Consider the following 230,686-nt stretch of genomic DNA (forward strand, 5'->3'; position numbering starts at 1 on the left):
CTGTCAAGTTGACAGTTGAAATATTATAAATTTGAATATTTGTTACTAAATGGCTTCATTCCAGTATTCATCTGGGGTGAAGCCATTTATTATTGCTGAACGATTTAGATGATTAAAATAATAAATTCCGTCTTCAACCAATTTGACTAATTCTTCGTATTTTTTTGCTAATGTATGTCGATCCATTCAACGCAACTTGAAATCATACCACTATTGTTAAATTGGCGAGTTGTCATACGGAGTTCCAGGACGTGACATGCTTCTCGTTACGTTGTGTCTTGCTAGATAGTTATTAATACGCCGATCCTCGTTCTGTATGCACGATTGGGTGAACATTGCCCGCTTTATTGAATGCACGTTGAAAAACTTGTATTTCAGCTGCACTAGTCTCTGTTTCACTTAGACTGTAAGATATGAACTTCCGACCGTATAAATCTAAAATACCACTCAATCTCATTTTATATTCACCATTCATACCGTATGTTATCTCGGTTGAGTTGGATAACCACACCTCGTTTGGCCATCTGACATCAAATTTTTGATTAACGTCTTATCTTCTTTGTTTTTTAACCCCTTGCGCTGAAGTTCCTGAAATTTTTTTATGAATGCTTCCATGGCGTTCTTTTCTTCAAGTTCCGTTTCTAATTGTTTAATTTTTAAATTATCTTTGTCTAGTTCTGATAATTCTTTTTCAGGTTTACGATGCCCTCGATTATCAACAAGTGCTTCGTATCCATTTTCTTTGGCTTTCAATACCCATAAAAGCACTTGTTGATAGGTAACTTCAAAGTGTTCAGCCGCTTCAGAATATTTATGCTTACTAACTGTCACGTATTCCACAATTTTAATTCGTTCTTCCAAAGTTTTTTTTCGTCGCATATTGGGAATCTTCTTTCTAAACGGCGAAGCCGTTAATGTTTTATCCCTATTATACAATGAAACCCAATTTCAAATTTGAGTCTTACTTCCTAGGCCAAACTTAATTGCGAGTTCTTGTAAAGTTCCTTCGCCATTTAAATATGCTGTTACCACTTCAAGCTTAAATTCCTCTGAATAATGATTATTATGTTTTGCTTCCGCTAATTCAGAAATTCCTCCACATTTATATTTATCTCGCCAATTTAGTATAGTTGCGAAATCAACTGAATATCTTATTGAAGCTGAATTGACAGTTTTCTTTAGGTCCATTATTTCTTGAATAATTTTAAGTTTTTCAATTGATGTATATTTTTATCTGGACACAAAAATCTCTCCATGGATATCAGATGAATTTATAATATTTCATCTGACAACCCTAGAGGAATTATCGCAAATTTAGGAGCTTTTTTAATTTTATTATTGTACAAGCTAAATATTTGAATATCCATGAATTGATTTTAATTGTGAAAAAAATATCTAATCATGTTATATATAATATGTAAATAAATTGTTTATTAAGTTTAATAAGATTAATTTTTAGATTAAATATGTTTAACAGTAGGCTTTAAAAGCCATAAGTAAAAGCTATAAGGTAACTATTGTTTGACTATATATGATTGTGAATTGTATCATTAACTCTTGAAATATTAGTTTTATATATTTGATACATTACTAACTAATTAGGAGGAAAAAAACATGACAGAATTTCGCGTAGAAGAGGACACTTTAGGTTCAGTTGAAATACCATTCAATGCTTTATGGGGTGCACAAACGGAACGAAGTAGAAATAATTTTTCAACAGGATCAAAAATGCCATTAGAAATAATTAAGGCGTTATTACAGATAAAAAAAGCTGCTGCTCAAGCTAATAAAACTGAAAAAGTTATGTTAACTGAAAAAGCTGATTTAATTATCGAATCAATTGATAGTCTATTAGCATTGTCGGATGATGAATTACGAAAAGATTTTCCTTTAGTTATTTACCAAACGGGTTCTGGGACACAAACAAATATGAACACAAATGAAGTAGTTGCTCATATGGCTTATAAGATAAATCCTAATATTACAATTCTACCTAACGATGATGTTAATCAAGGGCAGAGTTCAAATGATATTTTCCCAACTGCTATGAATATCACAGCTGCAGTTGCAATCAAAAATTTAGAAAAAGCAACACAACATTTAATTGAAGAATTGGATAAAAAACAGAAAAAGTATTGGAATACTGTAAAAATTGGTCGAACTCATTTGCAAGATGCGGTTCCACTAACTTTTGGACAAGAAGTTAGTGGATGGAAGAGTGCATTGGAGCATGATTTAGAATATTTGAATAAATTAACTCCAACGCTTTATGAATTAGCTATGGGTGGAACGGCTGTAGGTACAGGATTAAATGCGGCCCCACATTTTTCTAAGATAATTGCTGAAAAGATGAGTGATGTTTATGAAATTAAATTTACATCAGAATCTAATAAATTTTATGGATTATCACATCATTCAGGGTTAAATGTTGTGCACGGTGCAATGAAAACTTTGGCAAGTGATTTAATGAAGATTGCAAATGATGTACGTTTCTTAGGAAGTGGACCACGTTCTGGATATGGAGAATTAAATTTACCAGCAAATGAGCCCGGTTCTTCTATCATGCCAGGGAAAGTTAATCCAACACAAGCAGAAGCAATTACTATGGCTGCTACAAGAGTTATGGGGAATGATGTAGTAATTGATATAGCTTCAAGTCAAGGAAACTTTGAAATGAACGTATATAAGCCAGTATTAATAAGTGCATTTTTAGAATCAGCTGATTTATTGGCAGGTACGGAAATGGGATTTGCAAATCTTATGATTGCTGGCCTATCTGTTAACGCGGAGCGAATGAATGAATTAGTAGATAATTCATTGATGACAGTAACTGCACTTTCTCCTCACATTGGATATCATGAAAGTGCAGAAATTGCTCAATTAGCTTTAAAAGATGGTTCAACCTTAAAAGAAGCTGCATTGAAGTCTGGGCAAGTAACTTCTGAACAGTTTGATGAATGGGTTATTCCAATCAATATGACAAATAATGATAAATAATTATTGAATTATATGGAGTGAAAAACATGGAAATATTAATTTTATTAGCCCTATTTTTAAGTGGTTTAATAATTGGATCATTTTTACTTTGGATTCAAAAAGCAGATTAGCAGATAAACATTTTATATCATAAATTAAGGAGTTAATTATGGCAGAAAAATTTAAGTTTGCTCCAAGAGATGTCAGTGAACTAAAAAATGAATATGATTTGATAATTATAGGATCCGGTGCAGCGGGATTGACGAGTGCTATACAGGCTAAAGAGTTAGGTTTAAAGCCTATTATTTTAGAAAAAATGGATAAATTAGGCGGTAATTCTACAAGAGCTTCTTCAGGAATGAATGCAGCTGAAACGTTGGTGCAACTTAAACATAATGTGGTAGATTCATTTGATGATTTTTATGAAGAAACTTATGTTGGGGGTGGAAAATTAAACAATACAGAGTTACTTAGATATTTTTCTAATCATGCTGCTTCATCAGTTGAATGGTTAGCAGATCATAAAATTTTTTTAGAGGATATTACAATTACTGGTGGAATGAGTAAAATGAGAACACATAGGCCAGCTTCTATGGCGCCTATTGGTGCATTCTTAGTTACTGAACTTTTAAAACAAATTAAATTATTAGATATTCCATTATTTGCTGGTGTAAATGTTAAGGAACTGTTGTTGGATACAGAACAAAAAATCTGTGGAATGAAAGTTGTTGCCAATGGTGCTCCAAAAAAAATTATAACTAAAGCTATCATTTTGGCAACAGGAGGTTTTGGTGCTAATCAGGATATGCTTGTTAAGTACCGACCAGATCTTAAAGGATATAAAACAACTAATCAACCAGGTGCAACTGGCGATGGAATTAAATTGGCACAAAAGGTTGGAGCTAAAGTTGTTGACATGGACCAAATACAAATTCATCCCACGGTACAGCAAGATAACGATCATGCATATTTGATAGGTGAAGCTGTTAGAGGCGAGGGAGCAATCTTAGTTAATAAGGCTGGAAAAAGATTCGTAAATGAATTAGATACACGAAAGGTTGTATCTAATTCAATTGATGAATTAGATGAAGGTGGGGCATATTTAATTTTTGATAAATCAATTCGAGATAGGGTTAAAGCAGTTGAATTTTATGCATCAATTGGATTAGTTAAAACAGAAGATAGTTTGGGAAAATTGGCACTTGAAAATGAGTTAGATGAAAGGTCACTAGTTACAACTATTGAAGAATGGAATAAATCAGTAGAAACACATAATGATTTTAAATTTGGACGAAAAACAGGAATGGATCGTTCGATTAAAGAGGAACCTTATAATCTTATTCATATAGCGCCAGCAGTTCACTATACAATGGGTGGAGTTGGAATTAATTCAAAAACTGAAGTTCTAACAGATAATAATTCAGTTATTGCAGGCTTATATGCATGTGGAGAAATTGTTGGAGGACTTCATGGTAATAATAGAATTGGTGGAAACTCAATTGCAGAAACTGTAATTTTTGGTCGTCAATCGGGTCAACAAGTATTTAATTATTTACGGTAATAATTTTTGTAATATTAGAAAGAGGTAAGACAATGAGCTTGGAAAAAATAAATTACAAAAAATTTATAGCTCCTTTATTTGTTGGCTTAATTATTTGGCTGGCGTCACCAATTAAGCCTGTAAGTGTTTCTATGGCAGCTTGGCATATGTTTGCAATTTTTGTAGCTACAATTATTGGATGTATTACACAACCATTACCAATAGGTGGTGTTGCTATTATTGGATTTACAATTACTGTTTTAACGGGAGTTGTACCGATTGATACCGCTATTACCGGTTTTGGGAATGGAAGTATCTGGTTAATTGTAATGGCTTTCTTTATTTCACGAGGATTTATTAAAACCGGATTAGGTCGTAGAATTGCTTTACAATTTGTGAAAATGTTTGGTAAAAAAACTTTAGGATTAGCATATTCATTAATTGGGGTAGATTTAATCCTAGCACCAGCTACGCCAAGTAATACAGCGCGTGCTGGTGGAATTATGTATCCAATTATTAATTCACTGGCTTCATCTTTTGGTTCATCGCCAAAAGACGGAACAGAGCGAAAAATTGGTTCATTTCTTGTATTTGCTGAATTTCAAGGTAATATTATTACTGCAGCAATGTTTTTAACAGCTATGGCTGGTAATCCTTTGGCTCAATCATTGGCAAAACCACTAGGAATTCATATAACTTGGATGGGGTGGTTTCTTTCAGCTTTAGTTCCAGGATTGATTTCCTTGATCTTAGTTCCATTTATTATTTACAAGTTATATCCACCAGAAATAAAAGAAACACCCAATGCAAAGCAATGGTCTGAAGATCAATTAAAAGAAATGGGTCCCATGGCAAAATCAGAAAAAGCGATGTCAGCAGTATTTGTTATTGCTTTGTTACTTTGGATTTGTGGAGGTATTATTGGTGTTGATGCAACTGTAACGGCCTTTATTGCTTTGACATTATTATTGTTACTTGGCGTTTTATCATGGAGTGATGTAACCCATGAGACTGGCGCTTGGAATACATTAACGTGGTTTTCTGTACTAGTTATGATGGCAACCCAATTGAATACACTTGGATTCATTCCTTGGTTGAGTAAATTAATTGCTTCAAGTATGAATGGATTAAATTGGGTAATTGCACTAATTATTATTATTTTGGCATATTTCTATAGTCATTACTTGTTTGCTAGTGCTACTGCTCATGTTAGTGCAATGTATGGTGCATTACTTGCAGTTGCTATATCAGCTGGAGTTCCAGGAATGTTGGCAGCATTAATGTTAGGATTCTTTGGTAATTTATTTGCCTCAACTACTCATTATGCAAACGGACCAGCTCCAATTTTGTATGGTGCTGGATATGTTAGCCAAAGTAAGTGGTGGTCTTTGAATGCAATTTTAGGTGTATTTTATCTAGTTGTTTGGATTGGTATTGGCTCAGTTTGGATGAAATTTATTGGAATGTGGTAATATTTTTTGAGGTAATAAACGCTTTGAAATTACCTGTTAATTTAATAGGAGGTAGTTTATGAATACAAAAGATTTAGAATATTTTATTGCATTGGCAAAGTATAAAAATTATACAAGAGTTGCAAAACAATTTTCAGTTTCTCAACCATCAGTTACGCAGGCTATACATCGATTAGAAAAAGAATTTGATACACATTTAGTTCATCAAGATAGGGCACACCAGACAACTCTTATAACAAGAGAAGGATTACTACTTAAAAAGAATGCGGCGTTAATTGATCAATATATTCTGTTGGCACATAGAGAAATTGATAACGCTAAAATTAAAAATATTAGATTTGGACTTCCCCCAATTATTGGAATGTTATATTTTTCAAAAATTGCAGGTAAGTTATTAAAAAATGGAATGTTAAATTCAACAGACATTGTTGAGTCTGGATCTGATGAATTATTGAAACAGTTAAAGAATGGTGAAATTGATATTGCGTTATTAGGCTCAGTTCATCCAATTGAATTGAATGAAATTGATGCAATTCATCTTGGGGAACGACCATTTGTAATTGTTACGAGTAAATATAATTCACTTGCAAAATTAAATACTGTAAGTTTTAAAGATTTAGGTGCAAAAAAATTCATCAGTTTATCGGGACGCTATGTACATCCAGTAGCGTTTAAAGCGTATTGTGAATATGCAAATATTAATCCTAATATAGTTTATGAAACTGCCGACATTAGTTGGGCTAAAAGTTTAGTTAAAGAAGATATTGGGATTAGCATGATAGTTGAAGATGCTATTCAAAGACAAGACGATATTCACGTTATTAAAATATCTGATCAAGTACCAGTGTGTTTTAATATTTCAGTTGCAATAAGAAAAGATTATATACTTAGTGATTTTGAAACAGAATTTTTAGATGTTTTAAAAGATATGACAATTTAGTAAAAAATTACAAGTGAGGACAATGATTATGAAAAAGCTTATCGGTATTGTTGGTTCTAATTCTAAAAAATCAACAAATCGTCAACTTTTAAAATATATGAAAAAAAGATATTCAGAAATTGATGAAATTGAATTAGTTGAAGTTTCTGGATTACCAATTTTTGTTAAAACTGAAGATATGGAAATTCCAATGCAAGCAGAAAGAATGTTAGAAAAGATTAAAAAAGCTGATGGTGTTATTGTTGCTACTCCAGAGTACGATCACTCAATTCCTGCAATTTTATCTAGTGCATTAGCATGGCTTTCTTATGGAGTTCATCCATTTTTAGATAAACCAGTTATGATTACAGGCGCATCATTTGGTAATTTAGGTGCTTCTCGAGCACAAGCACAATTACGACAAATTCTTGATTCTCCGGAAATAAAAGCACGTGTTATGCCAAGTTCAGAATTCTTACTTTCTAATTCCTTGAAAGCCTTTAATAATAATGGATTTTTAACTGATACCCAACAAGTAAAATGGTTAGACTCTTTAGTTGCCGATTTTAATGAATTTATTAATATTTCAACTCAATTAACAAATACACACAAGGATGATGAAACCAATTTAAACGATTTCTCAGGGGATGAGGGAGCTAATAATAAGGAGGTAATTAATTGAGATTAGTAGCAATTGCTGGATCAATAGGAAAGACTTCGTATAATCGAATGTTGTTGGAATTTATGGTGAAAAAATATAAAAACTTAGTTGAAATTGAGCTAGTTGATATTAGTGAGTTACCTGTATTTACTCAAGATAACGATTTGAGTGATTCAGTGGCTATTCAAAATGTATATCAAAAAGTTTTTAGCGCAGATGGCGTAATTCTTGCCACACCTGAGCATAATCATACAGTTCCAGCTGCTATGAAAAATATGATTGAATGGCTATCTTATAAACTACATCCGTTCACCGGGAAACCAGTATGGATTGTTGGAGCATCATATTATGATCAAGGATCTTCTCGGGCACAATTACATTTAAAGCAAATACTGGAATCACCAGGTGTTAATGCTTTTGTTATGCCTAGTAATGAATTTTTACTATCAAATGCAAAAAGTGCATTTGATGAAGATGGAAATTTAAAAGATACTAGAACAATAAAATTTTTAGATTCAATTATTGAAAAATTTTTACATTATGTAAAGGTCATCGACTTATTAGATACTCCAGATCCAAGAACAAGTGAAGATGAAGATTTAGATGCTAAAAATCCTGTTAATACAACAATTGAAAATGTTAACATGAAAAGTGATGAATGGGTAGAGAATGCATCTCTGAAAGTACATGCTGTAGATGGCAGTACTTACGTTAAATTAGATCGAGGAATATTAACAGTAAATCAAATCAATTATTTTTTGAATTCAATGCCAATGGAACTAACTTACGCTGACGATAATAATCAATTTATTTACTATAATCATAATGTCCCAGATAGCAAAATGCTGGCTGCGAGAGTTCCGAGACAAGTTGGCTCACCGCTGTCACAGGTACATCCAGAACGAGCGTTTAATCATGTTAAGAAAGTGATACATGCATTAAGAAATGGAACCGAATTGGTAGGAATGCCAGTTTCAGGAAATAATAATGACATACATGTGATGCATTATTATAAAGCTATGCGTGATGAAAATGGTCGTTACAGAGGGGTTAATGAATGGGTACTTGATATTATGCCTATCATTAAATACTATCTTTCAGTTACTGGACAGAAATTAGTCAAAGACGAGCAAGTTGATAAGATTTCACCAATTTTTGGTTTAGATGTGATCACAGGCGCTTCAGTGAAAAATAATGAAAGTACTGATTCATTTAAGAGTGCCTCAAAACATGAAAATGATGAAACTAAAAATAATTCAATAACTGAATCTGAGATAGGCATTGAAATTGGAAAATTATTAAATTCAGGGGGTAATATTGCCACTGAGGGTGTGCAACCAGAAGGTGTTAAACGAAGTAATCAGCAATTATCAAAAGAAGTTAATGTAGAAAATAGTTCTGATAACGACGTTGATGTTGTTAGTGGTGCGTCTGAAAATTAGTAAATAAAAAAATCTTTGTTATTGTTAGATGAGAAAGTAAAATTTCATCCGATAAATAAAAGATTTTTTTATTTATAAAGATAACTGTTGACACAAATAAATAAAAAAAGTGGTGAAGTTAAATTAGTTTAATTAGTGAAAAATTTTATGGATTAGGTACAAAAATTACATTATCTGTTAATTATCCATTTAACAAAGAATTCTTGAAGGAAACAAACCAAATAATTATAGACTTTGAAAATAGGCTTACAGTTAATCGAAAAGATTCTGAAATTATGAATATAAATGATTGTGCCGGTAAAAACTCGGTAAGGGTTTCTAAAAGCACATATATATTAGTTAAGAAAGCTGTCGAAATAAGTAAAAGAAATTTAGGCTTTAATGTTGCAATTGGTCCATTAGTAAAACTTTGGAAAATAGGATTTGAAGGTGCTAGTAAACCCACAGATGATGAGATAAAAAAATGTTTAGAGGTGATTAGTCCCCAAAAAATTATGTTAAATGACGTTGAACACACAGTCTTTTTAGAGCAAGCGGGAATGGAATTGGACTTAGGTGGGATTGCAAAAGGATATATTGCCGATCAACTTAAAGTATTTTGGAAATCAAAAGGAGTAGAGTCTGGTATTATTGATTTAGGTGGTAATGTGTTATTAGTTGGGACTAGTGAGCATGAAAACGGGATTTGGAAAATAGGTGTACAAAATCCGCTTAAGGCAAGAAACGTACCATTGGGAATACTAAAATTACAAGATAAATCAGTTGGCACATCCGGTATTTATGAGCGGAAATTAGTTGTTGACGGTAATGAATATCATCACATGCTTGATTCAAAAACAGGATATCCTATTAAAAATGATTTAGCAAGTGTGACAATTATTAGTGATAAATCAATTGTTGGAGAAATTTGGTCTACAATAGCTTTTTATAAAGGAATAGATGAAGGTAAAAAATTAATTGAGGCTCAAGCAGGTATTGATGCAGTTTTTATTACTCGTGATTTACATATAGAAATAACAAGTGGATTAACTGAAACATTTTATTTAAATAATTAGTTCATAATTATAATGAAAAGGTGGTATTAGCTATAAAGACTTATGTAAAGAATTTAAAATTAAATCTATAATAGTTTTTATTTGTTTGATTTAACAGGTTAAATATACCAGAATACGATATCCGAAAACCTATAAGCTCACAGTGGTAGAAGTATGTCCATTACACAGCAAATAAGTAGTGAGTTAACTGATGCTCGTTTTCACATCTCTGTCAGTCAAGTGTCTTCATGGGATAGAATTGTTAGAGAACAAGGAGTTGGAAGACGTATGAAAAGACTATTATCTGTAGGAAAATATAAAAAAATAAGCCGCTTAAACAATTTGAACTAACAAAAGAAGATCATTATAATGCATTAGGACATGTCAAGTTGACAGTTGAAATATTATAAATTTGAATATTTATTATTGCTGAACGATTTAGATGGTTAAAATAATAAATTCCGTCTTCAACCAATTTGACTAATTCTTCGTATCCAGTTTCTTTGGCTTTAAATACCCATAAAAGTACTTGTTGATAGGTAACTTTAAAGTGTTCGACCGCTGCATCTATTGTCAGATCATCACCTCTTGATGAATTACAGAAGCATCTCAAGAATGTCATTAAACTAATTCTTTATTCAAATCAAGGTTGGTAATATCAAATGTACGATTATCAGCTAATGCGTATGAGACAATTGTTTCATGGAATATAGCAATGAGTAGGAAACTAGGTCCAACTACAATAGTATTATCTAGACAAGATTTGCCAATATTAGAAAATAGCAATTTATTGGCTAAAGAAGGTATAACTAAAGGTGGTTATATTATTTCTAAATCGCCTGAAAATGAGAAAACGGATGGTTTAATAATTGCTACCTGTTCAGAAGTTTCATTGGCAATAAATGCTCAAAATGAACTTAACAAAATTGGCAAATATGTAGATGTTGTATCTATGTCTAGCCAAGAATTGTTTAATAATCAATCTAAGAGTTATAGAGATAGTGTATTACCGCCTAATCTAACTAAAAGAATTTCAATTGAAATGGAATCAACATTTGGATGGGGAAAGTATGTAGGATTAGATGGGGTTAGTATGGGTGTATATAAATTTGGAATGAGTGGTAGTGCAGATGAACTTATTTCAAATTATGGATTTACTGTTCAAAAAGTTGTAGATACGTATAATTCATTGTAAATTAAATGTTTTTAGTAAGTCATTGGTAATTATGAAGTGCTTCATAATTGTTAGACAAATAGTCTAATGATTGTGAGGTACTTTTTTTATGGTAAAATATGATTCAAAATTAAAATCTATGATAATAAACGAACATCTAAATAATGATGTTATCGGCGCATTTCTAGACCAAAAATATGATCTACCAAGAAATATAGTCAATACTTGGATTAAAAAGTTTCATTTGGGTAGAATTTCTACTGTAAAACGTCGTAAAGGAAAACGAGTGTTTTCTACTGAATTTAAGTTGAATGTGATAGACTACTACCAAACTCATGAGGAATCTTTAACTGAAGTGGCCATTAAATATGATATTTTAGCTTGCCAAATAAGTATGTGGCGAACTAAGTTTAATCGTGATGGAATTGGTCTTTAAAGCCTCGTACAAAAGGTAGGCCAGCTAAGATGAAAAAGACAAAGAAACAAGTACAAAAATTACAAAATAAAAGTGAAATTGATGCTCTAAGAGCTGAACTAACCAGAAAAAATCAAGAATTATATGATACAAAATTGGAGAATGATATTTAAAAAAAATCTATGACCCTGTTCGGACCTTCAAAGGGCGACGTAAAACGCAAATAGTTGATGAGATCAGGTCTGATCAAGAAAAATTACCAAAAATAGATCGGTATAAAATTGGAGATATACTTAAAGCTGTCAATTTAAAAAAAGCAACATATCATGATGAAAGAAAAAGAATTAACAATACCGAAGACAAGTACTATGATTTGAAACGTGAAATTATGAAAATTGTAGAAATAGGTAAATGCCGTGGACGCTTAACCTATGGTTATCGTCGAGTGCAAAAACTTTTAGTTGAAGATGGGTTTCACGTCGCTGACTCAGTTGTTCGTAAATTAATGAATCAATTGGGTGTACAGGTTTCGTTATATAATCATCACAAAAACGGAAAATATTCTTCCTATAAAGGTACCGTCGGTACAATAGCCGATAATATTTTAAAACAAAATTTTAGTTCCAATAAACCGTACGAAGTACTTCATACTGATATAACTCAAGTCAAGCTTAATGATAAAATTTGGGCGTATATTTCAGCTGTAACTGATGAAGCAAGTAAAGAAATTCTAGCATTTCAAGTAAGTAATAGTCCTAGTCGTGAACTAATCACAAATACTATAAACGAATTAATATCTAATATGCCAATTGATGTAAACCCCATTATTCATTCAGACCAAGGATGGCAGTATCAATTGGATTATTATATGCAACAAATTAAAAATAATAATTTTATTCAAAGTATGTCTCGTAAAGGAAATTGTCATGATAATGTGCCAATGGAAAGTTTCTTTCATCTATACAAGACGGAATGTTTATTTGGATTGCCTGCTTGTCAAAGCTTGGAAGAACTAATTAGCGTGTCTAGTGAATATATTGATTTGTTTAACAACTATAGAATTTCTTTGAAAACAAAAGGTATGTCCCCATGTGAATATCGGAAACATACCTTAGCAGCATAACTTATTTAATTTTGTCTAACTTTTCTGTTGCACTTCATTATCGATGGCTTATTTTATTAATTTGAAAACTGGTTGTGATATATTAAAGGTGACATTAAAATGACAATAATTATATTTTGTGGGAGAAATAATGAATAATAAAAAAATTACTGACCGTGAATACCAGATTTTACAGTGGATTAAGCAAAATCCAATGATACATCAAGATGAATTAAGTAAACTAGCAGGTATCTCAAGATCTGGAATAGCAGCCCATATTTCTAGTTTAATGAAAAAAGGTTATATTCAGGGTAAAGGTTATGTTGTTTCTCCAAAAAAATATGCTGTTGTAATTGGCGGTGTTAATGCTGATATATTTGGTATTTCCAATTCAAAAATAATGACAACTACATCAAATTCTGGAAAAGTAATACATTCAACCGGTGGAATTGGGAGAAATATAGCTTTAAATCTGACGAAACTTAATATTTATAGTTACTTAATTTCAGCTTATGGAGACGATTTTAGTGGAAATCAATTTAGGGAAGATTCAAGACAGAATGAATTAGACATAACCTATTCAAAGCAATTTAGTAATACAGCAACTTCTAGTTATATTTATATTAATGATACATCAGGAAATCGAGTGATAGGATTAGATGACATGGAAATTAATAATTTTATTACACCAAGTTTTTTATCTGAAAGAATGGAAATTATAAAAAATGCTAATGAAGTAATTGTTGATACTAATATACCTGAGGATAGTATTAAGTGGATTTTAGATAACTATGAAGGATCAATATATATAAAAGCAGTATCAATTTTAAAAACGAAACGATTATTAACTTTATTAGATAGAATTGATACATTAGTTATAAACGGGGTTGAATCTCCGATTATTTCGGGCAAAGAAATTAAAAATAAAGATGATGTAATTAAGAATGCTGAAAAAATAATTTCTAAAGGTGTTAAAAACGTATTTATTTATACTGAAAATTATGGAATGTTATATGCTTCTAAAGACAATAAATGCTTTATTGAAAATAATATTGATAATCGAGAGAACACTAATGGCATGGGGGCTTCAGTTACCGCAGCCTTAGTCTTAGCTAATAGAATGAACCTTGATTTTTGCAAAACAGCACAATTGGGATATAAAGCTGCTAATATAACTAGTAAAAGTATAGATTCTGTTAGTAATAGGATAAGTGATAAAGAGTTACTAAATGATTTATAGGTTACTTAAAATAGCCCTTTTTAAAGGACTATTTTTTTGTATTATTTTTTAGTGAAAAAACGCACAAAAAATATTGACAGCGCTTTCAATGTGGGTTATATTCTTAATTAAGCAAATGTTTACGTCGACAAACAAATGTTTATAAAAACCAGGAGGTTTTATATCATGGCGAACAATATTACTAAAATCAATGATGGCTACGTTGTCGTAATTGGTGGAATGAATATGGATATTTTTGGAATGCCAGATAAAAAAGTTATTAATCGGGATTCAAATCCTGGAGTTGTGGGTATGGCTGCAGGAGGAGTTGGTCAAAATATTGCACATAATATTGCAAAATTAGATGTGCCAACTTACTTGATAACAGCTTATGGAAATGATTATAACGGTAGGTTATTGCAAGAAGAATGTAATAAAAATAATATTAGGCTTGATTATGCATCCTTGGAAGAAAATGAACGTTCCTCAACGTATATGTATATAACAGATGAAACTGGAGATATGTTAGTCGGTGTCAATGATATGGATATTTGTAAGAAAATAACACCTGATTTTTTAAATACCAGATTAGAATTTATTAATCATGCTCAAGTATGTCTGTTAGACGCTAACTTACAAAAAGAAACATTAGATTGGATTGGTAAGAATGTTACGTCTCCATTATTTGGTGATACGGTATCATGCGCTAAGGCGGAACATTTTTCTGGTATTCTAGATAAAATTACATTATTGAAACCAAATGCATTAGAAGCATCATTATTGACAGGAATTGAAATTGTAGATGATGAAACCGCAAAAATAGCTGCACAAAAGTTATTAGATTTTGGTGTTAAAAATGTATTTATTTCTTTAGGTATAAATGGAATATTATGTGCTAATAACAAAAAAAAGGTTATTATTCATCCGTTTGTTACCGACATTGTAAATGCAAACGGGGCTGGAGATTGTGGGATGGCTGCTATTACTTGGAGTTATTTTGATGATCCGACCAGACAATTAGGTGAGATTGGAAGAATTGCACAAGCTGCTTCTAGTATTGCATTAGAGAGTTCAAATTCTGTACCCGATATCAATATTAATAAGCTAAAAAATAAACTATCAAGCATTTCAATTGCAGTATAAAAAGAAAGAGGAAATTAAAATGAAAAAACAAATTTATTCACTAATTCAATACGAAGAAAGCGTTGCAACAATGGAAGCAGGTGCAGACAATATTGGACTAGTACCAATGCAAAAAGGTGGCGTTCCTGCACATCGAGTTCCAATTGACAGAGTTCATAAGATTTTTGATGAAGCTAAACGAAGGGGCGTTACTACGGTTGCTATTATGCTAACAAATGATCCAGAGGAAATGTTGGAATTAGCTGAAGAGGTACAATCTGATATTTTGCATATTGCTGGTGATGGTTATGATGCAACTCCTGAATTTGCAAAGAGATTAAAGGAAGTAGCTCCCGATACAAAATTAATGCAAGCTGTACTTGTGGATAATGAATCAGCAATCCAGCGTGCCAAAAATTTTGCTCCATTTGTTGATTTTATTCTTTTAGATTCCGGCTTAGCTCCCGATACTGGTATTGGTGCAAGTGGGTTGACACATGATTGGAATATTGATGCACGAATTGTTGAGGAAGTTGACGTTCCAGTTATTGAAGCAGGTGGACTGGGACCAGATAACGTCGCTGAGGCAATTGCAAAGATTAAGCCATATGGTGTAGATTCGTTGACAAAAACAAGTATTAAATATGATGGTGGAAATATGGAAAAGGATATCGAGAAAGTTCGCTTATTCTGCCAGAGAGCAGATGAAGCTGCAGAAAAGCTAGGTTTGTAATTTAAATGAGTCAAAAGAAACAATCTCAGTCAAGAATAAGTATAAAAAAAATAATATTAGCGATTACAGGGATTTTTCTCGTATGTATTGGAGTAGCCTTTAATAATAATACTGGACTAGGAAATGATCCAGTAGGAATAATTTATGATGGATTGAGAGTAGCATTTAATATACCAATTATTAAGTTAGGATATATATCAAATATTGTAAATATTGTTCTAATTGTAATTTTACTGTTAATTGGAAGGCATTATGTAAATATTGGAACGGCTATGTATTTAATTCCATACGGATTATTTATTACGATTGGGTCAAATATTTATCCGATGATATTTAAAAATATGTATATCATTACAAGTGGATTAGGTGCTATTTGTGGGATTTCACTTTATTATCTCGGTATAAGTATGTTTGTTGCTGCAGATATAGGAATTGATCCATTTAATGGCTTTATGATGACAATCAGAGATAAATCAGGATGGAGCATTAGGAGAAGTAAAATAACGTTTGACGTTTGTTTAGTAATTGTTGGAATAATACTTGGTGGTAAATTTGGAATTATAACAATAATTACGGCCATTACAACTGGTCCGACCATTCAATTTTTAAGTGGCATATTTAAAGAAAAGTTATTTACAGAAAGGAATAGTTAGTTTGATTGAATATAAATTAATACAAAAAGTAAAAGTTATTGATACTGATAATTTAAATGATACGTTACTAGATATTATGAATAATAGTAATTATAAAAGACCGATGTTTGTTTTTGATAAGTTTATTGAAAGTTTAGATGTTGTTCAAAATGTAATTAGTAATTTTACAAAATATAATATTGACGTTAATTCATTTAATGAAATAGTACCTGATCCACCAGTAAGTTTGATAAATAAGGGTGTCGAAAAATTTAAGGATGCTAATTGTGATAGTTTGATTGCAATTGGAGGTGGAAGCACAATTGATGTTGCCAGAGGAATAAATATTGTTAGAACAAATGGTGGGTCGATCTTAGATTATGAGATTGAAAAAGATAATATTAAGGAATGCCCAGGATTAATAGCAGTTCCAACAACTTCAGGAACTGGTAGTGAGATGTCAAATGCTCTTGTATTAACTGATACAGAATCTAAGAAAAAAATTGCAATTTTGGCAAATTATGCTCTAAGTGAGTACGCAGTACTTTATCCACAACTAACATTGGGACTTCCTCAAAATATGACAATTGCAACGGGTCTTGATGCTTTTTCACATGCTGCGGAAGGATATCTATCTAAGTTATCATCTCCAGTGACAGATGCTATATGCGAAAAAATAATGTTTTTGTTATATAACTATCTACCCGTAGTGGTTAATGATGGTCATAATTTGAATGCAAGAAGAAAAGTTATGGTCGCATCAACTTTAGCAGGCTGGATGTTAAACAATGCGGGTACAAATATTGGCCATTCAGCTGCACATATTTTAGGTTCAAAGTATCATATTGTTCATGGTGAGGCTGTAGCATATGGATTACCTGGAGTATTTGATCTAGTAGAAACAGAACTACCAGAAAAAATATGTGAGATAGGGCAAATTTTAGGTGTTACTTATTTAGAAACTGAATCAGTTGATGAAAAAATTAGTAGAGCAAAAAAAGCATATAAAAAATTTCGAGATGAAACAATAGGACTTCATTCATTTAGTGATTATAAAATATCAAAAAAAGAGTTAGAAACAAATGTAAACGCTATCGTTAATGAGAGATTTGCTAGTAATACTCCCGTTAATTTGAATAATAGTAATGTAAAAATGTTTTTAGAAGATTATGGAAAACAATAAAATAAGAGGCGATTAATTATGAACTTTGTATTTTTATTAACAGGATTAGCACTTGTTTTTGGTATAGGCTGGTTAGTAAGTAGTGATAGAAAAAAGATTAGATATAAATCAATTGGTAAGTTGTTTGTACTTCAACTAATTATTTCATTTATTTGCTTACACACATCTGGTGGAATTAATGCTTTAAAAGGTATTTCTGCTTTCTTTAGTTGGTTAATGTTACAGGCTGCAGGGGGTGTAGATTTTGTCTTCGGTGGTTTTGCAATTAAACCGGGTGGATCAGTATTTTTCTTAAATGTTTTAATGCCAATTGTATTTATTTCGGCGTTAGTTGGGATATTAAATTATATTAAAGTACTTCCATTTATTATTAAATGGACAGGATGGGCACTTAATAAAGTTTCTGGAATGGGAGAACTTGAAAGTTACTTTGCTGTTTCAACGGCTATTTTAGGCCAACCAGAAGTTTTCTTAACAGTTAAAGATCAAATTCCAAAGTTAAATGAACAAAGACTATATACGATTTGTGCTTCTGCAATGAGTGCTGTTTCAGCAGCAATGCTAGCTTCATATATGAAGATGGTTCCAGGTAAGTTTGTTGTAGTTGCGGTATTTTTGAATATTCTTTCAGCACTAATTATATCTGGAATTGTAAATCCGTATGAAACTGAGAAAGATGATGAATTAGTTAAAATTTCAAAGGGAAATGATGAACCATTTTTCCAAGTTTTAGGAACATATATTGTTGACGGCTTCCATCTTGCTATTACTGTAGGGGCAATGTTAATCGGATTTGTAGCATTGGTTACATTTTTGAATAACACTTTTATTGCAATTATTGGGATAAGTTTTACAGACTTAATTGGATATGTATTTGCTCCAATTGCATTCTTAATGGGAGTTCCAACGCATGATATTGTTAAAGTTGGGAGTTTGATGGCAACTAAGTTAATTACTAATGAATTTGTTGCAATGGGAACATTACATTCTGTTGCAGGTACACTAAGTACAAAAGCAACTGCGATTATTTCAGCATATTTAGTATCATTTGCAAACTTCGGAACAATCGGAATTGTTAGCGGATCAATTAAGTCGATTAGCGCTGAACAAGGACGATACGTTGCTAAATTTTCATTAAAATTATTATTAGGCGCAACAATGGCATCAATATTAACAGGAACTATTGTTGGAATGTATTTCTAGTGATGTGAGGTAGTATCATGAAAATTGAGAATATAAAAATAATATTAACATCATTATTAATAGTTATACTTTTTGCCATTACAAACAGTTTTCTGAATACAGGGTTAAATAATGATGCACTGTTTAAATCAATTATATTTATTGTAGCGTTATATGGATTAATGATATATCGATTGTATAAACAAAAGCGATTTGCAAAACAATTAGGATATTTTGTGAATGTTGTTTATGGAATTGGATTTGTAAGTAATATTATTGTTGGAATAACAAATTATAAAACTTTGTATGGCGGTATACTAATTTTTATGTGTTTAATTGGATTTGTTTTGTGTATTATGTGCCTTTATTTAGTTAGAAAAAAAGATATTCCAGTTGTTATTAAATGACTATATACGTAGGAGAATACTAATGAAAAAAATAATTTTAGATTGTGATCCGGGACATGATGATGCACTTGCTATGATGCTAGCTGTTACTTCATCAGAAATTGAACTAGCGGCAGTGACAACATCAGCAGGTAATCAAACTCCTGATAAAACATTGAATAATGCAATGAGAATGTTAACTTTAATGAAAAGGCAAGACATTCCGGTTGCTGGTGGAAACAAGACACCACTTGTTAAACCATTAGAAACTGCAGGTAATGTTCACGGTAAATCGGGGTTGGATGGAGCAGAACTACCTGATCCTGATTTTGAACCTCAAAATATGACGGCTATTGAATTAATTGCAAAAACGTTAAAAGAATCTAATGAAAAAGTAACATTAGTTGTAACTGGTCCAATGACAAATGCAGCATTATTTTTACGTGTTTATCCTGAATTATCAGAAAAAATTGAACGAATTGTTTACATGGGTGGTGCAATGGGATTGGGGAATTGGACGCCATCAGTTGAATTTAATATTTTTGTTGATCCAGATGCTGCAAAGATTGTCATGAATTCAGGAATTCCGTTGACTATGGCACCACTAAACGTTACCCACAAGGCTCAAATTTTAAAGGAAGAAATTAAAAATATTGATGATATAAAAAATCCTGTAGCACATGCATTTTATGGATTGTTAAATTTCTTTGAATTGTATCATGAAGATCCTAAGTGGGAATTTAAAGGTGCTCCATTACATGATCCATGTACTATAGCTTGGCTTATTAATCCAGAAATGTTCGAAAGTAAGTTAATGAATGTAGATGTAGAGAATAAAGGTGGAATTACCATGGGGGAAACAGTTTGTGATTATTATGAATTAACAGGGAAAAGTAAAAATACTGATGTATTATTAGATATTGATCGTGATAAATTTATTAAATTAATAATGGACGCACTTCGTACGTTTAATTAGTATAAAAAGGATGTTTAAATTCTAATTTAGAATTTAAACATCCTTTTTATTTTTAACTGTAATATAGGCTTAATTTAATGTCTTGATCATAGTTTCCAAAGCCATGACCGTAAATAGTGCAACCACCTTGATTTTTAGCTTTGTCTTTTATTGCAAAACGTATTTTAATACTGGGGGTGGTTATGTTAATATCATCTAAAGTTATATCTGATACAGGTTGTCCATCTAAATAAGTACCATCTTTTGTGACTCTGAATGTTTTTAAAATTCCATATTGGTTGACGTTGTCTGGAACCCATGATGGAGTATATTTACCTCTAATATCAGAAAAATCTCCAGGACTTGTCCAGGTACATAGTTCCTTACCATTAATGTAGCAGGTAATATCAGAAGGCCATACGTTATTTGAAAATGGAAATTCTGATCCCAATTCTGCTGATAAATCTAACATTTCAAGATTATCTTCATTAGTTAAAAAGTTAGGAGCTTGATATTCGACAAATCCTTTAGAAAACCAAAGCATTTGGGCTTTGAATCTATCTGGATCCATGAAAAAGCTAGGGCTATCAACTTTTCCAATAAAATCTTTTCGACCAGCTAATCCACAGGTTGGTTGAACTGAATAATCTGTGTATTGTCCAACTGGAATAGCAGATTCATGTAATTCGAAGGGAGAATATATTTTTTGAGGAAATCTAATACTAATTAAGTCAATTTTAACTTTGGATATTTTACTGTGCCCTTCTTTTTTAAAAGTAATTATCCCAGCGTCTGCTAAAATTTGCAGGTGACGTAGGGTGATGGTAGTACTTAATCCTAACCTTATTGCTAATTCTTTTACGTTTATAGATTCGTTAGATAACAATTCTATTATCTTTAATCTAACATCACTTGCTAAGGCTTTATAAACTGGTAATGAGTCGTTACTGATATCTAATTCCATGATGATTACTCCTTAAGTTAAACCGTATTATGTTTAGAATAACATAAAAGAGACTCATTGATATAAATTAAAAGCCGTCAATAGATTTATCAATCGTAATAAAGGGTAGTAGATATATCTTGATTATGATTTCCAAAACCTTTACCAAAAATAGTACAGCCACCAACATTTTGTGCATTTTTTTTAACTTCAAATTTTAATTTCCAAGAATTTTTTAAATTATTAACTTCAGAGATTAGTAAATCTGATGAACGTTTACCATTAATAAAAGTTCCATATTTTGAAATACGGAACGTAATTAATGTTCCGTACTGATTCATATCATTGTAAACCCATTTTGGAGTATAACGACCGCGAGTATCTGAAAAGTCTCCAGTACTGGTCCATGTTCCAACTTCATGATTATCGATAGAAACCGTGATATCAGATAGCCAATTATTATTTGAAAATGGAAATTCTGATCCTAATTCGACAACTATCTCAATCATTTTTAGTTCATTTATTGATTCAAGGTAGTTTGGTATTTGATACTCAATAAAACCGTCAGAGAACCAAATCATTTGAGCTTGATAACGTTCAGGTACCATAAAATAATTTGGATTATCTACTTTACCTATAAAACCATCTTTTTTTGCAAGTCCACAAGTAGGCGTGATATCAAAATTAGTGAATTGACCTACTGGAATCTCAAAGCTATCTTTTTTAAATGGATAGTAAATTTGATGGGGAAAGATGATATTAATAATATCAATTTTAAGAATACAAATTCTTTGATTACCTTTTCTTTGAGATGATATAATACCTGCCTTTTCTAATTTATTGACATGCATAACTGTAATAGCATTACTTAGATTTATTTTTTTTGCAATTTGTGAAATATTTAAATTATCAATTGAAAGTAATTCGATGATATTAATTCGTACAGAACTGTCTAATGCTGAAAAAATTGGTATTGAATCTTGATTTAAACTAATTTCCAAAATACACACCTGATTAATGTTTTTATTAAATATATAATATAATTATCATTAATGCAACCGCTTTAAATAACTATATCATTATTGTTAGTCTTGAAAAAACTAAAAAAAGACTAAATAGTTATTTACATAAAGTTTTGAAAGCGCTATATTAATTGTGAAGTTAACTTTAAATAATTGAAAGCGAGGGATTTTTGTATGGAACATAATATAAATGTTATTAATAATGAAGAGTCAAATGTAGTTATTAGTAAATATATTCAAGGACAATTTGCTGAGCATCTAGGAACAGGAATTTATGGTGGTGTTTGGGTTGGTAAAAATAGTGAGATTCCAAATAAAAATGGTATAAGATCTGATGTAATTCAGTCGTTGAAAAAGTTAAATATTCCTGTTTTACGATGGCCAGGAGGATTTTTTGCTGATAATTATCATTGGCAAGAGGGTGTTGGTTCATACGATAAGCGTAGAAAAATAATTAATAGTAGTTGGGGAGGAACAGTTGAGGATAATTCCTTTGGAACGCATGAATTTTTTGAATTGTGTAAGCAACTAGATTGTGAAGCCTATATAAATATTAATTTTTCGAGCGGAACTATTCAAGAAATGACAGATTGGCTTGAGTATATGCTATCGTCAAAAGGATCAATGGCAGAATTACGTGAAAAAAATGGACATCCAGATCCATGGAAATTGAAATTTTTGGGTATTGGTAATGAATCTTGGGGCGGTGGTGGAAATATGCGTCCTGAATATTATTCAGATAGATACCGATTATGGCAATCCTTTGTTCGTAAATATGATAACCAACCGGAATTATATAAAATTGGTGTTGGTCCAAATATTGATGATTTCAATTGGACAGATGTGGTTATGAAAAATGCTCATCAATTTATGAATGGTTTAAGTCTTCATCATTATGGTTTAACAGATGTATGGAATAATAAAGGTGATTCAGTAGATTTCGATGAAAAAGAATGGAATTCATTATTGTATAGCATAAAAAAAATGGATTATTTTATTGAAGAACATTCTAAGAGAATGGAACAATATGATCAGAATCATCATGTTGATATGATTGTGGATGAATGGGGAGATTGGTTAGGACCGGAAAAAGGAACAAATCCAGCTTTTTTAAGACAACAAAATACAATGCGTGATGCTGTAATGGCAGCAACGACATTAAATATTTTCGCTAAACATGCTGATAAAGTATATATGGCTAATATTGCACAAATGGTTAATGTACTACAGGCGATGATTTTAACCGATGGACCTAAGATGGTTTTGACACCGACATATTATGTGTTTGACATGTATCAAAGGCATCAAGGGGCAACAAGAATTGATGCATATAGTGATAATGGTGATCCGGTTAATTATACGATTTCTAAAAAAGATGGCAATTATATTGTATCGATTTGTAATACTGATTATCAACAATCACAAAACGTGACAATTACTTTTGCTAATAGTTTAGGGAATGTAAATTATAATAAAGATTTGCATAGTAGAAAAATGAATGCACATAATACATTTGATGATAATAAAGTTTTATCATTAACTAATTTTGAAAATTATAAGGTAATGGATAATAAACTTTCGGTTAATTTGGATAGGATGTCAATTGTGACGCTAAGCTTTGAAATAAAAGGGAGTAAAAATAAATGATGTTTAGTGGAAATTTAAAATCAGATGATGATGAAAATCATATTTTATCCTTTGGTGAAAAAGCAAGTTACGGTGTTGGTGATTTTGCTACTAATTTGACATGGTCTGCGATTACTTCATTTATTGTATTTTACTATACAGATGTAATTGGACTTGCAGCAGCAGCAATTGGAACGATAATGTTGATTTCAAAATCATTAGATGGAATCTATGATATTGTGATGGGTGTTGCGGTTGATAAGACTCATTCTAAATATGGTAAAGCACGTCCTTGGTTATTATGGGCGTCTCCAGCCTTTGCCATTCTTTCAATTACTTTATTTACGATTCCAAATGTAGGTTATATGGGGAAATTAATTTATGTATTTATTTCTTATAACTTATTAAGTTTTTCTTTTTCAGCAGTAGTGATTCCTTATGGTACATTGAATACTTTAATCACTCGTAACCGTAATGAACGTGACAAAGCTAATCTTTTTAGAATGTTTTTTGGTCAAACTAGTGGACTATTTGTAGCTAACACTGTGCTTCCTCTTGTAGCTTTGTTTGGTGGACATGAACACGGTTGGGTGTTAACGTTTACATTATTCTCAATTATTGGTATGTTGATGTTTATGTGGGTGTTTAAATCACAAAAAGAACGGGTACATTTAGGTAATAAAGTTAAAGATGATGAAGTTTCTTGGAATGTTAAGTTAAAAGCAATTTGTGCAAATAAATATTGGATCATTGTTGTACTGTTTTTCATAGTGTTTAATATTGCATCAGCATTACAAGTTGGAGCACTAGTATATTACGCCAAATATATTTTCAATGATAGTACATTAGTTGGATTATTAACGGCTGCTAATGTAGCACCCTTACTTATTTGTTTGTTATTTACATCAAAAGTATTTGAAAAAATTGGTAAGCGAAACGCTGGTATTATAGGTGCTGTTTTAAATATTATTGGATATTTGATTAATGCAATTGCACCATATAATTTTGTTGTAACCGCAACTGGACAAGTTGTAAAGGGTATTGGGATGGCTTTACTAGTTGGTGGCATTTTTGCATTATTACCAGATACAATTGAATATGGATATATGAAAACAAAAGTAAGAATTGAAGGCTTACTTTATGCAGGTGGTTCGTTTGGACAGAAAGTTGGAGCAGGAATTGGAACTGCATTATTAGGATGGATTCTGTCTTATTATAATTATGCTGCTGGTAATTCAATTTCAACTCGTGCAATGACAGGAATTAAAGTAAGTTTCATTTGGGCACCTATTATCTTATTTGTAGTTATGGTAGTGCTTTTATGGATGTATAAGCTAGATAAAGATTTTAAACAACAAAATCTAAATTCATCTTTTCAAACAGAAAAATAATTATTTATAAAATAAAAGAACTCTCTTTTAATCTGTGATTATTGACGTTAGTCAAAAATCATTAATTTAAAAGGAGTTCTTTTACCTATTCTAATGATAATATATATTTAACTCGATAAACCTAATTTATTAATCCAATCTTGAATTTGATTTTTAATATTATCAATCGTATTACTGTTATCATCAACAGTTGTATCGGTATCACTCGAAGAAGAGACACTAGAACTGTCTTCACTATTAGATTCGCTGGTAGTATCTGATGAGCTACTGTTAGTTACTTTATCTTTAATATTATTGATAGCATTACCAATATTATTTGAAGTTGAACTAGATTCACTGGTGGTATCTGACGAACTACTTGCAGTGCTAGTCTTATTTTGTTCTTTAATCTTAGCTTTAATTTGACGGTATTCAGATGAGTTGACGCGAACAAAAGTGACGGTTGAACTACCAAGACCACTAATTGAACTCCCACTAGCCGTAAAAGTAACTTGATCATTATCAGCGGTTAATGTGTAGTTAGTTGTGTCAGAATCAAACACGGCTTGTCCATCAGAACTATTGTCATCAAAAGTTCCTGTAGTTGCGTTGTTAGAATCATTATTAGCTGTGTAAGTATACTTGCCACTTTTGATTGTCAGAGTACTTAAATCTTCAATATCAGTGACTGAGGTATACGTTGCACCATTAGCATTACTAATTTCTACCCATGATCCAGTCAATGAAGATCGTGAACCAATCCAGATAAAAATGGCGATGATAACTATAAAAATCGCTAGTATGGAAAGCCAAAACTTACGGTGACGACGATGTTTACGTTTCTTTTTCTTTTTGGGTTCATCATAACTGGTTACTTCTTGATCGCTATTTAATTGATTACGTTTTTGATTACGTAGTTCTTCGCGGCTCATTGATTCATTAGTTTTATTTTCCATCGTTATAACTCCATTAATTATAGTGTATAAATACATTGTGCATTATTATTGGTATGCGGGGATGAACTAACATAGGCATATCACTAAGTTATATTTTACCATGATTAATAATCTGATAAATGAAAGTTAAGGATTCTTAATACTATTGATGAGTATGTGAAAAAATAACTAAAATACGAACGCCACTTTCAGTCAATGTTAATTTTAGTTGATTTTACAGATTTATTTTATTATAATAGTTTGTGAATTAAATAACTTGATTGTGAGGATTTAGAATGTCAGAGAAAAAAGTTGCATTAATTACAGGTGCTGGTCAAGGAATTGGTGAGGCCATTGCAAAACGTTTACACAATGATGGATTTAAAGTTGCAGTTCTTGGACGCACTTTAGCTAAAGTTCAACACGTAGCTGATGAAATCAACGCTGATGGTGGTGAAGCATTGGCAATTGAAGCTGATGTTGCTAATCGTGATCAAGTATTTGAAGCAGTTAAAAAGACTGCAGAACATTTTGGTGATTTTAACGTCATCGTTAATAACGCAGGGGTTGCTCCAACAACTCCTATTGATACAGTTACACCCGAAATCTTAAATGATACCTTGGCAATTAACCTTGGTGGTGTTATCTGGGGTATCCAAGCTGCTAGTGCTAAGTTCAAGGAACTTGGTCATGGTGGTAAGATTATTAATGCTTCTTCCCAAGCAGGTCAAGTTGGTAATCCTAACTTAACTGTTTATGGATCAACTAAGTTTGCGATTCGTGGTGTTACGCAAACGACTGCTAAAGAATTAGCACCTGACAAGATAACGGTTAATGCATACTGTCCAGGAATCGTTAAAACTCCAATGATGAATGACATTGCTCAACAAGTTGCTGACAATGCTGGTAAGTCATTTGAATGGGGAATGGAACAATTCTCTAAGGATATTGCACTAGGACGTTTATCAGAACCTGAAGATGTTGCAGCTTGTGTTGCTTACCTTGCTGGTCCAGATTCAGACTACATGACAGGTCAATCATTACTAATTGATGGTGGAATGGTATTTAGTTAGACAGTAAAATATTAAAAGATATATAAATATAGGCCCGCGAGTATCACTGATTTGGTGATACTTGCGGGTCTATTTTTGTATGAGTCAATGATGAATTTATTTTTTTAGTTATTATTAGGGTAATGATTATAAAAAAATAAATATTATTTTCAAAAAATACAATAAAAATTTGGCCAGTTACGGTGGCAAGAATTTCAAAAATATAAACAAATTTGATTGAATAACTATGTTGAACATGGGATACTTAAATTATGATACTTGCTTAATTCAATACTTATAATAAGAAAATAAGTTTACACAGGTAGGAGAACAAAATATGGGGTTAATAAAAGCATTTTCAGGTGCAATAGGTGGAACTTTTGCTGATCAATGGAAAGACATAATTACAGCTGGAAAGTTTGATGAACATATGGTTGTTAGTTCAGGTATTTTTATAACGTCAAATAATAATCGAGGAACTAATAGTCGTGGATCAGTTAACATAATTAGCAATGGGTCTAAGATTTATGTTCCTGAAAATACAGCGGTTGTTATTTTAAATCAGGGTTCAATTGAAGAAATTGTGATAGAACCGGGGGGTTACGAATATCAAAATGGACAGGAATCCTTATTTAATGGTGATGGTGTCCGGACTCCCATTGTTACACAGGCAATTGACAGATTTAAATTTGGAGGACAAACCGCAGATAATAGACAAATTTTATTTGTAAATATGCGTGAAATTAGAGGTATCAAATTTGGCACAAAAGGGCCACAGATATATCATGATATGTTTTATGATGTAGATTTAGAGGTCTTAGCTTTCGGATCATTCTCATTGAGAGTAACTAATCCGACCATCCTTATTCAAAATCTTATTCCTGCAAATGTAAATGAGTATTCTTTCGATGACAGCTTTGCAAGAAGTCAACTTTTGTCTGAATTTATTCAGTCATTTACAATAGCATTAAATAAATTATCTAATTTTTATAGAGTGTCAGAACTTCCGTCAAAATCTAGTGAAATATCAAAAAGTATTTCAGAAATTTCCGGGTATACTGGAAATTGGAGTGACAGATTTGGAATACAAGTTATTTCAGTTGGTGTAGAAAATATCGAATTTTCGGATGATTCCAGAAATATAATTAAGAAATACTCTTCAGATAGACTATCAATAAATGCATATAATAATATTTCTCAGAATACAGCGAATATTGCTGCCCAACAAAAAATCGCACAAGGTATTCAAAATAACGGTTTGGGTGACGGTGCAGGCATGGTTATGGGAATGAATATGATGCAAGATTTCGGTCCTAATGTGGAAATTAAATCTTTGATGACATTAGATGAACAAATCCAGGCAGTTACAAAATTTAAAAAATTGTTGGACGAACATATTATTTCAGAGGATGAATTTAATCAAAAAAAGAAAGAAATAATGGGCTTGTAAGATTTAGCGGGAGACAAAATGGATAATTTTAAATGTAAAAATTGTGGTGCAAGTGATTTTTCTATGAAGGATAACTATTTGATTTGTAACTATTGTGATTCTAAATTTATTCCTGAAAAGCAAGAAAAGGAGACGAACATCTCATTAGGTAGTGATGCTGAAAATTTACTTAATAAAATGAAAAATGATCCAGCAAATGCAAGAATGTATGCTAATTTGATTTTAGACATAGATCCAAATAATCAAGAAGTTAGAAAGTACCTTTAATTTTTTGTTAACACAAAAATAATAAAATTAGGAGAACTAATAATGAAGTTAAAAGAACTTGCACGGCAAGGTAATGTTTCGGTTGAGTGGTTAAGTAAGTTTGTATCGGAAAGTTCCGATTACGAAACTACGTCTACTACTTTTGGAGGCATTGTGGTAGATGATAATGATGCGGAATCGATACTTACAGATTTTAATGCAAAAGAAGAAATTCGAAAGCAATCAGAAATGGATCAAAAACAGGCAGCTATAAATGAAGCTGATAAAAAAAACAAAGCATTAGCTGAAATGTTAATTACATCTGGTTTTAATTTTGACGGATACAGTGTTGTTAAATATTCAGGATATATTTCTGGCGATGATGCTGTACAAGTTGATCGTGGGCATCAAGGAATATTTAGTAGTACCACCAACGTAGGTGATGCATTAATGAGCAATCTTAGTTTTATTAGGCGCAGAGCTCTTGTTGAGTTAAAAGAGCAGGCATATGCGTTGGGCTGTAATGCAATTATTGGTGTTGATTTTGATTATTTGACATTAGATCCAGAAACGGCTGGCTCTAATGGTGGAACATTATATCTACCTTACGTATTTGGAGTAACAGCCAATGGAAATGCTGTGGTAATCAAAAATGATAAAGAGGTAATTGTTAAATAATTATATACGACGATAAATTGATAATTTAAAAATTCACAAAATTAAAATAATTTTTCATTCAAAAGGTATGTAATCATTAATTATGATTACATACCTTTTAAAATCTAATTTACGTTGAAAGCAGCTATATTTTTAAAATTCATTGTTTTTTTTTCTTATTTAACCGATACTTATACTTAGGTACAGCGACAGGAAAATGATGAGTTTCATGGTAGCGAAGACTAAATAATGATATTATTTTTGTGTCTAAATGATATATTTTTTTGATTTAGATAAAATTAATTTTCATCGGTTTCTTAACAATACGTAGTATTTATTTATAATAAAAATTTTACTTGTATATACCAAAAAGGCACAACCACATAACGTGGTTGTGACTTTTTAAATCCAATCTATTTATCATTCACCCTCAATATCAGGGTTAGTTTGTTTAACTTTTTCATTGATATCATAGATGGTTAAACCGGTAATATCTTTCTTATTAGGTTTGAAGAAACTACAGATGTAACCAATAAGCATACTACCTAAGAATCCAACGACACTAATCAATAGAGCGTTAACACCAGTGAATTGAAGGAAGTAGCAAGCAATACAAGTAATTACTAAGCCAGTTACTGCACCAAAACCATTAGCGCGTTTACTAAAGATTCCTAATGCGAATATTCCGGCAATTGGAACACCAAATAGTCCAAATAATGCTAAGTACTTATCGATCATATCACTACTATGATAAGCAATTAGGATTAAGGTGACGAATAATCCAAGGAGTCCACAAACCATAATCGTCCAATGAGTAAGTTTCATACTCATTTTATCAGATTTATCCTTCATGAAACGTTTCTGGAAATCAGTTACCACACAAGCTGCTGAACTATTCAAACTTGAAGCAATTGTAGCTTGGGAAGCAGCAAAGATAGCGGCAATGATTAATCCTGCAATCCCCGCTGGAATTTCAGTTAATACAAAGTAGGGAACTAACGCAGACGTATTAAATCCAGTAGGTAGGTTACCACCATGTTGATAGAAGCTATAAAGAATTGTTCCCATCCCGTAGAATAGTGGGATAGCAATCATAGCTAATAGCGAGTTAGTCCAGATTGATTTACCAATTTTTTTGGTATCACTAGTGGTAGTATATCGCTGAACGATATCTTGTGAGGCCGTATATTGATATAACGTGTTAAAAATCTGTCCTAGGAGAATTACCGGAACGGTTGCCTTCACAAGACTAAAATTGAAGTCACTAGCGGCTAAAATCTTTTGATGATCAACTGTATCTTTAACTACGGTATGGAAGCCACCAGTGGTGTACTTAATTCCAAAGAAGATGATTAAAGCAGCACCAATCAGTAGCAAGAAGCCTTGAATTACATCGCTCCAGATAACTCCTTCCATTCCACCGTGATCCGTATAAATAATACACAGCACCGTAATTACTGTAGCAATCAGATAAGGGTTCACATTAATAATTGATTGGAGAGCAACGGTTGGTAGATAGATAACGATGGCTACTCGACCGATATGGAACAAGACGAATAATAAACTACTGAAGACCCGGAGAAAAGCATTGAATCGATATTCTAGGTATTCATATGCCGTCGTTACATTTAGTTTGGCGAAGAAGGGTACATAGAAATGAATAATGATTGGTGCGGTAATTAAAATAGCTAAGTTACCAAATGCATAGGCCCAATCAGTCAAAAATGATTTTTCAGGTGTCGACATGTACGTAATTGCACTTAACGTGGTGGCGAACATACTAAAGCCAACCGCCCATGATGGAACGTTACTACTCTTAGCTTTGAAGAAACTTTCTGAATCAACTTTACTTTTTTTCGAGAAACTCAAACCAACCAGTAGCATTGCGATTAGGTAAACAATTAATACAATCCAATTTAATGTTCCAAAACCTTGTTTTGCCATATTATCATATCCTCTATTTGAAATTTATAGTTGTTAAACGAGTAATTAGCTAACTTTAAGATATTGCTTCAGTTTATTGAGCTCATCAGCCAAGTCAGCTGGATTAATTTGATATTCTAAAATGATAGGGGTTGAATCGGTGACTTTAGCACATAAAGCTTGCCAATCAGTATCACCGGTATCTAATAAGGTAGTTTCTTGATTATGAATATTTTTTAAATGTAAGACGGTAGTGTACTTAGCTAGTGCATTCATAGCTGCAATTGGATCTTCATTAATCCAGTACCAATTACCAGCATCAAAGGTGTAACCACCTAAAAATCCAAGCTCAGTTAAAGTCCGGCAAACGTCTACAAGATGTTCAATGGTACCGTTTGGATTGGGTTCATTTTCAATCGTTAAGTTAACTCCGGTGACTTTAATCAAATTATTTAAGACGGTTACTTGTTCTGGAGTTGGTAGGTTAACTACTCCAAGACTAATCTTCAATGAATCAATTTTATATTCACTGGCTATTCGAAAATGTTCAGCTAGATGTTCATTTAGTTCGCCATTGGTAAATAAGATTTCTGGAATTGAATAGTAGAAAGAGTATGATTTTTCTTGCGCTAAAGTCATTAATTGGTGTAATTCATCGGCTTTATCGTCTTTGAAAAATTCACCACGAACTTCAAAACCATCAATTGGTTGGGTTAGGTTCTTTAATAAGTTGATTTGTGATTGACCATCATTCATTTCGGTTAAAAACACAGCTGTGTTGAGCATTACTTTATTCATTTTGAAAGATCCTTTCGAATATGATTAAAATTTAGCAATAAAAAACGCCAAACTAATTAGGGCCTTTCTTTAATAACCAGAAAGACAAAATTTAGTTCAGCGATTAGTATATATAGCGAATGAAATTTCAAATAGATGATTTCTACTGAAGGTAAAGCAAGCGGTTAGAACTTAAATCTGATAAAAATTATAGACGGCACCATATAAGGCGGCATCATTAAAACTTTGTGCAATGACCATCTTGGTTTGATAGAACTGATCAGGTAAAGCTTCAGAGACGTACTGATTAATATGTTCCAGTAAGAAGTCTCCTTGCTGTGAAACGCCACCACCCAAGACAATTAGTTCTGGATCAGCAATTAAAATAATTTGTACAATGCCATAAGCCACCATTTTCATCCAATTATTAATAATATCTTCAATTGCTGGATTAGAATGTGTTTTAGCAATTTCAAAGGCATCGGGAACACTGGTATTGAAGTAAATTTTTAGTTTTGCTTCCAGTGATAAGGTCGAGGCTGCTTGTTCATAATCTTTGGTCCCATTCAAACTAGTTTGTAAGTAACCAATTGAATTTGCCTGGCCAAAATGACCACGTCTTAGCCGACCATGATTATAATGAGCGCCACCGATGCCAGTACCAAGTGCAACACAGTATATATCAGAATATGCTTGTGCTGCACCAACTAACTTTTCACCTAAGAGGGCGGAATTAACATCATTTTCTACCATTACTGGTAATGAGAATTTATCCTCTAAGGTTTGTTTCAACTCTGTACCTTGGTAATTGGGAATGGTTGGGCCAGCGAATAGAATCTTTCCAAGAAGTGGGTCGACAATGCCTGCCGTACTAATTCCAATTCCTGAAATTGAATGTTGATTAATTAATTCAGTTGTTTTGTTAATAATTTGATTAATAATCGCATTATCTTTATTTTTCAAGGTATCTAGCTTGCCCAAGTAAGTTAGATGCTTGTCTGAATCAATTAATCCATATTTAATTGATGTGCCACCAATATCGAAAGCTAAGTAATTGGCATAACTCATTATAAACACTCCAATCCGAAAATGTAAACGTTTTCTTTTTTAAATCTAGTTGTGAGTTTAGCATGTAAATAGCGTGGGTGCAAACAGTAAATTAGTTTGAGTTTAAGTAATATATAGAAGTGAAAATAATTTCCAATTTCAGTAATTGCTGAAACTAAAAAATGATTATATTGTAGTGGCAAGCGGATAGTGTATAGAATGAAATTGTTATTTGTAACAACAGTACGTTCATTAAATTTATGTTTTTCGTATTATTAACGATTCTGAATAAAGAGGTGCAACAAATTGGAAAATAACTTTTTAAGTAAAGTCAAAGGAAATCTAATTATCTCATGTCAGGCGTTATCAGGCGAACCATTGCATAGCTCGTTTATAATGTCGCGAATGGCTAAGGCCGCATGTGAAGCAGGAGCTAGTGCAATTAGATGTAATTCTGTGGTTGATGTTCAAGCGATTCAAGGAATTGTCGATCTCCCAATTATCGGATTAGATAAGATTGATTACTATGATTCTGACATTTATATCACACCAACAATCAAAGAAATGCGTGGGATTGCAGCTACTGGTGCTGAAGTCGTGGCTTGTGATGTAACCGGAATGAAACGGCCACATAATGAAAAATTAGCTGATATCGTTGCTACCATGCGTGAAGAATATCCAGACACATTGTTAATGGCTGATACGGCCAGTTTAGCTAATGTTAAAGAAGCTAATGACTTAGGCTTTGATATTGTTGGAACCACAATGTATGGATATACTCCAGACACAACTGGTAAGAATGTAGCCGATAATGATTTTGAATATTTGAAAAAAGTAATTGAACTTTCTGATGCCCCAGTCGTGGTAGAAGGAAAGATTGATTCACCAGCTAAAGTTAAACGTGCATTAGAACTTGGGTGTTATAGTGTAGTTGTAGGTTCAATCATCACACGACCACAGTTAATTGCCAAACCATTTGTTGAAGCAACTAAAGGTTTTTAAATTAAATAAAGAGGGTAAAATATAATGACAAAAATTGCAAAATTTGAAAAGTATAGTGGAATTATTCCCGCATTTTATGCTTGTTATGATGAAAATGGTGAAGTTAGTCCAGAACGTGTGCAAGCACTGACTCAGTATCATATTGATAAAGGGGTTAAAGGTGTTTACGTTAATGGTTCATCAGGTGAATGTATTTATCTGAGTGTAGCGGATCGTAAGATTGTCCTAGAAAACGTTATGAAGGTTGCTAAGGGTAAATTGACTGTGATTGCGCACGTTGCAGCCAACAACACTAAAGATAGTGTTGAATTAGCTAAACATGCTGAAAGCTTAGGAGTTGATGCAATTGCTTCAATTCCACCAATTTATTTCAAATTACCAGAATATTCAATTGCTAAGTACTGGAATGACATTAGTGCTGGTGCACCGAATACAGACTTTGTCATTTATAACATTCCTCAATTAGCTGGTGCTGCTTTGACACCAGGCCTTTACGATGAAATGCGTAAAAACAAGAATATTATTGGGGTAAAGAATTCTTCAATGCCAGTACAAGATATTCAAATCTTTAATGAAGCTGGTGGAGATGATCACCTAGTATTTAATGGTCCAGATGAACAATTCATTAGTGGTCGCTTAATGGGTGCCATTGGTGGAATCGGTGGAACTTATGGTGCAATGCCTGAATTATTCCTTAAGATGAATGAATTACTTAAAAATAAAGATTTAGAAACAGCGCGTGAATTACAATACGCAGTTGATGATATTATTGGAAAATTAACGGCCGGTAAAGGTAATATGTATGCCATGATTAAAGAAGTCCTACGTATTAATGAAGACTTAGATCTTGGTTCAGTCCGTTTGCCATTGGAACCATTGAATGCTGCTGACAAAGTTATTGCTAAAGAAGCAGCTAAAATGATTATTGATACTAAGAAAAAATTCATTTAAAAGTTATTGATGCAGACAAAATTGAATGTTTAGTGTTAAATTAAAGGAGGTAATCAATTGATTATCTTCTTTTTATTTAAATATGGAGAGGTATAAGTTTGTGGAGATAGTTGAACATATAAAAAATCAATATTCATTCTTATCTACTCAGGAACAAAAAGTGGCCTTATCAGCGATTCAAAAGGGTGCTGCGATCAGAACCATGGGAATTGAAGAATTGGCTAGTCAATTAGACGTTAGTAAATCCACCATTTCACGGTTTGTAAAAAAGATTGGCTGCAAAAATTTTGTTGATTTTCGTCTGCAATTTGTTAATACTGAAGATCCAGTTGTTGTAACTGGGGTTCAAGGCCAATTTGATGAAGAAAAGCAAACTTCAGTTGAAATCTATCATTTATATCAACATGTTATTACACAAACACAAGAAAAAATGAACCAAGTTGATATTGAAAAATTGGTAAAGTGGATTGCTGAAAGTCGGCGTGTGTTTATTTATGGGTTAGGCAGTTCAGGCTATACAACTGAAGAATTTGGGCAACGGTTGATTCGAATGGGAATTCAAACGGTAACCGCCACTGAAAGTCATATGATGCTAATAACTTCGAATATTATGAATCGGGATGATTTAGTGATTGGCATCTCAAATTCAGGTAAGACAATTGAAGTTAATCGAGCATTAATGAACGCTAAAAAGAGTGGTGCGAAAACCGCCTCAATTACGAGTGATATGATTGGCCCAATTAATCAGGCCAGTCAAATTACAATTCATGTTGAAGATAGTACTAAGCTAGCAGAAGGTCGATTTATTAATTCGCAGTTTGCGATTACATATGCGATTGATATTTTGTCACGGTTATTATTAGAAAATCAGCAATATAATTGGAGTATGAAGAAAACCATCGATTCAATTATTGATGACAAGCAAAATAGTAATAATTTAAAATAGTTGTATATAACAATAATTTGATAATACAGTGCATTTAACTATAAATGGATAACAACGTATTTGCGATTATTAACCAAATAAATTTAAAAATAAAATTAATTGTATTATACAATTAAACGAGGTAATCAAGTATGACGCAAATCTATTTTTTATGTACGGGGAACTCTTGTCGCAGTCAAATGGCTGAAGGATATGCTCGTCAGTTGTTAGGTGATGACTTTATCGTAGCGAGTGCTGGAATTGAAACTCATGGATTGAATCCAATTGCAGTTAAAGTCATGAATGAAGATGGCGTTGATATTAGTCAACAAACATCAACGTTAATTGATGCTGATTATTTTGTTCACTCAAACTTAATTATCACTTTATGTGGTGATGCACGCGATAAGTGTCCAGTGATTCCAGCTACAATTAAACATTTACATTGGGACTTAGCTGATCCAGCGCAAGCGCAGGGAACTGAACAGGAAGTATTAGCTAAATTCCGTGAAATTCGAGACGATATCAAACAAAGAGTGTTAGCATTGTCGATCTAATTATTATTAATCCAAACAAAAAACACGTCGTTATCAGATTAAATAAATCCGATAACGACGTGTTTTTGTATATAACAATTAAATTAACATACTTAAGGCTAAGGTAATTAAAGCAGGAGCCATTTGCACGTAGAATATTTTTTTAGTGGCGGTGACACCACCGTAGCAACCAACGACGGCAATGAACATCATAATTAGTTCAATGATGCCAAATTTAACGTCGCCCACGAACACGATGAGGCTGACAAGCAACATTACCCCAAGGGCACCGTTATAGATTCCTTGATTCTTAAGGGCGATTTGAGCGGCGGGTTGTTGAATAAATTCAAGATCCATATCAAATGATTTGGCTTGAAGGGTTGGTTTAGCAAACATTTCTAAGTACATCATACCGACATGCTCAATACCGATTATGGCGGCTAAGATAATAACTGTGAGTTCCATTGTTAATTGTCCTTTCGATGGTGACGTGGATTAATTTTAGTGCTTATTGTAATAATTAAGGTAACGATCGCTGCAAGTAAGCTAATGATAATTCCAAGTTTAGCATACGGAGTTGAATAGGTTAATTTAATCTGATTGTTACCAGTTTTAACCGGGATACCAATGAATCCTTTATTAACTACAGGTAGTTTACCCTGATATCCAGTTAATTTCCATCCAGATGAGTATGGGATTGTAGTGGCTAAGACCGTATTTGAATTGGAATGATAAGTAGCCGTAACCACATCATTATCCATTTTAATATTTTTAGCAGCATGGTTAGCTTTGATTGCGGTATCAAGACTTGTTCCAGTTGGAACGGCTTCTAGTTCAACGTCAAATTCATAGGTGCCGGGATTACTCATATGGAGACTAAACGTATCTGTTTTAGTTGAAATATTTCCCATATTAAGGGTGGTTGAAGTCCGTGGATTGTAAAATGAGAGGTTCTCACTACCAACTTGATTAAAGGTATTAGTGGTTTTTCCATAAGTGGCTGCAATTGTGAAAGCACCAGTTGCACCAGTCGTGGGAGAAACGTTGAATAGATTCTGACGTAACCAACCTAGTTTGTATAAATCAGTATTATAACGACTGTTGGAATCATTATTTTCGTACATGATTTGTTGATTATGTTTATCAATGTAGTTATTTAAGGCGCTATCATAACGATTCGTGAGCGTTCCAGGTGTGTACTTAATATTGGTTAAACGCACATGTAATTCATAACCTTTGACTGATTCCGGAATCTTAATTGAATAAGCGGTTGGCGTATATTCAGAAGTTGGCAGACTAATTTTAACGTGTTGCGTCGTAGCCAATGATTGTGGAAGGGCAAAGAATTTTAATTTTTGAACCTTATTTAATAGGGCCGTGGCAATTTTATTTTTAGCTTGTTTGTAGACGGCATTATTAATTAATGCAACTTCACGTTTGGTGGGTGAAAGTTTGTTAAAGGCGGTATTTGACATGGTACCAGTTGATTTATAAATTAACGGCATTGTAGTAGTTGTATTATACAATCGTTGGCCATTAGTGATATTTGAAGTGCTTTGGTAGTTTGCTGGTTGTACTTTATTATCAGCAGCTAAGAATACATTTGAAACCCCAATTAAGTGTAAGAACGTCGTGCGATAGTCGGCATTATTAATCGCATCATTAGCACTATTAGTATTATTTTCTAATGACTTACTGAGGTCATTAAGATACTTATTTTGTAATGACCAGTAACTGTTAATATTAAATGTTTGCGCCAGAATAGCTAAGTTATCAGCAGGCGAATCACCGGTTAGGTTTGATAATTGATTATCAATTGAGGAACGACCAGTGGTTTTAGTTTCAGCAATTGAATCTGCAAATGATTGCTGTGAGTTGGTCAATTCATGAGCCTGAGTTGATGAAACTAACATGGTATCATCAATTGAATATTGATTAGCATGACGATCACGCATAATCACAATGGCATTAAAACTAACTAAAATGAGTAATGAAGCAGAAATTAATTGGGCTTTATGGTTAAAATTGATAGGTAGTTTACTAAATAGGAGAATAAAAATAGTGACAAAGTAGATTGCAGCAACGCCACCTAAATCATAAGTAAAAGCAAAATTATCAGCCATAAACAAACTAATGACAGCGATGATTCCATAGCCAGTGAACCAGTAGTAATCACGACGATGAAGTGAATCTAATTCATTAATCATGTGAACAGCGGCGAGAGCAATTGGTAGTAATAACATTTGTGACCAACGATTAGAAGGTGATGAGCCACCATTCATTAAAGCAGCGAGGGTAGGAAATAAAAGAATAATACCGCCAGTGACTAGGGTTACATTAAGTGCAAAATGTTGTTTGAATCGGCGTAATGACCAAATAATCGCGATAATTCCAAGCGTCATAATGCCACCAGTTACCCAGTAAGGACGATTAGCATTACTAATCGATAATCCAGGGAGGGTGAAGTAATAAGAATACGGATAAAACGTAAGTCCATTCGCAATCTTACTAGTAGCTCTAGCCGAGCTGAGTAATTGATTCATTGATGGTAGTAAGAGGATTGCACTAAGCGCGGCGCCTAAAATTACAGAACCAATTAATTTTAAATTTAAAACAAATTGACGATATTTTTGGGTCGTAATTAATAAAATTAGCCAATAAATCATCATACCGATGGCTAACATGGTACCAAGATAAAAATTATTAAATAATGCCCAAGCAACAGAAATGATTAGTAACAAGTATCGTTGATGATCCAGTGCACTGTATAACCCAAGGACTAATAGAGGTAAAATGATTAGTGGGTTAAGAAAAAATGGATGAGCAAATGTGACATAAGCAGTGTAGCCAGAAAAAGTATAGATGATTGCACCTACTAAAATGGCAAGGTGCTTTGAATTAGGAATTAAACGTTTTGCAACAAAGGTAAACGACAGGCCAATTAAAAATAAACGAACAACCACCATAATTGAATAATAGGCAACCATTTGATCCTGGCTAAATAAGATTGAAGGATAAGTGAAAATATCACCCATGACATAGTAAGAAAAGGTTTGGATTGTATCCGTCCCTAAACCAACATTCCAATCCCATTGACTCCACATTTGATGATTAAAAATTAATCCTTTTAACATTTTTTGCCAGTAAACTAAGGCTGGATAATGTTGGGTAATCCCATCGGAATTCCAAATTAAGGTTGATCCCGTTAAAGGAACGATTGTAAAAATGAATCCGGCTAAGATTACGAAAACTAGTAGGTATTGTAAATAAATATTTGATTTAAGTCGCTGCTTTAGAGCCATCGGAGATCCTCAGTTCATTATTTTATACGGTTCAATGTTTTCCATTTTAGCTTAATTGGTAGTAAAAGGTCAAAAGTCGCAATTTTAATTTAAGATTGCCAACCAATGACCTTAAAATAAGAAATTGATAATACATTTAACACTTAAAAAGGTTTACAACGGGCAACAATTCAAGTAATATGATAACTTATAGTTATAAGAATTAATTTACTGGGAGGTGATTACCGTGTTAGAAAAAACAAAAGAATTTATGCGAAAGAATGATATTCAATATCGTAAAGAATACATTCGCCCAATGATGATTACACAACATGTTTATGTTTTTAAATTTGGTAAACATGAATTGAATAATCGGGTAATCATCCGATATTCCCACTCATGGACTGGACGTCTAAAAATTAACGAAATTGATTTGCGTTTGCATAAACAACATCGACCACGTATTTTTAAGACTGAAGCGGGATTGGTTGATTACCTTGAGAGTCATTTACAGTCGAACATCTTGAAGAATGTGGGGCATTCACAAGCGGCTGAAGACAGCACCGAAGATTTTATTGATGATGACGATCAAAACCAGACTAAATAATAAACATCTAATTTTGCGAAAGCAGATTAGGTGTTTTTTTAGTTAGTAATTAATGATTAAGCTTGATTATCAACCGTGAGTTAATTAAAATTTAGTATATTCAAGTATTATTCATAAATTTATAGGATAATATCATAGTTAAACTTAAGAAAAAGGGTGTACAACATGGAATGGACACAAGTTACAGTCATTACTGAAAGTGAAGCCGTTGAAGCGGTAAGTTATATTTTGGATGATTCTGGTGCTACAGGTGTTAAAATTGAAGATTCAAAAGATTTTGATCATTTAGAAAAAATGGGTTTTGGTGTAATTGCTGAAGCGGAGTCAATTCCCCATTTAACTAGCGGTGCTCAAGTAACGGCATACTTTCCACAAAACGTGTTTGTCCCCGAAATTTTACCAATTATTCAACAGCGAGTTAATCAATTACGTGAATTTGGACTTAATCCTGGGGTCGGAAAAGTTATCGCGGTACCTGTTGACGATGAAGATTGGGCAACTGCATGGGAAAAGTATTATCAACCAGTTCGCATTACTCATGATTTAACGGTGGTGCCAGAATGGATTGAATATCAGCCGCAACAACCGAATGAAAAATTAATCCGTTTGGATCCAGGGATGGCATTTGGAACTGGAACTCATCCCACCACCACTTTAATGTTGCAAGCATTAGAAATGGAAATTCGTGGTGGGGAATCAATGATTGATGTTGGAACTGGTTCCGGGGTACTCAGTATTGCCGCTCGTTTATTAGGGGCCGGTGAGGTTCAAGCGTATGATTTAGACCAAATTGCAGTTGACTCGGCACTTGAAAATATCAAGCTTAATCCAGAAGCTGCCCCAATTAAAATTGGCGCCAATAGTTTATTGGATGGGATTCATACACAAGTTGATTTGATTGTGGCTAATATCTTAGCTGAAATTATTGTGCCACTAGTGCCACAAGCATTTGAAAATTTAAAACCAGGCGGAAAGTTCCTAACGTCAGGGATTATTGCCGATAAATTTGAACTTATTTATCAGACATTAGTAGATAATGGATTTGAAGTTCGTGAAACGTTAAGGATTAAAGATTGGTATGGCATTATAGCAATTAAGCCATTACCAGATGAAGATTAATGACAATTAAAGGACAATAATATGCAACGATATTTTTTAACCAAAGTAACCAAGACCGATGATGAATTAGAATTACCTAAGGATATTGCGCATCATTTAACGACGGTTTTACGAGCAGAAGCAGGGACGAAGTTTGAGATTGTCTTAGCTGATAAGCAAGTCTACTTAGCCCACGTGACACGAATTGAAGGGTTATTAACTTTTGCTATAATTGATCAACAATTGGATGTTAACGTTGAGTTGCCAGTTAAGGTTGTGATTGCTGCTGGATTACCTAAGGGTGATAAAGCTGAATTAATTACGCAAAAGGCAACGGAATTAGGTGCAACTAAAATTGCCTTTTTTGATTCAAAACGTTCCGTGGCCAAGTGGGCACCGGCAAAGCAAAGTCGTAAAATTGAACGATTACAAAAGATCGCATCTGGAGCAGCTGAACAGTCTCATCGTCAAGTAATACCTGAAGTTGTATACTACAACAATATTAATGAATTACTAGCAAGTGAAACTGCGGAAGTTAAAATCGTCGCGTGGGAAGAATCGGCTAAGAATGGTGAACAGTCACAATTAGTGCAATCATTAAATGAACTAAAGTATGGGGATACACTGTTAACCATTTTTGGTTCAGAGGGCGGGCTTGCCACTGACGAAATTGCGTTAATGCAACAACATCAAGTGGTTCCAGCTGGTCTTGGGCCACGAATCTTAAGAACTGAAACGGCACCATTATATATGTTATCTGCCATTTCGTATCATTTTGAATTGGAGAATTAATTAGTTATGAAAAAATTATCATTAAAGAAATTATCAGTTAATTTAGGAAACTTTGACCTTGTGATTATTACGCATGCTGTTTTGATGGGAATTATTACACCGTTAATGGTTGAGTATGTTCCGGTAATAAAAGTGCGTTTAATTGGCGTACCGATTATTTTAATGTTGTTAAATTTTATCTATTCAGCAGTCATTGGGATTTGGATACAAAAACATCAAAGTAATGGGTTGCAAGTTTTTATTTTTCCGGTGATTTTTTTCATTATGTCATATTTAGTGTTACCTAAATATATGTTTTATTTTGGCCCAATTTATCTATTAATTTCGTACCTAAGTTGGTCGATGAGTCGTTCAAAAGAAGAATAATTGAAGCCCAAATTAAGGGGCTTTTTTTGTATAAAACGGGTAAAAATCAAAAATCATTCATAGAAGTTCACATTTTACCGTTAAAAAGGTATAATTATATAAATTTACATTGATAATAATGAAAGCTAGTTGGTGGCATATGGGACATGGACAAAACATGACACACGCAGATGTCATAAGAATTGTAAAAACGTATATGAATCCTGAACACGTTGAGATAGTTGAACGTGCTCATCATTTTGCTGAGACTGCACACAATGGACAGGTACGACAATCGGGTGAACCTTATATTATTCACCCTATTCAAGTGGCTGGAATTTTAGCTAATTTACATATGGACCCAGAGACCGTAGCATCAGGATATATGCATGATTTGGTTGAAGATACTGGGGTAACAATTGAAGATATCCGAATTTTATTTGGCGATGATGTTGCCTTAATCGTTGATGGTGATACCAAACTTAGTAAGATTAAATATAAGTCAACTAAGGAACAGATGACTGAAAATCACCGTAAATTATTGTTATCAATGTCAAAAGATATTCGAGTGATGATTGTTAAGCTCGCTGATCGTTTACATAATATGCGTACTTTACAACATCTTCGTCCTGAGAAACAACGGCGTATTGCAAATGAAACTTTAGAAATTTATGCACCAATCGCTGATCGTTTAGGTATCAGCACAATTAAATGGGAATTAGAAGATTTAGCCTTACGTTATTTAAATCCACAGCAATATTATCGCATTGTTCATTTAATGAATTCGCGTCGTGATCAACGAATTGATTATATTGAGAGTGCGATTTCCGAAATTAATACTGCTATTTCAGATTTAGATTTAGGACCAGGAACTAAAATTTATGGTCGTCCAAAACATATTTATTCAGTTTACTGGAAGATGGTTTCGCAACATAAACAGTTTAGTCAAATTTATGACTTATTGGCGATTCGTGTGGTAGTTGATTCAATTAAAGATTGTTATGCAGTTTTGGGGGCAATCCATACGCGTTGGACACCAATGCCAGGTCGATTTAAAGATTATATTGCAATGCCTAAAGTCAATGGTTATCAATCATTGCATACAACGGTAGTTGGTCCAGAAGGTCGTCCGTTGGAAGTTCAGATTCGAACTCATGAAATGCATGAAGTGGCTGAATTTGGGGTTGCGGCTCATTGGGCATACAAAGAAGGTAAAACAGCTGGTATTAATTCGAAGGATTCGGATAAGCGTCTCAATATTTTTAAAGAAATTTTGGAGCTTCAAAGCGAAACCTCAAATGCTGATGAATTTATGCAAGGTGTGCAAGGCGATATCTTTACTGATCGTGTTTATGCATTTACGCCCAAAGGGGATGTATTTGAGTTGCCTAAAGGGGCTGGCCCATTAGACATGGCTTACACAATTCATACCGAAGTGGGTAATAAGACAACTGGTGCGAAAGTAAATGGCAAGATTGTACCACTTGATTATGAAATCCAAACGGGTGATATTGTTGATATTTTAACTTCACAATCATCATCCGGTCCTAGTCGTGATTGGCCTAATTTAGTTTATACGCGTCGGGCTCGGAATAAAATTAAACAGTTCTTCCGGTTAGCTGATCGAGAAAAGAATGTTGTTAATGGTAAAGAGCTAGTTAAGCAGCAATTAATTGATGATGGGTTCAAACCCAAGGATATTTTTACGGCTGATAAAGCTAGTGAAATTTCCGCTAAATTACGTTACAGTTCAAGTGATGATATGTTCGCGGCTATTGGGTTTGGGGATGTTCAACAAAAAGGGATTGCAAATCGTTTTTCACAAGATGTACGTGAAAAGATGGAAACAGATCGGCAACGACAAGCTGAAAAAGAATTGTTGGAAGATCATAAAACGTTATCTGATGAAAAAGAAGTATCACACGTTGAAAAGAAGAAACAAACTGCTCAAGGCGGCGTAGTTATTGAAGGTGTCGATAATTTATTGGTACGTTTGAGCCATTGTTGTAGTCCAATTCCAGGAGATGAAATTCAGGGATATATTACTAAAGGACGTGGGGTTTCGGTCCATCGAGTTGATTGTCCTAACATCAAGGCTGCTGAACAAGATGGTGAACGTTTAATTGCAGTTTCATGGGAAAATCCTGATGGTGAAAACGGAAATTATAGTGCGGATCTTGAAGTTCAAGGATATAATCGGAATGGTTTATTAAATGACGTACTAAAAACGATTAACAATGCAACTAAGTATTTGAATTCAGTTAATGGTAAAGTTGATCACGATAAAATGGTGACCATTAGTGCTTCATTTGGAGTTCGAAATAAAGAACATCTGCAACGAATTATGGACAACTTAAAGAATGTTCCTGACGTTTACGTCATTAAGCGAGCAATTCATTAATAACGGTATTAGAAAACATCTTGTGTGAGTGAACTTGCTTACATGAGATGTTTCTGCTTAACGATAATATTTCACTAGGAGGAATACAATGCGCGTTTTATTACAAAAAGTTAACCATGCTAAAGTGACGATTGCTGGTGAAGTGGTGGGATCAATTCAAAAAGGTTATACGCTATTAGTCGGGATTGCTCCTGATGATACGGAAGCTAACTTAGACTATTTAGTCCGGAAAATTGTTAATGTCCGAATCTTTGAAGATGAAGAGGGCAAGATGAATTTGGCACTGAAGGATGTTGATGGTGAAATTTTATCAATTTCTCAATTTACGTTGTATGCAGATACTAAAAAAGGTAATCGACCTGGATTTTCGAATGCGGCAGGACCTGAATTAGCTGAACCACTATATCAACAATTTAATGACAAACTACGGGCAGCAGGAGTTCATGTTGAAACTGGTCATTTTGGAGCCGAAATGCAAGTTGAACTTGAGAATGATGGACCAACCACAATTTGGTATGAAAAATAAGGAAATCTGGGTTTGCTGATGGAAGGGAGAAAGTAAAATGTATCAAAATTTCTTTTGGGATTTAGATGGGACTTTATATGATACTTATCCACAAATGGTGGAATCTTTTGATCAAATGTTAGTACATTTTAAGGTGCCCAGTGAGCGGCGACGCAGTTATGAAATTATGCGACAAGATACATTAGGCAACGCATTTGCCATTTTTGCTCAAGAAAATGATCTTGACGTGAATGCCATGGAAGCTATTTATTATCCCATCGAAAAACAATATACCCATCCAGCGATGTTTACAGGCACTAAATCAGCATTAGAAACGGTGGTAGCTCGTGGTGGCAAAAATTATTTACTAACACATCGTAATCAAACCGCCTTGGATTTTATGAAAACAGATGGATTACTCAATCTGTTTAGTGATTTTGTGACGGCGGATGATTCTTTCCCTAAGAAGCCAGACCCAACTTCACTAAATCATTTAATTGATACAAATTTGGTACCACGTTCAGATGCAGTTATGGTTGGTGATCGAGATATGGATGTAAATGCCGGTCATAATGCTGGAATTGCAGGGATTCTGTTTGATCCTGATGATCTAATTAATCCACAAAGTAATCCAGAATATCGAGTACACTCGATGTCTGAAATTGAAAAATTAATTAAGTAAAAAGGTATTTTAACAGTTTAAAAATTACTGTTAAAGTACCTTTTTTGATAGTGTTTTAAAATTTATTTAATATTCGATCAACTGAACCACCATAAGTTTCACCGAATAAAATTAGATGGAAGCCTAAATAATAAAATTGGTACCAGGGTAGTCGGTCTTCAAAGCCAGCATCCAATGGGTAAATTTGATTATAGGCATCATAAAAAGATTGGTCAAAGCCCCCGAAAATAGTGGTCATAGCTAAATCATATTCACGATCACCATAAAGTGCATCAGGGTCAATTAAAGTGGGCGTACCATCAGCTGAAAACAGGTAGTTGCCAGACCATAAGTCACCATGTAGAAGACTAGGAGTAACTTCATGTGAAGAATAGAAATCAATGAAAGCCAATCTCATTCGGTCAAATCCGGCTTGCCGGTCATCGCTCCAAACGTGTTTTTCCTTAGCTAATTGGGCAATCATATCTAACCGCTGTTCACTGTAAAATTTAAGCCAAGATGTCTGCCAGTGATTATTTTTTGTAATCACCTTTGATTGATGATTAAAAGCAAAGCCAAATTTATTATTATGAACTAAGTGCATTTTTGCTACAGCAGCACCTAAATCAGATTGAAGGCCACTACCGGAATCAATCCAATTGAGAAGTAAATACGCATCACCATTAATTTGTCCCTGTGCTTTTGGGTGAGGGGTATTAATAACTTTACCCAGTTCTTCTAGTCCGGCACGTTCATGATCAAAATATTCAGCCTTTTTTTGTGGCTGAACTTTCAAAAAGTATGCATGATCAACAGTATTAATTTTATAAGCCTCATTGATGTCACCACCAATGACGGAATGGTAATTAATAATATTTTTAATGGGTAATTGAGTTATCCATTCTTGATTCATAAAATCACCTTCAATAATTTATGTCTTGCAAAACAAGCTCATGATAACACCCAGTTACAAAATAAAAAAGTATTACCATAATGGTAATACTTAGTTATTGAAATAGATTTTAAGTCCTTTGACTACTTTGGTAGCCACTTTAACTTGATAGGCTTTGCTTTTAATTTTTTTGAAATCCTTAGTTTCGTTAATATAACCCATTTCACAAAGAACAGCAGGCCGGGAATTATAACGAATTACGTAGAAATCGCCAAGTTGGACCCCACGATTGGTCAATGATAAACCATCAAATTGGCTATTTAAGGCTTTAGCTAATTGTTTTGAAGCGCCACTATAATAGTAATAAGTGGTTAAGCCACTGGCAGTATTTCGTTTAGGTGAAGAATCAAAATGAAAACTTATAAAGGCATCGGCGGAAACTTTATCAGAAGTTGCCGCTATTTTTTTGAGGCTAACGTACTTATCGGTATCACGAATCATAATGACATGGGCGCCTTGTGCACGTAACTGAGTGGCGACCGCTTTTGCCATTTGAAGGGTATAGGTTTTTTCCATATATTTTTCTTTGGTACTATTTTTATATTCAGCACCCGAGTCAGATCCACCATGACCAGCATCAATGACAATTGTCGCTTCGGATAGATTGGAGGCTTTTTTTAGATTATCAGCACGATTGACTAGCCAGCTAGCAACCCAGCCAAATTTGTGATCATTAATCCGAACTTTATACCAGTTGTTTTTTTCTTCAAGCACGTTAAAACGTGTTTTTTTATTAACTTTTTCAAGCGATTGGTATTTTAAACCAGGGCCAGAACGGACGTTAACATTTTCAACGCTAACAACTACCGTTTTTTGTCGCGTTAGGGTAAAGACTAAGCCAATTGCGACAATGATAAAAGCGATTGTCAGGATGAGTTGTCGTTTAGTAGGACGATAATTCTTCATTTAAGTGGTGCTCCTTAAGGCGTTACATTTAATAGTATTTGATTAGTGTATGGGTATTATTTCACGAAATCAAGGTTATCTGCCAAAGGTTCAGACAATATTAGTAAATATAACTGAGATAATTTTATAAAATATATTATACAATAGAAAAGTCAATTCACAAATTCAACCTGAAAAAGTGAAACCATATTGACTTTATAAGGTAGTTTGAGTATTCTTATACAGTAAGTTAAATATGAAATGCCGATGATAAAGAAGGCACGGTTCAGTTGATTTTAAGAGAGTAAAGCATAGGTGAGAGCTTTACATTCAAATGACTGCGTTGACACTTTGGAGGTTGGAAGAAATTCCCGTTGCGAGACGTTATTAAATAGTGACTCTAAGGTGGTACCGTGCAAATAAAGCACCCTTGTATATTTTACAGGGGTGTTTTTTATTCGTTTTCAGGTAACATCACGGATGAATAAGGAGGAAAATCGTATATGCGTTATCAACGTCCTAAAGGAACTGCTGATATTTTACCCGGACAATCGGAAGCGTGGCATTTTGTTGAAGAAACTGCTCGTTTATTGTTTGGCGATTATCGATATAACGAAATTAGAACACCGTTGTTTGAAAGCTTTGATGTGTTCGCTAGATCTGCTGGAGATACCTCAGATGTAGTTACAAAAGAAATGTATGATTTTCATGATAAAGGTGATCGACATATCGCACTTCGCCCTGAAGGAACGGCTGGGGTAGTTCGTGCATATGTTGAAAATAAACTTTATGGTCCAGAATTTGCTAAACCATATAAAGCTTTCTATATTGGTCCAATGTTTAGATATGAACGGCCTCAATCTGGCCGTCAACGTCAATTTCATCAAGTTGGGGTTGAAGCCTTTGGTAGTGATAGTCCAGCATTAGATGTTGAAGTAATTGCAATGGCAACCCAATTTTTTGAAACTTTAGGGTTAACTGGATTACGGGTGGCCATTAATTCATTAGGGGATGCTGAAAGTCGGGAAAATTATCGTCAAGCCTTAATTGATTACTTAAAACCACATTATGATGAATTAAGTGATGATTCAAAGGAACGACTAGAAAAGAATCCGTTACGAGTGTTAGATAGTAAAGATCCAAAAGATCAACAATTTGTTGAAGACGCACCATCGATTTTGGATTATTTAACTGAATCAGCACAAGCCCACTTTACTGAAGTTAAAGCATTACTGACAGAGCTGAAGATTGATTTTGAAATTGATGAAACAATGGTTCGTGGTTTGGATTATTATAACCACACGATCTTTGAAATCATGATTGAATCAGAAGCGTTTGGTAAAGGCTATACTACTGTTTGTGGTGGTGGTCGTTATAGTGGCTTGGTTAAAGAATTTGGTGGGCCAGCAGATGTTTCTGGCGTTGGTTTTGGAATCGGTTTGGAACGTCTAATCTTATTGCTTGATAGTGAAGGTATTGAAATGCCAACGGCGAATGATTTAGATGTTTATGTAGTTGGAATCGGTGATGAAACTAGTCATGAAACCTTAAAATTAGTTCAAGCAATCCGCGGATTTGGTTTTTCAGCTGATCGTGATTTTCTTGATCGCAAACCAAAAGCGCAATTTAAGAGTGCAGATCGTGAAAAGGCAAGTTTCGTGATGACACTGGGACAAAACGAGCTTGATGCCGGAACAGTTAACTTTAAGTCAATGGTGACTGGTAAAGAAGATACAATTAAGTTATCTGATATTTATGAAGATTTCCCACAAATCTATGATCAACATTTTGAGGAGTAGAATACTATGAAAAGAACAAGTTATGCAGGATTGGTTAATGAAACGTTTGTTGGCCAAGAAGTCGTATTAAAAGGTTGGGTCCAAAAGCGTCGTGATTTAGGTGGATTAATTTTTATTGATTTACGTGATCGTGAAGGAATTGTCCAATTAGTATTTAGTCAAGAATTTGGTGCTGATGCTTGGGCCGTTGCCGATAAGTTCCGTAATGAATATGTGGTTGAAGTTCAAGGGGTCGTTAAGAATCGTGCTGACCGTGAAATTAATCCTAAGATGAAGACTGGTAAAGTCGAAGTTGAAATTCACAATGCAACGCTCTTGGCTGCAGCTAAGAATCCACCATTTTATATTGAAGATGACATCAATGTATCAGATGAATTGCGTCTTGAATATCGCTATTTAGATTTGCGTCGTCCAGAAATGCAAAACAACTTGAAGATTCGAGCTGCTATTTCTCGTGCAACACATAGCTATTTTGATAATAATGACTTTATCGAAATTGAAACACCACAATTAGCAGCTTCATCTCCTGAAGGGGCACGTGATTATTTAGTTCCATCACGTGTGTACCCAGGTCACTTTTATGCATTACCACAATCACCACAATTGTTTAAACAATTATTGATGGGTGCTGGATATGATCGTTACTACCAAATTGCTCGTTGCTTCCGTGACGAAGATTTACGTGGTGATCGTCAACCTGAATTTACACAAATTGATGTTGAAACAAGTTTCCTTACAATTCCAGAAATTCAAGAAATAACAGAAGGTCTTTTGAAAAAAGTAATGAAAGATGCTGTTAATGTTGAAATTGATTCAATTCCAGAAATAACTTGGCAAGAATCAATGGATCGCTTTGGTACTGATAAACCAGATATTCGTTTTGAGATGGAACTACAAGATATCTCAGACGTCGTTAAAGATATTGATTTTAAAGTCTTTAATAATGCCATCGAAAATGGTGGGTTTGTAAAAGCAATCGTTGTTCCTGGTGGAGCTGACAAGTATTCACGTAAGGACCTAGACAAGAAGACTCAATACATCGAACGTTTTGGTGCTAAGGGTATGGCTTGGATTAAAATTACTGAAGATGGATTTACTGGACCAGTTGGTAAGTTCTTGAAAGTTAAAGAAGCTGAAATCTCTGAAGCATTAGGCGCTAAAAAAGGCGACTTAATTCTATTTGCTGCTGATAACTTCAAGATTGTTTCAGATACACTTGGTTATTTACGTAATGCAATTGGTTCTGAAATGGAAATGATTGATGAATCTAAGTTTGCCTTTATCTGGGTGGTTGATTGGCCATTGTTTGAATATGATGAAGGAATCAAACGTTGGATTTCAGCGCATCATCCATTTACGATGCCTAATGAAGAAGATGTTCACTATTTAAATGAAGGTGAAGATCCTCATAAGGCTCACGCTCAAAGCTACGATATCGTCTTGAACGGTTATGAACTTGGTGGAGGATCAATTCGGATTCATACACGTGAGATTCAAGAAAAAATGCTCCGTGCCTTAGGATTTACACCAGAGCGAGCTGAAAAAGCCTTTGGTTATCTTTTGAAGGCTCTTGATATGGGATTCCCACCTCATGGTGGTTTAGCAATTGGATTAGATCGTTTTGCAATGTTACTTGCTAAACGTCAAAATATTCGAGACGTAATTGCTTTCCCTAAGAATTCTAAAGCAACTGAACCAATGACGAAGGCACCATCGCTTGTTTCTGATCAACAATTAACTGATTTAGGATTATTTATTAGTCCAAATGTTGAAGAATAAGTAACAATTATTGAAAAAATGAGGACTATTATCACATCTTGTGATAATGGCCTTTTTTTTGTGAAAACATCTACTTAAGTAAAGTGTTTTACGTGTTATTAGGGCAGCTTTCTTAAAAATATATCAATTGATAAAATTATATTCACAATGTCCCTTGAAATTATATAAAAATTTAACGAATTCCGAAAATTTTGAAAAATGATTAAAAAACACGAACTATCAAATAACGTTATTGTATTGCGTTTTGTTGGTATTGGGGTTAAATTATAAACAAGGGTTATCAAATGTTATTGCTTGATAATCAGTGAGATTTTATGCTTATATGATTTGATGTTTTGGGGCACATTTTGGGGAAAATGTGTATCAAATGGAAAGATGTTAATTCTTTCACATATAGCTAATCTTGCATCATCTTTTGAGGAATCAATTTTAGTTAGCGAAGAATTTTTTTGGCTGATTAATAGTTGACGTTGGTGGATTCTGTTCTCAGGATCTTTTTTTTTGCCCAAATTTACATATTTGCTAAAATAGGTTCGGATTTTTGATATACTTAGTTTATTAGAGGGGCGAATTACATATGGAAGATATTCAAAAATTAATTGAAAAGCATCAATATTTTGGGAGAGCAGGGACGGCTTTAATTTATGCCACATTAGTTTCAATTGCGGTTAATTTTTTTTGGACGCCAGGTAATATCTATTCTTCTGGAGTAACTGGAGTAGCGCAATTAATTAATACCTTGACGGGACGTTATGGTCCGTTTCAGTTAAGTACATCGTTGATGTTATTTGTGTTAAATGTACCATTGTTTATACTGGCGTGGTTCAAAATTGGTAAGCAATTTACCGTGTTTACATTTATATCTGTTGCGTTAGCTAGTATTATGATGAACCTGTTACACCCAATTCCATTGACTCACGATCCATTAATTTGTGCCATTTTTGGTGGTGCAATTAATGGATTAGGAACCGGGTTAGCATTAAGATATGGAATCTCAACTGGTGGTTTAGATATTATTGGTTTGACCTTACGTAAAAAAACAGGAACTAAAATGGGAACGCTCAATATGGCGTTTAATTTTTTAATTGTGGTTGCGGCCGGATTTGTTTTTGGTTGGCCATATGCGCTGTATTCAGCGATTGGATTAGTTGTGAATGCGCGTGTAATGGATATGGTATATACTCGTCAGCAGTTATTACAAATATTAATTGTTACTGGACGTCCAAAGTCAGTAACTGATAGTATTCAAAATCATTTACGTCGTGGAATAACAATTGTTCATGATGTAGAAGGTGCGTATAAACATGATGAAAAAGCATTATTAATCACAGTTATTTCTCGATATGAAATGTATGAATTACAAGAAGCGATGGAAGAATCGGATGATAAAGCTTTCGTCTCAGTAACTGAAATTAAACAGGTAATGGGTCACTTTTATGAACCAGAACTGTAAATGGAAGTAGTTTAAAGTTAATCAATCAAAAGGTGGAGGAATTTATTATGTTAATTGGATCTCACGTAGGCTTTAAAGCACCTAATATGTTGCTTGGATCTGCTGAAGAAGCGGTTAGTTATGGATCTTCAACGTTTATGTTTTACACTGGCGCACCTCAGAATACACGACGTAAGCCACTGGAAGAGTTAAATATTGAACAGGGCAGTGCATATATTAAAGCACATCATCTAACTAACTTAGTCGTGCATGCACCGTATATTGTTAATTTGGCTAACCCAACTAAACCGGATAAGTTTGCATTTGGTGTTGAATTTTTGACTGAAGAAGTTCGTCGTTCGCAAGCTTTGGGTGCAACGGAGATTACATTGCATCCAGGATCACATGTTGGTGCCGGAGAAGAAGCTGGAATTGCCTCTTTGATTAAAGGCCTTAATGAAGTGTTAACGTCTAATGAAGGACCTCAAATTGCGATTGAAACCATGGCTGGCAAAGGCAACGAGGTTGGAATTACTTTTGAACAAATTGCCAAAATGATTGATGGAATTACATACAATGATCGAGTTTCAGTAACCTTTGATACATGTCATACTAGTGATGCTGGATATAACATTAAAGATGATTTTGATGGAGTTTTAAATGAATTTGATCATGTGATTGGTATTGATCGCTTGAAGGTTTTACATTTAAATGATTCTAAAAATCCACAAGGTAGTCATAAAGATCGACATGCTAATATTGGAATGGGCGAAATTGGGTTTACTGCGTTAAACCAAATTGCGAATCATCCACAATTGGAAAGTGTACCTAAGATTTTAGAAACACCATATGTACCGGTTGATGAAAAAAATAAGGTAGCACCTTATAAGGAAGAAATCGCGATGTTGAAAGCTGGCCAATTTGATGCCGATTTTATTGACAAAATTGTTAATAATGCTAAATAATTGCGATGTATTAAAAAAAATTGCAATATAATGCAAAGTCTTATTGACTGTCATTTTATATTTATGTATAATATTTATGACGGTATAACTGATATAAACAGTTTACAGTGTAATCTTAAGCTCGGAGGGAGGGAATTCATATGGCAAAAACAGTCGTTCGCAAGAATGAATCTCTTGATGACGCTCTTCGACGCTTCAAACGTACAGTTTCAAAAAATGGTACGTTGCAAGAATATCGTAAACGTGAATTTTACGAAAAGCCAAGTGTTAAGCGTAAGTTGAAATCAGAAGCGGCACGGAAACGTAAGAACAAGAAACGTTTCTAGTCGTTGATGCTCCTGAGTCGAATGTTTTACATTCGGACAGGGGCATTTTCTTTTTGGATAAAATTAATTATAATAGAAGTAATCAATAATATTTGGAGGAATTTAACATGAGTTTATTAGAAACACTAACAGCAGATATGAAGACCGCTATGAAAGCTAAAGACAAAGATACTTTGAGTGTAATTCGGATGCTTAAAGCAGCAGCTATGAACGAGCAAATTAGTGTGGGCCATGATCTAACCGAAGAAGAAGAACTATCAGTTTTATCACGAGAATTAAAGCAACGTAAAGACTCACTAGCAGAATTTGAAAAAGCTGATCGTGAAGATTTAGTTTCTCACAATAAGATGGAAATTGAAGTTGTAGAAAAGTATATGCCAGCACAACTAACTGAAGAAGAAGTTAAGCAAATCATTGCTGATACAGTTAAAGCAGTTGGAGCTGAAAGTAAAGCCGATTTTGGTAAAGTTATGAGTGCAGTTATGCCAAAGCTTAAAGGCCAAGCTGATGGTAAATTGGTAAATCAAACAGTTAAAGATCTCTTAGCATAAAGCTGTTGATGTAAGCAAATTTATGTTAATATTTTAGCTAATATTAACGGAGCTGAGTCGGAGATAATCCTATAACATCAGTTCAGTAATTTAAGTTAGTCGAAAAAATAAAATTATCAATAGTATTATGTTGATGATTGCATAATTAAAGGAGACGCTTGTTTGGCTGAAAAAACTGCAGGTTATGAAAAAACATTTCACGTTAGTAATCCTGAGATAGAAATAGGATTACTGGGAACACAAGACAAATTTGTATCGTTACTGGAAGAAGGAATGTCGGTAACGATTAACCCATTTGGTGAAGATTTAAAAATCATTGGGGATGAGTTTGCGGTTGAAAAAACGTTACAAATTTTGCAAAAGTTAACTGAATTAATCAGTCATGGGATTCGTCTTGGTAGTACGGACATCGTTAGTGCGATGAAGATGGCTGATCGTGGGACTTTGCAATATTTTACTGATTTGTATAATGAAGTGATTATTAAAGATCGTCAGGGCCGTTCAATTCGCGTTAAAAATTATGGACAACGCCAATATATTAAAGCGATGCAGGATCACGACGTAACATTTGGGATTGGTCCAGCCGGAACCGGTAAAACTTTCTTAGCAGTTGCAACTGCGGTGGCTGCCTTACAAAAAGGCGATGTTGAAAAAATCATTTTAACGAGGCCTGCAGTTGAAGCGGGTGAAAGTCTGGGATTTTTACCAGGTGATTTAAAAGAAAAGGTTGATCCATATTTACGACCAATCTATGATGCCTTATATCAAATTCTTGGAGCCGAACATACTAATCGGTTAATGGATCGTGAAGTTATTGAAATTGCGCCGTTAGCATATATGCGTGGACGAACCTTAGATAGCGCTTTTGTTATCTTAGATGAAGCCCAAAATACGACCAATGCACAAATGAAGATGTTTTTAACGCGGCTTGGCTTTGGTTCTAAAATGGTAATTAATGGTGATATCTCACAAATTGATTTACCAAATGGAGCAAGAAGCGGATTAATTAGTGCCCAACATATTCTGCAAAATATTAAAAGAATCGAATTCGTTAACTTTAATGCTGATGATGTTGTTCGTCACCCCGTTGTGGCCAGCATTGTTAATGCATATGACCGCGATGATGAAGAAAAGCGAGCAAAATAATGGATTTAGAAATATATAATCAAACCACACAATTGGGTGTCACCGATGATCAACTTAAATTAGTTGAAACTATCTTGCAATATGCGGGTGAGTATATTAAGTTAAGTGATAATACTGAAATGTCCGTTACGTTTGTCAATAATGATCGAATTCAAGAAATTAACAAAGAATATCGTGGCGTTGACCGAGCAACGGATGTGATTAGTTTTGCAATTGAAGATTCAACGGATAATGATTTTCCAATTATTTTGAACGATGAAATGGAAGCAGAAATTCCTGAAAATATTGGTGATATTTTTGTTTCAATTGATAAAGTAGCAGAACAGGCCAAATTTTTAGGCCATTCTGATAATCGTGAATTAGGATTCTTAGTTGTTCATGGATTTTTACATTTAAATGGTTATGACCACCAAACTCAAGAAGATGAAGACGAAATGTTTACATTACAGAGGGATATTTTAGATGCGTATGGACTCAAAAGATAAGCGTCAAACAACTAAAAATAACCGTTTAATTCAGGCGATGCGTCATGCAAGTGCAGGCGTATGGTCTGTTTTGCGTCATGAACGGAATATGCGAATTCACTTAGTATTAGGAATTATCGCAATTTTTTTAGGGATTTGGCTTAAAATTAGGATTCAAGAGTGGTTATGGATTATTTTAGCGATTTTCTTTGTTATGATTAGTGAATTTGCTAATACGGTTGCAGAAGCCCTGACTGATTTAATTGTTAAAAATAACTATGATCCAATTGCTAAACGTATCAAAGATGTTTCTGCGGGAAGCGTACTGATGTCAGCTATTTTTGCTGTCATTATCGGTGCATTGATTTTTATTCCCAAAATATTTTAATGGTAACTAACGTCAAAAAGAAAGTGTGAATTATATGGATAACCCTAATTTTAAATCAGGATTTGTGGCAATTATTGGCCGCCCAAATGTTGGTAAATCAACATTATTAAATCAAGTTTTAGGACAAAAAATTGCAATTATGAGTGATGTTGCACAAACAACACGGAATAAGATTCAAGGAATTTATACAACACCAGAAGAACAAATTGTGTTTATTGATACCCCAGGTGTACATAAGCCTCAAACTCAATTAGGTGATTTTATGGAAAAATCAGCCATGTCAGCTTTAGATGAAGTTGATGCGGTATTATTCCTGGTTAATGCCGAAGAAAAACGTGGTGCTGGTGATAATTTTATTATTGATCGCTTAAAAACTGTTAAGCAACCAGTCTTTTTGGTTATTAATAAAGTTGATGCAATTCATCCTGATAAATTACTCCAAGTGATTGATCAGTATAAGGACGCTCAAGTCGATTGGAAGGAAGTTATTCCAATTTCAGCACTGAATGGTAACAATGTGGATGAATTATTAGGTGAATTAACTAAGTTATTACCAAATGGTCCCCAATACTATCCAGAAGATCAAATGAGTGATCATCCAGAACGATTCGTTGTGGCTGAATTGATTCGGGAAAAAATCTTTGAATTAACTGAAGAAGAAGTTCCACATTCAGTGGCGATTGATATTGAAAAAATTGAACGTGTGAATGATAAAAAAATTCAAATTCAAGCAACTATTATTGTTGAACGACCAGGCCAAAAGGGAATTATTATTGGTAAGGGCGGAAAAATGATTAAAGATATCGGTATTCGGGCCCGTAAGGATATTGAAGCATTAATGGGTGATCGAGTTAACCTTAAATTATTTGTAAAAGTAGTTGAAGGATGGCGTGATAAACCAACCATGCTAAAAGAATTTGGTTATAAGAAAAAAGACTACTAAAAAGTTTGTGCTCCTAACTGGATTTGATCAGAGGTGTTGATAAGGTGGCTACTAGTCAAGAATTTAATGGAATTATTATGTATCGCCGTGATTATAAAGAGCGTGATTTATTAGTTAAAATTCTGACTGATCAAATTGGTAAAACCATGTTTATGGTTAAAGATGCTAAAAAGCGAGGATCTCGAATTGGTCCGGGAGTACTGCCTAATACACATGGACGGTATGCCGGATCATTGAATCAAACTGGTATGAGCTTTATTAATGCGGTATTGGATGCAGAGCAATACTTTACGATTTCGCAAGATATTTTTAAGAATGCTTATGCGACTTACATTTTGGCTTTGTTAGATAGTGCCTACCAAGACAATCAGCCACTGGGTCATTGGTTTGAAATCATCTCAAATGCATTAACGTTGATTGATGAAGGTGCAGATGAGCAGATTATTGCTAACATTATTGAGATTCAGCTATTATCAGCATTTGGAGTTCAACCTGAATGGCGACAATGTGTTGTTTGTGGTCGTAATGACTTACCCTTTGATTATTCAATGAAGTATAACGGGCTAATCTGTCAGCAACATTTTTCGATGGATCTTCATCGACTCCATTTAGATCAAAAAACCATTTTTTTCTTACGCCAATTTTCAGTAATTAAAATGGACCAAATTAATAATATTAATGTAAGTGATGTAACTAAGAAGAACTTGCGGATTGTGATTGATCAAATTTATGACGAATCAGTTGGTTTGAAACTAAAAAGTAAAAAATTTATTGATGAAATGGATTCTTGGAGTGATAAACTAACTTTGAAACCACGAACCAATATTGACAAGCCTGAATGATTAAACTATCATTATAATTAATTGAATAACCAATGATGACGAAGGATTAATGAGTGACAAATAAAAGCGATGCTGAGGTAGTGAAAGTCAGCAATGTTCATTCTCGGCACTTTATCAGTTGGATTTAACTAAGCTGTTTTGCAATTATGCAAAAAAGCAGGGTGGAACCGCGAATAAAATCGTCCCTGTAAAGACTATTTATATATATTAGTCTTTACAGGTTTTTTATTTGTTCAAAAAAGCGTTTAAATTATAGTAACTGAAAGGGATTGATGAAATGACAGATAAGTTAGCAGTACAAGATATCATTTTAAAATTACAAAAATATTGGGCAGATCAAGGATGCATGTTAATGCAGGCCTATGACACGGAAAAAGGTGCTGGTACTATGAGTCCATATACTTTTTTACGAGCAATTGGACCAGAGCCTTGGAATGCTGCATATGTAGAACCATCAAGACGTCCAGCCGATGGTCGTTATGGTGATAATCCTAATCGCTTATATCAACATCATCAATTTCAAGTAATCATGAAGCCATCACCTGATAATATTCAAGAACTATATTTAGGTAGTTTACGTGAATTAGGAATTGAACCGTTGGAACATGATATCCGCTTCGTTGAAGATAACTGGGAAAATCCTTCAATGGGTTGTGCTGGTGTTGGTTGGGAAGTTTGGCTTGATGGCATGGAAGTTACCCAATTTACTTATTTCCAAGTGGTTGGTGGTTTAACCATGGATCCAGTCGCTTCTGAAGTTACTTATGGTCTAGAACGACTATCTGAATATATTCAAGACGTGAATAATGTTTATGAACTTGAATGGGCCGATGGTGTATTATACGGGGACATCTTTAAAGAACCTGAATATGAACATTCAAAATATTCATTTGAAGAAAGTAATCAAGAAATGTTATTGAAGTTTTTTGAAGAATATGAAAAAGAAGCCACGCGATTAATCGAGCAAGGGTTAGTTCATCCAGCATATGATTATGTCTTGAAATGTAGTCACGCATTTAACTTGTTAGATGCTCGTGGTGCGGTTTCAGTAACCGAGCGAGCTGGTTATTTAGCACGAATTCGTAATATGGCACGGGCGATTGCACGAGCTTTTGTGGCAGAACGAAAAAAATTAGGCTTCCCATTAATTAAGGATGAAGCTAAACGACAAGCACTATTAGTTGATGAAGAGGAGGCTAAGTAACATGTCACATACATTTTTATTAGAAATTGGCGTTGAAGAAATGCCTGCTCATGTTGTAACTCCTAGTATCAAACAATTAGCTACGCGAGTTAGTTCATATTTAGAGGAAGCACGAATTGATTTTGATGATATCAAAGAATTTGCAACGCCAAGACGGATGGCATTGTTAATCAGTGGTTTAGCTGATAAGCAACCAGATATTGATGAAGAAGTTAAGGGACCTGCTAAAAAGATTGCACAAGATGATGAAGGTAATTGGTCAAAAGCTGCGATTGGGTTTACTCGTGGACAAGGTGTAACCGTTGATGACATTACTTTTAAAGAACTTAAAGGTGTTGAATATGTTTATGTTGAAAAGCATGTAGCTGGTCAATCAGTTAACGATATTCTAACCGGCTTAGATAAGGTTATCATGGCAATGAATTTTCCAACTATGATGAAGTGGTCAACTCATAAGTTTGAATTTGTTCGCCCAATCAAATGGTTGGTAGCATTACTAGATGACCAAGTAATTCCATTCTCAATTTTGGATATTACAACTGGCAATCAATCAATGGGACACCGTTTCTTAGGTAAGTCACTTGAACTTAAAACAGCAACTGATTATGAAGCCGCATTAGAAGCGGAATTTGTAATCGCTGATCAAGCTAAGCGTAAGGCTTTAATTCGTGAACAGATTGCCCAAATTGCCAAGCAACATGATTGGCTTGTAGATGTTGATGAAGCATTACTTGAAGAAGTTAATAACTTAGTTGAATGGCCAACTGCCTTTAATGGTGCATTTGATGAACAATATTTAGTTTTGCCTGATGAAGTACTGATTACATCAATGAAAGAACATCAACGTTTCTTTTTTGTTCGTAGTCATGATGGCAAATTATTACCTAATTTCATTTCAGTTCGAAATGGAAATGCGGCTCATTTAGATAACGTTGCTCGTGGAAATGAACGAGTGCTAACTGCTCGATTAGAAGATGCTAAGTTCTTTTATGAAGAAGATCAACAAGTTACGATTAGTGAATATGTTGAACGACTTAAAAATGTTACGTTCCATGATAAGATTGGTTCTATGTATGAAAAAATGCAACGGGTGACAGTTTTAGCAGCCATTTTAGGTGATAAGTTAAGCTTTACTGATGCAGAACAAACTGATTTGAAACGTGCTAGTCAAATTTATAAATTTGATTTAACTACGGGGATGGTTGGTGAATTTGCTGAACTCCAAGGAGTAATGGGTGAAAAATATGCCTTACTTCAAGGTGAAACTGCTGATGTTGCTAAAGCAGTTCGCGAACATTATTTACCAATTTCAGCTGAAGGAAGTTTACCTGAATCAAAAATTGGGTCAGTTTTAGCAATTGCTGATAAGTTTGAAAGTATGCTCAGTTTCTTCTCTGTCGGTATGATTCCAAGTGGATCAAATGATCCATATGCATTGAGACGACAAGCATTTGGTATCGTACGAATTATTGAAGAAAAGCAATGGCATCTTGAATTATTAGATATTGAAACAGAATTGGTTAAGTCAATGACCGAAGCCGGTGTAAACCCTAATTTTGATATGACTAAAGTTACAGCTGATGTAAATTCATTTATTTCGGATCGGATTCGTTTAACCTTAGAAAATAAAAAGTATCGTTATGACATTATTGAAGCTGCTGTTACCGGTAAGCAAAATGATATTGCTAAGGTAATTGAGACAGCAACGGTCTTGGATGCACATAAAGATGATGCTAACTTTAAAGACTCGATTGAAGCTTTAACTCGAGTTTTGAGAATTGCACAAAAAAATGAGATTAATCCAGATCATTTAGCTGTCGATGCTAAATTATTTCAAGCTGCATCAGAGCAACAATTACTTGATCAAGTTACCGTAATTGAGAATGCGGCAGTCAATACAATTGAGCAAGTTTATCAACAATTAGCAAGTTTACAACCAACGATTGAAGCTTATTTTGATGATAATATGATTATGGATAAAGATGAACAAGTTAAGAACAACCGACTTAATCAATTAGCCAGAGTTGCCAAGTTAACTGAACAACTTGGTAACTTGAATGAGTTAATCGTCAAATAAGTTTGAGAAACTTGACAAACCTGTATGCCAAACGCATTCTGATTGACAATTTTTGTAATTGCGTTAAGATATATATTGAATAATTATGTAGTTTATTAGTCGCGTTTCGAGTGAACGCGGCTATTCGCAACTTAACGTAGAAATGAGGGGTTTGGATGGCAACCAGAATTCCTGAGGAAGTCATTGATCAAGTTCGTAGCTCCGTTAATATTGCGGATGTGATTGGTCAGTACGTTCAATTAAAGAAATCGGGTAAGAATTTATTTGGGGTATGCCCATTTCATGATGAAAAAACTGGTTCATTTTCAGTTAATGAAGAAAAACAAATTTTTCATTGTTTTAGTTGTGGACGTGGGGGTAACGTTTTTCGATTCTTTATGGAACTCGAAAATATTTCTTTTCCAGAGGCTGTCATTAAAGTGGCTGAGGATGCGCATATTGATTTACCAACTGAATATCAATCAAAAGAATATGTGATTGAAAGCCAGCAAAATTCATTATCTGGGCAGTTAACTGATTTACATGAACAAGCAGCTAATCTATATCATCATATTTTAAAAAATACGCAAGCTGGGCAGCAAGCACTCCAATATCTTCATGAACGTGGGATGACTGATGAGATTATTGATCAATTTGGAATTGGGTTTGCACCTGAACAGCGATTGCTGTATCCGTTTTTTGAAGAAAAGAAAGTTGAATATCAGCTTTTAAGACAAACGGGGATGTTTGCTGAAGATCAATCAGGTAAATTACATGATCGATTTTCAGGTCGTGTGATGTTCCCGATTAAGAATCAAAATAGTAAAGTCATTGCCTTTTCTGGACGATTATTGAGTACTGAAAATACTGATATGCCCAAGTATTTAAATAGTCCGGAAACTGAAATCTTTAATAAACGACGAACCTTGTTTAACTTTGATGTTGCGAGAAAAAGTGTCCGTCAGTCACAACGACTAATTTTGTTTGAAGGCTTTATGGATGTGATTGCCGCTACTAGAGCAGGAGTTACTTGCGGAGTAGCTTCCATGGGAACCAGTCTAACGGAAGAACAAATTAGCATGATGGAACGTGTTACTTCAGCCGTTGATGTTTGTTACGATGGGGATGATGCTGGTCAAAATGCAACTAATCGTGCTTTATCATTAATTAGTGAGCAAAGCTCAAAAATTAAATTAGGTGTGGTTAGTATGCCGGCTGGGATTGATCCAGATGAGTATGTGCAAGAATATGGTGAAGATAAACTAGCTGAATGGCTGGATAATGCTAAACAAACGCCAGTAGCTTTTCAAATGACGTTTTTAAAACGTAATCTAAATGTTGATAATGAAGTTGACCAGTTAAGTTATTTACATTCAATTTTAAAAGTAATTGCGAATGTGCCGGATTCATTGGAACAAGATGTTTATCTTAACCAATTAGTACAACAATTTAATCTTGATAAACAGACTTTACAAGGACAACTACAAGAAGTTAGACGGCAAGTTAAAGCTCAGAATCCAAAGCATCAATCTAAAAATGAGTATTATCGTCGTGAAGAACAACCGATAATTCAACATGATGTTGAAATCTTGGACCAAACCAAACGGGCTGAACGAATGTTATTACGATTGATGTTACATGATCGTGATGTTTGGTATTATGTTAAAGGAAAAGAAAATTTTTACTTTGCACATGAGTCATTTCAAACATTATATTTACTGGCGCAAAGTTATTTCACTAAACATGATGTTTATGCAGCTAATGAATTCTTTGATTATTTAGAAGATGATAAGTTACAACGACTAATGATTGATTTAGAAGAAATTGAAGCTAGCGATGAAGTAAGTATGGACGCGGTTGATGATTATCTCAATGTAATTGTGCATAAAACACCATTGAAACAACTCATTACAGAAAAAAAAGCGCAACTTAATGAAGCAACTAAATTCGGTAATAAAGAATTGGAAGAGTCATTGACGATTGAAGTAATTAATTTGATGAAACAACAACAAGAACAACTACAAGGCGGAGGAAAATAATTAATGGCAAAGAAAAAAGAAGAAAAAATTATTTCAAACTTGGAAGATTTCGATCAAAAGAAATATGATGCTGCTGTTGGTAAATTGATTCGTGACTATAAAAAAGATAAAGAAATTAAATTTGATGAATTAACCGATAAGATTGCGTCACCATTTGGTTTAGTTGAAGATGGAATGGAAAATCTAATTTCAAATATCGAAGATGCTGGAATTAGTGTTGTCGATGAGAATGGTGATCCAGATCCTCGTGCTTTAAGAACTGAAAAAGAAATTTCAAGTAAAGAATTAAAAGATACTTCTGCACCAACTGGAATCAAAATTAATGATCCCGTTCGGATGTATTTGAAGGAAATTGGGCGCGTTAATTTGTTGAAAGCTGAAGAAGAAGTTAAATTAGCTGAACGAATTGAAGCGGGTGAAGAAGAAGCTAAACAAGAATTAGCTGAAGCTAACTTGCGTTTAGTTGTTTCAATTGCTAAACGTTATGTTGGTCGTGGAATGCAATTCCTTGATTTAATCCAAGAAGGTAATATGGGATTAATGAAGGCCGTTGAAAAATTTGATTATCGTAAAGGTTTCAAGTTTTCAACTTATGCAACTTGGTGGATTCGTCAAGCGATTACACGTGCCATTGCCGATCAAGCTCGGACAATTCGGATTCCAGTTCATATGGTTGAAACGATTAATAAGTTAATCCGGATTCAACGTCAATTACTTCAAGATTTGGGTCGCGAACCTACACCTGAAGAAATTGGTGCTGAAATGGATATGCCAACTGAAAAAGTTCGTGAGATTCTAAAAATTGCACAAGAACCAGTATCTTTGGAAACACCAATTGGTGAAGAAGATGATTCTCATCTAGGTGATTTTATTGAAGATCAAGATGCAACTAGTCCAGCTGAGCATGCGGCTTATGAATTATTAAAAGAACAACTTGAAAACGTTCTTGATACTTTAACTGATCGTGAAGAAAATGTCTTACGTTTACGATTTGGTCTCGATGATGGTCGGACTCGTACCTTAGAAGAAGTTGGAAAAGTATTTGGTGTAACTCGAGAACGAATTCGCCAAATCGAAGCCAAAGCACTTCGTAAGTTACGTCATCCATCACGTTCAAAACAATTAAAAGATTTCTTGGAATAGCAACAAATTGCTATATACAATTAAATGAAAAGAGTGGTCTGATTAAGATCATTCTTTTTATTTTTAGCATTATTTGTATAATACAAGTAATTTTTAAATGGTATACTTTTAACATTGAATAAAAAGAAAGTGGTATTAGAATGGATGTTTATTTAAAGCAAGCTATCATGCACGTCATTGATCGTGGATTTGGGGATCCTGTATTTTCACAAACTAATTTAGATTTAACCAATATTAATATTCGTGAATATCTAACTAAGAAAATTGAAAAGTTAGTATCAGCTCAATCGAAAACGGGAATGTTAGTTGAAGGATCAAAAATGGCACAACTAATTAAAATTGCTCCTGATGATTTTGAAAAGGTTAGTAAAGAGATTGTTGAACAGTGGTTTAGTATTTATAAACAAAGTGAAGATGCACCAAGTGCAGATGTCTTTGTAATTTTATATGAAGATGATGCACAAGCGTATATTGCCATGTTGAAAGTTGATTATCATCAAGGATTTACTCATTTAATTGGCGACCAAGATGGTAAGTTATCAAATGAATTGATTATTCATCAGTCGATTTTATCCGGTAAAACAACAAAAGCAGATGAAGGATTTAGTGTCCAGGTTGCTGAATTGACTTATCAATTAATGGAGAAAAAATATACTTTCTCTGGTGACAAGATGGAATATTTATCAACCAAGGTGATTGAAAGTGCACCAATGCCATCATTAGAACAAAATGTAAAGACAGTAAAAAAAATTGCCGAGAAGGTTGCTAAACAATATGATGTTCCAAAGTTTGAAGTTGTGAACCAAGTTAAAGAAGCTGTGCAAGAATCAATTGATCAAGAACAAGCAATTGATACTGACGTGATTGCAAAACATATTTTCAAAGATAATGTTTCAGCGCAGGTAGAGTTTAATGACACGATTGCGCAAGAAGTTGAATCACCTAAAATGCCAGTTTCAAAGGCAGTGCAAGAAATTGCTACTAAAAAATATGGTAAACAGAAATTAAAATTATCGAATGGAATCGAATTAACCGTACCATTAGATGTTTATCAAAATCCCGATTTAATTGAATTTCAAAATCATCCTGATGGAACAATTTCTGTCATGATTAAGAATGTTGAAAAAGTGATTAGTAAATTGTAATAAGATACTAAAAGAAGCAGCTGCCTAAGCGACTGCTTCTTTTGTGTTTAATAGATAGAATGCTCCAATGGAGATAATTTGAAAAATAAACATAATTGCAAACATTGGGGTCGGACTACCAGATCCAAATAAGCCAACTAAGGGTGAACTAATGCCACCAGCGATATTTCCAAACAAACCGACCATTGCTGAAGAAATACCAGCGTTAATTCCTGGAACCTGCATGGCTAAATCAGTGGCTAGTGCAGTCGTAAAACCAAATCCAGAGATAATTAAGAAAATACCAATGATTGAAATTAAATGATTGTTAATGGTGAAACCATTTATCAACATGCAACTGATAACAATGATAGTAGCAAATAAGTTAATTTTAACCATGATTTTACTTCTAAAATAACTAACCATTCGGCCAGCAATAAAACTACCGAAAGCAATTCCAGCGCCATTTAATGCATACATCAAGCTGAACTGAGTCGTACTAAAGTGAAAGACACCTTGATAGATAAATGATGACCCGGAAATATAACAAAATAAAACGCCATTAGCCATACATAAAATAAGAGTTGGTTGCCAAAATGCCTTAGCATGTCCTAGAGAACGTAGTGATTTACGACTGAATGTGGCTTCAATTTTTTTAGGTGCAGTCTCGGGTAAAAATAATGAATTGATGACTAAAATAATACCGACAAAACCTAAAACAACAAAAATTAATGACCATGGTCCAATTAGTAGCGTCATTGAACCAATAATCGGTGCAATAACGGGGAAAATACCATTAATTGACATTAGATTAGCATAAAAGCGGGTTAACTTTTTACCAGTGAACATATCTTTAGCAATTGCGCGGGATAAGACATTACCGCTGGCACCAGCTAAACCTTGAAAAAAGCGAATTACTAAAAATAAAGTAATATTAGTAATGAAGGCGAGCATAAATGATGTGATGACGAAAATAATTAATCCAACAATTAATGGAATTTTTCGACCAATTCGATCACTAATTGGGCCAATTAATAATTGGCCAATTGCTAAGCCAACAATGCAGGTACTAATACTCATTTGAATTAAGGAAGTGGAAGTATGAAATGTGGCAGTCATTGATGGTAATGCCGGAAGATACATATCTAATGATAAAGGGCCAAAAGCACTGAGAGTTCCAAGAAGTAATACAAGCCAAAGTGAAGATTTATTTTTCATTTTTTTGCGACCAATCTTTTAAAAATTACGAATATAATTATTCTATCAAAATTTAGGTAGGGATAGTTAATTTTAATATTAAGTTAGTGATATTTACTATATACTATTGGTATTAACGAAAAAAGAAATGAGTGAAATTAATGGATTCATTACATCTTTCAAAACGTTTAGCGACGGTAGCTAAATATGTACCCGATGATGCACGAATGGCTGATATTGGCTCTGATCATGCTTATTTACCAGCTAATTTAGCTTTAAATCAACGAATTGACTTTGCAATTGCAGGTGAAGTGGCTAAAGGTCCCTTTCAAAATGCACAAGCTGAAATTAGCGGCCATCAGTTGACCAAGCAAATTGAAGCACGACTAGCTGATGGTTTAGCAGCGATTGAGTTATCAGATCGAATCGATACAATCACGATTGCTGGTATGGGTGGAACTTTAATTAGTGACATTTTGGAACAAGGTAAAAGTAAATTAAGTAATATTTCAAGATTAGTATTGGAACCTAATGTTGGTTCAGAGATTGTTAGAACTTGGTTGGTTGATAATTACTTTGAAATTACAGCAGAAGAAATTCTTTCTGAAGATAATCATGTTTACGAAATTATTGTGGCTGAACCAGTTGATTTAAAAGCAATTTATTCTGATCAAGAAATTTTATTTGGACCATTTTTATTAAAAGAAAAATCGGCTGCATTTAATGAAAAATGGCAATCGCAAATTAATCATTTAAACGAAGCAATTAAGCAGATGGAGCAGGCATCAAAAGTTCCATCCGAAAAAATTGAAGAGTTTAAACGAGAGATTAGTTTAATTGAGGAAGGATTATAAAATGATTGCACAAGAATTTATTGATTATTTTGAACAGTGGGCACCAAAGTCAATTGCTGAAGATGGCGATCCAGTTGGACTACAACTAGGTAATCCAATGCAATCTGTAAAAAAAGTAATGACTACGCTGGATGTTCGACCAGAAGTAGTGGAAGAAGCAATTAATCAAAAAGTTGATTTTATTTTTGCACATCATCCTATGATTTTTCGAGCACCGCATAATTTAGATTTAAGCGTGCCACAAAACGCGATGTATGCACAGTTAATTAAACATAATATTGTCGTTTATGGTGCACATACAAATTTGGACAATGTGAATGGTGGTATGAATGATTGGTTAGCAGCGCAATTAGAGTTAATAAATTTAGAACCATTATTAACTGGTGGAACGCATCCAATCACAGGTGAACGTTATGGTATGGGTCGTGTTGGTGAACTTAAACAAACGATGACAGTAACTGAATTTGCTCAATATGTAGCGGATAAGTTTGATGTTCCTGGGTTAAGAATTGTGGCGGGTAAGGATAAAACGATTAACCGAGTTGCTGTATTAGGAGGTTCTGGTGGTCAGTTCTATTTAGATGCGATTAAAAAGGCAGCTGATGCATATGTAACCGGTGATATTTCATATCATACGGGACATGATATTATTGCTAATAATTTAGTTGCGATTGATCCAGGGCATCATTTTGAATCTATCTGCAAAGTTAAACTGCACGAGTTATTTAATCAATGGCAGGCAGCTAATAATTGGCCCATTGAAATTGTGGAATCACAACTTAGTACGGAGCCGTTTAAATTTATGATGAGGTGATTGAGTGACTAAATATAATGATTTATTAGAACGCTTTATTGGTTATGTTAAACAAGAAACACGGTCTAATGATAAAAGTAGGACGATTCCATCGAGTCTCAACCAAATTCAATTTGCCGAAAAATTAAAAGTTGAGTTGATAGAAATTGGGGTTAATAATGTTCGAATTAATCCGATTAATCAATATGTGTTAGGGACAATTAAAAGTAACTTGGATTTTGAAGTGCCTTCGATTGGCTATTTAGCACACATTGATACAGCAGATTTTAATGCTAAAAATGTATCACCACAGATTATTGAAAAGTATGATGGAATTAGCGAAATTAAGTTAGGTGAAAGCAACTATCGGTTGAATCGTCAAGAATTTCCAGCGTTAGAAAATTATATTGGGCATACTTTGATTACGACTGATGGAACGACACTATTGGGCGCTGATGATAAAGCTGGCGTTGCTGAAATTGTGACAATGGCAAAATATTTAGTCGAACATCCAGAAGTTAAACATGGTGATATTCAACTTGGATTTGGACCAGATGAGGAAATTGGAAGCGGTGCGGATCAGTTTGATGTTCAAGATTTTGATGCTGATTTTGCGTATACAGTCGATGGCGGACCATTGGGCGAACTAGAATTTGAAACCTTTAATGCAGCGATGGCTGAAATTACGATTGAGGGGAAGGATGTTCATACCGCAACCGCTAAAAATGTCATGATTAATGCTTTACAAGTGGCCTTTGAATTAAATAGTAAATTGCCAATTCATGATCGGCCAGAGCTAACAGATGGTCGTGAAGGCTTCTTTCATTTAGATAAATTATCAGGGACGGTTGATCACGCTGTAATGGAATATATTATTCGTGATCATGATCAACATAAATTTGCAAATCGCAAGCTAGCGTTAGAAAATATTGTAGATGCTTTAAATGAAATCTATGGTGATAACCGAGTGCAGTTAAAATTGGTTGATCAATATTACAATATGCGTGAAGTGATTGAAGAACACATGGAGGTTGTTGAAATCGCGAAAACTGCAATGGAAGATTTAGGAATTGAACCCGTTATTTATCCGGTCCGTGGTGGGACAGATGGGTCTAAAATTTCATTTATGGGATTACCAACCCCTAATCTGTTTGCAGGTGGTGAAAATATGCATTCACGATTTGAATTTGTTTCGCTTGAGGTAATGAAACAAGCAGTTGATGTGTTATTAAAAATTAATGAATTAAATGTTAAGTATAAAAAATAAACTTCGTTGAGTTTTCAACGAAGTTTGTTTTTTTATATTAAATTATTTACTTGGAGCTTCAGCACTTTTAGTAATCCAACTGAATGCATTAGCAGCAAATAGTCCCATAACAATTGATAAAACTCCCATTGTAACTGGGCTAATTGTTAAAATATCAAGTTGCCCACAAATATAACCTAGGACTTCACCTAAGATTAATGCCCAAAAAGCAGCAGTTATGTTTGCCATAATAAGACGCATCTTCTTCACCTCACATAATATAGACACTAGTTTATCACAAATTAGAAAAAAGTGTAAAAAAAATTCATAACTAATAATATTGGTATACTTCAAAAAAATGTTGTTTATTGATGCTATAATTGATAGTATAGATGTTATTAGGTTTACAAGAACGATATTGGTATATCTTAATGATTTTTTCTGGTCAACGGTTAATGACTATTATTTGATATAATCAATGTGAAAGGGAGTTAGTATATGAGCTTTGTACCGTTACAAGTCCTCAGTAGCTACAGTTTACTGAAAAGTACCTCACAAATTAAACAGCTAGTTGCGAGTGCCAAAGATCGTGGATATACTGCTCTAGCAATTACCGATGAAAATATTTTATATGGTGTCTTTGATTTTTATAATGAGTCAATTAAACAGGGCATTAAGCCAGTTATTGGAATGACATTAGTTTTACCATCCAGTGCGATTTCAGATGGTGATCAACGATTAGTATTATTGGCTAAGAATTATGAAGGTTATCGTAATTTAATGAAAATTACGACGACAATCCAAACGATAGAACGTGGGAAATCAATCAATCTCGATGATTTAACTGATTGGTTTGGTGATTTATTTGTAATTCTACCGACAGATAACGATGTCTATCGCTTAATTCAAGCTGGTCAAGCTGAAACAGCGGTAGCATATTTTGATAATCTTGCTAAATCGGTCGATGAATCAAGTTTACTAATCGGAATCAATCCAGGTGTTGATGCAATTTTACAGCAAACAATTCAGCAGTTTGCTGATCAGCGTGGCTCGAAATTAGTTGGACTTACTAGAGTAGGCTATTTAAATGCAGATGATCATTTTGCTGTAGAAGTTTTGCGTTCGATTGAACGTGGTGATCAGATGAATCATCCTGAAGAATTAGCTAAACAGTCAGGTGATCATTATCTTAAAACTGCTGCTGAAATTGAGCGAGACTTTAAACAAGTCGGGTTAAGTGAAGCGGCTAATATGACACAAATTATTGCTGCTAAAACGGATGTTAAGTTAGAATTCCAAGCAACCATATTGCCGAAATTTAAAAATGAAAGTAAGACAGACTCGTTTACTTATTTAAAACATTTATGTGTTGAGGGGCTAAAACGGCGCCAACTTGCTGAAAATTTCACCCTAGATGATTATCGTCAGCGACTTGCGCAAGAATTAAAAATTATTCATGCAATGGGATTTGATGATTATTTCTTAATCGTGGGGGATGTAATTGCCTACGCGCATCAAAATAAAATTATGACTGGTCCTGGTCGTGGATCAGCGGCTGGATCATTAGTAGCATATTCATTGGCAATTACAGATGTAGACCCATTGCAATATGAATTACTGTTCGAGCGATTTTTGAATCCGGAACGAATTCAAATGCCGGATATTGATTTAGACATTCCAGATGATCGCCGAGAAGAAATTTTACACTATGTTCACGATAAGTATGGGCATCAACGAGTTGCCCAAATCATTACATTTGGGACACTAGCGACGAAACAAGTATTACGTGACGTCGGTCGAGTATTCGGTTTGTCACAGTTTGAAGCCAGTGAATGGAGTAAAACTATTCCGCCAGTGTTGAAGATTACTTTAGATGAGGCTTTTAAGCAATCACAAGCATTACAAAATCTCATTGCAGATACTCCTAAAAATCAATTAATCTTTGACACCGCTAAGCGATTAGAAGGATTGCCAAGACATTATTCAACCCATGCGGCTGGGATTGTCTTGTCCCAAGAGTCATTGGAAGATTTAGTACCACTTCAAGATGGTGGCGATGGGATGTTAATGACGCAATTTGCTAAGGATACCGTTGAAGCAATTGGATTGTTAAAAATTGATTTTTTAGGTTTACGAAATTTATCAATTTTAGATAATGCGGTTAAAATTATTCAACAAAATCACCCAGAATTTAAGCTTACCCAAGTATCGTTAGATGATGAAAAAACACTGCAACTATTTCAACAAGGCGATACGAATGGGGTTTTCCAATTTGAATCAAGTGGAATTAAAAATGTATTGCGCCGATTACATCCGGAAACGTTTGAATTAATTGTTGCGGTGAATGCATTATATCGGCCAGGGCCAATGGAAAATATTGATACCTTTATTCAACGGAAAAAAGGCAATGAACCAGTTAATTATCCGGATGATTCATTGAAGAATATTTTAGGCGTTACGTATGGAATTTTAGTTTATCAAGAACAAGTTATGCAAGTAGCTTCGAAGATGGCTAATTTTAGTTATGGCGAAGCCGATTTATTGCGGCGAGCTATGAGTAAGAAAAAGCAAAGCGTAATGGATTCAATGCGGAGTAAATTTATCCGTGGTGCTAAAGGTAATGGTTACTCAGATGAGGTAGCTGACCGAATTTTTAATTATATTGATCAATTTGCTAATTATGGATTTAATCGATCACATGCAGTAGCCTATTCAAAATTAGCGTTTGAATTAGCATATGTTAAAGCCTGGTACCCAGCAGCGTTTTTGATTTCATTATTGAATACCGTTACGAATGATGCTACCAAAATTAGAATGTATTTAACTGAAGCCCAAAAGTATCAAGTTAAGGTTAATGGACCAGATATTAACTTAAGCCAACGAGAATTTACATTACAAGGCGAACGAATTTTATTTGGCCTTGGGGATGTAAAAGGCTTGAGACGTGATATGATTCGCGATTTACTTGAATTACGAAAAACTGACGGTCCGTTTACGAGCTTGTTGAATTTTATTCAACGGTTAGATTCAAAATGGCGTAAGAAAGAGTTAATTGCGCCATTGGTATATGTCGGTGCATTCGATGGATTGGGTAATAATCGGGCTGAGTTGGTTGAAGCATTACCAAAGATTATTGATAGCGTAGAATTGACCGGTTCGAGTTTAAGCTTGTTTGAAGAATTACAACCAACAATTTCGGAACATCATGAGTTTAGTTTAGAGCAACGATTAGGATTTGAAGAAGAGTATTTAGGGGCATATCTATCTGGTCATCCAGTGAGTCAATATACTGAAGCTGGGGCACAATTAGGTATTACACCGATAACCGAATTAGTAAATCAAGCTAAAGTTAAAATCTTTGTTTTTGTGACAAATGTTAAAGTGATTCGGACTAAACGTGGTGAACAAATGGCATTTGTTTCTGGTAGTGATCAAACCGGATCAATTGAAGTGACCATCTTTCCACAACTATTTAAACATATTGGTGATTTACTTGAAAAAAATAGAATTCTAATTGTTGAAGGAAAAGTTGAAACTGATCGTCGATTACAAGTGGTTGCTAACCAGATTCAGGATGCCAAAACGGTAATTGTTAAAAATAATCAAGCAAAGCAATCACGACGATGGGTTTTAAGAATTGATTCAGATCATGAAGATCAGCAAACGCAAATAAATTTAGAACAGCTATTAGTGCAACAAGCTGGTAATACGCCAGTAATTATTTTTGAACAACGAACTAATCAAAAGCTTATTCAACCTAAGGAGCGTTGGATTCCTGATTCGGATGGAATTCAAGCTCAATTGGTTGAGATTCTTGGAATTAAGAATGTTGTACTACAAACTATTAAACAATAGAAGGGTGATTATATATTATGGAACCAAAATTCGATATTGAAGTATATTCAGATGGAGCAGATATTAACGATATGCTCACAGATGCAAAGCGAGATTATGTGACTGGATTTACGACTAATCCATCATTAATGAAAAAAGCAGGCATTACGAATTATTTGGAATTTGCTAAGAATGCTATCAAGGAATTACCTGATTATGGAATTTCATTTGAAGTTTTTGGTCATGATAATGAAACCATGAAAAAAGAGGCTGGGATTATTTCAGCTTTAGGGAAAAATGTCTTTGTTAAAATTCCAATCGTGTTAGCCGATGGAACTAGTAATGCACCATTGATTAATGATTTATCACACGCGGGAATTAAAGTTAATGTCACCGCATTATCAACGATTGAACAAGTACAAGAAACAGTTGATAACTTAGATGATAACGTTCCGGCACTAGTGTCGATTTTTGTGGGTCGGGTTGCTGATACTGGTCAAAATCCTAATGAATTTGTGAAACAAAGTGTTGCGGTCACAAAACAACATCCGAACGCAAAATTATTGTGGGCATCAACGCGTGAAGTGATTAATGTTTATCAGGCGCAAGATATGGGCGTGGATGTAATTACGGTTCCACCAACGATTTTAGCTAAGTTAGGAAAAACTGGTAAATCTGCTTATGATGTATCAATTGATACGGTTAAGGGATTTGATAAAGATATTTCAAGCTTAGGATTTAGTATTTTAGACTAATCAAAAGCGTAAGTTATTTCTCTAAATTTAAGGGAAATAATGATTAAATTTTAATGATTATCACAGAAAATCAGATGATACCGTTTTCATTTTTGAAACTTATCATAAACACGCGACATCGATTTTAAAAAGTGATAAACTAACTTCTGTACAAAAAGGATATTTTATTGTCCGGATAACTCAAAGGAGAGATTTTACTTATGAAGAAAACCAAGATCGTTAGCACACTTGGTCCTGCCAGTAGCGACGTTGATACAATTGTAAAGTTGATTGAATCAGGAGCAAATGTTTTCCGTTTCAACTTCTCACATGGTGATCACGAAGAACACCTTGGACGTATCACAAATGTTCACACAGCCGAAGAAATTACAGGCGTTAAAGTTGGACTAATGCTAGATACTAAGGGTGCTGAAATTCGTACTACTGTTCAAGCAGAAGGTAAGATTGAATTCAACATTGGCGACAAACTACGTATTTCAATGGATGATAGTCTTGAAGGAACACACGACAAGATTGCTGTTACTTACCCTGGATTGTTTGACGACGTTCAAGTAGGTGGACACGTATTATTCGATGATGGTTTGATCGACATGCTAATTGAAGATAAAGATGCTGCTAACAAAGAACTTGTTGTTACAGTACAAAACCATGGTTTATTAGGTTCACGTAAGGGTGTTAACGCACCTGGTGTTTCTATCAACCTTCCTGGTATTACTGAAAAAGATGCAAGCGATATTCGTTTTGGTTTAGATAACGAAATCAACTTTATTGCTGCTTCATTTGTACGTAAGCCACAAGACGTTCTTGATATTCGTGCTTTACTTGAAGAAAAGAACATGGGTCATGTTCAAATCTTCCCTAAGATCGAATCACAAGAAGGTATTGATAACATTGATTCAATTATGGAAGTTTCAGAAGGACTTATGATTGCTCGTGGAGACATGGGTGTTGAAATTCCAGTTGAAAATGTTACTTCAGCTCAAAAATCATTGATTCGCAAGTGTAACTTACTTGGTAAGCCAGTTATCACAGCTACACAAATGCTTGATTCAATGCAAGAAAACCCACGTCCTACACGTGCCGAAGCTTCTGATGTTGCCAATGCTGTCTTTGATGGTACTGACGCAACAATGCTTTCAGGTGAAAGCGCAAACGGAGACTACCCAGTAGAATCTGTTGCAACAATGGCACGTATTGACGAAAAATCTGAAAATGAATTAGACGAATTCGGTACTGAAATTTTTGATTTCAATACTGCTGACGTTACAGAAGCAATTGGTTCATCAGTTGCTCTAAGTGCTGATGCACTTGGAATCAACACAATTGTTGCTGCAACTCGTTCAGGTTATACTGCACGTATGATCTCTAAATATCGTCCAAATGCTAACATTTTAGCACTTACATTTGACGAACGTACTCAACGTGGATTGACAGTCAACTGGGCTGTTCAACCATTCCAAGTTGAAGCACCTAAGAGCATGGATGATTTATTTGAAGAAGCTTCAGTAAAGGCTAAAGAATTTGGCTTTGCTGTAACTGGTGAAAAAATCATCGTTGTTGCTGGATTCCCTGTTGGTGAAGAAGGTACAACTAACACAATGCGTATCCAAACAATCAAATAATTTTTTGATGATTAAGTAGAACCTTTCGGGGTTCTATTTTTTTGTCTAAAATTATCGATTATGGTCTAAAATAATGATGTTTATTTTTAGTAGCTTTCATATTGGGTCATTTACGTGTAAAATGAAGAATGACGCAATATAAGAATCTCGAGGAAAAATAATGAATCCAAATCTAGGAAGTATCGTAACTGCCAAAATGATCGATGAAAATGATGAATTTTATTTCGTTCAAATTGATGGTGAAACATATAAATTACCCAAACAAGAATTAGATCAAGAATTGCATATTGGTGGCATGATTAAAGGCTTTGTTTATGAGAATGAAGATCACCAATTACAAATGACGACTAAAATCCCAGATGTTCGTCGTGAACATTTTTCATATGGAACTGTGGTTGCAGTTCGTCGTGATTTAGGAGTCTTTGTTGATATTGGCTTACCTAATAAAGATGTTGTGGTATCAATTGATGAATTACCAACTGTGAAACCACTCTGGCCACAACAAGGCGACAAATTGATGATTGCCTTAAAATTTGATAATCATGATCGGATGTGGGGACAATTAGCTGATGAAGAGATGTATACGGCAATTGCTAACCGAGCAGATGATCATTTAAAGAATGTCGATATGACGGCTACTGTTTATCGTTTGAAAATGGTGGGAACACTAGTATTAACTGATGAATTTTACCTTGGCTTTATTCATCCAAGTGAACGTGAAGTTGAGCCTCGCCTTGGACAACACGTGAAAGTTCGTGTAATTGGTGTTCGTCCAGATGGAACATTGAATTTATCAATGAAACCACGTAGTTTTGAAGCAATACCAGAAGATGCTCAAATGCTAGTTGCAATGATGGAACATTCTGGAGTTAACGCAATTCCTTATACAGATAAAACTGATCCTGAAACCATTCGTGAAGTGTTTGGAATTAGTAAGGGTCAATTTAAACGTGCTATTGGTAATTTATTGAAGCAACGGTTAGTTGAACAAGTTGATGGTGAATTAAGATTGTTGGATAAGCAAGACGGAGAATAATCGATGAATGATATATTGCAAGATTATTTGCATTATTTAAGAATTCAACGGGGGTTAGTTGAAAATACGATTATCAGTTATAAGCAAGATTTAGTCGCTTTTTCGGAATATCTAACCGAACAAAAAATTACAAGCTGGGATAAAGTTGATCGTTATGATGTATTGAATTATTTAGCGAAGTTACAAACTGAGAAAAAAGCTAAAAGTTCAGTATCACATTTGATTTCAACATTACGCCAGTTTTTTTCATACCTGGTAAATGAAGATAAGATTGCTATTAATCCGATGATTCATATTGACCCACCTAAAGGCGCACAACATTTGCCTCAAGTTTTAACCAGCGAAGAAGTTGAAAGACTACTTGAGGTTCCAGATTTATCAAAACCACTGGGAATTCGTGATCGAGCTATTTTGGAAGTAATGTACGCAACTGGATTACGGGTCAGTGAGTTAATTAATTTAACGATGGATGAATTACATTTAGAAATGGGACTGATTCAGCCACTAGGTAAAGGGGATAAAGAACGAATTATTCCGATTGGTGAAGTCGCAATTGACTGGTTGAATAAGTATATGAATGGCGCTCGTTTAACTTTGTTAAAGCAACAAAAAAGTAAGTATATCTTTTTAAATGCACATGGGCGGCAATTAACGCGGCAAGGAATCTGGAAAAACTTAAAGGCAATTGTTGTTAAAGCAGGGATTACTAAAAATGTAACACCACATACATTACGACATTCATTTGCCACGCATATTTTGGAAAATGGTGCTGATTTAAGAGTTGTTCAAGAATTGTTAGGCCATGCTGATATCTCAACAACCCAAATATATACGCATATTTCTCGCAAACGAATGGCAGAAGTTTATAAAAAATTTCATCCACGGGCATAAAATGATAAACTATAAAAAGAAGTTTAAAGGAGCAATTCAATGTTAGTAAGCTATCGTAGTGATTACGAAAAAATTACCATGGGACTGCTGTCATTTATCCCTGAGTTAAAGCCACTCACGAGATTACAAAAAGAAATGCAATGGTATTTAAAAAGTGAAAATCGACCAGTTTATTTATGGCGGAATGAGGATGATCATTTTATTGGGGTGGTTTGTTGTGAAGTAGGCAATGATTATGTCTTAATTCGGCGCTTATCATTTACACCAACTAACCGAACCGGTCGTGAAATATTTGCGTTATTGACCGCTATTAATGAAACTTATCCAGACAAACGACTAATGGGGACCATGGATAATCAACCGATTGTGACTAATTGGAGGCGTATGAAACATGCCTAGCAATGAAGTAAGCAAGTTAGTTAATCAGCCAACTATCAAGGTTAGTGATTTTGAAGGCCCGTTAGATTTACTATTACACTTAATTCGTAGTTCAGAAATGGATATCTATGATATTCAGATTAGTGCTATTACAGGTCAATATGTAGATTATTTACACAACATGAAAGAAAACCAATTAGAAGTCGCTGGTGAGTATGTTGTGATGGCCGCAACGTTAATGGCCATTAAAAGTCAGATGTTATTACCTAATGAACCGATTGAAGAAGAAATAACGGATGATGAAGATTTAAATGATCCGCGGCAAGAATTAGTTGATCAACTATTAGAATATAAGCGTTATAAGCAAGCAGCTCAACAACTTAAAGAAAAAGAAGAACTGCGACAACAGGAATATACCCGCCAAGCAATGAGTATTCCGGCTGGTGTTGTCAGTGCTAAGTTAGCTCCGGGTGTGACCGTTCAACAATTGCAATCAGCGTTTGATAAAGTACTTAAACGTAAGATAATCAATGAACCTCTAAACCAAACCGTTCAAGGTGAAGCTGAGAGCATTTCAGCTCGAATCAAACTAGTACTACACCGAGTAATGAGTGGAATCCAAAGTTTTGAAAATTTATTTGAAGGTCAAGTCACCGTGGAAGATTTAGTAACAACTTTTTTTGCAATTTTAGAATTATCTAAGCATCAAGCAATTTTAATTGAGCAACAAGATAGTTTTGGACCGTTGATGTTGTCAATCGGGCCACATAGTGAGGAGTATGAGAATGACCAATTTGGAGCAGATTGAGGGATTATTATTTATCAGTGGCGATGAAGGAATCACCGTGACGGATATTGAACAAATTACTGGGTTTATGCGACCAGCGATTAGTTTAATGTTGGACCGATTATCAGCAAAGTATGAAGACGATGATGATTCGGCGTTAATCTTGTTAAACAGTGACCAAACATATCGGTTGGCTACGAAACAAGAGTTATCACCAATTATTAAACGATACTTTGAAGTGCCGCTCAGTACCCCATTATCACAAGCCTCACTTGAGGTCTTGGCTATTATTGCTTATCGTCAACCAATTACTCGGTTAGAAATCGATGAAATTCGTGGTGTGCAAAGTTCGGCTACCTTACAAAAATTAATTTTACAAAATTTAATTGAAGAAAATGGTCGTTTGAATGCACCTGGACGTCCATTCCTATTTGTTACTAGTAGTTATTTCTTGGATTATTTTGGGTTAAATGCGCTAGAACAGTTACCACCATTAAGTGAACAAACGGACATTGATCCAGAAGAAATGTCGGGTGATTTATTTTTACAAGCATTTGAAAACCGTAAACGTGAAGGAGAACAAAATGGAACGACTACAAAAAGTAATGGCTGAGGCCGGAATTGCATCTCGACGAAAATCTGAAGTTTTAATTGCTGAAGGTCACGTTCAGGTCAACGGCGAAACTGTAACGGAACAAGGAATTAAGGTGGGAATTCATGATCAAGTGAGTGTCGATGGCATTCCATTAAACCATGCAAAATTAGTGTATTACTTACTGAATAAGCCTCGAGGAGTCATTTCTTCATCTAAAGATGACAAAGGCCGCAAAACGGTGGTCGATATTTTAGCTGAGAATGTTGATGCTCGAGTATATCCGGTCGGACGTTTAGATTATGATACAACTGGACTTTTACTATTAACTAATGATGGTGAAATGGCAAATAAATTAACGCATCCACGATTTGAATTTGAAAAAACCTATGTTGCTAAAGTGCAAGGCATTGTTAAAAATGAAGAAATGAAGCAATTACGGTTAGGGGTTAAGGTTGAAGGTCGTAAAACACACCCTGCTAAGACTAAAGTGTTAGATACTGATACTACTAAAAGAACTTCATTAGTTGAGTTGACGATTCATGAAGGTCGTAATCATCAAGTTAAGAAAATGATGAAGGCCGTTGGTCATGAAGTTATTAAACTACATCGTGAGTCATATGGATTTTTGACGTTACAAGGCGTTCAAAGTGGTGAATTTAGAGCGCTAAGAACAAGTGAAGTAATGGAATTGAGAAAACAAACGGGACTTTCAGAATAAATTTAATGATAAAAGGTTGTTTGTAAATAATTCATTTGATACAATTCATTTGAAGCGTATGAAAGTGCGCTAAAAAAATTTAATAGGTTCGTCTTCAGGGCAGGGTGTAATTCCCGACCGGCGGTGATAGCCCGCGACCTGCATTTTTTGCAGTTGAACTCGGTGGAATTCCGGGTGCCGACAGTAGAGTCTGGTATAAAGAAGATTTTCGCTAATTAATAGCCGTAAATCTTTATTTGATTTACGGTTTTTTCTTTTCGAACGTCAATCATGAAGATGGCCTCTACGGAGGTTTTTGTTATGAGTAGTAGTCACGGTTCGTTTAGTGTTCGCAAGATGGTGATGATTGCCCTATTGGGTGCAATGTCATTTGTCTTAATGTTTATCGAGTTTCCAATTATCCCGATTACACCGTTTTTGAAGATCGATTTTTCAGATATTCCGGTATTATTGGGGTTAATTATTTATGGTCCAATTGGAGCAATTTGTATCACAGCAATTAAATGCTTGTTACATGCGATTGTCTATGGAATGTCTTTAGGCGAATTAATTGGGGTCGGTAGTAGCTTTTTGGCTTCACTAACCCTAATTGTTCCATATCACTACTTTCTTGGTCGTGATTGGGATAATAAAAAGAAAATGGTCGGTGGTTTAGTAACCAGTACGCTAACAATGACTGTAATTATGTCAGTACTTAATTGGTTGGTGATTTTACCAGTTTATATGGCTGTTTTTGGAATGAAGTTAACGATTCCATTATCAAAAATGGTTTTATTTGGGGTAGTACCGTTTAATATCATCAAAGGACTAGTTGTTGGATTAGTCTTTTGGTTTGTTGCACAACGGTTAAATTATTGGTTAGCTAAACGCGCACTTAAATAATATTTCTTGACGAGGTATTATTTATCGCCTAACTTAATAGAGTAGAGCAAATTATTCAGTGTAAAAGCTGGATAATTTTTATTTTGATCGTATTTAAAAAGAGAATATAAAAGTATAATTAGTTAATGATGAATTCTTTTCAATAAGGAAGTTTTAAAGTGGAAACATATCTAATTACATTATTATCAAATCAACAGCCAAGGCGACAACGAGTTATTGAAAATATCTTAATGAACAGACGTACTTTGACCACGCTTTTTTGGGGATCAAGGTATGGTATTTTGAGTTGGCTAGGAAGTAATCGACAACTTGAGCGAGAACATTTTGATGCCATGTTGAAACAAATGAAGCAGGACGGATTGATTGAGATAAAAAACCAATTCATTCTATTAACGGTACAAGGACAGGCATGTAAGCAGCAATTTAGTGAACAACATTATGTTCCAAGACATGAACAGCAGTATTTAAAATATAACTTAAATGCAGGGTGGCCAAGATTGCTGTTAGCTGGTCAAGTAGTCTCTGAGTTTAGTTATGAAAATATAAAATATGCGCCAATCTCATTTGAAGATCATGAATTAAGGTACGTAAAACAGTGGTTTAACAATAATAAATCAGAGCAGTTTGTTAAAAATTTTAAGCAAGAAGTTAATGAATTTTTGCTAACGTTAAGTGAGACCGAAGCCCAATTTTTTACTGAGTTATTAGTGGGACATGATAGTCCAGGATTATCGATTGACCAACTAACGACTAAACTTTCGATTCCGTTGATTGACGGTGAAGTGATGGCAACGGACTTAATGGTTGGAATAATGGAATTCGCTCATTGTCATCAAACTTTATTAAAGCAATTATTTCAAGATTTAAAATTAGAATCACCAATTAGTCATAGTGGTTATATCACTTATCAGCTATTTCAAGATCAATATTCAATTGAACAAATTGAACAAATGCGACATTTAAAACTCAGTACAATTAGAGAACATTTATTAGAAGCGGCCATTTTCGATGGCGTTAATTTTCCCTATGATCGATTGTTAACTGATCGCCAATTAAAAGCTTTAGCTGTGCAATATACTGGTAATATTGATGACTGGCAATTCAAGATGGTTACTGATGATAAAAATTTAGATTTTTTTGATTTTCGGTTATATCAAATTATGCGGGGGATGCAAAATGAATGAGCAACAATTACATACAATTCTCCAACAAGAATTTGGATTTGATAGCTTTCGACCTGGTCAGCAAGAAGTAATTGAATCAGTTCTCAATGGGAATGATACATTAGCTATTTTGCCAACTGGAGCGGGAAAAACCTTATTATATCAATTCCCAGCGAAGGTAATGGATGGGGTTGTGATTATAATTTCACCATTATTGTCATTAATGCAAGATCAAGTAAATCGATTACGACAGTTAGGTGAAAAAAAGGTTACGATGTTAAGTTCGATTCAAACCTTTGGCCAACAACAAGCAACCTTAAACCATTTAAATCAATTTAAATATGTCTTTGCTTCACCGGAAACGATTACCAAACCAGAAGTTATTCAACACTTACAACGGATTGAAATTGCGATGATCGTAATTGATGAGGCCCACTGTGTTTCACAATGGGGACCAGAATTTAGGCCACAATATCTATTAGTTAAAACACTACTTAAGACTGTGCCACATAAAGTGACATTGATGCTCACTGCGACAGCTACCCAGCGGGTTCAAGGCGACATCCTAATTAAATTAGGTCTAAGTGTGAAACAAGTTACAACAGTTCGTCAATCAGTTAATCGACCTAATATTTTTCTAAGTGTTAATAAAGTTAATTCTGATAAGGATAAGCGAACTGAATTGTTAGGTTTAGTGAATGGAGTTAGTGGTGCTGGAATTATTTATTTTTCAAGTCGGAAACAAGCAACCCAAGTGGCCCAATGGCTTCAAGAACAAACAAATTTGAATGTTGCCGCTTATCATGCGGGGATGAATCAAACAACACGTTATAAAATTCAACATCAATTTATGAATGATGAACTGCAAATCATTTGTGCAACTAGTGCTTTTGGAATGGGAATTGATAAGGATAATGTTCGTTTTGTAGTACATTATCATGTACCAGCTAATTTAGAGAACTATGTCCAAGAAATAGGGCGTGCTGGAAGAGATGGTGAGCAAAGCTTAGCAGTCCTATTATATGCGCCCGGGGATGAATATCTGCAAGTTAATTTAAGTGATTTAACCATTCCTAGCGATGCCGTCGTGAATGATTTTATGGAAAATCGAATTGATAAAAATCAATTAGGTGATATTAGTAATTTACTTAAATTTTATCAAGATCAACATTTACAACCTGAACAAGTGATTAATATTTTTCATCAACAGCGACAAAAAAATCGACAACAATTAGATAAACTATTAGAATATATTAATACATTAGAATGCCGACGCTCAATTATTTTAAATTATTTCAGTGAAAATTTATTGAAACATGATTTAGTCTGTTGTGACGGGCTTGGTAATGATTTAAATATTAATCAACTGGAATTAAAACAAAGTAACAAAAAACTGGTTGAAAATGAATTAAAAAGCTGGCAGAGTAGACTAGGTAAACTATTTTTTGTAAAATCTTAATTAAAAACAAAATGCGGTATGATACAATTAAATAAATGAAGATGTTAAAGGGGGCACGATTAATGAGTGACCGGGAGGATCAAGAAGAAAAAGAAACTAAACCTTGGGAAAAAACTTTTAGTGATGATCAAGATAAGGATCAAGAAGGTAATTTTTCGAGAACTAGGAGACGACAACAAAATTCGCATCATACAATGTTTACAACCATTTTAGTCGTTGCAATTATTGCGCTAGCATCAGCACCAATTATTTATTGGGTGAATCATCAAAGTTCATTTAACCATCCAACTAATACTGAACAAGTAGCTGATTCTTCAAGTAGTAAAAAGAAAAGTTCAGCTAATTCAGCTAAAACTTCAGTTGAAACTAGTAAAGTAACCAGTTCTAAAAAAGCATCAGCAACATCAAAAAAGGAATCAAGTGTTAGCAGTTCTAGTGCTGATGAAAAATATGTGACGGTTGAATCAGGACAAGGTGCATATCGAGTTGCAGTTAATAACGGAATTTCAGTTGATGAATTATATCAATTAAATGGTTTAAGTAGTGGTGCAACGTTAACACCAGGTCAACAAATTAGAGTTAAGTAGGAGTCGAATTATTGATGACAAAAGTATTACAAGTTGCAATTGATGGACCTGCATCAGCAGGTAAAAGTACAGTTGCTAAATTGGTAGCAAAAAAATTTGGATATGTTTATTGTGATACTGGTGCAATGTATCGTGCGATTACAGTGGCTGCGATTCAAGCTAAAGTTGATTTGAATAACGGGTTAGCAGTTACTCAAATTGCAAAAGATACTAAAATCAAATTTACACCAGGAAATCCGGTACAACGTGTGTTTATTGGTGATCAGGAAGTTACTGAAGCAATTCGGCAGCCGGAAGTAACAAATAATGTTTCAACGGTAGCTGCAATTGCTGATGTTCGTCAAGAATTAGTCAAGCATCAACAATCAATTGCTGCACAAGGTGGGATTGTAATGGACGGTCGTGATATTGGAACGACTGTCTTACCAACGGCTGAAGTAAAGATATTTATGATTGCTAGTGCTCATGAACGTGCAGTTCGTCGCTATCAAGAAAATATTGCTAAGGGAATTAAAACGCCATTAGATAAATTACAGGCTGAGATTGAACTAAGAGACAAAAAAGATTCAACTAGAGCAGTTTCACCATTGAAACAGGCTAGTGATGCGATCTTGTTAGATACAACTAAATTAGATATTGATGAAGTTGTGGAAGCGATTAGTGAAATAATCATAAAAAAACAAGATGAATTACGCTAAATACTAGCTTTATCTATCGTTTTTAGGTATTATTAAAGTTGTACAGTTGAGTCGCAAGGAGGAAATATTTTTCATGTCTGAAAATGAAGATAGAAACGACCTATTAGATGCTTTAAATAGCGTAGAAGAAGTAAATGTTGGCGATGTTGTTAAGGGTGAGGTACTTACCATTGATGACGACCGACAAGTAATTGTTGGGATCGAAGGCGCCGGTGTTGAAGGGGTTGTTCCCGCAAAAGAATTATCTACAAAACCAGTTGAAAACGTTACTGATGCAGTTAAAATCGGTGATGTATTGGACTTGGTTGTTATTTCAAAAATTGGAAATGACAAAGAAAATGGTAGTTATTTACTATCACATCGTCGTCTTGAAGCACGTAAAGTTTGGGACGAAATTCAAAAGCAAGCTGATAACGGTGAAACAATCACTGGTACTGTTAGCCAAGTTGTTAAGGGTGGCTTAGTGGTTGAAGTTGGTGTTCGTGGATTTGTTCCCGCATCAATGATTACTGATCATTTTGTTGAAGATTTAAATGAATTTAAGGGACAAGAACTTGAATTCCAAATTATTGAAATTGAACCAAGTGAAAATCGTTTGATTCTTTCACATAAAGCTATTGTACAAGCACAACGTAAAGAAGCTGCTGAAAAGTTGTTCGCAACTCTTGAAGTTGGTTCAATCGTTGAAGGTACAGTTGCTCGTATGACTAACTTCGGAGCATTCGTTGATCTTGGCGGTGTTGATGGATTAGTTCATATTTCTGAAATTTCATATGATCGAGTTGAAAAAGCTGCAGACGTACTTGAAAATGGACAAAAAGTTAATGTTAAAGTTCTTTCTGTTGATCAAGAACGTGGACGCATTTCACTTTCAATCAAACAAACTTTGGCTGGACCTTGGGATGATATTGCTGACAAAGCACCTGAAGGCAGTGTCTTAACAGGAACTGTTAAACGTTTGACTGCATTTGGAGCATTCGTTGAAGTATTCCCTGGTGTTGAAGGTTTGGTTCATATTTCACAAATCTCACATAGCCATATTGCTACTCCTGCTGATGTTTTAACACCTGGACAAGAAGTTCAAGTTAAAGTATTAGAAGTTCATCCAGAAAACCAACGTCTTGGTCTTTCAATCAAGGCATTGGAAGAGAAACCAGCTTCTGAAGAGAAACCAGCACAATCACATAACGTGGCTGCTGATGCACCTGAAGAAGAAAGTGGATTTACTCTTGGCGAACTTGCAGGTCAAGCTTTAAAAGATAACAAAGAATAGTCTAATAACATTCGAATAATACTTTAAATTAGGCTGGGATGATTCCCGGCTTAATTTTTGCAATAAAATGAGGTGATAGCATGGCAAATCCTGTCGTGGCTGTCGTTGGACGTCCAAATGTGGGAAAGTCAACGATATTTAACAGAATAGCTGGGGAAAGAATTTCTATCGTCGAAGATACCCCAGGTGTAACACGTGATCGTATTTATGCACATGGTGAGTGGCTTGGAAAAGAATTTAACCTGATTGATACTGGTGGAATTGAAATTTCTAATGCTCCCTTTGTGGAACAAATTAAACAACAAGCTGAAATTGCAATTGATGAAGCTGATGTTATTATCTTTTTAGTTGATATTCAAAGTGGAATGACCGATGCAGATGAGCAAGTTGCTCAGATTCTTTATCGTTCTAATAAACCTGTCGTACTTGCCGTTAATAAAGTTGACAACTTTGAGTTGAGATCGCAAGTGTATGATTTTTATTCACTTGGATTTGGTGAACCATATTCAATTTCTGGTGCACATGGAATTGGCTTAGGTGATTTATTAGATGCCGTGATTGATAATTTTCCTGATGATGGTGTCGTTGAAGAAGATGACAGCATTCGGTTTAGTCTAATTGGTCGTCCTAATGTTGGAAAATCTTCATTAGTTAACGCAATATTAGGTGAAAACCGGGTAATTGTTTCTGATGTAGCTGGAACAACTCGTGATGCAATTGATACTAAGTTTACGAGTGAAAAAGGTGACGAGTATACAATGGTGGATACTGCGGGAATCAAAAAACGTGGTAAAATCTATGAAAACACAGAACATTATGCAATGCTTAGGGCAATGCGGGCAATTGACAATAGTGATATTGTTTTGATGATTTTGAATGCTGAAGAAGGTATTCGGGAACATGATAAACGAATTGCTGGGTATGCTCATGAAGCTGGTCGTGGTGTAATTATTATTGTTAATAAGTGGGATACGATTGAAAAAGATAATCATACAATGCAGGATTTTGAAAATTTAATTAGATTTGAATTTCAATATCTAAGTTATGCACCGATTATGTTTGTTTCGGCAACTACAAAGCAACGATTAACTAAAATTCCAGACTTAGTGAAAGAAGTTTATACACATCATACACGTCGAATTCAATCATCTACATTGAATGATGTCATCATGGATGCAATTGCTGCTAATCCAACTCCAAGTAAGAATGGGAAACGATTACGAGTATTTTATGGTACTCAAGTGGCAATTCAACCACCAACGTTTGTTATTTTTATGAATGATACAGAATTAATGCATTTTTCTTATGAACGCTACCTTGAAAATCAGATCCGAAAAGCATTTGATTTTACTGGTACACCAATTCATTTGATTAAGCGGACACGTAAGTAATATAATCAAGATAGTAAAAGAACACAAACTTAATTTAAGCTTGTGTTCTTTTACTATTGCTATTACTAGTAGTAATAAAATAAAATATTTACTGAATTATTGAAAAAAATTAAAAATATTTAAATTTAATCAGATAAAAACTTAATTAATAAAATGAATGAAAAACATTTTTTTGATAAAAATCTTGTAAATTTGATTAACTTCCTTAATTTTTTTGTTTTTTTATTAAAAAAAGTCACTAAAACCCTTGCCAGTATTGATTTCGTATGATAATCTAGTCATTGAAATGAAGTGCGGTTACCCGTTTTTGTTTCGTTGATTTTGGACCACTCAAAGTCAACATGCAATATATAGATATTTTATATCTATAATTTTGGTTGGGAGGTGAAATTACATGGCAAACAAAGCAGAATTAGTTAACGACGTTGCAGCTGCAACTGGTTTAACAAAGAAGGACGCAACTGCAGCAGTAGATGCTGTATTTGGTTCAGTTCAATCATCTTTATCTAAGGGTGAAAAGGTACAATTGATTGGTTTCGGTAACTTCGAAGTCCGTCAACGTGCTGCACGTAAAGGACGCAATCCTCAAACTGGGGAAGAAATCCAAATTCCTGCAAGCAAAGTACCAGCATTTAAGCCAGGTAAGGCTTTGAAGGACGCTGTTAAATAATTCTATTTAACAATTAAATTCAATGCAACCAGTGTGAATTTATTCATACTGGTTTTTTTGTACAAAAAACTATTAAAAAGATGATTTAACTGCGTAAATGCAAATATTTTGGTATGATTATCCAGGTTAGAAAGGTGGACACGAAATGAGCTATTCAGAGACAATGTTAGATGAATTAAGTAGTGGCCAGTTAGATGCTGCGAAGAAGGCTTTTGCTTTAGCCTTAAGAAATGATGACGATGATACATTATATAGTTTGGCAGAAGAACTTTATGGTCTTGGATTTTTAAACCAGGCAAGAAGAACGTATCTTAAATTGTTAGAAAAATATCCAGATGAGGATCAGTTAAAAACAGCCTTAGCAGATATTGCAATTGATGAAGGAGAAAGCGATGAAGCTTTATCATATTTGGAACAAATCGATGAAAATTCATCAGCATATCTTGAATCATTGTTAGTTGCGGCTGACCTTTATCAAACGCAAGAATTATTTGAAGTTTCCGAACGTAAATTATTAAATGCTTTTGAAATTGCGCCGGATGAACCAGTTGTATTATTTGCATTGGCTGAGTTTTATTACATGATGGGCCAATATGAGCAAGCAATACCATATTACTTTAATCTAATTAAAGCTGGTGAAACGACTTTTGCCCAAGTTGATCTAGCTGGTCGAATTGGAACTGCCGAAGCACAACGGGGGCATTTTGAGCAAGCAATTGGGTACCTACAACAAGTTAAACCGGAATTTAAGTCAAGTAATATTAAATTTCAAACTGGCTTTACTCAATTACAGTTAAAGCAAACTGATGCAGCTATCGAAACGCTAGAGCAACTACGAGAAGCTGATTCACAATACGCATCATTATACCAACCATTATCACAGGCATATGTGCAAAATAGTAATTATGAACAGGCATTGCAAACCTTACAAGAGGGTATGGCGGTTGATGAGTATAATGAAAATCTATACCAAACTGCAGCCGATGTAGCGAGCCATTTAGATGAAACTGATTTAGTTGGTGAGTATTTACTTAATGCACATCAGATTAATCCAGATAATTTAGCGATTATTTTGAAGTATAGTAACTGGCTATTAAAACAAAAACAGTATACTAATAATATTGAGTTGTTAAAACCAATTATTGATCAAGATGAAATTGATCCACAAATGTATTGGAATTTGGCAATCTCATATCGGAATACGGAAAAAATGGATTTAGCAGGTAAGTTCTTTGAAGCAGCCCAACCATACTTTATGGATCAACCTGATTTTTTAAAGGAAGCTACATATTATTATCGCGAAATGGGGATATTCGATGCAATGTTAAGTGTTCTTAAAAAGTACGTTGAATTAGTTCCAGATGATAGTGAAATGGCTTTAATGTTAGAAGATTACGAAATGTAAAATAAACGTCACTCCTGATAATACCGGGAATGGCGTTTATTTTATTTCTAAGACTAATTTTTTATAATATAACAATGATGCGGAATCTAGTTTTAAAATAGTCATTAACTCTAAGTCTGACTTAGTATTTAACATGTTTAATTGAGTCATAATGTAAGCCTGATGAAGTTTTTTTGGACTTAAGTCGATATTTAAATAGGTTTCATCCTTACTTAAGTATTTGTGTAGGCCAGCATTAGATAGTCGTGGTTGGGCTAAATTTACCCGTTGCTTTAAAAATAAATCTTTAGTTTGTTGTCGAAGTTGAAGTGGTTGAATAAAATTAATAAATTGCTTAATAAAGGTTTCTTGATAAGCTTCAGTGAAGTTAATTTGATTAAATTCTTGAAAAAAATTTGGCTGAAGAAATTCTTGAACGTTATATCCCTTATAACATAATAGTAACACCATCTTGGTATATACATGAATTGATTTGTCTTGCAATATTTCTGGGAGTAAGCTAATCCATTTAACGGAATTAGTTATTACGATAGATTTTGTTTGACCATGTAAATTGATGGTTGGCAGGTTGACAGTAAAGCCATGGCTAAATAGAAAATTGAAATAGTGGGTAATTTGAGACAAAAGCTTATTGTAAGTACCGTTAGTAATTGATTGTTCAACTTGTAAATTAGTTAGATAATTAGCAATGTCGCGGTCGAAAACATTTTCAATGGTTGGTTGCTTGGAAAAGCCTGGATTAAATTCAATAAGGTAACTAAAAAAGTTGCTAATAGTTTGACTATAAGTAATTTTAGTTGAATTAGCTAATTTGTCATTATTTAGGTAAGTCTCATATTGTTTTTGGAATGGATAATCTGATTTCAAAGAGTAGTCTCCTTATTTAGTAAACCGTAAAAAGTTACTTTAACTATACATTAAAAAATAACTCGCTGCAAATCCCGCAGCGAAAGACCGTAATAGACCGTTTAATTTAATCACTAAATCTGTTAAGCTTGATAGGTAATTTGTTTGAATAAGGAGAATAATATGACTAAAGTAATTATTGCTGGTTATGCTGGTAAAATGGGACAGAATACTGTCAAAATGGTTCAAGATCATAATGGCTTTGAGTTAGTGGCTGTATATGGTCAGCCTGGTCAAGTTTCTAAAATTGAATTAGGTTCAAAAATACAAATTTTTGATGACTTAAATCAAATTAATGTTGATGCAGATGTTTGGATTGACTTTACCGTGCCAACGATGGTTTTTGAAAATACTAAATTTGCGATTGAACATAATTATTCTCCAGTCGTTGGAACAACTGGTCTAAAAGATGATCAGATTAAAGAATTACAAACAATGGCAGCAGCTAAAAAGTTAGGTGGATTAATTGCACCAAACTTTGGGATTAGTGCAGTATTATTAATGCAATTTGCACAACAGGCAGCCAAGTACATGCCGGATGTAGAAATTATTGAAATGCATCATGATCAAAAACTTGATGCACCAAGCGGAACCGCATTAAACACGGCTAAATTAATTAGCCAAGTACGACCTTCACATCATCAAGGTAATCCTGATGAAAAAGAAACGATTGCTGGTGTTCGTGGTGGCGAATATGATGGGATTCCTATTCATGCAGTTCGGTTGCCAGGATTGATTGCTCATGAACAAGTTATGTTTGGTGCTACGGGTGAAGGATTAACGATTAGACAAGATAGTTTTGATCGAATTTCATTTATGAGTGGTGTTGCCGTGGCCGTTGAAAAAATAACTAATGAAAATGAATTATTTGTAGGACTTGAAAATATTTTATGATAATTAAAAACTTGCCAATTGAATTTGAAGAAGCACGTCCCATTATGCGAGCAATTGAAGATGCTGGCTATGAGGCTTATTTCGTGGGCGGAAGTGTTCGTGATACCATTTTGGGTCACGCAATTCATGATGTCGATATTGCAACCAGCGCATATCCAGAGGAAATAAAAAAAATATTTAACCACACGGTTGATACTGGAATTGAGCATGGAACAGTAATGATTCTTGATCATGGCGAAGGTTATGAAACTACAACTTTCAGAACTGAATCAGGATATCAAGACTTTAGGCGACCAGATGAAGTAACTTTTGTCCGTTCATTAAAAGAAGATTTAAAGCGACGTGATTTTACAATTAATGCGTTGGCAATGCGTGAAAATGGGGAAGTAATTGATTTGTTTAATGGCTTAGATGACTTAGATAATCACATTATTCGGACCGTTGGTGAAGCATATGAAAGATTTCATGAAGACGCACTAAGAATGATGCGTGCTGTTCGATTTGCTGGACAATTAAATTTTAAAATTGAACAAAAAACATTATTAGGAATTACAGAAAATGCATCGCTACTTGAAAAAATAGCAGTTGAACGAATTAGAGTTGAGCTTGAAAAATTATGTATGGGTCAATATGTTCAATTGGGAATGAAGCCATTTGTAACAACGAAGCTTTATCAATATTGTCCAGAAATGATACCTTATTATGATGTACTAAGTCGATTAAGTAACACCTCAATTCCTGAACTAAAGTCAGACACAGAAGTCTGGTCATTTATTACCTATGCAATAGAATTGAATGGCAGTGACTGTTCACACTTTTTAAAAGCTTGGAAGACTTCTAATCAAGTAATCTCTGATGTTCTAACAATTCATGACGTAATTAATGCAATTATGACCAATAAACTTGATGAAATGGTTATATATCAAGCTGGTTTGGAACGGTCATTAGTTGCACAAAAATTATCAGTCTTTTTTGAAGGCAACGTAACTGCTAATGTGATTAAAGAAATAGCCGCGGCCTTACCAATTAAAAGTAAGAGTGATTTAAAGGTTGATGGTGGACAACTAATTAAACAATTAGGGATTAAGCCAGGACCGTTGGTGGGTAAGCTATTAGTTATCCTTGAAAATCAAGTTGTTAGAGGTATTCTAACAAATGATGAAGCAACATTAATAAAATTTGCAACACAGATAGCCGCAGAAGAGGGATAGCATGCAAACATTTAGAGCAGATGAATTAACCAGTACATATGGTGAAAAAACATTATTTGAAAAAATATCTTTCTTAATTAACGAAAATGATCGAATTGGTTTAATTGGTACAAATGGTTCTGGAAAGACTTCATTATTGAATGTCATTAGTGGTCAGGTGGGAGCAGAAGCTGGCAAAATTACTACACCAAATGATTATTCGATTGGTTATTTAAAACAACAGCCTGAATTAGATGAAAATTTAACAATTCTAGATTCAATCTTTTCTGGAGCACAAAAAGTATTTGCGACGATTCGAGTTTATGAAGAGGCATTGGAAGAGTATAGCTTAAATCCTGAAAATGAGACGGCTATTAATCATTTTACTCGTGCTCAGGCTCAAATGGATGCTCAAGATGCTTGGGCTGCTGAAAACGACGTTAAAACGATTTTAACGCAGCTTAAGATTACAAACTTAAATCAAAAAGTTTCAACTTTGTCAGGTGGACAGAAAAAGCGGGTTGGCTTTGCTCAAATTTTGATTCAAGCACCTGATTTATTGTTGCTAGACGAACCAACTAACCATTTAGATTTAGATTCAATTGTTTGGTTACAATCATTTTTAAAATCTTATCGTGGTGCAGTAATTATTGTGACTCATGATCGTTATTTCTTAGATGAAGTCGCCAATCAAATTTGGGAATTGTCATTTGGTGATTTGTATAAGTATTCAGGTAACTATCAAAGCTTTGTTACGCAAAAGGCTGAACGTGTTACTTTAGAAGCAGAACAAGAACATAAGCAGACACAGTTGTATCAAAAAGAGCTTGCTTGGATGAAAACTGGTGCTAAAGCCCGGTCAACTAAACAAAAAGGTCGGATTAACCACTTTAATGAATTGCAAGACTCAGTTGGTAATTTAAAAGTTGATGAAAATATTGCAATTGATTTAGGACAACAGCGTCTAGGAAAAGATGTAATTGAAATATCTAATGGTGACCTTACATTAGGTGGACATAAAATTTTAGCTGATTTTAGCATCTTGATTCAAGCTGGTGATCGCATTGGAATTACTGGAGAAAATGGAACTGGTAAATCAAGTTTATTAAACGTGATGGCAGGGAAATTACCACTTGATGATGGTGTCATTAAAATTGGTGAGACAGTTAAACTGGGATATTATACACAGCAAACGGAACCAATTGACGAAGATAAACGAATGATTAGTTATTTGAGTGAAGTTGCTGAAACAGTTACGGATTCAAATGGGGATTCAGTCAGTTCAGCGCAACTGTTAGAAAGATTTTTATTTCCAAAAGCAATGCATGGAACTTTAATTAGAAAATTATCCGGTGGTGAAAAGCGACGAGTATTCTTGCTTAAAATTTTAATGTCGCAACCGAATGTTTTATTATTAGATGAACCAACCAATGATTTAGATATTGGGACACTAACAATTCTTGAAGATTATCTAGATACATTTGCCGGAACTGTAATTACGGTATCACATGATCGCTATTTCTTGGATAAAGCAGCAGATCAATTAATGGTCTTCAGTGGACAAGGCAAAATTGATAGTTATAATGGTTTGTATACTGACTATCTAGCGAAACAAAATGAGGATACTAAGGCACCAGTTAAAGTCGAAAAAGTTGAAAAAAGCAGTGCTGTTAGTAAGACTTCGAAAAAGAAATTGACCTATTCAGAACAAAAAGAATGGCAAACAATTGAGGCTGAAATTGAAGCGTTAGACGAAAAACAAAGTGAACTAAAACGCTTGATGGAAGAAAATGGGGCCAATTATACTAAATTATCTGAATATCAAGAACAGTTAACAACTGTAACTAAAGAAGCTGACGAAAAAATGGCTCGTTGGGAATATTTAAGTGAATATGCTGATTAGTAATCAATAGGGGGAACTTCGATGACCACAACTACTAACGAAGAACAATATCTGCAACTTGCAAAAGATGTTTTAGCTCATGGCAATGAAAAAAGCGATCGAACTGGTACTGGTACACATTCATTATTTGGTTATCAAATGAGATTTGACTTATCACAGGGGTTTCCGTTATTAACAACTAAAAAAGTGCCATTTGGATTAATTAAAAGTGAGTTACTTTGGTTCTTACGTGGTGATACTAATATTCGCTTTTTGTTAGAGCATAAAAATCACATTTGGGATGAATGGGCCTTTAAAAAATGGGTTGAAAGTGATGAATATACTGGACCGGATATGACTGATTTTGGTTTACGTGCAGAAAAAGATGCTGAATTTAAAACAAGTTATTTAGCTGAAAAAAAGCAATTTTGTGAACGAATTTTAAATGATGATGAGTTTAGTAAAAAGTTTGGTGATTTAGGATTAGTTTACGGTAGTCAATGGCGTAATTGGCAAACCATTAATGGTAATTCAATTGATCAAATCAAAAATGTTATTGATCAAATTAAAAATACACCAGATTCTAGACGAATGATTGTATCTGCTTGGAATCCAGAAGATGTACCTAATGTGGCATTACCACCATGTCATACAATGTTCCAATTTTATGTGGCAGACGGTAAGTTAAGTTGTCAATTATATCAGCGTAGTGGTGATATCTTTTTAGGAGTTCCATTTAATATTGCCAGTTATGCGTTATTAACTCATTTAATTGCGAAACAATGTGGCTTAGAAGTTGGTGAATTTGTGCATACATTGGGTGACGCCCATATTTATAATAATCATATTGACCAAATTAAAACGCAGCTAACTCGGACACCTAAGAATGCTCCAACACTAGTATTACCAGATGAAATTATAGCTCTTGATCAGCTTGATATTAATGATATTAAGCTTGAAGGTTATGATCCTGATCCAGCCATTAAAGCACCAGTGGCAGTTTAAATTATTAGGTAAAAAGGCAGTCGACAATCAAATTTGTTTACTGCCTTTTCTAAAATTATGGAGGAATATTATGATTAGTTTTATTTGGGCAGAAGATTTAGATGGGTCAATTGGTAAAGACAATACAATGCCTTGGCATTTACCGGCTGATTTAAAACATTTCAAGCAATTGACGGTTGGGAAAACCATTGTAATGGGAAAAAATACTTATTTATCATTAGGGAAACCATTACCTAATCGACGAAACATTGTCGTTTCTCGTTCACTGTCAACAGTAGCTGGAGTCGAGATTGTCCGTTCAATTGATGAACTACAAAAAAAGCTGAATGAGATTGATGGTGAGGTTGTAATCATTGGTGGCGCTAAGATTTTTGCTGAAACATATCCAATAGTAGATCGTTTATATCGAACGGTTATTAGGGACCGATTTGATGGTGAGACAAAAATAATCGCCATCGATTATAATCAATGGCGACTAATTGAGAAGCAAGATTTTGAACCTGATGAAAAAAATCATTATTCATATACGTTTGAAACTTGGAATAGAATTTAGACGTATAACAAGATTGAAAAATACATGGTTGCTGATCCAGCTAATACAAAGAAATGCCAGATTAAGTGAGAATAGGCGGTTGGTTTTAGATAAACTAACGCACCTAATGTATACAAAATTCCGCCAGATAATAATAGATAAAATCCAACAGGTGATAATGCATCCCATAATGGCTTACCTGCAAACAAACACATCCAGCCCATAATAATATAAATAATTGTTGAAATTGGACTCACTTTATTTAGCCAAATACTTTTATAAACGACTCCAGCAATTGTCATGGCCCAAATAATCCCGAACATGGTCCACCCATACCAGCCACCAATTGAAATTAAGCAGTATGGGGTATAGGTTCCAGCGATTAATAGAAAAATCATGGAATGATCAAATACTTGGAACAAGTGATAGGCTTTAGTAAAAACTAACGAGTGAAACATGGTAGATGCCAGGTAAAATAAAACTAGAATACTACCATAGACAGAAAAGGCAATAATTCTCATTGGACTTCCGGTCTGTACTGATTTGATAACTAATAAGACTAATCCGACAATTGCTAAGGCGGCTCCAATACCGTGAGTTACCGAATTGCTGATTTCGATGATCATAGTTTTTTTCGTTTTTGTTGGTTGCATAATTTTCCTCCAGAAAATAGTTAATTGAAATGAAATCGTATATGAATTCTGCTATACTTTATGGTATCGAATAAAATATTTAAACAAAGTATTATGAACCGGTTCATCTGGTTCGTTACACTAGATGAACTATAACACATAATACATTTGTAAGGAAGAGTGGTCAAGTCATGGCTAACATTAAAATTGTCACAGATTCATCTGCTGGTTTAACTGAAGAAGAAATTAAACAATATAATATTACGATTGTTCCTTTGTCTGTAATGATTGATGGAACAATTTACGTCGAACGTGAAACAATTACTGCTGAAGAATTTCCTGATGTTATGGAAGCTGCTAAATCGTTACCTAAAACATCTCAACCACCAATTGGTAAGTTTGTTGATGTCTTTGATCGATTGGGCAAAGATGGTAGTGAAGTCCTTTGCGTTAATATGATGGAATCTATCAGTGGGACTGTTCATGCAGCAGAACAAGCAGCTGCTATGAGTTCAGCTGAAGTTACAGTTGTGGATAGCCAAGTAACTGATCGTTGTTTAGCTTTTCAAATTATTGAAGCCGCTAAATTGATTGAACAAGGTGCTGATATGGCAGAAGTATTGGCAAAAATGGAAAATGTTCGTGATACAAGCAAAATTTATTTAGCAATTATGAAGTTAGATAACTTAGTTGCTGGTGGAAGAATTAGTCGTTTTTCAGGAGCATTGTCAAACTTACTAAATATTAAATTAATGTTAGAAGTTGTTAAGGGTCAAATTGAAATTAAGCTTAAAGGCCGTGGTATGAAACCAATCAATAAATTCTTGAATGACGTTTATGCAGACATGGCTGCCGGTAAAAAAGTTACAGGGATTGGAATTTCTCATGTTCGTGGTGGAGCTGAAGTTGAAAAGATGAAAGCAAAACTTACTGAATTATTCCCGGATATTAAGATAGTTGAACGTACAACGGTTCCAATTATTGCAACCCATACTGGTATGGGTGCATACTGTTTGTTGTATTATACTGAATAAGCTACAATTATAAGGCTGGCACAAACCTAGGTTTGTACAGCCTTTTATTATGAGAGAAGGTGGATTTTTGATGAAAAAGCGGATAGGAATAGTCACAATTTTAATAGTTATTGTGCTAGCTGTCGGTGGATTTTCATACCTACAATTAACTAAGAATGATACGAATACAACGATTACTAAACAAACTAAATCAAAAACCAAAGCAACAAAAAGCAAAATAAATTTAGTTGCTCTAGGGGATTCGTTAACTCAAGGTGTAGGTGATCAGTCAAAAAATGGTGGTTATGTTGGTATCATCAAGAAAAAGTTAGCATCGAGTTATGATGTTAAAGTTAATACAAGTAATTACGGTGTGTCTGGGGACCGTTCTGATCAGATTTTAGATCGTTTGGACAGTAGTAAAAAATTCCAAAATAAGCTAAAATCTGCTGATGTAATCGTAATGACGGTTGGTGGTAATGATTTATTGCAATTATTGCAGAAAGTAGTTTTTTCAAGTTCATCAAGTGAAATCACATCCAGTTTAAAAGCCGGATCTAAAACCTATGATAAAAAATTGAATCAATTATTAACTCAGGTCAGAAAATATAACACTGATGCTCCCATTTTTTTGTTTAGTATTTATAATCCATTTTATGTTTATTTTGCGCAAGTTGATTCGTTAACTAATTCGGTTCAAGAATGGAATGAAACTAGTAAAGAGACTATAAGTAATTATGGTCCAGCATATTTTGTTGATATTAATAATTTAATGTCTCATGGACAATATACAACTAAAGAAGAGCAAGCTAAATTAGCTAAAGATGATGCAGCAGCTAATAGTCAAAGTAAATTGACCCAAAAAGTTACCACTAAAATTATGAATGAAAGTAATAAAAACTTGAACAAATATATTTCAACTGATGATAATTTTCACCCAAACCACTTAGGATATCAAAAAATGAGTGATAAACTATTAAGTGTTATGAAGTTACATAATAGTTGGTTTGAAAAATAGATAGGAGTACCATGAGAGACTCGAGAAAAAAGACTAATTTAAAAAAACGAGAACGTAACATGTGGAAATGGGCTTTTGGTTGTGTAATCGCCTTAATTGTAATTTTAATTGCATATGTCATGATTCAAGTTACTGCACCGGTTGAAAATGCTAATGAATCTGATGCACTGGCAACTAATAAAACGACTTTTAACGTAAAATTAAATTCAACTCAAGTAAATGCATTAGCTGATAATTACTTAACTCGTTTACAAAATAAACAAAATTATAGTTTTATTGTTGGTAAACAATATGCCACAGTTTCTGGAAGTACGAAATTTTTAGGAGCTAAGGTTGCCTTTGCAGTTAATTTTGTCCCAGTTAAGCAAAAAGATGGGAATGTTTTACTAAAAGCTAAGGGTATGTCAGTTGGACGGCTTAATTTACCGGCTACTTACGTTCTAGGGTACATTAGTAAGAATAATAAGCTACCTGAATGGGTAACAATTAATCAACGTAAAAAGACGGTTTTATTGGATTTAAACAAGTATAGTAAGAAACAATCTGTTCATTACGCAGCCAAAAAGATTGATTTAGCGAATAAAGAATATATTTTCTCAATTACTATTCCCAAACAATAGGAGGATAATGATGCGACTTAGCTTTTATCAATTTTTGATGACACAACGAAATCCGAATGGGGCAGATGAGGTTGAGCAATTTGCTAATAATGCCTTTTTTGATATGTTATTCCCTAAACAGTCTCATGATTTTGACGAAGTTTCTCATTACCTTGAAGATAATGCTCGCTACTTACCATCGATGACAATTTTTGATGAAGCATGGAAACGATATTTAGAAAAGATGAATTAGGAGAATAATATGCGTGTAATACAATGGTTCCCTGGTCATATGGCCAAAGCCCTACGACAAATTAGAGAGCAAATGCCATTAGTTGATATTGTGTTTGAATTAATCGATGCCCGAGTTCCTTATTCATCACAAAATCCAGAAGTAAAAAAAGCTATGGGTGACAAACCACGTTTGATAATCATGACGAAACTAGACTTAGCGGATCCTAAAGTGATCGAGGAATGGATTAAATATTTTGAAACTCAAGGACAACCGGTTTTAGCATTAGACTCTCGTGAACATAACGTGGCAAAGATAGTTACTAAAAAAACCCAAGAAGTTTTGCACGAAAAATTAGCCTTACAAAAACAAAAGGGTATGCAAGATAATAAAGCGATTCGGGCAATGTGTGTGGGAGTTCCCAACGTTGGTAAATCAACACTTCTTAACCATTTAGTACAAAAGAACGTTGCTAATACTGGTAACCGACCTGGAGTGACAACTGGTCAACAATGGTTACGATCAACTGATGATTTGGAATTGTTGGATACACCAGGAGTTTTGTGGCCAAAATTTCAGACTCAATTAATTGGTAAAAAGATGGCATTATCAGGCGCAATTAAAGATACGTTATACAGCAAAGATGATATCGGTTTGTTTGCAATTGCACATTTGCGTTCAACTAATCCAACTGCGCTTGTTGAACGTTATCATTTACAAACAGCTGATGTTGATGAATCTGTAACTGATGCGGATGTATTACTAACAATTACCAGTAAATTAGGATTCAAGGATGATTATGATCGCGCCAGTGAACGAATAATTTTTGATTTACGTAAAGGTAAGTTAGGACGATTTACTCTTGAAACACCAACTGAGATTGAAGAGGAATTGAAAAAAATTGAAGCTGACCATAAGTAAAATTAAGCAAAAATTAAATGAGATTGATAATCCAAATGACGCTTTCATTCATGAACTTCAAGATGATGAACGTAAAGGTACGAAAGCGGCATTACTAAGCTTTAACCGACGGATCGAACGTTTAAAGAAAGCCAAGGATGCTTTTAAGTTACGATTTAAATTTGAAAATGAATTTTGGTCACAAGGTCATCAATATGTTGCTGGTATGGACGAGGTTGGACGTGGACCACTGGCTGGACCAGTAGTTACTGCAGCGGTTATTCTAGATAGTACTTTTGATTTAATTGGTGTAACTGATTCAAAACAATTAACTGCTCATGAGCGTGAAAATCTTTATTTAAAAATTATTAATGAAGCCGTGGAAGTTAATTTATGCGTTAAAGATCAAGATTTTATTGATCAGCATAATATTTATCACGCTACCCAATTAGCAATGATTGAGACCATTAAAGGATTAAAACATCAGCCAAGTCAAATTATTGTTGATGCAGTGCCATTAGATCTTGATATTCCACAAACAACCTTGATTAAAGGTGATCAAAAGAGTATCAGCGTGGCAGCAGCTAGTATTGTTGCTAAAGAATATCGTGATCACTTGATGGAAACGTATGATAAAATTTATCCAGGTTATGATTTTGCTAATAATAAGGGCTATGGAACGGTTAAACATCTCGAGGGTATGAAAAAGCTTGGAATTACTCCAATTCATCGAATGTCGTTCTCACCAGTTCCAGAATTTAAATAATTTAAATTAACTTCTTACATCGTATTTATTATGTAGGAGGTTTTTTATGTTAAAAAAATTATTTTTGTTAAAGATTCATTTGTGTAAAGGAATCGGAATGATGACGGAACAAAAACTTTTCATAGCTTTTAAATACAGTTTGTATAATACAAGCATTTTGGAATGTTGCCAATTAGCCGGTTTATCAGTAAAGATTACAGAAAAAATATTAACTAATTGGAACACACAAGAACTGGCTGATGACGTTCAGCGTCATTGGTTGGAATGCCAGTTTATTACGATTTTAGATGATGACTATCCAGAACAATTAAAGGAAATTTATTGTTCACCCATCGTTATTTTCTATCGCGGGAAAAAAGAATTATTAAATACCAAAATATTGGGAGTGGTTGGTGCAAGAAAAAGTACAACGTATGGTAAACAAGTATTGAATGAAATTCTACCGTCAATCGTTGATAAATCAATTACAATTGTTAGTGGCTTAGCAACTGGTATTGATGGAATTAGTCATCAAATTACACTTAATAACGATGGTAATACAATTGGTGTAATAGGGACTGGAATCGATATCGTTTATCCACGAATGCATCAAAACTTACAAAGCCAAATGGAATGCGAAGGATTAGTAATTTCCGAATACCCACTTGGAACTCAACCATACCGATCACATTTTCCAGAAAGAAATCGAATTATTGCAGGCTTAAGTGAAACTTTATTAGTTGTTGAAGCAAAAACTAAAAGTGGTAGTCTAATTACTGCTAATTTAGCATTGCAAGAAAACCGCAATGTGTGTGCAATACCAGGGAAAATCACGGATCCATTTTCATCAGGTTGTAATGAGTTAATTGCGGCAGGGGCGAAGCCAATTTTATCGGTAAATGATGTGTTAAATGAGTTTTTGATTTGACAATCGTTTTTTTCTGAAATATGATGTTTTGTGTTTGATACATCGTATTAATGAAGAAAAGATATGTTAGGAGCATTATTAATGCCAACAAAATCAGCAACTAAACCAAAAAAAACAACAAAGAAACGCGCTAAGGTTAAAAAGAATCTTGTGATTGTTGAATCACCTTCCAAAGCCAAAACAATTGAAAAGTATTTAGGTAGTAGTTATAAAGTTGTAGCTAGTATCGGTCATATTCGTGATTTACCTAAAAGTCGCATGGCCGTTGACTTTGAAAATGATTATGAACCAGAATATATTTCAATTCGTGGTAAAGGTGATATTATCAAGTCACTCCGTAAAGATGCTAAAAATGCCAAAGCTGTTTATCTTGCATCTGATCCGGATCGCGAAGGTGAAGCAATTGCTTGGCACGTGTCTAATATTCTAAAACTTGAACCAGATGAAATTCATCGGGTAACGTTTAATGAAATCACTAAAGAGGCTGTTAAAGAAGCCTTTAAAGAACCACGCGGTATTGATATGGATTTGGTTGATGCTCAACAAGCCCGTCGGATTTTAGACCGAATTGTTGGATATTCAATTAGTCCTATTCTATGGAAGAAAGTTAAAAAAGGTCTCAGTGCGGGACGAGTACAATCAATTGCCTTAAAGTTAATTATTGATCGTGAAAATGAAATTAAAGCTTTTAATCCAGTTGAATATTGGACGATTGATTCTAAGTTTAAAAAAGGTCGAACAAAATTTGATGCTGCATTTTATGGCGTTAATGGTAAAAAACAAGACTTAGGTGACAATGAAGCTGTTCAAGATATTTTAGGAAAACTTGATCGTAATGGTGATTTTGAAATTACTGACGTTACTAAAAAGGAACGTAAACGTAATCCACAACCACCATTTACTACTTCAACTATGCAACAAGATGCTAACCGAAAGTTAAGTTTTAGAACACGTAAAACAATGATGGCCGCTCAACAATTGTATGAAGGAATTAATATTGGCAAGGGCGGATCTATTGGTCTAATCACTTATATGCGGACCGATTCAACGCGAATTTCTAATGGTGCTAAGCACGAAGCCTCAACTTTTATTCATGAAAAATACGGCGCAGAATATGCAGCTACCAAGCCGGTTAAAGGTAAGCTAGCTGAAGGTGCACAAGACGCTCATGAGGCAATCAGACCTACTTCGGTAATGAGAACTCCTGCTGATATGAAAGACTTTTTGTCTAATGATCAGTACAAGTTGTATAACCTAATTTGGTCGCGATTTGTGGCTAGTCAAATGACACCACAAGTAACTGATACAATGTCAGTTACAATTTCTCAAAATAATGTTGATTTCCGGGCTAATGGCTCTAAAGTTAAATTTACTGGTTTCACAACTATTTACAATAATGGTAATGAGAAAGACAATATTTTGCCCGAGTTAAGTACTGGAGATATGGTTCAATTAGCTCAAACTGATCCAAGTCAACACTTTACTCAGCCGCCAGCAAGATATTCTGAAGCTAACTTAATTAAGGCGTTAGAAGAAAATGGGGTTGGACGACCATCAACGTATGCTCCAACCTTAGATACAATTCAACGTCGTTATTACGTTAAAATTGTTTCAAAACGCTTCGAGCCAACTGAACTTGGTGAAATTGTTAATAAAATTATCATCGAACAATTTCCAGATATCGTTGATGTCAAGTTTACGGCTAAAGTTGAAGGCGAACTTGATGAAGTTGAATTAGGTAAGGAAAAATGGGTCAAGGTTATTGATCAATTTTACAAACCATTCGCTAAAGAGGTTTCGGTTGCTGAAGAAGAAGTCGAAAAAATTGAAATTAAAGATGAATTAGCTGGGATTGATTGCGATATTTGTGGAGCTCCATTAGTTGTTAAAATGGGTAAGTATGGTAAATTCTTTGCCTGTTCCCGTTTCCCAAACTGTCGTAATACTAAAGCAATCGTTAAAGATACTGGAATTACTTGTCCAACATGTCATGAAGGTACAATTGTTGAACGTAAGTCTAAAAAGAATCGTGTATTCTTTGGCTGCTCGCGTTATCCAGACTGTGATTTTGTATCATGGGATCGACCAATCGGCCGTGATTGTCCTAAAGATGGTCATTACTTGGTTGAGAAAAAAGTTAAAGGTGGCAAACAAGTTATTTGTCCAAATGGCGATTACGAAGAAGAAATCCAGAAATAATATATTTGAAATTGTCCTCATTCTCTGCTATCGTGCAGTCATGGGGGCTTTTTGTATGAGCAAAAATTTAGAAGAATTATTTTTACAATATCTTAAAGTAGAGCGACAATATTCAAGTGACACGATTGTCGCTTATCAAGAAGATATGCAAGACTTCAGCCAATTTTTAACCGATAATGGTGGAATGAAAAAATGGATAGCAATTGATAAATTAGATGTTCAAGTCTATCTATCCTATTTAAATGATCAACACTATGCTAGGAATACCATTTCTCGACGTATTTCAAGTCTTCGATCTTTTTTTAATTTCTTGACTAGAAATGAGCTAGCAACTAAAAATCCATTTGAAAATATTGTTTTAAAAAAACATCAAAATCATTTACCTCGTTTTTTTTATGAACAAGAGATGAATGCATTATTTGAAGCAGCTAAAGGAACTGGGAAACCGCTAGACATTCGTAACGAGGCTATATTAGAATTACTATATGGTACAGGAATGCGGGTGAGTGAGTGTACAGGTCTAACGTTAGGACAAATTGATTTTGCTACCCATATGATTTTAGTACGTGGTAAGGGTGATAAAGAACGTTACGTAATGTTTGGTAGTTATGCGGAACAAGCGCTAATTAAATATTTTGAAGCTTGTCGGACGCCACTAATGGCCAAATATAACCACGAACATCAGATTGTATTTATTAACCAACATGGCGAACCGATTACTCCAACTGGAGTAGAATATGTCTTGAATCAAGTAATTAAAAAGAGTAGTCTAACTGCAGATATTCATCCCCATATGTTACGGCACACGTTTGCCACACACATGTTAAATAATGGGGCTGATTTACGGACAGTACAAGAGTTATTAGGTCACTCAAGTCTGTCAACCACACAGATTTATACCCATGTAACAACCGAACATTTACAAAGTGATTATCAAAAATTTTTCCCACGGGCAAAAAAGGAGAACTAATATGATTACACTAGATAATGGCAATTTAACCGTTAAGATTGATGAACAAGGGGCACAGTTACGAAATATCTTTTGTCCTGAAACGCAAATTGAGTACTTATGGCAAGCTGATCCAAAGTTTTGGGGTAGAACATCACCAATTCTTTTTCCGATCGTTGGTCGGCTAAAAGATAACAAATATACATATCAAAATGAATCATTCGAGATGGAACAACACGGATTTGCGCGCGATGCTAACTTTACAGTTGTTGATCATAAAGATACGTATGTCATTTTTGAATTAAAAAGTAATGCAGAAACATTAGCAATGTATCCATTTGAATTTGAACTTCGGGTAGCATATGAATTAACTGATGATAATCAAGTCACGGTTAATTTTGTGGTATCAAATCATAGTGAATTTGAAATGTTGTATTCAATAGGTGCCCATCCAGGATTTAATGTACCTTTGACTGCAGATGATACTTTTGAAACGACTAATGTTAGTGTGGAACCAAATTGTAAGTTTGCACAAATTCCTTTAGTTGGACCATATAATGACGCTAAAAATCCTAAAACCTTAGATTTTACTCAACATTTAAACCTGGATCATGAATTATTTAAGCAAGATGCATTAATTTTAGATTTGCAAAAACAACCGGTTCAAATAAAGTTACAAGGAACTAATTCTGAACATGGGGTAAATGTTAATGTTGATCAAGCACCATACACGGGTATTTGGTCACCTTATCCGGTTGAATCACCATTTGTTTGTATCGAACCATGGTGGGGCATTGCGGATAGTATTGATACTAATCAACGAATAGAAGATAAAATGGCGATGAATAAATTATTACCATCAGCTAGTGAAGAACATGGATATTCAATCTCGGTATTCTAAATAAAAAAGGTTATGGATTTAAAACTATTTATAGTTTTAAATCCATAACCTTTTTAAATTATTATTGATGTTTATTACGTAAGTAGTTACCTAAGCCAAATGGCACCATGGATTCAGTCCCAGTTACAATTCGTTTAAAGTTACCACGATGTCGTAAAATTACTACAATTGATAGAAAACTAGCAATGATTGCAAAAATCCAATCTTGCATGACAATAGCCACAATTGCTGTAATCGTAATACCTAAAACGCTAGCGACGCTTGCCATACTAGACAAACAAAGTGTGATAATAAAAATTGAACTAGCCATTAAAAATAGTAACGGGTTATAAGCGAGTAAAATACCAGCACTGGTTGCTACAGCTTTACCACCTTTGAAGTGATCAAAAATTGAAAAGGTGTGTCCTAGAGAAGCAAAAACCCCAATTAATAAAGGATTAATATCACTACCAATTATAAGTGGCTGACTAGCTGCCAGGGTTCCTTTTAAAATATCGATTAACAAAACGGCAACGCCAGCTTTTTTACCGAAAACTCTAAATGTATTCGTTGTACCACTATTTCCGCTACCTTCATTATGAATATCAACATTAAAAAAAATCTTTCCGATCCATACCCCTGATGGAATTGATCCAATTAGGTAGGCGATAACTATCATTATTGCTATTTGCATTATTAAATTACTCCTTCAAATTCGTCCTGTTAATTCTATCATTTCAAACGGCATTTGAAAAATATTTTTACAAAATATGGTAATCAATTAGAAAATAGTTGTAACTTAGGGGTAGTTTGTTTTATCATCAGAATTGGTATTTAAAAATTTGGTCAAGCATTTAGACCGAAAAACAGATATAATTAAATGTGTTATTACTCGAAATCTAATTTCGAAGTCGCAAGGAGTCTTTTACATTGGCAAAAAATAAATATGATGATTCTTCAATTCAAGTACTAGAAGGATTAGAAGCGGTTCGAAAACGACCAGGAATGTATATAGGTTCAACTGATGCACGGGGATTGCATCATTTAGTTTACGAAATTGTTGATAATGCAGTTGATGAAGCATTATCTGGTTTTGGTGACGAAATCAATGTCATTATTGAAGCTGATAACTCAATTACCGTTCAAGATCATGGACGCGGTATGCCAGTTGGAATGCATGCATCTGGTGTACCGACTGCCGAAGTTATTATGACAGTTTTACATGCAGGTGGTAAATTTGGCCAGGCAGATGGATATAAAACGTCTGGTGGATTACATGGTGTTGGGGCATCTGTAGTTAATGCACTTTCGACACATGTGACGCTTAAAATTGTTCGTGATGGAATCGAATATGAAGAGCAATTTGCAAATGGTGGACATCCAGTAGGAACCTTAGAAAAATTAGGAACTACCAAAAAGCCTAATGGGACAATGGTTACTTTTAAACCAGATAGCTCAATTTTTTCAACAATTGTTTATAATTATGGGATTTTATCTGAACGATTACGAGAATCTGCTTTCTTACTAAAAGGAATTAAAATTACTTTAACTGACAAACGAGCTGGTCAAGAAAAACAAGATATTTTCTTGTTTGATGATGGAATTAAGGCTTTTGTTAATTATCTAAATGAAGATAAAGACGTTTTAGGTGATGTTTTATACTTTGATGGTATGAGTGAAGGCGTTGAAGTTGAAGTTGAAGTTGCTGCACAATACAATGATGGATATTCTGAAAATGTACTGTCATTTGTTAACAACGTGCGAACACCAGATGGTGGAACACATGAAGCTGGGATGCGGTCTGCTTGGACGAAGGCTTTTAATGAATATGCCCGTAAAGTAGGTCTATTAAAGGAAAAAGATAAAAACCTTGAAGGTAGCGATGTTCGTGAAGGACTTTCAGCGGTTATTTCGGTTAGAATTCCAGAAAATATTTTACAATTTGAGGGTCAAACTAAAGACAAATTAGGTACTCCGGAAGCTCGTAAGATTGTTGATACAGTTGTTAATGAGCAATTGGGCTACACTTTGATGGAAAATGGCGAATTTGCACAAATGCTGATTCGTAAATCATTAAAGGCTCGTGAAGCTCGTGAAGCGGCTAGAAAAGCTCGTGATTTGTCACGTACTGGTAAGAAAAAAGGTAAAAAAGATGGGCTCTTATCTGGTAAGTTAACGCCAGCGCAATCTAAAAATGCGGCTAAAAATGAATTATTCTTAGTCGAAGGGGATTCTGCCGGTGGGTCAGCAAAACAAGGCCGAGATCGTAAATTCCAAGCCATTTTACCATTACGTGGTAAAGTACTGAATACTGAAAAAGCCAAGCTTGATGATGTGATGAAGAATGAAGAATTAAATACTATCATTTATACGGTTGGTGCGGGTGCTGGATCGGAATTTAATCCAGATGATTCAAATTATGACAAAATTATTATCATGACTGATGCGGATGATGATGGGGCTCATATTCAAATTTTATTATTGACCTTCTTTTATAAATATATGCGTCCGATGATTGATGCTGGTAAAATTTATATCGCCTTACCACCACTATATAAATTACAAAAAGGTACCGGTGCTAAGACTAAGATTGCATATGCTTGGACTAATGAAGAGCTTGATACGGTCTCAAAGGATTTTGGTAAAGGCGGTAGTTTACAACGATTTAAAGGTCTAGGGGAAATGAATGCGGATCAATTATGGGATACCACCATGGATCCTGATACTCGGACACTGATTCGGGTCAGAATTGATGATGCTTCATTAGCTGAACGCCGAGTAACTACTTTAATGGGTGATAAAGTTGAACCACGTCGTAAATGGATTGAAGATAATGTTCAATTTACTTTAGAAGAAGCTGGAAGTATTCTTGATAAAACGCAAGAAAAAGCAAATGACAAAGCTGAAGCAGTTGAAGTGGAAACAATTGAAAAAGATTTAACTGAAAATCAAAATAAAGATTCTGTAAAATCAGAGCCAACTATCACCACATGGGATAATAAAGACGATGATGAAGGACAGCTTGATTTATTTAACGAGTAATTTTAAGTGAGGTAACGTTTGTGAGTGGAACGAAAATTGAGGAATTAACCTTAGAAGATGTGATGGGTGACCGTTTTGGCCGTTATTCGAAATCAATCATTCAAGAACGTGCATTGCCAGATATTCGTGATGGACTAAAACCAGTTCAACGACGAATTTTATTTGCGATGAATAAAGATGGTAACACTTATGATAAAGGCTTCCGTAAAGCTGCTAAGTCAGTCGGTAATATCATGGGTAATTTTCATCCGCATGGTGATAGTTCGATCTATGAAGCTCAAGTTCGATTGAGTCAGGATTGGAAATTACGTGCGCCGTTAGTTGAAATGCATGGAAACAACGGATCAATGGATGGTGATCCACCTGCAGCTATGCGTTATACAGAAGCGCGATTGAGTAAAATATCTGGCTTAATGTTGCAAGATATTGAAAAAGACACTGTTGAAATGGTATTGAATTTTGATGATACTGAAAATGAACCAACCGTCTTACCATCAAGAATTCCTAACTTATTAGTTAATGGATCAACAGGAATTTCAGCAGGTTATGCGACGGATATTCCACCTCATAATTTGGGTGAAGTAGTTGATGGCTTAATTTATATGCTTAATCATCCCAACGTGACCCTTGATAAGATAATGGAATTTATTCCGGCACCTGATTTTCCAACGGGCGGAATTATTCAAGGTATTGATGGCGTAAAAAAAGCATATGAAAATGGTCGTGGCAAGATTGTAGTTCGTTCAAAAACCAATATTGTAGAGTTAAAGGGTGGTAAGTCACAAATTAATGTGACTGAAATTCCTTATGAAGTAAATAAAGCTCAACTGGTAAAACGAATTGATGAAATGCGAATCAATAAAAAGGTTGAAGGTATTGCTGAAGTTCGTGATGAATCAGATCGTAATGGACTATCAATTGCCATTGAATTAAAACGCGAAGCTAATCAAGAAGGTGTTTTGAATTTCTTATTCAAAAATACTGATTTACAGGTTAACTATAATTTTAATATGGTTGCAATTGATAATATGACTCCAAAACGAGTTGGAATTTTACGAATGTTATCAGCTTATCTTGAATTCCGAAAAGAAGTCATTATTAAGCGAACTAAATTCGACTTAAATAAAGCTCAAAATCGGATGCACATCGTTGAAGGCTTAATTAAAGCTTTATCAATTTTAGATCAAATTATTACCACCATTCGAGCAAGTAATAATCGTAAAGATGCTAAGCAAAACTTGATTGATCAATTTCAATTTACTGAAGCTCAAGCTGAAGCAATCGTTACGTTACAGTTATATCGTTTATCAAATACAGATGTGACTGAGCTTGAGGATGAACAAGCAAAATTACAAGCTTCGATTGTTAAGTTTAAATTGATTATTGGTGATGAAAAAGAATTATTTAAAGTTCTTAAGCAAGAATTATTAGAAGTTAAAAAAGAATTTGGAACCCCACGTTTGTCTGAAGTGCAATCAGAAGTATCCGAGTTAAAAATTGATACAAAGGTACTGGTACCAGATGAAGATGTAATTGTGATGGTTTCGAAAGATGGTTATATCAAACGTAGTAGTGTCAGATCATTTACTGCTACTGGTGAAGAAGAAAATGGGTTAAAGACCGATGATTATCCAATCCTATTAGAGAAATCTAATACTTTATCCCATTTATTCTTATTCACAAATAAAGGTCATTTAATCTATCGACCAGTTTATGAAATTTCAGATGCAAAGTGGAAAGATACTGGCGAACATATTTCTCAATCTATCGGTTTAGATAACGATGAAAATATTATCGAAGCGATGACCTTTAAAACGTTAGATGAAAGTGGCCAATTCATTGTGGCTACTGATGATGGTTATATTAAACAAACAATGTTTAAAGATTATTTGCCTGGTCGAACATACAAAAATCATCCAAGCGTGTATATTAAACTGAAATCAGAAGATGCTCGAGTTACATCAATAATCTATCGTTCAGTTTCAACTGATAATGAGACTGTTCTGTTAATGAGTTATAACGGATTAGCACTGCGCTTTGATGTTACTGAAGTTCCAGTGAATGGAGCCCGCACATCTGGGGTTAAATCAATGGGACTAAAAGATGATGATCAAGTCGTTAATATGCAAATTGTTAAAGACAATGATAATGTCGCGATTATTACAACCCGTGGAGCCTTTAAGGCAATGAAACTGGAAGAAATACCAGTTACTTCACGTGCTCGAAAGGGTGTTTTAATTTTAAGAGAATTAAAGAGTAGTCCACATCGAGTAGCTGATTTTATTGCTTATGAACCTGATTTTAAGGGAGCATTTGATATCATCACTAATCGACCAACTGTTCAAGAAGTATTATCTGAAGAACATGGATTAGGTTCACGATACTCTAATGGATCATTTATTTTAGACGTTGAAACACAAGGTATTCCAGTCACAATTCGTCAAAAATCATTGGAATTAGTACTTTAAGAATTTCTTTAACAAATTAACACAAAAAAGTTAAATTTTATTCATTAATTTATCTGTTAGTTAGGATAATATAATAATGAATATATGGACTTTATTCTTTGTATTATGAAAACTAATCATTTATAATGATTGGTAGTTATGAATGATGAAGTTAAATTTTAGCTTATATTGAAAGGATTTATTTGTATGGAGAATAGTCGTGGAGTACGCCCCAAAAAGACACAACAAGAAAATATTTTTGCATCAAAAAGTTTGAGTTATTTTTTACAATTAACTCAGACAATGAATTACACACAGGCCGCTCAGATTCTTGGGATAACTCAGCCAGCGTTAACGCAACAAATCAAAAAGCTTGAGAGAATCGTTGGTGCACCCTTGTTTTATTCAGTTGGAAAACGCCTTCGTTTGTCTGAAGCAGGATACACAATGCTACAAACGACTAATCAAGTTTATTCATTACTAAATAAAGCAGCCGATGAAATTCAACAAACCACTAGTGAAAATCATGGTGAGATTCATTTAGGAATTTTATCGTCAATTGAGTCACAAGTTTTTGAAGACTTTGTGATTGATTATTATAAAGAAAATCCTGATATTAAAGTTAGTATTCACATGTTGACACGTCGTGAAATCTGGGCTGCATTAGAGTCTAATCAAATTGATTTAGCCATTATGTATATTCCAGATGCAAGTATAAAAAATTGGAAACCGTATGATTCAAAAGTCATTATGACTGAGAATTTATTATTGATTCACAATAATGAAAAACTTGCTGGCAAGTCAAAAATTAAATTGTCTCGGTTAGATGATCGCAAGTGGGTAACTTACCCAGTTGGATTTTATTTAAATGATGTAATTAGTGATGCATATAAAACTGAAATGGTTGCAACACCTGACGTTGCAGCACGATTTACTCAACCAGCACAAATTTATCATTTCTTAAAAGCAACTGATACGTATACAGCATTACCAGAAAGTTATATTATGTCACGATCAGATCGTGATGAAATTATGACGGCTAATTTTGAACCTAAAATTAAATTTGATTTAGCATTTGTTTATCGAACTGAAAAGAAAGATATTCCACGGATTGATAAATTCTTGACGGAATTTAGTAATTATCTTGAAGACCGTGATTATTTTAAACGTTTAGATGACATTGTTGCTAAAAAAATTCAGAATTCTGATAATGACTACAATAACTAAAAAGGAAGTTTAAAATCTTATGAGTAAAGAATTAGTTTTTGGACATCAAAATCCCGATACAGATGCAATTGTTGCTGCAAAGGCATTTTCATACCTTCAAAATGAAATTGGCTATGATACTGAACCAGTTATGCTTGGTGAAGCTAATGCTGAAACTAAATTTGCTTTTAACCATTTTGGTGAAGAATTACCCCGTATTATTACGACGGCAGCTGATGAAGTTAATTCAGTAATGTTAGTTGACCATAACGAAGCTCCACAAAGTGTAAGTGATATCGCTGATGTTGAAGTAACTCATGTAGTTGATCATCACCGGATTGCTGATTTTGCAACAGCAGGTCCAGTTTGGTATACAGCTCGTCCTGTAGGATGTACAAGTACTATCATTCTAGATTTATTTATTGAAAATGATATTGAAATTCCAGTTAAGTTGGCTGGATTGATGGCTTCCGCAATCATTTCTGACACGTTATTATTAAAGTCACCTACAACGACTGATTTTGATATTAATGCATTAGAAACACTTGCTAAGATTGCTAAGATTGATTCAGAAAATTATGGTCTTGATTTATTAAAGGCTGGTACCGATCTTGATAGTAAATCAGATTTACAATTAGTTGATGGTGATGCTAAAACATTTGAACTTGGTGGTAAGAAATTACGGATTGGACAAGTTAATACTGTTGACTTAGACGACGTTTTTGCTCGTCGTGAAGCATTAGTTACAACCATGAAAGCTGAAATTAATAGTAACGGCTATGATATGTTCTTATTGCTAGCAACTAATATTTTAAACAGTGATTCAAAATTATTAGCAGTTGGTGAACCTAAAGAAACTGTTGCTGCCGCATTTGGTAAAAAGTTTGATACAGATAATACAATGAGTCTTCCAGGAGTGGTATCACGTAAGAAACAAGTGGTGCCTCCATTGACCGATGCATTTGCATAAACTATAAATTTAGTACTCAGTTTAGTCTGAGTGCTTTTTTTATGTCTATATTAATTTAAGTATTAGTTTCATATGATTAATAAAAAGTGATAATTATGATAGAATATAGGCAGGATTTTATTAAAAGGAGGTACATCAAATGGCTGAAGAAAAGGCAATATTTGCAGGTGGCTGTTTTTGGTGCATGGTTGAACCATTTGACTCGCAACCAGGAATCATAAAAGTTTTATCTGGATATACCGGAGGACATACGATTAACCCAACGTATGAAGAAGTTAGTAGTAATAATACTGGCCATACTGAAGCAGTTGAGATTACTTTTGACCCAAAGTTAATTTCTTATCGTCAATTAGTTGAAATTTATTGGCAACAAACTGATCCAACTGACGCAATGGGACAATTTCAAGATCGTGGTGATAATTATCGTCCAGTTATTTTTGTTAATAATGATCAACAAAAACAAATTGCGATTGAATCTAGACAAAATTTAATTGATAATAATCCATTTGATAGTGAAATTGTAACTACAATTGAAGATGCTAAACCATTTTATGCAGCTGAAGATTATCACCAAGATTTTTATAAAAAGAGTCCAGAACGACATGCAATTACAGGTGCACAGCGTAAAGCATTTATTCATGATAATTGGAGTAAATAAGAGATAGGGAAGAGGAAGACGTTTTGGTTCAAACAGCTTTTATATTACTACTTGTAGGAATTGCTGCAGGTACACTAGGTTCTTTACTTGGAATTGGTGGTGGAATGATTGTTACCCCAGTTTTAACAGTTTTTATGGGATTACCAATTCAATATGCGATTGGTGCAAGTATTATTGCGGTCATTGCAACCAGTTCTGGTGCAACGATTGCTTATTTACGTGATGATTTAATTAATTTACGGGTAGCAATGTTTTTAGAAATTGCAACTACTGTAGGAGCAATTAGTGGTGCTTTAATTGCGGGAATTATTCATCCATTATGGTTAGAAACTATTTTCGGACTATTCTTACTATATCAATGTTTTAATATGGTTAAAAAATTACGAGGCAAAGGTAAAAAAGCGGATGCTACAAATGTGCAACCAGATGTTTTATCAACGCAACTAAAATTAAATGGTTCATATCATGATAAAGTTACGATGGAAAAAGTTGATTACGAAGTAACCCATGTTAAAGGTGGCTTTGCAATGATGTATGGAGCTGGTTTAGCTAGTGGATTACTTGGAATTGGTAGCGGTGTTTTTAAAGTGATTGCGATGGATTCAATTATGGAAATGCCACTTAAACCGTCAAGTGCTACTAGTAACCTAATGATGGGTGTTACCGCTGCAGCAAGTGCTACCGTTTATTTTTTCAATGGAGCAATTAAGCCTGAAATTGCCGCACCTTTAGCCATTGGAATTTTAATGGGGGCCGCAATTGGAACCCGGATTATGCCTAGAATCCAGTCTCGAATGTTACGAATGATTTTTGTTCCGATTTTATTAATTATGGGAATTCAAATGTTTCTTAAAGGATTCGGGGTGGGCTTCTAATGAAAAATTCAGGTGAAGAAATAAAAAAAGCAGAAATGCAAAAAGTAGAAATTATTATTGGTAAAGTAATGCAGGTTGGTGTTTTTGTTGCAGCAACCGTAATGATTATTGGTATTTTAATATTATTTGTTTCAGGTAATTCTGGTTATGAAGGTAATGTTCATCCACATGACTTTAATTCGATCATCTCTGGTGTATTATCACTAAAATCATATGCAATTATTATGAGTGGCTTGTTCCTTTTGATTCTTACACCGGTCCTTCGAGTTGTTGTTTCGATATATGCCTTTGTTGTTGCTGGAGATAAGTTATATGTATGGATTACAACTGCAGTACTAATTATTCTTATAATTGCAATGGTAATTGGTATGTATGGTATCTAATCAAATTAAAAGGAGTCTTAATAATGGAAAATTCAATTAAGTTAAGTGATGGTAGTCTAATTCCACGAGTAGGTTTTGGAACATATTTATTAAATGGTTATACTGGTGTCAACGCAATTAGTAGTGCTTTAAATAATGGATACCGTTTTTTAGATTCTGCATTTAATTATGATAATGAAGCCGTGGTTGGCGAAGCGATTCGCCGAAGTGATGTGTCTAGAGATGAAATAACAGTTCTATCAAAGCTACCAGGACGATTTCACAAGTATGAACAGGCAATCCAAGCAATTCAAGAATCAGTGTTACGTACAGGTTTAGATTACATTGACCTATATTTGATTCATTGGCCAAATCCAAATCAGAAACTTTACGTAGAGGCATGGCAAGCCTTAATTGATGCTCAAAAATTTGGTTTAGTTAAATCGATTGGGGTATCGAATTTTTTACCAGAACATTTAGAGAAATTAGAGTTAGAAACTGGAATTTTACCAGTTGTAAATGAAATTGAACTACAACCATATTTTAATAATAGTGATTTAAGAAATTATAATGCTAGCAAAGGAATTATCACCATTGATTGGAGTCCATTGGGACGAGCTAATGAAATGTTAAAAGATCAAACAATTGGAACGATTGCAGCAGCACATAACAAAACGATTGCCCAAGTAATCTTACGTTGGGAACTACAGCTTGATACAATTACCGTTCCTAAGGCAACTAGCCAATCACGTCAATTGGAAAATCTAAATGTTTTTGATTTCGAATTAACTCCAGCAGAAATGCAAACTATTAATACATTAACAAGAGCCGATGGTCGAACATCAAATCAGGATCCAGCTGTACATGAAGAATTTTAATGAGCAGTGTGGCGAAAAAGGGTAAACATGATAACAATTCAAGATATTGCTAATAAAGCTGGCGTTTCAATTTCTACCGTTTCTCGGGCATTAGACAATTCAACGCGAATTAGTTTAGTTACTCGGAAGCGAATTCAAGCTTTAGCTCAAGATATGGGTTATACACCTAATTTTGCGGCAAAAAATTTAATGGCTGATGAAAGTAATACAGTCGGTGTTGTTTTCCAACCACAAAATAGTAAAATTTCGGGTAATGATTTTGTGTTGCATGAATTATTTGGCATTAATCAACAACTACAATCATTTAATTATTTGTTAGCAACGGCAACGGGAAATTCATGGGGTGAAGTTTTTGAGTCAGTTAAAACCATGGTTCAAGCTGGTAAAGTTCGACGGTTTATTTTACTATATACCACAGAACATGATCCAATTACTCAACTGTTAAAGGAATTTAAGGCAAGAGTAGTAGTCACTGGTGAACCACAAGCTAACACGCAAACCTTATACGTGGACAATGATAATTTTAATGCCAGTAAACAAGCGACGGAGTTAATAACAAACCATTTTAAATTAAACCATCCGATTTTCATTCGTACGCAGGGTAATTGGTTATTTGAAGATAATCGTGAATTAGGATTTAAGTCAGTTTGGCCAACCGCGCAAGTACTAAAATTATCAGAATCATTTTCTGATCAAAAACAGCAATTAAAAGAATACTTTGAACAACATCCTGAAGTTGATGGCATTGTGGCAAGTGATGATAAGATTGCTTTGTTAGCCCAATTGCAAGGAGAGATGTATTTAAAATCTCACCCGCAACTACCAACAATTGGGTTTAACGCCTCCGAATATGTACAATTAAGTAAAGCAAATTTTTATTCGGTTGATGTTCAGCCTGATATTTTAGGGGTTGAATCAGTCAAATTATTATTCAATGATAAATGTAGTGATAGTAATTTAAATAATATTATGGTGCCATATAAACTACCTAAAATAAATAATTAAAGTATTATGTAAGGTTTAAGAGAAATGTTTGATGTCTCTTAAACTTTTTTAATACAAATAAAAAGTTTTTTGCGCAAGCGCTTGCGCAATTAAAAAAAGTAGGTTATCCTTATTTCTGTAATCGGTTACATAAATATATTAGTTTATTACTCAAGAAGGAGTCGAACTCATGGATGAAACAAAGAAAAAAAAGGGTATAGGTTTACCTGATTTACCCAAAAGTACAATTTGGATGTTAAGTATTGGTTTTTTGGGTGTTCAAATGGCGTTCTCACTGCAATCATCACAAATGTCACGAATTTTTCAAACTTTAGGTGCTGATCCAACTAAACTTGGATTCTTCTTTATTTTGCCACCATTGGCTGGATTGTTTGTTCAACCATTAGTTGGGTATTATTCAGATAGAACTTGGTCAAAGCGATTTGGACGACGTATGCCATATCTTCTAATTGGGGCAATTGTTTCGGTTATTGTTATGATTTTATTGCCTAATTCTGGTAGTTTTGGTTTTTCAACGTTTGCAGCACTTTGGTTTGGTGCTATTACTATTCTATTTATGGATTTGAGTTCAAATGTTGCTATGCAGCCATTCAAGATGGTAGTTGGAGATATGGTTAATGAAAAGCAAAAATCATATGCTTATTCAATTCAATCATTCTTATCAAATACTGGTTCAGTGCTGGCAACAATTTTCCCATACTTTTTGACAACAATTGGGGTTGCTAACATAGCTAATAAAGGTCAATTACCAGCATCTGTTATTATTTCATTTTATGTAGGTGCAATTGTTTTAGTTATTTTCTCATTAATTTCTGTATTCTCTGTACATGAATATGATGATGCAACTTATGCACTTTATCATGGCGTTGCGTTAAATGATACAAGTGAACCACATGTAGGAATCTTTAGTTTGTTAAAACGTGCACCAAAGACATTTTGGATGGTTGCGTTGACACAATTCTTCTGCTGGATGGCTTTCCAATATCTTTGGACTTACGGAACAGGTACAGTTGCTGAAAATATCTATCACACAACTAACGCAGCTTCACAGGCATTCCAAGATGGTGGTAACTGGTATGGTGTTATGTCTGCTGTTTATGCTATTTCTGCCGTTGTTTGGTCATTAGTACTATCAAAAATTCCAGCTAACCATAATAAACTTGGTTATGCATTATCATTATTCGTTGGGGCTTTTGGATTTATCTCAGTGTTCTTTGTTACAAATAAATGGGTCTTAGTATTCTCATTCATTTTAATTGGTATTTCATGGGCAGGTATGATGGCTTATCCATTTATTATGGTTACTAATTCATTAAATGGTGATCATATGGGAACTTATCTTGGACTATTCAATGGATCGATTTGTTTACCACAAATTGTTGCCTCAGTTGCATCATTTGCAATTTACCCATTATTAGGTTCAGAAATGAAGTCAATGATTCTATTAGCTGGTATTTTAATGCTTATTGGTGCAATTTCAGTTTTTGCAATTAAAGAAATTGATGGTGTAAATGCTAATGTAGCAGATTAATCTTTATTGATTAAAGGAGAAATTATATGAAACGAACTTTTGAAGTTAATCCGTGGACACTTACAACTCACGACTTAAATCCAACTGATAAGCGATTGCAAGAATCAATTACATCACTTGGTAATGAATATATGGGTATGCGAGGAATGTTTGAAGAACAATATTCTGGTGATACGCATCAAGGAATTTACGTTGGGGGAGTTTGGTTTCCAGATAAAACACGAGTTGGTTGGTGGAAAAATGGTTATCCATTGTATTTTGGAAAGGCCATTAATGCTTTAAACTTTATGAAAGCTAATATTTATGTTGATGGTAAACAAATTGATTTAGCTGTTACGAAGCCAGATGATTTTGAAATTTCATTAGACATGCAAAAAGGAACTTTAAAACGAACATTTAGTATTTATGGTGTGAAATTTATTGTTACCCGTCTAATTTCAGCAGCTACAAAAGAATTGGCTGATCTATACTATGAAATTTCATCAACCGATGGCAATGCTCATAGCGTTAAATATGATGCGTCAATTGATGCTAATGTCGTTAATGAAGATTCAAACTACGATGAAAAATTTTGGCAAGTATTGAGTAATGATACGGAAAGTGATTCCTCATACGTAAGTACTCAAACAATTCCAAATGATTTTGGCGTTCCACAATTTACAGTAGTTGCTCGACAAGGATTTGTTGGTGGTAATAAAACCAATCAAACAAAAACTGATGATCAAGTAACGGATACTTTTGAAATTAAAGTAACAACAAACAAAGTATCAACCTTTGAAAAACGTGTTATTGTAACTACTTCGCGTGATTATGATAGTAATGAAGCTACTATTGATGCAAGTTCAAAACTTCTATCACAAATAGCTAGTGCTAACTATCAGGATATTTATGCAGCTCACATAGCTGAATGGGGTAAACGTTGGGAAAAAGCTGACGTCCAAATTGAGGGTGACGACGCTGCTCAACAAGGAATTCGATTTAATTTATTCCATTTATTCTCAACTTACTATGGTAATGATCCTCGACTTAACATTGGTCCAAAAGGATTTACCGGTGAAAAGTATGGTGGGGCAACTTATTGGGATACTGAAGCTTTTGCAATTCCAGTGTATCTAGGTGTTGCAGATCCTAAAGTAACACGCTCGTTACTACAGTATCGTTTTGAACAATTAGATGGGGCTAAACATAATGCTAAACAACAAGATTTAGCTGGTGCTCTCTATCCAATGGTTACTTTTGATGGAATTGAATCGCATAATGAATGGGAAATAACGTTTGAAGAAATTCATCGTAACTCAACTATTGCATATGCAATTTATAATTATACTAACATCACTGGTGATCGTGATTGGATCGAAGGTGATGGTGCTCAGGTACTCTATAACATTGCTCGTTTTTGGGCAGATCGTGTTCACTACTCAGCTCGTAAAGATAAGTTTATGATTCATGGTGTGACGGGCCCTAACGAGTATGAAAATAATGTAAATAATAATTTTTATACAAACTGGATGGCTAAATGGGTATTACAATACTCTATTGATAATTACCCAACCGTTAACGATGACGAAAAAGGTAAGCTAGGAATTACACCTGATGAGTTAACTCATTGGCAAGAAATTGCTAATAAGATGTATTTGCCACAAGCTGATGTTGAAATTAATGGTGAAATAAAACATATTTTTGAACAAAACGATACATTCTTAGATAAAGAATTAATTCCAGCCGCTGATTTGGATCCAAAAATTCGTCCAATTAATCAACACTGGTCGTGGGATCGAATTTTACGTTCACCTTATATCAAGCAATCTGATACGTTGCATGCCATGTTCTACTTCCCAGATGCATTCACGGAAGAAGAAAAGCGAAACAACTTTGAATTTTACGAACCATTAACAGTACATGAATCTTCACTATCTCCTTCAGTGCATTCAATTTTAGCCGCTGATTTGAAGATGGAAGATAAAGCAGTTGAAATGTATGAACGAGCTGCTCGTCTTGATTTAGATAATTATAATAATGATACTGCAGATGGATTGCATATCACTGCAATGACAGGATCTTGGTTATCAATTGTTCAAGGATTTGCTGGTATGAGAGTTCGAGATGGTAAACTGCATTTAGCCCCATTTTTACCATCGAAGTGGACAGAATACTCATTCCGCTTGGTATTCCGTGGACATGTACTTGAAGTTCATGTCAATCAAAAGGGAACAGAAATTGAATTGATTTCTGGTGATTCATTAGTAATTGACTTGAATGGTACGGATCAAAAATTAGATTAATTAAAAATAGCGGACGCCGCATTTGGTGGCCGCTATTGTAATTGAAAAGTTATAAGAGACTAGTTGATTAGAAGATTACTGAATAGGGAACAGTAATAATAAAAAGGAAGAAGGACATAGTAATGACTAAATTTAGTGATATTAAAGGCTTTGCATTTGATTTAGATGGTGTAATTGCAGATACAGCCAGATTTCATGGACAAGCTTGGCATCAAACTGCTGATGAAGTTGGAACAACATGGACTGAAGAACTTGCAGAATCATTAAAGGGAATTAGTCGCATGGACTCGTTACAATTAATTTTGGATCATGGTGATCATGCAGATTCATTTAGCGAGAAAGATAAAGAACTATTAGCTACTAAAAAGAATCTAAATTATCAAAAATTAATTGAAACATTAACACCTGAAGATATTTTGCCAGGTATGTTAGAATTTATCCGTTCAGCTGATGATAATGGTTATAAAATGTCGATTGCATCAGCATCAAAAAATGCACCTTTAATTTTGAAACAATTAGGATTAACCGAATATTTTGTTGGTATTGTTGATCCTGCAACATTACATGCAGGTAAACCAGATCCTGAAATCTTTGTTAGAGCAGCAGAAGTTTTAGGTTTAGCACCAACTGCAGTAATTGGGTTAGAAGATTCGTCAGCTGGAATTGATTCTATTAATGGTGCTGGTCAAGTATCACTTGGAATTGGTGATGATAAAGTATTAAGCAAAGCAACATTAAACTTTAAGCAAACCAGCTTAGTTACGTTGGAAAATATTAAGAATAAGATGACTAATTAAGAAAAGGTATCATAGTATATAACAATATTATGATACCTTTTTTAATTTGTATAAATTTACATTTTATTTATATTTATTAAATTAAATAATGAAAAATGACATGTAATCTAAACAAGGATTAATCTTATATACTAATGTGACAAAATATCAAGGTATTACTAATTTAACTGGATTATGACTAGGGGAGACTGATAAATTTGTTGATGAGATAGAAAAAGTAAAAATTCAAGTTGATTTCGTTATCCCACGTGACAATACAGTGTCTAATTTACTTTAAATAATATCAATATAATAATCCTTAATGTAATTCTCTAATGATAGCTAAGTTGAAATCTATTTTTAGCTTCTTGTGTTCGGTTTTATTTATGGTATATTCTAGGTGTGACTAAAAAATTAGTAGGAGGTTTTTTGGCTTTTTTTCTGTTATATGCTAAATGTAATTAAAACTTTGGAGGAGGTTTTTTTAATGGATTTATATGCATTACAATTCAAAAAAGCGATCACAATTGTTGCGGTATCAGCAATTGCATTTTCACAAGTTCAGATTGGAGCTGTTTTAGCCAGTGCTGAGGGGTCAACACAAAATAAAACAGAAACCACTGCAGCAAAACAAGTTCGGAGTGGTGATACACATGCGGACTTTTCATTGGAAGCTCAAAAAACAACGATTGAATCGGGTCAGTTAGCAAATTTCAATCTCTATCTTAAAATTTCTGGTAAGGATACTGTCTATAACAATGTAGATATTGTAATCACACTTCCTGAAAATTTAAGTGAAAATCTTGTATTTGATAAAACATCACTTTCAGATATGGCTTTAAATGGTGTAACGCCAACCTATGATGAGACTTCTGGAAAATTGACGTATCATTATGATCAAATTAAAGGTGGTACATCTGATAAAACAGTGCTGAAAATTGATACAAATAATGGCGGAACACTACCCGGAGAAACATTAAAGGTTCATGGAACATTTACAGGAACTAACGGGGAAGGTGCCGTTGAAAATTATTCAGGTAATAGTGAAGTTTCAATTACTTCTAATAATAATTTAGGAATTACAAACAAACAAACAAGCATTGAAGGTACTAAAAATGAATCACCTGACAAGGGCGATATTGTTAATTATAGCGTCGGTGTTAGTGCACCAAAAAAATCATCGGGATCTCTTTACGTTAAAGAAGGAACTGTGGTTAAAGTTACTTACCGATTAGATAAAAATTTTGAATATGTTGGCATTAAAGAAACAAATGCCAAACAACCAACTGTTGTTGGAAACACTTTGACTTGGGAATATACCGCACCGAGCTATGCTGAGCAAAAAGCAACGAATGGTAATTTTTTTGAAAAAGATCTCACCGTTCAAGCAAAAGTTAAAGACTCTGCGGTTTATTATGATAAGAATGGGCTAGTAAATATTGCAAGCGCTTCCGCGGAATTTATTGATGGTTCTTCAAGTGCAACCCAACCGGTGAATTCTAAAACATATGTAATTCCCAATAATCCTGATGATGCTCCGGCACCATTAAAAGGATCAAACTTTCCAACAAACCATAAAGCGCCAGCCGATGGTAATGGTAATGTGGCATCTGCTAAAGAAGGAGATAAAGACATTCAAGTTTCAGATGATGCTTATTTAGGGTTTGGATTGGATTTAACTCCAGCTTCAGCTGGATCTGCAACTATCGGATTTAATTATTATAATTTAGTGTATAAAATTGATTCTCATTTAAATTTTGAGAATTTCTGGACAGGAACTCCTTATTATATGCCAAATTCATCATTGCCAACTTATATGCCACAAAAGAAAACACCTGTATATGCATTTAATGTTAAGTATATGAATGACAATGGCCAGGAAGATGCCAATTGGACAACACTTAAAATGAGTATGGATCCTGGTAAAACATATACTAAAAAACAGCTTGGTATTCCGGAAGGAAAAAAAGTATCGCAAATTTGGTTATGGTTCCATCGAGCAGACTACACTAAAGTGCCTGCTACACCAGCGGAAGCCAATAACTTTAATTATATTGATGATGATGGAAACCGAATTATGGATATGGCTCCAGCAGGTATTTATGAATATGATATGCGTGTGAATACAACTGTTGAAAAAGGTTATCTTGGACAAGTCGCTAATCACATGGATTTAACTTTCTATGGGTATGATTGGGAAGGATATATGCGAGATGTAAGTTATGATCCCGGTAATACTTGGAGTGACGAGTTTCCTGGTAGTGATGCTAATAATGTTACTTGGCGTGAACGTGTGGCTGATCGTCATGTTGAAATTACAAAACCAGATGAAGGTAAAAATAAATTGGTTCAAGGAACAGTTGCCTTTGAAAATCAAGTTGGTAATATGACAAACACAGGTGAAAATACTGTTTTGACCACGGTTAAAAATAATAAAGCATCAAGTGCTGCATTAACGGGCCCATTTGTGAATTATGTATTACTTCCAACCGGAGTAAAATTTAAAGCAAGTGTGGATCCAAAGAATGCCATAGCAACTGTTGCAGATGAAAACTACCAAGGAACAGGTCGTCAATTAATTAAAGTTGCTATGACTACTGAAATTATCACAGCTAATAAATATGCTTATGGTGAATTTACAGTTGATATTGAAAAAAATGCTCCTAATAATCTAGATCTAAAATTAACAGGTACAACTGGCGATGAAAAATATATTGCACCAGATCCAAGTTCATCAACACCACTTTTAACAGATACTGTCGTTGAATCGGATAAAGATGATATTAATGGTGATGGTAATGTCGAACAACTTGTGTTTAAATCTGGTAATGCCTATGTGCTTAATAAGGGAGAACATCTCTCTGTTAATACAACTGTAAAAGGTGATAAAGATAGTAAATATGGTCAGATGGCCAATGTAACAACAGGAGATAAAGCAAATTATCGTTTAACACTTGATAATGATACGGACGATAAAGTTACTTCGTTAAATATCTTAAATGTTTTACCAACTGTTGGGGACACAAATGTCTTAGATGGTGAAGCACGTAACTCAGCTTATGTTATGAAAATGACAAAAGCTATTACTTTGCCAAAAGCATGGCAAGATAAAGTAGATGTTTATTACACGACTGCGGCAAATCCAAAGCGTACTGGAACAATTGATGCGGATACAACTTATCCAACTGGAGCAACAAAAGTTATTGATCCCGTTGGGGCAGAAGAAGCAACCTGGGTAAACGCTGATCAAGTTAAAGATTGGTCTACTATACATGCTTTTAAAATAGTAATGAAAGATGGAGTGGAATGGGTTCAAGGTAAAGGCGTAGAAATTAACTTTGATTTACAAGCCCCAGAAGCAAATGAGATTACTGACCCATCATTTATTATTAACAAACCTGCTTCTCAAAATGTATCAACAAAATTGAATGGAAAAGATGCAAGTGCACTAGTATCATCAACACATTCTGTTGATACTATCGCTGTTGCTTCTAACCATTTACAACCAACTGAAAGTGCTGCGATGTTAACTCAATTAATTCGTAAGTCAGCACCAGTTACAGCTAAATATGTCGATGAAGATGGTAATAAAATTGCTAAATCTGAAACGTTAACAGGTTATGTTGGCGATGCATATAAAACAGAACAAAAGAAAATTTCTGGATATTCGTTTGACAAAGTAACTGGTAAAACAAACGGTGAATTTAGTGATGTACCAGTAACAGTCACTTATGTATATGAGAAGGATAAGACTAGTGTTGTTACACCACCAACTAACACTGAAAAGCCAACACCACCAACTAACCATGAAAAACCGGTAGTTTCAGATAAAAAAGAAGAAACTAAAAAAACGAAACTGTCTACTAAATTCTTACCACAAACTGATGAGCAGGTTTCAGTAGTTGCTGTAACTTTATCAGTAGTTGGAGTGATTCTTTTATCCGTTTTAGTTTTATTAAGATTAAGAAAACGTCATTTATAAAATATAGATTTTATAAAAATTAAGTTGTTTACAAAATAATTGATGTGAACCTTATTAAAGTTTTAATTGAATAATCTTAATTAGTTAGGCAGTCAGTTGCCACTCAAAATCGAGTGGTGATTGATTGCCTAATTTATTTTAAATATAATCAGTATTTATGATATTAGTTACTTTAGTTATCTACTTTGTATAATATATATTATGTAAACTAGATTATAAAAATAAGTCATTAGATTAAAAATGTACGAAAAACCCATACCCTGTCTTTACAAGGTATGGGTTAAATTATAATTGCTATTCCTTAATTGTATCACGTATCCAAGCTAAAGCTAATGCTTTTTCACCTAAATGTGTTCCAATAACCGGCCCAAAATAACTAATTTCAAAATCAATATCTGGATATCCTAGAGCAAGCTTATCACGCCACTTGATTGCAGCAGCTTCATCATTGGCATGAATGATAATAGCTTTAACTGGATATCTTAATTTACTAACTTGTTCACCAAATAGTTCTTCTACACGTGCCAATGCTTTCTTTGTCGATCTAACTTTTTCAAACGCTTGGATTTCGTGTGATGGTGTATTCATAGTGAGCAATGGTTTAATCTTTAAAATTGAACCGATAAATGCTGATGCATTTGATAAGCGACCACCACGAACTAAATTTTGTAAATCATCAACCACAAAGATGTTATTAACAGTTTCTCTAAGACTATCAATGCGAACAAGAATATCATCTGCACTTAATCCTGTCTTAACAAGTCTTGCAGCTTCTAAAACAAGATATCCCATCAATTTAACAGTTACATGTGAATCATATGGAATAACCCTAATTTCGTCTTTAACTTCTTCAGCAACTTGATTCAAACTTCCAAGTAAACCAGATAAAGAACTAGAAAGATGAATACTGATGACAGTGTCATACCCTTCTTTAGCAAGGTTACGATATAGTTCAATCATTTCGCCTAATGGTGGCTGCGAAGTACTTGGAAAAGATGAAGATGATCTTAGCTTTTCGTAGAATTCTTCTGTCCCAATATCGATACCTTCATTATAGCTTTTACCGTCAATAATCACAGGAATGGGTACTATTTTTATGTTATTAGCTTCAACTTCCTTAGGATCTAGGTAAGCTGTACTGTCAGTAACAACAGCAATTTTCATTAAATCGTCCTCCACTTATTACTTAAAAGTCTATACTAGCACAAAAAATAGTCGAGAACCAATATCACGACTATTTTATCACTTTTCAGTTTTACTCAAAATTCGATTGATACTCTTATCAAGACGATTAAGAAGAATTTGTAATAGATTACTTTCTTCGTCGGTCCATCGATCAAAAATTTGATTAGTTAATGCAGTATAGGCTTTATTGATACGTTCTACAGATGCTATACCTAAATCAGTTACATTATAAATTAATTGGCGTTTATCTCGACCAGTTTGAGTTTTAGCAACCATTTCTTTGGCCTCGATGTGTTTTAATTGACGACTTAAAGTTGATGTATCGAGTCCTGTAGTCTTTGAAAGTATTTCTTGAGTTTCATTACCATCAATGATCTGGACTAATAGTTGCCATTCAGCAATGGTTAGATTAACTTGTTTGGTGATACTTAGTAATGCACTTTTATGATTTTTTGAAATATCACGTAACGCCGATAGACTATCTTTCATTTAATTCACCTGCTAAATTTAATTACTATTTGTATTATACAATATCCAAATTGTAATGTACAAGTATTTTCTTTAAAGAATCTTAACTTTTGTATTACAAGCTAAATAACTGTATACTTATTAATATTAAATTTATCAATTGGAGGCATAAAATCTTGTCATTCGACGGCTTTTTCACTCATGCAATGGTGAAAGAATTAAATACTACATTGGCATCTGGTCGAATTTCTAAAATTCACCAACCTTATGCTGGAGAATTAGTTTTAGTAATTAGAGCTAATCGGCATAATTATTCTTTATTACTATCGGCTAATCCAACGTATCCAAGAATTCAAATAACTGAAGTACCATACAAAAACCCTAACACACCAACCAAATATGCAATGACTATGCGTAAATATTTAGAAGGTGCAATCTTAGAATCAATTACGCAACTTGATAATGATCGTGTTGTAATGTTATCTTTTGACACGCGAGATGAACTCGGTGATGCCCAGCATTTAGTTTTATATGTTGAAATTATGGCTCGCCATAGCAACCTTTCGCTTGTAAATACAAAAACTAACAAGATTATTGATACAATTAAGCATGTTAGTGGTGATCAAAACCGTTACCGTCTACTTTTACCAGGCGCAACTTTTGTGATGCCACCAAAACAAGAAAATAAATTAAATCCGTTTATTGCCAATCAAGCCTATGCTGATTTAGTACTTAAGTATTCAGATAAAGTTGAATTAAAGTCTGAATTACAATCAGTTTATCAAGGAATGGGATCTGATACTGCTAATTATCTCGCTGAAAAGTTACTTGATTCAGATAATGCACCGCAAACCTATCAAGAATTTCTTTATGAATTTGACCATCCAACGCCTACTTTAACTAAGTTAAGCAATGGAAAAGTTAGTTTCACCGTTTATAATCCTGATATTAATGATGAAAAAATTACTTACCCTACTCTATCGACACTGTTGGATGGCTTTTATACCGAAAAGTCTCAATTGGATCGAACTCGTCAGGTTGCTGGTCAGTTAATTCAAGTTATTACCAACTTATTAAAGAAAGACTACACTAAAATTAAAAAATTGAACCAAACTTTAGAAGATACAAAAAAAGCTGATCAATTTAGAATCAAAGGTGAGATATTAACAACTTATCTTCATAAAATTGAACCAGGTATGACTGAAATCACATTAGAAAATTTTTACGATGATAATCAGCCAATTAAAATTAGCTTGTCGAATCAACTTAATGGATCGCAAAATGCACAAAAATATTTTACTAAGTATCAAAAATTAAGAAATGCTGTTGCGCATGTCGATGAACAATTAGCTATTACTAACCGTGAAGTCGAATATTTAGAAAGTATTCAATCACAAATTGAACTTGCATCGCCTGCTGACACGGCTGAAATTAAATTGGAATTACAACAGCAAGGATATCTTCGGGATAATAGTAATAAAAAGAAAAAAGTACGAGTTACTCTTAGTAAGCCTGAAGAATATACTGCAACTGATGGAACTTTAATTTTAGTTGGTAAGAATAATCTGCAAAATGAAAGATTAACTTTTAAAATTGCTAATAAAGATAATATTTGGCTACATGTTAAAGATATCCCAGGTTCACATGTGATTATTCGTGATGATAATCCATCTGATGAAACGATTAATGAAGCAGCTAACATCGCTGCTTATTTTTCAAAGGCTCGCGATTCAGCACATGTTCCGGTTGATTATTTACCTGTCAAACGTTTAAAAAAGCCTGCCGGAACTAATCCAGGATTTGTTACTTTTACTGGTCAAACAACGATTCAAGTTACTCCTGATAGCAAATCTGTCAATGATCTACGAACTAAATAAATACAAAAAATCATCCTTAAATTTAAGGATGATTTTTTAATAAAATGTTCCGTTGTGAATGGATTCTTCACCGTTCGGACTTAATTTTTTTAATACATCTGGGATACTGTTACTAGATGCCATTTCTGCTCCAATTACCGTTTCACTTTGGATAGTCTCGTCGTGTAATCGTAACGATCTAAAAGGAAAAGCTGCTGAATATGCCCAAATCTGATTAGGAATTGTTGATATTTTTAAATCTTTTAGTTTTAAATTATCTGGAGATTGAGTTAACTTAAGTGAAATATCAACTAAGTTAATTCTTAGCACTTTCGATAGGAAAGTTAACTCAGTCAATGGTAACTGACGTACTTGTTCAAAATGAACACGGTTAGTTACAACAAATAACGCTTGATAAATACCGGGTTTAATCTGTTGTTTAATCCGATCAGTTCCGATATCAATGATATCATTTCGATAATCGTTATTTAATTTAGCTGGATAAATGAAGGCAGTTGGATCACTAAACCCACTTTCATTTTGAATTAGGTATGAGGTAATTCCTAATGAATAGACGTTCGTTCCATCAGAAATCATGGTAAATCCATATTCTTTACCACTTGCTAAATGTGAAAGTAACTTACCATTTTGTGGCAGCTTAATTATTGAAAGCTCTTTTTGTTCTAGTGAGTTAATTAAACGCCCCCTACTCCCTGATACGTAAATAGCGCTGGGATGCTCGATTTCAATAATTTGCAAAATATCAGAAACTTCCAGTGGTTCAATGTATAACTTATCGGCAATGTTCATTGATACAGCACTTGGATTATTATTAACTAAAATTGTTTCATAGCCTTGATTTTGCAGTGAAAGAATCAATTTAGATGTGAAATAGTCTGCTGAACCGGCGTTACCTAAGCGTAACCCACTTGTTCCAATAATTAATGCCTTTTTAGGATTGTCAGATGCAGAGCTTTCATTCTCTAATTCAAAAGTCGAGTAGAAATGATTTGAATATTGTTCAAATTCACCAGCGCTAAAATCAATCTGTTTATACGTAGGAATAATGGATTCTTTGAGTCTTAATTCCCTAACATCATCTTCAGTTTGATTCCACAACGTTCCAATGATACGATCACTCATTCCAAAATACTTAGCCGTTGTTAAAGTAGAAATATCATTTGGATTTTTAGCTATAGTATCTTTTAATTCTAGAATTTTTTCTAACTTATAAAAGAAAAACGGATCAATCTTTGTTAATTCGGATAATTCTTCTCCTGAATAGCCACGATGAAGTGCTTCTAACAAGATAATGATACGGTTAGCACGTGGATGGATAATATATTGAATAATCTGATCATCAGTTAGATTTACTTGTGGTTCAATGCTAAGCGTATCAGCATGTACTTGTGTTGCTCTAATGGCTTTAATTAAAGCTTCTTCAGTACTTCTACCAATACCCATTACCGAACCAGTTGAACGCATTTGAGTACCCAAATTTTGATCTGCATCAGGTAAAGATTTAAATGGCCAGATTGGCATTCTAACAGCAATATGATCCATAGTTGGTTCTAATAAAGCTGATTTAAAGCCAAAACTTTTTGGCAGTTCTAGTTGCTCTAACGTTTTTCCCATTAACAAATTAGCGCAAACATATAATAGTGGATATCCGGTTGCCTTTTCAGCAAATGCAGTTATACGATCGAAATATGGACTATTTTTAATTACATAATACTTACCAGTTTCTGGATTTAAAGCGAATTGAACATGGTTAACACCGACAATTCTTAATTTACGTGTAATTGAAAACGCTAAATCACGAAGCTCTTGCAGCTCAATATCCATTAATGTTTGGGTTGGTGTGAACGAAATAGAGTCCCCCGCATGAATTCCAATTGGATCAAAATCTTCAATACCGGCAACCTGAAGCATCGAACCAAGTCGGTCTCGAATGACAACTAATTCTATTTCTTGGTACCCAACGATACTTTGTTGTAAAACAGCTTGTTGAATCCTTGATTGTGACATTGCAATTTCAACAGCTTCTGCAAGCTCATCGTTGTCGTTACATAAACGACGACTAGAATTACCAGATGGTGATACTGGTTTGATAATAACTGGATAACCAATTTCTTGAACAATATGTATGGCATCACCAAAACTAGTGATTGTTTTAGTAGTCGTAATTGGTGCGTTCATTTTTTTGAGCATGCTATTCATTAATACTGGATTACTAATTTGATTAATAGCAAATTCAGGCATACTAAGCATGGTGATATCTCGTTTTTTTAGTTCCCCAGATTCAAATAATTGCTGAGAAATTTGAATACTCGTCAGTCCACCCAAATTAGGTAAAATTGCATCAGGTTTAAATTCAGCAATTGTTTCTAATACATTTTTGAATGTAACTGGTGAAATTTTACGTTGATGAATGATTTCGGTCGCATCTAGCGAGACTGAAAATGGATTATTGTCGATGAGTGAAACTTCAATTCCAAGCGTATCTAAAGAAGACGCAACTTGAAAAATTGCATCATCGGCTTCGGTTGACTGGTTAATTTTGTCTGCGCCAGTTCCAATTATTAAAACTTTAGATATTGGATGGTTCATCGATTTTCCTCCTGTCGATGGATGGTCTCTAAGAATTCATCAAATAGCCCTTTGGTTTCATCTGGTCCAGGTGCACCATCAGGGAAAAATTGAACAGAAAATGCTGGGAAATCACGATGGCGTAGTCCCTGCACAGTATCATTTAATAAATCAACATAAGTGATAAATAATGTTCGGCGGTCAACAGATTCACGATTTACTGCGAACCCTTGTCCTTGAGAGGCATAAATAATATGGGTAGTAATTACTTCCTTAATTGGATGATTCATACCATGATGTTCAGCAGGTAGTTTAACTATTTCGGCACCGTTAGCGATTGCAAATAATTCATGACCTAAGCCAATCGCAAATAATGGCACTTTGGTTTGAATTGATTGAATCATTTGGGTAACCGTTTCAGGAATATCATGAGGACTTCCTGGACCAGTTGATAAAATAACACCATCAGGATCTAAGCTAAGAATATCTTCAGCAGAGGCGGTATATGGTAAGACAGTCACATTACAGTTACGTTTAACTAGCTCTCGTAAAATACCGTGTTTGAGTCCAAAATCAATGACGACCACACTATTACCAGTGCCTGGATTGGGATATGGCTTCGGAGTAGATACTTGGGCAACTTGTTGATTGGTTAAGACGGTTGCATTTAATTGATCAAAGGCATGAGTATCGGCAATGGGAACAATACTAGCTTTAACGGTTTCACCCATCTGTCTTAATTTAGAAACAACTGCGCGTGTATCGATGCCACTAATTCCTGGAATATTCATCTGCTTTAAATATTGATCTAATGACAAACGACTAATTCGATTAGTCGAAACATTCGCTAAATCACGAACGATTACGCCTTTAATTGTTGGTAAAATCGATTCATAGTTAGCTTGATTAATGCCATAACTACCAATATTTGGTTGGGTAAAGATTACGATTTGATTATGGTAAATTTGATCAGTAATAATTTGCTGATAACCGGTCATGCTCGTATTAAAAACTAGTTCGCCTGAAGTAACTGCAGGTGCGCCAAATCCTTCACCTTTGTACGTTGTCCCATCTTCCAAGATTAAATACCGTTCAACCATGTTACCCCTCCTCCCTAGTTACTTTTATGAATCATTTTCATCTAAATATTTGATCATTTTTGAAAAATATGTTGGTAATGGTGCATCGAATAATAACTGTTCGTGCGTTCTTGGATGTTCAAATCCAAGCGTTTTAGCATGTAAATATTGTCCCTTACCAGGCAGTGTTTTATGTGGTCCGTAAAGTGGATCTCCTGCAACTGGATGGTTAATATATTGCATATGAACGCGAATCTGATGTGTTCGTCCAGTTTCAAGTCGACAACTAATTAATGTGTAACGTTCATAGCGTTTAATAACTTTAAAATGGGTAATAGCGTTACGTCCATCTTTTACAATCGCCTGTTTTTGACGATTTTGTGGATTTCTTCCAAGTGGAGCATCAATGGTTCCCTCGTCTTCTCGAATCTGTCCATGAACAATTGCCCAATATTCACGAGTGTTGGTTTTATCTTTTAATTGTTGAGCTAAGCTTTGATGTGCCATATCATTTTTAGCAACCATCAATAAACCTGACGTGTCTTTATCAATTCGATGAACGATACCAGGACGGAATTCACCATTGATTGTCGATAATGGCGTATGAAATAGTAACGCGTTAACTAGTGTATGATTTGCGTGTCCAGCTGCTGGATGAACGACCATGCCTTGCGGCTTATTAACTACTAATACATCGTCATCTTCGAAAATAATATCGAGCGGAATATTTTCAGGTTCAATACTTAATGTTTGCGGTTCAACAGCCTTAATTTCAATTTGATCATTTAATCGGAGCTTGTAGTTAGATTTAACCATTTTACTATTTACTAAGATATTACCATTATCAATTCGTTTTTGAATTTGAGAACGGGTTGAAGCTGTTATTAAAGTAGGCAAAATTTTATCAATTCTACCTATTAAGTCTGGTTCAGTGATATTAATAATTTGTGGATCATTCATTCTTCGTAACCTCATCTTCAAAAAGGATTGCAATAATCATTAAAACTACGCCAACGGTTAAACACATATCAGCAATGTTAAAAATTGGAAAATTAATAAAATCTAATTGAAACATATCAACAACATATCCCATTTTAATTCGATCAATAAAATTACCAATTGTTCCAGCTAGAATTAAGACTAATGGCCAACTAAATTTCCAATTATTTCGATATCGCCAAAGAAAGAATAAAATCAATCCAATTGCAATAATCGAAATAACAATAAAGAACCACTGCTGTCCTTCTAGTATACTCCATGCCGCTCCAATATTCCGTAGATTAGTTAATGAGATAATGCCAGGAATTAGTGTATCCACTGCGCCAAGTTGAATATTATTTGTAATCCAATATTTTAGTGATTGATCACCAATCACAAGTAAGACAATAATTAAGCCATAGTACGGCATAGTGTTCCTCCAAATAGCTTTTATGATTTAAAACAGTCCTGTAATTTCTCCATCCGCATCAATCTTCATATTAAGTGCAGCTGGTTTTTTAGGTAGTCCTGGCATGGTCATTACATTCCCTGCTAATGCCACAATAAAGCCGGCCCCCATTTTAGGAATAAATTCTCTAATTTCAACGTTAAAGTCAGTTGGAGCACCTAGTTTACTAGCATCATCTGAAAAAGAATATTGAGTTTTAGCAATACAAACAGGTAGATTTTCCCAACCATTTTTCTTAAATCCTTTAAGTTGAGTTTGAGCTTTTTTACTAAACGTAACTGACTTGCCATGATAGATATTTTTAACAATTTTGTTTATTTTTGTTTCGATTGAATCGTCATCATTATATAGCTGTTTAAATTCAAAATTAGAATCAGCTAATTTAATGACTTCAGCGGCTAAATCAAGGGTTCCGTTACCACCTTTACCCCAACTTTCTGTAACAACTGCGGTTACGCCTTGTGATTCACAGTATTCTTTAACTAGCTCTAATTCTGCATCGGTATCGCTGGTGAACCGATTGATTGCAACAACAGTTGGTAATTCATATGATTGAATATTTTGGATATGTCGCTGTAAGTTGGGTAAACCATTCGTTAAAGCTTCAATATTTTCAGTTGTCAGTTCTTTAACTGATTGGCCACCATTATATTTTAGCGCTCTTACAGTTGCTACAATGACAACTGCATCAGGTGTTTTACCAAGAACTGGTCGTTTAATATCTAAAAACTTCTCTGCACCTAAATCAGCGCCAAAGCCAGCTTCAGTTACCGTATATTGAGATAATTGCAAGGCCGTTTTAGTAGCAATTACACTATTGCATCCATGAGCAATATTAGCAAATGGTCCGCCGTGAATCAGCGTTGGTGTGTGTGCTATGGTTTGAACTAAATTAGGTTTGAATGCATCTTTTAATAAAATTGTAATGGCATCTTCAAATCCTAGTTCACCAACTGAAACCGGTACTTTATCATAAGTATAGCCAACGATAATTTTACTAATTCGTGATTTTAAATCGGATAAATCACTAGCCAAACATAAAATAGCCATTAATTCGGATGCCGCAGTAATATCAAAACTAGATTCTTGTGGAATACCTTTAGTAATCCCACCTAATCCAGTAATAACTTGACGCAAAGTACGATCGTTAACATCAACTACCCGATTCCAAATAATCCTTCGTGGATCTAAATTAAGAATATTACCATGCTGTAAATAATTATTAACAAGTGCCATTAAAGTATTATGGGCACTTGTTAAGGCATGAATATCACCAGTAAAGTGAAGATTAATATCTTCCATCGGAATTACTTGGCTATACCCACCACCAGTTGCTCCGCCTTTAATTCCCATAACAGGTCCCATTGAAGGTTCACGCATAGCAATCATAGTTTGTTTGTTTAATTGGTTCATGGCATCACCAAGACCAACTAAGACGGTTGATTTACCCTCACCTGCTGGGGTTGGATTAATTGATGTTACAAGAACTAATTTATGATCACCAAAATCGACGTTACGTTGTGATTTAAGATTTACTTTTGCTTTGTAGTTACCGTACATTTCAATTTGATCTTCATGTAACCCGGCTTGCTTTGCAATTTCACTTATTGGTTTGAGTGTTGCAGCTTTTGCAATTTCTAAATCAGTCATGTAATTATCTCCTTAATTGTCGGCTAAGATCCGTTTAATGGTAGCTAGTGAATGTGGTGTAAATGTAAAATAAAATGTTTGTCCACTAGCAGTAAATTGAAGAGTTGAGTTGGTAAATCGTAATTGTTCAAGATTATTTTTTTGAATTGTTAGATAATTTTTTTGTAGCATACGACTAAAGATTAAAGCATCTGGTGTAATTTTTAGTGTTCGTCTAAATATTTGTAGAGCAGATAATCCAATAAATATTATAAATAATACTGCTGTAATCCATTGGAAATGCGTTATTTCAAGCCAAAATATAATTCCAAGTAGTAAGATTAATGTCGTCCATGACCAGATAATTATTGAATTAACTAAATTAGGCTGGTAAAAAAATTTTTCTTCTTGCATAATGACATAAAACTCCCTTCATGAGGTGATTAAAATGATAAAGATTTATACAGATGGTGCAACAATTGGAAATCCAGGCCCAACCGGATTAGGTGTTCTAATTGTTGAAAATCATCAACAAATTCAATTAAAACAAGCTTATCCTGATATGGTAACCAATCATGAAGCTGAGTTTTTAGCGGCTATTCATGGCTTCCAATACCTTACCATGCATGTTAGCCACTCTGATACCATCTTATTTTATACCGATAGTCGGCTACTAAGCGATGCCATTGGCAAAAATCATACTAAAAATTATGAAACTTTATTTAACGAATTATCGATTTTAATTGATCAATTTAATATTGTTGTTACTCAATGGATTCCGGATAAAGAAAATCATGGTGCTCATACCTTATCCCTACAAGCACTTCACTCAATACCGGATAAATAATTTGTAATTGGTTTAGTATAGCCATCAAATCCAGATGCTGACATAATATCGTCGGCAACTAATTTTCCAGTAATTGGTCCCGTGGTTAATCCGGATGACCCTAATCCGTTGGCAATCCAAACATTATCAAATCCGGGGATTGTTCCCATAAATGGTGAAAAATCATCCGTATATGCTCTGGTTCCAATTCGAATGTTGGTAATCATGGTAGATATTTTGCCTTCTAAATTAGGCATGGTGATCTCAGCATTATTAACTAATCCGTCTATTTCTGGTTGGGTTGGATTTAAATCAAATCCAGCATCATTTTCATGAGTAGCTGCAATTAGTAATTGATGATTACCAACTGGAATTAATTCTGATAACCCCTCAGCCATAACAATTGGCATGCTATCATCAACATTAATTGAATCATCTTCAATTTCAATTAACTGTCCCTTTTGTGGTGACAATTGTAATTCAAAGCCAAATGGTTGAATAAGTTCTTTTGCAAATGCTCCAGCGGCAATAAAGATTGAATCATAATGTTCTTCGTTAACCATTACTTCATGATTAACGACTGAAATATTCGCTTTTTCATTTTTTACTGTTAAGTTAGATGCAGCTTCAAGTTGAGTAATTAAATGTTTCCCATCAACTCGTGAACCACCACCTACAAAAATTCCGGGTTTGGCCCATTCTGATAAATATGGCATTTTACTCGAAATAGTTTGCTGGTTCCATTTTTCAACAATCTCCATTTCAGGAGCAGTTTGAATTCTTTCTTGAGCAAGACTAAATAAATTATTAAGTGCCGTTTCATCGTTACGATTAACGAAGACCCCTACTTTTGAATAAGCATTTGAATCTAATTTGGCATCTTGAGCAAGTTGTCGATATAATGATGCTCCTTCATGAGCTAACTTATACCATTGCTTATTTCGACGCTTAGAAAGCCAAGGGGCAATAATACCGGCAGCGGCTGAAGTCGCCTGACCAGTTTGTTCATCATAAAGCGTAATTTCGAAATCTTCAGCTTTACTTAAATAAAAAGCAGCAGTTGTACCAACGATGCCGCCTCCAATAATGGCAATTTTTTTCATGGAAGTCCTCCTAATCAAATTACAAAGTCAATTATACCAAATTTACGTACATTACGACTCATTAATCCGATTAAATTCGTATAAAAAAGGTTCAAGATTTGATAATCTTGAACCTTTTATCTTTATATTTAATTATTTAAGAACTTTGAAACGATCATTGTCATCCATAAAGTCTTTATCTCCTGCTGGAGCTTCAATTGAACCAAATGGCATTTGAGCACGAAGACGCCAGCTAGTTGGAATTCCAAAAGCTTCATGAATTGCTTCATCAATCAATGGATTGTAATGCTGAACGTTAGCACCAAGTTTGTTTTCAGCCAAAACAGTCCAGATATTTTGCATCGCTAAACCAATTCCTTGTTCTGACCAATCATCAAAGTTATCTGCATAAAGCGCAAAATTTTCTTTTAAGTTAGCAATGGTATCCATTTCAGTGAATAGTAAAGTAGTACCATAAGCTGCTTTAAAACCGTTGATTTTTGCTTCTGTACCAGCAAAACTTTCAGCAGGAACTGCTTTACGCAACGTTTCCATAACAATGTCCCATACTTTATCATGTGAATCACCAAAAGTGATAACTGCACGAGTTGTTTGACTGTTAAATGCAGTTGGTGATACACGAACTGCTTCTTTAATTACTGAAGCAATTTCGTCTTGTGATTCAGTAACATTCTTTCCTAAAGCGTAGATTGAGCGACGTTGTGCGGCTAGTTTAAGTGTTTCATTTTGCATATTCAATGCCTCCATTAATTATATTATATTGTTCAACGTGATTAATATAACACACTTACTTTTTGTAAGTAAAGTATTTTTAATTATTTATTATTAATAATCAAATAACTGATGCTTTTAATTAATATATACAGATAAAATAAATAATTTATTTTAATTTTGATATACTGAAAGTAATTTCAATCGATAGTTTTAATCATTTTCAAGTAATTTATAATTTAAATATAATGATGTGTAATAAAAAGTCCAAGTCCTTATGACTTTAAAATGTGGTAAATTAACAAATAAATCTTTGGAGGATCAAATGAATAAGGCAGAAATTATAACTAAAATTAATGCTCTATCTGAACGTGTTCAAAAATATAGTAAAGACATTGCAACAGAGGAAGCTACAAAAAATGCCTTAATTCTACCGTTTTTTGCTGCGCTTGATTATGATATTTTTAATCCTAAAGAATTTGTACCTGAATATACTGCAGATTTTGGAGGTAAAAAAGGGGAACGTGTTGACTTTGCAATATTAAAAAAAGGCGTACCACAAATTTTAATTGAAGCAAAATCTATTTCTGATAATTTAGAAACAAAGGATTCCCAATTATTCAGATACTTTACTGCTACAAAAGCAAAATTTGGAATTTTAACTAATGGTGATTTATATAAATTTTATACTGACTTAGAAGATATTAATGTAATGGACAAAGACCCTTTTATGACCATTTCAGTTTCAGAATTAAAAGATAATCAGATACCAGAGTTGTTAAAGTTTTCTAGGACATCATTTGATATTGAAAAAATCACCGATTCTGCTTCTGATTTGAAATATCTAAATCTGTCAAAAGATTTTCTTGAAAAACAGCTAAGTAATCCTGACGATAAATTTATTAAGTTTGTTCTTAATGGAATATATCATGGTGTTAGAACACAAAAAGTTGTAGATCAATTATCACCTGTTGTTAAAAAGAGCTTATCCCAAGTTATAAATGAACGAGTAAATGATAAACTTAGTTCAGCACTTGATACATCAATTCAAGAAACATCAAATAAGTCTGACGATACTATTGATCAATCCAATATCGAAAATTCAGATATTGTGACAACACAAGATGAAATAGAAGCATATATCTTAATTAAAATAATTTTAAAAGACGTGATATCTCCAGATCGTCTTTTCTATCGAGATAATCAGTCTTATTTCAATGTTTTAGCAGATGACAGTAACAGAAAATGGATTGTTAGAATATATTTTACAAAAAGTAAAAATTATTTTGTGCTACATGACAATGCTAATACATCTTTTGAATTTACGAATATAACTGAAATTTCAAATTATGCTGATAAAATTATAAAAGTTTCGAAACAATATCAAAAATAAATTTTTATCATATTAACTATTATATATAATTTTGGCTACATTCTTTAAAGTATAATAAAATGAGTTAATTATCACATATGGAAAGCAATTAAAAACATTAAATAAAAAGCAAGCTAATTCCAGTTATATCAACTGTCTTAGCTTGCTTTTATTGTTATCTTTCTTTTTTGCCCCAGTATTGGAACAAATCTGTTCTTAATGATCCATTATATAATTTACGTTTCTTAGTTGCACGAGCACCATAAAAATCTTCAAATTCAAGATCACTGGTTAAAATATACTTACTCCAAGTTTTCATTGGACGATATACATCACCCATTTCGCTATATAGTTGACGAACAGATTCCTCATCACCTAATCGTTCCCCATAAGGTGGATTAGCAACTAGAACACCATTAATTAAATCAGTTTGCCAGTCTTTAGCAGCCATTGTTTCAAAGTGGATATCCGCTGCTAAGCCTGCTTCTTGTGCATTGGCCTTAGCAATTTCAATCATTCTAGGATCAATATCATAGCCAAAAATTTGCAGTGGTGTATCGTAATCAGCTTTTTCGTCAGCTTCTGCGCGAAGTTCATCCGATAAACCTTCTGGGGTTAGTGACCATGCTTCGCAAACAAAATTACGATTAAATCCAGGTGCAATATTACGGCCAATTAAAGCAGCTTCAATTGGAATCGTTCCAGATCCACAAACTGGATCAACGAATGGATTATCACTAAACCAGTGAGCCAAAAGCACTAATGCAGCTGCCATGTTTTCTTTAAGTGGTGCCCCACCTTTGTCAATTCGGTACCCACGTTTAAATAAACTGCTACCAGTTGTATCAAGGGTAATAATGACGTGATCTTTATTAATCATCACTTCTAATGGATATAGTGCGCCGGTTTCAGGTAAATCTGTCCGACGATGATAAACGGAATTCATTTTTTCAACAATTGCCTTTTTTGTAATTGCTTGGGCACTAGGAACATTATGCAATTGAGAATTTCGTGAACGTCCTTCAACAGGAAACTCTGCATCAATTGGTAATAATTCGTCCCAAGGAAGTGCCTTAACCCCTTCAAAAAGTTCATCAAAAGTAACCGCATCAAATTCACCAACAATGATCTTAACCCGATCAGCAGTTCTTAACCATAAATTGGTATTAATGATATCTTTAATTGTTCCTTGGAATCTGATTCGACCATTTTCACCTTGGGTTTCGTAACCTAAGTCTTTTAATTCTTTATTAACTAGTGTTTCAATCCCAGCAGCGGCCGTGGCCATCAAATTAAATTTTTCCATGTTATACCTCGTTTTTTATTGTTTCAATTATTTATAAAAAAAAACTCGAATGGAAGTCCATTCGAGTTCCTGAATGTAAATTTCTGTAAGCCATGTTGTGTCGAAGTATGATTTTCAGGCTCAATCATACAGTGGCAATCATCTATCTCGAGACATTACTGTCTCCCCCCACAATCAGTTCAATTCCTTATGTGAAGCTCCCCTACCAAAGTTTGGGTTTCCCGCTCGAGGGGTTTACCGCGTTCCATCAATATCGTTTCCAATATTGCTTCGTCACTGTGGCACTTTTCAGAGTTACTCGGGCATAGCCGAAGCCTTAGCCGTTTTACTCGCCGTAACCATTACTGGTTCCCCGGCTTATTTTTTCACCGAGCACGAACACTACAAACATCTCAGTCTGTGCGAGCATGGACTTTCCTCAACTGACATAAGTCAGCCGCAATCACCCGAAATTTACAAATGAGATCTTAAATTAAATGTGAATCAGATTGACCATTGTCTAATTGAGAACCAAATACACGACGTTCTAGATTAGATAGGCGCTTTAAAATATCCATGTTAGTAGCATTTGAAACAGGTTGCTCAGTATTAGTTCTAGGAGCAGCACTAACAGTTCCAACTTCTACTTGACGATTCAATTCATCTACTTTAGCACGTAAACGTTCATTTTCGTCATTCAAACGGGTAATTTCTTTTGAATACGTATCATAATCCTTAATAACATCATCTAAGAAAGCATCAACGTCTGTAGGATCATAAGCAGATCCCATACGCTTTTCCTTGAATTCTTTAGTTAGGATATCTTTTTGGCTAAAAATAATATTATCCAATGTGTCACACCTCAATCTTATTCAATATATATATCAATATACCAGAAACTAACGGAAAATAAAACCCGAATTACTCATCTTCATAATTTTCTAATCTTTTGTTCTCAGAAAAATCATTTGCCTTTTCTTGTAATTGATCAAAATCAATCATCGAAATCGGATATGGATGTTGATTAGCAAATTGTTGTGCTGCTAAATAGTCATATTTACTTTTTCCTTCATGTTCTTCATCGTAAACAAATAAAGCCTCATCAGTATGTGACAACATGAATGATTGAAAGTTTTTTAATTGTGACGGATTAGTATACGGTTGATCACTAATTTGATCTGAAAAATCAACTTGCGTTGTTAAATCAGCTAATTTCAATTTATTAGCTTCATTCCATTGATTACCAAAATCTGCAAATGGCAACATCATTGCGATTTTAATATCTGGGTAATCTTTTTTTATTTCAAGTGCAGTTTCTAACCCCCACTGTTCAACTCCAAGTTGTGGGCCACTAATAATCCAATCAATTCCATTATCAATTTTTTGGATTATTTCATCTTGTAAAGCAAACTTAATAATTTCAATTTTGGGGTCCTTATCATTAAATACACCCAGTTCATAACTGCGGTATCCAGATATCCATAAACGGCTCATATATGTATCTCCTTCAAAAAAGATGAATATTCTCGTATAAATTTGGTATAATATTGTGAACGCAGGAAGGTGAATAATAAATGCCAATCAATTATCCGAATGGTAATCATTATAATTTTAAAAATAAATCTGTAAAATCAATTGGTCAAACAGTTAACTATGCTAAGCGTGGTATGAGTTTAGAAGAAGAAATTAACGAAAGTAACGAGTATTATCTTTCTCGTGGCATCGCGGTTATTCATAAAAAGCCAACGCCGGTACAATTAGTTAAAGTGGATTATCCTAAACGGAGTGCGGCAGTTATTAAAGAAGCTTACTTTAGAAAAGCTTCAACGACTGATTATAATGGCGTATATAAAGGATATTATTTAGATTTCGACGCTAAGGAAACTAAAAATAAAACTTCTTTTCCATTATACAACTTTCATGAGCATCAAATAAACCACTTAAAAGCTTGTATTGCCCAAGGTGGTATCTGTTTTGCTTTTTTAAAGTTTACTAGTTTAAACGAACTTTACTTATTACCTGCGACTAAGTTATTTGAATACTGGGATCAGCAAGACACCAGTAAGAAGTCAATTACGCTGAAAGAGATTAAAGAATTTGGTTATTCTCTCACCTATCAGTTCAATCCTGTTATTCCTTATCTAGATGCTGTAGATAAAATAATTGAAAATTCAATTCATTAAAGGAGTTTTATATGTCAGACAATCAGACACCATCGCGATCATCACGTCGAAATAGTCCTTCAAATGGTGACAAAAAACCGCGTAATGTAAAGTCAATAATTTTAAAAATTATCGCTTGGGGTGCAAGTATCTTTGGTATTTTAATTTTATTAGGAGCTGTATTATTTTTCTATTGGGCCTCTAGCGCACCGGAAATCACGCAAAGTTCCCTAGAAAGTCAAAATGCAACCAAAATTTATGATTCAGATAATAATGTTATTTCACAATTAGGTGTTCAAAAACGTGAGTACGTTAAGAGTAGTGCTATTCCTAAAGAATTATCTGAAGCCGTTGTTTCAATTGAAGATCGCCGCTTTTACAAGCATAACGGTGTGGATCCTGTTCGTATTTTAGGAGCTGCCTTCTCTAACATTACAGGATCTTCGACTGGACTCCAAGGTGGAAGCACCTTAACACAACAACTTGTTAAGTTATCTGTTTTTTCAACTAAATCTTCTGATCAAACCTTTAAACGTAAAGCACAAGAAGCTTGGTTAGCAATTAGCGTTGAACGCCATTTTTCGAAAAAACAAATTCTAGAATATTACATTAATAAAGTTTATATGGGTAACGGTGTTTACGGTATGCAGACTGGAGCTCAATACTATTACGGTAAGAATTTAAAAGATTTAACGATTGCTCAATATGCAATGCTTGCAGGAATCCCACAATCACCAACCTATTACAACCCAATTACAAATCCTAAGGTGTCAACAACTCGTCGGAATGAAGTATTGGAGGCAATGGCAAGAAGTAACTATATTACTAATGCCGAAGCAAAAGCAGCTGAAAAAACCAGTGTTCAAGACGGATTAGATTCAACACATGGTAATACTGCAAGTGCAGATTCAAGTACGAATAAATCCAAAGTAGTTGATTCATATTTGAAACAAGTTGTTAGTCAATTGAAATCAGATGGCTATGATCCTTATAATGATAGCTTGGAAGTTCATACTAATTTAAATATGGGTGCTCAACAAAACCTTTACGATATTGTTAATGATGGTACAGTAGCTTTCCAAAGTTCTGATATGCAAGTTGGAGCAGCAGTTACCAGTCCAAAGAATGGTAAGATTTTAGCGATGATTGGTGGAAGAAAAACCGGTGATGTTACCTTTGGTCTTAATCGCGCGGTTCAAACCGATCGTAGTTCTGGATCGACATCTAAACCAATTATGGATTATGCTCCTGCTATTGAATATCTCAATTATCCTACGTATCGTTCAGTTAAAGATTTACCATTTACTTATCCAGGAACAACTAAAAAGGCTTATGATTTTGATAGAGAATATCAAGGAACCATAACCATGCGTAGCGCTTTAACGCAGTCTAGAAATATTCCTGCTCTACGTACTTTACAAGATGTTGGTATCACAAAAGCAACTAAGTTTTTAACTAAGTTAGGCATTACATCAAAAACGGCTTATGAATTACAAAACGGGATTGGTTTATATATTTCACCACTTCAAGAGGCAGCGTCTTATGCAGCTTTTGCTAATGGTGGTACTTATTACAAACCATACTATATTAGTTCAATTACCACTAAGAGTGGCGAAACTCATAAGTATTCGGCAACTGGTGAAAAAGCAATGAAATCATCGACTGCCTACATGATTACGGATATGTTAAAAGATGTAATTGATAGTAGTTCAGGAACTGGAAAATCAGCTGCATTATCGGGAGTGCATCAAGCTGGTAAAACTGGGACGACTGAATATCCTTCTGGAACAACATCTAGTTCAGGTGTGATGGATTCTTGGTTTACTGGATATACTAAAAAGTACTCTATCTCAGTTTGGACTGGTTATGATAAACAATATGAAACTGGTCATGCAATAACTAGTTCATATGAAAAAACTGCCGCACTTGTTTATAGTAACGAAATGAGTTACTTAGAAGATGAAAGTTCTAGTTCAAATTGGACTGCTCCTGATACAGTTACCGAAGTTACTAAGAATGGTAATACTGAATATGAAGTAACGGGTGCAACATGGAGCACTACTGGAGTCAGTGATACGTATGCTGAAAACAATGGTTCAACTGGAACAAGTTCTACCGTAGTTAGTTCTTCAACTATTTCTTCAAGTGAAGCTAAACAGGAATCTGAATCTTCAAGTAGTAACTCTAATAATTCAAGTAGCATTGAACAAACACCAGGTGGCTCTGGCGGAGATGGTGGTTCTGATGGAACAAGTTCTTCATCAAGCTCCACAGTCACAACACCTACTCAATAAATAAAAAAGGTTTGATTCAAGACAAAATTGTCTTGAATCAAACCTTTTTTACTATTGTTGATCAGATATTTTATAAATTGGAATTTTAGGCTTAGCCTTTTTGTTGGTGCTGTCTTCCCGATTAATTGGGCGTTTTGTTTGTAGCTGCTCGACTTGTTGAACCGTCTTGATATTTTGACGATCCCAACTGTTTAAAATACGATCCATATATTTTAAACTCCAAGCTTGATTTAGAACGGCTTCTTGTAGGGACAAATTAATTAAATCAAATGGATAATTGTCTTCATCAATCCATTTTGCAACCGTTTCGAGTTCGATTGGTGATAACGGACGTCCAAACTCTATTTCTATTTTATTAAAAATTTGTTCACGATTAGTTTCGTTTTGTTCAGATGTTTGTTTACTACTACTGATTGTTTCTAACCCTACAATTTGTAAAATCAAATTATCAAAACTATATGATTCACTTTGTTTTCCATAAGCATCAATCGTTGTATCGTGTGTCATTAATTTCTGTTGAATCATGTGATGCATAATTTCATAAACTTGTGATGGTTCACTACCTAAATGTTCAGCAATTAAATTAATATCAGGTGAAACAATACCTTTATCTAAATAAGATTTTAGCTCCAAATAAACCATAAACTCTGCAGTTGACATACCCAAATCACGATATCGATGTAAAATAACATCGTTAATAACAGTTTGTCCCGATAATAGCCATTCTTGTTGATTACTTTTATTAGTCACTACTTAAACCCCGATTACATCATTAAATGTTTACAATTTTTTGTAAATCTTTTCCAGTTTTAAAATCTAGTAATTCATAACAGAGATGACCTTGTTTGTTTACATAAGAAACTTCCCAGACTGGTTCATTTTTAAAAACTCCCAACGCAATTTTTAAAACTTTTTTTGGATTTCGCTTATTCCAAATTTGAGTTAAGGCATCATTTTTGGTAATTCCCTTTTTTTGCTTTAAGACCTGTATAACTTTTCCTTTAGAACTAGTAATCACAAATATTTTCTGATTTTTTGAATTTTCTCCGGCAATTGTATAATAAGTTTTTTCTCGATTATACGTAAAGAAATCACCTGGATGTTTTAAATTAGCTTTCGCTTTGGCAATTGATATTGTCGTTTGTTCTGCTTGATTTTTTGGATGATTAGCAATCGCTAGTGCAGCCCAAATTGCAAGAAATACAATTATGATTGCAATGATTGTAATTCTAATCGGATGAAGATGCGATTTTCGTTTAGTTCGACTTTGCATTCAGTGCAATCTCCTTTTTAGATAATTTATAATTATAGCAGATTAAGCTAAATTAAGTTACTGATTTTATTGTTTAAAAAAATCAGTAGTTTTTATGATTAAGTCATCAGTTGAAACTGTTTCAATTGGCATATTTTCAGGAAATGTTCGCATAATTGTGTGACCATATCGACGATTAACTAACCGATTGTCTAAAATAACGGCAACTCCGCGATCCGTTTCGGTTCTAATCAGTCTCCCAATCCCTTGTCTTAAGCGTAATGTTGCTTTCGGTAAGGACGAATTGTAAAACGGATTTTTACCATTTCTTTGAAGCCAATCATTTTCAGCGCGCGTCACAATCGCATCTGGAAAATCAAATGGTAATCGCGTCACGATTAGTAATTCTAGTTGTTCGTTAGGTAAATCAATTCCCTCCCAAAAACTAGATGCCCCTAATAAAATGGCATTAGAACTAGTACTAAATTGCTTTAATAATTTATCTCGATTACCTGTAATTCCTTGCGCCATAATCTCACGGCCATTAAATAGATCTGTCGAACGTAACTTACTATAAACTTGTTCAATCGTTAGTAATGAGTTAAATAGGACCATGGTTTGTCGACTATTATCTTTAGTTAATTTATAAATTGTATCACATAAATAATTCAGATAATCTTGATAAAATTGATTTGAAATCTCAGGTGCATCTTCCGCAATAAAGAGTTTACTTTGTTGTGAAAAATCAAACGGCGAATCAATTCGCTTAGTTTTTGTATCTTTATAATTAATATCGAGCTGATCATAAATAAATTGTGAACGACTTGATGAAAATAGTGTTGCTCCTGTAAAAATGGGCTTTTGAAAGTATGGATATACATTTTGAGATAAAAATTGATTAGTGGTTAATAGTCCACCACTAAGTTTCATTGAGCTTTGGTCCATTGATTGCCGGATAGTCAGCCAGAAAACTGATGAAGATGTTTGATTAGTTAAAATTTCAATGAATTCTAGTAATCTTTCATATGTTTTAGTAATACTATTTAACTGACTTTCAAATTGGCCCATTAAAAAGCGATCACTAATCATCCAGCGTTCTGCACTCCGCGTAAATAGATTATCTAATTCAACAAAATGATCATTTAAATTGGTCATAATGCTTGAATAACTTTTGACTAATTTATCTTTTGGATTAAGGATCTTTTTCAATTGTCGACTATCGATGGGTTGTTCAATGATTGAACGAGAGTCATCAGCAACAACGTTTAGCATGAATCCTCGATATAAAATTTCTTCAAACTGTTTAACTGTATCTGACAAGCTAAGTAAATCACTTCTAATCGCACGAACATAATAATCACCATTAGGTAGATCGGTAAAAATCGATGCTAAATTTCGTTCATGACCATCATTAACCAATCCACGAAGAATATTTAATAATGTACTAAATGATTGAAAGTCAATTTCATGTCGCGATTGATGTAAAATATTTTCACTTAAATGTTGGGCTTCATCAATTACCAAGTATGGTTGATTTAGACTTTCCCCTAAATCAGTTGCGTGTTGTGCTAAATAAGAATGGTTAGTAATAATCACATCCGCATTAAGCATTGATTTTGCACGGCGAATTAAGAAATCATCATTATAAAACACACTATTTTTATCTAAACTATCGATACCTTGGTGCTTGATTTCATTAAAGTACGTTGAATTATAATTAACGAGATTTAATTCATCTAAATCACCGGTACTAGTTTCTAATAACCACACTAAAATTCTGGCTTTCAATAGCTGAATCGGTGTTGATTCCCCCATTGCGCTTAGTGAACGATAATAGCGCGTAATATCGACGTAATGTGAATTTCCTTTAAGGACTACGCTTGAAATCTTAAACGGGAGAATTTTATTCAATTGTTTAACGGCAATATCTGCCATTTGTCGTTGCTGAATATTAGTTGCTGTACTAACAACCACTTTTTTATCTGGATAGCTTAAATAAGCTAATGGCAACATATAACCTAATGTTTTCCCAATTCCAGTTCCGGCCTCAATTAAAATATTATGTTGTTCATCATGAATATAATTGTTATAAATCATATTCATCATTTTGGCTTGTCCACCGCGATAAATTAAATTACCGCCAAATAACTTCTCTTTTGATTGCTTTGAATTAGGATATTTCTTTTTCTTTAAATTACCATTGCGTACAACTTTTTTTACCTTAGTTAAAACCAGATTGTTTTTGATATAAAGTTCATTTGGTAAATCAAAAGCTACCAATTCTCGGCTATCTAATTCTGTTTTAAAGAATTCATTAGTATCATATGGTAAACCTAAGTTTAATTTAACCAACGTTTGTAAAGTAATTGTGGGCAATTGTTTGATTCGATCTAATAAGTTAACTAGTAATTGTCCCGTCGCTTCTGCATCTGAATCAGCACTATGTGGTGAATTATGTTCAATTGCTAAGTAATTAGTTAAATCACGAAGTCGAAAGCCAGGTGCAGTTGGTAATAAAATTTGACTTAACGTAACCGTATCAATTGCCTTAATTTCTAAGCTTGGATACCCTACCCGTTCGAATTCAGCATTTAAAAAAGGGAAGTCAAAACTGACATTATGAGCGACAAAAATGGTGCCAGAAAGTAAGCTGAACAATGATCCAGCAACGTCATCAAAAAAAGGGGCCTCTTTGACATCGTGTCCAGAGATTCCTGTCAGTTGCTCAATCATTGGTGGAATCGATCGATTTGGATTAATAGTTGTATTGAACTGGTTAACAACTTTATTGTTTGAGATGAGCACACATCCAATTTGAATTATTCGATCCCCATTTTTAATGCTGGTTCCCGTGGTTTCCAAATCGACAATTGAATATATTGGTTGCTTATCCATAATTTTCTCCGTATCAAATATCTTTTAATCTAATGTATATCATACTATTTATCACTGTAGTTTACCACGTACATTTAATGAAGAATTTATTATCTTTTACTGCAAAAAAAATTTGAAACAGGTATAATTGTATTTGGTTTTCATTTCGGTCTAAATAGAAAGTGGGTTATGACGTAATGCAATCAGGACAAGGTACAAGTCATGCCAAAATAATACTAATGGGTGAACATAGTGTCGTATACGGCGAACCTGCCATTGCAATGCCCATTTCAGAAATAAAATGTACAGTTACTATGAATCAAACGACTGATTCAATTCAAACGATTGATAGTCGCTATTTTAGTGGTAATATTAGTAACCTTCCAGATGCTATGTCTGGTATTTCTAAAGTAATCATATTTTTAGAAAATTATTTTAACGGAAAAAATGATGGTTGGCAAATGAAAATTACTAGCATGTTACCTGCCGAACGTGGCATGGGTTCATCAGCTGCTACTACTATTGCACTTATTAAGTGCTTTTATGATTTTTACGGCGCCACTATTTCTAAACAAGAACTATTAAAATTAGCTGACATTGAAGAACATATCACACATAATAATCCAAGTGGTTTAGATGCTGCCACGGTCAGTTCTAACCGACCAATTTGGTTTGTCAGAGATCAAACAATTGAACCGTTTGATATTAATATCGATGCTACGTTAGTGATTGCCGATACTGGTATTAGAGGAAAAACTAAGGAAGCTATTCAATTAGTTAAACAACAACTTGATAACTACCCAGAAGCCACTAACAAAGCCCTTAACAAATTAGGGACACTTACTAAAGATTCATCTAGGTTACTAAAAAATAACCAAGCTATTCAGTTGGGTGAATATTTTAATCAAGCTCAAACAATTTTAAGTAGCTTAAAACTAAGTCATCCAGCAATTGACAAATTAATAAAAATTGCCCGTTTAAATGGTGCATTAGGAGCTAAATTCACCGGTGGCGGCCGTGGTGGCTGTATTATAGCCCTTACTAAGAACAAAATTGATGCAAAAATAATTTCAAATGCACTAATTGATGCTGGTGCAACTGCCACTTGGGTGCAACCATTGAATACAATTGGAGTAAATAATGACTGATTTAATTGCAACTGCAAAAGCACATACAAATATTGCGTTAGTTAAATATTGGGGTAAACGCGATGAAACCTTAATTTTACCGTGGACTGATAGTTTGTCTTTAACTTTAAATGAGTTTTATACAACCACTAAAGTAACCTTTTCTGAAACTCTAGAACATGATAATTTTTATATTGATCGAATACTAGTAGATCAAAAAAATAATCAGAAATTAACTAATTTTATGAATGTAGCCAGAGAAAAAATTGGCTTAACTTATTTTGCTAACGTGGAATCTTTCAATTGCGTCCCTATTTCTGCAGGCCTTGCATCATCTTCATCTGCATTTGCCGCACTAGCTGGAGCGATATATGAAGCTAGTGGCGTTGACTACACGCTAAATGACGTTTCCAAACTGGCTCGTCGAGGATCTGGTTCTGCTACCCGATCAGTTTTCGGTGGCTTAGCCGAGTGGAAAAAAGGATCAACAGATGACGATTCCTATGCACAGCCAATTCAAGAAACGGTTGATTTTGGTATTGAGATGATTGCAATTTTATTAGATACCACTAAGAAAAAAGTTTCTAGTCGTTTGGGGATGCAAACAACGGTTGATACTTCCCCATTCTTTAACGAGTGGGTTAAAGTAGTTGAAAAAGATATGCAAATAATGCATCAGGCAATTGAAAAAAAAGACATCAACCTAATTGGTGAAATTGCTGAATCAAATGCAATGAGAATGCACTCACTAACCTTATCTGCAAGCCCAAGCTTTACATATTTTAATGCAGATAGTCTTCTAGCTATGCAAGAAGTTGAGAAATTACGTACAAATGGAGTAAAATGTTTTTATACTATGGATGCTGGTCCAAATGTTAAGGTTATTTATGACCGTAAAAATCGGGAAACAATTCTGCAGGAACTTTCAAAAGTTTTTGGTCGTGACCGCCTTGTGGTGAGTCAACCCGGTCCTGGAATTGAATTTATTAAATAGTTACATTGTGAAAGGAACAAAGTTAAGTGATTAAAGCAGCTGCACCTGGAAAACTATATATCGCTGGCGAATATGCAGTTGTTGAAACTGGATATCCGGCCATTCTCGTTGCATTAAACCAATTTGTTTTTTGTACCGTAGAAAAAAGTTCAGACGTTGGTAGTATTCTATCAACTCAATATTCAGAAAATTCAATTTATTGGCGTCGCCAAGATAATCAAATGATTTTTGATAATCGTGATAATCCGTTTCACTATATTCTTTCAGCAATTAAAATTACTGAAGATTATGCATGTTCACTTGGGCTTAATCTTAGTGTCTATCATTTAAAAATTGATAGCCAATTAGATAGTTCCGATGGAAAAAAATATGGCTTGGGTTCTTCTGCTGCAGTCACTGTGGCAACAGTAAAAGCGTTATGTGAATTTTATCAATTAAATGTCACTCAAGACATAATTTTTAAGCTATCCGCAATTGCTCATTTTGAAGTTCAAGGTAATGGTTCTTTAGGAGATATTGCCGCTTCAGTTTATGGTGGATGGATTGCATACCATTCTTTTGATCGTCGCTGGTTAATGGAACAACGTAAAAAAACTAATTTGATCGATTTAATTGCAATGGATTGGCCTAATTTGGAAATTGAACAGTTAAAAGCACCTAACAATTTAATGTTACTAATTGGCTGGACGGGTTCTCCCGCCTCTACTTCAAAATTAGTTGATAAAGTTTCAATTGCAAAAGCAAGAGAAAGCCAAGAATATCAAGACTTTTTACTAGCTAGTCAAGAGTGCATTCAAAAAATGATTTTAGGTTTTAGAAATAATAACCTGAATGTTATTCAAGATGGTATTAGAAAAAATAGACAAATATTACATGCTTTGTCTAAATTATCTGGTGTTTCAATTGAAACTAAAGCATTAACTAATTTATGTGAAATTGCAGAAGAATTTAACGGCGCTGCTAAAACATCTGGTGCCGGTGGCGGTGATTGTGGAATTGTAGCAATTGATGCAAAAAGTAATTTAAGTTTATTAATTGAAAAATGGACGAATGCAAAGATTGAACGTTTAAATTTATCAGTCCATGAAATTGACTAGTTATCATATGAGGTAATCAAAATGGAATCAATTCAATCGCATCGAAAAGACGAACATCTTTCTTTAGCAGAAAAGTTCTATTCAGCGGCTCATCAAGATAATCCATTTGATGAAATCCGCATTATTCATAATAGTTTGCCAGAATTAGGTTTCGATGATATAAGTTTAAAGACTAAGATTGATAATAATTTATTATTTGAACACCCCTACTATATCGAAGCAATAACTGGCGGTAGTAATCAAGCCACTAAAATTAATTCTCAACTTGCCAAACTAGCAGCTAAGCATCATCTTCCAATGGCGGTTGGATCAGCAAGTGTAATGCTTACTGATAAATCAACTGAAGATAGTTTCTCAGTTGTTAGAGAACAGAATCCAAATGGAATTATAATAGCTAATATCAGCGCTAATGCAACTGTCGAGCAGGCTAAATTTGTGATTGATTTTATGCAAGCCAATGCATTAGAAGTCCATATTAATACCACACAAGAATTGGTCATGCCTGAGGGCGAGCGTGAATTTTATTGGCTTGAAAATATTAAACAATTAATTGATGCGCTTGATATTCCGGTAATTGTTAAAGAAGTTGGTTTTGGTATTAGTCATGAAACAGTTGATCAGCTTCAAGCAATCGGTGTTACTAACATTAATGTTAGTGGTCGTGGCGGTACTAATTTTGTTGAAATTGAAAATCGGCGTAATCATCAAAATGATTTTTCATACTTAACTAATTGGGGTCAGACAACTGTTGAATCATTGTTAGATAATTCAAACAATTCTAATATTAACTTATTGGCATCAGGTGGTATTAGTAATCCTTTAGATGTAATCAAATGCGGTATTCTTGGCGCTAATGCAGTCGGTGTTGCTGGTTTCTTTTTACATGTGTTAATTAAAGATGGTTACGACCAATTAGACCAAACTTTAACTAATTGGGATGATGAATTACGTAAATTACTTGTGTTATGTGGTGCTAAGTCATTTAACGATTTAATTGATATGCCTTATATTTTATCAGCTAACTTAAATAATTTTGTTTCACAAAGACAAAAATAGGATTGCCTAATTAGGCAATCCTATTTTTATTAGATTCGAAGTCCTTTAGGATAGAAATTTTTAAGTGTCTTACCAACTAGTTTACTAAAACTAACTGAATGGCCTTCACAAACAAGCAAATACCATCCCTTATCTTTTAACTCATCAATCATTAGTGTTTCACCATGGATATAATGTTTCCACTGATCAAGACTAATAATAATTTTATGATTAATTTGTTCTGAATTAGTTGCCAGTGCAAGCGAGTGTGACGGTTCAAACCGATTTTTCTTAAAAATACCCAAATGTAAACCGGGACGCATAAATTTTATTTTATTAATCGAATTTAACCCAATTGGTAATACATATAAATTATCACCAAATTTAACTAAGGTTCCCTCTGGTATTTGTAATCCAGTTTCAAAAATAAAATCATTAAATAATTTTGTTTCAGCTTTATCCATTTGATCATACTTCGGTGTCTTGTTTTTATCTTGATTTTCTTCTACTTCATTTGAAACAAACTTAGCTACAAAATGGCCTTCACCTTTAATATGATGTGGAAATAAACGTACAGCATTTTTAATTTCAGGATTACCGTCTCCCCAGTCTGGATTTGCACTATCCATACCGTCATAATTTTTGATGGGAACCATCGATAGCATTGGATATTCAGACAGTAACCAAGCAGCAATTTGTTCATCTTCTTCAGGTGCAAATGTACAAGTTGAATAAACTAATGTTCCACCAGGTCTTAGCATTTCAAGTGCAGACGCCAATATTTTTTGTTGTCGATTTGCACATTCATTAGAATAATCTTCATTCCAATATTGCATTCCAGCTGGTTCTTTTCGAAACATTCCTTCACCTGAACATGGCGCATCAACTAAAATACGATCAAAATACTTTTGAAAATGAGGTGCAAGTCGATCAGGGCTTTCATTGGTTACAATTGTATTAGTCGCACCCCATCGTTCTACGTTTTCTGACAAAACAGCAGCTCGTTTACTAAATATTTCATTACTGACTAAAATTCCAGTGTTATTCATTTTATTAATTAAATGCGTACTTTTCCCACCTGGTGAAGCACATAAATCAAGAATTTTTTCTCCTGGTTGTGGATCAACTACTTCCCCAACGTACATTGCGGAAGGTTCCTGACTATAAATATAGCCAGTTATATGATCTAAAGTTTTACCGTTAATTTGGCCGTAAAATCCGGTATCACAATAATCAATTCTATTCTGATTTTCAAGATATTCTTTAGTTGTTAGTTTACCGGTTTTAATCGTATTAACGCGATAGCCACTAATACTAGGTTCATTAAAAGTGGCAAAGAATCCATCGGCCTCTTGACCAAGTAACTTTTTATATTTTTCAATAAATCCAATTGGTAATTCCATGTTATCTCCATTTCATAACTTATTGTATATTACAATTAATTTAGTTGCTATATACAATTAGATTAATTTATTAACTTTTAAACTGTCAATGATGGTCAATTTTAAGTAATTATGATACATTTTAATAATGTAATCTAAAAATAGGACGGTTATTAATCTATGAATCAACATTTAATTGCCATTGACTTAGATGGTACTACACTCAATAATGATGCACAATTATCCCCAACAACTATTAAAACAATTAAGGCTGCTAGTAAAGCTGGTCATATCGTCAGTATTGTAACCGGTCGGCCTTATCGTATTTCGCAACGATATTATGATAGCTTGGGTTTAAAATCTCCCATGGTTAACTTCAATGGTGCTCTTGCCCATATTCCCCATGAAGAATGGCACCAAGAATATCAAAAAAATATCAATCGTGAAATTGCTTTAGACCTATTAACTCATAAAGACGAGCTTGGAATTGATACGATGACTGCTGAAAATAAATTACATCTTTGGGCTAATCGACAAAGTAATGTAATGGCTGACTTTTTCCCTACTAAACTTAATCCAAATGAAGTATTAAATAGTAATAATTTAACATCGGACCCCACCGCGCTAACTGTTGAATATAAACCCGGTGAAAAAGATACTTTAATTAAAAATATTCAGGACAATTACGGTTCTGACGTTGATATCCGTGTTTGGGGTGGTCCTCATAATATCCTTGAAGTTGTTTCTAAAGGTATTCAAAAAGCCATGGGTGTTTCTTATCTTGCTAAGACATACAATATTGATCAATCAAATATTATTGCCTTTGGTGATGAAGAAAACGATGCTGAAATGATTAAATATGCCGGTCGTGGTGTTGCAATGAAAAATGCGATTCCTTCAATTACGGCATTAGCTGATGATCAAACAGAAGTTGATAATCAACATGATGGCCTTGCACACTATTTAAACGATTATTTAAAATTAGATATTTAATTTAATAAAGCCAAAACGTCTGAGAAAAATTACTCAGACGTTTTTTTTATTCTTTATGTGAGAAGAATTGAGCTGCTTTAATTGCATTTTGCCAGCCAGCATAGATTATATCTGCTCGTTGATGATCCATAGTTGGATCAAACTTATCACCAATTGTACTTAGCTTTTTCAATTCATCTTGATCATGCCAAAAACCAACTGCTAATCCTGCTAAGAACGCGACCCCTAAAGCGGTAGTTTCTTCAATTTTAGCCCGATTAATTTTAGTCTGTAAAATATCAGCTTGAAATTGCATTAAGAAATTATTTTTTGATGCACCACCGTTAACTGTCAATGCTTTTAAACTTAATCCGGTATCTTTAATCATAGTATCAATAACATCTTTGGTTTGAAATGCGATTGACTCAACGGTAGCTCGTACGATTTGATCTTTTGTTGTTCCACGAGTTAAACCAAACATTGCCCCACGGACTTCTTGATTCCAATATGGTGCCCCAAGTCCTGTAAATGCTGGGACTACATAAACACCATTAGTTGTTTTGGCATCAATAGATTGTTTCTCTGAGTCTGAGGCATGTTCGACCATTTTCATACCATCTCTAAGCCATTGAATTGCTGAGCCAGCGACAAAAATACTTCCTTCAAGGGCATAATTAACTTTACCATCAAGACTATATGCAATCGTGGTTAATAGTCCATTGTCTGAAAGTGTTGGTTCATGCCCGGTATTCATGACAATAAAGGCCCCAGTTCCATAGGTATTCTTAACGCTACCTTTTTCGAAAGCCGCCTGTCCAAATAATGCAGCCTGTTGATCTCCGGCAATCCCACTAATTGGAATTTCCACGCCATAAAAATGATAATCAACCGTATAACCGTAGATTTCAGAAGACGATTTAACCTCAGGCAACATTCCTGATGGAATATCCAATAAATCTAGTATTTCATGATCCCACTTTAAATCATGAATATTAAACATCATTGTTCGACTAGCATTAGTAACGTCGGTCGCATGAACTTTACGCCCTGTAAGATTCCACAATAGCCATGTATCAATGGTTCCAAATAATAATTCACCTTTTTTTGCACGTTCATAAGATCCTGGTACATGATTTAAAATCCACTTAATTTTGGTTGCAGAAAAGTAGGAATCAATAATTAAGCCAGTTTTTTCATGAATTAAATCTTGATAACCCTCACTGATTAATTGATCGGCGATTTCACTTGTCTGCTTAGATTGCCAAACAACCGCATTATAAATTGGTTCTCCAGTTTCTTTATCCCAAATAACTGTTGTTTCACGTTGATTAGTAATACCAATTGATGCAATTTTATACGGCTTAATTTGCGATTGAATCATCACATCTGCGATGACTTGTTGGACACCTTCCCAAATTTCGGTAGCATCATGTTCTACCCACCCAGGCTTTGGAAAGTATTGTTTAAATTCACGTTGTGCTTTAGCGACAACATTTCCTTGATTATCAAAAATAATTGCACGTGAACTAGTAGTTCCTTGATCAATTGACATTACATATTGTTGATTTGCCAAATTAATTCACCCCTTTAAACTGGAATTTAATTTAATGTGATATCAAGTTTAACGATATCTGCTAATGACTCACGTTTAACGACAAGTTGTGATTTACCATCTTCACAAAATACAACGGCTGGTCGCGGATTACGATTATAATTACTAGCCATTGAATAACCATAGGCACCGGTATCAAGGACCGCTAGTAAATCGCCTGCCGTTGGTTTGGCTAACATTTGGTCCCATGCAAGCATATCACCTGATTCACAATATTTACCCGCAACTGATACTTTACTATTAGCTGGTTCATTCATCTTATTAGCCAATACCGTCTCGTATTTAGCTTCGTATAATGCAGGACGGATATTATCACCCATCCCACCATCAACCGCAATATAATCACGAATATTTGGAATGCTTTTACTTGAACCAACCGTATATAAAGATATGGCTGCTGATCCAACGATTGAACGACCAGGTTCAATCCAAATTTCAGGACATGGGAAGTTGTTCTTAGATGATAGTTGTTTAACTTCTTCGATAATAGCACTAATAAAAGTTTCTGGAGCCAACGGATTTTCATCGTCGGTATATTGAATTCCAAACCCACCACCAAGATTAAGTACACTGGCAGTAAAATTAAACTTAGCTTGCCAGTCGATTAATAAATGCATCATTTTATCAGCTGCGCCCACAAAGCCTGCCGTAGCAAAAATTTGGGAACCAATATGGCAATGTGCACCTAACATATTTAAATACGGAGCTGCTAAAATTTGCTCCAACGCTTGATCAGCTTGGCCACTATTTAAGTCAAAACCAAACTTTGAATCTTCTTGACCAGTTGAAATATATTCATGCGTATGTGCTGAGATTCCAGGAGTTACTCGAATCATCACATCAACTTTTTGTTTTCGGTCTTGAGTCAATTGATCTAATAACGATAATTCATAAAAGTTATCAATAATGATACAACCAATGTTTTGATCTAAGGCAAAGGTTAATTCTGAAATTGATTTGTTATTACCATGAAATGAAACTTTATTCATTGGGAATCCCGCTTGTTTTGCAGTATATAGTTCCCCTTCAGAAACAACATCACAATGAATGTTTTCTTTATTAATTAGTTGATACATTGCAAGTGTTGCAAAAGCCTTGCTAGCATAACTAATTTGATACTTAACATTAGCTTTTTCAAAAATTGCTTTAAAATGTGTAATTTGTCGGCGGATAATGCTAGTATCATATGCAAATAATGGAGTTCCATATTCTTTTGCTAATTGTGTAGTATCTACACCACCAACTAGGAGATGACCTGCTTCGTTCACTTGACGTTCACTAATTTGAGTACTCATCTAATTCCTCCAATGTTTAATATAAAGAAAAAAGGTAGCGGATTAACATGCATCCTGCCACCTTTTAACTAGTTATTTTATTGGTCGCTTTTTAAAACTCCACCAACACTATAATGATCAGGTTGCATTTCGTTTAAAACAATGTGTACTCGTTCTTCTGGAACAACCGCATTTTTAGCAATTGCTGCAGTAACGTCTTTAACAAGACCTTTTAATTGTTCTGGTGTTCGACCAGCTACTAAGTCAATGTGTACTAATGGCATTTGATTCACTCCTATAAAAATTTATTAGGTATAGTATACTTTAAAATTGGACGTTTGCCAATTATCCTAACGTGTTTTACTTAAATAAAATCTAAATTTCAGTTACAATTATTATATTAATTATTTGAAAGGTTTAAATTATGGAAAATAAATCAAAATATTCAGCTTGCACAAGCATTCTAATTGGTAAAAAAGCCAGTATTGACGGCACTATCATGATTGGTCGTAATGAAGATGCTAAAGCTTCATGGCCCAAACATTTCGTCATCCGTCAGCGTAACGAAATTATTAATCATTTTAAATCTAATGACAATGATTTTGAAATGGATTTACCTACCACTAGTGCAAGATATACTGCAACACCAGAATGGACCGACAAATTTGGCGTTTTTGAAGAAGCCGGAATTAATGAATTTAATGTCGCAATGAGTGCGACAGAAAGTGCCTATTCAAATGTCAGAGTTCTTGCCGCCGATCCGCTGGTTTCAACTGGAATTACTGAAGAAGCCATGGTAACCGTAGTTTTACCATTTATTAGTTCTGCGCGAGAAGGTGTTAAACGACTCGGTGAAATTATTGAGACACATGGTACTAATGAATCAAATGGAATTTTATTTGCTGATGATAATGAAGCCTGGTATTTAGAAACGGCTGGCGGACACTATTGGGTAGCACAAAGAATTCCAGATGACTCTTATGCTGTTGTCGCTAATCAATTAAGTATTCAAGAAATTGACTTCAATGATTCTGAACAATTCATGTTTCATGCAGATATTAAAGATTTTGTTGATAACAACAATCTTAACCCTAATCCAAATAGTTTTAATTTCAGAAAAATTTTTGGAACTAATGACGCATCAGATTCAGTCTACAATACTCCCCGAGTTTGGTATGGTCATCGCTTATTTAGTCCAAATGGTGTTTCTGATGAATCCCCAGAATCAAGCGAACTTCCCTTTATCATTAAACCGAGTCGTCTATTATCAGTTGAAGATGCCCAAACTTATTTAAGTTCTCACTTTCAAGGAACACCCTATGATCCAATTGGAACTGGATCCGAAAAAGAAAAACATAAATACCGACCTATAAGTTTGGCTAAAACACAGGAATCTCATATCTTGCAAATGAATCGCATCCCGGCGAACCTACATTGGTTATCACTTGGCGTCAGCGCTCAAAGTGTTTATGTCCCCTTTTATGCCGGGATTACAGATACCCCAATTCGCTATCAACGTGGCAAACAACAATACGATTCGGACAGTGAATATTGGAATTATAAATTGGCAGGTGTGTTAATTGATGCTCACCTTCATCAATTCAGTAAACCTTTAGCTGATTTACAAACTAGTATTAACATTAAGATGCGTGAGATGCTAAAAAAAGCTGATCTAGGGCTTCCAACTCGAAATAACGAACAAGGAGCTTACTTTACTGAAAAATCAGCTGAAATCGCTCAATATTCATCATCACGTTATCAAGAATTTATTAAGCAAGTTATTACTGAATCAACTGACTTGTCGTTATTAAACTTTAAAACAGATGCAAATTTATAGATTTGCTAACAGGGGAATATTATGAATAAATTTTGTCAAAGTTGTGGTATGCCCTTAGAAGGGCATCAAGGTACTGAAGTAAATGGTACTTTGTCAAATGACTACTGTGAAATGTGTTATCGTGATGGTCAATTTATTGAACCAAAGATTACATTTAATGAAATGAAAACTCGTGGGATTACCGGCTTAAAACAAAGTAATAAAAATATTCTTGTTAAGCAACTAATGATTTGGGGATATCCGTTCCAGTTAAAGAATCTAGACCGTTGGAAATAATCATTAAAATCTGCACAAAAAAAGCAATCCATAATGGATTGCTTTTTGTTTGTAATTAAACTCGACGTTCTTGGATACGAGCTGCCTTACCGTGAAGTGCACGTAAGTAGTATAACTTAGCACGACGAACACGACCATGACGAATTACTTCGATCTTATCAACACGTGGTGAGTGAAGTGGGAATGTACGTTCCACACCAATACCACTACTGATCTTACGAACAGTATAAGTTTCGCTGATAGCAAAACCATGACGCTTGATAACAACACCTTCAAATAATTGGATACGTTCGCGTGTTCCTTCGACGATACGAGCATGAACTCGAACAGTATCTCCGGCACGGAATTCTGGAAGATCAGTACGTAATTGACCTTCAGTAAGCTTTTGAATTAAAGTATTTTGACGCATGTTAGTTCTCCTTTTTCAATCGACATTCATGTTAAGCTTAGCAGCGGAATATCGTTACTATGACTTTATAGCCATATATAATAATATCATACTTTATCCCAAATAGTAAATATATTTAATGTTATTTATCCTAAATGATAACACTATTAATTATCTTCAGACTCTTCCATTTTAATATCTGCAAGCAAATGTCGTTGCTGTGCTGTTAGCTCAATATTTTCAAGTAAATCTGGACGACGTTGATATGTCCGTCGAAGTGATTCCTTTTCTCGCCATTCAGCGATTAACTTGTGGTTCCCATTCATAAGAACTTCTGGAACCTTTAACCCCTGATATTCTGCTGGTCGAGTATATTGTGGATATTCAAGTAATCCATTTGAAAATGAATCACTGGGTGCTGATTCTTTATTACCTAAAATTTCTGGTAATAGTCGTGCAGTTGCATCAATCATGACCATTGCTGGTAATTCACCACCAGTTAACACAAAATCACCTAAAGAGATCTCATCAGTTACAATACTGCGAATCCGTTCATCATAGCCTTCATAATGGCCACAAATAAATGTTAAATGCTCTTCTTGCGCTAATTCTTGCGCAACTTGTTGATTAAATGTTTTTCCAGCAGGATCAACTAAAATCACCTTACCCTTGGGATATTTATCTGCCGTTTTTGCAACGGTATCTTCGTAAGCCGATAAAATTGGTTGGGCCTGTAATAACATTCCTGCTCCACCACCATAAGGATAATCATCTACATGATTTTGTTTATCATCGGTATAATCTCTAAAATCAGTGACTTCAACGTCTAACAAATCTTTTTCAATCGCCTTACCAATAATTGATTCATTTAATGGAACTTTAACCATTTCTGGAAATAAAGTTAGGACATCAATCCGCATTTTATAGTCCCTCCATCAATTCGATAGTAACTTTCTGATTTTTTAAATCAACTTTTTTAATTACATCGTCAATGACTGGTAATAATAGATCATCTTGACCTTTACGATTAACTACCCAAACATCATTAGCACCAGGTGACATGATTTCTTTAATGGTTCCTAAAGTTTCACCTTCAATGGTTTCAACGGTTAAGCCAATAATTTCACGATAGTAATATTCATCTTTTTCTAAGCCCTGTTGTTCATCTTCACTAACTACTAAATCAAGTCCTTTATACTTTTCAACTAGATTAATATCTTCTAGTCCAGTAAATACAACCATATACATATTTTTTTGAACTTTAGCTGATTTGATTGTTACCGCGATATTTTTTTCTTTTGTGACGATATAAAGTTGCTTACCTTTTTTATAACGTAATTCTGGGAAATCGGTTACTGAAAGGATTTTTAATTCTCCTTTTAAACCGTGTGTATTAACAATGGTACCAATTTTATAATAATTCATTAATTATCCTCATTGATTGCTTATTAGGTTCAAAAAAACTCCCAACACGATATGTGTGGGAGTTTTGTGTTTAACGAGTATTAATAGTGAAACGAAACTTCCGCGATTTGATTATTAATCAAAGACCGGATCGTAGAAGCAACACGTCCCTTATAAAGTGACTTAATTTCATTATTGATAGTTTATTAAACGACTACTTTTTGATCATTTTAGATTCATGATATTCTTTCATGATTCCAGCCTGAGATAACAAGTTACGAACTGTATCTGAAGGTTGGGCACCATTGTTTAACCATTGCATAATGTCTTCTTTTTCAAGCTTAACTTCTGCTGGTTCAACTAGTGGATTGTATGTTCCAACTGTTTCGATGAAACGACCGTCACGTGGTGAACGTGAATCGGCAACAACAATACGATAGAATGGACGCTTCTTTGATCCCATTCGTTTCAAACGGATTTTAACTGACATGTGTGAACACCTCCTCGAAGTTTTTTAACAAATAATAATATACCATGCGAAAAATAGTTTGTAAAGTATTTTTACTTAACAGATAAAAATTATTTACGTTTATTACGTTTTTTCTTATTCTTTTTCATTTTTCTAGTCATTTGTTTCATAGCTAATTTACCTAATCGACCACCAGGAACATTACCACCCATCATTTGTTCCATGCCTGCCATATTACCACTAGAAACTTGTTTCATCATTTTTTTCATTTCATTAAATTGCTTAATCATTCGATTGACTTCAACAATTGGTCGAGCAGCACCGGCAGCTAACCGACGGCGACGACTAGGATTAAGTAAATCAGGATTTTCACGTTCAGCTGGGGTCATTGAATAAACAATTGCCTTAATATGATCCATATCTTTTGGATCAACATTTACATTTTTTAAGGCGGGATTATTTGCCATTCCCGGAATCATTTTCATGATATCTTCGATAGGCCCCATATTTTGAACTTGTTGCATTTGCTCCAAAAAATCGTTGAAATCAAATGTGCTTTCACGCATTTTTTCCATTGTTTTTTGAGCTTGATCTTCATCAAAATCTTGTTGGGCTTTTTCAATCAGAGTGAGCATATCGCCCATTCCTAAAATTCGTGATGACATTCGATCAGGATGGAAAACATCCAAATCAGTCATTTTTTCACCTTGACCAACAAATTTAATTGGTTTGCCAGTTACGGCACGAATCGATAGAGCAGCCCCACCACGGGTATCGCCATCTAACTTGGTTAATACTACCCCAGTTAAATTTAATTGATTGTTAAACCCATCAGCCGTCTCAACTGCGTTTTGACCAGTCATTGCGTCAACAACTAATAAAATTTCATCAGGTTGTGACAATGTTTGAATTTCAACTAACTCGTTCATCAATTTTTCATCGATTTGTAAACGACCAGCCGTATCAATGATTACATAATCATTGTGATTTTCTTTTGCCACCACTAAACCTTGGCGGACGATTTCAACTGGATCAACATCTGTACCTAATTGAAATACTGGAACATCAATTGATTTAGCGACCGTTTCTAACTGATCAATGGCCGCTGGACGATAAACATCGGCCGCAATGAACATTGGACGAGCATTTTCTTCATTTTTTAATTTAAGAGCCAATTTACCGGCAGTAGTGGTTTTACCAGCCCCTTGAAGACCAGTCATCATAATGATGGTTGGTATTTTTTCTGATTTATTTAAGGGAACCGCTTCAGATCCCATTGTTTTTGTTAATTCTTCATCAACAATTTTAACAATTTGTTGAGCTGGATTTAGTCCCGTTAAAACATCCGTACCGGCAGCTCGTTCACGTACTTGCTTAACAAAATCTTTTACAACCGCAAAATTGACATCGGCTTCTAATAAAGCAAGGCGAATTTCACGCATTGTTTCTTTTAAATCAGCTTCAGTAACCTTGGGCTTCCGACGTAATTTCGTCATTGCACTTTGTAATCGTTCAGTTAATCCTTCAAAAGCCATTAATCAGCGCTCCTATTCTTCTTCCAAATTCTCGAGTCGTTCAATCAGTGACTTCAAGTCGTTATCATCTGGATACTTATTATCAATATATGTTTTGATTTTATCAACTTGGTTATTCCGCACCGTGAAATCAGCATATAAATGTAATTTTTCTTCATAATCTAATAATACGGTTACGGTACGCTTTATATTATCATATACTGCCTGTCTACTGACATCGAATTCTTCAGCAATTTCACCTAATGAGTAATCATCAGCATAGTATAGCTGAATATAATCATTTTGCTTTTGAGTTAATAGTGATTGATAAAATTCAAATAATGAATTAATTTGTTCATTTTTTTCAATTTCCATTAGGTTATCCTTCTTGAGTAACTAATCCTTTAAAGAGACCGTATACATACTCACTGGCATTAAATTCTTGTAAGTCAGTTACCTTTTCACCTAACCCAACAAATTTAACCGGTAAATGAAGTTCATTTCGAATTGCTAAAACAATCCCACCACGAGCAGTTCCATCTAATTTAGTTAGCACAATTCCCGTTACATCAGTGCTATCTTTAAACATTTTTGCTTGTGTTAGTGCATTTTGACCAGTAGTTGAATCAAGAACCAACAAAACTTCTTGTGGTGCACCAATAATCTCACGTTCAATAATCCGTTTCATTTTTTCCAATTCATTCATTAAATTAACTTTGTTTTGTAAACGACCAGCTGTATCAACGAATAACACATCATAATTATCTTGTTTGGCTTTATTAACCGCATCAAAGACCACTGAAGCTGGATCACTACCATCTGGTCCAGTAATAACTTCAACCCCGGAGCGTTCACCCCAGACTTGTAACTGTTTAGTAGCCCCAGCACGGAAAGTATCAGCCGCCGCTAGTAAAACTCGTTTACCTTGTTGCTTATATTTAGCTGCCATTTTACCAATTGTCGTTGTCTTACCAACACCATTTACTCCAACAAATAAAATAACTGTTGGCCCTTGTGATGCAAAATGAATACTATTATCTTCGTGTTCACCTTGTTGGTCATAAATTTGAACGAGTTTTTCAATGATTACGTTAGAAACGGCTTGTTTATTTTTTGCATTTTTTAATTTAACTTCATCTCGTAGTTGATCACTAATCGAAACTGCCATTTCAAAGCCAACATCTGATTTGATTAAAGTTTCTTCTAGTTCTTCAAAAAAATCTTCGTCAACACTTCTAAAATTAGCTAAAAATTCATTTAACCGACTTCCAAAAGTTGAACGAGTTTTTTCAAGCCCTTTTTCATAACTATTTTCTTTGTTACTTACTTCTTCTACAGGTTCTGTAACGGCAACTTCTGATACAACTTCTTGTGAACTAACCAAATAATCACTGGTGATATCAGATGTTGCTGACACACTTTGCGGTTTTGATTCTTGTTCACTTGTAGCTGTTTCAGATGCTATTAATTCAGCAGAATTAGATAAAATTAGGGTCTCTTGAATTGGGGTTTCACTTTTAATTTCAACTACTGATTCTGCCGAAACAGATTCAATAACGGTTTCTGACGAAATTAAACTATCACTAGTCTCCGAGTGAAGTGTCTCGCTTGGTAATTCTGATTCGACTTCTTTTGGTAATTCTGATTCACTTGATTTACGCTTGAAAATATCAAATAATCCCATGTTCAGTCTCCTTTACGTTGTTCTTACATCTTCTAAAGATACAGATACCATCTTAGAAACTCCAGATTCTTGCATCGTCACTCCATATAAAACTTTAGCATTCATCATGGTTCCTTTTCGATGTGTGACGACGATGAATTGAGGACCATCATCCCCATACGTACTTAAGTATCGAGCAAAACGATTAACGTTGGCATCATCAAGTGCTGCTTCAGTTTCATCTAGAATGGCAAACGGTACTGGTCGAACTGCTAAAATTGAAAATAAGAGCGTAATCGCCGTTAAAGCTCTTTCCCCACCCGAAAGCAAACTCATTTGCTGATTTTTCTTCCCTGGTGGCTGAGCAATAATGTCAACGCCAGTCGTTAACATATTATCTGGCTCAGTCAGAACTAACTTAGCTTGCCCACCACCAAACATTTCGATAAATATCTTTTCAAATTCGCCAGCAACTTCATTAAAACTACTTTCAAAGCGTGATTTAACTTCTTCATCCATTTCAGCCATCGTTTCATTCAATTGCTGTTTGGAATCCATTAAATCATCCTTTTGATCATTAAGGAAATTAAAACGTTTAGATACACGTTCATATTCATCAATCGATCCAAGGTTGACCGGTCCAATCTCATCTAAGCCTCTCTTTAAGAGCTTTAACTGGCTAACGATGTCTTCAATTGGTAACTCAATCAAGTCTAAGTTAGCTTCGTTAAAGGACATTGCATAACGCTCACTTAACCGATTCATCCCCGTATCAATTAAGGTTTCAAGTTTAACGCTGCGAGCGTTGACTTTGTTTAACTCATCTAAAGCTGCTCGCTGCAACTCTTGTGCCCTAACTTGTTGCTGATCAGCCGCATCGACTTCATCTGATGTTTTATTAAGTTGCTGATTAGTCTTATCAATTTCCGTTTCGGTTGCTTGTTTATTAGCTTTAAGTTCAACTAATTGTAATTGATTATTTCGCTGTAATTCTTCTTGTTCCGCTTGAGTAGCATTGTCATTATTAGTTTGCTTCTGCAGGTTGGATAATCGCAGTTCAAAGTTTGCAAGGCTTACTTCAACTCGTTTAATTTCTTGTTGTCCGTGGGTGATTTTTTCAGATTCAACCGCAATTAATTGTTCACGTTCTTGGATTTGTCTCGCTTGAACCGACGCATTGTTCTTTAAGTTATCAAGATCAGATTTTAATTGCACTACTTCCATCTTGATGGCTTCAATTTTTGCGGTAACAGTTCCCTGTTCGGTCTCATTATTAGCCAATGTTTCACTATACGAAGATGACTCCGCATTATTTTGATTAACTTCAAATTCTAGTGCCGTTACCTGCTTTTTAATCACGTCAGTTTCATTTTCGGTAATTAAGAGACGCCCATTAATTTCTTGAACAACGGCGCGTTGATCAACCACTTGTTGTTGAAATTGTTCACCGCTTTGTTGATTTGCTTTAATCGCTGCATCATATTTTGCTACTTCTTCTTCAAACTTTGTACTAGCAGCTTTAGCCACACTGAGTTTAGTTTCAAATGTCTCTAATTCTTGCTGACGACTTAGTAAGCCTTGTCGTTGCTGTTTATTAGCCCCACCAGTCATTGAACCACTAGCATTAATTAATTGCCCATCTAAAGTTACTACCCGTACACGATGTTGTCCAGTTCGTGAAATTTGCGTTGCATGATCAAGATTATCAGCAACTACCGTATTACCTAACAAGTGTTTTAATACCGGTATCACCGTATTATCAACGGTTACTAAATCACTAGCCAGACCTTCAAAACCAGCTATTGCTGCAATAGCATCGACCGTATTAGTGTTTAGTGAATGCACTGACAAAGTATCAACTGGTAGAATGGTTACTCTTCCGGCTTTTTTAGCAACTAAATAATTAATAATCTGTTTACCAGTTGTTTGATTATCAACCACCAAGTTTTGTAATTGTGCTCCCAGCACAGTTTCAATTGCAGTCATGTACTTAGTTGGAACATCGATTAATTCTGATACCGGTCCTAGTAGTCCGTTAAATTCAGTCCGATGCTGTAATGTGAATCGAACTCCTTGATAAAATCCAGAATAATCAGCTTCTAACGACTTGATACTGTTAATTTTTGCCTGTAATGTTTGCTCACTACCTAAAGCTTGATACCATTGCTTCTGAGTGTCATCATAACTGGTTCGTAGACTTTTGCGTCGTGACGCTTCCTCATTTAATGTAGCTTCATGCTTAGCTAATGTTACCTTATTTTCTTGTAATTCTGTTTCAACTTCTTGAATCGTTTGTTGTAGTTCTGTTTGTTTTTGTTGAGCTGCAGTTAAATCAATACTGGCTTGACTTTGACGTTTATTGTCTTGTTCGTGATTCTTAATCAAAAAAGACTTTTGATTATGTAGGGTTGTTAGAGCTTGCATTTGCTCTACTTGTTCATTTTGTAATGACTCAATTTGATTTGCCATCTGTGCTTGTCGTTCTTCTGCACTTAGTGACCGTAATTGCTTTAAATCATCTTTATTATGCTGAACTTTAGTCAGATGTTGGGTTTGTTCTTGATTCAAGTCCGCCAATTCTTTTGTTGCATCATCAATCTGAATCTTCAACTGCTCAATTTGACGATTAATTTGTTCAAGATTAGCTTGGCGATTATTAGAGCGTTCATTACTAATGTTTTGGCTATTTTCTAATTCTGATATGGATTGTGTTTGATTTAATAATTTTGCTTGTAGCTCATCTTTGATGGCAGTTAGTCGAACCTGTTGCTGTTTCAGTTCAGCTAATTGCTGGGTTGAATGAGCATTTTGAACGTCATATTGTTCACTCATTTTCTGCGCATTTAATACACGTTCTTGAATTTCATCGTGTTTCTTTTGGTGATCAGTAATATCTAAAACTGTTTTTGTTTTATCTAACTGATCAAATCTAATTTTTTGTTCTTGATATTCTTTCGCCAAAGCACTCTGTTCAGCTAATGGTTCTACTTGAGTTTCAAGTTCAGCTAAGATGTCATTAACCCGATTTAGATTATCGTTGGTATCGTTTAAACGCTTCTCTGCGGTGTCTTTATTTTTCTTATACTTAGAAACTCCGGCAACTTCCTCAATTACTTTTCGTCGATCAGATGGTTTCCCGTTAAAGATCTCTTCAACGCGCCCTTGTGAAATAATCGAAAAAGACTCTCGCCCAAGTCCAGAGTCCATAAAAAGTTCAGTAACATCTTTCAATCGACATTCCTGATTATTGATTAAGTATTGGCTTTCACCACTACGGTATAGTTGGCGGGTAACTCTAATTTCATTAAAGTCGCTCTGAATATAATGATCGGAATTATCAAAGGTAATTGATACTTCGGCCCGATTTAACGCTTTTCTCGTTGAAGATCCTGAGAAGATAACGTCAGCCATTCGATCGCCACGTAAATCTTTAGCCGATTGTTCACCCATTACCCAGCGAACTGCCTCAATGATATTACTTTTACCACTTCCGTTAGGACCAACAATTCCAGTCATTCCTGGCATAAAATTAATCTTTGTTTTTTGTGCAAATGATTTAAAACCATTTATTTCTAGCGAAATTAGTCGCATACTACTCTCCCACAATTACATTTTTATTGTAATTTCGATAATGCATTTTTTGCAGCTTGCACCTCAGCCCGCTTTTTAGAAGTTCCATTACCTTCACCAATTAATTGATCATCAGCACTAACTGCAACTGTATAAACACGGTCACTTTCGATGCCGGTTTCACTAACGACTTCATAATCAATAACCACATCTCCATGTTGTTGCAAGAATTCTTGTAGCTTAGTTTTGTAATCAACTTCTTGTTCAAACCAGCCTTGATCTAATTTAACAAAGATCACCTTAGTCACAAAATCAACCACGGCCTCTTTACCTTGATCTAAATATAATGCACCGATAAATGATTCAAAAATATCACACAATAACGATGAGCGACTACGAGCCCCAGCTTTTTCCTCACCTTTACCTAACCGAATAAACTGATCAAATTGACATTCCAAGGCAAACTTACTAAAACTATCTTCTTGAACCATCGCAATTCTTAATCTTGATAATTTTCCTTGTGGCATTTCTGGATAGCGTTGATAAATATACTCTGAAACAGTTAATTGCATGACCGCATCACCTAAGAACTCAATACGTTCATAATATTTTAAATTTTCTTTTGGATGTTCATTAACATATGAGGCTTGTGTAAAAGCTTCCGCCAATAAACTGGAATCATTAAAGTGAATTCCAAATGTTTTTTCTAAATGTTCTTCTAATGCTTTTATTTTAATCATCCTCCTAATAATACTTATAGCATCCATTATACGTGTTTTTAATCTTGATATAAAGCAGTATTCACACAAAAATGGCCGAGACGAGATTGCCCCGTTTCGACCATTTATTGCGATATTCTATGCTTGTTGTTCGGCAATGTAGTTTACCACTTCGCCAATTGTATTAAGCTTTTCTGCTTCGTTATCCGATATTTCTGAACCAAAAGTATCTTCAATTTCCAATACAAACTCAACAAAATCAATTGAATCAGCATTTAAATCATTTTTCAGATTTAGGTCATTTGTGATTTTGGCTTGATCAATATCAAAATGATCACTAACAATTTCACTAACCTTATCAAAAATTTCTTGTTTTTCCATTTCATAAACCCCTTGTAATAATTTAACCTAACCAATATTAGTCGTTTTCGTTTGACTTGTCCATCTTTTCTAGCACTTCTTGGTTATTAAAATATTCAACTGCTTGACTGATCACTTGTGATTCAATCATTGCCTTGATTTGACCAATTGTATTTTTAACTGCTTCAGCGTTGGAAGATCCATGGGTCTTCACAACTGGAGCCTTTAAACCAAGTAATACAGCTCCACCATGTGTCGAAGTTGCCATGCCTTTACCAACAGTACTAAAAACTGGTTTAAGCAATAAATAGCCTAATTTAGCCCGTAAGCCACCATTCATAATTCCATCTTTAATTAGTGCCAACATCGTTTTTGCCGTACCTTCAGTGGCCTTTAAGGCTGCATTTCCGGTCCATCCATCTGTAACCACAACATCCGCTTTACCCATTAGCATTGCACTAGATTCAACGTTACCAACAAAATTTAAGTCATCAGCATCATCTAATAACTGCCAAACTGCCTTATGAAGTCGATCACCCTTATCTGCTTCTTCACCATTATTTAATAATGCAATCGTTGGATTTTCAATGCCTAAAACCTTTTGTGCATAAAATTTGCCAAGATAAGCATATTGAACTAAGTTCTTTTCTTTACTCTCTGCATTAGCTCCGGTATCTAGATATACAAACTTCTGTTTATCAGTGTCTGGATGAGCTGCTGGCAAAATTGAAGTCAATCCAGGTCGATCAATCCCTTTAATTCGGCCGACAATGAATAATCCGGCTGCAAGCACGGCGCCAGTATTTCCAGCTGAAAAGAATGCATCAGCTTCTCCATCTTTGACCGCATTAGCAGCTCGCACGATTGAAGAATCTTTTTTACTACGAATTGCGCGAACTGGTTCTTCACCCATTTCAATCATTTCAGTTGTTGGTATAACTTTGATGTGGTTTGAATCTGTTAAAAATGATTTTAATTGAGTTTCATCACCATACAATAAAAACTCTAGTTCTGGATATAAATCACGCGCTTGTTCAACACCTAAGATAATTTCTTTGGGTGCATTATCGCCGCCCATTGCATCAACTGCAATTTTCATATTTAAATACCTTCCTTAATCAAAATGTGTTTGTAATTTTCTAATTGTTAAATACTCAACCAATGGTAAATTTTCAGTTTTAGTTTCCCAACTTGGAGTCAGTAATAGATTTTCAGCATCACTTTTAGCAATTTGCAGCATCTTAAGTTCACCAACCGGATCGCCAACTTTAAATTCTGGAACTCCAGATTGTTTCAAGCCTAGAACATCTCCTGATCCACGTAACTCTAAATCTCTTTGAGCTACAACAAAGCCATCGGTAGTTTCAACCATTGTTTGCATTCGTTGTATTCCGACTTGATTCTTTGGATCTGCAATCAGTATACAATAACTTTGACGACTTCCGCGACCAACTCGACCACGTAATTGATGTAATTGCGCTAACCCGAATCGATCGGCATCATAGACGACCATTAACGAGGCGTTTTTGACATCAACCCCAACTTCAATCACGGTCGTTGACACCAACACTTGAATTTTGTTAGCTTTAAATGCTTCCATAATGGCATCTTTTTCATCGTTTGCCATGCGTCCGTGTAAAAGGCCAACTTGGTATTGAGGGCCAAAATACTCTTGTAATTCCTCATATAAATCCTGTGCATTTTGAACATCTAAAGTTTCTGATTGTTCAATCAAAGGTGTAACTACATAGGTTTGTGCGCCATTTAATAATTCTTGTTTAACTTTTTCCCACGCAACACCAACTTGATTGCTTTTAAGCCAACTGGTTTTAATTTGTTTCCGTCCAACTGGTAATTCATCAATGACCGAAACATCCATTTCTCCGTACGCAGTAATTGCTAGCGTTCTAGGAATTGGTGTTGCCGTCATAGCTAATACATCAGGTTCTTCACCTTTTTCGCGAAATTTTTGTCGTTGATTAACTCCAAATCGATGTTGCTCATCAGTTACAATTAACCCTAAATTAGCATACTCAACACTTTCTTGGATTAATGCATGAGTTCCAACAATTAAATTAATTGCGCCATTTTTAATTTGTGCTGTTAATTCGCGATGTTGCTTCGCGGTCATTGATCCCGTTAACAACCCAACATTCACCGGTAAGCCTTCAAATAGTTGTGCTAAATTTTGCGCATGTTGTGATGCTAAAATTTCGGTTGGCGCCATAATTGCAGCTTGCAATCCCGCAGTGATTGTTGCATACATTGCAATGGCTGCAACCACAGTTTTTCCTGAACCAACATCACCTTGTAATAATCGATTCATTTGTACCGGTCGTCTTAAATCACGACAAATTTCATTTATTACGCGTTGCTGCGCATTAGTTAATTGATATGGTAAGCGTTGAATAAATTCTTTTAATTCATCATTATGGTATAAAATTGAAATTCCGTTTTTTTGTTGATTTTCCATTTTAATCGCTTGTAAACGCAATTGAAATAAAAAGAATTCCTCATAAGCGGCGGTTCGACGCGCATGATTTGCGGATTCATCATCAGAAGGAAAATGCATTTCGCGAATCATATCTTTTCTTTCAACTAATTTATAACGTTCAATTAATGCTGGAGGTAGCAAGGAAGCAATTACCGACTCATATTTATCAAACGCCACTTTAATAAATTTGCGAATCGTTGGCTGTTTAATTGCTTTGTTTGATGGATAAACCGCATCAAATTGATTATGTTCTGTTGTAACTGAAATAACTTTAGTCCCAGCAAGTCGCTTATGTGTGCCATCCCACTTACCATAAACTGCGATATCTTTGCCTAATTCAATTTTATTTTTTAAATATGGTTGATTAAAAAAAGTGACCATCACAATTTCATTTTCGACCATTAACCGAAAACTTAATCGATTCTTTTTGTAGCCAAACCGTGCAATCACCGGTTCTGACATAACTGTCCCTTGTAATGTTAATTTTTGCTGATCTATAGCTTGACTAGGACTTTGAACTTCATAAGTATCATAACGTGTTGGAAAATATAGTAATAGATCTTCAACCGTAAATATCCCTAATGTTTTTAAGTCGTCAACCCGCTTGGGTCCAACACCAGCAAGACTACCAACTGAATCTTGTAAACTTAACATAGCTACCCCCTTTCTGACCAAATGAGGCTGTGCCAAAACATAGTTTTGGCACAGCCTCATTAGCATACAATTTAGTCTGTAAAAATCGGCTCCATATAATTAATATGTCACACTCATTATTTATTATTCAACTGAAATTAAATATGGATAGACTGGTTGTCCACCTTGATGGATTTCAATTTCTAATTCATCATCAATTTCATATAGTGCATTTTCAATTGTTTGTGCATCGGTTTGATTACCATCAGTACCCATGATAATAGTTACAATTTCGCTATCTTCATCAAGCATCGACTTAACCATATCAATTGCGGTTTGCTTTATTTCAGCATTAGTAACTGCAATTTTGCCATCTACAATTCCAATAAAATTATCTTTTTTAATTTCAATACCGTCAATTGTTGTATCTCGAATTGAGATTGTTACTTCTCCACTTTTGACAGTTGATAAAGCTGATTCCATCGCTACTTGGTTATCTTCTAAGCTAGCTTCTTGATTATATTCAAGTAAAGAAGCCATTCCTTGTGCAATGGTTTTACTATGAACAATCTTAACTGGAATATCGACAACATCAACTGATTGTTCTGCTGCCATAAAAATATTTCCATTATTAGGTAAAACAATAGCTTTTTTTGCACCACTAGCGTTGATTGCATCAACAATATCTTGAGTACTTGGATTCATGGTTTGACCACCATTAATCACATGCGTTACTCCTAAACTTTTGAATAGCGTAGCCACTCCATCACCACTAGAAATTGAAATAATAGCTGTTTCTACTGATTTTCCAGCTGGTTGATTATTGTTTATTGCTGAGCTAGGTACTGGTGCTTCTTGTTCATCAGATTCCATGATTTCTTCTTGTTGCCAGCGCATATTATCAACTTTAACTTTTTGTAAATCGCCAAATTCTTGTCCCCAAGCCAAAACTTCACCTGGATGTTCTGTATGAATGTGAACTTTAACAACTTCGTCATCATTAATAACTAATAAGCTATCACCAAGACCTGACAATTTTTCATAAAACTTATCATAATCAAATTCTTGGTCAACTTGTAGCCCACGACCAATTCGAACCATGATTTCGGTACAATATCCGTACACAATTTTGTCTGGATCTAGTTGTCCTTGTGCGCTGCGATGATGTTCTGCATTAAGCATCTCATCCATTTGAGCATTATCAGGTTGATAATTTTCAATTTCGATAGTTTTTCCAGACAACACTTCATAGAAAGCTTTCAAAACAAAAACAAGTCCTTGTCCGCCTGAATCAACCACGCCAACTTCTTTTAGAACTGGAAGTAAATCTGGAGTTGTCTTAAGAGCTTCATCAGCTGCAAGGAAAATAGTTTCAATAACATCAGTTAAATCATCAGTTTCAGTTACTTTTTTGTTACCTGCAGCAGCTGATTCTCTAACAACGGTTAAAATTGTACCTTCCGTTGGCTTCATCACTGCTTTATAGGCGGTTTTGGCTCCATTAGCATAGGCATCTACGAAGTCTTGGGCTGTTAATTCAGCTTTACCTTCCATACCTTTTGAAAAGCCACGGAAAATTTGTGATAAAATCACACCTGAATTACCACGTGCCCCCATTAGTAGGCCTTTAGCTACAGCAGCTGCTAAGTCATCAACCCGAGTACTGCTCTCTTCGCGTTCATATTTAGCTCCACTAGCCAAAGACATACTCATATTAGTTCCGGTATCACCATCAGGTACCGGGAAAACGTTTAACGAATTAATAAATTCAGCATTTTGTTCCAAGCATGCTGATGCAGCTTGAATCATTTTACCAAATTCAAGATTTGTAATTTTTGTAACTGTCAATTAAATTTCCTCCAGATGAACAAATATCAATTAGTCAGCTAGGACGCGAACACCTTGTACTAAAACATTAACTGAATTAGCCGTAACGCCAAGCATTGATTCTAAATTGTATTTAACTTTTGATTGGACACTTTTTGAAACTTCTGAAATTTTTGTTCCGTATCCAACAATAATATTTACATCTACGGAAACACCATTTTCTTGTTGGCGAATAACAACACCTTTATTATAATTCTCACGACGCAAAATATCGTTAACGCCATCACGTAATTGGTTTCGACTTGCCATACCAACAACTCCATAGTTATCAGTAGCTGCACCCCCAACAACTGTTGCGATTACATCGTTTGTAATATCAATAGTCCCAAACTGGGTTTTAATTTTGACTGCCATTTAATTGGCTCCCTTCTGCTTTGAACTTGTTAATGTTATAATATCAGAATATGCTGCTTTCGTCCATGTGAGCAATAACGAATACATATTCTAGCTTATTTTCATAATTTTGCAAATTATTTAGTGTCAAGTGAAATTACTTGAAAGAAAATTCTTGCAATGTATTCGTGGCTATGGTAAATTAATTTAGTGAGTTATCGCGCTGTTACAAGCGCTCAAGTCAAAATTTAATGAGATGAGGAGGGTTATTCATGGCAAAAGATTTTATTACTGGTAAGCGGACACGTTTTGGAAACAAGCGTTCTCATGCCCTTAACTCAAGTCGTCGTAGCTGGAAGCCAAATCTTCAAAAAGTTACGATTTTAGTAGACGGTAAGCCTAAGAAAGTTTACGTTTCAGCACGTACACTTAAATCAGGTAAAGTCACTCGAGTTTAATTATTTATAAAAATAAGTTATCCGAATATTCGGATAGCTTATTTTTTTGTCTTTATTTTTAATCTTTACTTTGAATGACAGCCATAATCCCCTTTTCAAACGAAAAGTGATTTATCTCTTTAGAAAATTCATTACTAGCCCACGACACTGGATAACTAGAATTAAAATTTTGTAGCGTATATTTTTCATCTGGTAATGTTAATCCAGTTACAGACGTCAAATTAACAAATGCTAAATACTTTTTATCAACTTCCTTGATAATTTCATATTCACCTGGCGTATAAAATTTAATTGTGTTTTTATTATCAATAATATTTATTTGTTTAATAACATCTTTAAATTGCGGATCTAACGGTAAAAACAAATTTGCCAATAAATGATCCATTCTACCACCAGTCGCTCCATAGATATCAATTTTACTATTAGGGAAATGTTTGATAGCCGTCATTACCCCAATTTGAGTATCTGTAAAATCTTTTTCTGGTGGAAATAATTCAATTTGCTTAATTTCTTTTTTTACAATATCCATTTCTGAATCAAATGTAGAATCGAAATCCCCAACCGCAATTTTAGGCGTAATCCCCATATTTAAGAGTCTAATGGCTCCTTTATCAACTGCAATCCAAGTCCCTTTAATTTCACCCTTAATTAGATTCTCAGGCCATTCTGTCATTGGACCGCCAACTAATATATTTACTAACTGCTCCATCATTAAACCCCTTAAGCAACAAAAGTGCGTGAATGTTGAATTCAACAAACCGCACTTTTTTTATTTATTTTGTAGCGTCTTTTAAAGTATTAATTTTAGCAACTGGGTCAACATCGTTAAAAACATATGATCCAGCAACTGCTACTGTAGCCCCTGCTTCATAACAAGCAACGACTGTATCAGCATTAACTCCACCATCAATTTCAATATCATAAGTGTAGCCATTTTCTGATTTAAGACGATTTAATTCTGCAATTTTAGCAACTGTTTCTGGTAAGAATTTTTGCCCACCAAATCCAGGATTTACAGTCATAACAAGTACTTGATCAACCATATGAAGTACAGGCAAAATAGCTGAAACAGGTGTACCAGGGTTAATAACAACTTCAGACTTAACTCCAGTATTGTTAATCGTTTGAATATCACCATGAATATGTTGAGTTGCTTCGACATGAATACCAATTAAGTCGGCACCAGCATCAGCAAATTCTTGAATCATATGACCTGGCTTTTCAACCATCAAATGAACATCTAAAAATAAATTAGAAACTTTGCGGATTGCTTTCACAAATCCTGGTCCGTATGAAATACTGGGTACAAACGTACCGTCCATAACATCAATATGAAGATATTCGGCGCCGCCTTTTTCTACCATTTCGATATCACGTTGTAAATTTACATAATCAGCACTCAAAATTGAAGGTGCAACTTTAATCATTATTAAATCCTCATTTCTTATAATTAGGTTTTTGTTGAACAATTAGTTCATTAAACTGTTCATAGCTTTTATACCGGCTCGCTAATATTGTACCATTTTCTAATGCTGCTTTCACTGCACATCCAGGTTCTTTTAGATGTAAACATCCCCTAAATCTGCAATTAACACTTAATTCTAGGAATTCTGGGAAATACCTTGGCAATTCAGTTGCATCCATTTCAAACGCTTCATATGAAGAAAATCCCGGTGTATCTGCAATCAGGCAGCCGTCGATATTCAATAAACTAACTTTTCTAGTCGTATGTTTACCACGCTGCAACGCTTGTGATATTTCACCAGTTTCTAGTTCTAGTTGTGGTGCAATGTGATTAAGCAATGTGGACTTACCAGCTCCAGTTTGGCCCATTACCACACTAATATTACCAACTAGTTCTGCCTGCAATTGTTTTAACTGCTCATCTGCAAAGGGATCTCTTTGATAAAAAACTTGATAACCAATCTGGCGATAGCCATCAGCAGCAACTTGTAATTTTTCAAATTCTTGTTCCGATAGTAAATCCGTTTTAGAAAAATAAATAATTGGCGTAATATTTTGAACTTCTAATGCGACTAATTGGCGATCTAATAAATTAGTTGAAAAAATGGGCTCACGAACAGCTGTTACTACCAGTGCCAAATCAACATTAGCAATCGGTGGTCTTACTAAAGAATTTTTACGAGCTAAAACTTCTAATAAATATCCTTCACGATCATTAGGTGCGTCAAATTCAACGTGATCACCCACCATAGGTTTAATACCACGTTTCCTAAGATTACCTCGTCCACGTGTCCGATACAGTTTACCATCACTTAAAACATCATAGAAGCCTGCTAGTGATTGTTGGACAATTCCTTCTTTCATTTATCAGTCTCCTTATTAACTTCCTGTAATGTTGTTTTTGCTTGCAATTACGACCCCGTCTTGAACAATTTTGTAAGCACCAGTGTCGCCATTATCTAAAGTAAAATTGAGCGTTACACTTTGAGTTGAAGTGATTGTAAATTTCTGAGATTCATTAGTAATTTCATTATTTGAATCTTGCAGATAAACTTGAATTACATTTTCGGTTTTGTTATTTGAGTTATCAAACGGAATGCTGACCACTTCAGTTGCAGTTTTAGTTTCTTCCTTGGCTATAACTACGGAAATTGTATCACCCGAAGTTAAAGTCGCTCCAGATGCCGGTGTTTGACTAATTACATCACCAGCAGTGGCAGTTTTTGAAGTTTGTTCAGTTGAACTCACCTTTAAATCATTTTGATCAGCATATGATTGAACGTCAGCTAATTTTTTCCCAGTAAAATCTGGTAAGGTTATTTTCTTTTCGCCAGAACTTACTTTCAATGTAATAGTTGTTTTGCTTGCAGTCACTTTAGCACCAGACTTGATACTTTGTGACATAACTTTTCCACTAGCAAAATCACTTGAATGGGTTGTAGTCTTTTTAACGGTAATACCCTTTTTACGTAAATTGGCTGCCGTAGTCGCATACGATTGACCAATATAGTTCTCAATTTTAACTTTTTTAACGCCAGAACTAATGACTAAATTAACCTTGGTTTTGGCCTTAACTTTTAATTCAGCCTTTGGTGTACTTGAAATTACTAAATTCTTTTTGATCGTATCGCTATTCTTTTTAGTAACGGTACCAACCGATAAATTTTTCTTTTCTAGCGCCGATTCTGCTTGGTTTTCAGTCATTCCGGTAACGTCAGGAACTACTTGACGACCTGGAATCAGAATTAACCAAACAATGATTCCAATAATTAATACAATTGGAATTAACCATAACCATCTTTTTTTACGATTCTTTTTCTTTGATTTACTTGTTTTATTAGTTGGTTCAGAAGCCTGTTTTTGCTCATCAACAGTTTGATTAATGTCCAACGGCGACATAACTTTAGTTTCGCCATGATCGTTTACTTTAGGCATGAATTTATTTTCGCCCGCACGTGATGAAGATAACGCGGTTGCTAAATCATTACGCATTGCATCAGCACTTACATAACGATCAGATGGTGCCTTACTGGTTGCTTTTAAAACTACATTTTCTAATGCTTGTGGAATTCTTGGGTCAAAATCACGGACTGATGGTGTTGCTTCTTGATAATGCTTCAAAGCAATTGAAACTGCTGTTTCACCTTCAAATGGTACTTTGCCGGTTAACATTTCATACAAAATAATACCCAATGAATAAATATCGGATTTGCTAGTAGTTATCCCACCACGAGCTTGTTCTGGTGATAGGTAATGAACTGATCCCATAATCGTATTAGTTTGAGTCATTGAGTTTTCAGCAACCGCGGCGATTCCAAAGTCTGTAATCTTGGCTTGCAAATCACTATCAATTAACACATTTTGGGGTTTTAAGTCGCGATGAATAATATTATGTTGATGTGCGTCTTCAACTGCTTCTAAGATTTGTGACATAATATCGATTACTTGTTGATATGGAATCGGAAAATTATTTTTGATATACGCTTCTAAATCAGTTCCTTCAACGTACTCCATCACCATATACTGTAATCCTTGTTCTTCACCAACATCATAGACACCAACAATATGATCATTGCTAAGTTGTGTAGCAGCAAGGGCTTCTCGTTGAAATCTTTTTTTTGTTTTTTCGTCATCACGTAAATCTAAACGCAATAACTTAACGGAAACATCACGGTCTAAAATTAAATCGTGGGCTAAATAAACATTAGCCATCCCACCTTCACCTAGTGAACGAATAATTTCGTAACGACCACTTAATTTATATCCAGGATTCATTAGTTAGCATCCTCCTGAGATTCATTATCAGCAATCAAAACCGTGATATTATCAGGTCCACCAGCTTGATTAGCCTGCATAATTAATTCTTGACACTTATCAGCAATTGAACGACTTGAACTCAAAACTTCAGCAATTTCTTCATCGCTAACCATGTTTGATAATCCATCAGTACACAATAATAGCTGATCATTTTTGTCCAATCGATAAACACTAATATCTGTGTCAGCTTCCTTTGAAATACCTAATGTACGTGTAATGATATTTTTCTTAGGGTTACGTTGAGCTTCTTCAGCCGTCATCATTCCCTTTTTGACTAATTCATTAACAAGCGAGTGGTCTTCAGTTAATTGTTGAAATTTACCATCGCGTAATAAATAGCCACGACTATCGCCAATATTTCCTAACACCATTTTATCTTGAAATAAAATAGCTGCAACTAAAGTGGTCCCCATCCCATTTAAATCTTTGTATTTATTAGATTTTTCAATAATTGCTTGATTTTCATTTTTTACCTGCATTGCTAGCCATTGATAGGCCTCAATTGGTTCTTTGACATTAGTCTCTTCAAAGCTATGTCCCATATGCGTAACGGCCATCGTTGAGGCAACATCCCCACCTTGATGACCACCAATTCCATCAGCAATAATTGCTAAAGTTAGGCCGGCATCATTAGTAAAGGTTCCCACATAATCTTGGTTATCATCACGTTGTTGACCAACGTCGGTTTGAAATGCAATATTCATCTGCCCACTCCTCACATAGTACGACGTAATGAACTAACAAAAAATCCATCTGAATCAAAATCACTTGGCAAAATTGTCAAGGTCTTTGATTCACGTTTTGCTTTTAAATCTAAACTAGTATGTGTTCGCTCTAAAATAAATTCAGAATGATTAGCTAAAAACATGTTGATTACGTCATCATTTTCTTGTTTTAAAATGGTACAAGTACTGTATGTGATTATACCGTTCTTTTTAATTTTTGGGGCAACCGCTTCTAAAATTTCTAATTGAACTTTTTGTAAGTTATAACTGTCACTTAATTCTTTTTCATAGCGAATTTCTGGTTTACGACGAATTAGTCCAAATCCACTACAAGGTGCATCAACTAAAATTGCATCAAAGCTTTCATCATCGAATTGATTGTCAACCTTACGCGCATCTAAATCAATTGCTTCTACTACATCTTCAACACCTAATCGCTTGGCATTATTTTTAATTAATTTTATTTTATTTTGATGAATATCCAATGCGGTTACTTTACCACCAGCAGCTGCATCTAGCATCGCTGCGATTTGTACTGTTTTACCACCAGGGGCTGCACAAGCATCTAAAACTTTAAATGACTTTTCTAAATGCATATTTTCAACGGCTAACATCGCACTTTCATCTTGAATAGTAATTTCACCATTTTTAAAAGCATGCGTATTAGCAATAACGCCACGTTCTAATACTAGTGCGTTAGCTGCAACTCTACTATCTCTAAATTCTAGGTCATCTTCAAATAATTGACGTGTAATTTCTTCTTTGTCAGCTAATTTTGTATTAATTCGTAACGATTGATTAGCTGGATGATTAAGTGATTCAACAATTCTCATCATTTGATGATCACCATATTGATGACTAAGTTCTTCAATTAACCATTCTGGAACACTGTACTCAATACTGATACGTGTGATTTCAGAATCAATTTTATTAAAGCTCCTTAAATCTTCACGTAACATGCGATGTAAAATTGCAGTGACAAATTTACGAATCCCTTCGTGTCCTTTAATCTTAGCTAATTTAATTGATTCATCAGTAATTGCCCATTCTGGAACTTTATCCAAATAATGATATTGATAAAGTGCCATCATTAATAGTATTTTTACCCAGTCATCAATTTTCTTACCTTTAATAAAGGACTCCAACCAAAACTCTAGCGTCAAGCGATGTTGTATTACACCATACACTAAATTTGTAAGTAATCGTCGGTCATTATCAGCTAAATTATTTTGTTCGATAACCTGGTTCAATTGCAAGTTAGAATACGCTCCTGAAGTTAGTACTTTTTCAAGTGACTCTAATGCAAGTAGTCTTGCTGATTTGGGGTTATTCGCTGAATTAGTCATTAGTTATTAGTTGCCCTCCTTGAGCTAAATCATGATGACCATTAAGATAGTCCACGATTTTCATCAGTGGTTTCCCAGCTGGTTTTAGTTGATTAATTTTAAAAGTAGTTCCATCACCAGCAGCAACAATCAATTCTTTTTTACCAATCTGAACAATTTGCCCTGGCTTTAATTCTGTTGTCTCAGTTAATGGTGTAACGTCAATAATTTTAGTCACCACGTTATCCATTAGCATATTACTAATTGGAAATGGTCGCATCCCCCGAACTTGATCATCAATTTGGCCTGCTGTTTTGTTAATATCAATCCGTTCTTCAACTGACGAAATATTCGGTGAAAAAGTCACTTCACTCTCAGTTTGGGCAACTGCTTGATTAGTCCCGTTTAATAATTCAGGTAACGTTTCAAGTAATAAATCACGGCCTAATAAGCTCAGCTTATCAAACATATTTCCCGTGTCATCAGTTTTTTCAATTTTAATTGCTCGTTGCGATAAAATATCGCCAGCATCCATTTTCTTTACCATGTAGATAATTGAAACTCCAGTTTGCTCATCCCCATTAATAACGGAATAATGAACAGGCGCACCACCACGATACTTAGGAAGTAATGACGCATGGACGTTAACTGCCGCTATTTTCGCCGCTGCTAATAATTTTGTTGGTAAGAATTGGCCAAAGGCCGCTGTAACAATTAAATCTGGCTTTAATTCAATTACACGATCCATTTCAGGGCTATGATTAATTTTCTCTGGTTGTAGAATTTCAATGTCATGCTTTAAAGCAGCTTGTTTCACTGGTGGTGCCGTTAAAACATGTTTACGACCGACTTTACGGTCGGGCTGTGTAACGACAGCTAATACATCATAATTATGTTCAATTAAACTTTCTAAAATTGGTACTGAAAATTGGGGAGTTCCCATAAAAACGATTGATGTCATATGCTTCCATCCTTTTATATAAAATGTTGTGGCTCTGGGTCAATCGAGATTTGAATGCCCTGCCGACTTTGTTTTTGAATTTGATCCATCATTTGAGTTAATGTTGAATGCAATTGATTATCTTGTTTATATTTGATTACTAATTGATAGTAGTACTTACGATTCATTCGCGCAATTGACTTGGGCGTTGGTCCTAAAATAATACTCGTTGCTGCTAAATTAGCCTTTAAAAATTGAGCAATTTCCATAATTGACTTTGCGGCTTGAACTTCTTCTTCATGGCTCACGCTAATTTGTAAAGTATAGAAGTAAGGTGGATATTTACCCCGGTGCCGAATGTTCATTTCTGTTTGAAAAAAGCGTTCATAATCATGATGTTGAGCTAACTTAATCGCATAATGATCCGGATTAAAGGTTTGGACAATCACCGCTCCGGCTTTATCAGCACGGCCGGCTCGACCACTAACTTGAGTTAATAGTTGAAAGGTTCGTTCACTCGAACGAAAGTCGGGTAAGCCTAATGCGGTATCAGCATTTATAACTCCCACTAAGGTCACGTTAGGAAAATCTAATCCCTTCGCAATCATTTGGGTACCCAATAAGATATCTGCTTCTTGATTACCAAACGCATTTAATAATTTTTCATGGGCACCTTTACGTCTGGTTGTATCCACATCCATTCGCAAAATTTTAGCGTCCGGAATTAAACTCTGGAGTTCTTCTTGAACTTTTTGGGTTCCGGTTCCATAGTATCGAATTTTGTGGCCTTGGCAATTAGGACAAATCTTTGGAATGCCTTCTTCATGACCACAATAATGACATTTCATCGTATGTGTATCCATATGTAAAGTTAAAGAAATATCACAATTAGGACATTGCATCACAAAACCACAATCCCGGCACATAATAAAGGACGAGTAGCCACGGCGATTTAGCATTAAAATACTCTGTTCACCGCGACTAATCCGGTCTTTAACGGCGTCTAATAAAGCCGTTGAAAAATTACTTTCGGCATGTTTACGTAATTCTTGTCGCATATCAATTACTTGGACTGCGGGTAACGGCTGCTGATTAATGCGTTCGGGCAACAACAGGTGATGATAGACCCCTTTTTGCGCACGTGCGCGTGATTCTAAACTTGGGGTTGCACTACCTAACACAATTGTTGCCCCATAATATTCACTACGCCATTTAGCAACGTTACGTGCATGATAACGTGGGGTTTCATCTTGCTTATAACTAGTTTCATGTTCTTCATCCATAATAATCAAACCAATCGATTGCAATGGTGCAAAAATAGCGGAGCGAGCACCAACCACCACTTTTGCTTCACCACGTTCAATTCGGCGCCATTCATCGTATCGTTCACCATTTGAAAGACCACTATGTAAAACGGCAACTAATTCACCAAATCTGCCTTTAACGCGTGTCACCATTTGTGGCGTCAATGAAATTTCAGGAACTAACATTAAAGCCGTTTTATCTTCACTTAGCGTTTCTTCGATGGCTCGTAAATAAACCTCGGTTTTTCCACTACCAGTTACCCCTTGTAATAGAAAGGTTTCAGCCGTTTTTTCCTGATTGATTGATTCGCAAATTGCATCAACTGCCACTTTTTGATCAGCGGTTAGTTCAGGAATTACTTTATTATCACTATTTAAAGTGGTTTGCGGCGTCCGTAAAACTTCTAGTTGGTCTTTTTCAAGCCACTGTTTTTTTTCACCAGTTGTAAAAATTGAATTAGCTAATCCAGTTATTTCTTTTGCTTCACTCAATGACATTTCTTTACCAAGAATACTTTGTAAAAATGACAACAATTTATTTTGCGCTTTTGCACTAGCACGTAACAAAGATCTTTCTTCTTCGTAACGTTCAAAGCTCATGGTTGGCTTAATACTGGTAACGAACTTTGCTTTGGCTTGATCAGTCAACGCATATGTAACTTCAATTTGGTGCTGACGTTTTAATTTTAATAAGCGACTTACGGTTTCTGCCGGCATATTTTCAGGATCAAATAAAATTTCATCTTGGCCGTGAAATAGTTCAAATAAATCTGTTTCGCTTAATTCATCGATAATTTGTAAATATCGTTGTGTTTTAGTTTTCATCACATTGGGTAACATTGTGTGCATACAGGAGATTCTGAAGGCATAACAAGAGTCTGCTAACCATTGAGACATCGCTAGCAGTTCTTGATTCAAAACAGGATTTAAATCCATAATTGAAATAATTGATTTGAGTTCACCATCAAACTCAGTTTGTTCATCCAACCCAACGACAAATCCTTGTACCTGTCGACTTCCATTTCCAAACGGAATAATTACCCGCATGCCAACTTGAATTTGACGGTCAAACTGCGCAGGTACTTGATAAGTATAAGGACGATTGGTTTGCATTGTTGGGACATCCACGATAACTTGTGCGATTTCCGCCATCTAATCACCTAACTTTTTTGCAATTAATTCGACTAGCTGATTAGCTAATTGCATTTTTGACATTTTGGTTAATGGTTTGGGGTCTTGTTGACTTTCAAAAATTGTTACTTGATTATCATTACTTTCAAAGCCAATTCCATCAGTGACCACGTTATTAGCAATAATCATATCAGCATGCTTACTAACTAATTTTGCTTGTGCATTTTTATTTAGCTCCTGGGTTTCGGCAGCAAAACCAATGATTAATTGATGCTTTTTAATAGCTCCCACTGATTTCAAAATATCCGGAGTCTTTTTAAGTTTTAAAACAAATTCATCATTGTCAGCTGCTTTTTTGATTTTTTGATCTGCAATCATTTCTGGTTCAAAATCAGCAACCGCGGCGGCCATAATCAAAATATCAGTTTGAGTAAATTCGGTCATCACCGTATTTAATAATTCATTGGTTGATTCAATTTTAATAATTTTAATTTGGGGATGAACTGGTAATTCGACACTAATTTGTCCAACTACTAAAGTTACTTCAGCTCCAGCACTTGCAGCTGCTACAGCAAGTGCAATTCCCATTTTACCAGATGAACGATTACCAATAAATCGGACGGGATCAATTCGTTCCCGCGTTCCACCAGCACTAATTAAAACCCGTTTTCCAGATAATAAATCATTTTTTTGATTAACGACAAAGTTAAATATTTCTGCAACTTCCGGCATCCGACCAGTTCCAGTATAGCCTTCAGCTAATCGTCCAGTTGCTGGCGCTAAAACTTCATAGCCATCTTGTTTTAGTTGCTGAATATTTCTTTGTGTCGATGGATTAGACCACATATGGCTATTCATTGCTGGAATAATAACTTTACGAGCACTGGTTGCCAGCAGAGTTGTTGATACGGCATCATCACTAATACCATTGGCTAACTTACCAATTATATCAGCGGTTGCTGGTGCAACGACCGCAATATCAGTCCAATCAGCCAATTCAATATGCGCGATTTTATCTTCATTTTCTTTTGTCCAAAGATTAGTTAAAGTTGGGTATTTAGTTAAGGCGCTAAATGTTGTCGAAGTTACAAATTTTTGAGCTGAATCTGTCATGGCTACACGAACAGTATCCCCATGCTTTTGAAATTCTCGAACTAATGAAACAATTTTATAAGCAGCGATTCCGCCAGTAACATGTATTGCAACATTTGCCATCTTAATTCCCCCTCAAGTATATCTTCTAAAATTATACCATTAGAATACCCAGTCTCAACCAATTTAAACCCATTGATAATAAAAAAGACCGCAATTAATTGCGGTCTTGCTTTAATCGGTATACATATTAAGCTTTATCAATCGTAACTTCGCCGGCTTCGATTTCTTCAAGCGCGCGACCAACAGTTTTATCAGAATTATATTTACTTAATAATTCACTACCTGGATTGGCTTCTAGTTCATGAGCTCGCTTGCTAGCAAGCATAATTAAAGAGTAACGTGAATCAACTTTATTTAATAGGTTATCTACAGATGGATATAAAATCATTAGTTATTCTCCCCTAACATTCCGATATAATCAGGCATTACTCGAGTTACGCGTAAACGTTCACTCCGAATAACATCTTTTATCTTCTCAACAGCATTCGCAACTACGTCATTTACAACGGCATAATCGTAGTTTTGCATCATCTTAATTTCGCCAACGGCTTTCGCAATACGTTTGTTAATTACATCCATATCATCAGTTCCGCGAGAAATTAATCGTTGCTTTAGCTCAATTAAATCTGGTGGTGTTAAAAATACGAACACCCCGTCTGGACATTTGGCACGAACTTGCATTGCACCATTGACTTCAATTTCAAGAAAAACATCTTTACCTGAATTCAAAGTGTCTTCCACATAGTCTAACGGTGTCCCATAGTAGTTGTCAACATACTTAGCGTACTCTAACATTCCACCATTTTGGATCCGTTTTTCAAATTCTTCCGTAGAAACAAAGAAATAATCAACGCCATCAACTTCGCCAGGGCGAGGCTTTCTAGTCGTCATCGAAATCGAATATTGAAAGTCATTTTTCTTTTGATCAAAGATTGCTTTTCGAACTGTCCCCTTACCAACACCAGAAGGTCCAGATAAAACAATTAACATGCCGCGCTTTACCATATGCTGTGAAGACTCCTTATCTTTTAATGATAACTTCCATTTTGCACTAAATACGTCGTTTTATCAAGACTTTTTACTTAAACATAAATGTAAATTGTTAAGAAAAAATAAAGACACTTGCAAATTCGAACGTTTGTTCGTATACTATAATTATTGATAGCAAACATACGTTCGGAGGAGTACATCATGCAAAATTATTATCAAAAACCAATTCAACGGGTTAGTACTGAATTTAAAGAAAGGTTCGATGATTTCTTTCTTGCTAATGCTCGTAAAACTAATGAAACATCGTCTAACTTAAACATGCCAGATTTTCAAAAGCAACTATTCATTGAACAAGCCATTGATAATAATTCTGTTGTTACCTTAGAAATGTTAGCTTTTAACCAATCAGATGAAACTACCACTGCATCTGGAATCATTTCTAAGTTATCTCAATCTAGATTCCTATTAAAAAGTTCTACTAATGTAAGTTTCTTTATCGATTTTAACCAAATTAAATATATCAAATTAAAATAAATTTAAAAAAACAAGATTTGAGTTAAAACTCAAATCTTGTTTTTTTAATGTCGAGATGGATCTAGTTTCTTTTCTAAGAATCCTAAAACTCCATCTGAGATAATTGCCATAATCGCAGTTGGTAATGCCCCTGCTAAAATGATGGCAGCTCCATTAGTTGCATTCGTTCCTCGGATGATAATATCACCCAAACCACCTGAACCAACAAACGATCCAATTGCCGTAATTCCGATTGCTAATACTAGCGCATTACGAATCCCAGCCATAATTACCGACATTGATAACGGTAATTCAATGAATCGCAGTCTTTGAAATGCTGTCATTCCAATTCCTTTACCAGCATCCAAAATATCTTCATTTACATTTTGCATTCCCGTATAGGTATTTTTGATAATTGGTAGCAATGAGTATAAAAATACCGTCACAATCACGGTGTTAACTCCCAGTCCAAGACCTAACATGATAATTGACAACATCGCTAAAGATGGAATCGTTTGAATCACATTCGCGATACCAATGACTACGTCACTTAGTTTTTTTGAACGTGAAATCCAAATACCAATTGGTACTCCCACAATTGCAGCAAGCAACACGCCATAAATTGAAATTAAAAAATGTCGACTAAATTGTTGCAGTACATACATCCCATTATTTATGAAGTATTCAACTAACTGCTGTCCTAAATTCATATTTTTCATTAGTCGTTGCTCCCTTCAAAATAGTTATGCTTTTGTAAAAATTCTTTTGCTACAACACTAGGTTCTTTTAACTCATCATCTGCTTGATAATTTAATTTTTGCATGGTTGAAACGGAAATTTTTCCACTTAATTTGCTTAATACTTTAATCAACTCTGGATGTTCCTTTAAAATCTTAGTTGTCGCAACTGGATAAGCATAATATGGTGGGAAAAAGTTCTGATCATCTTTTAATAGTTTCAAATTGTAACTACTAATTCGACCATCAGTTGAATAACCTAATACAGCATCCATTTTACCTGCTGATACAGCATCATACACTAATCCAATTTGCATTGGTGAAGCTGTACCAAATGAGAAATTATATTTCTTTTGAAATGCAGGATAACCATCCCCACTACGTTTCATCCAAGTTTGATCAAGGCCAACGCTCAACTCGGAAGCATGAGTTTTCATATCAGAAACCGTATTTAAGTTGTATTTTTTAGCGGTTGCCTGTGTGACCATCCATGCATACGTATCAGCAAATCCATATGATGGTAGATAGGTAAAACCGTACTTCTTCTGGAAGGCTTTTTTGACTGTTTCACTATCCGTTTTAGGATTACCACTACTGGTTTTACCAAGAATTGTCGTCAAATCAGTTCCATCATAACGAGCTGCTGACATATCAGCATCCCCACGTTTCATGGCTTCAAATGACACATTTGATGAGCCTAAATTACTGATAATTGTTACGTGTAAGTCAGTATAATGTTCAATCATTTGTTGATCCATTGACGCTAAGATTTGTTGTTCAGTTGTATTTAAGGCGGCAATACGGATTGTGTCATCTGAAGATGAACTAAGTCCTGGAAAACCACATCCTGATAAGAAAATCATCGCCATTGCTAATACGGAGACAATCGTTATTCTTCTTTTATTCATAAGTTAGTCCCCCCTAAACTCTGATTGATTTCGGCGTTAATACATACTCAATTTTTCCAAGTATGTAATCCGTAATCAATGCTAATAAGATAACTGGGACTGAACCGGCTAAAATTAAATCACTACGATATAAATTCAAACCATTAAAAATGAAATCACCTAACCCACCAGCACCAATATATGATGCTAAGGTTGCCCAAGCAATCACGAACGTCGCTGACAATCTAATTCCCGCCATAATTACCGGCGCAGCCAGTTTTAATTCAACTTGGATAATTGATTGCATGTTACTCATCCCAATTCCCTTAGCAGCGTCTAATACGCTAGGATCAACATTATTTAAGCCAATATATGTATTGCGCAAAATTGGTAATAATGAGTAGATGAATAGCGCCACAATTGCAGGCAGACTACCAATTCCAAAAATTGGAATCATCAATGCTAATAACGCCATTGAAGGAACAGTTTGTAAAACACTTGCTAAACCAATTACAAATCCTGCAATTTTCTTAGCTCTAGTTAAACCAATCGCAATCGGAACGGCTACAATAATCCCTAAACCTAATGAAATAAATGACAAATAAATATGCTGCCATATTTTTAGAATTAATTCCGCTCCATTTGCTTGAAAGAAACTAATCATCTATATCAGCCTCCTTGTTTCCAATTTGAGTTTGATCATTGGCATCCTCATCTTGGCTCCAAAGAGCGTTATAAACCATATCAACAATTGTTGCCCGAGTAACAATTCCCACCAATTGGCGGTCTTTATTTACAACTGGCACGTTTTTATAACCTAATTTCAAAATACGGTTAACCGTATCGCGGACAATTGATTGCTCAAATACATAAAAAACTTTGTCGTCCATAATATCACCGACGGTTTTACCCGAATTAAATTCATCGTTCAATGTTTCGATATCTAAAACACCACGTAATTCACGATTATCACTCGTGACAAGTAGTGTATCTACTCGGCTTTTATGCATCGTTTTTAAAGCCACTGGCAATGGTTGATCTTGCGTAATATAAATTGGTGACTTAAGCATAATTTGTCCAACCGAAGTTACACTTGGGCGTGCTTGAATCAAACGTTCTTCACCAATTAAATTGGTGACAAAATCATTAGCTGGATGTTTCAAAATGTTTTCTGGTGAGTCAATCTGCATTACCTCGCCACCATCCATAATAACTACTTTAGTTGCTAATTTAAGTGCTTCATCCATATCATGAGTCACGAAAATAAACGTTTTACCTAATCGCTGTTGTAAATCTTGCACTAGATCTTGTAAAGATTCACGAGTGATTGGATCTAACGCACCAAATGGTTCATCCATTAAAATAATATCCTGGTCAGCTGCAAAAGCACGTACCACACCAATTCGTTGTTGTTGTCCACCAGACAATTCAGATGGATAGCGATCTAAAAATTCTTCTGGTAACTGTGCCAACTTAATTAATTCAACTGCTTTGGTATTTCGTTTTTCTTGTGACCACTTTAGTAATTTAGGGACTAACGTGATATTTTCACGAATTGTCATATGTGGCATTAAACCAATATTTTGAATTACATATCCTAATTTTCGACGTAGTTTAACTGGATCTAATTTGCTAGTATCTTCACCATTAATTAATATTGTGCCAGAAGTTTGCATTAGCATCCGATTAATCATTCTTAATACCGTGGTTTTTCCTGAACCAGATGTTCCAATAAAGCAGACGAATTCTCCTGCTTCAATATCAAGGCTAACATCGTTAACCGCCACCTTATGTCCCGGATATTCCTTGTGTAAATGTTCAAGTGAAAGTAGCATATAAATCCTCCTATTGGTCTCTTATTTTAAAAGTTAATTCTCCTATTTTGCCATTTTTAGTAACTCTTTAGCATGTTCAACCGTTAATGGGGTTACTTCAGCACCGGCTAACATTCTTGCCAATTCATCGATTCTCGACTCTTCATCCAGTCCATCGACTGATGTAATTGTTCGATCATCTTGAACCGCCTTTGAGATTAATAAATGATGTTGAGCCATTGCTGCAACCTGTGGTAAATGCGTAATACATAATACTTGTGATTGATTAGCAATTACTTTAATTTTTTCTGCAATCGCTTGAGCTACACGACCACTAACTCCAGTATCAACTTCATCAAAGATAATACTGGTTACACCTTGTGAGCGTGCAAAGATAGTTTTTAAAGCTAACATCACCCGTGATAGTTCACCACCAGATGCAATTTTAGCTAACGGCCCCATTTCTTCACCAGGATTGGTTTGAATATAAAACTCAACCTGATCAATACCGTTACTGTAGAACATATCATCCTTTTTATCCATAAATTTGATCTCAAAAACAGCTTTTTCCATATATAAATCATTTAATTGCTGCTTAATATCTTTTTCAATCTGTTTCGCTGCTTGTTTTCGATTTTGACTAAGATTATTTCCTAAGGTCTGCAATTGCGATTTTAACGTGACTAGTCTTTCTTCCAGTTCATCACTAGTCACATTGTTTTCTTGCATTGATTCTAGCTCAGCTGAAATTTTAGTACAGTACACAAGTATTTCAGTGACTGAATCACCATATTTTCTTTCAAGATCATTAATTAAGTTTAACCGTTGTTCAATCTCATTCAATCGACCTTCATCAAACGATAAATTGTCTAGTTGCCGTCCAACTTCATTAGCTACATCTTGTAAAGTAAAATAGGCCTCAGACACTCGGTCATTTAACTGGGTATAATCATCATTAAAATCACTAATTTCTTCTAGTGATTCTTTAGCTGAAGCAATTGCATCTAATGAAGACCCATTATCGTCACCAGCTAACACTCCTTGAACGGTTTGTAATGCAGTATTGATTTGCTGAAAATGATTTAGTTGTGCTTGTTCGTTCGTTAACTCAACATCTTCATCTTCGATCAAATTTGCATTATTAATTTCATTAACTTGAAACTCTAACATATCAATTCGTTGCGCAGATTGTTGTTCGGTAGCTTGTTTTTGTTTAATTTTATGAATCGTATCAGTATATTGTTCATAGATAGTTTCATATTTAGCTAATAAATCATCGTCTTGATTAGTAAATTCATCTAATAAGCCTAAATGTTGTTCTGGTTGCATTAGTAACTGATGATCGTTTTGCCCTTCAATATCAACTAATCTTGAACCGATTTTCTTAAGTGAAGATGTATTCATCAAAGTACCGTTGACTCGAATTATATTACGACCATTACGATTAATTTCACGTTGAATAACTAAAGTTCCATCAGTAATTTCAACTCCAAGTTCATTCAAAACATCTTCAATAACTACCTGATCTGAAATTTCAAATTGTCCTTGAACTTTCAATGACCCTTCACCTTTACGGATTAATTCTTGCGAACCACGGCCACCAACTAAAAGGCCAACCGCATCAATGATAATTGACTTTCCTGCTCCGGTTTCTCCAGTTAGAACAGTCATTTGATCACTAAAATTTAATGAGAGATGGTCGATAATTGCTAAATTTTCAATTGTTAATTCCTGAAGCATCCGACTTCTCCTTTCAATTTTAGTCTTCTAAAAAATCATTCATTTTATTCATAAAATCTTGCGTTGCAGCTTTACTAATACAAACATTTAGTACAGTTGAATCATCACCAAGTGTTGCAAACAAGTTTTCGTCATTCGACTGTGAGATCAAGCTCGACAGTGCTGGCCCATTACCAGGATGAACATTGATTACGACCATATTATCTTGTGCTTTCATTGAAATAAATGCGTCTTTTAATGTCCGGCGCATTTTTTTCTCGCTATCCATTTGTTTCTTTACAGGAAAACTATAATGATAACCACCACCGTCAGTAGGAACCTTAATTAACTGCATCTCTTTAATATCTCGAGAGATTGTAGCTTGAGTCACTTCAATATTCTTAGCTTCCAATAAACGGACAAAATCGTCTTGTCGTTCAATATTGTTACTATTAATTAATTGACGTAAATGTGATTGTCGTTCAACTTTTCGCATATTTACTCTCCAGCTCTTTTGATTTTCTTGTCTAAGTTGCTATATGCCGCAGCAATAACCTCATCAACTGAAACATTATTTTGAACTGTACCTGGTTGTGTCATTAATTTTAAATGAATTAAAAATTCAATGTTACCTTGTCCACCCTTAATTGGTGAATAGTCTAAGTGCATAACATCATAGGAACTATTAATTGCTAATTTAATAATCTTTTCAAGAACGTCACGATGAACTTTTTCATCATGTACAATTCCATGCTTACCAACGTTACTTTTGCCTGCTTCAAATTGTGGTTTAACTAATGCCACCACTTCACCACCATTAATTAAAATGGTTGCTAAGTTAGGTAAGATTAAATCTAACGAAATAAAGGAAACATCAATACAGGCAAACTCGGGTTGCCCCTTATCAAAATCTGCTAACTTACTATATCTAAAATTAGTTTGTTCCATCACGTCGACCCGTGGATCATCCCGTAACTGCCAAACTAACTGATTAGTTCCAACATCTAAGGCATAACTCATTTTAGCGCCATTTTGTAAGACCACATCTGTGAAGCCACCAGTAGATGATCCAATATCAAGCACAGTTTTATCTTTAACTGAGATATCAAAAACATCTAAGGCTTTCGCTAATTTTAAACCGCCTCGACTAACAAACGGCATTTTATTACCCTTCATATGTAAAGTTGTTGTTATCGGTATCTTTTCACCTGGTTTATCTAAGCGTTCATTATTAAGGCCTAAAATTTCTCCAGCCATCACTGCGCGTTTTGCTTGTTCTCTAGAATCAAATAATCCTTGTTCAACAAGTAAAATATCAACCCGTTGTTTCTCCATGTAGTTAAACTCCCTATATCTTAAAATATGCTAATAAGTCATCAAAATCGGTTACTTTAATCGGTGTTATTTTAGCTAATTTAGTTAAATCTTTTCGAGCTAATGATAATACTTCCGACAATTTTTGTTTCGTACCTTCTACTCCAAACAAACCGGGATAAGTATTCTTCGCCTCTAAATCATCTTTATGGATTAATTTTCCCATCCTAGCAGTAGTCCCAATCTGATCCATCAAATCATCATAAATTTGAAATGCTAATCCGTAATGACCTCCAAATGATGTCATTACCTTAATAACTTCTTGATTAGCGTTAACCATAATACCGGCAGCTTGCATAGCATACTCAATTAAGGCACCAGTTTTTTTAGCATGTAAATTTTGAACTTCTGTATATGATAAATGTTTCCCTTCATTAGAAACATCAATCACTTGCCCCGCTACCATGCCAGCAGGGCCAGCAGATTTAGCCAATTGCATCGTTAAACTTCTAGCAATTTGATTGTCTAAATCATTATCAACTAACCATTGAAACGCTAAAGTTAATAGTCCATCACCCGCTAAAATTGCCACTGCATCACCGTATTTTTTGTGATTAGTTGGTAGTCCACGTCTTAAATCATCATTATCCATCGCTGGTAAATCATCATGAATTAATGAATACGTGTGCAACAATTCAACTGCACAAACAGCTTTTAAGTACATCCCTAAGTCTTGCTGTCCTTGATTAAAAGCATCAATCATTCTCAAAGTTAACGCGGGTCGTAATCTCTTACCGCCAGCATTAACTGAATATTGCATTGCATCAAGTAACAATGCTTGATCAGTATCAGCTTTAATTTCTTTCTTTAAAAAGTCATTAACTAAGTTTTGTAGCGCTTCGACCGATTTTAAATGTACCATTTTTATTCTTCCTTAGTTGCAGTATCAAAATCAACTTCTTGATTATCTTCATCCATCAATTTAGTTAGCGTTTTTTCAGCATTACTAAGAGTGTCTTGTAGTTTCTTACTTAGTTCAATTCCATTTTGAAATTCTGACAATGCTTTTTCTAACGGCACATCGCCTTGTTCTAATTGACTCACAATCGTCTGTAACTTTACTAATTGTTCTTCAAAACTGACTTTTTCTGTCATTTACTAATCCCCGTTGATTTCTTTTATTTCCGCCACTGCAGATCCATCTTCAAAATTCATTTTAATTGTTTGTTGTTTTTGTAGTTGAGATACTGATTTAACAACTTGATCATCAACTGTAATATACGAATAACCACGACTCATAATTTTTAATGGACTCAGATTATCTAGTTCAGAAATTAATTTTAAAACACACTGACGTTGATTATTAATATTCGTTTGCACAGCCTGATTAAGGCGAATGTTTAAATTAGCTAATTGTTGCTGCTGGTTAACAATTGATTGGCTAATTTGCTTGCCTGATAACCGATTAGTAATTAGCTGTACCTGTTGAAGCCAGCTTTGCTGATAGCTATCACTTAATTGACGTAATCGATTATTAGCTAGATCTACACTTTGAACATAGCGTTCATAAAGTCTCGTTGGCTGCGTAAAAATATAGCTTTCTTTTACTTTTGCTAGTTTTTGTTGGTCAAATTTAATTTCTTGATTCATTGCCTGAAATAAGCGTTGTTGCATTTGTTTAATTTTAAGAATTTCATCATTTAGTACCGGTACAGCTAATTCGGCTGCTGCTGTTGGTGTTGCTGCCCGTACATCAGCTACTAAATCAGCAATCGTGGTATCTGTTTCATGTCCCACTGAAGAAATTACTGGTAAATCACTATTCACGATGGCTCGTGCAACCGCCTCTTCATTAAATGGCCATAAATCTTCAATTGATCCACCACCACGCCCAATAATTAACGTATCAAAATCACCAATCTCATTGGCACGCTCAATTTGTTTAACAATGTCAGCTGCGGCTCGATCACCTTGAACCAGCGCTGGAAATAAAACAATTTGAGCAATTGGAAAGCGACGTTGAACAGTGGTAATAATATCTCTAATTACTGCACCACTTGGACTAGTTACAACTGCTATTCGTTTAGGAAACATGGGCAATTGTTTTTTAGGTAAATTAAACAATCCTTCTGCAGTTAACTTCTTTTTAAGTTGCTCATATGCTTGATATAATGCCCCAATCCCATCTGGCTGCATACTATCAACATAAATTTGATAACTACCACTGGCTTCATACAAACTAATACGACCAGTTACTAAGACCTTCATTCCTTCTTCAGGGGTAAACTTAATCTTTTCAAACGCCCCTTTAAACATAATGGCACTGATTTTAGCATGATCATCTTTCAGACTAAAATATTGATGTGCATTAGCTCTTAACCGAAAATTTGATAATTCACCCGTTAAATAAATTCTACCTAAATAAGGATCAACATCAAATTTACGTTTTATATATTTAGTTAAAGCAGTAACAGTAAGATACTGTTCACTATTTTCCATTATTTATACTCCATTGAGCTAACTCTACAGTTTGTTGCATTAATGTGGCAATTGTCATCGGACCAACTCCGCCGGGAACTGGAGTAATTGCACTGGCAACTTTACTGGCAGATTCAAAATCAACATCCCCTGTCAATTTACCATCTTCACCGCGATTAATTCCAACATCAATTACAACTGCACCCTCTTTAAGATCATTACCTGAAATTAAGTTAGCTACGCCAGTTGCAACAACAATAATATCTGCTGTTTTGGTTAGTGCTTTTAGATTATTTGTTTTAATTCCTGCCAAGGTAACCGTTGCATCTTGGTTAATCATTAAGGCTGCAACAGGACGGCCAACTAAGACACTTCTTCCGACAACTACAACATCTTTTCCAGATAAATCAATCTTGTATTCACGCAAAATTGTCATAATTCCTTTAGGTGTACAAGCAACTGGATAATTTCCAGCCTGATTACCAAATAACTTACCTAAGTTAACCGAACTAAAGCCATCAACATCTTTCTTAGGATCAATTGCGTTAGTTACTGTGGTTGCATCAATCTGTGCTGGCAATGGTAGCTGAATTAAAATAGCGTGAATACTATCGTCTTGATTTAATTTTTCGACTTCATTTAAGATTTCATCTTGACTCACTGAAGAAGGGAATTTCTTTAAAATTGACTTCATTCCTAAGTTTACAGCTTTACGATGCTTATTCCGGGTATAAATTTGACTTGCTGGGTCATCACCGACAAGAATCACGGCAATGCCTGGTTGAACCCCTTGTGCAGTTAATTCATTAGCTTTAAGCTTAGTAGCTTCATTTATTTTTGCTGCAGTTCCCTTACCATCTAAAATAATTGCCATAAAGTTAATCCCTCCGATTAGTGAATGTATATATACAATTTTATCATATTTAATGAATAATTTTCCGAGATATTTAAAAAAGCTGAGATAGATTCAATATCTATCTCAGCTTTTATTATTAATCAACTTGTTTTTCAAAACTACCTAGAACACCATTGATAAATTTCTTTGAAGTATCATCGCTAAATGATTCTGCAAGTTCCAATGCTTCGTTAATCACAACCGCACTTGGAATATCATCAACGAATTGTAATTCAAACAATGCAATCTGTAAGATTATCAAATCTGATTTTGCAATTCGCTTAACAGTCCATTTAGAACTCAATAAGCCTTGGATCTGCTCATTTAATTCTTCACGATGTTCATTTACGCCTTCAACTAACGTAACAAGATATTCTGGTACTTCATTTTCATGATCGATTGCTAAAACTTCAGTGTAAAGTTCAGCAACGTCCGCATCATCATTTGCTAATTGAGCAAATAATGTTTGAAATGCGCTCTTTCTAATCTGATGCCGATTCATGCTCACTCTTATTCACCGTTTTCATTTTCTGCAAAAATATCGTTAGGATCCACTTTTTGTTCTGATTTTTCAGGAACCATTCCTTCAATATGAACATTAACTTCTTGAATTTTCAAGTCAGTCATCAATGATACTTGTTGTTTTACTTTATCTTGAATTTCAATTGCGGTTTTAGGTACATTAACGCCATATTCAAGGTAAACATCAACGTCGACGACAAGTTCATTTTCATCTCTCGTTAACTTAACCCCACGGGCATGATCAGTATGACGACCTAATAGTTCAGTCACATTACTTGTGATTGAACCGTGCATCTTTGATACACCTTCGATTTGGTTTGCTGCAATTCCAGCAACCGTTTCGAGCACGCTTGGTGAAATTTCGATTGATCCTAATGATTGGTCTTCCTGGTTTAAAATTAGATTTGTTTCTTCAGCCATTTTAAACGCCTCCGATTATTATGTGAATTCGATTTATGCGCGAGAAATATATGAAGAATCAGTTGTATTGATAACTAATTCGTCATCTTCATTAACAAAGAAAGGAACTTGGATTACAAGTCCAGTTTGCATTGTAGCTGGTTTTGAACCACCTGAAGCTGTATCACCCTTAATACCAGGTTCTGTAGCTGCAACTTTCAATGTAACTGTGTTTGGTAAATCAACTCCAAGAGTTTCATTACCGAAAGTTGTAATACTTACTTCCATGTTTTCTTTCAAAAACTTAAGTTCAGCTTTGATGTTTTCGGCTGGAAGTTCGATTTGTTCGTAAGTATCATTATCCATGAAAACGTGGTTGTCACCGTCTGCATAAAGATATTGCATTTTACGAGTTTCAATATTAGCACGTTCCATTTTTGCACCGGCACGGAATGTTTTATCTTGAACTGCGCCTGTACGTAGGTTCTTTAGCTTTGAGCGAACAAATGCTCCACCCTTACCAGGCTTAACATGTTGGAATTCAATAATGCGCCAAATTGCGTCATCCACTTCAATTGTAAGACCATTTTTAAAATCTGCTGTTGAAATTGCCATTATTTGTTTCCTCCTAGATTACATATCAACTTCCATTTTGCTATATAAATCGATAAATTGCAACTAAATTACAAAATTATCAATTCTTTGCTTGCAGTTGTTAGAACTCGATTCCCATTTTCAGTAATTAAAATATCGTCTTCAATCCGTACCCCGCCTTTACCTGAAAGATAAATTCCAGGTTCTACGGTTATAACTTGTTGCTGTTTCAACTTAATTTTTGAATTTGGGCCATAACTTGTTGGTAATTCATGAACCGACATTCCGATACCATGTCCCATACCATGATTAAAGTTTTTGCCATACCCAGCGGCTTCAATAATATTTCGACCTGTATCATCTAAATCTGCACCATCTATATTATTTTTAGCTAATGCAGTAACCGCATTTAAAGCTTGATAAACGGTTTGATAAATTAAATTCAATTCATCATCAATTTCACCCATTACAACAGTTCTTGTAATATCAGCAGTATATCCGTCTACAAAGTAACCAAAGTCAATTACTACTAAATCACCATGTTCAATAATTTTATGACTAGCTGTCGCATGTGGTTTAGCTGAATTAATTCCACTCGCAACAATCGTTTCGAAAGATGATTTTTGTGCACCATGTGATTTCATCCACGCATCCAATAAATTAGCAGCATCCAATTCAGTCATTCCAACTTTAATATTCTTTATTAAGTATTCAAAGCCGGCCGAATTTAATTCAGCTGATACAGTTAGTTTTTCAATTTCTAACGGACTTTTTACCGCACGTAATGACTCTACTATATTTTCAAAAGAATCAATATCTGCGGCGACTTGATCAACTAGAACATCATAATCACGCAGCGTTATCGTATCTTCAATTCCAACTGCTTCAATCTGTAATTTAGCAGATAATTCAGCCACCGCTCCAAAATAATCACGTGTAATTATTGCTTGAATTCCAGGCAAATCAAGTTCACTTAATGCGGCTTCGAAACGTGCATCAGTTATCATATATGTGATTTTTGGAGTAACTAACACGCAGCCATCGCCTGCAGTTAAATTAAAATCAGTTAGATACTTCATGTTAGTTTCATCTAGTACTAAAAATGCATCAATAAATAATTCAGACAATTTTTTTTGTAATTTCTCTATTGGATTCATTTACGACATATCTCCTATCTGATTCCACAAAAATATCCCAAAAGTAATTACTTTTGGGATATCATATCAACTTTTGTTATTCAGCAACTGGGTATACTGAAACTTTACGTTTGTCGCGACCCATGCGTTCGAACTTAACAACACCATCAACCTTTGAGAAAAGTGTGTCATCGTTACCGCGACCAACATTTTCACCAGGATTAATATGTGTTCCACGTTGACGATAAAGGATTGAACCGGCTGTTACTGTTGAACCGTCTGCAGCTTTTGTACCAAGACGACGTCCAGCAGAATCACGACCGTTGGCAGTAGATCCGCCCCCTTTATGATGTGAGAAAAATTGTAAATCCATAATCATAATCGTTCACCTCCAACTTTAAATTTTTGTAATTTCTTCTACGATAATATTGTCCGGATAAGACTGAGCTACATCACGAACGCCATTAATCAGTGTTTTTAACAAGATTTGACTATCATGGTCAATTTTCAACTTCTGAACTGATATAAAACCACCCTCGGTGTCATCTGAGATAACTTGGGGATGCATATCAATGACTTCTTCCAATCCATTAATGGTTGAAATAGTTAATACTGAGATTGCAGCACAGACAATATCTTGTCCATAAGGCCCTGATTCAGCATGACCAGTCACTTGGAAACTCAAAATATTATTTTGAGAATCTAATTCAAAATTTGCTTTAATCATAGTAAGTACCTCGATTAAGCGTTGATGGCGTCAATAACAACCTTAGTATATGGTTGACGATGACCTTGCTTAGTATGTGAATGTTTCTTGGCCTTGTACTTGAAAGTAACAACTTTCTTTTCCTTGCCTTGCTTTTCAACAGTACCTGTAACAGTTGCGCCTGCAACTGTTGGTGTACCGATCTTAGCTGAGTCACCACCAACGAAGACAACTTCGTCAAAAGTAACTTTTTCACCAGCTTCAACGTTTAATTTTTCAACGTAGATAGCTTCTCCGGCTTCAACCTTATATTGTTTTCCACCTGTTACGATAATTGCGTACATATTGTGCACCTCCTTAATATCTTAGACTCGCCATACAAGTAGCTATTCAAAGCTTTGAAGACTTGTTGCGTGCGGTTGTAGTTGTGGTTCACAAATACAACTCATTAATTATATCAGATTAAGGCTACGCGGTCAAACCAAGGACTAATAAATATTTTATTACATTATTACTTTATAAAATAATAGGAACGTATTGTTTGATATATCCAGTAGCAAAAAATATTAAAAATACTTAATACATATAAATAATTTGCTAACATTAATCAATCCTGAACATTCATACCAAGCATAAATACTAAAAGTAACCATGAAATAACAACAAAAATGACTGATGTTATTACAAATAAGTTATAAATTAATACTTAAAAGCATTAACTGAATTAGTCCATTTAAAATACGTAAAAACAATTAATCTAAATTAATTGAAAATAAATAAAAAACTATCTAATTAACAATTTAAAATGTTAATTAAATAGCTTTTTTTCTATATAATCTATGAAGCGAGTGAGGTTCGCATACAGCAAAATCCCCCGCTACATCACTGTTTTCATAAGCTGTTTTCATTTAAAGTGCTAGAGTTGTGCTAGAACTACAAAAAATACTATAACATAAAATATCTGTGGTGGGTATGACGGAATTGTTTTTTACATAGAAAATTTTATTTATTTTATTTGCGTGGATCTTTTTCTCCAGTTGCTGACTCCATTCCTTCAGTCGTTACAACCAGAGTTTTCCCTAGTAATCTATACGACCCTTCAGGCCACTTTTGAGGAGACTGCCTAATACTAGTCCTAACATACGCTTCATTCTTATTCCATATTTGAGCAGCTTCAGCAGCGGGCATGATATCTGAACTGTTTAAATTAATTTTCATTTCAATCTCTCCTACTTAACTATTAAATATACGATAATTCCAATAAATAAAATCCAACCAATAAACGCTTTCTGGTCGAACTTATGACGTTGTACAGTTATTTTTATTTTCATAGTGTGCTCCATTTGGTATAATATACACCAAAGAGACGGCTCTTTCGAGCTATTCTTTGGTTAAGCCTCATCGGCTTATCTTGATTGAGAAAGTTATGAATAGAAGATTAATTTTGAAGGTTAATTCTATTTTTAACTTTCTTTTTTATACCTCATGGTTTCAACTCCTTTCCTTAAGGTATGTATACATTACAACTCCGCTCCGTGTTAATAGCAACCCTATATCGAGTTATCCTTAAAATAATTTCCACAAAAATAAGCCCTATCCAATTAAGGATAAGGCTTTAATTTTGCTTAGAAATATAGAATTTGACCAGGATAAATGCTATCTGGATTTGAAATACCATTCGCATTCGCAATGCTCCAATAATCAGTTCCAAATTCGTTAGCAATACCCGAAAGTGTATCTCCACTTTGAACGGTGTAAGCCACCGTTGATGAACTTGAACCATTCACCTTAATAGCTTGTCCAACTTGAATCGAGTTAGGATCACTAATTCCATTCACACTTGCTAAAGTCCAATAATCAGTTCCGTATTGTTGCGCAATACCGCTTAAAGTATCTCCGCTTTGAACATAATAGACTGAGCTAATTGAGTTTGATTGAGAATTTGAAGATGTACTTGTATCAAGAATTTCAACGTTAGATTTATTGATCCAGCTTTGAATGCCTGAAAGCAATACTTTGTTACCACTAACTTGTGCAACTTTATAGGACTGACCTTTTACCCAATTAGGGATTGATTGACCAGTTGCCCATTTAGTAGCTGAGAAGTTTACTTTGACTGTATTACCAGTTTTGATATCTGACTTAGAAGTATTGTCAGCTTCTTGTCCTGCATCAATAGCTGGAGTATCTGTATTAGGGTTGTTGTTTTTAGTATAACCATTATCCGTTATTCCAGTTAAATCAATATTCCCATCTAATCCACCAGCAATATAAGTCGAAGTAAATTGGAACATAGTTACATTGTCAAAACTTGGAAAGTAATTGTAGTTTGGTTCTGGCGTTACTTGATAATCTGGATATTCACCTAGCCATAATGGGTATGCTTTAGCTAATGAACTTAAATCTAAGTGATTAACTAAGAAACTCTTATAGCCGTAAAGCACTGCGGTATAGCCTGCTTTTTGAACACGATCTAACGCATAACGTACAGCATCCGTATTAGGATTACCTGATTCAACATCTAAAGCTACAATAGATCCTTTAGGCGTTTGAATCATTGGCAAATAATGATCTAGCATTTGATCAGCTTGAGCACGAGAACTAAATTGTGAATAAATATAGGTATGTGCTCGTTTACCCTGGGCAATTGTATATTGCACCTGTGTGGCATACGTATTTTGGTCTACAAATGAACCATCATAATAACCACCAACCTGTGATATTGAGAACTTATCAGAAGCATATCCAAACTTTCCAGTTGATCCTTGATACTTAGACCAATCTACACCTTTGTCGCCTTTAGCAGCTTGAACTGTTTGAACTGAGTTCAAGTCAAAGGCTTGACTGGTTTGTACGATTGGCAAAGCAACTAAAAAGGCCGCTGCAGAAGCAACAACCAAACTCTTTAACTTATTTTGTTTTGTCATTTTTTTCCTCATCTTTCTTAATGAATTCATCTGATCTAGATGCCATTTTTTCAAACTTTTTACGTATTGGCATTGGAAATGGCACTCCTAAAACATCTAAGTTTTCCATTATTGAAACGCCATATTGGTAAATAAAGTACGTTAAAAAAATGTTTGCTTCTGTTTCCAACCCCATTGCTGCAAGAATTGGATATAAAAAAGCAATCATTGCAAGAATCAATGAATGCTTAGCTAATCCGTTTAGACCTTTAGTACTATTTACATGTCGTTTAGCATCTGTTTTCCATGCCTTCAATGATCCTGTCAGAATATCAAACATAACGAGAACAAAAACAATATCGATATACGGATTGTCCTGCATGTGCGTAGCGTTATGCCACACCAAATCCCAAACAAAACCAGGTGGAACATTACCCATCGTTTCCATCGCCCCTACGCTTTATAGTCTGTACCAGTAATTTCTTTGTATTGATCAGGTGTTAGTCCAAAACCAACAAATACTTTGTAATACTCTGGGTCTGTTTGACCCCATGATTTAAACATTAAACATTGTTCATAAACTGACATTATTCAGCACTCCCTTTCTTCATTTCAGCTAATTCACTAGCCTGCGACATGATCAATTTTTGCATTCCTGTAATTTGAGTTGCTTGATTCATTAACATCATTTGAATATCACTTGGCTTTGCTAGTTCTGGGTGTTCTTTCAAATATGCTTGTCGCTCTTTTTCAAGCCCAATTTCGTAGATTTCTTTATCAGAACTAACCCATTTAGTACCATCGAAAATTGATGGTTGATAAAGTCCTTCTTCGGGTTCTACGATTGTTTGTCCGTCAGTTAATTCGTAGTCATCTTCAACGACATCAGAACCAACGAATTGGTTTTGCTTATTATAAATATAAATTGCCTTCATTCTTGTCCTCCTTTACCAGCTGATTATTAAGTTAATTTTTAAATCCGTTTTTGCAGTAATATCAGCACCGAAATAAGCTCCGGTTATTTTGCCGATATCGCCATAATTTAATCTGATGGTATTAGATCCCCAAGTATTTGTGAAACCACCAACGAGATTAACTTTTGTACCTTCGACTGGAGAAATATTTGTTGGGAGAGTAAAAATCAATGCATCAGTTGCTGACTTTAGCGACGATATATGCATCCACCCAGATATTTCGATTTGATGAACTTTACCGCCTAGTGAAACAGTACGATATCTAACATCGTTAAGTTCACTATCTCCTGCACCGTTCCAACCGTTAACGTAAACAATGCCAGTTTGTGTCCATGCACTATAACTAGTGTCGTTTGCGTTCAGCTTTGGTAGCCACCCTGTTTCCTTTGTTACATCTGCCATTATTGTGTCCTCCTTGACGGTCAACCGCCCTAAGACGATTGACTATTTGACTGTGAAAATGAAGAAACCATTGATTTCCATCTGGTTATTTGTTGTCCACGCGTCAATACAGTTAACGAATAATTGTGAGTTAGCGCTTCGACCCCAAATCATCATCTTATTTTGACCCGTACGACTGTAACCACCAAAATCACTTTCCGCATTTGGAACTTGTGCAGTATCGGGGAGTTGAACGACATTAGATACTGCTCCAGCACTTAAAGGAGGAACTATTACTGGAATTGAAAGGAATGTCATTCCTAATTTACCTTGAGTAATAGTTCTAAATTTTGGAGTACCATCACCTTTTGAAGCCCCGTTAATAAAAGTAATCCCTGCAGTAACCCAACCCGTATCTGAATACTTGCCGCCACCGAAAATTTCAGTGAAATTATCATTGATTATTTTTTCCCAGCCAGATTCCTTCGTTAATTGTATTTGTCCCATTATTTAGCACCGCCTTTCAGAAGCGCTAAAGTGTTGGGAGAGTAGGGTATTTCTACCCCCCCACGTATTTTTCAATCTAATTTTAATCATAAGTTTTTCCTTTCGTTTACCAAGTTGTAATCTGCGTCCAAACAGTCCAAGTATCAGCAGTAGCACCGTTACGTGTGTAGATCATCGGAGCCTTATTAGTTGTGCATAAAGTAGCCCTTTGCATTGGGGCACCAGAAGCTAAATCTGTGAATGGTGTAAACGTCTCAAGAATATATAATCCCGATGGAAGTCCGCTTAATTGAACTCCGTTAGAGTATTCAGTGTGCATTTTTTGCACATAGCTTGAGATATAGAAGCTAGGTTTTCTAGCGTCCGTAACATTTGCACTACCACGATTTTCGATAACTAAATCCTTTGATAATTTAGCTATTGCGTCATCAACCGTCTTTTTGAATACGTTAAAATCATCTTGTGTAATGATTGCTTTAGCGTCAATTAACTTTTGATAGGTTTCAATTAACGAAGTTAATGAAGATAAGTTTTGGTTCAAATTAGAATCTTTATCCAAAACCTCACTAAGCATTGAATCAATTTTGCCTTTTTTATCGTTGATGTAATCCTGCATTTGCTTGTTCAACTCATCTAAATCCGTATAGAATGGCTTACTGTCGATACCAAAATCAACACTATTTCCGAGTACATGAATACCCACATTAACCGTTGAAATTACAGTTCCACTTGAATCTTTGATACCAAAGAATGTGGTCGTGTAATCCCAATCACCTTCGACTTGAAAAGTACCTGCTGGAAAATAAAATGTAACTTTCCCGATTTGCAAATTGTCTCCAGTTTGGTTAGCTTTACCATAATCAACGAGTTTAAATGCTGTACCGTTGGCGTCTTTGCCTGATAGATAAAGCGTGTAATTCGTTAGATCTAATGGCAAGCCATTGCGTTTGAACCACAATTTTGTGAACGATTGACTGTCGCCAACTCGTCCGTTGAAACTGGAAGCTAAATCAATCTTTGTCGGCGTTGGCTTCATAATGTCAACGACCGTATATGAATTTACTGCCAATTAATTTTCCCCCTTTTGAAATAAATTATTGAAAAATAAAAGGCAATCATTGAGTTTGCTTTCAATGATTTGCCAATTTGAATTGATATTATTTTTGAAGTCGTCATTAAGTGCCAACTTTTGTGGCAACCACAATGTGATTCGTGTGGTGTCGGTATAATCTGGTACTCCGACAACTCCGTGAATATTCCATTGCACAACTAGTTCATTAACTATGATTGATAAGTTAGCGAACTGCTTGTTCAGCCATAAATACGCTTGACGATTTAACATGGTCGTATTCAGTACTGGTATCGGCTCGTTGCTGATTGTGCCTTCACTGAATTTCGAATCATCTAACTTGTATAGTTCATCAAGTTTGCTGACAACTAGCTTGCAATTATTGAATACATTGTCAGTTAATTGTGCCCCTGTAAAGCTGTCGGGTAATCTCACTAATGCTAATTTGTTTACCATAATGTTACTTGCCTCCATGCTGTCCAACTATCGCCAAATTTCATACGAATATATTTTTCTGCTGTAGTATCAGAAACAAAATCTTGTTGAACTCTTGCTGGGTCAGCAGAATTAACGTACAAATATCCCCACGTTGCTACTGGAGCATTACCCATAGTAGCTTTGCACCAATAACGTCCATCAGTTATAACGGTGTTCAAGTCATGACCTTTATCAGTTATAGAGTTCCAAGGATTAATTTGGTCAACCGTGGCTACTTTTTTGCCATTTATAATTACTCCGCCGTTAGCGACTATGTTCATGTTAGCTTGCCCAACTGCACCACTTTTGCCACCAGCAACAATAATTCGTGCGTCATAGTCGTTAACACCAGTTTTTGTATGAAAATCTATGAATGGAGTATCAAAGGTTGCACCAGCATTAATTTCTAGGCTGACTAAATTGCTAGGGATAACTTCGGTCTTTTTGGCGTATGGAGTTAAGTCAACACTTGCGCCAACTCCATCTTTCCCTGCTACGCCATCAGCACCAGTGTCGCCTTTTTCTCCCTGTTGGCCTTGGGGACCAATCGGGCCTGTAGAGCCAGCTGGACCGGGGTCACCTTTGTCACCCTTAGGGCCTTGCGGGCCAGTATCCCCAGGCTTACCCTCACTGCCCGCCTTAGCTAGTAATAGCCAGTAGGTTGCATCAGTCACAGCCTTACCGGTATTGCTGACAAGACACATATACGAGCTATTACCGCTGGTAACGATGTCTAACCGCGTGTAAGCAGTCGTTACATCATATGCCCCTTTTGGTACGGGCATCACTCGACCTAGATCAATGCTCATTAACTCTCACCCCCTAAATCTGCGTATAAGTCTGGCTCTTTAATCGTTAGCTTGATGTCGCTTAGCACACGGCTAGCAACGGCACCTACAAGCGTACTCTCATCAATTGTTTTGTCATCGCTGATCAAATCGCCGGTATTGGTGTCAATGTGTAAATTAAGCGCGTCCTTGACTAGCGACATGATGCTATCCACCGTCAAGCTATAATCTGCGTCCGTACCACTACTACCAGGGGCACCGTCCACACCCTTAAGGCTTGCCAGCCATTCTGCCTCGGTGTCGGTGTAGCCATTGTTAACAGCCAATTGATAGGCCGACAATCCTGTATCACCTTTATCGCCCTTATCGCCTTTATCACCCTTGACACCTTGAATTCCTTGCGGCCCTGTGTCGCCTGGTTCTCCTTTAAGACCTTGAGCACCTACTGCTCCATCTTTGCCATCAACGCCCTGTGGACCTTGTGCGCCCGTGTCACCTTTTTCTCCCTGTGGACCTTGGGGACCAATCAATCCAGTATCACCTTTATCGCCTTTCAAACTTGGCAAACTAGTTGTCGGGGTATATTCCTTTAATAATTCAGTAACATAGGATTCCATGCTTGAGGCAGTGACTGGAAAAGTAATTTTGTTAGCAATATATGGCCATAACCGATCTCCGTCCGCTTGGTTGAACATAAATCCTAATGGAGATAGAACCACATGGAAATTGTTATTATCTCCCGAATACGCCAGTCCAATTCCGCCACCCCTTGAAGTGTCTTGATGAAATCCAACGGCACCAGCAGCAGTCGATTTATACGAGATAATCAGTGCACCAGTTTTATCAAAATCACGATCAATGTCATCAGTATAAGTTCCAAATCCTCCTGAACCAGCACCTGAAATTTGCCACATATCATAATTAGACGGTGCCTTGCCATATGAAGCCACCCAACGATACACTCCGTCAGCTACCAATTTATCATTATCGAATTGTGCCTGATATGGCGAATCAGATACATAGATTCCAGACTCCCATCCGGCTTTATCCCATTCAACTTTAAAATCATAGAACTGCGCTTGCCAATCTCCGGCGATATCCCCTTCAATATCAAGAAACATATGCGCATCTTTAGCTAATCCCAACGATTGAGCGTTCGAAATCGAAAACTCAACTTCTCCTGTTTCACCTTGGTAAAAATGATATCCGTGCCAAATCAATCCATATTTATTCGCATTTGCAATATGTTCTCGGGCTTGCTCTTCATACTCCAATCCGTGAGAAAGCTGAATGATTACGGCTTTAATGCCAGCATCTTTAATCGCTTGCCAATCTAAAGCACTGGAATCTTGCCATTTCGCAATGTCGATTACGTTAGCTGCTACCATATTCATTCATCTCCTCTTTCGTCCAAGTGAATAGCATTGAGTTGGCATCCCCGGTGATGTTTTTTTGATTAATTTGTATTTTCAAATTGTCCATCTCTGATTCAAGATTACGTTTGTTGCTGTTTTGATAATCCAAAATAGTTTTAGAAGTATTGTTTAACGTTACTGATGTATTTTGCGTAGGATCCATTGGATACCAAGTGAATGCAACGACTTGAATTTTAGTAACAAAATTTTTGTGTCTAACTTCTAGTCTTCTGATTTCTCCGGGCACAGGTTTAACGTTGCTATTCAAAGTTACATCAAAAGACAACGCTGGGTCCGTAACCATTTGAGTCTTCGCATATGCATCCATTGAATCGGCGTTCGTAAATCTATCATCGTCAATGTCCGCTCCAGGACGAACGCCCCAACGAGATACCGATTCATCATCAGTTACCAAATGCGGTTCGAAATAATATTGTTCAACATTCGAATCTACATCATCAGAATCTGATTCAATTGTTGCCCCAATCACCCAAACCTGATTAACCATATCGGTTGAGTCATAGGTCAACTGAATTTCCGATGTATTATTCAAATAATCAATTCGATTACCTAAATCTTTCTCCCAAGCTTCTTTTGAATAAACAATAATATGACGACCATTTGCATATACAACCGAACCGATCCAAGTATCGACAATCTTACTCAATCCGTCTTTGGCGGAATCTCCACCCAAACTATCAATTTGTTGTGAATCAAACGATCCAACAACTTCATACGTAAAACCATAACTATTCGAATACAGATAAAAAGAAAGCACATCGTTTACTGAATAAGTTAATGTACCTTCTTTAACCGTTCTTTGCCAGATTCGACTTGTCTCGTTATATACATGCGTTGCAGTTATCTGAATCGTATTTACATTTGCATTATAATCCGGTACGCATTGTTTAATGATGTATTCTTGATTATCAAAAAACAAACTTGATTCACTATCAATCATTCCGAAAGCAACTGAGCCGTCATCGTATGCTGTAAATTGCATCTCAAACGTGTTATTAGCTTCCCATGTAATATAGAACGAATTCCACAACACGCAATTCAAAGGTTCTTTGTAGGTGCTACTGAACCCTTGTACAACCAGTTTATCCAAGATAAACGAACGGGAAACTGAACGCAATTTCAAAATCGGCTGCACCTGTTACCGAAATATCGTTATACCCTTGTTCAAGAACAATGTTCCCAAAATCGGTATTCGCACTCGCTGGTTCTCCATTCAAAGTTGTAGCAATTCCGTTTAGGATAATTGAATCATTTTTTGTAGCTGCCTTAATATATGACCAATTCGTACCGTTTGTTTTATTTGTAATTGTTATTCCATCTCCAACAAATTTGACTAAAATTTTCAAGTCATGTTTTTTCAAATAGGGATCAATAACGATATCACTAGCATTATAAATTTCAAATTCAGACGAAGTTGATTTATACGACAATATTTGATCAATAGGAATATTCATCCCAATTTGCCATTCTGCCGAATGATAAGTCATATCATCATCACTTCGTCCCAATGAATATTTATAACCACTAGGATTATCGAACGGTATTGTAAACATTGAATCAGTTCCACCCGGTTCAGTAATCGAAATTTCGAATGGTACTGGACGAACAAATTTAACAATATCCGGTTCAGCATCAGTTCGGATTCTCATTTTACTTCTACGACTAAAAATACGATGGATATCATGTTTAGCAATTTTAAAATCATAATAATCTTTGAAATGTAGCCAAAAATTAGCATTAATCACATTTTTATCAAACGTGGTTGCTAACGGTAATTGACCGTCAACTCCCGTATCAGCTTGATATGTGATTAATGGATTAGGATTCTCGTCGTCCCCCAGAAATTTTAATCCGGAGATTTGTTCCGACACATCAATCTCGTCTTCGTCATCGATTTTAATATAGAGTCGTGGATCATAAATCATCACTTCACCTTCCTTTAGAATCCTTGGGCATCACGCATGATTTGGTCCAGTGCTTGTTGCTTGTAAAGTTGGTCTTTGCTAAATGCAGTATCACGAATTGTTTTCGTTTGAGCAGCAGTTAATTGGAGCATTTGACTTAACAAAGTAATCAAACTATCTAATTTAGCACTCAAATTTTTCAACTCTTCACTATCTTTAACGTTGCCTTGGCTTAGATTTCCACTATTTTCGTCATTGGTAAAATGCGAAACAACTTGTGCCATTAACTGCCATGCACGGCTTGATTTCATTTTGTCTAAAGGAACGACCATTTCAGGTTTGTTGCCTTCTGCCATCTCAACCATTTGATGTTTGGAAACAAGTCCACCGTTGGCCATCATTTTGTGTCCAGTCGGACCCCATCCACCATCTACTGAAATATCACGCAAGTAATTACTATTGTTAAACATTGCTGCAATCTGTGATGCCCCATTATGAATAACGTTCGCAAAACCTTTTGGCAACCAATTATCAAAAGTTGGTTGAATGAATTGCAAAAGTCCAGTTGATGGATGACCGGCTTTGGCGTTACTATCCCAATTATTAGTGATGTTAGGGTCACCACCAGATTCTTGATTAATACGTTTCAAAATAGCTGTCATTGCTCCACTGGTCAAATTAATGTGCATCCGATCAGCGACTGCTTCAATAACTGGTTTCCATCGGTCAACACCAGTTCCAGCTGGATTATCCATGCTACCACGGAGTCCTTTGAAGATGTTTTTAAACCAATCTTCCCCAGCTTTCACTAAATAGTGTCCACCATTAACCCCGAATTGATTGCCAAAACTACCAGAAATAGATCCCGCGTACTTATCAAAAACTTTTGTAACTTCTTGCAATGGATTTTTGAAGAATTTCTCAATTGCTTCATACTTATCGCCTAGCCAACTACCAACATCCCCAACCTTACCAGCAACGTAACTTGCAGCACCTGATGCAGTATCTTTAATGGTGTCCCATAAAGTTCCGTTCGCAAAATGTGGGACAAGTCCTGTTAATAATTGACGAGTTTGAGTCGCATTAAGCACGGCATCACCGCGTTCAAGGTATCTCAAGGTATTTCGACCATTCACAAGATATGCTGTCCCATTTTTCTTGTGGACCATCTCTTGATTGCCAGTTTGTGGGCTATCATTTCCGTCATTAAGCATTGCTAAAGTATTTTGAGTTAAACGACCGCCCATCGTACCAGTTGCCAATTTGATTGGAGAAATAGCTTGTTTCTTACCACCAAAGAAATCAATTACAGTATCAATACCTGAAATACCATTATTGATAAATCCAACGACTCCTGAAATTCCGTCTTTTGCCAAACCTTTAATATCAGACCAAATTGAACCAAAGAACCCTTTAATACCATTCCACGTATCAGTCCATCCTTTGGAAATCTTAGCCATGAATTTGGTGGTTGAATCAACCATATCGCCTAAACGTCCACCGGTTATTTTATTCAAATAATCATAAGCTTCGCCAAATAGACTTTTCCAAAATTTGGTCATATCTTTGATTGTTTTCTTAGTATCTGAACCTAAACGATCCCAGTGACCATTCGTGATGTCTTTCCATGTTTCTGTCCGATCTTGCATGACTTTATAACCAGCACTAAATGTTTTCGGATGGTCTTTCATCATCTTTTTAGCAATTTTGCCAGTTTCATCATGGAGATTATTCCAAGTTTTCTTAACAAAATTAATGCCACTTGTGGTTACGGATTTAGTTTTGCTCCAACCTGACTTCCAAGTTTTCTGCGCAGAACTCCAAATCTTCTTTTGGGTATTATCGTGCCATTTTTGGTAAGCTGACCAGCCTTTTTTAACTTTGTTGACACCATTACTGGTTGCTTTAGAAACAGAGTCCATTCCTTTTTTCGTCCACTTACCAAAACCAGTGAATATTTTGCCAATTGATTTACCAAGTCCGACAAACCATTTGACGATATTTTTGATAACTTTGAGTGCTGATTTGCCTAAACCGTTAACGAAATTACGGAACTTAGCGTTGTGTTTATACAAAGCAACTAATGCCACTCCAATCGCCACTACCGCCACTGCAATAGCAGTAAATGGATTAGACATCATTGCGAGTTTTAATGCACCAAAACCTGATTTAACACCACCGATAGCAGTCTTAACTCCACCTAATCCTTTAACGATTGAACCGGTATCTTTTAATTTGCTTAAGTCAGAGAATGTTTTAACTGTTTTGAGTAATTTAAGACCGTCATAAAGTTTGAGAGCTGAACCTGTTATCGCTCCAATTCCTGAAAGAACTTTCGCACTAACAAATGCAACAATTAGGACTTTACCAACGTCTTCAATTCCTTGCTTATGTTTAGCAATCCCAGCCAGTGCAGAATTAACTGTTTTGATTGGATCTTTAGCAGCCTTAGAATTACCACTTAATTTTCCAAACTCTCCTGAAATACTTTTGATTGATCCTGAAATAACATCCCATACTCCAGCACTTAACGCTTTGACGATTTGACCAATCGAAGAAGCAATTCCAAGCAAATCTTTAGAATGTTTTGCAGCATAGCCAACAAAAGATGCCAGTCCTTTAGCAGCTGAAGATAATGCTTTACCAATATCTTTAGAAGCTTGTGTCATTTCTTTTGATTGCATTGCTTTTGAAAGTTGACCAATTCCTGAACCCTTAACTGAAACCAACGGAGCCATCATATTTGACTTAAGCGATGTCCAAGAACCTTTAATTTGTGCAGCCGCACCTTCACCAGTTTTACCAAAACGCTTGAACATTTCAGGAGATTCTTTCGAAACTTTCTCCATCAACTTTTCAAATTGAGCACCAGTGACTTTGCCATCAGTAATCATGGAATTGAAAGATTCTTTTGACGTTCCGGCCGCTTTCGCTAAAGCACCACCCAAAGCCGGCATTTGCTTTTCAAGTCTTGTTAATTGAGTTGACGTAACCGAATCAGAACCAAACACACGAGCTAAAGAACCGCCCATTTTTGTAGCTTGCTTTTCTGTTAAGCCTGATGCAACTCCCATACCGACAATTGATTTGGTAATCTTATCAGCAGCTTGATATGATCCGGTCATTCCATATATTTGTTTCTGCAATTGTTTAATTGAACCGGCTGAATAGCCTGACTTTGCGCGTAAATCAACCATTGAAGCACTGAGTTTTTCAATGCCTTTGTCACTGACTCCCAAATCTTTCCAAACACGCTTAGTTTGTTCACCTTGTTCAGCGAGTTCGAGTCCTTCTTTACCAGCTTCTTTCAGCTTCGAGCCTAAATTCATAACACTCATTGCAACAGAATTACCAATCATTGAAGCAATTGAGCCTTTTAAAACTGAAAAATGCTTGCTAGAAGATGAAGCTTGTTCTCCAGCTTTTTTAGTTGCAGATTCGACACCCATTAAATTATTTTTTAACTTTTGGGTCCATGTTAAACTTGGGGCCTTTTCCAAAGATTTCGAAAGTTCATTCGATTCCGTTTTTGCCTTCGCCATGGCTGTGGCCGTTTCGTTCACGCGAATTTTCTGCTTTTCAATAGCAGTTGCATCACGTTCAGTAGCCGTACTTAAATCTGCAAGTTCCTTAACTTGTGCTTTGTAAAGAACTGACAATTTTTCTTGTTGTTCTTTGAGCCCACTAATTTTTGCTTTTGTTGCGCCTGTTTCGTTACCTTGTGCTTTTAGTCGTTCAACATATGCATTTGTTGATTGTTGCGCCAACTTAAGCGCACTAGACATTTCAAGCACGCCAGATTTGTTCAACTTCATTGCTTGTTCAGCTCTTGAATGCTGTGCATTCATTGAAGCCATTTGTGTTTGCGCTTTGCTAATTTCAGTTTCGTATTTAGCCCAAGCCTTAGCACCATCTTGGGTTGACGTATCAAGTTCAGATTGCTTTTGTTTGAGCACTCCTATCTTATTTCCCAAAGCACCGATAGCATTGCCTAAACCGTTGTATCTCGCTTCGGAAGCTTTTAAATAATCACCAGTACTTTTGAGCATGGCCTCATTTGCTTTCCATGCGTTCGTGGCGGTCTTAACAGCCGTTGTTAAAGTGCTTAATGATTTAGATGCACTCATGGTATCAAGAGCGACACTCGTCGACATTTCAGCACTTAATTTATTTGCCATTTTCTCATTTCCCTTCGATTTTTGTATAAAAAAAGCCAACCGTCATAAATGTGACAGTCGGCTAGAGTAGTGACATTGGATCAACAAGTCGGTCTTCTTTTTCTTTAGCGGCAAGAACTTCATGGAATCTAAAATAATCTGCCTTTTCAAATGCTTCCATAGGCCAATGCAGATTAATTAGCACGTTTTTCTCGTCTAAATCAAAGTCTGCAAGTTCATTCTCCAACTCATAGACACGTTGAGCTGGAGTTATTCTTTTCCCTCATCGTCAACATCCTCTTCATACATTTTTTGAATTTCTTTTTCCGTAAATCCATTCATGCGCATCGTAATTCGATTTGCAAGCAAGATTGAATCTTCTGTTTCCATATCATCTAAACGTTTTAGTTGTTTCTCATTTAAATGCAAAATATTTTGGATTAATTCAGTAGTTGAATCAATGATTTTCAATTGTTCTTTCAACATGTCTGAACTTTTCACAGAATCAGCATCTTCCTTAGCTTGTTCACTCAAATCATCCGATTTGGCCAGCAATAATTGAAAATTCAGAACCAAACGCATATTTGCATTTGTTGTTTTAACAAAGAACGGTTTGTCCTTATTTAATTCATTAACTTTAATCTTAATAGACATCTAATTTTTCTCCTTTATTAAGCAGCAGTTACTGTAACAGTAGCTTGTGCAGTCTTATTACCATCAGTCGTAGCAAATGTAACAATCGTGGTTACGACCTTAACACCAGTAACTGTGCCGTCGTTTCCAACAGTAGCGATTGAATCATCAGTTACCGACCATTTACCAGTCTTATCAGTGGCATTTGCTGGGTTAATTGTTGGAGTTAACTTAGCTGTTCCACCGACCTTGATTGATACATCATCTTTATCCAAAGTTACGCTGGGAACTGGAATTGTTGACGTGTCAGGAGTGCTGTTAGTTGGCGATGGTGCTGTTAGTTGGCGATGTATTTGGTGCAGTAGTACTTGCCGTTCCGTAATCACCAGTATATCCACCGAAAACTTCTTTCATCATGGTTTTGCTATCGTAATTTTTATCCCCAGTGAAATATTTTTTAATTGGTTCTCCACCAAATGCAATTGTGCTTAAGGCGGTATAAGTCAATTGATCGTCTTCACGAGTTTGAGCTGTATCGGTATCAGTACCAATATTTTGAGATGCAGAACTTACATTACCATTACCAAATCCAAAGAAGATTGAATCTTTTCGATCTAATGTTTGAGTTTCAATCAGTAAGGCAACGCGGGGTTTTGTCCCAGTGTAAGCAAACCCACCTTTTCCGTCAGCCAAATATCCCAACATTTTTTGTGCAACCAAAAACGCTAGGTTATTAATATCCATTGCTACAGATGGTGATGCCGGACCAGTATATGCATCCATAATCTGATTATTACCAGGAATTTTAACAAGCGTTCCTTCTATACCAGTAATATTTGCAGTTTTAGAACCCATGTCTTTTTCGTCAACTGAGTAAATCCCCGATTCTGATAAACCTTTTTCAATCCCTGCAATGAGTTTTTGATTTTCATCTACTAGTGCAGCAGTAATCATTTTTAAACCTACAACGGCCATGTGTGTTACCTCCTATAAATAATTAGTTTTTGAAAAATAAAATGTTTTTGTAATTTGATTTGTGTCTGGATCTAAAACATGTGGTTTTGTCTGGTCTATGTGCCAATATTTACGTTGAAATAGTCGCATCAGTTCCAATTCAAAAATTTCGGGTGCAAAGTCCATTTCTTTTTTGTAAAAAATTTGAACTTCAACAGTGTTATCTAAGCTATTAAAATCATTATTTCCATAATCATCCGGGATAGAATCAACCTCTGTAATTAAACAATCGGTTCTATCGGTATGTTTGCGATACTTTTCTGGAATATTTGTGGTAAAAATACCATCTAGTTGCTTATATTCAGCACTATTAATTAAGTCATATGCTTCTGTGGTTGGTAACGGCATAATCAAAACCCTCGTTTTTTCAAAATTTTCTGATATTCGGCATGTTCAGCCGCTAATACTTCCGGCATGGACTCAGTTCGCACATGCTCGACCCAATGATCAGCAGTGTAAAATTTAGTTCCGTCATTTAGTCTTCGAGCATTTGCAGCATGATGTGCATCATCCCAAGCAACAGTGGAAGTTCCGTCCAATACTTTTTCCAGTGTTTTGTTAACACTCGAAATATGATCAGACATGTGATTTTTTCCAGTTCTGGAACGATGCAATTCACGGTTTGCTTCTTCAAGTTTGTCTCTAAATACATCGGCACCAGCCTTTGTAATTTGAGCACGTTCCTTTGCGGTTAATTCAACCGCACCTTTAATTTGGCGTTGATATTCAGCTAAAACATCATCTAATCCAGCCATTAAGCACCCTCAACTTTTTCTGATTTTCTCATTGTGATGATGTCGTAAGTGATGTAGTTGTCACTATCATCTGCGCTCACATCCACAATGTCATATTCAGTTCCATTCGCCACTTTAACTTTTTCCATCTCTTCGAATTCTGGATTATGTCGGACAACAATCATAATCGTATGTTCCAACTCAGTTCCCAAAATACCGACTTTTTGCTCAATAGTTCTCTTGATTGATGTGTAATGGATTTTTGTAAATTGTGGTACAAATGTTGATAAATTCACACCGGTGAATTCATTTCGCTTAAAATCAGTGGTTCCTAATTGAGCTACTTTGTTCAATTCATGGGGCTTATATATTTTAGCTACCATCAACAACGCGACCTTTCAAATTATTAATCATCATCTGGAGTCCTTTTGACATCCCCTCAGATAACGTTCTGTCGTAATAAAGTTGCGTTGCTAACGTCTTGACTGCTCGAATGTAAATTGGAAACTTAAAATATTCGGTTTCAGCCACTTTGTAGTTAACTGAACTCCGAATTAGATCGCTTGCATCCAAGATTAGATCAGTAATAATGGCTTTGTTTTCTGGAGTATCATCCAAATTCAAATCGTCCATCAGTTTCTCTGTGTCAATTTCTGTGATTTCATCAGTTTCTGCCATCATTTCATCCCCTTAAACGCCGCCCGGCTAAACCGAACTGTGTATTTCATAAGCAACGTAATTTAATTACTCGGTTGCTGCTGGAACTGTTACATCGATTGATACTGTTAAGCTACCGCTCGTAGCGACAACTTTAGTAGTACCTGCTGCAACAGCAGTGATAACACCATTTTCATCAACGGTAGCGATTGCTGGGTCATTCGAAGTCCAACCAACTGCTGCAAGAACTGCTGCTGAATCAGATGCATCGACTGGATCAGTGGTTAGTGTTATTGGTTTGTTTTCACCAATCTTAATCGTTGCCGACTTTTGATTTGGAATCAAACCAGTAGCTTTAACGTCCGGGTTCTCACCAGACACTAGGCTTTTGGGGCGGCAGTCAAATTAACAATCAAGTCCTTACGAGCTTGAACCACGTCTTCACGAAGATAGATACCTAAAATTTGATACCAAATGTCGTAACTATCTTGGAATTGACCAGTAATTTCTGATTTTTTAAATCGAATTACGGCTTTTTGAAGTGGTGCAATGGTTACATTAATGTCTCCGGCTTTAGCACCTGGATATAATGTATCTTCAACAACCACGACAGTTTTACCAAGAATTGTTTGACCAGCTGCTTTAGTCACATCTGGTTGAATTAATGGACGACCAAATCCATCTTTTAACTGATCAAGATAATCGTAAGCAGTTTGACTCAAAATAATTTGAGCTTTTTGGGCATCAACTGGTTTTAAAGTTACATTCAATGCCGTTTTGATACTTGAAAGCAAATCGGTAGCTTTGGTTGGTGTGATACCAGTAGTCAACGCAATCATGATAAGTGAATCATCGGTGTTATCACGTAATTCTTGTAATCGACCAGCCAAATCAGATTGCCAATTGTATTCAGAATCTTCAATTAAGTCTCGTGAATACACATAGTTTCCTGTACGAGTTTTTAAATCCCAATTAACAGGTTTAACTTCAGGGAATTTAGATGGATCAGTTTTCCCGAATTCCACATGTTCAGCTAATGTTTCGGTAGAATTCATGAAGATTGGTAATTTACCAGTAGTTGTTGTAACCGAAACAGTTCGTACTAATCCAGCAAGGCGTGGATATTGATACGTTTCATGTTCAACTGGAAGAATTGTTTCAGGAATAATTACTGAACCATCTTTTAATGTAATTCCACCAGTAACTGCGGCAACCGTTGGATCTTCACGAGTAATTTGACCAGCTTTCAAGAAGCTTTCAAATGAACGTTGGATCACTTTGTTTTTTTCTTTTTGATCTGGTTCTCCACCTGGTGTTAATACTTTTGACATTGGTTTCACTCCTTTATCGGCAGGCTTTGCCTTACCGTCATCTTTATTTTTTGGTGGTTCTGGGGCTGAACTTGAACTAGCTGGTTCGGCCGAACTTGATGGTTCGTCAGCATGACTTTGGGGAGCCGTGCTAGATGAAGCCGGTTTTGCGGAACTGGCGGGTTCGGTTGAACTTGATGCAGACGATGCTGAACCAGGTTCGGTACTTGTTGCACTTGAATCAGCTTCAGCTGTTGAGGATGCAGCACTTGAAGCTGAACGTTGAATCTCTCCATCAGAATTAGGTTCTGCTGATGAGGCTGGGGAGCCATCATCAATTCCATCGACAGATGAAGAATCGTCATGTTCATTCATTTTTGCTAAAAATCCAGTTAACAATGATTTAAATTCATCAATTGGATTTTGTTGTTGATTGTCTGGCAAGTCTTCACGACCTTTCATAAAATTTTCTAGTGAACGTTTAATGTTCACACTCGTTTCGGAGTATGCCGGTAATGGTGTCAACGTTAATTCATTAAGCAGTTCGACTGTCTCAATGTAATGGATTGTTTGACCATTTTTGACATCCCATGAATCTTGACCAATCTTGACAGCAAAAGAACATCCCTTAATATTTCCAAAGTTAATATTTTCGTATGTATCTCTGCCTAATTGGGTTGGTGGTAATGTTGCTTCAAAAAACAAACCTGTGTCGTCAATCGTGATTTTTAAAGTAGCAGAATCGACACGAGATAGAATATTGTTGAATTCATGGCCATACACGAGCAACACTTGCGATAAATCAGTGTTATCAAAAGCGTGTGGACTGATGTATTCAATAAACGGCATTGGCTTACTGGGCTTGTTGAACTTCAAGGCATAACCTTGAACTTTCATCCCCACATCGGTGCCATCTCTGATACAGATATCTGAACTTGGAAAACTTCTAATATCTAATGCGCTATTCAAGCCCAAACACCCCATTTCGTTTCAGAATCTCCATAACTTCATATGGTTGCATGACCGGCATTTTACCAGTCGACAATTTAGCAAGATTATCAATCAACTTCTGATGATCAACGTCAATTGCATTGACGGGATCTAATTTAATCTGTGCATTTAATTTCATTGACACTTCGCTCGAAACTGACTTCAAATAAGTCTGCAACGAGTTAGCGTATAAACTCACGGTTTGGTCTAAGTTACTTTGTTGGTCGCCCTCACCGTTCAAATATTCCGCTGGTACCAAAAACGCTGAACTGATTTGAGTTTTTGAAAAATCATTGTTGTTCAGAAATTTAGCAACGTCAGCATTAATTTGTATTGTGTCAATTTTTAAACCTTGGTCTAACACAATCGCACGGCCGTTATTACCTTTACCATTAACTTTTTCAAATTCGGTTCTGATATTTTCTTTTGCTTCTCCATCGAGAGTACCTTCAGGAACTGTCAAAGTTATATTAGGATTAATCGCATTTTTCAAAGTGTCTAATGTGAGGTTTTTGGAATAATCTTGAATTCCAATTTCTTTCGCTAATGCTTCTAACGGGCTATGACCAATGTATTGTTGACCATTTGCACCGTGAGCCATGATTCGAAAGTGCATCACATCTTTACTGTTGAAATCTCTTTGCGGTCTCTCGTCGTCATATGTGACTGTGTAGGTCATATCAGCTGAGTTGTCTTCCAAAGTAATTAACATCTGTGATGGTGGTACAAATTCCAATCTGCTTGGTAATGAACCGTTATGTTCAATCGTTACATATGAATTTCCCGACAAAAGTAATTGAGTAACGACCGTCTGCCAAAAACTAAAGCCGTTAATTAAATTATTAGGTCTGTTCAACACATCCTTGATTGGTGCGGGTCCCACAAAATCACATGCAGCCACATCAGAAGCAATTCGATAAATAACCGCCCACACATCAGAATTGTGTAAATAATTAATATCAACCATCGACTGCGGAACCAATCTGCCGTTCACAAACGAAATTGGAGAGACACTTGAACTAGGAAGTGTCTGACTTCGTGTTTGGAATTTAGCAAATGGATTAAATGCCATTAGTTACCACCCCCAGAATCGGAAGGACTAAGCAAATATGCTAGAAGTAACAGCACAACTCCAAGAACAATCAAGCCGACAAGATTTCCAATCGCAAAGCCTGCGTAAATGAAAATAATAGCAGCCGCTAATACCAACAACACACTGATGTTTGCGATAAAAGTTCTACCTAAAATTGCTACTTTCGTTCTCATGAAACCCCTCCTTCCGTTTTAGGGCATAAAAAACACCCGCTTTACATCTTTAACGTAAAGTAGGCGTAGTTTTTAGAACGAAAAATTATTTTTAAAGTGATCGTTTATTTCTTCGTTACTCATCCCCGCAAAAGGAGACTTATCTTTGTCATCGTAATTAGGATTTACATCTGAAAAGTGGTACATCCCCATAAAATGTGCATCAATGATTGCATCCACAATATCAATTTTGGTAGTCGCCTTGTCTTTGTCAACTTTGACACCATTGTTATCCACCAACAAAATGGCATTTTTCAGGCTGTATTGGATCAACGTGTCTTTTCTGTCGTAAGTGATATTGCCAAGCATTAATTGCTTCCGAAAATCTGTGGTTGGTTCATTCAAAGATTTTGTTCCTTGCCTAACCGGCTGTGTTGGCCAATCAGTTAACTGGTCAATTTGCATAACAAACGTGCTTGTATTCCAAGCATCGTAATTAAAAAATAGCACTTTCAGTTCATTATCGGTTACATAGTCCATTAACCAGTGAAAAATTGCATCATCATCAATAAATCCATAATCATTCTTAGCAATTGTCGCAAATCCACGTTCTTCAGATTCACGATAGTTCACATTATCTTGTCGTTCCTTAATCACAATATTATTTTGGGAACGAGCTAACGGAATCCACGAATGTTGAATGATATGCATTTTATTTTTACCCTTACTATTTGTGTAAGGAAACATAAAAACCAATGCTGTATCATCACTGAAATTAGATTTATCAAAACCGATGTACACTTTCCGACCTTTAATATCAAATGGACAATCATCAATACCCGACTTAGTAATGTCGTCTAATTCCAAGTAAGTATTTTGCTTAACTTGCAACCACATATTCAAGTTCTTATTTTGAAACTCTGGTAATTTACCTTGAGCCATAAACGTATCACGTTCTGATGTCAGACTAGTCAGCATCGCTTTACGTTTCTTTTCGTTTAGCCCTAGCATTGGATTTGATTTAATCCAAGTTGATGGATTGTTTGTTTCTTTCAAATCATCTTGTTCCCAAACCATGCAAAGATAATCATCTAATAATCGTTCGTAATCACGTTGCATCGTTTCTTCAAGCAACCGTTCATCTTGATATAAATAACTATTTGAATCTGGATAGGCGGTTGATATTTGCCCGAACTGATGATTGTCAGTTTGGATTTGTCCAGAAGTGACTTTGCCATTATTTTCTTTTATTTTTGCAATACTTTTATCGTCGCCAGCTTCATCCGAAACTAAAAATAAAAAGTGAAATGAATCTAATTTCCCAGACTCATGTGATAGTCGCATGAGTTTATTTTGATTTTTCGGACTTTTAACCACGTCATCTAGTGGTCTAATATCTTTTTTCTTAAACTCTTTTTTGAATGCATTAATTTCAGACAACGAATTGAAAGTCGTTTGTAAATAACCGTACCCTTTTTTACTTTGAGCAGTAACCGGGGCAATATATCCCAAATCTTGATTGTACTTTCCGTCCGTTTCAACTAGATATGCGTACACCATCAAAATATTAGTGACATAGGTTTTACCATTTGTACGAGCAACACTCATGATAAAGCGAGTATATCGTTTCTCACCACTAGGTTGTCTCCATCCTTGAACTTTACACAAAATAGATTGCTGCCAAAGCATTAGAGGTAACGGCTTACCAGTGCTCACGTCGGGACATAATGCAGCGAAATTTAAAATGGCACGGCATTTATTTAAATCATACGTGTATTTGAATTCATCATCTTCTGTGATTCTTCTCAAATCTTGCAGGTGCCTAAAGCAATCAAGTTTAGTCATCACACTAGCAATAATGCGATTTTCTAAAACCATCCATGAGTAAACAGTCGCTGGATCTTTGTATTTTTCCAATACAAATTCGTAACACCCTTTTTCACGTTGATCACGATACGCCTTATCAACTGTCATTCCTTTGTCAGTTAAATCAATTCTATCCATCATTAAAAGTCAGTTCCTTTGCTCAATAATTCTCCCATGCTCACGTCTCCATCATCTTCTTCAGGAACGATGTTCATAATTTGCGCGCGACTTGCCGGAGTTAATCCAAGTGATTCCGATAGACTTTTAATCTTTGCAGTGGTCGTGTCCAAAATTTGAGTGGCTGGGTTACGTTTAAAACCTGAAAATTCTCTTGTTATCACATCCCCAGTTACTGGATTAACAACAGTTCGATAAACTTCTTTGGTAATTCCGTTTTCTTTAATATCTTCATACGCCTCGCGCATAACTTGATAGTTCATGCACAACATTTCGACAGTTTTGGCATCCGCTTGTTTAATATATTTTGTCTCTCTCAGCAAAGGCAACAAGTTAATCCACAATGCCCTAGCATACGAATTCAAATGACGAGGTGGGGTCTTTTGAAGTTGTTTCATTTCAGTTGTTTTCTCAATCAACTGTTCGGTTCGATCTCGTTGTTCTTTTCGGTCAGATGAATCATTGGTTAATTTTGGTTTTCGACCAGCCATCCCCATCCTCCTTTCGATTATTAAGTGGGTACCCCCTATTAAAAACATTTTAAAACTGCAACGCTCATGAACTTTATTTGTTCTGCGTTCGCTCCTTTGGACAAGGTACCGGGGGCGGGGTAAAAAGCTTTTACATCAACGTTTCTAGTCAAAAATATTTTTATTCATTCTTTTTGATGCGTTCTTCGATAGCTTTCTGCCACCAAGACTGCTTCATGTGCTTCAATTTGTTGATACCGTTAGGCTTTGACTCGATTGACTGTTCTAATTTGGTCTTGATGTTGTGGTGTGCACGGCTTAAGCACCAAAGGTTGTCAGTGTCCAGTGCCTCATCCCTTGATAGGTACCGTCTTGGAACAATATGATCCACAATTAATTCACCATCTGGAATAACCGCGCCAGTAATCGCATCGGAATAATAATCTCTGTTCTTAACATAGTTCGAAACCTTGACCCAGCTTGATGAATGATAAAATGCATTTGCTTCTTGGTCGCGTTCAAAGCGATTGTAATATTTGTCGGTCTGTTGTTTGTCCTTTTTAGTAACTGATTGGAATGGCTTATGTAGTTCAACATGCTTATCACAGTATCGTTGTTCGAACGGTATGATGGCATGACACAAAGCTTGCTGACACATGTGAACTCTAGGCATATGCATTACCCCGAACGCTTGTTCGCCCGATATCATCTAACCTTTCATAGATACCGTTGACAAGTGTGTATTTGTCATTAACATCAGCGTTGGTCCAATGTTCCAGGACTGCTGCTTGATGTTTAATACCTGGTAGCTGTCCAATCAATTCTCCTGACATATCAGCCAGATAATCAAGCAATGACTGGAACTTATCATCCGTATAATCACAACTCTCTAAGCAACTAATTAACGCAATCAAACACACCTGTTCATCCATTAGTGCAATCTCTTCATTGCTAACAGCAACCAGATTAAACTTCTCGCGATGTCGATTGCTATAACGTTCAGCGTTCCTTAACTTCTGATGAAACTGCTTGGGTGTTAACTGAAGCCTAATCATTGTTTCTGCCTTACCATATCTTAAGCACGTGGCAACAAACAATTGTGTTTTCGTATTCTTGTAAAGGTCTGGTAATAGATCAATTACTCGTTCGATATCGTCTTTGCTAAATCCATTATCAACCTCGAAAAGATACTGCCGATTGACAGTATCTTGAAGTTTGTTAATGGTATCCTTTTGTCGATTAATATCTTTATATAATCTTTGCTCAATATCCTTACGTGCATACGTAACTTTGAACGTGAAGTAAGGATCATTATCTTCTAACCCTTTAATAACATCTAATGGATTTAAACCTGAAAAACGTTTATTAAGTATCTCTGAACTTAATTCCGTTTGTGCTTCGTAATCGTCCATACCAGTCTCGTTAGCAAGATGGTGAACGTTAGTCTTAAAGCTCCGACTTTGTAATACTAATTCAATTTGACTATCCAGCCACATCACATAAACTCCTCCAGTATTAAATCAATTGCGAAGATAATAATCAGAGCAATTAACACTACTCTTTCACTTCCTCGATATCCGATAGTTGATCAGTGCATGTGTATGATTTGTCTTTACGAATATTTTTCATTTCTGGAAAGTATTTATCGAAAGTAACGTAATCATCTGCAAACTCTTGCCAATCAACCCAAGCTTCTTGAATCAATTCATATCCAGTTAACGTAATCATTAAATGTCCTCCAATTTAGACTGCAAGTTTTTAATACGAAGTTTCAACCCAATTCTTTCTAACTTAATTCCATCTAACTGAACATCAAATCCAGTTGCTTGTGAGTAATCAATATCTTGAATATGTTCATTCAAGAATCTATCAATCTTCATTTCCTTTGAATCTAATTCTTCAACTTCCTGTCGCAGTTCTTGAATGACTTGTTCTGTTGGTTTCATTTTGATACCTCCATATAAGTTTGTTGAAACACTTCATTACTAATTGGCCAATGCTCACCATCTACTCCAGTGGCAATCCAATCTCCCGCTTTAAGTTTTGCCATGCCAGTCTTTGTTTCAATCCAATAAAAATTCTCACTTGACACATAAATCAGACTATATTTTTCAATTTGCTTAAGCGTGGTACCAAATTTTTCTGCATTAATAGTTGCAGTTTTACGATATTCTTTCAGCATTTGGATTCTCCTTATTTTGTGAAGTAAAGGCTCATTTATAATTCTCGGCTTGGAATATAGATTGAATCTTTTGGTAACTCATCTAAATTCATCACTTTATACTCAATCTGATCAGAGTCAATTTGCTCATTGAATTTATCAGCAGCGTTCTGTGCTCCTCTGATTGTCATATATGGATGTGAGTGCCAGATTTTTTTATTGTCTTTTAAACACACTGCAAAATATGTCATTTGTTTTCACCTGATATCCTCATGGTTGTTTTAAACATGTACGTGAAGGCAATAACTGCTGCCATCATTAATCCCATTAATGTGAACCAATTAAACGTGTAGAAAAAATAAACCAAGTACAAACTAATTAATGTACCCAATATGCAAACTGCACGTAGATACATGTCTCCAAATGTTAAAGGTCTACGTCTATGCTTAGGCTGAACTTTTTCAGCCCATTCATTTGCCTGTGAATGCGTGTGAACCGCATTACTTGCAACATTTACTTTCTTTTGAATTTGCTTTGTCATTTGCT

234 protein-coding genes, 1 other RNA gene, 1 riboswitch and 1 other annotated feature (1 of these 237 running past the window's edge) are annotated in these 230,686 nt (G+C 34.9%); of the genes, 115 read left to right on the plus strand and 120 right to left on the minus strand.

Annotated features, from left to right (window positions below):
- Positions 1 to 45: 45 nt before the first annotated feature.
- The 4 genes from FC70_RS09410 to FC70_RS09500 form a co-directional block, all read right to left on the minus strand.
- Positions 46 to 186: a hypothetical protein gene (locus FC70_RS09410; RefSeq protein ID WP_191980111.1), complete on the minus strand. Its 141-nt coding sequence runs from the start codon at positions 184 to 186 to the stop codon at positions 46 to 48.
- A 106-nt stretch (positions 187 to 292) separates the two neighbouring features.
- On the minus strand, positions 293 to 457 hold the full coding sequence (locus tag FC70_RS09415; RefSeq protein WP_191980112.1) for a hypothetical protein: 165 nt from the start codon (positions 455 to 457) through the stop codon (positions 293 to 295).
- A gap of 26 nt (positions 458 to 483) precedes the next feature.
- The gene (locus FC70_RS09495; RefSeq protein ID WP_235804091.1) at positions 484 to 879 is read right to left on the minus strand and encodes a helix-turn-helix domain-containing protein; all 396 of its coding nucleotides are present in this window, start codon (positions 877 to 879) and stop codon (positions 484 to 486) included.
- A gap of 69 nt (positions 880 to 948) precedes the next feature.
- A complete protein-coding gene (locus FC70_RS09500; RefSeq protein ID WP_235804092.1) occupies positions 949 to 1,188 on the minus strand; it encodes a transposase in 240 nt (79 codons plus the stop codon).
- Between the two features lie 426 nt (positions 1,189 to 1,614).
- On the opposite strand from FC70_RS09500, the gene FC70_RS07935 reads away from it, so the two are divergent.
- From FC70_RS07935 to FC70_RS07965, 7 genes are all read left to right on the plus strand, one after another.
- On the plus strand, positions 1,615 to 2,997 hold the full coding sequence (locus FC70_RS07935) for a class II fumarate hydratase (RefSeq protein ID WP_057890466.1): 1,383 nt from the start codon (positions 1,615 to 1,617) through the stop codon (positions 2,995 to 2,997).
- Positions 2,998 to 3,145: 148 nt separating this feature from the next.
- A complete protein-coding gene (locus FC70_RS07940; protein ID WP_057890467.1) occupies positions 3,146 to 4,537 on the plus strand; it encodes a flavocytochrome c in 1,392 nt (463 codons plus the stop codon).
- Between the two features lie 32 nt (positions 4,538 to 4,569).
- Positions 4,570 to 5,988 (plus strand): anion permease, encoded by a 1,419-nt coding sequence (locus tag FC70_RS07945; protein WP_057890468.1) that lies wholly within the window; start codon positions 4,570 to 4,572, stop codon positions 5,986 to 5,988.
- 58 nt (positions 5,989 to 6,046) lie between these two features.
- A complete protein-coding gene (locus FC70_RS07950) occupies positions 6,047 to 6,928 on the plus strand; it encodes a LysR family transcriptional regulator (protein WP_057890469.1) in 882 nt (293 codons plus the stop codon).
- A gap of 28 nt (positions 6,929 to 6,956) precedes the next feature.
- Entirely contained in the window at positions 6,957 to 7,589 is a 633-nt protein-coding gene (locus tag FC70_RS07955; protein ID WP_057890470.1) for an NADPH-dependent FMN reductase, read from the plus strand.
- Positions 7,586 to 9,010 (plus strand): NAD(P)H-dependent oxidoreductase, encoded by a 1,425-nt coding sequence (locus FC70_RS07960; protein WP_083478685.1) that lies wholly within the window; start codon positions 7,586 to 7,588, stop codon positions 9,008 to 9,010. Before FC70_RS07955 ends, FC70_RS07960 begins: the two co-directional genes overlap by 4 nt.
- A 164-nt stretch (positions 9,011 to 9,174) precedes the next feature.
- The gene (locus FC70_RS07965) at positions 9,175 to 10,065 is read left to right on the plus strand and encodes an FAD:protein FMN transferase (protein ID WP_338047529.1); all 891 of its coding nucleotides are present in this window, start codon (positions 9,175 to 9,177) and stop codon (positions 10,063 to 10,065) included.
- A gap of 343 nt (positions 10,066 to 10,408) precedes the next feature.
- Here the strand turns inward: FC70_RS07965 and FC70_RS07970 are convergent, their stop codons facing one another.
- On the minus strand, positions 10,409 to 10,666 hold the full coding sequence (locus tag FC70_RS07970; protein ID WP_057890472.1) for a hypothetical protein: 258 nt from the start codon (positions 10,664 to 10,666) through the stop codon (positions 10,409 to 10,411).
- Positions 10,667 to 10,759: 93 nt separating this feature from the next.
- On the opposite strand from FC70_RS07970, the gene FC70_RS07975 reads away from it, so the two are divergent.
- The 12 genes from FC70_RS07975 to rihA all read left to right on the plus strand — a co-directional run bounded on the left by FC70_RS07975 (position 10,760) and on the right by rihA (position 20,168).
- Complete coding sequence (locus tag FC70_RS07975) at positions 10,760 to 11,239, plus strand: transketolase-like TK C-terminal-containing protein (protein WP_057890473.1); 480 nt, start codon at positions 10,760 to 10,762, stop codon at positions 11,237 to 11,239.
- Positions 11,240 to 11,327: 88 nt separating this feature from the next.
- Complete coding sequence (locus tag FC70_RS07980) at positions 11,328 to 11,654, plus strand: transposase (RefSeq protein ID WP_235804093.1); 327 nt, start codon at positions 11,328 to 11,330, stop codon at positions 11,652 to 11,654.
- Between the two features lie 29 nt (positions 11,655 to 11,683).
- Entirely contained in the window at positions 11,684 to 11,806 is a 123-nt protein-coding gene (locus FC70_RS09520) for a hypothetical protein (protein ID WP_268871770.1), read from the plus strand.
- 50 nt (positions 11,807 to 11,856) lie between these two features.
- Positions 11,857 to 12,756: an IS3 family transposase gene (locus FC70_RS07985; RefSeq protein WP_244912517.1), complete on the plus strand. Its 900-nt coding sequence runs from the start codon at positions 11,857 to 11,859 to the stop codon at positions 12,754 to 12,756.
- Positions 12,757 to 12,886: 130 nt separating this feature from the next.
- Entirely contained in the window at positions 12,887 to 13,975 is a 1,089-nt protein-coding gene (locus tag FC70_RS07990) for a PfkB family carbohydrate kinase (RefSeq protein WP_235804094.1), read from the plus strand.
- 165 nt (positions 13,976 to 14,140) lie between these two features.
- Positions 14,141 to 15,097 carry a carbohydrate kinase family protein gene (locus FC70_RS07995; RefSeq protein ID WP_057890475.1) on the plus strand — a complete coding sequence of 319 codons (957 nt, stop codon included), beginning with the start codon at positions 14,141 to 14,143 and terminating at the stop codon, positions 15,095 to 15,097.
- 19 nt (positions 15,098 to 15,116) lie between these two features.
- Positions 15,117 to 15,809 carry a phosphoribosylanthranilate isomerase gene (locus FC70_RS08000; RefSeq protein WP_057890476.1) on the plus strand — a complete coding sequence of 231 codons (693 nt, stop codon included), beginning with the start codon at positions 15,117 to 15,119 and terminating at the stop codon, positions 15,807 to 15,809.
- Between the two features lie 5 nt (positions 15,810 to 15,814).
- Positions 15,815 to 16,462 (plus strand): DUF6198 family protein, encoded by a 648-nt coding sequence (locus FC70_RS08005; RefSeq protein ID WP_057890477.1) that lies wholly within the window; start codon positions 15,815 to 15,817, stop codon positions 16,460 to 16,462.
- Complete coding sequence (locus tag FC70_RS08010; RefSeq protein ID WP_235804095.1) at positions 16,419 to 17,624, plus strand: iron-containing alcohol dehydrogenase; 1,206 nt, start codon at positions 16,419 to 16,421, stop codon at positions 17,622 to 17,624. The genes FC70_RS08005 and FC70_RS08010 overlap by 44 nt, the downstream gene beginning before the upstream one ends.
- 18 nt (positions 17,625 to 17,642) lie before the next feature.
- On the plus strand, positions 17,643 to 18,827 hold the full coding sequence (locus FC70_RS08015) for a NupC/NupG family nucleoside CNT transporter (RefSeq protein ID WP_057890478.1): 1,185 nt from the start codon (positions 17,643 to 17,645) through the stop codon (positions 18,825 to 18,827).
- A gap of 17 nt (positions 18,828 to 18,844) precedes the next feature.
- Positions 18,845 to 19,213 (plus strand): hypothetical protein, encoded by a 369-nt coding sequence (locus FC70_RS08020; protein ID WP_057890479.1) that lies wholly within the window; start codon positions 18,845 to 18,847, stop codon positions 19,211 to 19,213.
- 22 nt (positions 19,214 to 19,235) lie between these two features.
- Positions 19,236 to 20,168, plus strand: coding sequence for a pyrimidine-specific ribonucleoside hydrolase RihA (rihA, locus tag FC70_RS08025; RefSeq protein ID WP_057890480.1), 933 nt, complete (start codon positions 19,236 to 19,238; stop codon positions 20,166 to 20,168).
- 52 nt (positions 20,169 to 20,220) lie between these two features.
- Here rihA and FC70_RS08030 read toward each other — a convergent pair whose 3' ends face one another.
- Complete coding sequence (locus FC70_RS08030) at positions 20,221 to 21,111, minus strand: ArsR/SmtB family transcription factor (RefSeq protein WP_057890481.1); 891 nt, start codon at positions 21,109 to 21,111, stop codon at positions 20,221 to 20,223.
- A gap of 89 nt (positions 21,112 to 21,200) precedes the next feature.
- Positions 21,201 to 22,091, minus strand: a complete 891-nt coding sequence (locus FC70_RS08035; RefSeq protein WP_057890482.1) for an ArsR/SmtB family transcription factor — start codon at positions 22,089 to 22,091, stop codon at positions 21,201 to 21,203.
- A 195-nt stretch (positions 22,092 to 22,286) separates the two neighbouring features.
- Here FC70_RS08035 and FC70_RS08040 point away from each other — a divergent pair, with 195 nt between their 5' ends.
- Positions 22,287 to 23,759 carry an alpha-N-arabinofuranosidase gene (locus FC70_RS08040; RefSeq protein WP_057890483.1) on the plus strand — a complete coding sequence of 491 codons (1,473 nt, stop codon included), beginning with the start codon at positions 22,287 to 22,289 and terminating at the stop codon, positions 23,757 to 23,759.
- Positions 23,756 to 25,129, plus strand: a complete 1,374-nt coding sequence (locus FC70_RS08045) for an MFS transporter (protein ID WP_197713246.1) — start codon at positions 23,756 to 23,758, stop codon at positions 25,127 to 25,129. The genes FC70_RS08040 and FC70_RS08045 overlap by 4 nt, the downstream gene beginning before the upstream one ends.
- A gap of 107 nt (positions 25,130 to 25,236) precedes the next feature.
- Here FC70_RS08045 and FC70_RS08050 read toward each other — a convergent pair whose 3' ends face one another.
- Positions 25,237 to 26,064 carry a hypothetical protein gene (locus tag FC70_RS08050; protein WP_057890484.1) on the minus strand — a complete coding sequence of 276 codons (828 nt, stop codon included), beginning with the start codon at positions 26,062 to 26,064 and terminating at the stop codon, positions 25,237 to 25,239.
- A gap of 275 nt (positions 26,065 to 26,339) precedes the next feature.
- Between FC70_RS08050 and FC70_RS08055 the strand changes: the two genes are divergently transcribed.
- The 4 genes from FC70_RS08055 to FC70_RS09280 all read left to right on the plus strand — a co-directional run bounded on the left by FC70_RS08055 (position 26,340) and on the right by FC70_RS09280 (position 29,469).
- On the plus strand, positions 26,340 to 27,116 hold the full coding sequence (locus tag FC70_RS08055; RefSeq protein ID WP_057890485.1) for a (S)-acetoin forming diacetyl reductase: 777 nt from the start codon (positions 26,340 to 26,342) through the stop codon (positions 27,114 to 27,116).
- Positions 27,117 to 27,432: 316 nt separating this feature from the next.
- Positions 27,433 to 28,545 (plus strand): SPFH domain-containing protein, encoded by a 1,113-nt coding sequence (locus FC70_RS08060; protein ID WP_057890486.1) that lies wholly within the window; start codon positions 27,433 to 27,435, stop codon positions 28,543 to 28,545.
- Between the two features lie 18 nt (positions 28,546 to 28,563).
- Complete coding sequence (locus tag FC70_RS08065) at positions 28,564 to 28,812, plus strand: hypothetical protein (RefSeq protein WP_057890487.1); 249 nt, start codon at positions 28,564 to 28,566, stop codon at positions 28,810 to 28,812.
- Positions 28,813 to 28,854: 42 nt separating this feature from the next.
- On the plus strand, positions 28,855 to 29,469 hold the full coding sequence (locus FC70_RS09280; protein ID WP_057890488.1) for a heavy metal-binding domain-containing protein: 615 nt from the start codon (positions 28,855 to 28,857) through the stop codon (positions 29,467 to 29,469).
- A gap of 399 nt (positions 29,470 to 29,868) precedes the next feature.
- On the opposite strand, the gene FC70_RS08075 is transcribed toward FC70_RS09280, so the two are convergent.
- The 3 genes from FC70_RS08075 to FC70_RS08085 all read right to left on the minus strand — a co-directional run bounded on the left by FC70_RS08075 (position 29,869) and on the right by FC70_RS08085 (position 33,216).
- On the minus strand, positions 29,869 to 31,392 hold the full coding sequence (locus FC70_RS08075; protein WP_057890489.1) for a sodium:solute symporter family protein: 1,524 nt from the start codon (positions 31,390 to 31,392) through the stop codon (positions 29,869 to 29,871).
- Positions 31,393 to 31,437: 45 nt separating this feature from the next.
- Positions 31,438 to 32,169 carry a sugar phosphate isomerase/epimerase family protein gene (locus FC70_RS08080; RefSeq protein WP_057890490.1) on the minus strand — a complete coding sequence of 244 codons (732 nt, stop codon included), beginning with the start codon at positions 32,167 to 32,169 and terminating at the stop codon, positions 31,438 to 31,440.
- Positions 32,170 to 32,340: 171 nt separating this feature from the next.
- Positions 32,341 to 33,216, minus strand: coding sequence for an ROK family protein (locus FC70_RS08085; protein WP_235804096.1), 876 nt, complete (start codon positions 33,214 to 33,216; stop codon positions 32,341 to 32,343).
- Positions 33,217 to 33,501: 285 nt separating this feature from the next.
- On the opposite strand from FC70_RS08085, the gene FC70_RS08090 reads away from it, so the two are divergent.
- From FC70_RS08090 to arsC, 4 genes are all read left to right on the plus strand, one after another.
- Positions 33,502 to 34,197, plus strand: a complete 696-nt coding sequence (locus tag FC70_RS08090; RefSeq protein ID WP_057890491.1) for an N-acetylmannosamine-6-phosphate 2-epimerase — start codon at positions 33,502 to 33,504, stop codon at positions 34,195 to 34,197.
- Positions 34,198 to 34,221: 24 nt separating this feature from the next.
- Positions 34,222 to 35,148 carry a dihydrodipicolinate synthase family protein gene (locus FC70_RS08095; protein WP_420835991.1) on the plus strand — a complete coding sequence of 309 codons (927 nt, stop codon included), beginning with the start codon at positions 34,222 to 34,224 and terminating at the stop codon, positions 35,146 to 35,148.
- Between the two features lie 100 nt (positions 35,149 to 35,248).
- Positions 35,249 to 36,094 carry a MurR/RpiR family transcriptional regulator gene (locus FC70_RS08100; RefSeq protein ID WP_057890492.1) on the plus strand — a complete coding sequence of 282 codons (846 nt, stop codon included), beginning with the start codon at positions 35,249 to 35,251 and terminating at the stop codon, positions 36,092 to 36,094.
- A gap of 131 nt (positions 36,095 to 36,225) precedes the next feature.
- The gene (gene arsC, locus FC70_RS08105) at positions 36,226 to 36,630 is read left to right on the plus strand and encodes an arsenate reductase (thioredoxin) (protein WP_057890493.1); all 405 of its coding nucleotides are present in this window, start codon (positions 36,226 to 36,228) and stop codon (positions 36,628 to 36,630) included.
- Between the two features lie 78 nt (positions 36,631 to 36,708).
- On the opposite strand, the gene FC70_RS08110 is transcribed toward arsC, so the two are convergent.
- Both FC70_RS08110 and FC70_RS08115 read right to left on the minus strand, forming a co-directional pair.
- Positions 36,709 to 37,074: a DUF1304 domain-containing protein gene (locus FC70_RS08110; protein ID WP_057890494.1), complete on the minus strand. Its 366-nt coding sequence runs from the start codon at positions 37,072 to 37,074 to the stop codon at positions 36,709 to 36,711.
- A 2-nt stretch (positions 37,075 to 37,076) separates the two neighbouring features.
- Positions 37,077 to 39,911, minus strand: a complete 2,835-nt coding sequence (locus FC70_RS08115; RefSeq protein ID WP_057890495.1) for a YfhO family protein — start codon at positions 39,909 to 39,911, stop codon at positions 37,077 to 37,079.
- 250 nt (positions 39,912 to 40,161) lie between these two features.
- Here FC70_RS08115 and FC70_RS08120 point away from each other — a divergent pair, with 250 nt between their 5' ends.
- The 7 genes from FC70_RS08120 to FC70_RS08150 all read left to right on the plus strand — a co-directional run bounded on the left by FC70_RS08120 (position 40,162) and on the right by FC70_RS08150 (position 46,320).
- Positions 40,162 to 40,497, plus strand: a complete 336-nt coding sequence (locus FC70_RS08120; protein ID WP_057890688.1) for a hypothetical protein — start codon at positions 40,162 to 40,164, stop codon at positions 40,495 to 40,497.
- Positions 40,498 to 40,662: 165 nt separating this feature from the next.
- A complete protein-coding gene (gene prmA, locus FC70_RS08125; RefSeq protein WP_057890496.1) occupies positions 40,663 to 41,616 on the plus strand; it encodes a 50S ribosomal protein L11 methyltransferase in 954 nt (317 codons plus the stop codon).
- Positions 41,617 to 41,637: 21 nt separating this feature from the next.
- Positions 41,638 to 42,387 carry a 16S rRNA (uracil(1498)-N(3))-methyltransferase gene (locus FC70_RS08130; protein ID WP_057890497.1) on the plus strand — a complete coding sequence of 250 codons (750 nt, stop codon included), beginning with the start codon at positions 41,638 to 41,640 and terminating at the stop codon, positions 42,385 to 42,387.
- Between the two features lie 6 nt (positions 42,388 to 42,393).
- On the plus strand, positions 42,394 to 42,753 hold the full coding sequence (locus tag FC70_RS08135) for a hypothetical protein (protein ID WP_057890498.1): 360 nt from the start codon (positions 42,394 to 42,396) through the stop codon (positions 42,751 to 42,753).
- 139 nt (positions 42,754 to 42,892) lie between these two features.
- Positions 42,893 to 45,133, plus strand: coding sequence for a RelA/SpoT family protein (locus FC70_RS08140; RefSeq protein ID WP_057890499.1), 2,241 nt, complete (start codon positions 42,893 to 42,895; stop codon positions 45,131 to 45,133).
- 88 nt (positions 45,134 to 45,221) lie between these two features.
- Positions 45,222 to 45,659: a D-aminoacyl-tRNA deacylase gene (dtd, locus tag FC70_RS08145; RefSeq protein WP_057890500.1), complete on the plus strand. Its 438-nt coding sequence runs from the start codon at positions 45,222 to 45,224 to the stop codon at positions 45,657 to 45,659.
- Positions 45,660 to 45,696: 37 nt separating this feature from the next.
- The gene (locus tag FC70_RS08150) at positions 45,697 to 46,320 is read left to right on the plus strand and encodes an HAD-IA family hydrolase (RefSeq protein ID WP_057890501.1); all 624 of its coding nucleotides are present in this window, start codon (positions 45,697 to 45,699) and stop codon (positions 46,318 to 46,320) included.
- A 55-nt stretch (positions 46,321 to 46,375) separates the two neighbouring features.
- Here the strand turns inward: FC70_RS08150 and FC70_RS08155 are convergent, their stop codons facing one another.
- A complete protein-coding gene (locus tag FC70_RS08155; protein WP_057890502.1) occupies positions 46,376 to 47,212 on the minus strand; it encodes a fructosamine kinase family protein in 837 nt (278 codons plus the stop codon).
- A gap of 90 nt (positions 47,213 to 47,302) precedes the next feature.
- On the minus strand, positions 47,303 to 48,157 hold the full coding sequence (locus FC70_RS08160; RefSeq protein WP_057890503.1) for an N-acetylmuramoyl-L-alanine amidase family protein: 855 nt from the start codon (positions 48,155 to 48,157) through the stop codon (positions 47,303 to 47,305).
- A 482-nt stretch (positions 48,158 to 48,639) separates the two neighbouring features.
- Here FC70_RS08160 and hisS point away from each other — a divergent pair, with 482 nt between their 5' ends.
- The 16 genes from hisS to FC70_RS08240 all read left to right on the plus strand — a co-directional run bounded on the left by hisS (position 48,640) and on the right by FC70_RS08240 (position 66,358).
- Complete coding sequence (gene hisS, locus FC70_RS08165) at positions 48,640 to 49,935, plus strand: histidine--tRNA ligase (protein ID WP_057890504.1); 1,296 nt, start codon at positions 48,640 to 48,642, stop codon at positions 49,933 to 49,935.
- Between the two features lie 6 nt (positions 49,936 to 49,941).
- Complete coding sequence (gene aspS, locus FC70_RS08170; protein WP_057890505.1) at positions 49,942 to 51,714, plus strand: aspartate--tRNA ligase; 1,773 nt, start codon at positions 49,942 to 49,944, stop codon at positions 51,712 to 51,714.
- Between the two features lie 577 nt (positions 51,715 to 52,291).
- Positions 52,292 to 53,167, plus strand: coding sequence for a YitT family protein (locus tag FC70_RS08175; protein ID WP_057890506.1), 876 nt, complete (start codon positions 52,292 to 52,294; stop codon positions 53,165 to 53,167).
- Between the two features lie 47 nt (positions 53,168 to 53,214).
- The gene (locus tag FC70_RS08180) at positions 53,215 to 54,111 is read left to right on the plus strand and encodes a deoxyribonuclease IV (protein WP_057890507.1); all 897 of its coding nucleotides are present in this window, start codon (positions 53,215 to 53,217) and stop codon (positions 54,109 to 54,111) included.
- A gap of 140 nt (positions 54,112 to 54,251) precedes the next feature.
- Positions 54,252 to 54,437: a 30S ribosomal protein S21 gene (gene rpsU / locus FC70_RS08185; protein ID WP_010622233.1), complete on the plus strand. Its 186-nt coding sequence runs from the start codon at positions 54,252 to 54,254 to the stop codon at positions 54,435 to 54,437.
- Between the two features lie 107 nt (positions 54,438 to 54,544).
- Complete coding sequence (locus FC70_RS08190; protein WP_057890508.1) at positions 54,545 to 54,988, plus strand: GatB/YqeY domain-containing protein; 444 nt, start codon at positions 54,545 to 54,547, stop codon at positions 54,986 to 54,988.
- Positions 54,989 to 55,150: 162 nt separating this feature from the next.
- Positions 55,151 to 56,134: a PhoH family protein gene (locus tag FC70_RS08195; protein WP_057890509.1), complete on the plus strand. Its 984-nt coding sequence runs from the start codon at positions 55,151 to 55,153 to the stop codon at positions 56,132 to 56,134.
- Positions 56,134 to 56,619, plus strand: coding sequence for an rRNA maturation RNase YbeY (gene ybeY / locus FC70_RS08200; RefSeq protein WP_057890510.1), 486 nt, complete (start codon positions 56,134 to 56,136; stop codon positions 56,617 to 56,619). Before FC70_RS08195 ends, ybeY begins: the two co-directional genes overlap by 1 nt.
- Positions 56,603 to 56,986: a diacylglycerol kinase family protein gene (locus tag FC70_RS08205; RefSeq protein ID WP_083478699.1), complete on the plus strand. Its 384-nt coding sequence runs from the start codon at positions 56,603 to 56,605 to the stop codon at positions 56,984 to 56,986. The genes ybeY and FC70_RS08205 overlap by 17 nt, the downstream gene beginning before the upstream one ends.
- A 34-nt stretch (positions 56,987 to 57,020) precedes the next feature.
- Complete coding sequence (era, locus tag FC70_RS08210) at positions 57,021 to 57,929, plus strand: GTPase Era (protein WP_057890512.1); 909 nt, start codon at positions 57,021 to 57,023, stop codon at positions 57,927 to 57,929.
- 44 nt (positions 57,930 to 57,973) lie between these two features.
- Complete coding sequence (gene recO / locus FC70_RS08215) at positions 57,974 to 58,771, plus strand: DNA repair protein RecO (protein ID WP_083478688.1); 798 nt, start codon at positions 57,974 to 57,976, stop codon at positions 58,769 to 58,771.
- 277 nt (positions 58,772 to 59,048) lie between these two features.
- Entirely contained in the window at positions 59,049 to 59,975 is a 927-nt protein-coding gene (gene glyQ / locus FC70_RS08220) for a glycine--tRNA ligase subunit alpha (RefSeq protein ID WP_057890513.1), read from the plus strand.
- A 1-nt stretch (position 59,976) separates the two neighbouring features.
- The gene (glyS, locus tag FC70_RS08225) at positions 59,977 to 62,052 is read left to right on the plus strand and encodes a glycine--tRNA ligase subunit beta (RefSeq protein ID WP_057890514.1); all 2,076 of its coding nucleotides are present in this window, start codon (positions 59,977 to 59,979) and stop codon (positions 62,050 to 62,052) included.
- Positions 62,053 to 62,207: 155 nt separating this feature from the next.
- Positions 62,208 to 64,070: a DNA primase gene (gene dnaG / locus FC70_RS08230; protein ID WP_057890515.1), complete on the plus strand. Its 1,863-nt coding sequence runs from the start codon at positions 62,208 to 62,210 to the stop codon at positions 64,068 to 64,070.
- Positions 64,071 to 64,073: 3 nt separating this feature from the next.
- Complete coding sequence (rpoD, locus tag FC70_RS08235) at positions 64,074 to 65,213, plus strand: RNA polymerase sigma factor RpoD (RefSeq protein ID WP_057890516.1); 1,140 nt, start codon at positions 64,074 to 64,076, stop codon at positions 65,211 to 65,213.
- Between the two features lie 140 nt (positions 65,214 to 65,353).
- Entirely contained in the window at positions 65,354 to 66,358 is a 1,005-nt protein-coding gene (locus FC70_RS08240) for a nucleoid-associated protein (protein WP_057890517.1), read from the plus strand.
- A gap of 24 nt (positions 66,359 to 66,382) precedes the next feature.
- On the opposite strand, the gene FC70_RS08245 is transcribed toward FC70_RS08240, so the two are convergent.
- Positions 66,383 to 67,555: a multidrug effflux MFS transporter gene (locus FC70_RS08245; protein ID WP_057890518.1), complete on the minus strand. Its 1,173-nt coding sequence runs from the start codon at positions 67,553 to 67,555 to the stop codon at positions 66,383 to 66,385.
- Between the two features lie 140 nt (positions 67,556 to 67,695).
- Here FC70_RS08245 and FC70_RS08250 point away from each other — a divergent pair, with 140 nt between their 5' ends.
- From FC70_RS08250 to pepT, 3 genes are read left to right on the plus strand one after another with little or no spacing between them, the layout of a single operon-like run.
- Positions 67,696 to 68,388 carry a tRNA (adenine(22)-N(1))-methyltransferase gene (locus tag FC70_RS08250; protein ID WP_057890519.1) on the plus strand — a complete coding sequence of 231 codons (693 nt, stop codon included), beginning with the start codon at positions 67,696 to 67,698 and terminating at the stop codon, positions 68,386 to 68,388.
- A 1-nt stretch (position 68,389) separates the two neighbouring features.
- A complete protein-coding gene (locus FC70_RS08255) occupies positions 68,390 to 69,202 on the plus strand; it encodes a Nif3-like dinuclear metal center hexameric protein (protein ID WP_057890520.1) in 813 nt (270 codons plus the stop codon).
- A 4-nt stretch (positions 69,203 to 69,206) separates the two neighbouring features.
- Complete coding sequence (gene pepT / locus FC70_RS08260) at positions 69,207 to 70,448, plus strand: peptidase T (RefSeq protein ID WP_057890521.1); 1,242 nt, start codon at positions 69,207 to 69,209, stop codon at positions 70,446 to 70,448.
- Between the two features lie 42 nt (positions 70,449 to 70,490).
- Here the strand turns inward: pepT and FC70_RS08265 are convergent, their stop codons facing one another.
- Positions 70,491 to 70,688, minus strand: coding sequence for a DUF2929 family protein (locus FC70_RS08265; RefSeq protein WP_057890522.1), 198 nt, complete (start codon positions 70,686 to 70,688; stop codon positions 70,491 to 70,493).
- A gap of 237 nt (positions 70,689 to 70,925) precedes the next feature.
- Between FC70_RS08265 and dnaE the strand changes: the two genes are divergently transcribed.
- The 18 genes from dnaE (at position 70,926) to FC70_RS08355 (ending at position 90,571) form a co-directional block, all read left to right on the plus strand.
- Positions 70,926 to 74,282, plus strand: a complete 3,357-nt coding sequence (gene dnaE / locus FC70_RS08270; protein WP_057890523.1) for a DNA polymerase III subunit alpha — start codon at positions 70,926 to 70,928, stop codon at positions 74,280 to 74,282.
- A gap of 17 nt (positions 74,283 to 74,299) precedes the next feature.
- Entirely contained in the window at positions 74,300 to 75,016 is a 717-nt protein-coding gene (locus FC70_RS08275) for a transaldolase (protein WP_057890524.1), read from the plus strand.
- Positions 75,017 to 75,216: 200 nt separating this feature from the next.
- A complete protein-coding gene (pyk, locus tag FC70_RS08280) occupies positions 75,217 to 76,638 on the plus strand; it encodes a pyruvate kinase (RefSeq protein ID WP_057890525.1) in 1,422 nt (473 codons plus the stop codon).
- Between the two features lie 160 nt (positions 76,639 to 76,798).
- On the plus strand, positions 76,799 to 77,674 hold the full coding sequence (locus FC70_RS08285; RefSeq protein WP_057890526.1) for a CvfB family protein: 876 nt from the start codon (positions 76,799 to 76,801) through the stop codon (positions 77,672 to 77,674).
- Between the two features lie 3 nt (positions 77,675 to 77,677).
- Positions 77,678 to 78,565 carry a site-specific tyrosine recombinase XerD gene (gene xerD, locus FC70_RS08290; RefSeq protein ID WP_057890527.1) on the plus strand — a complete coding sequence of 296 codons (888 nt, stop codon included), beginning with the start codon at positions 77,678 to 77,680 and terminating at the stop codon, positions 78,563 to 78,565.
- Between the two features lie 39 nt (positions 78,566 to 78,604).
- Entirely contained in the window at positions 78,605 to 78,964 is a 360-nt protein-coding gene (locus tag FC70_RS08295; RefSeq protein ID WP_057890528.1) for a hypothetical protein, read from the plus strand.
- Entirely contained in the window at positions 78,957 to 79,751 is a 795-nt protein-coding gene (locus tag FC70_RS08300) for a segregation and condensation protein A (protein ID WP_057890529.1), read from the plus strand. The genes FC70_RS08295 and FC70_RS08300 overlap by 8 nt, the downstream gene beginning before the upstream one ends.
- The gene (scpB, locus tag FC70_RS08305; protein ID WP_057890530.1) at positions 79,729 to 80,343 is read left to right on the plus strand and encodes an SMC-Scp complex subunit ScpB; all 615 of its coding nucleotides are present in this window, start codon (positions 79,729 to 79,731) and stop codon (positions 80,341 to 80,343) included. Before FC70_RS08300 ends, scpB begins: the two co-directional genes overlap by 23 nt.
- A complete protein-coding gene (locus tag FC70_RS08310; protein WP_057890531.1) occupies positions 80,315 to 81,043 on the plus strand; it encodes a pseudouridine synthase in 729 nt (242 codons plus the stop codon). The genes scpB and FC70_RS08310 overlap by 29 nt, the downstream gene beginning before the upstream one ends.
- A gap of 86 nt (positions 81,044 to 81,129) precedes the next feature.
- Positions 81,130 to 81,253: riboswitch (FMN riboswitch) on the plus strand.
- A gap of 90 nt (positions 81,254 to 81,343) precedes the next feature.
- The gene (locus FC70_RS08315; protein ID WP_057890532.1) at positions 81,344 to 81,925 is read left to right on the plus strand and encodes an ECF transporter S component; all 582 of its coding nucleotides are present in this window, start codon (positions 81,344 to 81,346) and stop codon (positions 81,923 to 81,925) included.
- 158 nt (positions 81,926 to 82,083) lie between these two features.
- Entirely contained in the window at positions 82,084 to 83,109 is a 1,026-nt protein-coding gene (locus tag FC70_RS08320) for a helix-turn-helix domain-containing protein (RefSeq protein ID WP_057890533.1), read from the plus strand.
- On the plus strand, positions 83,102 to 84,547 hold the full coding sequence (locus FC70_RS08325) for a RecQ family ATP-dependent DNA helicase (RefSeq protein WP_057890534.1): 1,446 nt from the start codon (positions 83,102 to 83,104) through the stop codon (positions 84,545 to 84,547). Before FC70_RS08320 ends, FC70_RS08325 begins: the two co-directional genes overlap by 8 nt.
- Positions 84,548 to 84,609: 62 nt before the next feature.
- Positions 84,610 to 85,134 carry an SAG1386/EF1546 family surface-associated protein gene (locus FC70_RS08330; protein ID WP_057890535.1) on the plus strand — a complete coding sequence of 175 codons (525 nt, stop codon included), beginning with the start codon at positions 84,610 to 84,612 and terminating at the stop codon, positions 85,132 to 85,134.
- 14 nt (positions 85,135 to 85,148) lie between these two features.
- Positions 85,149 to 85,832 (plus strand): (d)CMP kinase, encoded by a 684-nt coding sequence (cmk, locus tag FC70_RS08335; protein WP_057890536.1) that lies wholly within the window; start codon positions 85,149 to 85,151, stop codon positions 85,830 to 85,832.
- Positions 85,833 to 85,905: 73 nt separating this feature from the next.
- On the plus strand, positions 85,906 to 87,105 hold the full coding sequence (rpsA, locus tag FC70_RS08340) for a 30S ribosomal protein S1 (RefSeq protein ID WP_057890537.1): 1,200 nt from the start codon (positions 85,906 to 85,908) through the stop codon (positions 87,103 to 87,105).
- Positions 87,106 to 87,185: 80 nt separating this feature from the next.
- Complete coding sequence (der, locus tag FC70_RS08345; protein WP_057890538.1) at positions 87,186 to 88,496, plus strand: ribosome biogenesis GTPase Der; 1,311 nt, start codon at positions 87,186 to 87,188, stop codon at positions 88,494 to 88,496.
- A 394-nt stretch (positions 88,497 to 88,890) separates the two neighbouring features.
- A complete protein-coding gene (locus FC70_RS08350) occupies positions 88,891 to 89,166 on the plus strand; it encodes an HU family DNA-binding protein (RefSeq protein WP_057890539.1) in 276 nt (91 codons plus the stop codon).
- A gap of 145 nt (positions 89,167 to 89,311) precedes the next feature.
- A complete protein-coding gene (locus FC70_RS08355; protein ID WP_057890540.1) occupies positions 89,312 to 90,571 on the plus strand; it encodes a tetratricopeptide repeat protein in 1,260 nt (419 codons plus the stop codon).
- Positions 90,572 to 90,607: 36 nt separating this feature from the next.
- Here FC70_RS08355 and FC70_RS08360 read toward each other — a convergent pair whose 3' ends face one another.
- Positions 90,608 to 91,438 carry a site-specific integrase gene (locus FC70_RS08360; RefSeq protein WP_057890541.1) on the minus strand — a complete coding sequence of 277 codons (831 nt, stop codon included), beginning with the start codon at positions 91,436 to 91,438 and terminating at the stop codon, positions 90,608 to 90,610.
- Between the two features lie 162 nt (positions 91,439 to 91,600).
- Here FC70_RS08360 and dapB point away from each other — a divergent pair, with 162 nt between their 5' ends.
- The 5 genes from dapB to FC70_RS08385 all read left to right on the plus strand — a co-directional run bounded on the left by dapB (position 91,601) and on the right by FC70_RS08385 (position 97,001).
- On the plus strand, positions 91,601 to 92,371 hold the full coding sequence (dapB, locus tag FC70_RS08365) for a 4-hydroxy-tetrahydrodipicolinate reductase (RefSeq protein ID WP_057890542.1): 771 nt from the start codon (positions 91,601 to 91,603) through the stop codon (positions 92,369 to 92,371).
- Positions 92,368 to 93,582, plus strand: coding sequence for a CCA tRNA nucleotidyltransferase (locus FC70_RS08370; RefSeq protein WP_057890543.1), 1,215 nt, complete (start codon positions 92,368 to 92,370; stop codon positions 93,580 to 93,582). The genes dapB and FC70_RS08370 overlap by 4 nt, the downstream gene beginning before the upstream one ends.
- Position 93,583: 1 nt before the next feature.
- Positions 93,584 to 95,464: an ABC-F family ATP-binding cassette domain-containing protein gene (locus tag FC70_RS08375; protein ID WP_057890544.1), complete on the plus strand. Its 1,881-nt coding sequence runs from the start codon at positions 93,584 to 93,586 to the stop codon at positions 95,462 to 95,464.
- Positions 95,465 to 95,485: 21 nt separating this feature from the next.
- Positions 95,486 to 96,448, plus strand: a complete 963-nt coding sequence (locus FC70_RS08380; protein WP_057890545.1) for a thymidylate synthase — start codon at positions 95,486 to 95,488, stop codon at positions 96,446 to 96,448.
- A 70-nt stretch (positions 96,449 to 96,518) separates the two neighbouring features.
- Complete coding sequence (locus tag FC70_RS08385; RefSeq protein ID WP_057890546.1) at positions 96,519 to 97,001, plus strand: dihydrofolate reductase; 483 nt, start codon at positions 96,519 to 96,521, stop codon at positions 96,999 to 97,001.
- Here FC70_RS08385 and trhA read toward each other — a convergent pair.
- Entirely contained in the window at positions 96,998 to 97,633 is a 636-nt protein-coding gene (trhA, locus tag FC70_RS08390; RefSeq protein ID WP_057890547.1) for a PAQR family membrane homeostasis protein TrhA, read from the minus strand. The two genes, FC70_RS08385 and trhA, sit on opposite strands and share 4 nt — an antisense overlap.
- Before the next feature lie 170 nt (positions 97,634 to 97,803).
- Here trhA and FC70_RS08395 point away from each other — a divergent pair, with 170 nt between their 5' ends.
- From FC70_RS08395 to FC70_RS08440, 10 genes are all read left to right on the plus strand, one after another.
- Positions 97,804 to 98,646 carry a DegV family protein gene (locus FC70_RS08395; protein ID WP_057890548.1) on the plus strand — a complete coding sequence of 281 codons (843 nt, stop codon included), beginning with the start codon at positions 97,804 to 97,806 and terminating at the stop codon, positions 98,644 to 98,646.
- A gap of 70 nt (positions 98,647 to 98,716) precedes the next feature.
- A complete protein-coding gene (locus FC70_RS08400) occupies positions 98,717 to 99,643 on the plus strand; it encodes an SGNH/GDSL hydrolase family protein (RefSeq protein ID WP_057890549.1) in 927 nt (308 codons plus the stop codon).
- A 59-nt stretch (positions 99,644 to 99,702) separates the two neighbouring features.
- Entirely contained in the window at positions 99,703 to 100,263 is a 561-nt protein-coding gene (locus FC70_RS08405) for a YpmS family protein (RefSeq protein WP_235804098.1), read from the plus strand.
- 10 nt (positions 100,264 to 100,273) lie between these two features.
- Positions 100,274 to 100,495: a YozE family protein gene (locus tag FC70_RS08410; protein WP_057890551.1), complete on the plus strand. Its 222-nt coding sequence runs from the start codon at positions 100,274 to 100,276 to the stop codon at positions 100,493 to 100,495.
- A 9-nt stretch (positions 100,496 to 100,504) separates the two neighbouring features.
- Positions 100,505 to 101,395, plus strand: coding sequence for a ribosome biogenesis GTPase YlqF (gene ylqF / locus FC70_RS08415; RefSeq protein ID WP_057890552.1), 891 nt, complete (start codon positions 100,505 to 100,507; stop codon positions 101,393 to 101,395).
- A complete protein-coding gene (locus FC70_RS08420) occupies positions 101,376 to 102,140 on the plus strand; it encodes a ribonuclease HII (protein ID WP_057890553.1) in 765 nt (254 codons plus the stop codon). Before ylqF ends, FC70_RS08420 begins: the two co-directional genes overlap by 20 nt.
- A gap of 46 nt (positions 102,141 to 102,186) precedes the next feature.
- Complete coding sequence (gene dprA / locus FC70_RS08425) at positions 102,187 to 103,047, plus strand: DNA-processing protein DprA (protein WP_057890554.1); 861 nt, start codon at positions 102,187 to 102,189, stop codon at positions 103,045 to 103,047.
- Positions 103,048 to 103,128: 81 nt separating this feature from the next.
- Entirely contained in the window at positions 103,129 to 105,246 is a 2,118-nt protein-coding gene (gene topA, locus FC70_RS08430) for a type I DNA topoisomerase (protein ID WP_057890555.1), read from the plus strand.
- 55 nt (positions 105,247 to 105,301) lie between these two features.
- On the plus strand, positions 105,302 to 106,216 hold the full coding sequence (xerC, locus tag FC70_RS08435) for a tyrosine recombinase XerC (protein ID WP_057890556.1): 915 nt from the start codon (positions 105,302 to 105,304) through the stop codon (positions 106,214 to 106,216).
- A 1-nt stretch (position 106,217) separates the two neighbouring features.
- Positions 106,218 to 107,096, plus strand: a complete 879-nt coding sequence (locus FC70_RS08440) for an aldose 1-epimerase family protein (RefSeq protein ID WP_057890557.1) — start codon at positions 106,218 to 106,220, stop codon at positions 107,094 to 107,096.
- Between the two features lie 61 nt (positions 107,097 to 107,157).
- On the opposite strand, the gene plsY is transcribed toward FC70_RS08440, so the two are convergent.
- Positions 107,158 to 107,769 carry a glycerol-3-phosphate 1-O-acyltransferase PlsY gene (plsY, locus tag FC70_RS08445; RefSeq protein WP_057890558.1) on the minus strand — a complete coding sequence of 204 codons (612 nt, stop codon included), beginning with the start codon at positions 107,767 to 107,769 and terminating at the stop codon, positions 107,158 to 107,160.
- 236 nt (positions 107,770 to 108,005) lie between these two features.
- On the opposite strand from plsY, the gene parE reads away from it, so the two are divergent.
- The 13 genes from parE to FC70_RS08510 all read left to right on the plus strand — a co-directional run bounded on the left by parE (position 108,006) and on the right by FC70_RS08510 (position 127,089).
- Positions 108,006 to 110,117, plus strand: a complete 2,112-nt coding sequence (parE, locus tag FC70_RS08450; RefSeq protein ID WP_057890559.1) for a DNA topoisomerase IV subunit B — start codon at positions 108,006 to 108,008, stop codon at positions 110,115 to 110,117.
- Positions 110,118 to 110,137: 20 nt separating this feature from the next.
- Positions 110,138 to 112,585 (plus strand): DNA topoisomerase IV subunit A, encoded by a 2,448-nt coding sequence (gene parC / locus FC70_RS08455; RefSeq protein WP_083478690.1) that lies wholly within the window; start codon positions 110,138 to 110,140, stop codon positions 112,583 to 112,585.
- Positions 112,586 to 112,771: 186 nt separating this feature from the next.
- Entirely contained in the window at positions 112,772 to 113,791 is a 1,020-nt protein-coding gene (locus FC70_RS08460; RefSeq protein WP_057890560.1) for a LysR family transcriptional regulator, read from the plus strand.
- Positions 113,792 to 113,810: 19 nt separating this feature from the next.
- The gene (locus FC70_RS08465) at positions 113,811 to 114,740 is read left to right on the plus strand and encodes a manganese-dependent inorganic pyrophosphatase (protein ID WP_057890561.1); all 930 of its coding nucleotides are present in this window, start codon (positions 113,811 to 113,813) and stop codon (positions 114,738 to 114,740) included.
- 139 nt (positions 114,741 to 114,879) lie between these two features.
- Complete coding sequence (gene msrA, locus FC70_RS08470) at positions 114,880 to 115,398, plus strand: peptide-methionine (S)-S-oxide reductase MsrA (protein ID WP_057890562.1); 519 nt, start codon at positions 114,880 to 114,882, stop codon at positions 115,396 to 115,398.
- 23 nt (positions 115,399 to 115,421) lie between these two features.
- Complete coding sequence (locus tag FC70_RS08475) at positions 115,422 to 116,273, plus strand: sulfite exporter TauE/SafE family protein (protein ID WP_057890563.1); 852 nt, start codon at positions 115,422 to 115,424, stop codon at positions 116,271 to 116,273.
- Positions 116,273 to 116,656 carry a DUF1634 domain-containing protein gene (locus FC70_RS08480; RefSeq protein ID WP_057890564.1) on the plus strand — a complete coding sequence of 128 codons (384 nt, stop codon included), beginning with the start codon at positions 116,273 to 116,275 and terminating at the stop codon, positions 116,654 to 116,656. The genes FC70_RS08475 and FC70_RS08480 overlap by 1 nt, the downstream gene beginning before the upstream one ends.
- 23 nt (positions 116,657 to 116,679) lie before the next feature.
- Complete coding sequence (locus tag FC70_RS08485; protein ID WP_057890565.1) at positions 116,680 to 117,513, plus strand: aldo/keto reductase; 834 nt, start codon at positions 116,680 to 116,682, stop codon at positions 117,511 to 117,513.
- A 27-nt stretch (positions 117,514 to 117,540) separates the two neighbouring features.
- Positions 117,541 to 118,518, plus strand: a complete 978-nt coding sequence (locus tag FC70_RS08490) for a LacI family DNA-binding transcriptional regulator (protein WP_057890566.1) — start codon at positions 117,541 to 117,543, stop codon at positions 118,516 to 118,518.
- Between the two features lie 169 nt (positions 118,519 to 118,687).
- Positions 118,688 to 120,049 (plus strand): SLC45 family MFS transporter, encoded by a 1,362-nt coding sequence (locus FC70_RS08495; RefSeq protein WP_057890567.1) that lies wholly within the window; start codon positions 118,688 to 118,690, stop codon positions 120,047 to 120,049.
- Between the two features lie 26 nt (positions 120,050 to 120,075).
- Positions 120,076 to 122,331 (plus strand): glycoside hydrolase family 65 protein, encoded by a 2,256-nt coding sequence (locus tag FC70_RS08500; RefSeq protein WP_057890568.1) that lies wholly within the window; start codon positions 120,076 to 120,078, stop codon positions 122,329 to 122,331.
- 122 nt (positions 122,332 to 122,453) lie between these two features.
- On the plus strand, positions 122,454 to 123,128 hold the full coding sequence (gene pgmB / locus FC70_RS08505) for a beta-phosphoglucomutase (RefSeq protein ID WP_057890569.1): 675 nt from the start codon (positions 122,454 to 122,456) through the stop codon (positions 123,126 to 123,128).
- Between the two features lie 466 nt (positions 123,129 to 123,594).
- On the plus strand, positions 123,595 to 127,089 hold the full coding sequence (locus FC70_RS08510; RefSeq protein ID WP_057890570.1) for a MucBP domain-containing protein: 3,495 nt from the start codon (positions 123,595 to 123,597) through the stop codon (positions 127,087 to 127,089).
- Between the two features lie 294 nt (positions 127,090 to 127,383).
- Here the strand turns inward: FC70_RS08510 and FC70_RS08515 are convergent, their stop codons facing one another.
- Together FC70_RS08515 and FC70_RS08520 are read right to left on the minus strand one after the other, a co-directional pair.
- Positions 127,384 to 128,253, minus strand: a complete 870-nt coding sequence (locus FC70_RS08515) for a DegV family protein (protein WP_057890571.1) — start codon at positions 128,251 to 128,253, stop codon at positions 127,384 to 127,386.
- A 78-nt stretch (positions 128,254 to 128,331) separates the two neighbouring features.
- Positions 128,332 to 128,763: a MarR family winged helix-turn-helix transcriptional regulator gene (locus FC70_RS08520; protein WP_057890572.1), complete on the minus strand. Its 432-nt coding sequence runs from the start codon at positions 128,761 to 128,763 to the stop codon at positions 128,332 to 128,334.
- A 155-nt stretch (positions 128,764 to 128,918) separates the two neighbouring features.
- Between FC70_RS08520 and FC70_RS08525 the strand changes: the two genes are divergently transcribed.
- Entirely contained in the window at positions 128,919 to 130,619 is a 1,701-nt protein-coding gene (locus FC70_RS08525) for an NFACT RNA binding domain-containing protein (RefSeq protein ID WP_057890573.1), read from the plus strand.
- Between the two features lie 36 nt (positions 130,620 to 130,655).
- Here FC70_RS08525 and FC70_RS08530 read toward each other — a convergent pair whose 3' ends face one another.
- From FC70_RS08530 to FC70_RS08555, 6 genes are read right to left on the minus strand one after another with little or no spacing between them, the layout of a single operon-like run.
- Complete coding sequence (locus FC70_RS08530; RefSeq protein WP_057890574.1) at positions 130,656 to 133,208, minus strand: ATP-binding protein; 2,553 nt, start codon at positions 133,206 to 133,208, stop codon at positions 130,656 to 130,658.
- Positions 133,205 to 134,287, minus strand: coding sequence for a carbamoyl phosphate synthase small subunit (locus tag FC70_RS08535; RefSeq protein WP_057890575.1), 1,083 nt, complete (start codon positions 134,285 to 134,287; stop codon positions 133,205 to 133,207). The genes FC70_RS08530 and FC70_RS08535 overlap by 4 nt, the downstream gene beginning before the upstream one ends.
- 24 nt (positions 134,288 to 134,311) lie before the next feature.
- Positions 134,312 to 135,226 (minus strand): RluA family pseudouridine synthase, encoded by a 915-nt coding sequence (locus FC70_RS08540; RefSeq protein WP_057890576.1) that lies wholly within the window; start codon positions 135,224 to 135,226, stop codon positions 134,312 to 134,314.
- Positions 135,219 to 135,674 (minus strand): signal peptidase II, encoded by a 456-nt coding sequence (lspA, locus tag FC70_RS08545; protein ID WP_057890577.1) that lies wholly within the window; start codon positions 135,672 to 135,674, stop codon positions 135,219 to 135,221. Before lspA ends, FC70_RS08540 begins: the two co-directional genes overlap by 8 nt.
- A gap of 27 nt (positions 135,675 to 135,701) precedes the next feature.
- Complete coding sequence (locus FC70_RS08550; protein ID WP_057890578.1) at positions 135,702 to 137,363, minus strand: formate--tetrahydrofolate ligase; 1,662 nt, start codon at positions 137,361 to 137,363, stop codon at positions 135,702 to 135,704.
- A 12-nt stretch (positions 137,364 to 137,375) separates the two neighbouring features.
- The gene (locus FC70_RS08555) at positions 137,376 to 137,756 is read right to left on the minus strand and encodes an EbsA family protein (RefSeq protein ID WP_235804099.1); all 381 of its coding nucleotides are present in this window, start codon (positions 137,754 to 137,756) and stop codon (positions 137,376 to 137,378) included.
- Positions 137,757 to 137,790: 34 nt separating this feature from the next.
- Here FC70_RS08555 and FC70_RS08560 point away from each other — a divergent pair, with 34 nt between their 5' ends.
- Positions 137,791 to 138,189, plus strand: a complete 399-nt coding sequence (locus tag FC70_RS08560; RefSeq protein WP_057890580.1) for a ribonuclease HI family protein — start codon at positions 137,791 to 137,793, stop codon at positions 138,187 to 138,189.
- Here FC70_RS08560 and FC70_RS08565 read toward each other — a convergent pair.
- Entirely contained in the window at positions 138,168 to 139,271 is a 1,104-nt protein-coding gene (locus FC70_RS08565; protein WP_057890581.1) for an NAD(P)/FAD-dependent oxidoreductase, read from the minus strand. The genes FC70_RS08560 and FC70_RS08565 overlap by 22 nt on opposite strands.
- 132 nt (positions 139,272 to 139,403) lie before the next feature.
- On the minus strand, positions 139,404 to 140,003 hold the full coding sequence (locus FC70_RS08570) for a nitroreductase family protein (protein WP_057890582.1): 600 nt from the start codon (positions 140,001 to 140,003) through the stop codon (positions 139,404 to 139,406).
- 304 nt (positions 140,004 to 140,307) lie between these two features.
- Between FC70_RS08570 and FC70_RS08575 the strand changes: the two genes are divergently transcribed.
- Positions 140,308 to 141,375 carry a type I restriction endonuclease gene (locus FC70_RS08575; protein ID WP_057890583.1) on the plus strand — a complete coding sequence of 356 codons (1,068 nt, stop codon included), beginning with the start codon at positions 140,308 to 140,310 and terminating at the stop codon, positions 141,373 to 141,375.
- A 154-nt stretch (positions 141,376 to 141,529) separates the two neighbouring features.
- Here the strand turns inward: FC70_RS08575 and FC70_RS08580 are convergent, their stop codons facing one another.
- The 4 genes from FC70_RS08580 to FC70_RS08590 form a co-directional block, all read right to left on the minus strand.
- Positions 141,530 to 142,660: a THUMP domain-containing class I SAM-dependent RNA methyltransferase gene (locus FC70_RS08580; RefSeq protein ID WP_057890584.1), complete on the minus strand. Its 1,131-nt coding sequence runs from the start codon at positions 142,658 to 142,660 to the stop codon at positions 141,530 to 141,532.
- 81 nt (positions 142,661 to 142,741) lie between these two features.
- An RNA gene (rnpB, locus tag FC70_RS09185) (RNase P RNA component class B) lies at positions 142,742 to 143,114 on the minus strand.
- Positions 143,115 to 143,127: 13 nt separating this feature from the next.
- Positions 143,128 to 143,490 (minus strand): cell division regulator GpsB, encoded by a 363-nt coding sequence (gpsB, locus tag FC70_RS08585; RefSeq protein WP_057890585.1) that lies wholly within the window; start codon positions 143,488 to 143,490, stop codon positions 143,128 to 143,130.
- 70 nt (positions 143,491 to 143,560) lie between these two features.
- Positions 143,561 to 144,133, minus strand: a complete 573-nt coding sequence (locus FC70_RS08590; protein WP_057890586.1) for an SLOG family protein — start codon at positions 144,131 to 144,133, stop codon at positions 143,561 to 143,563.
- Positions 144,134 to 144,213: 80 nt separating this feature from the next.
- On the opposite strand from FC70_RS08590, the gene recU reads away from it, so the two are divergent.
- On the plus strand, positions 144,214 to 144,822 hold the full coding sequence (recU, locus tag FC70_RS08595) for a Holliday junction resolvase RecU (RefSeq protein WP_057890587.1): 609 nt from the start codon (positions 144,214 to 144,216) through the stop codon (positions 144,820 to 144,822).
- Between the two features lie 11 nt (positions 144,823 to 144,833).
- Entirely contained in the window at positions 144,834 to 147,095 is a 2,262-nt protein-coding gene (locus FC70_RS08600) for a PBP1A family penicillin-binding protein (RefSeq protein ID WP_057890588.1), read from the plus strand.
- Positions 147,096 to 147,146: 51 nt separating this feature from the next.
- Here the strand turns inward: FC70_RS08600 and FC70_RS08605 are convergent, their stop codons facing one another.
- From FC70_RS08605 to FC70_RS08615, 3 genes are all read right to left on the minus strand, one after another.
- On the minus strand, positions 147,147 to 147,845 hold the full coding sequence (locus FC70_RS08605; RefSeq protein ID WP_057890589.1) for a DnaD domain-containing protein: 699 nt from the start codon (positions 147,843 to 147,845) through the stop codon (positions 147,147 to 147,149).
- A gap of 22 nt (positions 147,846 to 147,867) precedes the next feature.
- Complete coding sequence (locus FC70_RS08610) at positions 147,868 to 148,368, minus strand: cell wall elongation regulator TseB-like domain-containing protein (RefSeq protein WP_057890590.1); 501 nt, start codon at positions 148,366 to 148,368, stop codon at positions 147,868 to 147,870.
- 66 nt (positions 148,369 to 148,434) lie between these two features.
- Positions 148,435 to 151,242 (minus strand): helicase C-terminal domain-containing protein, encoded by a 2,808-nt coding sequence (locus tag FC70_RS08615; protein WP_057890591.1) that lies wholly within the window; start codon positions 151,240 to 151,242, stop codon positions 148,435 to 148,437.
- A gap of 176 nt (positions 151,243 to 151,418) precedes the next feature.
- Between FC70_RS08615 and mvk the strand changes: the two genes are divergently transcribed.
- From mvk to fni, 4 genes are read left to right on the plus strand one after another with little or no spacing between them, the layout of a single operon-like run.
- Complete coding sequence (gene mvk, locus FC70_RS08620; protein ID WP_057890592.1) at positions 151,419 to 152,369, plus strand: mevalonate kinase; 951 nt, start codon at positions 151,419 to 151,421, stop codon at positions 152,367 to 152,369.
- A 4-nt stretch (positions 152,370 to 152,373) separates the two neighbouring features.
- Complete coding sequence (mvaD, locus tag FC70_RS08625) at positions 152,374 to 153,342, plus strand: diphosphomevalonate decarboxylase (protein ID WP_057890691.1); 969 nt, start codon at positions 152,374 to 152,376, stop codon at positions 153,340 to 153,342.
- 26 nt (positions 153,343 to 153,368) lie between these two features.
- Positions 153,369 to 154,439, plus strand: a complete 1,071-nt coding sequence (locus FC70_RS08630) for a phosphomevalonate kinase (RefSeq protein WP_057890593.1) — start codon at positions 153,369 to 153,371, stop codon at positions 154,437 to 154,439.
- A 21-nt stretch (positions 154,440 to 154,460) separates the two neighbouring features.
- Positions 154,461 to 155,495 carry a type 2 isopentenyl-diphosphate Delta-isomerase gene (gene fni, locus FC70_RS08635; RefSeq protein WP_057890594.1) on the plus strand — a complete coding sequence of 345 codons (1,035 nt, stop codon included), beginning with the start codon at positions 154,461 to 154,463 and terminating at the stop codon, positions 155,493 to 155,495.
- 29 nt (positions 155,496 to 155,524) lie between these two features.
- Here the strand turns inward: fni and FC70_RS08640 are convergent, their stop codons facing one another.
- Positions 155,525 to 156,877, minus strand: coding sequence for an RsmF rRNA methyltransferase first C-terminal domain-containing protein (locus tag FC70_RS08640; protein WP_057890595.1), 1,353 nt, complete (start codon positions 156,875 to 156,877; stop codon positions 155,525 to 155,527).
- Positions 156,878 to 157,036: 159 nt separating this feature from the next.
- Between FC70_RS08640 and FC70_RS08645 the strand changes: the two genes are divergently transcribed.
- A complete protein-coding gene (locus FC70_RS08645; protein ID WP_057890596.1) occupies positions 157,037 to 157,849 on the plus strand; it encodes a Cof-type HAD-IIB family hydrolase in 813 nt (270 codons plus the stop codon).
- A 46-nt stretch (positions 157,850 to 157,895) separates the two neighbouring features.
- On the opposite strand, the gene glpK is transcribed toward FC70_RS08645, so the two are convergent.
- The 3 genes from glpK to FC70_RS08660 form a co-directional block, all read right to left on the minus strand.
- A complete protein-coding gene (gene glpK / locus FC70_RS08650) occupies positions 157,896 to 159,401 on the minus strand; it encodes a glycerol kinase GlpK (RefSeq protein WP_057890597.1) in 1,506 nt (501 codons plus the stop codon).
- A 26-nt stretch (positions 159,402 to 159,427) separates the two neighbouring features.
- Positions 159,428 to 160,735 (minus strand): diaminopimelate decarboxylase, encoded by a 1,308-nt coding sequence (gene lysA / locus FC70_RS08655; RefSeq protein ID WP_057890598.1) that lies wholly within the window; start codon positions 160,733 to 160,735, stop codon positions 159,428 to 159,430.
- Between the two features lie 77 nt (positions 160,736 to 160,812).
- On the minus strand, positions 160,813 to 160,998 hold the full coding sequence (locus tag FC70_RS08660; RefSeq protein ID WP_057890599.1) for a 2-hydroxymuconate tautomerase: 186 nt from the start codon (positions 160,996 to 160,998) through the stop codon (positions 160,813 to 160,815).
- A gap of 140 nt (positions 160,999 to 161,138) precedes the next feature.
- Here FC70_RS08660 and FC70_RS08665 point away from each other — a divergent pair, with 140 nt between their 5' ends.
- Both FC70_RS08665 and FC70_RS08670 read left to right on the plus strand, forming a co-directional pair.
- Positions 161,139 to 162,551 (plus strand): C69 family dipeptidase, encoded by a 1,413-nt coding sequence (locus FC70_RS08665; RefSeq protein ID WP_057890600.1) that lies wholly within the window; start codon positions 161,139 to 161,141, stop codon positions 162,549 to 162,551.
- 21 nt (positions 162,552 to 162,572) lie between these two features.
- Complete coding sequence (locus FC70_RS08670) at positions 162,573 to 162,827, plus strand: zinc ribbon domain-containing protein (protein ID WP_057890601.1); 255 nt, start codon at positions 162,573 to 162,575, stop codon at positions 162,825 to 162,827.
- Between the two features lie 55 nt (positions 162,828 to 162,882).
- Here the strand turns inward: FC70_RS08670 and rplS are convergent, their stop codons facing one another.
- The 14 genes from rplS to FC70_RS08740 form a co-directional block, all read right to left on the minus strand.
- Positions 162,883 to 163,236 (minus strand): 50S ribosomal protein L19, encoded by a 354-nt coding sequence (gene rplS / locus FC70_RS08675; RefSeq protein ID WP_057890602.1) that lies wholly within the window; start codon positions 163,234 to 163,236, stop codon positions 162,883 to 162,885.
- A gap of 146 nt (positions 163,237 to 163,382) precedes the next feature.
- A complete protein-coding gene (trmD, locus tag FC70_RS08680; RefSeq protein WP_057890603.1) occupies positions 163,383 to 164,135 on the minus strand; it encodes a tRNA (guanosine(37)-N1)-methyltransferase TrmD in 753 nt (250 codons plus the stop codon).
- A 1-nt stretch (position 164,136) separates the two neighbouring features.
- The gene (rimM, locus tag FC70_RS08685; protein ID WP_057890604.1) at positions 164,137 to 164,640 is read right to left on the minus strand and encodes a ribosome maturation factor RimM; all 504 of its coding nucleotides are present in this window, start codon (positions 164,638 to 164,640) and stop codon (positions 164,137 to 164,139) included.
- A gap of 193 nt (positions 164,641 to 164,833) precedes the next feature.
- Positions 164,834 to 165,109, minus strand: coding sequence for a 30S ribosomal protein S16 (gene rpsP / locus FC70_RS08690; RefSeq protein WP_057890605.1), 276 nt, complete (start codon positions 165,107 to 165,109; stop codon positions 164,834 to 164,836).
- Between the two features lie 89 nt (positions 165,110 to 165,198).
- Positions 165,199 to 166,623, minus strand: a complete 1,425-nt coding sequence (gene ffh, locus FC70_RS08695; protein ID WP_057890606.1) for a signal recognition particle protein — start codon at positions 166,621 to 166,623, stop codon at positions 165,199 to 165,201.
- 12 nt (positions 166,624 to 166,635) lie between these two features.
- A complete protein-coding gene (locus FC70_RS09285; RefSeq protein WP_057890607.1) occupies positions 166,636 to 166,977 on the minus strand; it encodes a putative DNA-binding protein in 342 nt (113 codons plus the stop codon).
- 4 nt (positions 166,978 to 166,981) lie between these two features.
- Positions 166,982 to 168,286, minus strand: coding sequence for a signal recognition particle-docking protein FtsY (gene ftsY / locus FC70_RS08705; RefSeq protein ID WP_057890608.1), 1,305 nt, complete (start codon positions 168,284 to 168,286; stop codon positions 166,982 to 166,984).
- Between the two features lie 12 nt (positions 168,287 to 168,298).
- Positions 168,299 to 171,856, minus strand: a complete 3,558-nt coding sequence (gene smc / locus FC70_RS08710) for a chromosome segregation protein SMC (RefSeq protein WP_057890609.1) — start codon at positions 171,854 to 171,856, stop codon at positions 168,299 to 168,301.
- Positions 171,857 to 171,879: 23 nt separating this feature from the next.
- Positions 171,880 to 172,575 (minus strand): ribonuclease III, encoded by a 696-nt coding sequence (gene rnc / locus FC70_RS08715; RefSeq protein WP_057890610.1) that lies wholly within the window; start codon positions 172,573 to 172,575, stop codon positions 171,880 to 171,882.
- 117 nt (positions 172,576 to 172,692) lie between these two features.
- Entirely contained in the window at positions 172,693 to 172,935 is a 243-nt protein-coding gene (acpP, locus tag FC70_RS08720; protein WP_057890611.1) for an acyl carrier protein, read from the minus strand.
- A 37-nt stretch (positions 172,936 to 172,972) separates the two neighbouring features.
- Positions 172,973 to 174,013, minus strand: a complete 1,041-nt coding sequence (gene plsX, locus FC70_RS08725) for a phosphate acyltransferase PlsX (protein WP_057890612.1) — start codon at positions 174,011 to 174,013, stop codon at positions 172,973 to 172,975.
- 15 nt (positions 174,014 to 174,028) lie between these two features.
- Positions 174,029 to 176,062 (minus strand): ATP-dependent DNA helicase RecG, encoded by a 2,034-nt coding sequence (gene recG, locus FC70_RS08730; RefSeq protein ID WP_057890613.1) that lies wholly within the window; start codon positions 176,060 to 176,062, stop codon positions 174,029 to 174,031.
- A 123-nt stretch (positions 176,063 to 176,185) separates the two neighbouring features.
- Positions 176,186 to 177,889 carry a DAK2 domain-containing protein gene (locus tag FC70_RS08735; protein ID WP_057890614.1) on the minus strand — a complete coding sequence of 568 codons (1,704 nt, stop codon included), beginning with the start codon at positions 177,887 to 177,889 and terminating at the stop codon, positions 176,186 to 176,188.
- 30 nt (positions 177,890 to 177,919) lie between these two features.
- Positions 177,920 to 178,282, minus strand: coding sequence for an Asp23/Gls24 family envelope stress response protein (locus FC70_RS08740; RefSeq protein WP_057890615.1), 363 nt, complete (start codon positions 178,280 to 178,282; stop codon positions 177,920 to 177,922).
- A gap of 251 nt (positions 178,283 to 178,533) precedes the next feature.
- Between FC70_RS08740 and rpmB the strand changes: the two genes are divergently transcribed.
- The gene (rpmB, locus tag FC70_RS08745) at positions 178,534 to 178,719 is read left to right on the plus strand and encodes a 50S ribosomal protein L28 (RefSeq protein WP_057890616.1); all 186 of its coding nucleotides are present in this window, start codon (positions 178,534 to 178,536) and stop codon (positions 178,717 to 178,719) included.
- Between the two features lie 58 nt (positions 178,720 to 178,777).
- On the opposite strand, the gene FC70_RS08750 is transcribed toward rpmB, so the two are convergent.
- The 11 genes from FC70_RS08750 to gmk all read right to left on the minus strand — a co-directional run bounded on the left by FC70_RS08750 (position 178,778) and on the right by gmk (position 190,585).
- Positions 178,778 to 179,428 carry a thiamine diphosphokinase gene (locus FC70_RS08750; RefSeq protein ID WP_057890617.1) on the minus strand — a complete coding sequence of 217 codons (651 nt, stop codon included), beginning with the start codon at positions 179,426 to 179,428 and terminating at the stop codon, positions 178,778 to 178,780.
- Between the two features lie 64 nt (positions 179,429 to 179,492).
- Complete coding sequence (rpe, locus tag FC70_RS08755) at positions 179,493 to 180,146, minus strand: ribulose-phosphate 3-epimerase (RefSeq protein WP_057890618.1); 654 nt, start codon at positions 180,144 to 180,146, stop codon at positions 179,493 to 179,495.
- 10 nt (positions 180,147 to 180,156) lie between these two features.
- A complete protein-coding gene (gene rsgA, locus FC70_RS08760; RefSeq protein ID WP_057890619.1) occupies positions 180,157 to 181,047 on the minus strand; it encodes a ribosome small subunit-dependent GTPase A in 891 nt (296 codons plus the stop codon).
- Positions 181,048 to 181,062: 15 nt separating this feature from the next.
- Positions 181,063 to 182,958, minus strand: a complete 1,896-nt coding sequence (gene pknB / locus FC70_RS08765; protein ID WP_057890620.1) for a Stk1 family PASTA domain-containing Ser/Thr kinase — start codon at positions 182,956 to 182,958, stop codon at positions 181,063 to 181,065.
- Positions 182,958 to 183,704 (minus strand): Stp1/IreP family PP2C-type Ser/Thr phosphatase, encoded by a 747-nt coding sequence (locus tag FC70_RS08770; RefSeq protein ID WP_057890621.1) that lies wholly within the window; start codon positions 183,702 to 183,704, stop codon positions 182,958 to 182,960. Before FC70_RS08770 ends, pknB begins: the two co-directional genes overlap by 1 nt.
- Positions 183,705 to 183,715: 11 nt before the next feature.
- Positions 183,716 to 185,071, minus strand: coding sequence for a 16S rRNA (cytosine(967)-C(5))-methyltransferase RsmB (rsmB, locus tag FC70_RS08775; RefSeq protein ID WP_057890622.1), 1,356 nt, complete (start codon positions 185,069 to 185,071; stop codon positions 183,716 to 183,718).
- Positions 185,064 to 186,011: a methionyl-tRNA formyltransferase gene (gene fmt / locus FC70_RS08780; protein WP_057890623.1), complete on the minus strand. Its 948-nt coding sequence runs from the start codon at positions 186,009 to 186,011 to the stop codon at positions 185,064 to 185,066. The genes rsmB and fmt overlap by 8 nt, the downstream gene beginning before the upstream one ends.
- Positions 186,012 to 186,025: 14 nt before the next feature.
- Positions 186,026 to 188,446, minus strand: a complete 2,421-nt coding sequence (gene priA, locus FC70_RS08785; protein ID WP_057890624.1) for a primosomal protein N' — start codon at positions 188,444 to 188,446, stop codon at positions 186,026 to 186,028.
- On the minus strand, positions 188,447 to 189,640 hold the full coding sequence (coaBC, locus tag FC70_RS08790; protein WP_057890625.1) for a bifunctional phosphopantothenoylcysteine decarboxylase/phosphopantothenate--cysteine ligase CoaBC: 1,194 nt from the start codon (positions 189,638 to 189,640) through the stop codon (positions 188,447 to 188,449).
- Positions 189,641 to 189,767: 127 nt separating this feature from the next.
- Complete coding sequence (gene rpoZ / locus FC70_RS08795; RefSeq protein ID WP_057890626.1) at positions 189,768 to 189,968, minus strand: DNA-directed RNA polymerase subunit omega; 201 nt, start codon at positions 189,966 to 189,968, stop codon at positions 189,768 to 189,770.
- A complete protein-coding gene (gene gmk / locus FC70_RS08800; RefSeq protein WP_057890627.1) occupies positions 189,968 to 190,585 on the minus strand; it encodes a guanylate kinase in 618 nt (205 codons plus the stop codon). Before gmk ends, rpoZ begins: the two co-directional genes overlap by 1 nt.
- A 186-nt stretch (positions 190,586 to 190,771) precedes the next feature.
- On the opposite strand from gmk, the gene FC70_RS08805 reads away from it, so the two are divergent.
- Positions 190,772 to 191,104, plus strand: a complete 333-nt coding sequence (locus tag FC70_RS08805) for a hypothetical protein (RefSeq protein WP_057890628.1) — start codon at positions 190,772 to 190,774, stop codon at positions 191,102 to 191,104.
- Between the two features lie 44 nt (positions 191,105 to 191,148).
- On the opposite strand, the gene FC70_RS08810 is transcribed toward FC70_RS08805, so the two are convergent.
- The 54 genes from FC70_RS08810 to FC70_RS09060 form a co-directional block, all read right to left on the minus strand.
- Positions 191,149 to 191,802, minus strand: coding sequence for an ABC transporter permease (locus tag FC70_RS08810; RefSeq protein WP_057890629.1), 654 nt, complete (start codon positions 191,800 to 191,802; stop codon positions 191,149 to 191,151).
- Positions 191,802 to 192,728: an osmoprotectant ABC transporter substrate-binding protein gene (locus FC70_RS08815; protein ID WP_057890630.1), complete on the minus strand. Its 927-nt coding sequence runs from the start codon at positions 192,726 to 192,728 to the stop codon at positions 191,802 to 191,804. The genes FC70_RS08810 and FC70_RS08815 overlap by 1 nt, the downstream gene beginning before the upstream one ends.
- A 13-nt stretch (positions 192,729 to 192,741) precedes the next feature.
- On the minus strand, positions 192,742 to 193,371 hold the full coding sequence (locus tag FC70_RS08820) for an ABC transporter permease (protein ID WP_057890631.1): 630 nt from the start codon (positions 193,369 to 193,371) through the stop codon (positions 192,742 to 192,744).
- Complete coding sequence (locus FC70_RS08825) at positions 193,364 to 194,542, minus strand: betaine/proline/choline family ABC transporter ATP-binding protein (protein ID WP_057890632.1); 1,179 nt, start codon at positions 194,540 to 194,542, stop codon at positions 193,364 to 193,366. Before FC70_RS08825 ends, FC70_RS08820 begins: the two co-directional genes overlap by 8 nt.
- 42 nt (positions 194,543 to 194,584) lie before the next feature.
- Positions 194,585 to 196,261, minus strand: coding sequence for a DNA repair protein RecN (gene recN / locus FC70_RS08830; RefSeq protein ID WP_057890633.1), 1,677 nt, complete (start codon positions 196,259 to 196,261; stop codon positions 194,585 to 194,587).
- 19 nt (positions 196,262 to 196,280) lie between these two features.
- Positions 196,281 to 196,736, minus strand: a complete 456-nt coding sequence (locus FC70_RS08835) for an arginine repressor (protein ID WP_057890634.1) — start codon at positions 196,734 to 196,736, stop codon at positions 196,281 to 196,283.
- 2 nt (positions 196,737 to 196,738) lie between these two features.
- Positions 196,739 to 197,575 (minus strand): TlyA family RNA methyltransferase, encoded by an 837-nt coding sequence (locus tag FC70_RS08840; protein WP_057890635.1) that lies wholly within the window; start codon positions 197,573 to 197,575, stop codon positions 196,739 to 196,741.
- Between the two features lie 13 nt (positions 197,576 to 197,588).
- A complete protein-coding gene (locus tag FC70_RS08845) occupies positions 197,589 to 198,476 on the minus strand; it encodes a polyprenyl synthetase family protein (protein ID WP_057890636.1) in 888 nt (295 codons plus the stop codon).
- A 2-nt stretch (positions 198,477 to 198,478) separates the two neighbouring features.
- Entirely contained in the window at positions 198,479 to 198,709 is a 231-nt protein-coding gene (locus FC70_RS08850) for an exodeoxyribonuclease VII small subunit (protein ID WP_057890637.1), read from the minus strand.
- 3 nt (positions 198,710 to 198,712) lie between these two features.
- Complete coding sequence (xseA, locus tag FC70_RS08855; RefSeq protein WP_057890638.1) at positions 198,713 to 200,053, minus strand: exodeoxyribonuclease VII large subunit; 1,341 nt, start codon at positions 200,051 to 200,053, stop codon at positions 198,713 to 198,715.
- Complete coding sequence (locus tag FC70_RS08860; protein WP_057890639.1) at positions 200,043 to 200,906, minus strand: bifunctional 5,10-methylenetetrahydrofolate dehydrogenase/5,10-methenyltetrahydrofolate cyclohydrolase; 864 nt, start codon at positions 200,904 to 200,906, stop codon at positions 200,043 to 200,045. Before FC70_RS08860 ends, xseA begins: the two co-directional genes overlap by 11 nt.
- Positions 200,907 to 201,024: 118 nt before the next feature.
- Positions 201,025 to 201,435 (minus strand): transcription antitermination factor NusB, encoded by a 411-nt coding sequence (gene nusB, locus FC70_RS08865; RefSeq protein ID WP_057890640.1) that lies wholly within the window; start codon positions 201,433 to 201,435, stop codon positions 201,025 to 201,027.
- A 2-nt stretch (positions 201,436 to 201,437) separates the two neighbouring features.
- Positions 201,438 to 201,869 (minus strand): Asp23/Gls24 family envelope stress response protein, encoded by a 432-nt coding sequence (locus FC70_RS08870; protein ID WP_057890641.1) that lies wholly within the window; start codon positions 201,867 to 201,869, stop codon positions 201,438 to 201,440.
- Positions 201,870 to 201,902: 33 nt separating this feature from the next.
- Positions 201,903 to 202,463: an elongation factor P gene (gene efp / locus FC70_RS08875; protein ID WP_057890642.1), complete on the minus strand. Its 561-nt coding sequence runs from the start codon at positions 202,461 to 202,463 to the stop codon at positions 201,903 to 201,905.
- Positions 202,464 to 202,531: 68 nt separating this feature from the next.
- Positions 202,532 to 203,599: a M24 family metallopeptidase gene (locus FC70_RS08880; RefSeq protein ID WP_057890643.1), complete on the minus strand. Its 1,068-nt coding sequence runs from the start codon at positions 203,597 to 203,599 to the stop codon at positions 202,532 to 202,534.
- Positions 203,600 to 203,675: 76 nt separating this feature from the next.
- Positions 203,676 to 203,957, minus strand: coding sequence for a 50S ribosomal protein L27 (rpmA, locus tag FC70_RS08885; protein ID WP_057890644.1), 282 nt, complete (start codon positions 203,955 to 203,957; stop codon positions 203,676 to 203,678).
- Positions 203,958 to 203,975: 18 nt separating this feature from the next.
- Complete coding sequence (locus FC70_RS08890; protein ID WP_057890645.1) at positions 203,976 to 204,305, minus strand: ribosomal-processing cysteine protease Prp; 330 nt, start codon at positions 204,303 to 204,305, stop codon at positions 203,976 to 203,978.
- A gap of 14 nt (positions 204,306 to 204,319) precedes the next feature.
- Complete coding sequence (gene rplU / locus FC70_RS08895; protein WP_057890646.1) at positions 204,320 to 204,628, minus strand: 50S ribosomal protein L21; 309 nt, start codon at positions 204,626 to 204,628, stop codon at positions 204,320 to 204,322.
- A 13-nt stretch (positions 204,629 to 204,641) separates the two neighbouring features.
- Positions 204,642 to 204,715 (minus strand) — a sequence feature (ribosomal protein L21 leader region).
- A 580-nt stretch (positions 204,716 to 205,295) separates the two neighbouring features.
- Entirely contained in the window at positions 205,296 to 205,502 is a 207-nt protein-coding gene (locus FC70_RS08900; protein ID WP_057890647.1) for a helix-turn-helix domain-containing protein, read from the minus strand.
- Positions 205,503 to 205,909: 407 nt separating this feature from the next.
- Positions 205,910 to 207,211, minus strand: a complete 1,302-nt coding sequence (locus tag FC70_RS08905) for a LysM peptidoglycan-binding domain-containing protein (RefSeq protein ID WP_057890648.1) — start codon at positions 207,209 to 207,211, stop codon at positions 205,910 to 205,912.
- Positions 207,195 to 207,629 (minus strand): phage holin family protein, encoded by a 435-nt coding sequence (locus tag FC70_RS08910; RefSeq protein ID WP_057890649.1) that lies wholly within the window; start codon positions 207,627 to 207,629, stop codon positions 207,195 to 207,197. The genes FC70_RS08905 and FC70_RS08910 overlap by 17 nt, the downstream gene beginning before the upstream one ends.
- Positions 207,630 to 207,643: 14 nt before the next feature.
- Positions 207,644 to 207,778 carry an XkdX family protein gene (locus FC70_RS09290; protein WP_112278673.1) on the minus strand — a complete coding sequence of 45 codons (135 nt, stop codon included), beginning with the start codon at positions 207,776 to 207,778 and terminating at the stop codon, positions 207,644 to 207,646.
- Entirely contained in the window at positions 207,778 to 208,125 is a 348-nt protein-coding gene (locus FC70_RS08915; RefSeq protein WP_057890650.1) for a hypothetical protein, read from the minus strand. The genes FC70_RS09290 and FC70_RS08915 overlap by 1 nt, the downstream gene beginning before the upstream one ends.
- Before the next feature lie 12 nt (positions 208,126 to 208,137).
- Positions 208,138 to 208,566, minus strand: a complete 429-nt coding sequence (locus FC70_RS08920) for a hypothetical protein (RefSeq protein ID WP_057890651.1) — start codon at positions 208,564 to 208,566, stop codon at positions 208,138 to 208,140.
- A 42-nt stretch (positions 208,567 to 208,608) separates the two neighbouring features.
- Positions 208,609 to 209,052 (minus strand): hypothetical protein, encoded by a 444-nt coding sequence (locus FC70_RS08925; protein WP_057890652.1) that lies wholly within the window; start codon positions 209,050 to 209,052, stop codon positions 208,609 to 208,611.
- 106 nt (positions 209,053 to 209,158) lie between these two features.
- Positions 209,159 to 210,121, minus strand: a complete 963-nt coding sequence (locus tag FC70_RS08930; RefSeq protein WP_057890653.1) for a BppU family phage baseplate upper protein — start codon at positions 210,119 to 210,121, stop codon at positions 209,159 to 209,161.
- Positions 210,122 to 210,577: a hypothetical protein gene (locus FC70_RS08935; protein ID WP_057890654.1), complete on the minus strand. Its 456-nt coding sequence runs from the start codon at positions 210,575 to 210,577 to the stop codon at positions 210,122 to 210,124.
- Positions 210,571 to 211,407 (minus strand): pyocin knob domain-containing protein, encoded by an 837-nt coding sequence (locus FC70_RS09375; protein ID WP_057890655.1) that lies wholly within the window; start codon positions 211,405 to 211,407, stop codon positions 210,571 to 210,573. The genes FC70_RS08935 and FC70_RS09375 overlap by 7 nt, the downstream gene beginning before the upstream one ends.
- Entirely contained in the window at positions 211,407 to 212,780 is a 1,374-nt protein-coding gene (locus FC70_RS08945) for a GH25 family lysozyme (RefSeq protein WP_057890656.1), read from the minus strand. Before FC70_RS08945 ends, FC70_RS09375 begins: the two co-directional genes overlap by 1 nt.
- Complete coding sequence (locus FC70_RS08950; RefSeq protein ID WP_268871772.1) at positions 212,761 to 213,957, minus strand: phage tail protein; 1,197 nt, start codon at positions 213,955 to 213,957, stop codon at positions 212,761 to 212,763. The genes FC70_RS08945 and FC70_RS08950 overlap by 20 nt, the downstream gene beginning before the upstream one ends.
- Positions 213,905 to 214,747, minus strand: a complete 843-nt coding sequence (locus FC70_RS08955) for a phage tail domain-containing protein (RefSeq protein WP_057890658.1) — start codon at positions 214,745 to 214,747, stop codon at positions 213,905 to 213,907. Before FC70_RS08955 ends, FC70_RS08950 begins: the two co-directional genes overlap by 53 nt.
- A 14-nt stretch (positions 214,748 to 214,761) precedes the next feature.
- Complete coding sequence (locus FC70_RS08960; RefSeq protein WP_057890659.1) at positions 214,762 to 218,904, minus strand: tape measure protein; 4,143 nt, start codon at positions 218,902 to 218,904, stop codon at positions 214,762 to 214,764.
- A gap of 61 nt (positions 218,905 to 218,965) precedes the next feature.
- Positions 218,966 to 219,088: a hypothetical protein gene (locus FC70_RS09525; RefSeq protein ID WP_268871773.1), complete on the minus strand. Its 123-nt coding sequence runs from the start codon at positions 219,086 to 219,088 to the stop codon at positions 218,966 to 218,968.
- 65 nt (positions 219,089 to 219,153) lie between these two features.
- Positions 219,154 to 219,537: a phage tail tube assembly chaperone gene (locus FC70_RS08965; protein WP_057890660.1), complete on the minus strand. Its 384-nt coding sequence runs from the start codon at positions 219,535 to 219,537 to the stop codon at positions 219,154 to 219,156.
- A gap of 17 nt (positions 219,538 to 219,554) precedes the next feature.
- On the minus strand, positions 219,555 to 219,902 hold the full coding sequence (locus tag FC70_RS09190; protein WP_162253453.1) for an Ig-like domain-containing protein: 348 nt from the start codon (positions 219,900 to 219,902) through the stop codon (positions 219,555 to 219,557).
- Complete coding sequence (locus FC70_RS08975; RefSeq protein ID WP_057890661.1) at positions 219,835 to 220,491, minus strand: phage tail protein; 657 nt, start codon at positions 220,489 to 220,491, stop codon at positions 219,835 to 219,837. Before FC70_RS08975 ends, FC70_RS09190 begins: the two co-directional genes overlap by 68 nt.
- 12 nt (positions 220,492 to 220,503) lie before the next feature.
- Complete coding sequence (locus tag FC70_RS08980) at positions 220,504 to 220,878, minus strand: DUF806 family protein (RefSeq protein ID WP_057890662.1); 375 nt, start codon at positions 220,876 to 220,878, stop codon at positions 220,504 to 220,506.
- Between the two features lie 2 nt (positions 220,879 to 220,880).
- Positions 220,881 to 221,285 carry a hypothetical protein gene (locus tag FC70_RS08985; RefSeq protein ID WP_057890663.1) on the minus strand — a complete coding sequence of 135 codons (405 nt, stop codon included), beginning with the start codon at positions 221,283 to 221,285 and terminating at the stop codon, positions 220,881 to 220,883.
- Positions 221,285 to 221,617, minus strand: a complete 333-nt coding sequence (locus tag FC70_RS08990; RefSeq protein WP_162253454.1) for a phage head closure protein — start codon at positions 221,615 to 221,617, stop codon at positions 221,285 to 221,287. The genes FC70_RS08985 and FC70_RS08990 overlap by 1 nt, the downstream gene beginning before the upstream one ends.
- 19 nt (positions 221,618 to 221,636) lie before the next feature.
- Positions 221,637 to 221,942 carry a head-tail connector protein gene (locus FC70_RS08995; protein WP_235804100.1) on the minus strand — a complete coding sequence of 102 codons (306 nt, stop codon included), beginning with the start codon at positions 221,940 to 221,942 and terminating at the stop codon, positions 221,637 to 221,639.
- A gap of 66 nt (positions 221,943 to 222,008) precedes the next feature.
- Positions 222,009 to 222,302, minus strand: a complete 294-nt coding sequence (locus FC70_RS09000; RefSeq protein WP_197713249.1) for an Ig-like domain-containing protein — start codon at positions 222,300 to 222,302, stop codon at positions 222,009 to 222,011.
- Positions 222,302 to 224,200, minus strand: a complete 1,899-nt coding sequence (locus FC70_RS09195) for a phage major capsid protein (RefSeq protein WP_162253455.1) — start codon at positions 224,198 to 224,200, stop codon at positions 222,302 to 222,304. Before FC70_RS09195 ends, FC70_RS09000 begins: the two co-directional genes overlap by 1 nt.
- A complete protein-coding gene (locus FC70_RS09010; RefSeq protein WP_057890665.1) occupies positions 224,193 to 225,293 on the minus strand; it encodes a phage portal protein in 1,101 nt (366 codons plus the stop codon). The genes FC70_RS09195 and FC70_RS09010 overlap by 8 nt, the downstream gene beginning before the upstream one ends.
- Complete coding sequence (locus FC70_RS09015) at positions 225,293 to 225,487, minus strand: hypothetical protein (protein ID WP_057890666.1); 195 nt, start codon at positions 225,485 to 225,487, stop codon at positions 225,293 to 225,295. Before FC70_RS09015 ends, FC70_RS09010 begins: the two co-directional genes overlap by 1 nt.
- Positions 225,488 to 225,559: 72 nt before the next feature.
- On the minus strand, positions 225,560 to 227,473 hold the full coding sequence (locus FC70_RS09020; RefSeq protein ID WP_083478695.1) for a terminase TerL endonuclease subunit: 1,914 nt from the start codon (positions 227,471 to 227,473) through the stop codon (positions 225,560 to 225,562).
- Positions 227,473 to 228,000: a phage terminase small subunit P27 family gene (locus tag FC70_RS09025; protein WP_057890667.1), complete on the minus strand. Its 528-nt coding sequence runs from the start codon at positions 227,998 to 228,000 to the stop codon at positions 227,473 to 227,475. The genes FC70_RS09020 and FC70_RS09025 overlap by 1 nt, the downstream gene beginning before the upstream one ends.
- 160 nt (positions 228,001 to 228,160) lie before the next feature.
- Positions 228,161 to 228,637, minus strand: coding sequence for an HNH endonuclease (locus FC70_RS09030; RefSeq protein ID WP_172457053.1), 477 nt, complete (start codon positions 228,635 to 228,637; stop codon positions 228,161 to 228,163).
- A gap of 7 nt (positions 228,638 to 228,644) precedes the next feature.
- Positions 228,645 to 229,475, minus strand: coding sequence for a hypothetical protein (locus FC70_RS09035; protein WP_057890669.1), 831 nt, complete (start codon positions 229,473 to 229,475; stop codon positions 228,645 to 228,647).
- A gap of 58 nt (positions 229,476 to 229,533) precedes the next feature.
- Complete coding sequence (locus FC70_RS09300) at positions 229,534 to 229,707, minus strand: hypothetical protein (RefSeq protein WP_157045257.1); 174 nt, start codon at positions 229,705 to 229,707, stop codon at positions 229,534 to 229,536.
- Complete coding sequence (locus FC70_RS09040) at positions 229,707 to 229,925, minus strand: hypothetical protein (protein WP_057890670.1); 219 nt, start codon at positions 229,923 to 229,925, stop codon at positions 229,707 to 229,709. The genes FC70_RS09300 and FC70_RS09040 overlap by 1 nt, the downstream gene beginning before the upstream one ends.
- Positions 229,922 to 230,161, minus strand: coding sequence for a hypothetical protein (locus FC70_RS09045; protein WP_057890671.1), 240 nt, complete (start codon positions 230,159 to 230,161; stop codon positions 229,922 to 229,924). Before FC70_RS09045 ends, FC70_RS09040 begins: the two co-directional genes overlap by 4 nt.
- Positions 230,162 to 230,196: 35 nt before the next feature.
- Entirely contained in the window at positions 230,197 to 230,391 is a 195-nt protein-coding gene (locus FC70_RS09050) for a hypothetical protein (RefSeq protein ID WP_057890672.1), read from the minus strand.
- Positions 230,388 to 230,681, minus strand: a complete 294-nt coding sequence (locus tag FC70_RS09055) for a hypothetical protein (RefSeq protein ID WP_057890673.1) — start codon at positions 230,679 to 230,681, stop codon at positions 230,388 to 230,390. The genes FC70_RS09050 and FC70_RS09055 overlap by 4 nt, the downstream gene beginning before the upstream one ends.
- Positions 230,678 to 230,686, minus strand: partial view of a hypothetical protein gene (locus FC70_RS09060; protein ID WP_057890674.1) — the 3' end only. Its footprint extends 396 nt past the window's final position; 9 of the gene's 405 nt are visible here — the last part of the coding sequence; the start codon falls outside the window, past its right edge — the gene reads right to left on this strand; its stop codon occupies positions 230,678 to 230,680. The genes FC70_RS09055 and FC70_RS09060 overlap by 4 nt, the downstream gene beginning before the upstream one ends.

The organism is Paucilactobacillus oligofermentans DSM 15707 = LMG 22743 (assembly GCF_001434315.1).
GTDB lineage: Bacteria > Bacillota > Bacilli > Lactobacillales > Lactobacillaceae > Paucilactobacillus > Paucilactobacillus oligofermentans.

Coding starts and splice junctions, on each gene's coding strand:
- FC70_RS09410 (WP_191980111.1), bottom strand. CDS start 186: ATGGATCGACATACATTAGCAAAAAAATACGAAGAATTAGTCAAATTG.
- FC70_RS09415 (WP_191980112.1), bottom strand. CDS start 457: ATGAGATTGAGTGGTATTTTAGATTTATACGGTCGGAAGTTCATATCT.
- FC70_RS09495 (WP_235804091.1), bottom strand. CDS start 879: ATGCGACGAAAAAAAACTTTGGAAGAACGAATTAAAATTGTGGAATAC.
- FC70_RS09500 (WP_235804092.1), bottom strand. CDS start 1,188: ATGGACCTAAAGAAAACTGTCAATTCAGCTTCAATAAGATATTCAGTT.
- FC70_RS07935 (WP_057890466.1), top strand. CDS start 1,615: ATGACAGAATTTCGCGTAGAAGAGGACACTTTAGGTTCAGTTGAAATA.
- FC70_RS07940 (WP_057890467.1), top strand. CDS start 3,146: ATGGCAGAAAAATTTAAGTTTGCTCCAAGAGATGTCAGTGAACTAAAA.
- FC70_RS07945 (WP_057890468.1), top strand. CDS start 4,570: ATGAGCTTGGAAAAAATAAATTACAAAAAATTTATAGCTCCTTTATTT.
- FC70_RS07950 (WP_057890469.1), top strand. CDS start 6,047: ATGAATACAAAAGATTTAGAATATTTTATTGCATTGGCAAAGTATAAA.
- FC70_RS07955 (WP_057890470.1), top strand. CDS start 6,957: ATGAAAAAGCTTATCGGTATTGTTGGTTCTAATTCTAAAAAATCAACA.
- FC70_RS07970 (WP_057890472.1), bottom strand. CDS start 10,666: ATGACATTCTTGAGATGCTTCTGTAATTCATCAAGAGGTGATGATCTG.
- FC70_RS07975 (WP_057890473.1), top strand. CDS start 10,760: ATGAGTAGGAAACTAGGTCCAACTACAATAGTATTATCTAGACAAGAT.
- FC70_RS07980 (WP_235804093.1), top strand. CDS start 11,328: ATGGTAAAATATGATTCAAAATTAAAATCTATGATAATAAACGAACAT.
- FC70_RS09520 (WP_268871770.1), top strand. CDS start 11,684: ATGAAAAAGACAAAGAAACAAGTACAAAAATTACAAAATAAAAGTGAA.
- FC70_RS07990 (WP_235804094.1), top strand. CDS start 12,887: ATGAATAATAAAAAAATTACTGACCGTGAATACCAGATTTTACAGTGG.
- FC70_RS07995 (WP_057890475.1), top strand. CDS start 14,141: ATGGCGAACAATATTACTAAAATCAATGATGGCTACGTTGTCGTAATT.
- FC70_RS08000 (WP_057890476.1), top strand. CDS start 15,117: ATGAAAAAACAAATTTATTCACTAATTCAATACGAAGAAAGCGTTGCA.
- FC70_RS08005 (WP_057890477.1), top strand. CDS start 15,815: ATGAGTCAAAAGAAACAATCTCAGTCAAGAATAAGTATAAAAAAAATA.
- FC70_RS08015 (WP_057890478.1), top strand. CDS start 17,643: ATGAACTTTGTATTTTTATTAACAGGATTAGCACTTGTTTTTGGTATA.
- FC70_RS08020 (WP_057890479.1), top strand. CDS start 18,845: ATGAAAATTGAGAATATAAAAATAATATTAACATCATTATTAATAGTT.
- rihA (WP_057890480.1), top strand. CDS start 19,236: ATGAAAAAAATAATTTTAGATTGTGATCCGGGACATGATGATGCACTT.
- FC70_RS08030 (WP_057890481.1), bottom strand. CDS start 21,111: ATGGAATTAGATATCAGTAACGACTCATTACCAGTTTATAAAGCCTTA.
- FC70_RS08040 (WP_057890483.1), top strand. CDS start 22,287: ATGGAACATAATATAAATGTTATTAATAATGAAGAGTCAAATGTAGTT.
- FC70_RS08045 (WP_197713246.1), top strand. CDS start 23,756: ATGATGTTTAGTGGAAATTTAAAATCAGATGATGATGAAAATCATATT.
- FC70_RS08050 (WP_057890484.1), bottom strand. CDS start 26,064: ATGGAAAATAAAACTAATGAATCAATGAGCCGCGAAGAACTACGTAAT.
- FC70_RS08055 (WP_057890485.1), top strand. CDS start 26,340: ATGTCAGAGAAAAAAGTTGCATTAATTACAGGTGCTGGTCAAGGAATT.
- FC70_RS08060 (WP_057890486.1), top strand. CDS start 27,433: ATGGGGTTAATAAAAGCATTTTCAGGTGCAATAGGTGGAACTTTTGCT.
- FC70_RS08065 (WP_057890487.1), top strand. CDS start 28,564: ATGGATAATTTTAAATGTAAAAATTGTGGTGCAAGTGATTTTTCTATG.
- FC70_RS09280 (WP_057890488.1), top strand. CDS start 28,855: ATGAAGTTAAAAGAACTTGCACGGCAAGGTAATGTTTCGGTTGAGTGG.
- FC70_RS08075 (WP_057890489.1), bottom strand. CDS start 31,392: ATGGCAAAACAAGGTTTTGGAACATTAAATTGGATTGTATTAATTGTT.
- FC70_RS08080 (WP_057890490.1), bottom strand. CDS start 32,169: ATGAATAAAGTAATGCTCAACACAGCTGTGTTTTTAACCGAAATGAAT.
- FC70_RS08085 (WP_235804096.1), bottom strand. CDS start 33,216: ATGAGTTATGCCAATTACTTAGCTTTCGATATTGGTGGCACATCAATT.
- FC70_RS08095 (WP_420835991.1), top strand. CDS start 34,222: ATGACAAAAATTGCAAAATTTGAAAAGTATAGTGGAATTATTCCCGCA.
- arsC (WP_057890493.1), top strand. CDS start 36,226: ATGACGCAAATCTATTTTTTATGTACGGGGAACTCTTGTCGCAGTCAA.
- FC70_RS08110 (WP_057890494.1), bottom strand. CDS start 37,074: ATGGAACTCACAGTTATTATCTTAGCCGCCATAATCGGTATTGAGCAT.
- FC70_RS08115 (WP_057890495.1), bottom strand. CDS start 39,911: ATGGCTCTAAAGCAGCGACTTAAATCAAATATTTATTTACAATACCTA.
- FC70_RS08120 (WP_057890688.1), top strand. CDS start 40,162: ATGCGAAAGAATGATATTCAATATCGTAAAGAATACATTCGCCCAATG.
- prmA (WP_057890496.1), top strand. CDS start 40,663: ATGGAATGGACACAAGTTACAGTCATTACTGAAAGTGAAGCCGTTGAA.
- FC70_RS08130 (WP_057890497.1), top strand. CDS start 41,638: ATGCAACGATATTTTTTAACCAAAGTAACCAAGACCGATGATGAATTA.
- FC70_RS08135 (WP_057890498.1), top strand. CDS start 42,394: ATGAAAAAATTATCATTAAAGAAATTATCAGTTAATTTAGGAAACTTT.
- FC70_RS08140 (WP_057890499.1), top strand. CDS start 42,893: ATGGGACATGGACAAAACATGACACACGCAGATGTCATAAGAATTGTA.
- dtd (WP_057890500.1), top strand. CDS start 45,222: ATGCGCGTTTTATTACAAAAAGTTAACCATGCTAAAGTGACGATTGCT.
- FC70_RS08150 (WP_057890501.1), top strand. CDS start 45,697: ATGTATCAAAATTTCTTTTGGGATTTAGATGGGACTTTATATGATACT.
- FC70_RS08155 (WP_057890502.1), bottom strand. CDS start 47,212: ATGAATCAAGAATGGATAACTCAATTACCCATTAAAAATATTATTAAT.
- FC70_RS08160 (WP_057890503.1), bottom strand. CDS start 48,157: ATGAAGAATTATCGTCCTACTAAACGACAACTCATCCTGACAATCGCT.
- hisS (WP_057890504.1), top strand. CDS start 48,640: ATGCGTTATCAACGTCCTAAAGGAACTGCTGATATTTTACCCGGACAA.
- aspS (WP_057890505.1), top strand. CDS start 49,942: ATGAAAAGAACAAGTTATGCAGGATTGGTTAATGAAACGTTTGTTGGC.
- FC70_RS08175 (WP_057890506.1), top strand. CDS start 52,292: ATGGAAGATATTCAAAAATTAATTGAAAAGCATCAATATTTTGGGAGA.
- FC70_RS08180 (WP_057890507.1), top strand. CDS start 53,215: ATGTTAATTGGATCTCACGTAGGCTTTAAAGCACCTAATATGTTGCTT.
- rpsU (WP_010622233.1), top strand. CDS start 54,252: ATGGCAAAAACAGTCGTTCGCAAGAATGAATCTCTTGATGACGCTCTT.
- FC70_RS08190 (WP_057890508.1), top strand. CDS start 54,545: ATGAGTTTATTAGAAACACTAACAGCAGATATGAAGACCGCTATGAAA.
- ybeY (WP_057890510.1), top strand. CDS start 56,134: ATGGATTTAGAAATATATAATCAAACCACACAATTGGGTGTCACCGAT.
- FC70_RS08205 (WP_083478699.1), top strand. CDS start 56,603: ATGGACTCAAAAGATAAGCGTCAAACAACTAAAAATAACCGTTTAATT.
- era (WP_057890512.1), top strand. CDS start 57,021: ATGGATAACCCTAATTTTAAATCAGGATTTGTGGCAATTATTGGCCGC.
- glyQ (WP_057890513.1), top strand. CDS start 59,049: ATGACAGATAAGTTAGCAGTACAAGATATCATTTTAAAATTACAAAAA.
- glyS (WP_057890514.1), top strand. CDS start 59,977: ATGTCACATACATTTTTATTAGAAATTGGCGTTGAAGAAATGCCTGCT.
- dnaG (WP_057890515.1), top strand. CDS start 62,208: ATGGCAACCAGAATTCCTGAGGAAGTCATTGATCAAGTTCGTAGCTCC.
- rpoD (WP_057890516.1), top strand. CDS start 64,074: ATGGCAAAGAAAAAAGAAGAAAAAATTATTTCAAACTTGGAAGATTTC.
- FC70_RS08240 (WP_057890517.1), top strand. CDS start 65,354: ATGGATGTTTATTTAAAGCAAGCTATCATGCACGTCATTGATCGTGGA.
- FC70_RS08245 (WP_057890518.1), bottom strand. CDS start 67,555: ATGAAAAATAAATCTTCACTTTGGCTTGTATTACTTCTTGGAACTCTC.
- FC70_RS08250 (WP_057890519.1), top strand. CDS start 67,696: ATGGATTCATTACATCTTTCAAAACGTTTAGCGACGGTAGCTAAATAT.
- FC70_RS08255 (WP_057890520.1), top strand. CDS start 68,390: ATGATTGCACAAGAATTTATTGATTATTTTGAACAGTGGGCACCAAAG.
- FC70_RS08265 (WP_057890522.1), bottom strand. CDS start 70,688: ATGCGTCTTATTATGGCAAACATAACTGCTGCTTTTTGGGCATTAATC.
- dnaE (WP_057890523.1), top strand. CDS start 70,926: ATGAGCTTTGTACCGTTACAAGTCCTCAGTAGCTACAGTTTACTGAAA.
- FC70_RS08275 (WP_057890524.1), top strand. CDS start 74,300: ATGGAACCAAAATTCGATATTGAAGTATATTCAGATGGAGCAGATATT.
- pyk (WP_057890525.1), top strand. CDS start 75,217: ATGAAGAAAACCAAGATCGTTAGCACACTTGGTCCTGCCAGTAGCGAC.
- FC70_RS08285 (WP_057890526.1), top strand. CDS start 76,799: ATGAATCCAAATCTAGGAAGTATCGTAACTGCCAAAATGATCGATGAA.
- xerD (WP_057890527.1), top strand. CDS start 77,678: ATGAATGATATATTGCAAGATTATTTGCATTATTTAAGAATTCAACGG.
- FC70_RS08295 (WP_057890528.1), top strand. CDS start 78,605: ATGTTAGTAAGCTATCGTAGTGATTACGAAAAAATTACCATGGGACTG.
- FC70_RS08300 (WP_057890529.1), top strand. CDS start 78,957: ATGCCTAGCAATGAAGTAAGCAAGTTAGTTAATCAGCCAACTATCAAG.
- scpB (WP_057890530.1), top strand. CDS start 79,729: ATGACCAATTTGGAGCAGATTGAGGGATTATTATTTATCAGTGGCGAT.
- FC70_RS08310 (WP_057890531.1), top strand. CDS start 80,315: ATGGAACGACTACAAAAAGTAATGGCTGAGGCCGGAATTGCATCTCGA.
- FC70_RS08315 (WP_057890532.1), top strand. CDS start 81,344: ATGAGTAGTAGTCACGGTTCGTTTAGTGTTCGCAAGATGGTGATGATT.
- FC70_RS08325 (WP_057890534.1), top strand. CDS start 83,102: ATGAATGAGCAACAATTACATACAATTCTCCAACAAGAATTTGGATTT.
- FC70_RS08330 (WP_057890535.1), top strand. CDS start 84,610: ATGAGTGACCGGGAGGATCAAGAAGAAAAAGAAACTAAACCTTGGGAA.
- cmk (WP_057890536.1), top strand. CDS start 85,149: ATGACAAAAGTATTACAAGTTGCAATTGATGGACCTGCATCAGCAGGT.
- rpsA (WP_057890537.1), top strand. CDS start 85,906: ATGTCTGAAAATGAAGATAGAAACGACCTATTAGATGCTTTAAATAGC.
- der (WP_057890538.1), top strand. CDS start 87,186: ATGGCAAATCCTGTCGTGGCTGTCGTTGGACGTCCAAATGTGGGAAAG.
- FC70_RS08350 (WP_057890539.1), top strand. CDS start 88,891: ATGGCAAACAAAGCAGAATTAGTTAACGACGTTGCAGCTGCAACTGGT.
- FC70_RS08355 (WP_057890540.1), top strand. CDS start 89,312: ATGAGCTATTCAGAGACAATGTTAGATGAATTAAGTAGTGGCCAGTTA.
- dapB (WP_057890542.1), top strand. CDS start 91,601: ATGACTAAAGTAATTATTGCTGGTTATGCTGGTAAAATGGGACAGAAT.
- FC70_RS08370 (WP_057890543.1), top strand. CDS start 92,368: ATGATAATTAAAAACTTGCCAATTGAATTTGAAGAAGCACGTCCCATT.
- FC70_RS08375 (WP_057890544.1), top strand. CDS start 93,584: ATGCAAACATTTAGAGCAGATGAATTAACCAGTACATATGGTGAAAAA.
- FC70_RS08380 (WP_057890545.1), top strand. CDS start 95,486: ATGACCACAACTACTAACGAAGAACAATATCTGCAACTTGCAAAAGAT.
- FC70_RS08385 (WP_057890546.1), top strand. CDS start 96,519: ATGATTAGTTTTATTTGGGCAGAAGATTTAGATGGGTCAATTGGTAAA.
- trhA (WP_057890547.1), bottom strand. CDS start 97,633: ATGCAACCAACAAAAACGAAAAAAACTATGATCATCGAAATCAGCAAT.
- FC70_RS08395 (WP_057890548.1), top strand. CDS start 97,804: ATGGCTAACATTAAAATTGTCACAGATTCATCTGCTGGTTTAACTGAA.
- FC70_RS08400 (WP_057890549.1), top strand. CDS start 98,717: ATGAAAAAGCGGATAGGAATAGTCACAATTTTAATAGTTATTGTGCTA.
- FC70_RS08405 (WP_235804098.1), top strand. CDS start 99,703: ATGTGGAAATGGGCTTTTGGTTGTGTAATCGCCTTAATTGTAATTTTA.
- FC70_RS08410 (WP_057890551.1), top strand. CDS start 100,274: ATGCGACTTAGCTTTTATCAATTTTTGATGACACAACGAAATCCGAAT.
- ylqF (WP_057890552.1), top strand. CDS start 100,505: ATGCGTGTAATACAATGGTTCCCTGGTCATATGGCCAAAGCCCTACGA.
- dprA (WP_057890554.1), top strand. CDS start 102,187: ATGTTAAAAAAATTATTTTTGTTAAAGATTCATTTGTGTAAAGGAATC.
- topA (WP_057890555.1), top strand. CDS start 103,129: ATGCCAACAAAATCAGCAACTAAACCAAAAAAAACAACAAAGAAACGC.
- xerC (WP_057890556.1), top strand. CDS start 105,302: ATGAGCAAAAATTTAGAAGAATTATTTTTACAATATCTTAAAGTAGAG.
- FC70_RS08440 (WP_057890557.1), top strand. CDS start 106,218: ATGATTACACTAGATAATGGCAATTTAACCGTTAAGATTGATGAACAA.
- plsY (WP_057890558.1), bottom strand. CDS start 107,769: ATGCAAATAGCAATAATGATAGTTATCGCCTACCTAATTGGATCAATT.
- FC70_RS08460 (WP_057890560.1), top strand. CDS start 112,772: ATGGAGAATAGTCGTGGAGTACGCCCCAAAAAGACACAACAAGAAAAT.
- FC70_RS08465 (WP_057890561.1), top strand. CDS start 113,811: ATGAGTAAAGAATTAGTTTTTGGACATCAAAATCCCGATACAGATGCA.
- msrA (WP_057890562.1), top strand. CDS start 114,880: ATGGCTGAAGAAAAGGCAATATTTGCAGGTGGCTGTTTTTGGTGCATG.
- FC70_RS08480 (WP_057890564.1), top strand. CDS start 116,273: ATGAAAAATTCAGGTGAAGAAATAAAAAAAGCAGAAATGCAAAAAGTA.
- FC70_RS08485 (WP_057890565.1), top strand. CDS start 116,680: ATGGAAAATTCAATTAAGTTAAGTGATGGTAGTCTAATTCCACGAGTA.
- FC70_RS08490 (WP_057890566.1), top strand. CDS start 117,541: ATGATAACAATTCAAGATATTGCTAATAAAGCTGGCGTTTCAATTTCT.
- FC70_RS08495 (WP_057890567.1), top strand. CDS start 118,688: ATGGATGAAACAAAGAAAAAAAAGGGTATAGGTTTACCTGATTTACCC.
- FC70_RS08500 (WP_057890568.1), top strand. CDS start 120,076: ATGAAACGAACTTTTGAAGTTAATCCGTGGACACTTACAACTCACGAC.
- pgmB (WP_057890569.1), top strand. CDS start 122,454: ATGACTAAATTTAGTGATATTAAAGGCTTTGCATTTGATTTAGATGGT.
- FC70_RS08510 (WP_057890570.1), top strand. CDS start 123,595: ATGGATTTATATGCATTACAATTCAAAAAAGCGATCACAATTGTTGCG.
- FC70_RS08515 (WP_057890571.1), bottom strand. CDS start 128,253: ATGAAAATTGCTGTTGTTACTGACAGTACAGCTTACCTAGATCCTAAG.
- FC70_RS08520 (WP_057890572.1), bottom strand. CDS start 128,763: ATGAAAGATAGTCTATCGGCGTTACGTGATATTTCAAAAAATCATAAA.
- FC70_RS08530 (WP_057890574.1), bottom strand. CDS start 133,208: ATGAACCATCCAATATCTAAAGTTTTAATAATTGGAACTGGCGCAGAC.
- FC70_RS08535 (WP_057890575.1), bottom strand. CDS start 134,287: ATGGTTGAACGGTATTTAATCTTGGAAGATGGGACAACGTACAAAGGT.
- FC70_RS08540 (WP_057890576.1), bottom strand. CDS start 135,226: ATGAATGATCCACAAATTATTAATATCACTGAACCAGACTTAATAGGT.
- lspA (WP_057890577.1), bottom strand. CDS start 135,674: ATGCCGTACTATGGCTTAATTATTGTCTTACTTGTGATTGGTGATCAA.
- FC70_RS08550 (WP_057890578.1), bottom strand. CDS start 137,363: ATGACTGATTTAGAAATTGCAAAAGCTGCAACACTCAAACCAATAAGT.
- FC70_RS08555 (WP_235804099.1), bottom strand. CDS start 137,756: ATGCAAGAAGAAAAATTTTTTTACCAGCCTAATTTAGTTAATTCAATA.
- FC70_RS08560 (WP_057890580.1), top strand. CDS start 137,791: ATGATAAAGATTTATACAGATGGTGCAACAATTGGAAATCCAGGCCCA.
- FC70_RS08565 (WP_057890581.1), bottom strand. CDS start 139,271: ATGAAAAAAATTGCCATTATTGGAGGCGGCATCGTTGGTACAACTGCT.
- FC70_RS08570 (WP_057890582.1), bottom strand. CDS start 140,003: ATGCAAAATGAAACACTTAAACTAGCCGCACAACGTCGCTCAATCTAC.
- FC70_RS08575 (WP_057890583.1), top strand. CDS start 140,308: ATGAATAAGGCAGAAATTATAACTAAAATTAATGCTCTATCTGAACGT.
- FC70_RS08580 (WP_057890584.1), bottom strand. CDS start 142,660: ATGGAAAAATTTAATTTGATGGCCACGGCCGCTGCTGGGATTGAAACA.
- FC70_RS08590 (WP_057890586.1), bottom strand. CDS start 144,133: ATGAGCCGTTTATGGATATCTGGATACCGCAGTTATGAACTGGGTGTA.
- recU (WP_057890587.1), top strand. CDS start 144,214: ATGCCAATCAATTATCCGAATGGTAATCATTATAATTTTAAAAATAAA.
- FC70_RS08600 (WP_057890588.1), top strand. CDS start 144,834: ATGTCAGACAATCAGACACCATCGCGATCATCACGTCGAAATAGTCCT.
- FC70_RS08610 (WP_057890590.1), bottom strand. CDS start 148,368: ATGCAAAGTCGAACTAAACGAAAATCGCATCTTCATCCGATTAGAATT.
- FC70_RS08615 (WP_057890591.1), bottom strand. CDS start 151,242: ATGGATAAGCAACCAATATATTCAATTGTCGATTTGGAAACCACGGGA.
- mvk (WP_057890592.1), top strand. CDS start 151,419: ATGCAATCAGGACAAGGTACAAGTCATGCCAAAATAATACTAATGGGT.
- fni (WP_057890594.1), top strand. CDS start 154,461: ATGGAATCAATTCAATCGCATCGAAAAGACGAACATCTTTCTTTAGCA.
- FC70_RS08640 (WP_057890595.1), bottom strand. CDS start 156,877: ATGGAATTACCAATTGGATTTATTGAAAAATATAAAAAGTTACTTGGT.
- FC70_RS08645 (WP_057890596.1), top strand. CDS start 157,037: ATGAATCAACATTTAATTGCCATTGACTTAGATGGTACTACACTCAAT.
- lysA (WP_057890598.1), bottom strand. CDS start 160,735: ATGAGTACTCAAATTAGTGAACGTCAAGTGAACGAAGCAGGTCATCTC.
- FC70_RS08660 (WP_057890599.1), bottom strand. CDS start 160,998: ATGCCATTAGTACACATTGACTTAGTAGCTGGTCGAACACCAGAACAA.
- FC70_RS08665 (WP_057890600.1), top strand. CDS start 161,139: ATGGAAAATAAATCAAAATATTCAGCTTGCACAAGCATTCTAATTGGT.
- FC70_RS08670 (WP_057890601.1), top strand. CDS start 162,573: ATGAATAAATTTTGTCAAAGTTGTGGTATGCCCTTAGAAGGGCATCAA.
- rplS (WP_057890602.1), bottom strand. CDS start 163,236: ATGCGTCAAAATACTTTAATTCAAAAGCTTACTGAAGGTCAATTACGT.
- trmD (WP_057890603.1), bottom strand. CDS start 164,135: ATGCGGATTGATGTCCTAACTTTATTTCCAGAAATGGTTAAAGTTCCA.
- rimM (WP_057890604.1), bottom strand. CDS start 164,640: ATGAATTATTATAAAATTGGTACCATTGTTAATACACACGGTTTAAAA.
- rpsP (WP_057890605.1), bottom strand. CDS start 165,109: ATGTCAGTTAAAATCCGTTTGAAACGAATGGGATCAAAGAAGCGTCCA.
- ffh (WP_057890606.1), bottom strand. CDS start 166,623: ATGGCTTTTGAAGGATTAACTGAACGATTACAAAGTGCAATGACGAAA.
- FC70_RS09285 (WP_057890607.1), bottom strand. CDS start 166,977: ATGGAAATTGAAAAAAATGAACAAATTAATTCATTATTTGAATTTTAT.
- ftsY (WP_057890608.1), bottom strand. CDS start 168,286: ATGGGATTATTTGATATTTTCAAGCGTAAATCAAGTGAATCAGAATTA.
- smc (WP_057890609.1), bottom strand. CDS start 171,856: ATGCGACTAATTTCGCTAGAAATAAATGGTTTTAAATCATTTGCACAA.
- rnc (WP_057890610.1), bottom strand. CDS start 172,575: ATGATTAAAATAAAAGCATTAGAAGAACATTTAGAAAAAACATTTGGA.
- acpP (WP_057890611.1), bottom strand. CDS start 172,935: ATGGAAAAACAAGAAATTTTTGATAAGGTTAGTGAAATTGTTAGTGAT.
- plsX (WP_057890612.1), bottom strand. CDS start 174,013: ATGAAAATTGCAGTTGATGCAATGGGCGGCGATAATGCACCCAAAGAA.
- recG (WP_057890613.1), bottom strand. CDS start 176,062: ATGTTAAGTTTACAAGATTCAGTTGGTAGTCTTGCTGGTGTTGGACCC.
- FC70_RS08740 (WP_057890615.1), bottom strand. CDS start 178,282: ATGGCAGTCAAAATTAAAACCCAGTTTGGGACTATTGATATTACAAAC.
- rpmB (WP_057890616.1), top strand. CDS start 178,534: ATGGCAAAAGATTTTATTACTGGTAAGCGGACACGTTTTGGAAACAAG.
- FC70_RS08750 (WP_057890617.1), bottom strand. CDS start 179,428: ATGGAGCAGTTAGTAAATATATTAGTTGGCGGTCCAATGACAGAATGG.
- rpe (WP_057890618.1), bottom strand. CDS start 180,146: ATGATTAAAGTTGCACCTTCAATTTTGAGTGCTGATTATGTAAATTTA.
- rsgA (WP_057890619.1), bottom strand. CDS start 181,047: ATGAAAGAAGGAATTGTCCAACAATCACTAGCAGGCTTCTATGATGTT.
- pknB (WP_057890620.1), bottom strand. CDS start 182,958: ATGAATCCTGGATATAAATTAAGTGGTCGTTACGAAATTATTCGTTCA.
- FC70_RS08770 (WP_057890621.1), bottom strand. CDS start 183,704: ATGAATATTGCATTTCAAACCGACGTTGGTCAACAACGTGATGATAAC.
- rsmB (WP_057890622.1), bottom strand. CDS start 185,071: ATGACTAATTCAGCGAATAACCCCAAATCAGCAAGACTACTTGCATTA.
- fmt (WP_057890623.1), bottom strand. CDS start 186,011: ATGACATCAATCGTTTTTATGGGAACTCCCCAATTTTCAGTACCAATT.
- priA (WP_057890624.1), bottom strand. CDS start 188,446: ATGGCGGAAATCGCACAAGTTATCGTGGATGTCCCAACAATGCAAACC.
- coaBC (WP_057890625.1), bottom strand. CDS start 189,640: ATGGCAAATGTTGCAATACATGTTACTGGCGGAATCGCTGCTTATAAA.
- rpoZ (WP_057890626.1), bottom strand. CDS start 189,968: ATGATTTTATATCCATCTGTAGATAACCTATTAAATAAAGTTGATTCA.
- gmk (WP_057890627.1), bottom strand. CDS start 190,585: ATGGTAAAGCGCGGCATGTTAATTGTTTTATCTGGACCTTCTGGTGTT.
- FC70_RS08805 (WP_057890628.1), top strand. CDS start 190,772: ATGCAAAATTATTATCAAAAACCAATTCAACGGGTTAGTACTGAATTT.
- FC70_RS08810 (WP_057890629.1), bottom strand. CDS start 191,802: ATGAAAAATATGAATTTAGGACAGCAGTTAGTTGAATACTTCATAAAT.
- FC70_RS08815 (WP_057890630.1), bottom strand. CDS start 192,728: ATGAATAAAAGAAGAATAACGATTGTCTCCGTATTAGCAATGGCGATG.
- FC70_RS08820 (WP_057890631.1), bottom strand. CDS start 193,371: ATGATTAGTTTCTTTCAAGCAAATGGAGCGGAATTAATTCTAAAAATA.
- FC70_RS08825 (WP_057890632.1), bottom strand. CDS start 194,542: ATGCTACTTTCACTTGAACATTTACACAAGGAATATCCGGGACATAAG.
- recN (WP_057890633.1), bottom strand. CDS start 196,261: ATGCTTCAGGAATTAACAATTGAAAATTTAGCAATTATCGACCATCTC.
- FC70_RS08835 (WP_057890634.1), bottom strand. CDS start 196,736: ATGCGAAAAGTTGAACGACAATCACATTTACGTCAATTAATTAATAGT.
- FC70_RS08840 (WP_057890635.1), bottom strand. CDS start 197,575: ATGGAGAAACAACGGGTTGATATTTTACTTGTTGAACAAGGATTATTT.
- FC70_RS08845 (WP_057890636.1), bottom strand. CDS start 198,476: ATGGTACATTTAAAATCGGTCGAAGCGCTACAAAACTTAGTTAATGAC.
- FC70_RS08850 (WP_057890637.1), bottom strand. CDS start 198,709: ATGACAGAAAAAGTCAGTTTTGAAGAACAATTAGTAAAGTTACAGACG.
- xseA (WP_057890638.1), bottom strand. CDS start 200,053: ATGGAAAATAGTGAACAGTATCTTACTGTTACTGCTTTAACTAAATAT.
- FC70_RS08860 (WP_057890639.1), bottom strand. CDS start 200,906: ATGGCAATTATTTTAGATGGTAAGGGAACTGCAGCAAAAATAAATGAA.
- FC70_RS08870 (WP_057890641.1), bottom strand. CDS start 201,869: ATGGCTGAAGAAACAAATCTAATTTTAAACCAGGAAGACCAATCATTA.
- efp (WP_057890642.1), bottom strand. CDS start 202,463: ATGGCAATTTCAACAGCAGATTTTAAAAATGGTCTTACAATTGAAGTG.
- FC70_RS08880 (WP_057890643.1), bottom strand. CDS start 203,599: ATGAATCCAATAGAGAAATTACAAAAAAAATTGTCTGAATTATTTATT.
- rpmA (WP_057890644.1), bottom strand. CDS start 203,957: ATGATTATGGATTTACAATTTTTCTCACATCATAAAGGGGGCGGATCT.
- FC70_RS08890 (WP_057890645.1), bottom strand. CDS start 204,305: ATGATTAAAGCAAATTTTGAATTAGATTCTCAAAATAATATTTTGAGT.
- rplU (WP_057890646.1), bottom strand. CDS start 204,628: ATGTACGCAATTATCGTAACAGGTGGAAAACAATATAAGGTTGAAGCC.
- FC70_RS08900 (WP_057890647.1), bottom strand. CDS start 205,502: ATGAAAATTAATTTAAACAGTTCAGATATCATGCCCGCTGCTGAAGCT.
- FC70_RS08905 (WP_057890648.1), bottom strand. CDS start 207,211: ATGACAAAACAAAATAAGTTAAAGAGTTTGGTTGTTGCTTCTGCAGCG.
- FC70_RS08910 (WP_057890649.1), bottom strand. CDS start 207,629: ATGGGTAATGTTCCACCTGGTTTTGTTTGGGATTTGGTGTGGCATAAC.
- FC70_RS09290 (WP_112278673.1), bottom strand. CDS start 207,778: ATGTCAGTTTATGAACAATGTTTAATGTTTAAATCATGGGGTCAAACA.
- FC70_RS08915 (WP_057890650.1), bottom strand. CDS start 208,125: ATGAAGGCAATTTATATTTATAATAAGCAAAACCAATTCGTTGGTTCT.
- FC70_RS08920 (WP_057890651.1), bottom strand. CDS start 208,566: ATGGCAGATGTAACAAAGGAAACAGGGTGGCTACCAAAGCTGAACGCA.
- FC70_RS08925 (WP_057890652.1), bottom strand. CDS start 209,052: ATGGGACAAATACAATTAACGAAGGAATCTGGCTGGGAAAAAATAATC.
- FC70_RS08935 (WP_057890654.1), bottom strand. CDS start 210,577: ATGGTAAACAAATTAGCATTAGTGAGATTACCCGACAGCTTTACAGGG.
- FC70_RS09375 (WP_057890655.1), bottom strand. CDS start 211,407: ATGAGCATTGATCTAGGTCGAGTGATGCCCGTACCAAAAGGGGCATAT.
- FC70_RS08945 (WP_057890656.1), bottom strand. CDS start 212,780: ATGAATATGGTAGCAGCTAACGTAATCGACATTGCGAAATGGCAAGAT.
- FC70_RS08955 (WP_057890658.1), bottom strand. CDS start 214,747: ATGATTTATGATCCACGACTCTATATTAAAATCGATGACGAAGACGAG.
- FC70_RS08960 (WP_057890659.1), bottom strand. CDS start 218,904: ATGGCAAATAAATTAAGTGCTGAAATGTCGACGAGTGTCGCTCTTGAT.
- FC70_RS08965 (WP_057890660.1), bottom strand. CDS start 219,537: ATGTCTATTAAGATTAAAGTTAATGAATTAAATAAGGACAAACCGTTC.
- FC70_RS08975 (WP_057890661.1), bottom strand. CDS start 220,491: ATGGCCGTTGTAGGTTTAAAAATGATTACTGCTGCACTAGTAGATGAA.
- FC70_RS08980 (WP_057890662.1), bottom strand. CDS start 220,878: ATGCCGTTACCAACCACAGAAGCATATGACTTAATTAATAGTGCTGAA.
- FC70_RS08985 (WP_057890663.1), bottom strand. CDS start 221,285: ATGGCTGGATTAGATGATGTTTTAGCTGAATATCAACGCCAAATTAAA.
- FC70_RS08995 (WP_235804100.1), bottom strand. CDS start 221,942: ATGGCAGAAACTGATGAAATCACAGAAATTGACACAGAGAAACTGATG.
- FC70_RS09010 (WP_057890665.1), bottom strand. CDS start 225,293: ATGGCATTTAATCCATTTGCTAAATTCCAAACACGAAGTCAGACACTT.
- FC70_RS09015 (WP_057890666.1), bottom strand. CDS start 225,487: ATGAGAACGAAAGTAGCAATTTTAGGTAGAACTTTTATCGCAAACATC.
- FC70_RS09020 (WP_083478695.1), bottom strand. CDS start 227,473: ATGATGGATAGAATTGATTTAACTGACAAAGGAATGACAGTTGATAAG.
- FC70_RS09025 (WP_057890667.1), bottom strand. CDS start 228,000: ATGGCTGGTCGAAAACCAAAATTAACCAATGATTCATCTGACCGAAAA.
- FC70_RS09030 (WP_172457053.1), bottom strand. CDS start 228,637: ATGTGTCAGCAAGCTTTGTGTCATGCCATCATACCGTTCGAACAACGA.
- FC70_RS09035 (WP_057890669.1), bottom strand. CDS start 229,475: ATGTGGCTGGATAGTCAAATTGAATTAGTATTACAAAGTCGGAGCTTT.
- FC70_RS09300 (WP_157045257.1), bottom strand. CDS start 229,707: ATGATTACGTTAACTGGATATGAATTGATTCAAGAAGCTTGGGTTGAT.
- FC70_RS09040 (WP_057890670.1), bottom strand. CDS start 229,925: ATGAAACCAACAGAACAAGTCATTCAAGAACTGCGACAGGAAGTTGAA.
- FC70_RS09045 (WP_057890671.1), bottom strand. CDS start 230,161: ATGCTGAAAGAATATCGTAAAACTGCAACTATTAATGCAGAAAAATTT.
- FC70_RS09050 (WP_057890672.1), bottom strand. CDS start 230,391: ATGACATATTTTGCAGTGTGTTTAAAAGACAATAAAAAAATCTGGCAC.
- FC70_RS09055 (WP_057890673.1), bottom strand. CDS start 230,681: ATGACAAAGCAAATTCAAAAGAAAGTAAATGTTGCAAGTAATGCGGTT.